We start from the raw sequence: 227872 nt of genomic DNA, 5'->3' as shown, positions 1-227872 counted from the left end.
CGTCGAACGGTCGCTACGCTCCCACGCCCGGATCAATCCCTCCACTCAGCCTTCCGACGTCGCCGGTGGATCAAGATCAAGAGCAGGCGAGCTGACACTCGGCCTATTGAGTGGTGAAAAGCGTGTGTGTCCGGCTTTTGATTTGTGTTGTTGCTGCCCCTCACCCCAGCCCTCTCCCGAGGGAGAGGGGGCCGATTTTGTGTGGTTTGCAAATCCTGAGTTCAACTCGGACTTTCACGTCGGCGTACCTCGCCTGAACAACTCGGTCAGTCCCCTCTCCCTCTGGGAGAGGGCTAGGGTGAGGGTGGCGATCTGGAGTGTGTTTAAAGCGGTATCTGAGTTCGCAGAACCTTCCCACAAGGTTTTCAGGTTGTCCGTCGGACGTGCGATCTCTAGTCTTTTCCCGTCGCTGCGAATCAGCGATCGGGAGTGAGATCCCCGGATAGCTTGCAACTGGCGCCAGCACCACGATAATTGGCGCCAGCTCAATCTGCTGCCTGCTTTATGGCGGCTGTGTGCGGGCAGACTTCGGTCTGGCCGGTTGCCTGCTCCGGTGGATCTCACCTCGCACATAGCTGCCACCTATTCGCCGCGTGAGATCCGGCGATCGATGGCTGTCCATCAGCATCAGCAGGAGAAGCATTGTGGATAAAATCGTTCCCGATCCACCATACGAACCCACCCCCCTCGAACAAACCATCCGCGCCGACGACCTCGCGAAAAACCGCGAAGCGATCAAGCGGGCTCTGGATTTTTACCTGTGCCCGCAACCTGACAAGGCGCACCCGCCCAGCACCATGTTCCTCATCCAGCCGGAAATCGATACCGAAACCCTGCTCGCCCATGCCTGTGAATCCCTCGCTTCAGCCAACACCCTGGCCAGTGATTTCGCTGATCAGTTGGGGCGACCGCAGCGCAATACGGCGCTGGCGATTCAGCAGATCATCATGCTCGCTGAGCTGGCGGTGAACCGTGCGCTGGATCGGGTGGATCCTCAGGCATGAAAAAACCACTGGGCCGTCAAGCCCAGTGGCTTTCCACAACGTGCAATCGCCCGGGCGTCACGTCACCTGTGTCAGCTTCACGTCTGTGACGAGCATGTCGATCAACGTGCGCAGGTAGGTGAAGGTCTGATCTTTTTTCTCCCAGCGATCAACGAAGAACAGACCCTTGTCATTGATCTGAATCGGCGTCTCAACGATCTCGCCGGACCTGGATTTATGCACCACGCTGGCGTTGCGGGTGTCTGCATTTTCTATAAGGAAGTTTCCGGGTTCGGTCAGTTTGCTGCGACTGACAGAAGGTGTCGCAGCAGGCTTTTTCGTTCCGGGGACGGCCACCTCCATCACAAAATCGCTGCTCAAAGCCCTGACGTTGGCCTCGTGCTTGCCGCTGACAAATTCCCACGACCCACGGTGAATATTCCGGGCCAGTTCAGGGGCTGTGTCGCGCACGTGCAGGCTGACGGCGGACAGTGTATCGGCCAGACCTGGCACACCGAGGTTGTAATTGGTATGCGCACTGCCGATGAAGGCCACCCATTTATGCGGCCCGTTGGCCAATTGATCAGCCTCGATCACTTGGGTTGCAAAATAGCTGAACATCTCGTTTCGCGAGACGTGTTCGTCATACACGCCCTTGAGGTGATAGGACGCCGTGCAATCTAGGGCTCTGATGCGAATGTTATATTTGGCCGCCGCCTGACAGACCGCCGTGTACGTATCGTTCCCTGTGTAATTCGGCATCTGCCCTTGATCCTGACGATGCAGATAAGCCTTGAGCCTGTCGGGCATGCGCTGGGTACGCAGAAAAGTGTCGAGATCGGCCTGGTGCAGGTCGGTGAGCAGGTGCTCGACGTACAACGTGTCATAACCGGCTTGCTTAAGGGCTTTCATGTGCTTTTTCAGCAGCGCTTTGCTCGCTACATCGACGTGGGCTTCGCCGATCAGCAGATTCAGACGGCCGTCGGTCAATTGCCGTAAAAAAGCTTCGAATGTGCAGTCGGAGGCGAGCACCGGCAGGATCGGCGCATCGGGTGGGACGTAGTCGGTAAAAGCGTCCCTGGCGGTTTTTTCCAGACGTTTGCGTTGGGCAAGGAAAGCCTCGTAGGCCGTTCTTTCACTGGCTACTGTCGGGGTGTAATGGGAATCCATGGAGTAGGGCTTATGCAACATTTCAGCAATATCGTCGCGCAGTGGCGAAGCAATATCGAACTCGCTGAAATGTTCAACGGCGCTAGCTGCGGCGGGCGGCTTGGAGACAGGTAGAGGTGCCTTGTAGGCACTCGGCATCTGTAGGAGGTAATCACCTTGCGCTGTCGCGTCTCCCGCGATGGCACCGGGCGCGTCCCTGCTTATGCGTGCGGGTTGGTACAAGTCGATGTCTTCAATACGCACGGCAACGGCCTCGTGGAGGTCGGCCAGGCCCGGGGTGTTGTCGAACGTGGTCATGCGCGACTGCTCGGTCAGGGCAATCCAGCGCTCTTCGCCGATCTCGGCCATATCGGTGGCAAGCGCCTTGTGCGAATAGAAGTTTCTGATGCGATTGTTTCGCGGGGTCAAAGGCGAGACCTCGGACATCACCATGATCCCTTCGAGTTGATAACTGGTCGAGCCGTCCAGCGCATGGATACTCATGCCTTTTTCCCGCGCCTTGCGCACCAGCGCCAGGTAAGAGAAAGGCGCGTCAGGCTCATGGCCCATGGCTTTATCGAGCGCCTTCAGATGTTTCTTGATGTGGTACCAGGATTCGCCCTTGTTGAACTTTTCCAGTTTGAGATGAAACACGTCTCCCGGCAGGTATTCGAGGAAAAGGTGCTTGTAGCCGTTCTCCAAGAGGACGTCGAGATTTTCGATCAGAGCCTGTTTGCTGGCGAGGGAGCCGGGCTGTGCACCGATGACCAGATTCTTTGCGGCGAATGCATCACTGGCGATCAACTGTGCGAATGAGGTATTGGCGGCAACCGCCGGCACTTCGGCGCGAGCGGGCAGCGGTGCGAGTTGGGCAAAATGGCGCGTGGCGTCCGTGGTGAGTTTTTCCACCTGTTGCAGATAGGCTTGGCGCATGTTGGCCATTTTGTCGACCACGTTGACCAGGATGACCTGTGGTGAGACGCCCATGTAGTGCTCGCCCAGCTGGAGCATTCGTCTTCGCGACTGCGGATCCAGCAATGTTTCGACGCGCTCCCGGTACTTGATCGCCACTCCATAGTCTTTATGCGGGCCGGGTGTCTCGGGCACGGCTTCGTATTTTGGTGCACCGCCGGACAGGCCGCTGCGCACCATCACTCCGTCGGAGTTGCGCACGGTCAGAATGCCGGTCGAAAGCAGTCCGGAGCCATTCGGATCCGGGCGGTAGAGCAAATAACGGCCGAGTGCGTCCGGGGTAGTGCTGGCGTAATACGACTGCCCTCTGAAAACGACGGCATGCATATCGTCCCGGACCGGTTCGGTCGCCATCTGATCGATCAATGGCAGAAGATCCTCTTGCTCGTCGCCAACGGTGGTGACAGCCCGACGCAACGGGCGCCGGACGGGCTTGAGTGAACGCAGCGCCGGACGCAGATCCGTCAGCACCGCGCCAGCACTGTTGAACAGATAACCGAGCAAGTGCCGGAACGCTTCGTTGTTATTTCCCTGACGATAGGCATGCAGGGCGAGCATCGCGTCCTTGAAGGCCAGCAACAGGCCGGTGCTCAGGCTCAACAGCGGGAACGGCGCGGTGGCGATGGCAGCGACCCATTCGACGCTCGTCCAGATCAGGCCGGCGATCATTTCGGTACGACTGGTGGTCGTGGCATGGACGTCGTCGATCCGCCGTTGCAACTTCATGTCGTAGAGCGCGGTACGCAGGTCGCTGACGGCGTCGGCCGGGCGCATCGAGTCATAACGGGCGGGGCTGGGGCTGGTTCTGTTGAGGTCTTTGGGCAGTTTCTTGCGGATGTTTTCCAGGTACGTGCGCACCCGGGTCTGGGCACTGACACCCACCCGCTGGGTCAGGTATTCGATCATGCCGGACTGCAGCAGCAGGTAATTGAACAGGCGCGCTTCGCGAAAACGCACGCCGTCCGGTGCGTCCGGCGTATACAGCAGGACCGGATCGCCGCCATGGCTGAACAACCAGGCATCGATCACCCATTCGCCGTCGATCATCAACCGGTGGATCGGGTATTTCGTCCGGGTCTGCCCCGACGTTTGATCCATGCTGCTGATGCTTTGCTGCAGCCATTGCAGGTCGCTGCTGGCGATATGTCCTTGCAGCTGGCATTCCAGCGCGGCGCTTTGCATCTGGCGCTGAGTGATGGCCAGCGTCGCGTTGCGTCGGAACGCGTAGCCTTCGCTTTTCGAATCCTGCAGCTCGTTTTTGACTTTGTCGGTATAGCGTTTGCCGATCCAGACCCCCGTGACCGAGCGGGCTACGTTCTGCGCGGTCAGGCTACTGATATCGACGCCTGGCGGACCTTTGAAGCGCGCCGAGCGTGAGAATTTCTGGTCGAGAAAACCGACGCCGTCGGCATAGCCGTCGCGATACAGCCGGGTATAGGTCAGCGGTTTCGGCGTCCATGAGGGCACGATCGACTTTGGCGAATAGGCCCAGACGGTGTCCGGATCGACGTCATTGGCAGGGCGTTTGAGCAAGCGGTTCAGGCTGATCTTCGCTTGCGCATGCACGAAATCGTCAAACGCCTGAAAACGTCCGCCCGACAGCGGATGCTGATTGAACGCGCGCAAAGCGCCCTCAGCGTCGTCGCTCAGGGTCGAGAGTTTTCGGCGATTGGCCGCAGTGGTCGAGCGATACCACACCGGGGTGCTGAAATCGTAGTCGTCGATGCGTGTGGCGAGCATGTGTTCAGCCATCGCTTTGAGGCAATCGAGATGGTTGCCCAGGTGGTCGAACGTGACTTTCTGGTGCTCTGCTGCTTCCGGCTTGAGGCTCAGCCCCGACAACACCTTGCGCAGGGTCGAACGAAAGCGCATCGGCGCGCGGCTGATCAGATAGCCGGCCATGCTTTCGGCGGCGTCATTCTGCTTGGCCCAACCCAAGAGATGGGTCTGCAATTGGCGCTCGCTGTCGAACGCCTCGAACTGGCGTTCACGGGGCGCCTGCGGTGTGCAGAGCAGCAGGCGGCGGATCGCACCGGATTCGTCGGTCTGACGCAGCACCCAAAGATCCTGCAGCTGGGCGCCGTGCAAAGACAGGGTGGCGGCGCGCAGCTGTGGATCGCTGCCGTTACGCAGGCGCTGGAGCATTTGCAGATCGCCGTCGAGCAGGTGCCCTTGCAGCGCTGCGGCATGGGCGAGCGCGACGATGCGCTGATCGAGCATCTGCTCGATCGCAGGTTTGATCGCGGATCTCGCCTGCATCTGCGTTTGCAAGCGTGCGAAGTCGACGCGCGGTTCCAGCTCCAGTGCCTGCTTGATCACCCAGGCGGGCGTTACGTCCGCGTACTCGTCGGATAACGGCAGGTCGTTGTAAGTCAGCCGGGTGTGGCTGAGAAACGCCGAGCCTGGTAACTCATCGCCGGTGTGCGGGCCGCGCAAGGTCAGCTCGAGCAAATTGCTCTTGTGCACATAAGCGCCGAATCCGGGGACCTGCCGATCCGTAATGATCTGCAGCTTGTCCGGTTCCAGGTCGTCGATTTGCAGATCATCACTCAGCCGTTCCAGCCATTGGTGGCGGGCCACGGCCATCAGGCTGACCGCCGGACCCATCAGGTCAAGCAGGTTTTGCCGGGCCTGATTGTAGTTGCCCAGGTGCAACGCCAGCTCGGCCCGCTTGGCGGCGTCGGCGCTGCGGTACCAGTCCGGGGCGCTGTTGCGCAAATGCCGCTCGAACAGGGTTTGTGCCTGAAGTGCCAGGCGCGGGGTGAGATCCGGCAGCGCAGCGCCGATGGCGCGCTCCAGCTCGGCGATCAGTACAGCGGCATCCTGCTGCGGATTGGCGGCGAAACTCAATGCATGTTCGATATCCTGGGTGCGCTTTTCGATCAAGGCATCGTAGATGTGTTCGAACAGCGGTTTGCTGTCGATGGGCGCCAGCTGCAATGGCCAGATTCCCGCTGTACCGACATCGTGGTAGCGGCTGGGCAGCAGCTGCATCAATTCGCCACGGCTAATGCTGTGCTGCATGGTCTTGAGCAGATGGGCGTCGAGATCAGCCAGGGAATTGAACAACTCCAGGCCCCTGGCCGGTGTGAACAACACGACGAAGCCAGCGTTCTGGTCGGTCAACAGATCGCTGACTTTCGGGGTGTCTTTTTGCGTCACAACAAAGGCCCCGGCCAGCTCGACAGTGGTTTGCTGATAAGTGAACTGCAACGCATACATGGCCGGACGCAACAGCGGGCCGAGTGCCAGTTTCTGTATCAGCTCGCCGGCCTGTGGGTGCAGCAGGCGATCGGTGACGGCCTGTTGCGCTTCGTACTCAAGCGCAGTGAAGCCGGCGTCGTATTTGAGGAAGGTTTTTGCCGCTTTGCCGTTGATCTCGTCACGCAGATCCATGTTGATCAGTTGCGTGTTGAGGCGCACCTTCAGCGTGGCGATCAGTTGCTTGCCTGCCTCGCTCTGCAGGTCGCTGGTTGCCAGCGCCTGATAGAGCGCGCGGCTGCGTTGCAGATAGCCGTCGCGATAGGTTTTCAGCTGCTCTTCGAGGCGTTTGAGATGAGCCTGCTCGGTACTCGGTTTGTGCTCGGGCAACAGCGGGGTTTCGGTGTTGAAGAGAAGACGACCGATCTGGTTGAGATCGTTTTTGAGCTCATCGGGTGTGGGTGCGTTGGGGGTGCTCATGGGCACGATTTCCATGCTGGGGATGAAGGGCCAGCATGGCGAGCAGGGCGTGGAGGAGGGTGGTATTCATGTATCGTGCGCGTGCCGTATTTTCGGCGCCCGCTCCAGCCCTCCCGCCACCCGCGCAGATCAAACCTGCGCGCGGATCTCCCCGCGACTCAGCAACGCCTCGATCGCGCCACTCAAACTCGCGGCCTTGTCCCCCACCAGCAAATGCCAGACGCCACCGTCCAACCGGCTGACACCCAGGCAGCCGAGCGCTTTGAGCTGCGCCTCGGACGGCGCCTTGGCATCGGCCAGTTGCAGGCGAATACGGGTCATGGCGATGCAATCGAGTTGCAGCACATTGTCGCGACCGCCCAGCGCATTCAGCCATTGCTGCGCCTCGTTGCGGGTAAGCGCGACAGTCGTCGGCTCATCGGCAACTACTACGGTTTCTGCCAAAGTTGTACGGCCCAGGGCAGGCATGGCCAAGCGAATCTCATCGGCAATGCTGTCAGCCAACGGCCCGACCACGACCTGCAAGCTGCCGCCCTTGCCCGGGCGCACCACCGCCATTGCGCCCAGCGCTTTCAGCTCGGCATCCGAGGCCTTGTTGCGGTCGACCATCTCCAGGCGCAGTCGGGTCGTGCACGCGCCGACGGTGAGCAGATTCTCGGCGCCGCCCAAGGCTTTGATATACGCACTGGCGCGTTCGGTTTCCGAGAGCACGGCTTTTTCGGCGCTGGCGACGTCTTCGCGCCCCGGCGTCTTCAGGTTGAAGCGGCGAATACAGAAGTCGAAAACCAGATAATAAATAACCGCGTAAGCCAGCCCGACCGGCACCACCAGCCAGCCATTGGTCGACTTGCCCCAGCCGAGAATCATGTCGATGAAACCACCGGAAAAGGTGAAGCCCAGATGAATGTTCAGGGCGTTGGTGATCGCCATCGACAGCCCGGTCAGCAGCGCGTGCAGAAGGAACAGCAACGGCGCGAGAAACATGAAGGCGAATTCGATCGGCTCGGTCACACCGGTCAGAAACGAGGTCAGCGCCATCGACAGGAAGATCCCGCCCATCACCTTGCGCCGCTCCGGCAACGCGTTGCGATACATCGCCAGGCACGCGGCGGGCAGGCCGAAGATCATCATCGGGAACATGCCGGTCATGAACTGCCCACCCTTCGGATCGCCGGCGAAATAACGCGACAGATCGCCGGTCACCAATGCCCCAGTGGTCGGGTCGGTGAAGTTGCCGAAGACGAACCACGCCATGTTGTTAAGGATGTGGTGCAGGCCAGTGACGATCAGCAGGCGGTTGAACACGCCGAAGACGAAGGCGCCGATGCTGCCGCTTTCCATCATCAGCGCGCCGAACGCGTTGATGCCCTGCTGGATCGGCGGCCAGATATAGCCGAACAGCACGCCCAGCGCCACCGCTGCAAAACCGGTGACAATCGGCACGAAACGCCGGCCACCGAAGAACGCCAGGTACTCCGGCAGCTTGATGTCCTTGAAACGGTTGTACAGCGCACCGGCCATCAGGCCGCTGACGATCCCGGCGAGCATGCCCATGTTGATGCTCGCATCGAGCACCTTGAGCGTGGAGATCATCACCAGATAACCGATCACCCCGGCCAGGCCGGCGGTGCCGTTGTTGTCTTTGGCGAAACCGACGGCGATGCCGATGGCAAAGATCATCGCCAGGTTGGCGAAGATCACTTGCCCGGCATCGTGAATGATCGCGATGTTCAACAGGTCCGTGTCGCCCAGGCGCAGCAGCAGGCCGGCAATCGGCAGGATCGCGATCGGCAGCATCAGCGCGCGGCCCAGGCGTTGCAGGCCTTCGATGAAGAGTTGGTACATGGCGTTTGTCCTTTTTGTTTTTGTTAGCGCAGAGGCCAATGTTGATGACAGGCGTGGCGAACGGCAGCGGCGCTGGCCAGCTTGAGCAGGTCGCGGCTCAGGCGTTGACATTCGGCTTCATGCAGCTGACGCACGCGGTCCTTGATTTCACCGATCTGCACCGGGCTCACCGACAGTTCAGTGACGCCCAGGCCGATCAGCACCGGCGTCGCCAACGGGTCGGAGGCGAGGGCGCCGCAGACACCAACCCAGCGCTTGTGTACCGCCGCACCCTCGCAGGTCATGGCGATCAGGCGCAGCAACGCCGGGTGCAGGGCATCGACCCGCGCCGCCAGCCCGGCGTGGTCGCGGTCCATGGCCAGGGTGTATTGCGACAGATCGTTGGTGCCGATCGAGAGGAAGTCGGCGTGTTCGGCCAGTTGCTCGGCTTGCAGCGCGGCGGCGGGGACTTCGATCATCACGCCGATCTCCGGGCGCTCGGTAATCCCCTGCTCAAGGCACAAGGCATCAACGCGCTGGCGGATGTGCAGCAGCTCGTCGACCTCGGTGACCATCGGCAACAGAATCCGGCAACGCGGCAACGGCGTGACCTGCAACAGCGCGCGCAGTTGCTGATCGAGAATTTCCGGGCGCGCCTGCGCCAGACGAATGCCGCGCAATCCGAGCACCGGGTTGGCCTCGGCGGGCAGCGGCAGGTAGTCGAGTTGCTTGTCGCCACCGACGTCTATGGTGCGGATGATCACCGACTTGTCGCCCATGGCATCAATCACCGCTTGATAGGCGCTGCGCTGTTCTTCGACGTCGGGTGCCGTCTGGCGATCGACGAAGAGAAACTCGGTGCGCAACAGGCCGACGCCATCGGCACCGTTGGCAAAAGCGTCTGCCGCTTCGTTGCTTGAGGCGACATTGGCGACCACTTCGATGTGCACGCCATTGCGCGTTTCAGCGGGCAAATGGGCTTTGGCCTGTTGGCTGTCGCGGCGCTGCCGGCGCTCGATTTGTGCCTCTTGCACTTCGCTCAGGCGCTCGGCGTTTGGCGTCAATTCGAGGCGCCCGCCGTCGGCGTCGAGCACCACGGCCTGATCCTGCGGCTGCTCAAGCAATTGCGCGCCCAAAGCGACGAGGCACGGCAGACCTTTGCCGCGTGCCAGTATCGCGACGTGCGAGGTCGCGCCACCTTCTGCCATGCACAACCCGGCGACACCTTGCGCACTGAGTTGCAGCAGATCCGACGGCGTCAGTTCGTGGGCGGCAACGATGGCTCCGGCCGGAACCTGGTATTGCCAGACCTCGCCGAGCAGAGCGCGCAGGACGCGCTGCTTGAGGTCGCGCAAATCGTTGGCACGTTCGGCCAGCAGCGGACTGCCGGTGCCTTGCAGCATGTCGCACTGGGTGTCGATCGACTGACTCCAGGCGTGCGTCGCTGCGGTGCCTTGCGCGATGAATTGCTGCGCGGCGTCGAGCAGGGCCGGGTCTTCGAGCAGCGCCATGTGTGCGGCGAAGATCGCTTCTTCGTCGGCGTTCCTGTGCTTTTTCGCCTGGGCGAGGGTGGCGGCGATTTCGCTGCGCACCGCGTTCAATGCCGTTTCAAGAATCGGCTGCTGTTGCACCGGATCGTGGTTGCCCGCATCCGCCGGCAAGGTGATCGCGTTCAAGCGAAACAGCGGCCCGGCGACCAGCCCCGGCGCCGCGCAGACACCGTGCAACACGCCAGCCTCGGCCGGGCGTTTCAGCGCGGCTGTGGTGGTCGGCGCTTGCGCGTGATGATCGTCCGGCAGCGCCGTGGCCAATGCGCTGAGCAGAGCTTGCAATGCGGCATCGGCGTCCGGTCCCTGACAACTGACCTGCACCTCATCCTGCTCACCAATCGCCAGCCCCATCAAACCGATCAGGCTGTTGCACGGCGCCGATTTACCGTTGAAGTGCAGCTGTGAATGGCTGCTGAAACCCTGGGCGGTCTGACGGATCAGCGCAGCGGGGCGCGCATGCAAGCCGCCGCGATGAGCGACCCGCACTTGGCCACGAACCTCAGGCCCGCCGCTTGTATCGGTATTCGCCGCCACCACATTGCGCGCGATGATGTGCAGCAGCGGCTCGCCGACTTTCACTGTTTTGAGGGTGATCGGCCGCACCTGAAAATCCGCGCTGTTGGTCAGGATCAACAGGCTGACCAGGCTTTTGCAGTGCTGGCCGACCTTGTCCAGGTCATAGCGCAGCAGCGGCTGACCGAGGCTGACGCGATCGCTTTCCTTGACCAGCATGGCGAAACCTTCACCGTTCAATTCAACGGTGTCGAGACCCAGATGCAGGAGGATTTCCGCGCCGTTGTCGGCGCGCACGGTCACCGCATGGCTGCTGCGCGCGACGTGGATGACCACGCCGGCGCAGGGCGAATACAGCGTGTCGTTGAGCGGGTCGATGGCGATGCCGTCGCCCATCGCGCCACTGGCGAACACCGCGTCCGGGACGTTGGCGAGCGTCAGCACCGGGCCGCTGAGCGGGGCGCTGAGGGTCAGCTCTTTATTGTTGTCGGGCATGGCTGGGTCTCATCAGTTGAATCTCGGTTCGATGTCCCCTGTAGGAGCTGCCGAAGGCTGCGATCTTTTGATCTTGTTTTTTCGCTACGTGAAAAAAACAAAAGATCGCAGCCTTCGGCAGCTCCTACAGGGAGTACATCCGTCAACGGCTATCAGTGCGTGCGGGTCACTTTGCTCAAATGGCGCGGCTGATCCGGGTCCATGCCCCGCGCCACGGCCAGGCCTGCGGCCATCACGTAGAAACTCTGGATCGCCAGAATCGGGTCGAGGGCCGGGTGTTCGGCGCGTGTCAAGGTCAGGTCGCGCTCGTTCACGTCATCTGGCGCGGCGAGCAAGACCCGGGCGCCGCGTTGACGCATCTCTGCCGCGAGGCTCAGCAGGCCGGCCTGCTCGGCGCCGCGCGGGGCGAAAACCAGCAGCGGATAGTGTTCGTCGATCAGTGCCATCGGGCCGTGACGGACTTCGGCACTGCTGAACGCTTCGGCCTGAATCGCCGAGGTTTCCTTGAACTTCAGCGCCGCTTCCTGAGCAATCGCGAAACCGGCGCCACGGCCGATCACCATCAGGCGCTCGCAATCGCGCAGGGCTTCGATGGCCACGCTCCAGTCCTGTTTAGCCGCTTCGCGCAGGCCTTCTGGCAGCGCATCGTGGGCTTGCAGCAATTCGCTGTCCTCTTTCCAGTGCGCGATCAAACGCGCGCTGGCGCTGAGGGTGGCGATAAAACTCTTGGTCGCGGCGACGCTGCTTTCCGTGCCGGCGAGCAGCGGCAGGCTGAATTCACAGGCCGCTTCCAGTGGCGAATCGGCAGCGTTAACCATCGACACGCTCAGCGCGCCACGCTTGCGCAACAGGCGCAGGCTGTTGACCAGATCCGGGCTCTGCCCCGACTGCGAAAACGCGAACGCGACCTGACCGCTGACTTTCAGCGGCGCCTGCTGCATGGTCACCACCGACATCGGCAACGAGGCCACCGGCACGCCCAGTTGCTGCATGGTCAGGTAGGCGAAGTAGCTCGCCGCGTGGTCGGAGCTGCCACGGGCGACGGTCATCGCCACTTGCGGCGGCTGGCGGCGCAGGCGCCCGGCGATCTCGATCATCGGCGCGTCGAGCTGTTGCAGTTGGGCTTGCACGGCCTCGAACGAGGACAGCGCCTCTTCAAGCATTTTTGAAGTCAATGTCTTCTCCTTCGACCATGACGGCGGTCAGTGTGAGTGAGCGATCGAGCCGCACGCAGTCGGCCCAGGCGCCGGGGGCAAGGCGCCCGCGTTCGGTGATGCCGAGATAGTCGGCGGGAAATTGCGACAGACGCTGCGAGGCTTCGGCGATCGGCAAACCGATCTTCACCAGATTGCGCAGGGCCTGATCCATGGTCAGGGTGCTGCCGGCCAGCGTGCCGTCGGGCAGACGCACGCCGCCCAGGCATTTGGTCACGGTGTGGCTGCCAAGCTTGTATTCACCGTCGGGCATGCCGGCGGCGGCGGTCGAATCGGTGACGCAATACAGGCACGGGATCGAACGCAGGGCCACGCGGATGGCGCCGGGGTGCACGTGCAGCAGATCGGGAATCAGCTCGGCGTATTTGGCGTGCGCCAGTGCCGCGCCGACGATTCCCGGCTCGCGGTGATGCAGCGGGCTCATGGCGTTGTAGAGGTGGGTGAAACTGCTGGCACCGGCAGCCAATGCGGCGACGCCTTCCTCGTAGCTGCCGAGGGTGTGGCCGATCTGCATGCGGATGCCACGGCGGCTCAGCTCGCGAATCAATGCATCGTGGCCGGCGATTTCCGGGGCGATGGTGATGACGCGGATCGGCGCCAGCGCCAGATATTCTTCGACTTCGGCCATCAACGCGGTGTGGGCGAAGTTCGGTTGAGCGCCGAGTTTTCCCGGATTGATGTACGGGCCTTCAAGGTGCACGCCAAGCACTCGCGCGGCGCCTTTCGGACGCTGTTCGCAGAATTCTCCTACCTCTTTCAAGACGCTGGAAATCTCCGCACTCGGCGCGGTCATGGTCGTGGCCAACAGCGAGGTGGTGCCAAAGCGCACGTGGGTTTTGCTGATGGTTTCGAAGGCGTCGGCGCCTTCCATGATGTCTTTGCCGCCGCCGCCATGCACATGCAGGTCGATGAAGCCCGGCAGCAGATAGGGCAGATCGTTAGCCGCCGGATCGCAGGGCACGCCTTCGATCGACACGATCTTGCCGTGTTCGTGAATCAGCCGGCCGCGAACCCAGCCGCTGGCGGTGAGGATGTTGTCTTCGGACATTTTCGTTCTCGCTTGGGGCCGCGCTCAGCGACGCGGCTCTTTATCTACGAAGCTCTTTATCTACGAAGCTCTGCAACAAAGTCGTAGTAGTCATTGCGGCAATAGGTGTCGGTGACTTCGATCGGTGTGTTGTCTTCCAGATAGCCGACCCGGGTCATCAGCAGCATGGCGGTGCCGGGGGCGATGCCGACCAGTGCGGCGAATTCGTCCGAGGCGTTGATTGCCTGGATGTGCTGAAGGGCGCGGACGATCGGTTTGCCGATGCCGTCGAGGTATTCGTACAGCGAATCGCCCACCGCTTGCGGCCTGGGCATGATCGACGCGGGCAGGGTGCTCATTTCGATCGCCATGACCGTGTCATCGGCTTTGCGCAGGCGCTTCATGCGCGCCACCTTGTCATTCGGCGACAGGCTGAGGCGGATCAGTTCTTCGTGGGTTGGGAGGGTGATCTCCCGCTCCAGCCATTTCGAACTCGGCACGAAACCTTTCAGGCGCAGCATTTCGCTGAAGCCGGAAAGACGCGACAGAGGTTGTTCCAGGCGTGGGGTGATGAAGGTGCCCGAGCCTTGCAGGCGGCGGATCAGGCCTTGCTCGAGCAAGACTTCCAGCGCCTTGCGTGCGGTGACCCGGGAGATGCCGAGCTGGTCGCTGAGATTGCGCTCGGACGGCATCGCCTGTTCGGCCTTCCACTGCCCGGCATGAATCGCCGCTTCCAGATTGCGCGCCAGTTGCAAGTACAGCGGCGTCGGCTGGGAATCGTCGGGACGTAGGGGCTGGAGGTCGTTCATGTAGGTCGTTTCCGTCGCGAGTATAGGATTGTTGTGGCTCGCTTGTGCAACGGAAGCTAATACCACTTGAATACCATGTCAACGCGATGAACCGGCGTATGACCCAATGGATTGGCGGTTTTCAGGGGGCAGTGTTTAAAGTGGTATTAGTGATGGCCTATAAAAAGCAAAAGATCGCAGCCTGCGACAGCTTCTACAGTTGAGAGTGGTATCACCCCTGTAGGCGCCGTCGCAGGCTGCGATCTTTTGATTTATTTTTTTTGCGGTGACCAGCGGTCGAGGTTACGGACGAATCTCGATCATCGTGCCGTCCGGTACCAGATTCCAAACTTCACGCATGTCGACGTTGCGCATGGCGATGCAGCCGTCGGTCCAGTCGAGGGTATGGAACAACTGCTCCGGGTTGTCTGCCGAGTCCGGGGTGCCGTGGATCATGATCATCCCGCCAGGCTCGACGCCTTCACGACGTGCGCGGGCGGCATCGCTGATGTTCGGGTAGGAGATGTGCATCGACAGGTTGAATTTCTCGCTGGTCTTGCGCCAGTCGATCCAATAGAAACCTTCGGGTGTGCGTTTGTCGCCCTCGATCAGTTTCGGGCCTTTCTTCGCGCCCTTGCCCAAGGAAATGCGATAGGTCTTCAGGGACTTGCCGTCGGCAATCAACTGCAGTTGGTGGGCCGATTTCAGTACCAGGACTTTTTCGATCAGTGGAGTGTTCGAGGGCGTCACGGTGGTCACGAATGACGCTTGCGAAACGCTGACGAACGACAGGCACAACAGGGCAAGCAACCAACGCATTGAAACGATTCCCCAAGAATGACGCAGACACATAGTGATAGATGCAGGTGTGGTTATCGGCAGGGTGCCGCGAAGCTCAAGTGATCGCCGGCTGCACCAGTGGCGGAATCGACTCCGAACGCACCGGGTAAATCTCGCTGCGCCGATCAGCAAAGAAGCATTCCAGAGTACGCCCGACCGTGCGGAAAGCCAGCTCGTCCCAGGGAATGTCGGCTTCTTCGAACAGCTGCACTTCAAGGCTTTCCGGCCCGGCCGCGTATTGCAGATCGGCCAGTTCGGCGCGGAAGAACACATGCACCTGGCTGATGTGCGGCACATCGATCAGCGTGTAGATGCTCAGGTTGCGTACCCGGGCGCAGGCTTCCTCGGCGGTTTCGCGGATGGCGGCCTGCTCGATGGTCTCGCCGTTTTCCATGAAACCGGCGGGCAGCGTCCAGTAACCGAGACGCGGCTCGATGGCGCGGCGGCAGAGCAGCACTTTCGTCCCCCAGGTCGGTACGCACCCGGCGACGATATTGGGATTCTGGTAGTGAATGGTCTGACAGCTGTCGCAGACAAATCGCAGCCGCGAGTCGCCTTCGGGAATGCGCTGGGTGACCGGGTTACCGCAGTGGCTGCAAAATTTCATGCTCGGGTTCCTGAATGCTGCGCCTATCTTGGCGTGCAGCGGGGCCGGTCGGCAAGTTGTCGTTTCGCGACACGACGGGTTTCGGGGGCTTGGGCGCTCGCTTTGATTGGTGCATGATGCGGAGCAAGGCACCGATCGAGAACACTCATGCTGGACGAGCTACTGCATAGGGTAAGCAACCACACACCGCGCACGCTGGAGACCGACGCACGTTTCCCCGAAGCCGCCGTGCTGGTGCCGATCACCCGCAGTGACGAACCGGAACTGGTCCTGACCCTGCGTGCCAGCGGGCTTTCGACCCACGGCGGCGAGGTCGCCTTCCCCGGAGGGCGCCGCGACCCGGAAGACCCGGACCTGATCTTCACCGCGCTGCGCGAAGCCGAAGAAGAAATCGGCCTGCCGCCGGGTCTGGTCGAAGTCATCGGCCCGCTGAGTCCGCTGATTTCCCTGCACGGCATCAAGGTAACGCCGTATGTCGGGGTGATTCCCGACTTTGTCGAATACCAGCCCAACGATGCCGAGATCGCCGCCGTCTTCAGCGTACCGCTGGAATTCTTCCGCAAGGACCCGCGCGAGCATACCCATCGCATCGACTATCAGGGCCGCAGCTGGTACGTGCCGAGCTATCGCTACGGCGAGTACAAGATCTGGGGCCTGACGGCGATCATGATCGTCGAGTTGATCAACCTGCTCTATGACGCCAAAATCAGCCTGCACCGACCGCCGAAAAGTTTTATCGATACCTGAGCCGTCGTTCGAACGGCCGTGAGCCCGAGGAAAACAAAATGAAATACCGCCTGGGCGACGCCCGTGTCGAAACCCATCCACAGAGCTGGGTCGCGCCCAATGCCGTACTGGTGGGCAAGGTCCGCCTGGAAGAGGGCGCCAACGTCTGGTTCAACGCCGTATTGCGCGGCGACAACGAACTGATCCTCATCGGCAAGAACAGCAACGTGCAGGATGGCACGGTGATGCACACCGACATGGGCTATCCACTGACCATCGGTACCGGCGTGACCATCGGCCACAACGCCATGCTCCACGGCTGCACGGTCGGCGATTACAGCCTGATCGGCATCAACGCGGTGATTCTCAATGGCGCGAAGATCGGCAAGAACTGCATCATCGGCGCCAATTCCCTGATCGGCGAAGGCAAGGAAATTCCCGACGGTTCGCTGGTGATGGGCTCGCCGGGCAAGGTAGTGCGTGAACTGACCGAGGCGCAGAAAAAGATGCTCGAAGCCAGCGCCGCGCACTATGTGCATAACTCGCAGCGTTACGCCCGCGATCTGGTCGAGCAGGAACAATGACGACTGTTGAACGACCCGTTGCCTCGCCGTGTGTGAATATCTGCGCGCTGGACGAAGATGACGTTTGTACCGGGTGCCAGCGCACGGTCGCGGAGATCACCCGCTGGGGCCGCATGAACAATGACGAGCGCCGCGTGGTGCTGGGGTTGTGTCATGAACGGGCGAAGGCGAGTGGATTGGTCTGGATGATTCCCGCGAAGTCAGGCGTCTGAACCACCGCTTTCGCGAGCAGGCTCGCTCCCACTTTGAAATGCATTCAAATGTGGGAGCGAGCCTGCTCGCGAAGACGTCGGTCCTGTCACCGCACCTATTGGCGCAATACCAGCGCTCAAGTAACCTGTGCGCCAAATCGACAGGCCGCCCCCATGATCTTTCTCATCGCCTACATCAGCAGCGTCGTGCTGATCAACTTCGCCTTTTCCACCGCACCGCACCTGGACATCATCTGGTCGGCCTGGGGCGGGCTGGTGTTCGTGCTGCGCGACATGGTGCAAACCCGCTTCGGTCACGGCGCGATCGTGGCGATGCTGGCGGCGCTGGTGCTTTCCTACATCACCTCCGACCCTTCCATCGCGCTGGCCAGCGCCACGGCGTTCGCGATCTCCGAGTGCATCGACTGGCTGGTGTTCAGCATCACCAAGCGGCCATTGCGCGACCGTCTATGGATCAGTTCGGCGCTGAGCATTCCGCTGGATACCTTCATCTTTTTCGGCATGATCGACGCCTTGACGCCGCTGGTGATCATCACCGCGCTGGCCTCGAAGTTCGCCGGCGTTACCGCCGTCTGGCTGATCATGGCCTGGCGTGATCGCAAACAGGCTGTCGCCAGCTGAAGCCAAACCCTCGGGTTCATGTAAAATGCCGCGCTTTCTCCCCATGGAAAGCGCACTTGCGTGGCTTTCCTCGATGATCCGCTTCCTTTGAGGACCTGAGATGACCCGTATCGGAACTCCATTGTCGCCAACCGCGACCCGCGTATTGCTGTGTGGCTGTGGTGAGTTGGGCAAGGAAGTGGTAATCGAACTGCAGCGCCTGGGCGTTGAAGTGGTTGCCGTCGACCGCTACGCCAACGCGCCGGCCATGCAAGTCGCCCATCGCAGCCACGTGATCAACATGCTCGACGGCGCCGCCCTGCGTGCAGTCATCGAAGCCGAGAAGCCGCACTTCATCGTGCCGGAAATCGAAGCCATCGCCACCGCCACGCTGGTCGAGCTGGAAGCCGAAGGCTTCACCGTGATTCCGACCGCGCGTGCGGCGCAACTGACCATGAACCGCGAAGGTATTCGTCGTCTGGCTGCCGAAGAGTTGGATCTGCCGACTTCGCCGTACCACTTTGCCGACACCTTCGAGGACTACAGCAAAGCCGTTCAGGACCTGGGTTTCCCCTGCGTGGTCAAGCCGGTAATGAGTTCGTCGGGCAAGGGTCAGAGCCTGCTGCGCAGCGCCGATGATGTGCAAAAAGCCTGGGATTACGCGCAAGAGGGCGGTCGCGCCGGCAAAGGTCGGGTGATCATCGAAGGTTTCATCGATTTCGATTACGAAATCACCCTGCTGACCGTGCGCCACATTGGCGGCACCACGTTCTGCGCACCGGTCGGTCACCGTCAGGAGAAGGGTGACTATCAGGAATCCTGGCAGCCGCAGGCCATGAGCCCGATTGCTCTGGCTGAATCCGAGCGTGTTGCCAAAGCTGTGACGGAAGCGCTGGGTGGCCGTGGTCTGTTCGGCGTCGAGCTGTTCATCAAGGGCGACCAGGTGTGGTTCAGCGAAGTCTCGCCACGGCCGCATGACACCGGGCTGGTGACGCTGATTTCTCAGGACCTGTCGCAGTTCGCCCTGCATGCCCGCGCCATTCTCGGCCTGCCGGTACCGCTGATCCGTCAGTTCGGCCCGTCGGCGTCGGCAGTGATTCTGGTTGAAGGCCAGTCGACCCAGACCGCATTCGCCAATCTGGGCGCTGCGTTGAGCGAGCCGGATACCGCGCTGCGTCTGTTCGGCAAGCCGGAAGTGAACGGTCAGCGCCGCATGGGCGTGGCGCTGGCGCGGGATGAGTCGATCGAGGCTGCTCGCGCCAAGGCGACCCGTGCGTCGCAGGCGGTTGTTGTCGAGCTGTAAACCGGGTCGCGGCATCCATTCGCGAGCAGGCTCGCTCCCACATTTGGAATGCATTTCCCTGTGGGAGCGAGCCTGCTCGCGAAGCTCTTGATCTTCTGTCAGGCAACCTGATTCAGATCGTTATTGCGCGTCTCCTTCAAACACAACACCGCGATCAGGCTCAACACCGCTGCCGCCGACACATACCCGCCGACATAGCTCAACCCGCCCATCGCCACCAGTTTCTGCGCAAAGAACGGCGCCGCCGAGGCCCCGACGATGCCGCCCAGGTTGTACGCCGCTGAAGCGCCGGTATAACGCACGTGGGTCGGAAACAGCTCAGGCAACAGCGCGCCCATCGGTGCGAATGTCACGCCCATCAAAAACAACTCGATGCACAGAAACAGCGCCACGCCCCAGGTCGAGCCCTGCGTCAGCAACGGTTCCATCAGGAATCCGGACAGAATCGCCAGCACACCACCGATGATCAGCACCGGTTTGCGCCCGTAACGATCGCTGGCCCAAGCGGATAATGGCGTCGCTGCGGCCATGAACAACACGGCAAAGCACAGCAGGCCCAAGAACGTTTCGCGGCTATAACCCAGCGTGGCCACGCCGTAGCTCAGGGAAAATACCGTCGAAATGTAGAACAGCGCATAGCACACCACCATCGCCGCCGCACCGAGCAAGGTCGGCGCCCAGTATTGGCTGAACAACTCGACCAGCGGCACTTTCACTCGCTCCTGACGGGCGATCGCATTGGCGAACACTGGCGTTTCATGCAATTTGAGGCGCACATACAGGCCGACCATCACCAGCGCCGCGCTGAGCAGAAACGGAATGCGCCAGCCCCAGCTGCGGAACTGTTCATCATCCAGCGTCATCGCCAGGGTCAGGAACAGGCCGTTGGCTGCAAGAAAACCAATCGATGGCCCGAGCTGCGGGAACATGCCGAACCACGCGCGTTTGCCCTTCGGCGCGTTCTCCGTAGCCAGTAGCGCCGCACCGCCCCATTCGCCGCCAAGGCCCAGGCCCTGACCGAAACGCAGCACGCACAGCAGAATCGGCGCCCAGGCACCAATGCTGTCGTAGCCCGGTAGCACGCCAATCAAGGTGGTGCACACGCCCATCAACAGCAGCGAGGCGACCAGCGTCGATTTACGGCCGATACGGTCGCCGAAGTGGCCAAACAGTGCCGAACCCAGTGGTCGGGCGAGGAAGGCAATGCCGAAAGTGAGAAACGCCGAAAGCATCTGCGCCGTGCCGGAGGTCTGCGGAAAGAACACCGGCCCGATCACCAGCGCCGCAGCAGTGGCGTAAACGTAGAAGTCGTAGAACTCGATAGCAGTGCCGATAAAGCTTGCCGTGGCCACGCGGGTGGCGGAATTGGTCGGCTGGGCAGGCGCGGTTTCGCTGTAAGCGGTATGGGTCGTCATGCGGTGATCCCTGACAGTCATGAGCTCCAGTGGAGCGAATTATTATGGTGGAACACCCAGGGATGTGGGGTAGGGCGCGAGCGCTGTTTCGAGTAGGAACAGTCGTCGGTTTGCAGCGGAAACAGTCAGGATCCGGGCAGTGCCGGGTAAGCACAGGGATCGACGGCGCTTGGGTAAGCGCCTCGATTATAGGAAGGGGGCTAACGATCAAACAAGCGCAAAAGATCGCAGGGTAGGAGCTGCCGAAGGCTGCGATCTTTTGATCTTCTATCGAGCAGGCACCAGAGCAGGCACCGATGAGGTCAGCCAGATCAGCACCTTGCTCACCCGGTTCTCTTCGGTCTCGAGGATTTCCAGTCGATAACGCCCGATCTTCAGGCACACCGCGCTTTCCGGAATGGTTTCCAGCGCTTCGGTGACCAGGCCGTTCAGGGTCTTCGGCCCGTCGCTCGGCAGGTGCCAGCCCAGGCACTTGTTCAGGTCGCGGATCGACGCGGCGCCATCGATCACCATTCGACCGTCGGCCTGGGGATGAATGTGCGGATTGTCGAGGCTGTGCTCGCTTTCGAATTCGCCGACGATTTCTTCGAGAATGTCTTCAAGGGTGACGATGCCCAGCACTTCACCGTACTCGTCCACGACCATGCCGAGACGGCGTTGCTGTTTGTGGAAGTTCAGCAGTTGCAATTGCAGCGGCGTGCTTTCCGGGACGAAGTAGGGCTCGTAGCTGGCGGCCAGCAGCGCCTCGCGGGTCAATCCGCCGTTGCTCAGCAAATGGCCGATCTGGCGAGTGTTGAGCACCGCTTCGACCTGATTGATGTCACTGTGAAACACCGGCAGACGCGTGCGCTTGTTCTCGCGCAGTTGCTCGATGATCCCTTCGATCGAATCGTCGAGGTTGATGCCATCGACATCGCTGCGCGGCACCAGAATGTCGTTGACCGTGATGTTGTCCAGCGCATGAATGCCCGACACCGGGTGGGCGCGGACCGGATGTTCGGGATCATCATCGTGATCGGCCGGCAGCTCGTCCTCGCTCTGTTGCACCACCTGAGCCTTGCGCGTGAACGGGGTCAGCAGCAAAGCGCTGACCCGGCTGAACAGCCACGCGAACGGGTAGACGATTTTCATCGGCACGGCCAGCAGGGCATTGCCGAACGCCAGCACGGCGTCGGGATAGCGCCGGGCCAAAGTGCGCGGGAAATAATCGGCGAACACCAGCAGGATGCCACCGGCGCCCAGGCAGGCCGCCCACGGGCCATTTTCTTCGCAGAGAAAAATCGCCAGCAGCGTCGCGAGGATCACCGCGAGGGCGCGGCACAGGGTGTTGCAGAGGATCAGGCTGTCGAGCGGGAAGCTCAGCTTCGCCAGCGGCTTGTCGCTGGCGCGCGAGGCGATCCGTTGCGCGAGCAGGTGCTGCTGCGCGATTTCGACAGCGGTAAACAGCCCTGACCATAAGATCAGCAGGACAAATACCGCGAGCATCGGCCCTATGGGCAAACCGTCCATTTATGCCGCCCGTCAGATGTGCAGTATGTATTCACGAACCAGTTTGCTGCCGAAGTACGCCAGCATCAGCAGGCAGAAACCAGCGAGGGTCCAGCGAATCGCCTTGTGGCCGCGCCAGCCCAGTCGGTTGCGACCCCACAGCAGCACGCTGAAGACGATCCATGCCAGACAGGCCAGCAGGGTCTTGTGCACCAGATGCTGGGCGAACAGATTCTCAACGAACAGCCAACCGGAAATCAGCGACAGCGACAGCAGCGTCCAGCCGGCCCAGAGAAAGCCGAACAGCAGGCTTTCCATGGTTTGCAGGGGCGGGAAGTTCTTGATCAGTCCGGACGGGTGCTTGTGCTTGAGCTGATGGTCCTGAACCAGCAGCAGCAACGCCTGGAACACGGCGATGGTGAACATGCCGTAGGCGAGGATCGACAATAGAATGTGCGCGAGAATGCCCGGCTCTTCGTCGATGATCTGCACTGTGCCGGTCGGCGCGAACTGCGCCAGCAATACCGTGATCGCACCGAGCGGGAACAGCAGCACCAGCAGGTTTTCCACCGGGATCCGCGAACAGGCCAGCAGGGTCAGGGCAATCACCGCAGCGGCAATCAGGCTGGACGCGCTGAAGAAGTCCAGGCCGAGGCCGATCGGGGTCAATAGATGAGTAAGCAGGCTGGCGCCGTGGGCGAGCACGGCAAATACGCCGAGGCTGACCAGCAGGCGCTTGTTCGCCTTGGCGCCGGTGGCCAGGCGGGTACTTTGATAGACGGTCGCAGCGGCATAGAGCAGGGCGGCGGCGAGGGTGGTCAGCAAACTGGGTGACAAGGGGAGCATAAATCCTGTTAGGCGAGCCCGAAAGGCGCTGAGTTTGGCATAGAACCGGCACGGCACGAAAGACTCCGCAAGCTGACAGCGAGGTGTCCGCCGGCCGCAGTCTTCGCTATAATCCGCGACCTGCCCACGCCGCAGGCTCGCCGAGCACATGTTGATTCCGGTCTGGGCCGCCATTATCCCGGTTCGTACAGGGCCTGAAAGGATCGCGCAATGTTTGAAAACTTAACCGACCGTCTCTCGCAGACGCTGCGCCATGTCACCGGCAAGGCCAAGCTGACCGAGGACAATATCAAAGACACCCTGCGTGAAGTGCGCATGGCGTTGCTCGAAGCTGACGTCGCACTGCCGGTGGTCAAGGACTTCGTCAATTCGGTCAAGGAGCGCGCTGTTGGCACCGAGGTGTCGCGCAGCCTGACGCCGGGCCAGGCGTTCGTGAAGATCGTCCAGGCCGAACTCGAAAGCCTGATGGGCGCGGCCAACGAAGACCTCAACCTGAGTGCCGTTCCGCCAGCCGTGATTCTGATGGCCGGTCTGCAGGGCGCGGGTAAAACCACCACTGCCGGTAAGCTGGCGCGCTTCCTTAAAGAGCGCAAGAAGAAGTCGGTCATGGTCGTGTCTGCGGACATTTACCGTCCGGCCGCGATCAAGCAACTGGAAACCCTGGCCAACGACATTGGCGTGACATTCTTCCCGTCCGACCTGAGCCAGAAGCCGGTCGACATCGCCAATGCGGCTATTAAAGAAGCCAAACTGAAATTCATCGACGTGGTCATCGTCGACACCGCCGGCCGTCTGCACATCGACGAAGAGATGATGGGCGAGATCAAGGCGCTGCACGCCGCGATCAACCCGGTTGAAACCCTGTTCGTGGTCGACGCCATGACCGGTCAGGACGCCGCCAACACGGCCAAGGCGTTCGGCGATGCGCTGCCGCTGACCGGCGTAATCCTGACCAAGGTCGACGGCGACGCCCGTGGTGGTGCCGCGCTGTCGGTGCGCGCCATCACCGGCAAGCCGATCAAGTTCATCGGTATGGGCGAGAAGAGCGAAGCGCTCGATCCGTTCCATCCTGAGCGTATCGCCTCGCGCATCCTCGGCATGGGCGACGTGCTCAGCCTGATCGAGCAGGCTGAAGCGACCCTCGACAAGGACAAGGCCGACAAACTGGCCAAGAAGCTGAAAAAGGGCAAGGGCTTCGACCTCGAAGACTTCCGCGATCAGCTGCAACAGATGAAGAACATGGGCGGCCTCGGCGGCCTCATGGACAAACTGCCGAGCATCGGCGGCGTCAACCTGTCGCAGATGGGCAATGCCCAGAACGCCGCAGAGAAGCAGTTCAAGCAGATGGAAGCCATCATCAATTCCATGACCCCGGCCGAGCGCCGCGACCCTGAGCTGATCAGCGGTTCGCGCAAGCGCCGGATCGCCATGGGTTCCGGCACGCAGGTGCAGGACATCGGTCGCTTGATCAAGCAGCACAAGCAGATGCAGAAGATGATGAAGAAATTCACCGCCAAGGGCGGTATGGCAAAAATGATGCGCGGCATGGGCGGTATGTTGCCCGGCGGCGGCATGCCGAAAATGTAAAGACTTCGCCGGTCGTCGCACCGGCGCAGACCCTGCAAGGACGCAGGATCAACAGCAAACCCGCACTCGGCGGGAGCTGACTGGCCGTTTTTATCGACGGCTCTCTATGCAAATCTGCACGGCATGCCATGGGCGCCGGAAAAAGTCATTTGCAAAAGTCCGGATATTCCTTAGAATATGCGGCCTTTCGGGCACCCATGCCCGCTGTGCATTTAGATTTGCAGCACCGACTACAGGAACGATGTTCACATGCTAACAATCCGTCTTGCCCTTGGCGGCTCCAAAAAGCGCCCGTTTTACCACCTGACCGTAACCGACTCGCGTAACCCGCGTGACGGCTCCCACAAGGAACAGGTTGGTTTCTTCAACCCTGTTGCCCGTGGTCAGGAAATCCGTCTGTCCGTGAACCAAGAGCGCGTTGCCTACTGGCTGAGCGTTGGTGCACAACCTTCTGAGCGCGTTGCTCAGTTGTTGAAGGAATCTGCCAAGGCTGCGGCCTGAGCAATATGAACGCGACGCCAGCCCCTGCCGATGATTTGATCGTTATTGGCAAAATTTATTCTGTTCATGGCGTTCGCGGCGAAGTGAAGGTTTATTCCTTTACTGATCCGACTGAAAACCTGTTGCAGTACAAAACCTGGACGCTCAAGCGCGAAGGCAATGTCAAACAGGTCGAGCTGGTCAGTGGACGCGGGAGCGACAAGTTCCTGGTCGCCAAGCTCAAGGGTCTCGATGATCGTGAAGAAGCTCGTCTTCTGGCCGGTTATGAGATCTGCGTGCCGCGCAACCTGTTCGCTGAATTGACCGAAGGCGAGTACTACTGGTACCAGCTGGAAGGTCTGAAGGTCATCGACACCCTCGGGCAACTGCTCGGGAAAATCGATCATCTTCTGGAAACCGGCGCCAATGATGTAATGGTCGTCAAGCCTTGCGCTGGCAGCCTGGATGATCGCGAACGCCTGTTGCCCTATACGGAGCAATGCGTGTTGGCCGTCGACCTGGAAGCGGGCGAGATGAAGGTGGATTGGGACGCGGACTTCTGAACGTGGCTAACTTGCGCGTAGAAGTGATCAGTTTGTTTCCCGAGATGTTTTCCGCCATTGGCGATTACGGCATCACCAGTCGTGCGGTCAAACAGGGGCTCTTGCAGCTGACCTGTTGGAATCCGCGAGAATACACGACGGATCGGCATCACACTGTGGACGATCGCCCGTTTGGCGGTGGTCCGGGCATGGTGATGAAGATCAAGCCCCTGGAAGATGCGCTGGCTCAGGCCAAGGCAGCAGCCGGGGAGGCGGCGAAGGTGATTTACCTGTCCCCCCAAGGCCGTCAACTGACTCAGTCGGCGGTACGCGAGCTGGCACAATCGGATGCATTGATCCTGATTGCCGGCCGCTACGAAGGCATTGACGAGCGCTTTATTGAGGCTCATGTCGATGAAGAGTGGTCGATTGGCGACTATGTACTGTCTGGCGGCGAGCTGCCGGCCATGGTCCTGATCGATGCGGTTACACGACTGCTGCCTGGAGCTTTAGGGCATGCGGATTCCGCTGAGGAAGATTCCTTTACGGATGGTCTGCTGGATTGCCCGCACTACACCCGACCGGAGGTGTATGCGGATCAGCGTGTTCCCGACGTGTTGCTGAGTGGCAATCACGCGCATATCCGGCGTTGGCGTTTACAGCAGTCCCTTGGTCGGACCTATGAACGACGCGCCGATCTTCTGGAAAGCCGCTCGCTTTCTGGAGAAGAGAAGAAGCTGCTCGAGGAATACATCCGCGAGCGGGACGATAGTTAACAACGTATCGATGGTAGATCGAACGATTTACCTTAGGAGCACAGCATGACCAACAAAATCATCCTTGCACTCGAAGCAGAGCAGATGAGCAAAGAAATCCCTACCTTCGCCCCAGGCGACACTATTGTCGTTCAGGTGAAAGTGAAGGAAGGCGATCGTTCCCGTCTGCAAGCGTTCGAAGGCGTTGTAATCGCCAAGCGTAACCGCGGCGTGAACAGTGCGTTCACCGTTCGTAAAATCTCCAACGGTGTTGGCGTAGAGCGTACTTTCCAGACCTACTCCCCGCAGATCGACAGCATGGCTGTTAAACGTCGCGGTGACGTACGTAAAGCCAAGCTGTACTACCTGCGCGACCTGTCGGGTAAAGCAGCACGCATCAAGGAAAAACTGGCTTAAGCCCAGCTTCCGATGCAGAAAAAAGCAGCCTACGGGCTGCTTTTTTGTTGCCCGGGATTTGTGCTGCAAAGATCTTCAGTCTGTCCGTGACCCAGTCGCGGCCTTCGCGAGCAGGCGCTGGAACCTTCTGGTTGAATCAACGCCAGCAACGTCCACCCAGCCCCCGGCTTCAACGCCGTTTCCGGTGTCACCACATGCACCCAGCCGCTGTCATCACGCATGAACAGCAACGTTGCGCGGTTGCCGTGCAGCGCCCGGTAATCATCCCAGCCAAACCCATCCGTCAAGGTTGTGCTGTACAGCTCGGCACCCTGGCCCATCAGGCCGGCCAGTTTCGAATAGGTCAGTGCCTCACTGCCCAACTGATTGCCCCGGTGTTCCAGGCTCGCCCGATGTTTATCGCTGCGGCGGATTTCATGGCCGCTGGCCAGACCGAACAGGCGCTGATGACCGAAGTCATGACGAAAGCGCATCGCCGCCAATGTGTTCAGCTCGCCCGACGGTGACAGCGCCAGCAAATGCCCCAACCCCACCAGGTCCAGATGCGCGTCAGCATGCTGCGACGCCGGGTTGCCGAAATAAGTCGGCAAGCCTTCCATGCGTGCCGCGCGGATATTCTCCCAGCTCGAATCGGTCAGCAGTACGCGACTGCCCAGTTGCTGCAGCGACTTGCCCAATGCGCGGGCCGGGCCATTGGCTCCAACGATCAGAAAACCGCTCGGCGCCGGTTCGGCGACCTTTAACAGCCGTGCCAGCGGTCGCGCCGTTGCGCTTTGCAAAACCACGGTGCCGATGATCACCGCAAAGGTCAGCGGCACCAGCAGCAGGGCGCCTTCATGTCCGGATTCATCCAGGCGAATCGCGAAAATCGCCGAGACAGCCGCTGCGACGATCCCGCGTGGCGCGATCCAGCACAGCAACGCCCGTTCACGCCAGCTGAGACTGGAACCGGCGGTGCTGAGCAAAACATTCAATGGGCGAGCGATCAACTGGATCACCAGCAGCAGAATCAACACCAGCGGTCCCAGACCGATCAACGCGTTCAGGTCCAGGCGCGCCGCGAGCAGGATGAACAGTCCGGAAATCAGCAACACGCTGAGGTTTTCCTTGAAGTGCAAGATGTGCCGCACGTCCACGCCTTTCATGTTGGCCAGCCACATGCCCATCAGCGTCACCGCCAGCAGGCCGGACTCATGCATCACTTGGTTGGCACCGATGAAGATCGCCAGCACCGCTGCCAGCGAGGCCAGGTTATGCAAGTATTCCGGCAGCCACTGACGCCGGATCACCGTCCCCAGCAGCCAGCCACCGACGACACCAAACACGGCGCCGCAGAGGATCACCCCGCCGAAGGTGAGAAGACTTTGCTTGAGGCCATGCCCTTCAGCGCTGGCGATGATAAAGCTGTACACCACGACGGCGAGCAGAGCGCCGATCGGATCGATGACGATGCCTTCCCAGCGCAGGATGTTGGCGATCGAGGCTTTTGGCCGCACCACCCGCAGCATCGGCACGATTACGGTCGGACCGGTTACCAGCGTCAGGCTGCCAAACAGAATCGCCAGCATCCAGTCGAAGCCCAGCAGAAAGTGCGTGGCCACCGCGATGACGATCCAGGTCGAAATCGCACCGAGGGTCACCAGTCGATGAACGACGCTGCCGATCTCTTTCCATTCCGACAGGTGCAGGGTCAGGCTGCCTTCGAACAGGATCAGCGCCACTGCCAGCGACACCAGTGGCATCAGTAGCGGGCCGAACATTTCCTGCGGGTCGAGCCAACCCAGCAGCGGGCCGGCCAGAATGCCGGTCAGCAGCAGAAACAGAATGGCCGGCAGTTTCAGGCGCCATGCCAGCCACTGACAACCCAGCGCCGCCGCGCCGATCCCGCCAAATGCCAAGAGAATTTGCTGCTCGTTCATTGATGCTCCCTGTTCCTTGATCTGGCTGGCTATGAAAGACTAGCGGCCATTCCCGTCGTTCACTGTCTATTTGCGCGCAGTGTTAAAAACTGCCTGCCCCGAGCACCCATGCCTGCCATCGACCATCCGCTGATTGATCAATTCCTCGACGCTTTATGGCTGGAGAAAGGCCTGTCCGACAACACCCGCGACGCCTATCGCAGCGACCTCGCGCTGTTCAACGGCTGGTTGCAGGAGAAAAATCTCGAGCTGATCAATGCCGGTCGCGAATTGATCCTCGATCACCTGGCGTGGCGGCTGGAGCAAAACTACAAGCCACGCTCCACCGCGAGATTTCTCTCCGGGGTGCGTGGCTTTTATCGCTATCTGCTGCGGGAAAAGCTGATCAGCGTCGACCCGACGTTGCGCGTCGACATGCCGCAACTGGGCCGGCCGTTGCCCAAATCGCTGTCGGAAGCCGATGTCGAAGCGCTGCTCAAGGCGCCGGATCTGAGTGACGCCATCGGCCAGCGTGACCGCGCGATGCTGGAAGTGCTGTATGCCTGTGGCCTGCGCGTGACCGAACTGATCAGCCTGACACTGGAGCAGGTCAACCTGCGCCAAGGCGTATTGCGGGTGATGGGCAAGGGCAGCAAGGAGCGTCTGGTGCCGATGGGCGAGGAGGCGATTGTCTGGGTCGAGCGCTATATGCGTGATGGTCGTGGCGAGTTGCTCGGTGGCCGTCCCAGCGATGTGCTGTTCCCCAGCCAGCGCGGCGAGCAGATGACCCGGCAGACGTTCTGGCATCGGATCAAGCATCAGGCCAAGGTCGCCGGGATCAGCAAGTCGCTGTCGCCGCATACCTTGCGCCACGCATTTGCCACGCACCTGCTCAACCATGGCGCGGACTTGCGCGTGGTGCAGATGCTGCTCGGGCACAGCGACCTCTCTACGACGCAGATCTATACCCATGTCGCCCGCGCCCGATTGCAGGATCTTCACGCCAAACACCACCCACGCGGCTGACACATCCCATAATGTTGAAATACTGACCTGTGGCGAGGGGATTTATCCCCGTTCGGCTGCGCAGCAGTCGCAAACCCGGCTGGCTCGATTTTGACTGAAAGATCGCGGTGGATGGTTTAGGGCTGCTTCGCAACCCGGCGGGGATGAATCCCCTCGCCACAATGATGTGCGTCAGCCACATGTGGTTGTGGGTCAGTTGTACAAGCATGAAGGTGTGTCAGTTGCACATGAGTGTGTGGCGACAGGCGCATTCGGCCCTCGCGGCCTTATGTGTTAGGCTTTGCCGGTTTGCACGATGGACGGTTATGACCCGGTGTTTCGCACGGGCGTTCTGATCGTTTCATTGGCCCGCCCTCAGGAGTACTCATGCGTCTGACCCAGATTTTCGCCGCCGCCGCTATTGCGCTGGTGAGCACCTTTGCCGTCGCCGACGACGCGGCCGACAAAGCCATTCGTCAAAGCCTGGAAAAACTCGAACTCGAGGTTCCGGTCGAAAGCATCAATGCCAGCCCGTTGCCTGGCATGTACGAAGTCAAACTCAAAGGCAGCCGCGTGCTGTACGCCAGTGCCGATGGCCAGTACATCGTGCAGGGCAACCTGTACCAGCTCGCGAATGGCAAACCGGTCAACCTGACCGAGAAGACCGAACGCCTGGGCATTTCCAAACTGATCAATGCCATCCCGGTGGCCGAAACCGTGGTCTACCCGGCCGTGGGCGAGACCAAATCGCACATCACCGTGTTCACCGACACCACCTGTCCGTACTGCCACAAACTGCATGCCGAAGTGCCCGAGCTGAACAAGCGCGGCATCGAAGTGCGCTACGTGGCGTTCCCGCGCCAGGGCCTGAATTCGCCGGGTGACGAGCAGCTGCAAGCAGTGTGGTGTTCGAAAGACAAGAAAGCCGCCATGGACAAAATGGTCGATGGCAAGGAAATCAAAGCCGCCAAGTGCGATAACCCGGTTTCCAAACAGTTCGCGCTCGGTCAGTCGATCGGCGTGAACGGTACACCGGCCATCGTTTTGGCCGACGGCCAGGTCATTCCGGGCTACCAGCCGGCGCCACAAGTCGCCAAACTGGCGCTGGGCGCGAAGTAATTCGCATCGTCACGGGTAACCGTTGACGATCGTGGTCCGGCAGCAGCAGCGCCGGGCCATCAACAGAGAGCCGCGAGCACGCGGTTGTTTTCCGGCCGACCCTGTGTCGGCCGTTTCATGGGGAGTTCACAGTGAATCCGGTCAAAGTAGGCATCTGTGGGTTAGGGACCGTCGGTGGCGGTACCTTCAACGTACTTCAGCGCAACGCCGAGGAAATTGCTCGTCGTGCCGGGCGTGGAATCGAAGTGGCGCAAATTGCCACGCGCACGCCAAAGCCTCAGTTCCAGACGACCGGTATTGCGATTACCAACGATGTCTTCGAAGTGGCCACGAACCCTGAGATCGACATCGTCATAGAGCTGATGGGCGGCTACACCGTTGCCCGCGAGCTGGTACTCAAGGCCATCGAGAATGGCAAGCATGTGGTCACCGCGAACAAGGCGCTGATAGCCGTTCACGGTAATGAAATTTTCGCCAAGGCACGCGAGAAAGGCGTGATCGTGGCATTCGAAGCGGCCGTGGCCGGTGGCATTCCGGTGATCAAGGCGATCCGCGAAGGCCTGTCCGCCAACCGCATCAACTGGGTTGCCGGGATCATCAACGGCACCGGCAACTTCATCCTCACCGAAATGCGCGAAAAAGGTCGTACGTTCGAAGACGTGCTCGCCGAAGCGCAAGCGCTGGGTTACGCCGAAGCCGATCCGACCTTCGACGTCGAAGGCATCGATGCCGCGCACAAGCTGACCATTCTGGCGTCTATCGCCTTCGGTATTCCGCTGCAATTCGACAAGGCGTACACCGAAGGCATCACCAAACTGACCACTGCCGACGTCAACTACGCCGAAGCGCTGGGCTATCGCATCAAGCACTTGGGTGTGGCGCGCAGCACTGACGCCGGCATCGAATTGCGCGTGCACCCGACGCTGATTCCGGCCGATCGCCTGATCGCCAACGTCAACGGCGTGATGAACGCAGTTATGGTCAACGGCGACGCCGCCGGTTCGACGCTGTTCTATGGCGCCGGCGCTGGCATGGAGCCGACCGCTTCGTCGGTGATCGCCGATCTGGTCGACGTGGTTCGCGCGATGACTTCCGACCCGGAAAACCGTGTGCCGCACCTGGCCTTCCAGCCGGACTCGCTGTCGGCGCATCCGATCCTGCCGATCGAAGCCTGCGAAAGCGCTTACTACCTGCGAATCCACGCCAAGGATCATCCGGGCGTACTGGCTCAGGTGGCGAGCATCCTGTCGGAGCGCGGCATCAATATCGAATCGATCATGCAGAAGGAAGTCGAAGAGCATGACGGCCTGGTGCCGATGATCCTGCTGACCCACCGCGTGGTCGAGCAACGCATCAATGATGCGATCACCGCGCTGGAAGCACTGGCTGGCGTCGACGGCCCGGTTGTACGGATCCGTGTCGAACATTTGAACTAAAAGCAGCGGCAAGCTTCGAGCTGCAAGCGGCAAGAGAGAAGCAGTCTGGCTTTTACTTGCGACTTGCAGCTTGCAGCTTGCAGCTCAAACCGAAGGTTTGAAAAAAATGCGATATATCAGTACTCGCGGCCAGGCCCCGGCCCTGAATTTCGAAGAGGTCCTGCTGGCCGGTCTGGCGACCGATGGCGGTCTGTACGTCCCGGAAAACCTGCCACGTTTTACTCAGGAAGAGATCGCTTCCTGGGCTGGCCTGCCTTATCACGAACTGGCCTTCCGGGTGATGCGCCCGTTTGTCACCGGCAGCATCCCGGATGCCGATTTCAAGAAGATCCTCGAAGAAACCTACGGCGTGTTCGCGCACAGCGCCGTGGCGCCATTGCGTCAGCTGAACGGTAATGAATGGGTGCTGGAGCTGTTCCATGGCCCGACCCTGGCGTTCAAGGACTTCGCCCTGCAACTGCTCGGTCGTCTGCTCGATTACGTGCTGGAAAAGCGCGGCGAGCGCGTGGTGATTGTCGGTGCCACCTCTGGTGATACCGGTTCTGCGGCCATCGAAGGCTGCAAGCACTGCGAAAACGTCGACATCTTCATCCTGCACCCGCACCAGCGTGTATCGGAAGTGCAGCGTCGGCAGATGACGACGATCTTCGGCGAGAACATCCACAACATCGCCATCGAAGGCAACTTCGATGACTGCCAGGAAATGGTCAAGAACAGCTTCGCCGACCAGAGCTTCCTCAAAGGCACGCGTCTGGTGGCGGTGAACTCGATCAACTGGGCGCGGATCATGGCCCAGATCGTTTACTACTTCCATGCGTCCCTGCAGTTGGGCGGTCCGGCGCGTTCGGTGTCGTTCTCGGTACCGACCGGCAACTTCGGCGACATCTTCGCCGGCTACCTGGCGCGCAACATGGGCCTGCCGATCAATCAGTTGATCGTGGCAACCAACCGCAACGACATCCTGCACCGCTTCATGAGCGGCAACCAGTACGTCAAGGAAACCCTGCACGCAACGCTGTCGCCGTCGATGGACATCATGGTGTCGTCGAACTTCGAGCGCCTGCTGTTCGACCTGCACGGGCGTAACGGTGCGGCGATTGCCGGCCTGATGGACTCGTTCAAAAAGGACGGCAGTTTCAGCGTCGAACAAGAACGCTGGACCGAAGCACGCAAGCTGTTCGATTCGCTGGCGGTGGACGATGCGCAGACCTGCGAAACCATCGCCGACGTCTACGAGCAAACCGGTGAAGTCCTCGACCCGCACACTGCCATCGGTGTGAAAGCTGCGCGCGAATGCCGTCGCAGTCTGGATATCCCGATGGTGATCCTGGGCACTGCCCATCCGGTCAAGTTTCCTGAGGCAGTGGAGAAAGCGGGTGTAGGAAAAGCGCTCGAACTACCTGCACATCTTTCTGATTTGTTTGAGCGAAACGAGCGTTGCACGGTTCTGCCAAACGACCTGAAAGCCGTGCAAGCCTTTGTCAGCCAGCATGGCAACCGCGGCAAGCCACTCTAAGCCAGTAAAAGCTGTCACATTTTGAAGCCCGTCTCCTGACGGGCTTTTTTGTTTCTGCTGCCACACTGCTCGGGTTTTCACCCACGAAGGACGGGTGAGTCGATCACGAAGGAAATGGCAATGCTGTTTTACAGAGGTTTGAAACCGGCACTGGGCTGGTTGTTTTTGTTGGCGGTGCTGGGATGGATGCACAGCGGCGTGGCAGCGCAGATGGCACTCGATCAGGCCAATGCGTCGGGCAATGTGCCGGCTGTCGAGCTGGATGCGCACGAGCGGCAATGGATCCGTGACAACCCCAGAGTAACGGTGGCATCGGTGCAATATCCGCTGTACCTGTTTCAGGACGAACACGGCCAGTGGAGCGGTCTGAACAACGATGTGCTCAAGCGGGTCAGCGCTATGACCGGACTGCAATTCGAGCACCAGGAATCGTTCTCGACCGACCATATGCTCGATCGCCTGCAAAGCGGGGTCGCGGACATCAGTACGACGTTGGCCATGAGCGATGAACGCAAGGCCTTTCTCGATTTCAGTCATGCTTTCGGAGGGGCTGGCTGGGTGTTTGTCGGACATGCCAATGCCCCGAGGGTGGAGTCTTTCGAGCAAATGGCGAAGCGCGTTCTGGTGCTGCCCGCCCGTCATGCCCTGGAGGATGCGATTCGGCGCGATTATCCGTCGATTGAAATACGCTCGGTGAAAACCTACGCCGAAGCGCGGGCGCTGGTCGAGAGCGGTGAAGCCTACGCAACCATCGAAAACGAAATCGGCGCGCAGCTCTATCCGTTGGGCATGCTCAAGGTCGGTGCTCTGGTAGAGGGCAAGTGGGAAGCCGATCATCTGGCTGTACGAAAAGGCATGCCGCAACTACTGAGTATTCTTAACAAGGCGCTGGAAGCTTTCCCTGCTGCGGAGTTGCGGGCGATTCGTCTCAAGTGGCTGGCAGGCGTTTCGCCGCCGCCCGTGCCCTCCGTGTGGAAGCGCCTGGTCGAGTGGGCATGCTGGGCGATGGGGGGAATCGGCGTTTTCGGAATGCTGTCGCTGGTGTGGAACCGGCGCCTGGCGGCCGTGATCAAGCTGCGCTGCGCGGCGGAAAAGGAGTTGGGCGATCAACTGGCCTTTCAGCACGCTCTGATCGATTCGATGCCGGATCCGGTGTTTGTCCGTGATCTGCACGGGCGTTTGATCATCTGCAATCGCAGTTACGAAGAGGCGCTGTCGGTGCGCCAGGACCAGATGCAGGGACGCTTGCTGATCGAAGTCGATGCGTTTCCGGAAACCACCGCGCGGATGCTCCACGACGAATTCATCGCCCAGTTGCAAACCCGCAAGTCGCGCTTCAGCAAACGCCAACTGCTGTTCAAGGGCGGGCCTCGCGAGGTTTATCAGTGGACCGTGCCGTTTTACAGCGGCGACGGCAAATTGCGCGGCTTGTTGGGCGGCTGGACCGACATCACCCAGCGTCGGACCGAGAGCGGGTGCCGCTGTCTGCAGTAAAGAAGGGAAATGTCCTGCAAGACGCGGCTACTTTTCTGATGGGAGGCTTAAGACGCCTGCCCTAGAGTGAACGACACCTGCGGTGAGAGTCCGCGATGATCGCTCCAGAGGTCGCCCATGCGCTCGCTTAAAGTCCTGATTCTTGAACCCAACCCGTTCCAGCTGATGGCATTGCATCAAATGCTCAATGCCATCGGCATCTACGACGTATTGACCGCGCCTTCGCTGGCGTCAGCCTTGTCTTCACTGGGGCATCGCGGTGCGGTCGATATCGCCATTTGCGATCCGCAGCTCAAAGGTGGCGATGGGTTGGCATTGATTCATCACCTGGCGGCGCACCATGAGGCGCGTGCCCTGATTCTGCTGGGCTCGGTCGCGCAGAGTTTGTTGAGTGATCTGGAGCCGGTGCTTCGTCAACAACGCCTGCGCCTGCTGGGGCGTCTGCAGACACCGGTTTCGGCGGTGTTGATGCGAGGTCTGCTGGACAGTTATCTGATCACTGCGCAGGCACTCATCGAGGCCTGATACCGGCGAATATTTTTCTGTCATCTTCGCCATGCATGCTCTGTCAGACACGGTCCTGCAAGGTCGGAACGTGACAGGCAGAACTTTCTTCTCGGGCCGGTGGTCATTTAATGTGAACACGCCCCAGGCACTGTGTTTTCGGACTATTGAGTGGAGATCGAGATGGAAAGTATCAGTCTATTGCTCGGTGAGGCTCTGAGCCCGTATCAGGTGACGCTGACCCCTCGCGGCAGCCATGGTGAATGTCTGGTGACGCTGAAGAACAGCAGCGGCGCCATTGTGGTGGAACGCGAATTCAATCAGGCCCAGTTGAGCGACAAGCGCTTGCTGACCGACGTGGTGGACGGCCTGCACCGTGACGTGATGATCGCCGAAGGGCGGCTGGAACCCTGCGTCATTGCGGCGTTGCGCAATGCAGCTCTGGACAAGCGTCCGGCCCTGTAAAGATGAAATATTTTTTGTGGGAACCTTCCTGCATCCCTGTCAGTCAGACCCCATAACAGCAGGATCAAGCATTGTGCTCCGGTGCTTGTCGCTTGCTGCTACGGGTCTCGAAGCAGACCCCGTTTAACCCCGAGTCGTCTCCCCACTTCTCGGGGTTTCTTTTGCCCGGCGTTTGCCCTGTGCACAGCTTTTTGCTCGAAAACCAAACCTCCAGCGTTGCTCAAATGGCCCCGTCTTCGCGCAGCCGAGCGATTTGCGCCGCGTCGTAGCCCAGATCGCCAAGCACCTGCGCATTGTGTTCGCCAAGCTGCGGTCCGACCCATTCGGACGAGCCCGGCGTTTCCGACAGCTTCGGCACGATGCCGGGCATCTTGAAATCCTTGCCGTCCGGCAGCTTGGCATGCAGGAACATCTCCCGCGCCAGGTATTGCGGATCGTTGAACATGTCCTCGGCGCTGAAGATCCGGCTGACCGGTACGTCGGCCTGATTGAGCAAGTCGAGAACGGTCTGCAGCGGTAAGGAATTGACCCAGCGATCAATCACGCCATACAACTCGTCCCGGCGACTGTCACGCCCGTCGTTACTGGCCAGCACCGGGTCGTTGGCAAGATCTGCGCGGCCAATCACGAGCATGAAGCGTTTGAAGATCGCATCACCATTGGCGCCGATCTGCACATGCTTGCCGTCGGCGCTGGTGTGGATCGAAGAGGGCGTGATGCCCGGCATGATGTTGCCGCTGCGCTCGCGGATGAAACCGAACACGTCGAACTCCGGCACCATGCTTTCCATCATCGCGAAGATGGCTTCGTACAGCGCAACGTCGACCACTTGGCCCAGTCCGCCATTGACCTCGCGATGACGCAGCGCCATCAACGCACCGATCACGCCCCACAGCGCGGCAATCGAATCACCGATGGAAATGCCGGTACGCACCGGTGGCCGATCTTCGAAACCGGTGATGTACCGCAGGCCACCCATGGATTCGCCGACCGCACCGAAACCTGGCTGGTCCTTCATCGGCCCGGTCTGACCGAAACCGGACAGGCGCACCAGCACCAGTTTCGGGTTCAGTGCGTGCAGGGTTTCCCAGCTCAGACCGAGTTTTTCCAGTACGCCGGGGCGGAAATTCTCGATGAGGATGTCAGCTTCGCCCAGCAGTTGTTTCAGGACCGCCAAGCCGTCGGGGTGTTTCAGATTGAGGGTCAGCGACTTCTTGTTGCGCGCCTGGACAAACCACCACAACGAGGTGCCTTCGTACAACTTGCGCCATTTGCGCAGGGGATCGCCGCCGTCAGGCGATTCGATCTTGATCACTTCGGCGCCGAATTCGCCGCAAATGCGCGAGGCAAACGGCCCGGCAATCAACGTACCCAATTCAATGACTTTCAGACCCGAGAGCGGTTTGCTGGTGAACGGCATGCGAAATCCTGTAGGACAAGGCTGAGCGGATACAGGGTTTTAACATAGCCGACTGTCAGACGCCGCAGCTTGATTGCCATCAATTCGATGATTGCCTGTGGCATCGGTTAGACTTGCCGACTTTCCTCGTATCAAGAAGCCCGTTCATGGCCCAGCCGTCCACTACCTACAAATTCGAACTGAACCTCACCGACCTCGACCGCAGCGTCTACGAAAGCGTCAAGCAGACTATCGCCCGTCATCCTTCGGAGACCGAAGAACGCATGACTGTGCGGCTGCTGGCCTACGCGCTCTGGTACAACGAGCAGCTGTCGTTCGGCCGTGGTCTGTCAGACGTGGATGAACCGGCCTTGTGGGAAAAGAGCCTGGACGACCGTGTCCTGCACTGGATCGAAGTCGGCCAGCCGGATGCCGATCGCCTGACCTGGTGCTCGCGCCGCACCGAACGCACCAGCCTGCTGGCCTACGGCAGCCTGCGTGTGTGGGAAACCAAGGTGATCCCGGCGATCAAGAACCTGAAAAACGTCAACATCGCCGCCGTCCCGCAAGAAGTGCTGGAGACCCTGGCCAAGGACATGCCGCGCGTCATCAAGTGGGACGTGATGATCAGCGAAGGCACGATCTTCGTCACCGACGATCGCGGTCAGCACGAAGTCCAGTTGCAATGGCTGCAAGGTGAGCGCGGCTGAGGTCGCGACACCGCTGATATTTCCCACGAATCAAAGAGAAGCCTCCGTCGCCCCATGCGTATCGAACCTCGTCAATTGCCTGCCACGCTGCCTTTCCTCGGTGATCTGCCGCCACTGCTGACCCGCCTGTACGCGGCGCGGGGCGTGCAGTCGGAGGCGGAGCTGGACAAGAGTCTGGCGCGCTTGATCCCGTTCCAGCAGCTCAAAGGCATCGATGCGGCGGTTGACCTGCTGGTGACGGCATTGGAGCAACGCCAGCGCATTCTGATCGTCGGCGACTTCGACGCGGACGGCGCCACCGCCAGCACTGTCGGTGTCCTCGGTCTGCGCCTGTTGGGCGCGGCGCATGTCGATTACCTGGTGCCGAACCGCTTCGAATACGGCTACGGCCTGACGCCGGAAATCGTCGAAGTCGCGCTGACCCGTGAACCGCAATTATTGATCACCGTCGACAATGGTATTTCCAGTGTCGAAGGCGTCGCGGCGGCCAAGCGCGCCGGACTGAAGGTGTTGATCACCGACCACCACTTGCCCGGCGATGAACTGCCGCAGGCTGATGCGCTGGTCAATCCGAATCAGCCGGGCTGCGAATTTCCGAGCAAAGCGCTGGCCGGCGTCGGGGTGATCTTTTACGTACTCATGGCGTTGCGCGCGCGTCTGCGCAGCCTCGGCTGGTACGAGAGCAAGCCACAACCGAACATCGGCGAACTGCTCGATCTGGTGGCGCTGGGCAGCGTCGCCGACGTGGTGCCGCTGGATGCCAACAACCGCATTCTTGTGCATCAAGGGCTGGAGCGGATTCGCGCCGGCCGGGCACGGCCGGGGATCAAGGCGATTCTCGAAGTCGCCAAGCGAGAGGCTGCGCGGATCACTTCCACCGACCTGGGTTTCATCGTCGGCCCGCGCCTGAACGCCGCCGGACGTCTGGACGACATGAGCCTGGGCATCGAATGCCTGCTCACGGCCGACGCCAATCTGGCGCGGGAAATGGCTGCGCAACTGGACGGCATGAACCAGGATCGCAAATCCATCGAGCAGGGCATGCAGCGTGAAGCGCTGGCGCAGCTCAAGGATCTGCCGGTCGAGTCGATGCCGTTTGGTCTGTGCCTGTTCGATCCGGAGTGGCATCAGGGCGTGATCGGCATCCTCGCCTCGCGCATGAAAGAGCGCTATTTCCGCCCGACCATTGCCTTCGCCGATGCCGGTGATGGTCTGCTCAAGGGCTCCGGTCGCTCGGTGCAGGGCTTCCATATTCGCGATGCGCTGAGTGTGGTCGCGGCGCAGCATCCGAACCTGATCGCCAAATATGGTGGCCACGCGATGGCCGCTGGTCTGACCTTGCCGCAGGAGAATTTTCCGCTGTTCGCCGAGGCTTTCGACGCTGAAGTGCGTAGGCAACTTCGCGAAGAAGACCTCACTGGGCGGATGCTTTCAGATGGCACGCTGGCCGTTGAAGAGTTTCATCTCGAACTGGCTCGCGCCTTGCGCCACGCCGGGCCGTGGGGGCAGCATTTTCCCGAGCCGCTGTTTCACGGTGTGTTTCAACTGGTCGAGCAGCGCGTGGTCGGCGAACGGCATTTGAAAGTGGTGCTGAAAAGCGAATGCGGTTCGGTGAAGCTCGATGGCATCGCGTTTGGCATTGATCGCGATGTGTGGCCGAACCCGACGATTCAATGGGTTGAACTGGCTTACAAGCTCGACGTTAACGAGTTTCGTGGCAACGAGACTGTGCAGCTGATGATTGCTCATATCGAACCGCGCTGAAGATCAAAAGATCGCGGCCTTCGGCAGCTCCTACAGGGGATCGCATTCCTCTGTTGGAGCTGCCGAAGGCTGCGATCTTTTCTGGAACCCCCCAAGATCCCCCGTTGTCGACTAGGCTCTAAGCACTGCTTGATTGGCCTTGTGACGTCTTGTCGAATTTTTGCCCGCGGGGGCGGGTGCTGCACCCTTTTTCTGTCACTCGTCGACTTTTCAAACAGAACCCTGGAGCCTGCCCACTGATTCGAGAGGTGCCCCATGAGTCTGCTGCTTGAACCCTTTACTCTTCGCCAACTGACCCTGCCCAACCGCATCGCCGTGTCGCCGATGTGCCAGTACTCCAGCGTCGACGGCCTGGCCAACGACTGGCACCTGGTGCACCTGGGTAGCCGCGCGGTGGGCGGTGCCGGTCTGGTTTTTACCGAAGCCACGGCGGTTACCGCCGACGGACGCATCACCGCCGAAGACCTTGGCCTGTGGAACGACGAACAGATCGAACCGCTGCAACGCATCACTCGCTTCATCACCGCCCAGGGCGCGGTCGCCGGTATTCAACTGGCCCACGCCGGGCGCAAGGCCAGCACCCACCGGCCGTGGATCGGCAAGCATGGCAGTGTCAAGCCCGAGGACGGCGGCTGGACCCCGGTCGGGCCATCGCCGATTGCTTTCGATCCGCAGCACACCCAGCCGAAACAGCTCGATGAAGGGCAGATCGCCGAGGTGATTCAGGCCTTTGTCGACGCGGCCAAACGCGCGCTGACGGCGGGGTTCAGCGTGGTCGAGGTGCATGCCGCGCATGGCTATCTGCTGCATCAGTTTCTCTCGCCGCTGAGCAATCAACGCCGCGATCAGTACGGTGGTTCGTTCGAGAATCGTATCCGTCTGGTGCTGCAAGTCACTGAAGCGGTGAGGGCGGTATGGCCGGAGGAGTTGCCGGTGTTTGTCCGCGTCTCGGCGACCGATTGGGTCGAAGATGGCTGGAATCCGGATGAGACCGTCGAGCTTGCGCGTCGCCTTCATACGCTGGGCGCCGATCTCATTGACGTGTCTTCAGGAGGGACTGCTGCAAACGCGGAAATCCCGGTTGGACCCGGATATCAGACGCGCTTCGCCGAGCGTGTACGCAAAGAGTCAGGCATCGCCACCGGTACTGTCGGAATGATCACCGAGCCGGCCCAGGCCGAGCACATTCTGCGTACCTGTCAGGCCGATATCATTTTCCTCGCGCGCGAACTGCTGCGCGATCCGTACTGGCCGCTGCATGCCGACGATGATCTGGGCGGGCGCAAAGCAGTGTGGCCGGCGCAGTATCAGCGCGCGACCCATCGCGACCAGCCGATTCATGAGTCGGATTTGCGCGATTGATTGAAGGCTGGAAAGCAAAAGCCCCGAGCCGGTGAGGGTCGGGGCTTTTCTATTCGGCACAATTTTGCGTTGTCAGGCGGGCCTCTTCGCGAGCAGGCTCGCTCCCACAATAGGAATGCGGACCCCTGTGGGAGCGAGCCTGCTCGCGAATGACGCCAGAACAGCCGCCTTAGAACCTCAAGGGTATTTACGCTTGTCCGGCGCCGGCGGGAAATACTGGTACAGCCAGGTCTCGCTCAACGTGCGGTCATTGGTGCGAATGAACAGGCGCAGTTCCACTGGCTCGACACTGTCATTGGTCGGATACCAATCGAACAGAATCCGGTAGCCCTTGATGTCATCCAGCACCAGCACGCTGAAGTCCTGCACCTTGCCGTTGGAACAGGTAATCACCGGCTCGATCCCGGTGCCCTGTGGCAGGCGCTCAAGGCCGCCACCGGTGAAGTCCACGGCAAAGCGCCGCGCCCACACTGGCGGGTAATGCTCACCCGGCGCCCAACCCTCGGTGAAGCCGCCCATGCCTGAACGCGTTGCGTGCACCCGTGCCAGTGGCGTGCCGACCGGTGGCAGCGCGCTCCAGTACAGCTTGTACCCGTAGTTCAGCGAATCACCGGCAGCCACGGGTTTCTTCGGCGTCCAGAAGGCGACGATGTTATCCAGCGTCTCGCCGGTCGTAGGAATTTCCAGCAGATCGATAGAGCCTTCGCCCCAGGCGGTTGTAGGTTCTACCCACAGGCTCGGGCGCTTGCTGTACCAGTCGACAGTGTCCTGATAGTTGGCGAATTCGTGGTCGGTCTGCACCAGGCCGAAACCTTTCGGGTCCTTGTCGGCAAATGCGTTGAATTGCAGCGTCGCCGGGTTATTCAACGGCCGGCAGATCCACTCGCCATTGCCGCGCCACATTGCCAGGCGATCGGAGTCGTGAATCTGCGGATGAATGGTGTCGCACATGCGCCGTTCGTGGGTGCCGCAGCTGAACATGCTCGTCATTGGCGCCACGCCGAGTTGTTCGATGGTGGTACGAGCATTGATGTGCGCGTCGATTTCCATGACCACGCGCTCGGCCTGGCAATCGATGTCAAAGCGATAGGCGCCGGTCGCGCTCGGCGAGTCGAGCAGGGCGTAGACCACAAAACGTGTGGCGTTCTTGTCGGGCGTCTCGAACCAGAACTTGGTGAAGTCGGGAAACTCTTCGCGTTTCTTCGCGTAAGTGTCGATGGCCAGGCCGCGCGCCGAGAGGCCATATTGGCCAGTGGCATCGACCGCACGGAAATAGCTGGCGCCGAGAAACGACACCACGTCATGCCGATCCAGCTCCGGCGCCTTGAACAGTTTGAAGCCGGCAAAACCCAGGTCGCCCTTGAGCTGCTGGGTGTCGACCGAAGTGTTCTCGTAATTGAACAGCGCCGGACGGAAATGCACCTCGCGCGCCATGCGCGTCTTCGGATCAACGCTGTACATGCGCACCGGCTGACGGAAACCCATGCCGACGTGGAAAAACTGCACGTCCAGCTGACCTTTGTTTTCCTTCCACAAGGAATGCTCGCCGTCGTAGCGGATCGCGTTAAAGTTCTGCGGAGTCATGGTCGCCAGGGTTGGCGGCAACACCTGTTTCGTATCCTGATAGGCACTGCCGGCGAGCTGCTTGGCCTGACGCTTCAACGCCTCGAAATCGAAGGCCTGGGCCTCGCCATCGGCGGCGCCGCCATTGGCTGCCCAAGCGCGGGCGGCCAACAGGCCCGACGCGGAAAGACCGGTATAGGCCGCAATGGCCATGGACGCTTTGAGCAAATTCCTGCGGTGCATAAATACAACCTGTCGTGTGCAATCCAGCGCCGTTCCTGGCACCTGTCGGATCGGAAATTACGGTTCGGTCATGCCTTCGGCCAAACGCAACGGACTATAAACAGATGCCCGCTAGCTTAATCGGTTCGATTGTCGGGCAAAAAGGCTTGTTTGCGTTGCGTCACCTGGCAATGAAACAAGACATGTCTGTAATTTTTCTGACAGGGCTCTCTGATTTAGAGGGCATATCTGCTTTTTTCGATTAATTACTCTAAAAACCGCTTTTCAACGCCGATTTAATTCCTATTCTATGGGCAAGACCGGATACAAGCCTTCGTGCCGGCGGGGCACACGACGCTGCTCGAAGAGGCAGGGCGATGTGAGGTTCAGCAGTTTCTTGACTCAATAGAGAAGGACATCGTCCATGGCAAAAATACAGAGCATCACCGAAATGTTGGGCATCTTCCCTTGCTTGGGCGGCGGGCGCAGAAGACGCCGCCTCAATTCCGAGGAATTGAAACTTGTGGAGCGTTATCGAGAGCTGTCAGAGAGCGACCGGATCGCCATGCGCTATCTGGTGGATGCGATGCGGAGTGTTTCGCGATTCTAAGGGGGAGGGGAGAAGGGGCAGGCCGAGAAGCCTGCCCCTTTTTCATTTGCGTAACGCTCGAAACATGCCCTTCTGAGTGGCGAGCAACATCTCGAAGCACACTCACGGGGCGGGTTGGGGCACTTTCGAACTAGGCTGAGGGCCTTAGATCCGGATAACCCTTGTTTGGAGACGGAACATGAACACCCGTGGATTGCTCGATCAACTGCTCAAGTCCGGGCAGGAAATGCTGCAGAACAAGACTGGTGGCGCTTCCAACAAGTCGGCTGCCAGCGGACTGGGCGGTTTGCTCGGTGGCTCGTCTGGCTCCAGCGGTCTCGGCGGCCTGCTCTCAGGCGCGGGCGGCGGCGCATTGGCCGCGGGCGCGATGGGCCTGCTGCTCGGCAATAAAAAGGTCCGCAAGGTCGGCGGCAAAGTCGCACTCTACGGCGGCCTCGCCGCGCTGGGCGTACTGGCTTACAAGGCGTACGGCAACTACAACGCCCAAAAAGGCAGCGCACCCCAACGCGAACCGCAAACCCTCGACCGCTTGCCACCCGCTCAAGTCGAGCAGCACAGCCAGGCAATCCTCAAAGCCCTGGTCGCCGCCGCCAAAGCCGACGGCCACATCGACGAGCGCGAGCGCGAACTGATCGAAGGCGAATTCACAAAGCTCGACAACGATCAGGAACTGCAACACTGGCTCCACGCCGAACTCAACAAACCCCTCGACCCCACCGACGTCGCCCGCGCGGCCAGCACGCCGGAAATGGCGGCGGAGATGTACATCGCCAGTGTGATGCTGGTGGATGAGGAGAATTTTATGGAGAAGAGCTATCTGGATGAACTGGCACGGCAGTTGAAATTGGAGCCGGGGTTGAAGGTGGAGTTGGAGAGGCAGGTGCGGTTGGCGGGGGCGGATAGCGTGTAATCGTAGTGGCGATCGCCGGGCATCAGCAGGCGGTTGCCCTTTTACGTTAGCTAGACTTCATGCGTTTCAGTCGTTCTCGTAACGGCGTTGAATCGATCTTTGTCCCGATGGCGGACATTGCTCTTGCGGCTGGCTCTGTACATACTTTTGGTACTATCCGCGTAATAGAGCTGGCAAATAGATCACTAGCAATCGGTGATTAGAGCACTGACTTCGTCGCCAGATCGGTGTTATTCAGCAGTCGACCGTTGAGGTCTGAGTCGGCGGGCCTGCCGACGAGCAAGTTTCCTTCTGCTAGAAGTATTTGAATGGGTATGTGTCTCCCGTGATTATTATTGAATCTTTTTCTGTATATACGTTGTTGATGTTGTTGATAACCAGCTGTAGGTTGGTTGGGTTTTGAAAAAGATGATAGAAGAGTTCGAAGTAAAGATAATCTTCGATCAAACTTGCTGCTAGGTTTGGATGGGTGTTCAGAAGTTCATTGAAAGTCGGGTAATCAACTGTCGCAAGCTCGGGGATGTCCGCATAGCCTTGCACGGTATCGTCAATCCTGCATTCCGAAATAAACGTATCTGCAATAATTTCAAACTTTCTTGGAAAGTCGCCGGGTTTGATTTGCAGTATGTAGGGCTGAGTCTTGATCGTAACCGCCTCTCCGAATCTCAAGCTTCTATAAGATACGGTATTTGGATTGACTGCGTTGCCCGAGCACTTAAATATCATGGTTTTGCTTTCGCTGTTATAAGTTTGGTTGTCGAGATTTTTTTACCCGAAAGAAACTCCCTTGTACTACAGGTCTGAGGCTTTTCCCAAATTAATTGTATAGGCATAGGCATAGGCATTAGGCAGCGACTGCGCACTGCTTTAGCGTAGTGGGTTGCTCTAACAAATTTTGTCATCGATTGGCAGCGCCGCTACACCCTATGGCTTAGCCAATGTCAGGTCCACTGCTTTCCCCATATACTCCTAATATGTGAAGCCTGCATCAGATTTGTTTAACTTTATGCAGCGTGTGATCTAAGATTTTGCCAAGGTCGCTCCACGTTTTGGCGGTGTCGGTGTATATCGGAGATTCCCAATCTCGATTTGCAATTAATGAAATTCTAAAGGCACCATTTTTGTCAAATTCAGGATACCATCCGATGTCTAATATTTGTTCGTTTGGGAATGCTGCCTGTAAGAGATCCTCTTTCAGGTTCTCTGAGATGAGTGCTATGTCGTAATCGATTAGGTTGGATAGTTCGTCGAAAATTACTTTTCCGCCGAGACGTATTATTTTTTTAAATTTCATGTTTTTTTTGCTTTTAATTGCGAGAGTAAGAAAAGGGGGGCTATATTCGGTTTGTATAAATAAGTCTGTCCTCTTTCACAGCGCTTTTACTCCTTGTCTCGGTCCTCTTGTGCTCGTTCTCATTTCTACTAAAGGCTGTAATGAAAAATGACGCATTTTCGTGGTTAAATACCATATTGTAAAAACTTTACTTTTAAGTCCTCAATAATCTTATCTAGTTCAGGGTTTCTGATATTGTCGTGATGGTTGTACCAATTGGTGATGCATGCGATCGCATCTCTGAATGGTAAAGTGACGTGATTATCCATGAACTCGAATGCAATACCTGTAGTTAAATAGGTGGGTATGTTTTCTCGGTCGGCATCGGTGCTGATGTATATACCAGACATCTCTATTCCGAATCCTTGTGAATGAAGAAGGCTATGGAGCGCTTTGAGTAGGAAGCTGGAGTGGTTGCTTGAAGAGGACTCTAAGAGATCTAACAAGCAATTGTGAATTATGTTTTCTTGAGAGCTGCTAATATTTATATTCATAGTTATTTCATTGTTGGGTGGAAGTGGGTGACTGTGGTCAAAGTTTCATCAAGATAGATTCTGAAGGTTATTCCGTCATAAGAAGCACTGTAAGCTCGGTTGCCACCGGATCGGGCTTAGTGGTAGTCCTTGGCGGCCGCTTCTCTGCCTGTGTTGAACATTTTATCTGTAGAAATTATAGATGGATCGTACATAGTTTTGGGCTGCCAACCTCTTTTATGCCGACTGCTTGGCCTGTACGATCCAACGAGTCTCGTCCGTAAGTTATTTCAGATAGCCCGGGAATTTTTGGGTGTTGAGTTTCTGAAAGTAACGGTTCTCGGCGCTTTCCATGCTCAGTTGCGGCTGACGTCGACTCCACGAAAGTTGCCATTGGCATCTTAGCTGTAGCGACATTGAGAAGAACCTTTGTCATGCACCAAAGAATGACGGTTTTCTACTTGCGCACTAAAATACTAGGTGCGCTTTTTATGCTCTATTCAGCGTTCATAATTTTTCTATAGCTTTCAAATGCCTCGATGCATCTTTCATCTTCGTTGACCAGTTTTTCATAAAAGCTGTCGTCATCAGCCCATTCGCAAAAAACGAGCTGTGTTTTGATTTTTTTGTTATATGTGTGTTGTGACTTAAGGACCCAGTGAGACGAGATTTTTCTTTCAGTGATTTCAAAAAAATCTAATGCGAAAGGTTTAGGGTATTCATCATATGACTCTGAGCATATATAAACCCAAGGGTAATTGTCCCAGAGCTCTATACCGTAAACTATATATTCTTTTCCAATTTCTATATCTAGTTCACTGTCGCCGACAGAGATATAGCGCTTCAGTCTTGCTGCAGTGTCTAGCGTAAACCTTTCGTCTATTCTATTTGTTATGCATTTGACTTTCATTTGATTTCAAAATACCCGGATGGTACGGATGGGGCGTTATCCTAAAGTTTTATGTCGTCGATACTATGTTTTGTGGCTGGTCAATGACCGATGGGGACAGATTTATTTCATTAGAAAATAAATCTGTCCCCATCGGTCGTCTCCATCTGTCCTGTCCCCATTTGTTCTATGGTTTCCGTGTATAAATTATGTCAGCTTGGGGTTTTGAAGCTCTAAACTGCTCCGTCATTGTGGTAGGCTTTGATATTAGTTATGAATATTGCGCTAGCACTGCAGGCAAAGTTGCATAGCGTGTTGATCGTTGTCTTTATCTCGTAATTGTTGTTGTGTTTTTTTATTTCTAGCTCTAGCGGTCCGTAGAAGCTGAAATTTATAATCTCCACCGTTGTTACACCGTTGATGATTAGGTCAAATGTGTATTCGTTATATCCGTTTTTCATCCATTTCTCTGGATAGCTGTTGCCTGTGAGATGGCTGAATAGCTTTAAGGTTATTGCGTTGTCGCTAAATATGGCATGAGAGATACTAAGGTTTGTTGGTGTATAACCATTTCCGAAGATGGCTAGCCATTGTTTCTTGTCTGAAATGAAATCTGTCCACATTTTAGTTACTCGAAAACATAATGGGTGGAGACGCTTTTTAGGTGGAAGGTCCTGTTGCGGTCTGCATTTCCGGTTTCGGGGTCATACTCTCTTACATTGAAATGCGGTTTATGCGAAGCATGGTCGCTTGGGAAATCTTCATGCCCATACGAGTGTTCCTGAATTACCACGCGCTCATTGTCAATATTTTTATAATGATATTCCCTTGTATAAACAATATTGCCATCTGCATCGAGAACATTTTGCTTTCCTACTCCATGTTCACCTATTTTTGTAAGGGCAACATGGTTGACTTCCATTGGTTCAGCTGACGTGGGTATTCTCGCATCACGTTTTGCGTCTTGAAATGCAGCTCTGCGCGAACCATAGAATTTGTCTTTTCTCGTAAATTTTGTTTGGCCTGGGCACCCGTTCAGCCCCAACGGATCCACCCACCCCGTAGGGTTAGGCACGTACTGGTAGCTGTTCAACCCACCCGCAAGCTTGATCGGGTCCGGCGTCAAGAACCGCCCAGTGCTCGGATTATAGTAGCGGTGGCGGTTGTAATGTAACCCTGTCTCGGCGTCGAAATACTGCCCTTAAAAACGCAGCGGATTATCGATTTCGCTGACATCAAGCGCTGCGAGGTTGTCGTAGGCGCGGGACTTCACCGACTACATTATTCGATGTTGTAGTCGATAAGTTCCTGCGGCGTGCTAGGTAGCCAAGCTCGTTGTGGAACGACGTAGCTTTAATTGGCTTTCGCCGTCGAGTATGAGGATTAGAAGTAAAAAAACATACCTGTATCGTATTTCATCGCCATTTCGTTGAGATGTATGATCTTCCTTAGTGTGTCGGAATTTGTAGTGGCAAATAATTTTTGAAATATCTTGAGAGCTGATTCTAACTCGGTTTGTCCTTGGATGCTTTCGTCTTCATATTCATCGATGAGTTTGCTCAGCGTCGAGTTTATTTCCTCAAGTACCCCCGTTTTTGAAAGGGCTAGAAATTCTTCTTCTGAGACTGATAGCTCTTCTAAGTCGCCGGGTATGCATTCATCCAAGTCCAAGCGATGCATTGCATCTCTAGATAAGGGTACTGAAATTGTTTTCATTTTTTATGGTTCCTTGTTGAAGTGCGTGACTTCGTTATATTCGCTTTGTGTTCTTCCGGCTTGCTTACCGTTTGGAAGCGTTTTATTGCTCGGAATAATTCCTTCAAGGTTTAAATACTTACGCTTTCCAGGCAAGGAAGGATCATAAATTCTGAAATAATTTCCGTTCATGTCTTCAACCACTTCTATCCCGTTTTGGGGGTTTTTATATATTCTTTTGCCCTTGTCCGTAGTGCTGACGATTGGATTGCTTCCAGCGAATTTTTCAACGGCACTGTTTAAGTTTGCTTTAGGCCAATTCGCGGAATATAGAGCCGCGCGGGCAGCTCCCCCTGTTTCGGGCGCTTTTTGGTCGCCTTCATCTACTTTTGGTTTTATAGCGGAATCATCAGCGCCGATGCTAGGCGTACAGTTTTCGCCTCCAGGACAAGTATTCAACCCTAAAGGATCCACCCACCCCGTAGGGTTAGGCACGTACTGGTAGCTGTTCAACCCACCCGCAAGCTTGATCGGATCCGGCGTCAAGAACCGGCCAGTCCCCGGATTGTAGTAGCGGTGGCGGTTGTAATGTAACCCTGTCTCGGCGTCGAAATACTGACCCTGAAAACGCAGCGGATTATCGATTTCGCTCACATCCAGCGCCGCGAGGTTGCCGTAGGCCTGGTACTTCGCTGACCACATGATCTCGCCGCTGTAGTCGGTGAGTTCCTGCGGTGTGCCGAGGTGGTCGAGTTGATAGTAGAACGGGGCCGCTTTTAGCGGGCCTTCGCCTTCGAGCATTGCCAACGGGCGGAAGGTGCCCGGTTCGTAGATGTAGCTGCGGTAACGGTTTTCGGCGCTTTCGGCGATCAGACGTTCGCCTTGCCAGAGGAATTCAGTGGTGTGGCCGTCGACGGTTTTCTCGATGCGGCGGCCGAAGGTGTCGTATTTGTAGCTTGCGGTGCTGCCACCCGGCAGGCTGACGCCGATCAGGCGGTGTTGGCAGTCGTAGCGGTATTCGGTGACGAGCTTTTGGCCGGTTCCGCGACGCTCGCGGATCAAGTTGCCGTAGGCGTCGTAATCGTAATGGCGGTCGCCTTGCATCAGCAAGCGGTTGCCTTTGACGTTTGCGAGGTTCGCAACGGGCAGGTCATTTTGTCCGAGGAGGTTGCCCGCCGGGTCGTGAGCGAAGCTCTCTGGCATGGCGCCGCGTACGCTGATCAATCGGTCGAGTGGATCGTAGTGATAGCTGCGGTTGCCTTTGCGGCTGTCGTCGATGCCGGCGAGGTTGCCATTGGCGTCGTATTGGTAGCGGCGCTGGAACAGGTGTATGTCCCGCTGGCTGACGCTGTGTGCTTGAAGTCGGCCCTGTTCGTCGTATTGGTACTGGCTGAGCAGCAAGCCTTGTTGGCGCTGTTGTTCGCGACCGGCGTTGAACTGATGGCTGGTCAGGCGTGAGCCGTTGAGGTCGATGCTGCTGAGTTGCCCGCCAGGCTGGTGACGATAATCGAGTTTGCTTCCATCGGGCAATCGGCAGTGCTTGAGCTGGCCGACGCTGTCGTATTCGTAGCGCAGAGTGCCCCAGCCCTGGTGTTCTTCGATGAGTCGGTCTTGCAGGTCGTATTTATAGGCGAGCGGCCAGTGGCCGTCGTCGACGTTAACGAGGCGACCAAGCGCGTCGTAGCTGTAATGAATCTCTTCGCCATCGGGCAGCGTCTTGACCAGCAAACGGCCAGCGGCATCCCGCTGATATTCGGTGGTCAGTTCGCTACCGTCATCGCCGAACTCGGTTTTCTTGAGCAGTTGGCCGTTCAGGTCGTACTCGTACGCGGTGCGTCGGCCGTCGAAGCCGGTTTCCTGCTGGATCAGGCCGTTGGCGTAGTATTCGAGGTGGTAGTGCTCGCCGCGCTCGTTTTCAATTTCAGTGAGCAGCAGGCGCGAGTTGTCGTAGCGATAGCGCAGTTGGCTGCCGTCGGGATTGATGCGGCGGCTGACGAGGTGCAGATTATCGGCGTATTCGTAGCGGGTGATGCGGCCGAGCTCGTCGCGCTCGGCGGTGACACGGCCATACGGATTGTAGGTAAAAGCACGGGTGGTGCCGCCGGGCAAAGTGACCTGATTCAGGCGGCCGACCGCGTCCCATTGATATTGTGTGATCGCGCCAGTTTCATCCTGACGAATGGTTTGCCGCCCAAGTGCATCGTAGCGGTATTTTCGTTTGCCACCGTCTGGCAGTTGCTCCTCTAACAATTCGCCGAGATTGTTCCAGGTTAGTTTATGGCGGCTGCCATCTGACTGCCGAATTTCCAGCAGGCGACCACGGCTGTCGTAGGAGTAATGTGTAGTGTTCCCATTAGGATCAATCTGTTGAGTGATATCCCCTTGTTTATTTCGGGTATATTTCCAGATCGAATCGCCTCGACGAACCTCAGACAGAAATCCAAAGGAGTAATCGTAGAGAGTGGGTGTATCCTCAGGAGGAATGAGCGCTTCCATTCGGCCCGCGTCATTGTATTGGTATTCGGTGACTGCACCCATCGGGTCTTTTTCGGCAATCAATCGCCCTTTGTCGTCATAAACGTTGATGTGTTCAGCACCATCTGGCTCGATCTTACTTATGAGCCTTGCATGATCATCATGAGTGTAGACTTCCTCACTCCCGTCAACATTAGTGACGGTAACGCTTCCGTCGTCATCCCAAGAATAGCGGGCATCCATTTGAGTAAAATTTGCCCAGTGATGAATGCATCGAGCGGATTTACCTTCCTTTTCCCATTCCCAAAAGAAGCTTGCCCCGCCCGCAAGTTGTCGCTCCTGAATCACGTTCAGATGGTCGTAGCTATATAGTTCACTTTCACCAGCGGCATTTTTTACTTCTATAAGGCGATTGCGTTCGTCGTATTTGTAGGTGACAAGTGTCTGAATGGTAATCCAAGCGTCTTCCAGATTGTCTGCAGGAGTGAATTGTTGAATATCCACAGACACGATATGTTGTCGATCATATCTTAATAGCAGGCCTCGTCCTGCTCCGTTATCTACCCGTTTGATTCTTCCGTGAATATCCCTGCCAATATGCAGCCGATTGTGATACCGGTCAGTTATTGCGATAAGGGTTGCGCCCATGTTGTCGTACTTAAAATGATAGAACAGTGGGCGCTCCCCGGCCTGGGTGAGAATTAGTTCAGAGGGATCATCACCTAAAAAAATGGCAGCTTTGGCTAGGCTGTTGGTAATAGCTGGTCGTTGACTGCTAGGGTGCGGAAAATGAGTAACACGGTTTTCATGATCCGTCCAAACTATCCCATCTTGATTAACCTGGAGTCTTTGCGCCAAAGCATGACTCCATCCGTAGCCAAGCCCACAATCCACCTCTACTGAACTGGTACGGTATAGGCGGGTCCATGCGAATGGAAGGGTTCCGTTTAACTGTCCGTCAGTAAGAGTTAGAAGCTCTTCTCCGGTAACCATTGATACAGGGCATCCGTTAACACAAGTGTCTTGGGTGCATGCAACAGCTTTGTCATCATGGTTCGTCGATTGTTTTGATTTGTCGTCAACGTGTTCGGTACTCGCTACCTTCGCGTGATCTTGTCGATCCCAACCAAGTCTCACCTTGCCTTTGGCAAACGTTCCAGCAGCAGCTCTCGTAGCAAGTTTTTTGTAACCCTCGATTGCTTCCATGAATTTTTTGAGGATGCTGAATATTGATCTTACGAACCCAGAAACAGCTTCGACGACTTTGCTGCCGTAATTGATAAGGCGGACGCCCAGGTATGCAATCCCCGAGCCCTCCGCTGCAAAAGTTAAGACTATCGCCAACAGTATATCGATCAGGACTGTTACTATAGCGCTGGACAGCTGCTCAGCTGTTTTTCCTGAAATCAAGCTCGGAGGAAGCTGTGCTAACCAGATTCCCGACGCCTTGAGAACTAGGAATAGTGCGGCTTGGTCGCTAGCTAACAACATCAGCTTTTCCATTGCAGCTGGTGTTTCTTTGGCCAGCTTTAGGAGATCTTGCGCGCTGTCTCCTAATTCTTCCGCGAATTTTTTTGGATCTTTCAGTATCTCGAATATACGTTTAATTCCGTCAAACGCTGACTTTATTGCCTCCCAGCTGCCTATGATCATTCCCTTTTGCTGGGCAATGTAAGAGGAAGTGAATGTCTCGTTTGGCCAGAGTGGTCTATATTTACTCCATTCGGAATTCAGCCACCGGTTCAGGTGCTCAGTTAAACTTTCATAAGAATTAAACAATTCGTTCAGCTGATTTTTCGTGACTGAGCTTTGTACGCGGACGTAGTACTTTTTTCCTGGTATACCCTTGTAAACGCCTTTGCCTTCAGCGTCGAGCGTGATTGAGGTTGACGGACCACCTTCCTTTGGAGTGACCTCAACCGTTATGTTGCCTACGGGAATGTCGTTTACGGAAACAAACTTACTTTCAATTAACAGTCTTCCGTCTTTAGGGCACTGTGCGACCGTGGATTCAAATCCATTATCCTTTACGCTGACGGTAGCATTTGCGCTGCCAAGCTTTATGGTTCTGCTCAATCCAAAGAAAGCTGGTTTATCGAAGAATTGGGGTCCTGCGTCTAGCCATTCGGCATATTTGCTTTCGGTCAGTTTGCGATAATCATTCAAACTGTCGGGGAAGGCAGAGAGTTGTGTGTCAACAAAGGCAACGCGATCCATCAGCCTTGCTCCAGAATCAGGTGGTTTATCAATGCTTCTTTAAGATTTTGCGGCGCATCCGGGCGGCGCACGAAGCGGGTGATTTTCAGCTTCAAATTGTTCTCGGGCCATGCGATGTAGAGGTCCGGGCGGTCTTCTTCCAGCCATTGCATCAGGTTGCTGACCAGCGTCGCCGGATTGTCCTTGCTCAACCCTTCCAACAACCCCTTCGGCACCTCCCACCACGGCCAGTCCTTGACCTTCGGCACCACCCGCGTGCCGACTTCCAGCGCCTGCCCATTGATCAGATACCGCTCAAACACCGGCAGCACTTCTCCAGCCTTCTCCCCAAGCCCCCGCAGAATCGGATAAATATGCCGGCCATCCCAAAACCGGAAAAACACCTCGGTGCCATCCGGCATTTTCACCTGCGTCAGGCTACGCAGGTGTTCGAACACTTCGTTCGGTTCTGAACGCGACACCGCCAGCCAGCCCCAGTCGAGGGCGTCGGTTTCGGCGATCCAGGGCAGGAAGGCGGAGTTGGCTTTGAGTTCGGTGAGGTAGGGCATCACCGGTTGCCAGGTGGAGTAGGGCGTACCGCCCCAGATCGGGATGAGCTGGGCGGTGGGTTCGGTGAGGTACAGGGTTTTCAGGGCGTCGGCATCGCTGGCCGCGCTGACGACCAGATACAAGCGCTCGCCGCTTTGCAGCGGCTGTTGCGCCAGCCAGTCTTTGGGGGTGATTCGTTCAGATGGCACAGGCACCTGCCTTGCATTTTTCGCATTCTTCACAGAACGGCGCGTTACGTTTGAGTGTATTGATTTGCGCCGGGGTCAGGACCTGGCCGGCCTTGTCGGCATCCGCTTGTTTCAACACGCCGGGCATCAACGGCGCGGCGCCCGTGCCAACGCCCGGGCTGCCGCCGGAGTTCATGTTGATCACCGGGCCGCTCATGGTCACGCCACCAGCATCAATCTTGATGAAGCTGCCGCCGCCGACCAGGGTCAGCTCCGCACCGGCTTCCATCACCACTTTCATGCCACTGCTAAGGTGGATTTCCTGGCCGGCGTCGATGAACTGACCGGTGCCGATCTTGATGTGCTGGTTCACGCCGACGGTAAGGTGGTCGTTGGCGCGGGTTTCGACTTTGCGGTCGGCGTAGACGGTGTGGTGTTCTTCGGCTTTGAGCTCGGTGTAGCTGTTCTTTTCGACGGTGTCGTGTCGTTCGTTGCCGACGCGGATTTTCTGGTCGTGCTCGATGTTTTCGTCCCAGTCGCGCTGGGCATGCAGGTAGATCTGTTCCTGGCCTTTTTTGTCTTCGATGCGCAGTTCGTTGTAGCCGCCACCGCCCATGGAACTCAGGGTCTTGAAGGTGCTGCGGGTCTTGTTTGCCGGCAGTGGATAGGGGACGGTGTTTTCCTTGTGGTACAGGCAGCCGCTGATCAGCGGTTGATCGGGGTCGCCTTCAAGGAACGTGACCAGCACTTCCATGCCAATGCGCGGGATGGCGATGCCGCCGTACTGGGCGCCTGCCCAGGCGCTGGAGACGCGCAGCCAGCAACTGGTCTTGTCGTCGGCCTGGCCTTCGCGGTCCCAGTGAAACTGGACTTTGACCCGGCCGTACTCGTCGCAGTGGATTTCTTCACCTTTCGGGCCGGTGACCACCGCGCTCTGGCTGCCGAGGATGCGCGGTTTTGGATGGCGTAGCGGCGGACGATTGGGCACGTCCCACGGAGTCGCCTGAAAGCGGTTGCGGTAGCCCTGATGGAAATCGTCTTTCAGCGCGGTGGTGTCGCTGGTCACCGATTCTTCGAGCACTTGCGGCTGTTTGCCTTCGTGCAGGACTTCGGTGAGCAGCCACAGGTCGTTCCATTTGGCTTTCGGGTGTTCGGTCAGGGCGAGGAAATGGCCGCTGACCAGCAGTGGCTGATCACTCTTGCCTTCGGCGAGCTGGAAGTCGCTGCGGTGGCGTTCGAGGGCGCGTTTGGCCAAATGTTTGCCGCGCTCGCGGTCGATGAAGCGCCCCGGGTAATCGTAGTCTTCAAGGTCGGGCAGGGCGTCGCCACGGTTTTCGCTTTCCAGGGTCAGACGCGGTTTTTCGAAGTCGTAGTCGCGGCGGGTGGTGCGGCTGGTGCGGGTTTCCAGGCGCAGGTCGAAACGCTTGATCACCGGGTTGCTGGCGACCATGCCGGAGTCTTGCTGATAGGGCACCGGCTTGAGCTTCGGGAACACCGTCTGGTCGTCGCCGAACACCAACTTGTGCGCGTTGGCGCTGTGCTGGAAGTGGAAGTGAATGCCTTCCTCTTCGCACAGGCGCTGGATGAAGTGCAGGTCCGACTCGTCGTATTGCACGCAGTAGATGCGTTCGGGATAGATCGAGCCGGTCTTGAATTCGTAGGCGTTGCCTTGGATGCCGTGCTCTTCCAGCACTTGGCCGATGATTTTCGGCACGCTGAGGTTCTGGAAGATGCGCTGGTTGATGCGGTGCGCGAGGTAAGCCAGTTGTGGGCGCAGCGTCACCGAATAACGGGTCAGGCGTTTGCCCGAGTCACCTTGCGCGGCGCGGTAGATCTGGCCATGGATGCCGCTGCCGTCGGGCGACAGCTGCAGGAAGGCCGGTTTGTGCAGCAGGGTTTCGAGGTCCAGCGACGGCTGCTCACTGACCAGCTCCACCTCAAAGACAAAAGGCTGGCTGATGGCTTCCCGGCCGGTGAGGGTAAACACCTGAAAGTCGGCGGAAAGCCCTTCGATGGTCAGGGCAAAGTGGGTTTCATTGGCCGGCGCGAACATCCCTTGTTCCTCGTGCTGTACAGCGGCGCTCGTCGACGGCCGCAAAAAAGCGGCTCAACGTACGCGAAATTCTGGAGGGGCGTAAACAACATCGACCAGCAGAGCTGGCCGATGCGTGTAACGGTCAGCCGTAATTAAACGACTGGAGCACGCCAGTCATCGGAACCCGAAGTACCGGATACTTCGTGGGTCCAGGTGATTTTGCGGTAGGTGAACTGCACTTCTTCCAGGTGGGTGAAGTGCGCGTTGCCTGGATCCTGGCAGTTGTGCATTTTGTTGTTGATGGCGACGATGATCGCGTCTTCCAGTTTGGTGGTGTAGTAGTGCTCTTGGGTGCCTTGAGCCGAAGTGCGGTACCACTGGATAACGATTTCGCTCATGCGCTCGCCGGAAGTCAGAGCTGCTTGCAGCAGTGGCGAAGCCTTGTCGTAGACCTTGGTGATCACAACTGGCTTGTGTACGCGCTGACCGGTTGGCTGACCGGATTGCGGGTCACGCGGGATGATCACGTCGTGGGTGAAAGCCTGAACCATGACCTGGTCTTCGTGGCCTTCCTGGTAGGTGTTGCCAACGGAGTCGGCGGTGAAAGCGCCGGCAGTGATCAGGCCTTGTTTTTCGCCGGTAACCGACATGTACGCTGGTGTTGCCATGGGGTGCTCTCCTTGCGGATAAAGTTAGGGTGCCCGGAGGCGAAATCGCCCGGTGGGTGGCTGAGAGTTATCAAGGAGCGTGCCAGGTTTTGCGCGGTGCCCGGATGGCGGGGGCGCCACGGTAGTCGGTGATCATTCGGGGCGATTTTCAGCGGGAAAGTCGGGAGGAAGTGCGCAAGAAGTTGCGCAGTACTGCGCAACTTCTTGCGCACTTGGCTGCAGGCCTTGACCCGCTTGGGCTACGGGGGATTTGGGCCCTGGAATATTACGACCTACTGCGCAACTTCTTGCGCAGTTGGGTATTTGCCGGGACTGCGGTGTTGCCTTCGCGAGCAGGCTCGCTCCCACAAGGACAGTACTGCCAGCGAAAGCGTCTTATAAATGAAACACCGCCCTCGGCTATACTCCCCGCATTTCGATCAGGCACGAGGATTCACTGTGAAGAACTGGACGTTGCGCCAACGCATTTTGGCGAGCTTTGCTGTGATTATCGCCATCATGCTGTTGATGGTGGTGCTGTCCTACTCGCGGTTGTTGAAAATCGAGGCCAGTGAAAACAGCGTGCGCGACGATGCCATCCCCGGCGTCTATTACAGCTCGATGATTCGTGGTGCATGGGTCGACAGTTATTTGCAGACGCAAGAGCTGCTCGGCCTCAAGGAAGGCCAGGGCGTTTCCAGCGAAGACGCAGCGGACTACAAGGCATTCGAGGCGCGTCTGCAAGAGCAGATGGCCAACTATCGCAAGACCATGGCCACCGATGAAGACCGCTCCGAATTCGCCCTGTTCGAGAAGTACCACGATACCTACATGCAGATTCAGGATGCCGTGCTGGACCTGCACAAGCGCAATCTGGAAGCCGATGCCATCAAGCTGTTCAACGAGAAACTGACCCCGGCGTGGTACACCGGGCGGATGAAACTCAACGACATCATTGGCGAGAACAAAGTCGTCGCTGATACCGCCATGGCCAATATCGACGACGCGGTGGCAACGGCCAAAGTCAGCATGGTCATTTCCCTGCTGGTCGCGGTGCTGGCCGCCGGCCTCTGTGGTCTGCTGTTGATGCGCGCGATCATGGCGCCGATGAACCGCATCGTGACCATCCTCGACATCATGCGCACCGGCGATCTGAGTTCGCGCCTGAACCTTGATCGCAAGGACGAGTTCGGCGCGGTCGAAACCGGCTTCAACGACATGATGACCGAGCTGACGTCGCTGGTATCCCAGGCCCAGCGCTCCTCGGTGCAGGTGACCACCTCGGTCACCGAGATCGCCGCCACTTCCAAGCAACAACAGGCCACCGCCACCGAAACCGCAGCGACCACCACCGAAATCGGCGCAACCTCCCGTGAGATCGCCGCGACTTCGCGGGATCTGGTGCGCACCATGACCGAAGTGTCCACCGCTGCCGATCAGGCCTCGGTGCTCGCCGGCTCCGGCCAGCAAGGCCTGGCGCGCATGGAAGACACCATGCACTCGGTCATGGGCGCGGCGGATCTGGTCAACGCCAAACTGGCGATACTCAACGAGAAGGCCGGCAACATCAATCAGGTGGTGGTGACCATCGTCAAAGTGGCTGACCAGACCAACCTGCTGTCGCTCAACGCAGCGATCGAAGCCGAGAAGGCCGGCGAGTACGGTCGCGGTTTTGCCGTGGTCGCCACCGAAGTCCGGCGTCTGGCCGATCAGACCGCCGTTGCCACCTACGACATCGAACAGATGGTTCGCGAGATCCAGTCGGCGGTGTCGGCCGGGGTGATGGGCATGGACAAGTTTTCCGAAGAAGTGCGCCGCGGCATGTCGGAAGTGCAGCAGGTCGGCGAGCAGCTGTCGCAGATCATCCATCAGGTGCAGGCGCTGGCACCGCGCGTGCTGATGGTCAACGAAGGCATGCAGGCCCAGGCCACTGGCGCCGAGCAGATCAACCATGCGCTGGTGCAGTTGGGCGATGCCAGCAGCCAGACCGTCGAGTCGCTGCGTCAGGCCAGTTTCGCTATCGACGAACTGAGCCAGGTGGCCGTCGGCCTGCGCAGCGGCGTTTCGCGATTCAAAGTCTGATGAGCGAAATCATCGCCAAGCGTGGCGCCGCGCCAGTGGCGAAGCAGGCGCTGTTTCTGCTGTTTCGCATCGGCAGCGAACGCTATGCCCTGCGCGCCACGGAAGTGGCCGAAGTGCTGCCGCGCCTGCCATTGAAACCGATTGCCCGGGCACCGCACTGGGTGGCCGGGGTGTTCGCCTATCGCGGGGCGGTGGTGCCGGTGATCGATCTCAGCGCGCTGACTTTCGGCCGACCCGCCGAGGCGCGCACCAGCACGCGGCTGGTGCTGGTCAATTATCAGCCGGATCAATCGCAAGCAGCGCAATGGCTCGGGCTGATTCTCGAGCAGGCCACCGACACGCTGCGCTGTCATCCGCAAGATTTCCAGCCCTACGGCCTCGACAACCGCGAGGCGCCGTACCTCGGCCCGGTGCGCGAAGATGCGCAGGGATTGCTGCAATGGGTGCGGGTCGATGACTTGCTCGATGATGCCGTGCGCGGTTTGCTGTTCCCCGATCCGCCGCGTGATCCGGCGCAGCTTGAGGCGCAGCCATGAGCAGTGAGCAGCGCTTTTTCGATTTCCTCAAGGAACGCATCGGCCTTGATGTTGCGTCGGTGGGCGCGGCGATCATCGAGCGTGCCGTACGCCAGCGCACGACCCTGTCCCAGGCTGCCCACGCCGACGAATACTGGCAGCTGTTGCAAGGCTCGCGGGACGAGCAGCAGGCGCTGATCGAAGCGGTGATCGTTCCGGAAACGTGGTTTTTCCGTTATCCGGAATCTTTCGCGACGCTGGGCAAACTGGCGCGAGGTCGGCTTAAAGAACTCAATAATATGCGCGCGCTGCGAATTCTGAGCCTGCCGTGCTCGACCGGCGAAGAACCCTACTCGATTGCCATGGCCTTGCTTGATGCCGGATTGCAGCCGCATCAATTCAAGGTCGACGGCATGGACATCAGCCCGTTGTCGGTGGACAAGGCGCGCCGCGCTGTTTACGGCAAGAACTCGTTTCGCGGGCAGGATCTGCAGTTTCGCGATCGGCATTTCATGCCTGAGCAGGACGGCCACCGGGTCAACGAATACGTTCGCGAACAAGTGCGCTGGCAGGTCGGCAATGTCCTCGATCCGACGCTGTTGGCGAGCGAGCCAGCCTTCGATTTCGTGTTCTGCCGCAACCTGCTGATCTATTTCGACCAGCCGACGCAAAAGCAGGTGTTCGAAGTGCTCAAGCGCCTGACCCACGTCGACGGCGTGCTGTTTATCGGCCCGGCGGAGGGCAGTCTGCTCGGGCGCTTGGGCATGCGCTCGATCGGCATCCCGCAGTCGTTCGCTTTCAGCCGCCATAGCGAGCCGCACCCCGAACCGCTGCCGATGCCCAAACCGGTCGCCGTGCCGGTCAGCCAACCACTGCGCAGCGCGCCGCCGCCAGCGCCAGTGCGCAATCGGCCGTTCGCTGCCGTGACGGCTTTGCCGGTGGCGAAAAAAACTGCCGACCCGGACGCCGCAACGCTGCTGGCGCAGATTGCTGCACTGGCCAACGAAGGCAAAAGCGCCGAGGCCCGTGCCGCGTGCGAACACTATCTGCGCAGCCATGAACCCGTGGCGCAGGTGTTCTATTGGCTGGGCCTGCTCAGCGATGTCGCCGGGCTGAGCCTCGAAGCCCAGGGGTATTACCGCAAGGCCTTGTACCTCGAACCGCAACACCCCGAAGCGCTGATGCACCTGGCCGTATTGCTGCAGGCTCAGGGCGATACGGCGGGTGCCCGACGATTGCAGGAGCGCGCCGCCCGCAGCGGGCGCACCGCCGACAGTGAGCGTAAACGATGAGCGCGTCCGACACCTTGAACGTTACCCACGAAGACGCCCGCGCCATCGACGATTGCTGGAACCGCATCGGCATTCATGGCGACAAGTCCTGCCCGTTGCTGGAAGAGCACATTCATTGCCGCAACTGCTCGGTGTATTCCGCCGCCGCCACACGCCTGCTCGACCGTTATTCGTTGCAGCAGAACCAGCGCGAAGCAGTGGTCAGCAAAGTCGAAACCGACGTCAAGACCCGCTCGCTGCTGATGTTCCGCCTCGGCGAGGAATGGCTCGGACTGGCCACGCGCACGCTTGTCGAAGTTGCGCCGTTGCAGGCGATACATTCGCTGCCGCACCAGCGCTCGCGGGCCTTGCTCGGTGTGGCCAATGTCCGTGGCGCACTGGTCGCGTGCCTGTCGCTGGTGGAGCTGCTCGACCTCGGCGCCAGCGTTGCGCCGGTCAGCGGCGGGCGAATCATGCCGCGCATGCTGATCATCGCCGCGCACGGCGGGCCGGTGGTGGTGCCGGTGGATGAAGTGGACGGCATTCATGCCATCGACGAGCGCATCCTCGACGCCGCGTCGCAGTCCGGTGCGCAGAACAGTGCCAAGTACACCCGTGGCGTTCTGCAATATCGCGGTCGCAGCCTGCGCTGGCTGGATGAAGAACAGCTGTTGTCCGCCGTGACCCGGAGCCTGACATGACCCCCGAGCAAATGCGCGACGCCTCTCTGCTCGAGCTGTTCAGTCTCGAAGCCGAAGCCCAGACCCAAGTGCTCAGCGCCGGGCTGCTGGCGCTGGAGCGCAATCCGACCCAGGCCGATCAGCTGGAGTCGTGCATGCGCGCGGCGCACTCGCTCAAAGGTGCGGCGCGCATTGTTGGCATCGACAGCGGCGTCAGCGTCGCCCACGTCATGGAGGATTGCCTGGTCAGTGCGCAGGAAGGCCGTTTGTTGCTGCGTCCCGAACACATCGACGCGTTGTTGCAGGGCACCGACCTGCTGATGCGCATCGCCACGCCGGCCAATGCGCCGCAACCCACGGACATTGAAGCCTACGTCGCGTTGATGGGGCGTCTGCTCGATCCTTCGGCGCCAGCCGCTGTGGTTGCCACGCCGTCAATGGCCGAGTTGCAGATCGAGCCTGCGCCAACGGCGACAGCGCCGATCATGGACGAGCCCGCCGAGCCGACTCCGCGCAAAAACAAACGCACCACCGAAGGCGGCGAGCGCGTTTTGCGCGTCACTGCCGAACGCCTGAACAGCCTGCTCGATCTATCGAGCAAATCGCTGGTGGAAACCCAGCGTCTCAAGCCGCATCTGGCGACCATGCAGCGCCTCAAGCGCATGCAGAACAACGGCCTGCGCGCGCTGGAAAATCTCAATGTGCACCTGAAGGAGCATGCACTGAGCCTGGAAGCGCTCGAGTCGCTGGAAGATGCGCGACGTTTGCTCGCCGAGTCGCAGCAATTGCTCAGCGAGAAGAACGCCGAACTCGACGAATTCGCCTGGCAGGCCAGCCAGCGTGCACAAGTGCTCTATGACACCGCGCTGGCCTGTCGTATGCGCCCGTTCGCCGACGTGCTCAGCGGGCAGGCGCGCATGGTTCGCGATCTCGGACGCAGTCTTGGCAAACAAGTGCGCCTGGAGATCGAAGGCGAGAAAACCCAGGTCGATCGCGATGTGCTGGAAAAGCTCGAAGCGCCGCTGACTCACTTGCTGCGCAACGCTGTCGATCACGGCATCGAATCCCCGGACCAACGCCTGCTCAAGGGCAAGCCGGAAGAAGGCCTGATTCGCCTGCGCGCCTCCCACCAAGCCGGTTTGCTGGTGTTGGAACTCAGCGATGACGGCGGTGGCGTCGATCTGGAGAAAGTCCGCCGCAGCATCGTCGAACGGCAGTTATCCCCAGCCGAAACCGCAGCGCAATTGAGCGAAGAAGAACTGCTGACCTTCCTGTTTCTGCCGGGATTCAGCCTGCGCGACAAGGTTACCGAAGTGTCCGGGCGTGGCGTCGGCCTGGACGCTGTTCAGCATATGGTCCGCCAATTGCGTGGGGCCGTGGTGCTGGAGCAGACGGCGGGCGAGGGCAGCCGTTTCCATCTGGAGGTGCCGTTGACGCTTTCGGTGGTACGCAGCCTCGTGGTGGAAGTCGGCGAAGAGGCTTACGCATTCCCCTTGGCGCACATCGAACGCATGTGCGATCTGGCCCCCGAAGACATCGTGCAGGTCGAAGGACGCCAGCATTTCTGGCACGAAGGCCAGCATGTCGGGCTGGTTGCGGCCAGCCAGTTGCTCAATCGCCCGGCCAGTCAGAACGATGGCGCTACCCTGAAAGTCGTGGTGATCCGCGAGCGCGAGGCGATTTATGGGGTGGCTGTCGAGCGCTTCGTGGGTGAGCGCACGCTGGTGGTGTTGCCGCTGGACGAGCGTCTGGGCAAGGTTCAGGATATTTCCGCCGGGGCCTTGCTCGATGATGGTTCGGTGGTGCTGATCGTCGATGTCGAAGACATGCTGCGTTCGGTAGACAAGCTGCTCAACACCGGGCGTCTGGAGCGCATTGCCCGACACGGCAATCAAGCTGCCGAAGTGGCGCGCAAGCGGGTGCTGGTGGTCGACGATTCGCTGACCGTGCGCGAGCTGCAACGCAAACTGCTGCTCAATCGCGGCTATGACGTCGCGGTGGCGGTGGACGGCATGGATGGCTGGAATGCGCTGCGTTCGGAGAACTTCGATCTGCTGATCACCGACATCGACATGCCACGCATGGACGGCATCGAGCTGGTCACGCTGCTGCGCCGCGACAACCGTTTGCAATCGTTGCCGGTGATGGTCGTGTCGTACAAGGATCGCGAAGAAGACCGCCGCCGTGGACTGGACGCCGGCGCCGACTATTATCTGGCCAAAGCCAGTTTTCATGACGACGCCCTGCTCGATGCAGTGGTCGAGCTCATCGGGGGAGCGCGGGCATGAGGATCGCAATCGTCAACGACATGCCCCTGGCGGTGGAGGCCCTGCGCCGAGCGCTGGCGTTCGAGCCGGCGCATCAGGTGATCTGGGTCGCCAGCAACGGCGCCGAGGCGGTGCAACGCTGCGCCGAGTGCACGCCAGACCTGATTCTGATGGACCTGATCATGCCGATCATGGACGGTGTCGAAGCCACGCGGCGGATCATGGCCGAGACCCCATGCGCGATCGTCATCGTCACCGTCGACCGCCAGCAGAACGTGCACCGCGTGTTCGAGGCCATGGGCCACGGCGCGCTGGACGTGGTCGACACGCCGGCGATCGGCGCCGGCAATGCCCAGGAAGCGGCGGCGCCGTTGTTGCGCAAGATCCTCAACATCGGCTGGCTGATCGGCGACAAGGCGCCGCGTTCGCGCCCGGCTCCGAGTTCGCCGCGCAGTTCGCCTTCACGTCAGCGGCTGGTGGCGATCGGTTCGTCTGCCGGTGGGCCGGCGGCGCTGGAAGTGTTGCTCAAAGGCCTGCCGAAGGATTTTTCCGCCGCGATCGTGCTGGTGCAGCATGTCGATCAGGTGTTCGCCGCCGGCATGGCCGAATGGCTGGCCAGCGCCAGCGGCCTCGATGTGCGTCTGGCCCGTGAAGGCGAGCCGCCGCAAAGTGGCGCGGTGCTGCTGGCCGGGACCAATCACCATATTCGCCTGTTGAAAAACGGCACGCTGGCCTACACCGCCGAACCGGTCAACGAGATCTATCGCCCCTCGATCGACGTGTTTTTCGAGAGCGTTGCCAGTTACTGGAACGGTGACGCGGTCGGGGTTTTATTGACCGGAATGGGGCGCGATGGCGCGCAAGGGCTTAAGCTCATGCGCCAGCAGGGTTATTTGACCATCGCCCAGGATCAGCACAGCAGTGCGGTGTACGGCATGCCCAAGGCTGCCGCGGCAATCGATGCCGCGGTGGAAATCCGCCCGCTGGAAAAGATAGCGCCACGATTGCTGGAGATTTTCCCCAAATGAACAGGTTGATCCGCAATCCAGGCCCCCGCAGTACTCAGGTGACCGCTCATGAATGATTTACAGATCGACGACATTAAAACCGACGAAAACGCCGCCATGGTGTTGTTGGTGGATGATCAGGCGATGATCGGCGAAGCGGTGCGCCGTGGGCTGTCGAATCAGGAAAACATCGACTTCCACTTCTGCTCCGACCCGCAGCAGGCCATCGCCCAGGCGGTGCGGATCAAACCGACGGTGATTCTCCAGGACCTGGTGATGCCCGGCCTCGATGGCCTGAGCCTGGTGCGCGAATACCGCAATCATCCGGCGACCAAGGACATCCCGATCATCGTTCTCTCGACCAAGGAAGACCCGCTGATCAAAAGCGCGGCGTTCTCCGCTGGCGCCAACGACTATCTGGTGAAACTGCCGGACACCATCGAACTGGTCGCGCGCATTCGCTACCACTCGCGGTCCTACATGACATTGCTGCAACGCGACGCCGCGTACCGAGCGTTGCGGGTCAGCCAGCAGCAATTGCTCGACACCAATCTGGTGCTGCAACGGCTGATGAACTCCGATGGCCTGACCGGGCTGTCCAACCGACGGCACTTCGACGAGTACCTGGAACTGGAGTGGCGCCGTTCGCTGCGTGATCAGACGCAGCTGTCATTGCTGATGATCGACGTCGATTACTTCAAGTCGTACAACGACAGTTTTGGCCACGTTGAAGGCGACGAAGCCTTGCGCAAGGTCGCCACGGCGATCCGCGAGGCCAGTGCGCGACCGTCGGACCTGCCGGCGCGTTACGGCGGCGAGGAGTTTGTGCTGGTGCTGCCGAACACTTCGCCGGGCGGCGCGCGGCTGTTGGCCGAGAAACTGCGCCAGACCGTGGCGGCGCTGAAAATTCCGCATAACACGCCGGCCGAGGGCTCCAGTCTGACCATCAGCATTGGTCTGGCGACCATGGTGCCGCAGGCGGGCAGTGATTGCCGGCTGCTGATTTCGGCGGCGGATCGCGGCTTGTATCTGGCCAAGAACAATGGGCGCAATCAGGTCGGGATCGAGTAACGGCCGTTGCCCTCACCCCAGCCCTCTCCCGGAGGGAGAGGGGGCCGACCGAGGTGTCTCGGGCCAGACATCGACCTGAGAGATCGCAGCGATTATGGATCTTCAGGCTTGGCGATCACGGATTCGGTGAAGCCATTCTATTCTGCGTATGTTTCAAATATCCCCCGATCGGTCCCCTCTCCCTCCGGGAGAGGGTTAGGGTGAGGGCAGCAATCTCGGCCCATTCACCGCCAGACGGGCTGCCGCGACAGCCTGTTTACGTTATACTCGCCGGCTTTCAAAAGTTCGCCAACGAGTGCTGCCCGTCATGGAAATCAACCCGATCCTGAACACCATCAAGGACCTGTCCGAGCGCTCCGAAACTATTCGGGGGTATCTTTGACTACGATCAAAAGCATGAGCGTCTGACCGAGGTCAATCGCGAGCTTGAAGATCCGAGTGTCTGGAACAAACCTGAATACGCCCAGGAGCTGGGCCGCGAGCGTGCCGCGCTGGCGCAGATCGTCGACACGCTCGACGAACTGAACGGCGGTCTGGCCGATTGCCGCGACCTGCTGGACATGGCCGTCGAAGAGAACGACGAAGGCGCAGTGGGCGATGTCGTCGCCGAGCTGGCCCGTCTCGAGGAAAATCTGGCCAAGCTGGAATTCCGCCGCATGTTCAGCCATGAAATGGACCCGAACAACGCCTACCTGGACATCCAGGCCGGTTCCGGCGGTACCGAAGCGCAGGACTGGGCCAACATCCTGTTGCGCATGTACCTGCGCTGGGCTGACAAACGCGGTTTCGACGCGACCATCATGGAACTGTCCGCCGGTGAAGTCGCCGGGATCAAGGGCGCGACCGTGCACATCAAGGGCGAATACGCCTTTGGCTGGCTGCGTACCGAGATCGGCGTGCACCGTCTGGTGCGCAAGAGCCCGTTCGACTCCGGCAACCGTCGCCACACCTCGTTCTCCGCTGTTTTCGTCTCGCCAGAGATCGATGACAAGGTGGAAATCGAAATCAACCCGGCAGACCTGCGGATCGACACCTATCGTTCCTCCGGTGCCGGTGGTCAGCACGTAAACACCACCGACTCGGCCGTACGTATCACCCACGTACCGACCAACACCGTGGTCAGCTGCCAGAACGAGCGTTCCCAGCACGCCAACAAGGACACCGCGATGAAAATGCTGCGGGCCAAGTTGTACGAGCAGGAAATGCAGAAGCGCAATGCGGCCTCGCAGGCGCTGGAAGACACCAAGTCGGACATCGGCTGGGGTCACCAGATCCGCTCTTACGTGCTCGATGCCTCGCGGATCAAGGATCTGCGTACCAACATCGAACGCAGCGATTGCGACAAGGTGCTCGATGGCGACATCGATGAGTACCTGGAAGCGAGCCTGAAATCCGGCCTGTAACACCCTCTGTGGGAGCGGGCTCGCCCGCGATCCCCAGCCGAAGGCTGGGGGCAACGAACCTGATGGAATACTTAAAGACATGAGCGACCTACAACTCGACCCGCAAGCCCTGCAACAGGAAGAAAACTCCCTGATCGCCCTGCGCAAGGAAAAGCTTGCTGCCGAGCGCGCCAAGGGCAATGCCTTCCCGAACGACTTCCGCCGCGACAACTACTGCGATGCCTTGCAGAAACAGTACGCGGACAAGACCAAGGAAGAGCTGGCAGAGGCTGCAATCCCGGTCAAGGTTGCCGGTCGCATCATGCTCAACCGTGGCTCGTTCATGGTGATCCAGGACATGACCGGACGCATTCAGGTCTACGTCAACCGCAAGACGCTGTCCGAAGAAACCCTGGCTGCGGTGAAAACCTGGGACATGGGCGACATCATTGCTGCCGAAGGCACCCTGGCGCGTTCCGGCAAAGGCGACCTGTACGTTGAAATGACCAACGTGCGCCTGCTGACCAAGTCGCTGCGCCCGCTGCCGGACAAGCACCACGGCCTGACCGACACCGAACAGCGCTACCGCCAGCGCTACGTCGACCTGATCGTCAACGAAGACGTGCGCCAGACCTTCCGCGTGCGTTCGCAAGTGATCGCGCACATCCGCAGCTTCCTGATGAAGCGCGACTTCCTCGAAGTCGAAACGCCGATGCTGCAGACCATTCCCGGCGGCGCCGCAGCCAAGCCGTTCGAAACTCACCACAACGCGCTGGACATGGAAATGTTCCTGCGTATCGCGCCTGAGCTGTATCTGAAGCGTCTGGTGGTTGGTGGTTTCGAGAAAGTCTTCGAGATCAACCGCAACTTCCGTAACGAAGGCGTTTCGACTCGTCACAACCCTGAATTCACCATGTTGGAGTTCTATCAGGCGTACGCCGATTACGAAGACAACATGGATCTCACCGAGGAACTGTTCCGCGAGCTGGCGCAGCTGGTGCTGGGCAGCACCGACGTGCCGTACGGCGACAAGGTGTTCCACTTCGGCGAGCCGTTCGTGCGTCTGTCGGTGTTCGACTCGATTCTCAAGTACAACCCTGAGCTGACCGCCGATGATCTGAACGACATCGACAAGGCTCGCGCTATCGCCAAGAAGGCCGGCGCCAAGGTGTTGGGCTTCGAAGGTCTGGGCAAACTGCAGGTGATGATTTTCGAAGAACTGGTCGAGCACAAGCTGGAGCAGCCGCACTTCATCACTCAGTACCCGTTCGAAGTGTCGCCGCTGGCCCGTCGCAACGACGAAAACCCGAACGTCACCGACCGCTTCGAGCTGTTCATCGGTGGTCGTGAAATCGCCAATGCCTACTCCGAGCTGAACGACGCCGAAGACCAGGCCGAGCGCTTCATGGCGCAGGTGGCCGACAAGGACGCCGGTGACGACGAAGCCATGCACTACGACGCCGACTTTGTCCGTGCGCTGGAGTACGGCATGCCGCCAACCGCCGGTGAAGGTATCGGCATCGATCGCCTGGTGATGTTGCTGACCAACTCGCCGTCGATCCGCGATGTGATCCTTTTCCCGCACATGCGACCGCAAGCGTAAACGTTTCAGTTGAAAAGCCGCCTAAAACAGGCGGCTTTTTATTGCCTGTCTGGTACAAATGTATCAATTGGTTAATTTGCAAATAGCAGAGGAAGTGCTGTCGTGATGGGTGCAATAGCTCAAGAAGGTGCAGCGGGTATCGCCACTGCGGTCGCTGAAAGTGTTCAGTACCAGGGCCGCAAGGCCAGCCGACAGGGCAGTGAGCAGCGTCGCCAGGACATTCTCGACGCCGCGATGCGCATTGTCGTGCGCGACGGCGTGCGTGCCGTGCGCCATCGTGCTGTCGCGGCGGAGGCCGGCGTGCCGCTGTCGGCGACCACGTATTACTTCAAGGACATCGATGACCTGCTCACCGATACCTTCGCCCAATACGTTGAACGCAGCGCGGCGTACATGGCCAAGTTGTGGATCAATAATGAAGGGCTGCTGCGCGAAATGGTGGTCAGCGCCGACGGCAGCCCGGAGTCGCGCTCGCAATTGGCCGATGACATCGCGCGGTTGATGGCCGATTACGTGCACCGGCAACTGATCAACCGCCGCGAGCATCTGATGGCCGAACAGGCGTTCCGCCAGGAAGCGCTGCTCAACCCGCGTCTGGCCATTCTGGTGCGCTCGCACCAGCAGATTCTGTTGCAGGGCACCTGCCAGTTGTTCCAGGTACTGGGCTCGCGTGAACCGCAGCAGGATGCCAAGGTGTTGACGGCGATTATCGGCCGGATGGAATATCAGGGCCTGCTCAATGACGCCGAGCCATTGGCCGAAGAGAACATGCTCGGGATTCTGACGCGGTATATGCACCTTGTATTGGCGTCGGTGTAACACAATGTCGTCCGTCTGACGCCGATCCCCCTGTAGGAGCTGCCGAAGGCTGCGATCTTTTGATCTGCTTTTAGAAGACCAAGGTCAAAAGATCGCAGCCTTCGGCAGCTCCTACAGGGAGCCCGCGCCCAGTCATTCAAAGCGTCACGTTTTCTACAGGAGTTTCGGGTGGACGATTACCAGCAGACGATACGCATGTTGTCCGATCGCATTGTGCTGGCGCAGACGCCGATCCGCGTGCTCGATGCGGTCAAGTGGGACGACAACGTGCGCAAGGGTTTTCTCAAGGCCAAAGGCAAGGAAATGCCGGCGGTGGATCGCGACTACTACCTCAACCGCCCGCTGTCGTTCGATTCGAGCCAGGTCAAACTGGAATTTCAGAACATCGAGCGCGACATCACCCGCCAGCTCGGCCAGTTCAACCCGGTCGGGCAGATCATGCGGCGCATGTGCAAGGAATACCGCATGGTGGTGCGCATGCTCGAGGCGCGCGGCACCGAGGACTTCGGGCTGATCTCGCAAGAGTTGTACGGCGCGGCGTCCGATGCCTTCCACGCCGGTGACCCGACCCTCGCCGACCTCGGCCTGATGATGTCCGACTACCTGAATAACATCGACGGGCGCGGCGATCTGAAGGACGAGCCGAAGATCCTTACCGCCAAAGACGCGGTGCACCTGCTGCAAACCCGACTGAACAAGGTATTCGGTGAGGCCGAAGAAACCATTCGCGTGTTCGAGTCCGACGGCATCGTCGCCGACGCCGCGGCGGGCGCCGACTACATCAAGATCCGCACGGATGCGCTGTTCAACGACCGCGACGTGCGCGCACTGGAAGTCCACGAAGGTCTGGTGCACGTCGGCACTACGCTCAATGGCTTGAACCAGCCGATCTGCACGTTCCTGTCCAAAGGCCCGCCCTCGTCAACGGTGACCCAGGAAGGGCTGGCGATCCTGATGGAAATCATCACCTTCGCTTCTTACCCGAGTCGCCTGCGCAAACTGACCAACCGCACCCGTGCGATTCATATGGTCGAGGAGGGCGCCGACTTTTTGCAGATCTACGAATTCTTCCGCGAGCAAGGTTTCGAGATGGCCGAAAGCTACGGCAACGCCAGCCGGGTTTTCCGTGGCTCGACGCCGACCGGTCTGCCATTCACCAAAGACTTGTCCTATCTCAAGGGCTTCATCATGGTTTACAACTACATTCAGTTGGCCGTGCGCAAGGGCAAGCTCGAGCAGATTCCGCTGTTGTTCTGTGGCAAGACCACACTGGAAGACATGCGAACCTTGCGGCAACTGGTGGATGAAGGGCTGGTGGTGCCGCCGAAATATCTACCGGATCAGTTCCGTGACTTGAATGCGTTGTCGGCGTGGATGTGTTTCTCCAACTTCCTCAACCATTTGAGCCTGGACCGGATTGAGGCGGATTACTCCAATATCCTCTAGACCCAGCACCGAACCCCTTGTGGGAGCGAGCCTGCTCGCGAATGCGATTTCACCTTCAACATTGATGTCGGCTGATACACCGCTTTCGCGAGCAGGCTCGCTCCCACAGGTTTGATTTGTGTTCAGTTCTCTTCTTTGCGAGGTTTCACCGGATGAGAATCCTCGGCATCCTTTGCCTGCTCTTGACCCTCGGCGGTTGCAGTTCGCTGCTGTTCTACCCTGAACCGGGCCAGATCTTCACCCCGGACAAAGCCAAACTCGAATACCGCACTGTCACTCTGAACACCGCTGATGGCTTGAAGCTCAACGCCTGGTGGCTGCCAGCCAAACCTGGTGTTGAGGTCAAAGGCACGGTCCTGCATCTGCACGGAAACGGCGGCAATCTGCCGATGCATCTGGGCGGCAGCTGGTGGTTGCCGAAGAATGGCTATCAGGTACTGCTGGTCGACTATCGCGGTTACGGTTTGTCCGAGGGCAAGCCGAGCCTGCCGGCGATCTATCAGGACATCGACGCCGCGTTCGCCTGGCTCGACAAAGCGCCCGAGGTCAAAGGCAAACCGCTGGTGCTGCTCGGGCAGAGCCTCGGCGGCGCGATGTCGGTGCATTGGCTGGCGCAGCACCCGGAACGGCAAAAACAACTCAAGGCCCTGGTGCTGGATGGTGTGCCGGCCAGTTATCGCAGTGTCGGCCAATTCGCCCTCAGCACTTCGTGGCTGACCTGGCCGTTGCAGGTGCCGCTGTCGTGGCTGGTGCCGGATGGCGACAGCGCGATCAACTCGATGGCGCAGCTGACCGGCGTGCCCAAGCTGATCTTCCACAGCATCGACGATCCGCTGGTGCCGATGGCCAACGGCATTCGCCTGTATCAAGCGGCGCCGCCGCCGCGGGTGTTGCAGCTGACCCGTGGCGGTCATGTGCAAACCTTCGGCGACCCGGTGTGGCGTCAGGTCATGCTGCGCTACCTTGATGATCCCGAACACTTCGACGGCCTGCGCCGCCTCGGCGAAATCCCCAACTATCCGCCGCCCCCGAATTCCGAAGATGAGACCCCGCAATGACTGAAGAACGTAATGCCATCCCGCTGATCATCACCGGTATCTGCAGCATCCTCGGCACCGTCGGGGCGCTGTGGTACTACGGCTACCTGCACTTTGCCAAGCCGGAGGATGCATTGCTGCTCAGCGAATTCACCATGCTCAAGACGGTGCCGGGCGAGGACTACAAAGTCTCGCTGACCCCCGCGCCGCAAGTGGCGCAGTGCATTGATGGTGTGCTGGTGTTGTTTGATACCGAGCAGAAAGGGTTGACCGGTGTGTTGATCAATGGCCAGAAAAAGGCTGTGCGGTGTATGGGCGAAGAGACCCCGCAGAAGCTGGAGGAGTGATTCTGCAGGTTCAGCCCTCACCCTAACCCTCTCCCAGAGGGAGAGGGGACTGACCGAGGTGTTTGTTTAAGCTAAGTCGACCTGATCCATTGCGCCGAACACAAGTTTTGAAAGCGACACAAATCGGCTCCCTCTCCCTTGGGAGAGGGCTGGGGTGAGGGGCTACGATGTCTGCTCCCACAAAAAAGCCCCGCCTGATCAACTCAGGCGGGGCTTTTGCGTTACCGGGTGGAGCTTAGTTCGAGCTCACCGAAGAACGCGGTGCTACTGGCTGGTTGTCGTTGGAAATGGTCACTTCCACACGACGGTTCATCGCACGGCCCGAAACGCTGCCGTTATCCGCTACCGGGTATTCCTTGCCATAACCCTGAGCGACGATGCGCGAAGGGTCGACGCCCATCTTGATCAGGGCCATCTGCACGGAAGTCGCGCGACGCTCGGACAGCGACTGGTTGTAGCTCGCGGTGCCCGTGCTGTCGGTGTAACCCTCGACGATCACTTTGCGATCCGGGTTTTCCTGGAGGAATTGCGCCAGTTTGTTGATGTTCACCAGGCCGCTGGATTTCAGATCAGCCTTGTTGGTGGCGAACAGCACGTCACCGAAAGTCACCAGCGTACCGCGATCGGTCTGCTTGGCGTTGAGGCTGTCCTGCAGCTGTTTGATCTGCTGGTCACGGGCATCCAGACGAGCCTGGGCGCGTTGCGCGGCGGCGTTTTTCAGGTTGTTTTCAGCGGTGCGCAGAGCGATGGTCTGCTTGGCCACTTCCACGCGCTGGTTGGTCAGGTAAGCCAGTTGGTCAACCTTGGCTGCATCTTCTTTGTCCAGATAAGCCTTGTCGGCCTTGTCCAGGTAATCGCTGGCGTCTTTGGTTTCCAGTGCCGCGACTTTGCTCGCCTGTGGGTTGGCCTGCAGGCCGGCGTAGTTGGTGCGCGCCTGTTCCAGGTTCGGGTTAGGCGGTGTGGAGCAGGCTGCCAGTGCAACGCTTGCGGCCAGAAGAGCGGGAATCATCAGTTGCTTACGCATAATTTTTCGTCCTTTCTATCGGTAAGAGTTTCAGCTTTGCGGTCGGGATGCGCGCTTACTGCACAGTGCGCTGGCTTTCCTGACGCAGTTCCTGAACACCTTTCTGGGAATCCTTCACAGCCTGTTCGGCCTTGGCGGCCTGAGCCTTGCGTTCAGCGACGCGAGCGTCCCATTCAGCCTGTTCGGACAGGCGACGGGCTTCGTCATACTTCTTGTCGTGCATGGCGATTTCAGCTTGTTTCAGCTTGTCCTGAGCCTGCTTCATTTCCACCGCAGCGAATTCGGTACCGCCAGCGCTGACGGCGCTGTTGACGGCCGATTGGGTCACGGCGTACTGCTCGGTCGGTGGGTTACCGGCGCAACCGGCCAGTACGAAGCTGGTGCCGATGGCCAGAGCGGCCAGTTTCAGACCGCGCAGGTGGGAAAACGAGGTTTGGGTTTTCATGGTCTTCAACTCCATTAGGCATCTCCTGAAAATACAACTGAATCCATCCTGGCAGAGGAGGCGAAAGCATCGCTTGTAGACGCGAATTGAAACGCTCGTTCCAGGCGTGGTTACCTGTTCCGACCGGCGGCATTTTTGAAAAGTTCAGAAAAGATGGCCTATCGCCAAAAATTTAATTGACCGTTTGGACAAGGCTCTGGGGCGGGAACTTTGGGGCTTTGGAGCGGTACGCGCGGGTGTATTTTGTCTGTTGATAAACCAATTTGCGAACTGGAATACAGCCTATGTGGGAGCGAGCCTGCTCGCGAATGAGATGTGTCAGTCAGCGCAAATGCTGAATGAAAATCCGCATTCGCGAGCAGGCTCGCTCCCACGGTTTTGATGTGTGTCGAGTCAGTGCTTCTGCTTGTTCTCAGCCGAGGACAGATCATGCAAATGCCGTCGCGACAACGCCAGAAAACGCGGCGTCGGACCGACATCCTCATACAACGGATCACCTTCCTCATCCGTCGCCACCACTGTTGAACCCTTCACATACGGCAGGCTCGCTTCGAACTCCTCAAGCGCGGCGCCGATCAGCTCACCGAGCAGTTCCTCGGGGTGACGCTTGGGGTACATTTCGGCAATCGCCGCCAGCCTTGCGGCGGCTTCGACGTCCAGATGAATCGTGTAGCCGGTGTCGGTCAGGCGACCTTTGGCGTTTTCTTCCCAATGCTGGGCGAGTTCACGAATTTTCATGATGACCTCATTTAGCGCCTGCTGATGGCAGGCCTGGGTGAGTGTCCGGCAGCGCCGGCGGCGGGCCGTCGTACGGCTTACTGTTGAGACTAGCTTTCGCCGGCAAGGTTTAAAGTCAATTCGTCGCCTGCTTGTAAGAAGCGGCGCAGAGCGGCACTCTCTGGCAAAGCATTCGTTTCTGCGCTGTCCCCGATTACCGCTGGAGAACTGCTGATGACCGATATTGATGCACGCTTGCGCGAGGATGTTCACCTGCTCGGAGAGCTGTTGGGCAACACCATTCGAGACCAGTACGGCGAGGCGTTCCTCGACAAGATCGAGCAGATTCGCAAAGGCGCCAAGGCCGACCGGCGCGGCTCGATGGACGCTGAACTGAGCGCCAGCCTCAATCAATTGAGTGAAGACGAATTGCTCCCGGTCGCGCGGGCCTTCAATCAGTTTCTCAACCTGGCGAACATTGCCGAGCAGTACCAGCTGATCCATCGCCGCGAGGAGTCGCAACCGGCGCCGTTCGAGTCGCGGGTGTTGCCGGAACTGCTCGCGCGCCTGCGCAGCGAAGGGCACAGCGCCGAATCTCTGGCCCGGCAACTGGCGCGGCTGGAAATCGAACTGGTGCTGACCGCGCACCCGACCGAAGTGGCGCGACGCACGTTGATCCAGAAGTACGACGCGATCGCCGCGCAACTGGCCGCTCAGGATCATCGCGACCTGACCAGCGCCGAGCGCGAGCAGATCCACAGCAAACTGCAACGGCTGATCGCCGAAGCCTGGCACACCGAAGAAATCCGCCGCACCCGCCCGACGCCGGTCGATGAAGCCAAGTGGGGCTTCGCGGTGATCGAGCATTCGTTGTGGCAGGCAATCCCCAACCATATGCGCAAGGCCGATCAGGCGCTGTTCGCCGCCACGGGCCTGCGCTTGCCGCTGGAAGCCGCGCCGATCCGCTTCGCTTCGTGGATGGGAGGCGACCGTGACGGCAACCCCAATGTCACCGCCGCCGTCACTCGCGAAGTCTTGCTGCTGGCGCGCTGGATGGCCGCTGACTTGTACCTGCGCGATGTCGATCATCTCGCTGCCGAACTGTCGATGCAGCAGGCCAGCGATGCGCTGAAGGCCAAGGCCGGCGACAGTGCCGAACCCTATCGCGCGGTGCTCAAGCAACTGCGCGAACGCCTGCGCGCCACACGCAACTGGGCGCATGCCGCGTTGACTGCGCCGACCCCGGCAACCGCCGATGTGCTGCACGATAATCGCGACCTGCTCGAGCCTTTGCAGTTGTGTTTCAACTCGCTGCACGAGTGCGGCATGGGCGTCATCGCCGACGGGCCGTTGCTCGATTGCCTGCGTCGGGCGGTGACGTTCGGCCTGTTCCTGGTGCGCCTCGATGTGCGTCAGGATTCGACCCGGCACAGCTCGGCAATGACCGAAATCACCGATTACCTCGGCCTTGGCCGTTATGAAGATTGGGATGAAGAACAGCGCATCAACTTCCTCACCGAGGAGCTGAGCAACCGTCGCCCTTTGCTGCCCGCGCATTTCAAACCGTCGGCGGACACCGCCGAAGTGCTCAACACCTGCAAGGAAATCGCTGCCGCGCCCGCTGCGTCGCTGGGCTCCTACGTGATCTCCATGGCTGGCGCGGCTTCCGATGTGCTCGCGGTGCAACTTCTGCTCAAGGAATCCGGCGTACTGCGGCCGATGCGCGTGGTGCCGCTGTTCGAGACCCTCGCCGACCTCGACAACGCCGGGCCGGTGATGGAACGTCTGCTGCTGTTGCCGGGCTATCGCGCGCGTTTGCACGGCCCGCAGGAAGTGATGATCGGCTATTCCGACTCGGCCAAGGATGCCGGCACCACCGCTGCGGCGTGGGCGCAATATCGCGCGCAGGAGCGTCTGGTGGAAATCTGCCGCGAACAGCAAGTCGAACTGCTGCTGTTCCACGGTCGCGGCGGCACCGTGGGGCGTGGTGGCGGTCCGGCGCACGCGGCGATTCTGTCGCAGCCGCCGGGCTCAGTGGCGGGTCGTTTCCGTACTACCGAACAGGGCGAAATGATTCGTTTCAAATTCGGCCTGCCGGACATCGCCGAGCAAAACCTCAATCTGTATCTGGCCGCCGTGCTCGAAGCGACCTTGCTGCCACCGCCGCCGCCGACTCCGGAATGGCGCCATCTGATGGACGAATTGGCGGCGGACGGTGTCAGCGCTTACCGCCAGGTGGTGCGGGAAAATCCGCAATTCGTTGAGTACTTCCGTCAGTCGACGCCGGAGCAGGAGCTGGGACGTTTGCCTCTGGGCAGTCGCCCGGCCAAACGTCGCGCCGGCGGTATCGAAAGCCTGCGGGCGATCCCGTGGATTTTCGGTTGGACCCAAACCCGATTGATGTTGCCGGCCTGGCTGGGCTGGGAGACGGCGCTGAGCAAGGCGCTGGAGCGCGGCGAAGGTGAGTTGCTGGGGCAGATGCGCGAACAATGGCCGTTCTTCCGCACCCGTATCGATATGCTGGAAATGGTTCTGGCCAAGGCTGATGCGGATATTGCGCAGTCCTACGACGAGCGTCTGGTTGAAGCTGATCTGCTGCCGTTGGGCGCGCAGTTACGCGACCTATTGTCGCAGGCATGCACCGTCGTGCTCGGTCTGACCGGGCAGTCGCAGCTGCTGGCGCACAGCCCGGACACCCTCGAATTCATCCGCTTGCGCAACACCTACCTCGACCCGCTGCATCTATTGCAGGCGGAACTGTTGGCGCGTTCGCGGCAGCAGGATGTCGAGCAGGGCAGCCCGGTGGAACAGGCGCTGCTGGTGTCTGTGGCGGGGATTGCCGCCGGATTGCGCAATACCGGCTAAGGTTGCTGAGCACCTCTGGCGGCATTTGCGACAAGGGTCGGATGCCGCTTCTCCTGCCGTAGGAAAGTGCCGCGAGGCGACAGTTATTGATGGGGTTGCGACTTGGGTTACCGCGTCGCAAGGTCACGGCGGGCGTCGGTTTCTCCGACTTTTGGCGTCTTGTGTGGGCGCAGCCTGCTGTGTATCTTGATCAGCCTTTGGCCGTTTGTGCGGCCACGACCCGTATTTTCAGGATCCGCCGGTTACGAGCGAATCCTTTGTTTTGTAAAGCTTTTATATAAAAAATTGAGGAGCACATCGATGCGCGTCATTCTGCTGGGAGCTCCCGGGGCCGGTAAAGGTACTCAGGCAAAGTTCATCACCGAGAAATTCGGCATTCCGCAAATCTCCACCGGCGACATGCTGCGTGCTGCGGTCAAGGCTGGCACTCCACTGGGCGTGCAAGCCAAGAGCATCATGGATGCCGGCGGCCTGGTGTCGGATGACCTGATCATCGCGCTGGTCAAGGACCGCATCGCTCAACCTGATTGCGCCAACGGTTTCCTGTTCGACGGCTTCCCGCGCACCATTCCGCAGGCTGAAGCGCTGGTCACTGCCGGTGTCGAGCTGGATGCCGTGGTCGAGATCGCTGTAGAAGACGAAGAAATCGTGCAGCGTATTGCCGGTCGCCGTGTCCACGAAGCCAGTGGCCGCGTTTACCACATCATCTACAATCCGCCGAAACTGGCTGGCAAGGACGACATCACCGGCGAAGAGCTGGTGCAGCGCAAGGACGATACTGAAGAAACCGTGCGTCATCGCCTGTCGGTCTACCACTCGCAGACCAAACCGCTGGTGGAGTTCTACCAGAACCTTTCCGCCAAGAACGGCGGCAAGCCAAAGTACAGCCACATCGAAGGCGTTGGTTCGGTTGATGCAATCACCACCAAGGTGCTGGCCGCGCTGAGCTGAAAAGTCTGATCGGCTGCATCATCCACGGCCCGCTTGCGGGCCGTTGTTGTTTATACTGACGCACTTTTTCCCACCCCTGTTTTGGAAACATCGATGAGCACCTTGCTGGCCCTGGACACCGCGACTGAAGCTTGCTCCGTTGCCTTGCTGCATGACGGCAAGGTCACGAGCCATTACGAGGTGATCCCGCGCCTGCATGCGCAGAAGCTGCTGCCGATGATTCAGCAATTGCTCGCCGATGCCGGCACCACGCTGCAAGCGGTCGACGCGATTGCTTTCGGCCGTGGCCCGGGCGCGTTTACCGGTGTGCGCATTGCCATTGGTGTGGTGCAGGGTTTGGCCTTTGCTCTGGATCGTCCGGTGTTGCCGGTATCCAACCTTGCCGTGCTGGCCCAGCGTGCCTTTCGTGAACATGGCGCAAGCCAGGTCGCGGCTGCGATCGATGCGCGGATGGATGAAATGTATTGGGGCTGCTACCGCGAGACGGCGGGGGAGATGCGTCTGGTTGGTGCCGAAGCCGTGTTGCCGCCGGAAGTCGCCGCGTTGCCCGCTGATGCCAGTGGCGATTGGTTCGGTGCCGGTACCGGTTGGGGTTACGGCGAGCGCATCGCGGTCAATCTGAGCGGCTCCGACGCCGGCATGCTGCCCCACGCCGAAGACCTGCTGACCCTGGCGCGTTTCGCCTGGGAGCGCGGTGAGGCGATCCCGGCAGATGACGCGCAGCCGGTTTACTTGCGCGATAAAGTTGCCACCCCCAAAGCCCGCTGATACGACACTTTCTCCTGTGGGAGCGAGCCTGCTCGCGAAGGCTTCTGGTCAGTCAATGCATGTGTTGAATGTGCTGAACCCTTCGCGAGCAGGCTCGTTCCCACAGGTTCGCGGTCACATACAAATATCGCCAATCGTCAGTTTCTGCCCCCTCGCTTAAAACCTTTTGCGCTTTATGTGTTCTAGTTATCACTCGGCGGTTTGCTAAGTCGGTCAAGTGCCGCTAAATTGCCATCATTGATACCGAGCATGACATTATGCGTATAGACGGCGTTTCCACTCAGTCCTACCCCATCAAGCGCAAGCCGCGTAAAGGCAATGCGGCGCTGGATGAGTCCGTCGAGATCATCGACGGCGAGCTGGAATTCCCGAGCGAAGAGCAGTTGGCCGCCCGTGCTGCCCAAGCTACCGCGCAACGCCTGAGCAACCTGCCTGCCCGTCAGCAAGACATGATCTACCACCGCGCGATGAAGAAAAGCGTAGCCATGGCCCTGGCCAGCTACCTGAGCACCGCCGGTTTTGTCGATTGGGACGCAGACGTGCTGGGCCTCGATCTGTATATCTGATGGATCTGCCTTACTACCTCGGTTGCCCGTCCTGGAGCGAAAATGCCTGGCGCGAGTATCTGTATCCGGTAGACGCAAAAACCTCCGACTTTCTCGCTCTCTACTGCCAGGTGTTCAACGCCGTCGAAGGCAACACCACCTTCTACGCCAGCCCGTCGCCAGCCACTGTGCAACGCTGGGCCGAGATCATGCCGGCGCACTTTCGCTTCACTGCCAAATTCCCCGGCGACATCAGCCACAGCGGCGACTTGCGCGAGCAACTGACCGCTGCCGAAACCTTCCTGCAATTACTCAAGCCGTTAGGCGAACGTGTTTCGCCGCTGTGGCTGCAACTGTCGAAAAGCTTCACGCCGCAGCGTCTGCCGGAGCTCGCGGCGTTTATCGATGCACTGGATTGCCCGCTTGCGGTCGAGGTGCGCAATGAACAGTTCTTCGCCAAGGGCGAGAGCGAGCGTCTGCTCAATCGTCTGTTGCTGGATCGCGGTGTCGAGCGCATCTGTCTCGACCCGCGCGCGCTGTTCAGCTGCTTGTCGACCGAGTCCTCGGTGATCCACGCGCAGTCGAAAAAGCCGCGAGTGCCCACCCGTCCGGCGGCGTTCACGCAGTTTCCGCAGGTGCGCTTCATCGGCCATCCCGAGCTTGAGGCCAACGATGCGTTTCTCGTGCCGTGGGTGGCGAAGATTGCTGAATGGATCGAAGAGGGGCGCACGCCCTACGTCTTTCTGCATACCGCCGATAACCTGTTGGCAGCGAAACTGGCGCAGCGTTTTCACTCCCAACTGATGCAACGTTTGCCTGGCTTGCCCGCGCTGCCTGAGCTATACAGAGAACCCGCCGCCGAGCAGCTTGGCTTGCTCTGAGGCGGGTTTTTTCTGCCCGGGAGGCCGTCGATGAACGTCCAAGTCAGTCAACAGCAACGCCTCAAAGCCCAAGCCTTCAAAGCGCTGCATGATCGCCAGGCGATCTTCGTCATCCCTAATCCGTGGGATGCCGGCTCGGCGAAGATGCTCGCCAGTCTCGGTTATCAGGCCTTGGCCACCACCAGCGCTGGTTACGCGTTTTCCCAAGGCAAGCCTGATGGCGCGTTGAATCTCGACGAGACCCTGGCCAATGTCCGGGCGATTGTCGCAGCGACGGATCTGCCGGTGGCGGTGGATCTGGAAAACGGCTTTGCCGATGATCCGGTCGAGTCTGCGCAGAGTCTGTTGCGCGCCGCCGAAGCGGGCGCGGTGGGCGGGTCGATCGAGGACGCTTCGGGACGTCCGGACGCGCCGATCTATTGCTTCGAACACGCCGTTGCACGGATTGAAGCCGCTGTCGCGGCGGTGCGCACCCTGCCGTTTCCTTTCGTCCTCACCGCTCGCGCGGAAAATTACCTGCACGGCAACCCCGATCTTGACGACACCATTCGCCGCTTGCAGGCATTCGCCGAAGCGGGTGCCGACGTGCTCTATGCGCCGGGTTTGCGCAGCGCCGAAGAAGTGCGCGCAGTGGTGCAAGCGGTGGCGCCGAAACCGGTCAATGTGTTGATGTCTGGCGGTTTGAAACTGACCGTGCAACAGCTCGAGGAACTGGGCGTCCGGCGGATCAGCACCGGGTCGGCACTGGCGCTGGCGGCGTTCGGCGAGTTCTTCCGCGCGGCTGAGGAAATCCAGCAATCCGGCACCTTTGGCTTCACGTCACAGTCGATGCCGTATGCCAAGGCCAATCAATTCTTCAAGGACTGAGCATGGGACGTTGGCTGTTCTGGGGGGTGTTGCTCGCGATCGCTGGTGGCGCGGTGAGTGTCTGGCGTGGCTGGCTGGACGTGCCGCCGCAGTGGAATGCGTGGGCGCCATTGGACATAAAAGCCGCGCCCAACTGGCTCACCGGTTACAAACTCATGCGCCTGCGCAGTGATCCCGAGCTTTGCGCACAGGCATTGAGCAGCTCGGATCTGCGCGTCAGCCCCCAGGCCGACAGCCCCGGCGCCAAGTGTCCGCTGGTCGGTGCTCTGCGGGTGCAGGGAGGTGGAGTGGCGCTGAGCAGCAGTTTCATTGCCAGTTGCCCGCTGGCGGTGGCCTACGCGATGTTCGAACACCACACCCTGCAACCGGCCGCGCAATCGGCTTATGGCCAGAAGATCGCGCGTGTCGATCACCTCGGCAGCTTTGCCTGTCGCAATGTCTACAACCGTGAGAGCGGTGCCCTCAGTCGACATGCCAGTGCCGACGCGCTGGACATTGCCGGTTTCCGTCTGGCTGGCGGACGCACGATCAGCGTGCTCAGGGATTGGCCCAAGCAAAACCAGGACGCAGAGTTTCTCCGCCAGCTGCGTGACGGCGCCTGTGAGTCATTCAGTGTGGTGTTGAGTCCGGACTACAACGCCGCCCATCGCAATCACTTTCATGTCGATGTCGGGCGCTGGAGCGTGTGTCGCTGAGGATCAGGCGGCGAGGCGCAGGTTCTGCAGAACGATCGGGCGAGCCCAGCCATTATCGAAGTCCAGAGCTTTCTGCTGCTCGACGATTTCTTCCGGCGGGAACGGCGGGTAAGGCTTCTGCAGCAAGTCCAGATCGAACTCGGCAATCGGCAGGTACAGCGGACGTTTCTGCGGCGCAGGGCCTGGCTCCGGCACTGGCTGGCCATTGTTGATCACAATCGGGCGTACCCAGCTGCTGTCGAAATCCTGTTGCTCTTGCTGGGCTTTGAGCTCTTCCGGCGGGAACGGTGGGAACGGCTTGTCCAGCAGCTCCATTTCGAACTCGGCGATCGGCAGGAACAGCGGCTCCGGCGGGCGAACCTGGGTTTCGACCACGTCGCACTCACGCTGGCTGACGATGTGCGCGTGCAGCTCGCTGCCAACGGTCGGTTCTTCCGGGCTGTTCAGGTCAACCGGTGGAAACGTGCCACAGGCAGGCACCACTTCACTCGTCTGTTCGGCCAGGGCCTGGGCAAAGAAATCCTGCCACAGGTGACTGACGCCGCTCAGTGCTTGAGTGTTATGACGGCTGAAGTCGCCATGGGGCGAAACGTAGCCAATCGATGTGGGAAGAATGCCTGACATTTTTTTCGGTTGACGCTCAGCTCTGGCAAAATGCGCGTTGAATGGTTTATCGGCGGTTTTTGTCGATCCTTAACTTTTTTGAGCGTTTTTTCATGATCGAGTCACCCGCGGCCTGCCGCATCCATGTCCAGGCCCTCGCCCCGACGTTTCAAGCGCAAGCCGCACACTGGGCCGAACGTCTCGGCCTGCCGCTCGGCGAGGCCGAGGGTGAGGGTGAGTTCGCCTTGCAGGTCGGCGAGCAGGGTTTGCAGTTGCAGCAGCTTGGCCCGGATGCGCCTGGACCGGTGCGGGTCGACTTCGTCGAAGGCGGCGCGGCGCATCGTCGTTTGTATGGCGGCGGCAGCGGCCAGATGATTGCCAAGGCTGTCGGCATCGCCCAAGGCGTGCGCCCGCGCGTGCTGGATGCCACGGCGGGCTTGGGCAAGGATGCATTTGTGCTGGCCAGTCTCGGTTGTGAAATGAGCCTGATCGAGCGTCAGCCGCTGATCGGCGCACTGCTTGAGGACGGCTTGGCGCGGGCGGCGGAAGATTTCGACGTGGCGCCGATCGTGGCGCGGATGAAATTGCTTAAGGGCAACTCCATCGAAGTGATGCGCAGTTGGGAAGGGGAGGCGCCGCAGGTGATCTATCTCGACCCGATGTTCCCGCATCGCGAGAAAACCGCGCTGGTGAAAAAGGAAATGCGCCTGTTCCGCCCGCTGGTCGGTGATGATCCGGATGCACCGGCCCTGCTTGAAGCGGCGCTGGCCTTGGCCACGCATCGGGTGGTAGTCAAACGCCCGCGCAAGGCGCCGTGCATTGAAGGGACGAAACCGAGCCATGCGCTGGATGGCAAATCGAGCCGGTATGACATTTATCCGAAGAAAGCGCTGAAGCCCTGAGACCGCGTCGCCCCATTCGCGAGCAGGCTCGCTCCCACAGTAGGAAATGCATTCCAGTGTGGGAGCGAGCCTGCTCGCGAAGCGGTCTGCACAAGCACCGCAAAACTGTCAGGGTTTGTAAGCCCGCATAAACAACCCCACCACCTCCCGCACATGCCGCTCCGCTGCTTCTCCAGTCAGCGGCTCGCCGCAGCCATACAACAAACGAAAATTCCCCGCCCCTTTGATCAGGCAGAAGAAGTGCTCGGCGGCGTTGCGTGGCTGGTCGATGCTCAGCGCGCCGGTTGCATGGATTTTCGCCAGCAGACCTTCCATGCCGTTGACCACGCGCTCTGGGCCGGCCTCGAAGAAGATCAGCGACAGCTTCGGATCCTGACTGCCCAGCGCCATGATCAGGCGGTGCAGGTTCACTGATTCATCGCTGTTGATCAGTTGGTGAAAGCCCCGGGCAATGTTCAGCAATACATTTTCCACCGCGATGCCGTCCGGCAATTCGAAGAACAGCGGCGGCAATTGTTCCTCGCATTTCGCGACGACGGCAGCGGAGAACAGCGTCTCCTTGTCGTTGAAATGGCTGTAGACCGTCAGCTTCGACACGCCCGCCTCGCTGGCCACCGCGTCCATGCTGGTGTTGGCGTAGCCATGGCAGAGAAACAGGGTTTTCGCCGCATCCAGGATCGCCTGGCGCTTGGCCAGATCCTTGGGGCGGCCCGGGCCGTTTGGAGCTGAAAGATTGTTCGACATTCTTCGCTTTTAATACTGGACTGGTGAGTTTGCTATTAATACCATACCCGCCAGTATAAATATTCCAAGCCTCATTCGCGAAAGGTCCGTCACCATGTTCCGCCATGCGTTGTCCTTTGCCGTGCCAGTCAGTCTGGCGTTCCTGTTATCGGCGTGCGGTCAGGAAGAGGTGACCAAGGTCACCGTACGCCCGGCCATGGTGGTACAGCCCGAGCCTTCGGCGCAGGCGATGGAAAGCTATCCGGGCGAGGTTCGCGCCCGGTATGAGCCTGATCTGGCGTTCCGCATTGGCGGTAAAGTCAGCCGACGACTGGTCGACGAAGGCCAGCGCGTCAAAGCCGATCAGCCCTTGGCCGAACTTGATCCGCAGGATGTGCGCCTGCAACTGGAAGCCACCCGCGCGCAGGTCGCCGCCGCCGAGGCCAATCTGAACCTGGTCCGCGCCGAACGAGATCGCTATAAAACCCTGATGGATCGGCAGATGGTCAGCCGCTCGGCCTACGACAACGCCGAAAATCTATATCGCTCCGGCGAAGCCCGCCTTAAACAAATCAAAGCTGAATTCAACGTTTCGACCAACCAGGCCAGTTACGCGGTGCTGCGTGCGCCACAGGACGGTGTGGTGGCCAAGCGTTCGGTGGAAGTCGGTCAGGTGGTCGCTGCCGGGCAAACCGTGTTCACCCTCGCCACCGATGGTGAGCGCGAAGTGTTGATCAGCCTGCCGGAGCAAAGCTTCGGCCGCTTCAAGGTTGGTCAGCCGGTTACCGTGGAATTGTGGGCACAGCAAAGTCAACGCTTCGCTGGGCAGATCCGCGAGTTGTCGCCGTCCGCCGACCCGCGCTCACGCACTTTTGCCGCGCGTATCTCGTTCACCAGCGGCAAAGTGCCGGCTGAACTGGGGCAGAGCGCCCGGGTGTTTGTGCAATCGGCTGACAGTGTCTCGCTGTCGATACCGCTTTCCGCGCTGACCGCTGAAAACGGCGCGACCTACGTCTGGGTGGTCAACGGCAACAACACGTTGAAGAAAACCCCGGTGCGGGTCGGTCCGTTCGGCGAGAAAAGCGTGGCGGTGCTCGAAGGCTTGAATGCCAGCGACTGGGTAGTGGCTGCCGGCGTTCATGTGCTGCTCGACGGCCAGCAGGTGCGGCCGGTGGATCGCTCCAACCGTGTGGTCAATCTGGCGAACAAGGAGTAAGCCCCAATGCGCTTCAACCTCTCCGAATGGGCGTTGCGTAATCGCCAGATCGTGCTGTTCCTGATGCTTTTGCTCGCCGTTGTCGGCGCGTTGTCCTACACCAAACTCGGCCAGAGCGAAGACCCTCCGTTCACTTTCAAGGCGATGGTCATCCAGACCCGCTGGCCCGGTGCGACCGCGCAGGAAGTCTCGCGCCAGGTTACTGAACGGATCGAAAAGAAACTGATGGAAACCGGCGAGTACGAACGCATCATGTCGTTCTCCCGCCCCGGTGAATCCCAGGTGACCTTCATCGCCCGCGACTCGATGCACTCCAAGCAAATCCCCGATCTCTGGTATCAGTTGCGCAAGAAGGTCGGCGATATCCGCCAGACCTTGCCGCCGGGAATTCAAGGGCCGTTCTTCAACGATGAGTTCGGCACCACCTTCGGCAATATCTACGCATTGACCGGTGACGGTTTCGACTACGCCGTGCTCAAGGATTACGCCGACCGCATCCAGATTCAGCTGCAACGGGTCAAGGACGTCGGCAAGGTCGAACTGCTTGGGTTGCAGGACGAGAAAATCTGGGTCGAGCTGTCCAACGTCAAACTCGCCACCCTCGGCTTGCCGCTGGCGGCGGTGCAGCAGGCACTGGAGGAACAGAATGCGGTGTCCACTGCGGGGTTCTTCGAAACCGGCAGCGAGCGCTTGCAGCTACGCGTCTCGGGGAATTTTCAGACAGTCGATGAGATAAAGAACTTTCCGATCCGCGTCGCCGATCGTACGTTCCGTATCTCCGATATCGCCGATGTGCGTCGCGGTTTCAGCGACCCACCGGCGCCGCGCATGCGTTTCATGGGCGACGATGCGATCGGTCTGGCCGTGGCTATGAAGGATGGCGGCGACATTCTGGTGCTGGGCAAGGCGCTGGAGGGCGAGTTCTCGCGGATCCAGAAAAACCTCCCGGCCGGCATGCAGTTGCGCAAGGTGTCCGATCAGCCGGCAGCGGTAAAAACCGGCGTCGGCGAGTTCGTCCAGGTGTTGGTCGAAGCGCTGGCGATCGTCTTGCTGGTGAGCTTCTTCTCCCTCGGCGTGCGCACTGGCATGGTCGTAGCGCTGACCATTCCGCTGGTGCTGGCGATGACCTTCGCCTGCATGTATTACCTCGGCATCGGCCTGCACAAGATTTCCCTCGGTGCGCTGGTGCTGGCGCTGGGTCTGCTGGTGGACGATGCGATCATTGCCGTGGAAATGATGGCGATCAAAATGGAGCAGGGTTTTGACCGCATTCGCGCGGCGAGTTATGCCTGGACCAGCACTGCATTCCCGATGCTTACCGGCACGTTGATCACCGCCGCCGGTTTCCTGCCGATTGCCACTGCGCAGTCCGGAACCGGCGAATATACCCGCTCGATTTTCCAGGTGGTGACCATTGCCTTGCTCGCCTCATGGGTGGCGGCGGTCATGTTCGTGCCGTATCTGGGGGAAAAACTCCTGCCGGATCTGGCGAAAATTCATGCGGCGAAACACGGCACAGGCGATGGTCAGCCGGACCCCTATGCGACGCCGTTTTATCAGCGCGTCCGGCGTCTGGTGGAGTGGTGCGTGGCGCATCGCAAGACGGTGATCGTGCTGACCGTGGGCCTGTTCATTGCCTCGGTGATGCTGTTCCGATTCGTCCCGCAGCAGTTCTTCCCGGCTTCGAACCGGCTGGAGTTGATGGTCGATCTGAAACTGGCCGAAGGCGTTTCTCTGGCCAATACCACCAGCGAAGTCAAACGCCTCGAAGCGCTGCTCAAGGAGCACGCCGGCATCGACAATTACGTGGCCTACGTCGGCACCGGCTCGCCGCGTTTCTACCTGCCGCTGGATCAGCAACTGCCGGCGGCGAGTTTTGCCCAGTTCGTGGTGCTGGCAAAAACCATCGAAGAGCGTGAAGCGCTGCGCAGCTGGTTGATCGAAACCCTCAACGAACAGTTCCCGGCCCTGCGTTCGCGGGTCACCCGTTTGGAAAACGGCCCGCCGGTTGGCTATCCGGTGCAGTTCCGCGTTACCGGTGAACACATCGAAGAAGTCCGTGCGTTGGCGCGCAAAGTGGCGGCAAAGGTTCGCGAGAATCCGCATGTGGTCAACGTGCATCTGGACTGGGAGGAGCCGAGCAAAGTTGTCTACCTGAACATCGACCAGGATCGCGCCCGCGCCCTCGGTGTGAGCACCGCCAATCTGGCGAAATTCCTGCAGAGTTCGCTGGTCGGCTCGACCGTCAGCCAGTACCGCGAAGACAACGAATTGATCGAGATTCTACTGCGCGGCACCGTGCACGAACGCACTGAATTGTCATTGTTGCCGAGCCTGGCGGTGCCGACGGATAACGGTCGCAGTGTGGCGTTGTCGCAGATTGCCACGCTGGAATACGGCTTCGAGGAAGGCATCATCTGGCACCGCAATCGGCTGCCGAACGTGACGGTGCGCGCCGACATTTACGGCAAGGAGCAACCGGCGACGCTGGTCAAGCAGATCATGCCGACGCTGGACCCGATTCGCGCCGAATTACCCGATGGTTATCTGCTGGATGTCGGCGGCACGGTGGAGGATTCCGAGCGCGGGCAGAAGTCGGTGAATGCCGGGGTGCCGATGTTCATTGTCGTGGTGCTGACCTTGCTGATGGTGCAGTTGCGCAGTTTCTCGCGCACGGCGATGGTGTTTCTGACGGCGCCGTTGGGCTTGATCGGGGTGACCCTGTTTCTGATGGTGTTCCGGCAGCCGTTCGGGTTTGTGGCGATGCTCGGGACCATCGCATTGTCCGGGATGATCATGCGCAATTCGGTGATTCTGGTCGATCAGATCGAGCAGGATATTGCTTCGGGGCTTAAGCCTTGGCAGGCGATTATCGAGGCGACGGTGCGGCGCTTCAGGCCGATTGTGTTGACGGCGCTGGCGGCGGTGCTGGCGATGATTCCGCTGTCGCGCAGTGTGTTTTTCGGGCCGATGGCGGTGGCGATCATGGGCGGGCTGATTGTGGCTACGGCGCTGACGCTGTTGTTTTTGCCGGCGTTGTATGCGGCCTGGTTTCGGGTGCGTAAGGAGGCTTGAGGTTTTTGTGTCGTGGCGGCCTTCGGGCCGACCATGACTTTGGGGTATTGGGTGTATATCCGTTGCTGTGGGTGTTGCGGCTGGCGGTTTCGCCCTTACGGCGAGGCACTTTTTCCAGACGCCGAAAAAGTACCCAAAAAGGCTTGCTCCTGCGTTCGGCCCTCGCAGGCTCGGGTTCCTTCGCTGCGGGATCGATTCGGGCGCAGCGGCTACGGTTTGCTTCGCTGCACCTCCTTCCGCTGTGTCTGGCTGCGCCAGACGGTCGCTGCGCTCCCACGCCCGGATCAATCCCTCCACTCAGCCTTCCGACGTCGCCGGTGGATCAAGATCAAGATCAAGAGCACTCGAGCTTGCGCTCATTGTTGAGTGGGGCGGCTTCGCCGCAGGTAGCTGCGCTGCTTGCTTTTCTGTGGGAGCGAGCCTGCTCGCGAAGGCGGTCTGACAGCCAATTCATTTCGAATCGCCAATTCACGCTGCCTTCCTACAGCTTTTTCAGAGTCCTCCGATCTTGAGGCGCTGGCCGTCCAATGCTGTACTCCGGGTTCTGCTTTTCCGAGTCCTTGAGTCTGTCTGATGAAGAAACCACCGACATTAGCCGGCAGAACGGATCCTGTTTTCGACCTGTTGGCCCGCTCTCCCCACAAGCAACGACTTGCGGATTATCTGGCGCTGCTCAAGCCGCTCGATGATCAGGGGCGCTATCTGCCATTCGAGGCGTTGCGCTATCGCTGGGCGGCTGGGTTGGACGCGAATCTTTGTTGGGCGTTGGTGAAGAAGGCGCGGGCGGCCCAGTACATTCATTTGTTGCCGTTGGGCGAGCCGGTGCAGTGGGGCAAATACGTGCCAACGCCGTTGGCGCAGAAAACCTTGGCTGTGGTGGATCGTTACGCCAGTACGGCCGCGCTGGATTACATGACCAGTCAGATCGGCGAGCGGGCGCATTTCTCCTGTCTGCTCAATGACCTGATCGAAGACGAAGCCATCGCCAGTAGCCAGTTGGAGGGCGCGGCGACTACCACGCGCGTAGCCAGGGACATGCTCAAGCATCAGCGCCAGCCGCGGACGCCAGATGAGCGCATGGTCATGGGGAATTATCGAATGATGAATTTCGCTTGGGAAAAGCGTTATGAACCTCTGAGCATTGAGCTGATTGCAGAGATCCATCGAGTGGGTGTGGAGGGGATCGATGACGGGCAGTATTCCCCCGGATTGTTCCGGACCAATGATGAGGTGGTTGTTCAGGATGGTTCAGGCAACACCGTGCACCGACCACCTCCTGCTGCAGGATTGGTTGCGCGGTTGGCGAGGCTGTCCGCCTGGATCAACCGGCCCGCTGCCTCGATTCTGGACAAAAATTATCTGCATCCACTGACCAAGGCCGTGACGCTGCATTTCGCCATGGGTTATGAACATCCATTTCGCGACGGTAACGGACGGGTCGCGAGAGCCTTGTTTTACATGGTTCATGTTCAAACATGAGTTCGCGGCGTTTCGCTACATTGCGATCAGTCTGCTGCTGCGCAATGCACCGGTGAAATACGGACGCTCCTACCTGCACACCGAGGCAGATGAGCTGGATCTGACTTATTTCATCGAGTTTCAATGCGCGGTTGTTTTGCGAGCCGTGGTCGGTTTTACATCTGTGTACCGCAAGAGTCTGGCAGACACTCAGGACTTTCAGCGCTGGCTGACGAGCTCTGGCGTAATTGCTCAACTGACGGAACGGCAGCGCGCGGTTTATCAGGTGGCTAAAAGCGGGGAGGCGAAGGAGTTTACGGCGAGCAATGTCGCGGAAAATTTTTCCTGCTCGGGTAGCGAGGCGGCGTCGATTCTGGAAGAGCTGGACCAATTGCAGCTTTTTGAGAGAAGGAAGATGGGGCGGGAGTGGGTGTTTTTTTTACGTAGTTCTTTACGTGGAGGCAAGCATGGGAGCGAATTGAATCGCCCCCATGTTGTAACGACTTAAAGCGTACCAAACACTTTCTTCGCCAGACTCGTCGCCGCAGCGGCCGGGTTCTGGCGGATGGTTTCTTCCTGTTTGCCGATCATCTCGAACAGGCCATTCAGCGCTTGCTCGGTGACGTAGTTCTCGACATTGGCGCTCTTCGCGTCCACCACGCCAAACGCAGCGGCCTGGCCCGCGAAGGCGTTGTACTTCTGCGCGACGCCGACCTTGTCGGTGGCTTGCTTGACGATGGGCAGGAATTTCGCGCGGATCTGTTCGCGGCTGGATTTGTTCAGGTATTGGGTCGCTGAATCGTTGCCGCCGCTGAGGATGCCTTTGGCGTCGGCCACGCTCATTTTCTTCACCGCGTCGACGAGGATTGGCTGGGCCTGGGTCACGGCGGATTCGGCGGCTTTGTTCATCGCGGTTTCCAGTTCTTCGACCTGGGCGCCCATGCCGAAGGCTTTCATCTTGCTCGCGGCTTTGCCGAGTTTGCCCGGCAGTTCGATTTTCACTTCGGGGTTGTTGCTGAAGCCGCCCGGGGTGCCGAGTTGTTTCACGGCGATCTGGGCGCCTTGGGTCAGGGCGTCCTTGAGGCCGCCGGTGGCGTCTTGCTGGGACAGGTCGCTGAGCGACAGGGCCAGGGCGTTGGCGGAGATCAGCAAGCCGGCGCAGGCGGCGGCGAAGCGAAGGGTAGGGCGGCGCATGGCGGCTTCCTTGTGGCGAAAAATGGATTAACGAACGGCGTCGACGCGGATTTTCAGCGGCTGCGGGTCGTTGCCGTCGAGTTGCACGGCGTGGTTTTCGGTGGTGATGAACATCAGCTCGCCGTTGACTTCAATGCGCGCGCTGATCGAATAACGATGGCCGGATTTGACCTGCGCCGGATCGTAGCTCAAATGGAATGGCAGCGGCACCTGGCCTTTGATCGGGCCTTTCTGTTCGGCGAGGACGATGGCCGGTGCATCGGCCAGCGACACGTCTTGCAGGCTGACGCTCAGAGTCGCGCTCGGGGGCAGGGCGATGCGTTGCAGGTAGAAGACTTCGCCGTCGAGGCTGGCCTTGCCGGCGGGTGTGGTTGATTGGCAGGCGCTCAGCAGGGTGGCGGCGGCGAGGGTCAAAAGTTTTTTCATGGGTGAATCTCCTTTCAATGTGGGAGCGAGCCTGCTCGCGAAAGCGCTGGATCAGTCAAACTAAATGGCGACTGACATTCCGTCTTCGCGAACAGGCTCACTCCCACAGGGGTAAGGCTTCAAGCCTCAGGCTGTGGCGTGATCTGATCCGCCGCATCTTCACTGCGGTGCAGCGCGACCTGGCGGATCGACAGGCGAATCTCCGCCGGCAACACGCGTTTGGCCGCGCCTTCGGCCAGCTCGCCGAGCAGTTCGTGGTAGCTGAGCTTGCCGGCCTCGTCGCGGCGCAGGACGTCGAGGTCGAGCAGGGTCTGGATGAAGTGGCGGAACAGGCTCTTGTCGAAGAACTCCGGCGCATTCAGGCCATGGAGGATCGACAGACGCTGGGCCATCACTGTGCAGAGGTCTTCCAGCTCTTCGGCGCTGATGCTGTTCTGGCCGCTGTTGAGCAGCAAAGATACGGTCATGTAGAACCGCTGCAGGGTCTGCGCGATGCTTTTCGACAGCAGCGTCAGCAGCACGAAATGCCGCGAACTCGGTGCCGGGCGCAGGTAAACGTCTTTCTCGAAACGCAGCAGGCCCTGCTCGACGAACGCTTCCAGCCACTGATCGATCACCGCGTCGAGTTCGTCCAGGCTCCAGCGGATGAACAATTCCGATTGCAGGTACGGATACAGCGCGCGGGTGTAGCGCAGGATCTGCTCGCGGCTCATGCGCGAGGTGCTCTGGAAGAAACTCGCGAGCAACGAGGGCAGGGCGAAGATGTGCAGGACGTTGTTGCGGTAGTAAGTCATCAGGACCGCGTTCTGCTCGTCCAGATACAGAATCTTGCCCAGCGCATCGTTCTGCTCGGCGAGCAGATCCATGTCTTTCACATGCTCGATCAGCGCACGGCCGTCGCCTTCCGGCAAGGTGGTGTGCGGCGAATAAGGGACTTTGCGCAGCAGCGCGAGATACAAGTCAAGCACCCGCGCCATGGCTCGATCATCCAGGGCCAGACGCGTGGTCGACAGCAGGGCCAGCGCTACCAGATTCACTGGATTGATCGCCGCCGCTTCGTTGAGGTGCCGGGCGACTTTCTCGCCGAGGCGGTTGGTGGTTTCGTTGAGCCACGCCGGTTTGAATTGCGGGCCGAGCTCCTGCTGGCGCCAGTCCGGTTGCTCAGCGTCGAGAAATTCGGCCAGTTTGATCGGCTCGCCGAAGTTGACCGCGACCTGACCGAAGCGCTGCTTGAGCGCGCCGATCACTTTGAAAATATCGAAGATCGACTCTTTCTTTTTGCTCGCGCCGCGCAGCTCACCGAGGTAGGTGCGGCCTTCGAGCACGCGCTCGTATCCGATGTACACCGGCACGAATACGATCGGCATCCGCGACGAACGCAGGAAACTGCGCAGAGTGATCGCGAGCATGCCGGTTTTCGGTTGCAGCATGCGCCCGGTGCGCGAGCGCCCGCCCTCGACGAAATACTCCACCGGGAAACCTTTGGTGAACAGCGTGTGCAGGTATTCGTTGAACACCGAGGTGTACAGCGGATTGCCCTTGAAGGTGCGGCGCATGAAGAACGCACCGCCGCGACGCAGCAGGCTACCGATCACCGGCATGTTCAGGTTGATCCCGGCGGCGATGTGCGGCGGGGTCAGACCATTGCGGAACAGCAGATAGGAAAGCAGCAGGTAGTCGATGTGGCTGCGGTGGCACGGCACGTAGATCACTTCGTGACCCTGCGCAACGTTCTGCACGCCCTCGATGTGGTTGACCTTGATGCCGTCGTAGATCTTGTTCCAGAACCAGCTCAGCACCACTTCGAGAAAACGGATCGCGGTGTAGGTGTAGTCCGAAGCGATCTCGTTGCCATAGCGCAGGGCCTGGGCCTTGGCCTTTTCCGGCGAGATTTTTTCGCGCTCGGCTTCGTCGAGGATCGCCTGTTTGACCAGCGGCTGATTGAGCAGGCCTTTGACCAGATTGCGCCGGTGGGAAATGTCCGGGCCGATCACCGCGGCTTTCAAGTTGCGGAAGTGCACGCGCAGGATGCGCTGGGCCATGCGCACGGTGCGCTCATGACCCTTGTTGTGATCGATCAGTTCGCGCAGGTGGATCGGCGCGGAAAACTGCACGCGGGTTTTACGCCCGAGGACGATAATGCTCAGCAGCCGGCGCAGGCGTCCGGTGACTGCCCAGCTGTCGGCGAACAACAGTTTCCACGGACTGTTTTCGCTGTCCGGGGACTGGCCCCAGAACACGCTGACCGGAATGATCTGCGCGTCTTCGGCAGCATTCTGTGTCAGCGCGCTGACCAGGCGGGTGAGAGTCGGCGGCGCACCGCGTTTGTCCTGGCGGCCGAGCCAGTCCGGGTCCGGTGTCAGATAAAAAAACGCCGCAGGTTCGATCAGCGTACCGACCGACACCGCCAGCACCGGGCGTGGCAGACCGGCCTTGGTGCACTCGGTGTCAACCACCGCCAGATCGGTCAGCGAAGGGTTTTGCAGGACGTAGAACACCGGACGACTGCGGTCGAGGTTAAGAGTGAACGACGACTGATTGATGGTCTCGGAGCGAACCCAGAGATACAACAGGCGGCGCAGGGTGCCAAACACAAGACGGCGGAACGGGGAACGGGTCATACGGCTTCTGCGTGAGTGGATAAAACCGAGCAGGCGCTCGGGGCGGACAGTTTGCCGTATTAGGCGAAAATCGGCAAAAAAGCGCCGAAGTAATCTCCTGTTGAGAGTTTCCGCACCTGTCATATACTCGGCGCTCTGTTGCCGGTGCCCTGTCATGGACGTCGGACGCAGGCTGACGTTCCTCTAAGGCTTTCCTGCGAAAAGCCCGTTCAATAATAAAAAAGGAGTATGAACAGATGGCAACACGCGAAACCGGCAACGTGAAGTGGTTCAACGACGCCAAAGGCTACGGCTTTATCCAGCGCGACGACGGCGTGGACGTGTTCGTGCACTACCGCGCGATACGCGGCGAAGGGCACCGCTCGCTGACCGAAGGTCAACAGGTCGAGTATGCGGTGATCACCGGCGAGAAGGGGTTGCAGGCTGAGGATGTTGTAGGCCTGTAACACAAACCTCCAGAACGCCAAAACCACTGTGGGAGCGAGCCTGCTCGCGAATGCGGTGTATCAGTCACCATTCATATCGACTGACACTGCGCATTCGCGAGCAGGCTCGCTCCCACATGGGCTCTACGTTGACCTGATTACACGGTCTTCCAGGTGATCTCTTCTTCTCCGTCTTCGCTGATGCGAATCCAGCGATCGGCGGTTTCTTCACCTTCTTCTTCGACCCACGTCCCCGGTGCACAACGCACTTCGACGTTCAGTGCGGCAAAGGCTGCGCGGGCGCAGGCGATGTCGTCGTCCCAGGGGGTCTGGTCGCTTTCCAGGAACAGGCTGTTCCACTTGCCCACGGCTTTCGGCAGCCAGGTCACCGGCACGTTGCCGGCCTTGCACTTGTACGTCTGGCCTTTCTGCACCCAGTCGCTGCACGGGCCAAGCGCTTGGCCGAGCCAGGCGGCGATGGCCTTGTGGTCGACGTCGGCGTCTTTCAGGTAAATCTCGATGTCCGGTTGGCGCATGGATGTCCTCACTGCGGGTCTGAAAAATCCATTCGCGGATTTAGCCGGCCCCGGGCCTGTGCCCGAGACCAAAAGTTATTGAAGAACGAAATAATCGTAGCGCATCGACACGGTGGTCTCGATCGGCTCGGCCTGTTCGATCACTGCCGCACGACGCTCGGCACTGGCACGCCAGCCGTGAGGCGTCATCGCCAACAGGTTGGCGCGGTCCTCGGGCTTGTCCAGGGTCAGCTTGAATTCCAGGGTTTCGCTGTGTGCCAAAACCATGCCTTCCGGCACCAGGGCCAGGTGCTTGTCGTCGGTGTACTCGCGCACTTCGTCGTACAGGCGTTCGCGCAATTCCATCAGATGGCCGCGGGTCGGGCCGACTTTCATCAGCCCACCGCCGACGCTGAGCAGACGCTTGGCTTCCTCCCAATCCAACGGACTGAAGACGCTGGCGAGAAACTGGCAACTGCCTGAAGCCAATGGCACGCGGGCCATGCTCGCGATCAACCAGGTAATCGCCGGATTGCGCTTGCAGGCGCGTTTGACCGCTTCGCGGGAGATGTCCAGCGCGTAGCCATCAGCGTTCGGCAAAGCTTCGGCGATTTGCGCGGTGTAGTAACCCTCGCCGCAACCGATATCGACCCAGCGCGCCGGCGCATAACTCGCCGCGAGTTCAGCCAGACGTTTGGCCACTGGCGCGTAATGCCCGGCGTTGAGGAAATCACGCCGCGCCTCGACCATGGCCTGATTGTCGCCCGGGTCGCGGCTGTTCTTGTGCTGCACCGGCAACAGGTTCAGATAACCCTGACGCGCACGGTCAAACCGATGCCCGGCGGGGCAGACCACGCCGTTCTCTACCGCGTTGAGCGGTTCACTGCAGATCGGGCACGCGAGCATCAGGCGAGCAACTTGATCAGGGTCTGGTAATAAATTTCCGTCAGCACGTCGAGATCGGCTGCCAGCACGCGCTCGTTGACCTGGTGGATGGTCGCGTTGACCGGGCCCAGTTCAACCACTTGCGTGCCCATGGTCGCGATGAAGCGGCCATCGGAGGTGCCGCCGCTGGTCGACGCCTTGGTCTCGCGACCGGTGATGTCCTTGATGCTCGACGATACCGCATCGAGCAGCGCGCCCGGTTCGGTGAGGAACGGCAGGCCGGACAGCGCCCAGTCGATGTGCCAGTCCAGACCATGCTTGTCGAGAATATCGGCCACACGCTTCTGCAGGCCTTCTACGGTCGATTCGGTGGAGAAACGGAAGTTGAACACCGCCACCAGATCACCCGGGATCACGTTGGTCGCGCCGGTGCCGGAATTGACGTTGGAAATCTGGAAACTGGTCGGCGGGAAGAAGTCGTTACCGTGGTCCCAGTGCTCGGCGGCCAGCTCTGCCAGCGCCGGAGCGGCGAGGTGGATCGGGTTCTTCGCCAGATGCGGGTAGGCCACGTGGCCCTGCACGCCTTTGACCGTCAGCTTGGCGCCGAGGGAACCGCGACGGCCGTTTTTCACCACATCGCCGACCAGCGTAGTGCTCGACGGCTCGCCAACGATGCACCAGTCCAGACGCTCGTTGCGCGCGACCAGACGTTCGACCACAGCCTTGGTGCCGTGATGCGCCGGGCCTTCTTCATCGCTGGTGATCAGGAAAGCGACCTTGCCTTTATGGTTCGGATAGTCGGCTACGAAACGTTCAGCGGCGACGGTCATCGATGCCAGGCTGCCTTTCATGTCTGCCGCGCCACGGCCGCAGAGCATGCCATGTTCGTCGATCACGGCATTGAACGGATCGATCTGCCATGCGGTAACCGGACCGGTCGGCACCACGTCGGTGTGACCGGCGAAGCACAGCACCGGGCCGTCGTTGTTGCCGTGAGTGGCCCAGAAGTTATCCACATCTTCGATGCGCATCGGCTCCAGGGTGAAACCGGCATCACCCAGGCGCTGCATCATCTGCTTCTGGCAGTCGGCATCGACCGGGGTCACGGAAGGACGGCGGATCAGGTCGATGGCCAGTTGAAGGGTCGGCGATAGGTCGGCGTGGGCCGTCATGGAAAACTCCGGGATCATGGGGTGTGAGCTTGGGCTTCTAATGTGGGAGCGAGCCTGCTCGCGAAAGCGGTCTACCAGGCACCTTAAAGGTTGAATGTTACAACGCCTTCGCGAGCAGGCTCGCTCCCACAAGGGACAGGGGTGGTCAGTCAGACCGGTTATCACGCCAAGCCCCGCAAAATGGCGGTTATCTTAAAGCAAAACGGCGACCATTGGCCGCCGTTTAGTGCTGCGTTGCGGATTTAGACGACCGGTGCCGGCTCAGCCTTGGCCACAGGTTTGGGCAGCGACGACAGGAACGCCATGATCAGCGCCGCCAGGTACGGCAGCGACTGCACCAGCAGCATGGTCACCCAGAAGCGCATGTCATTGCTCGGAATGCCCTGCACCAGGAAAATCCCCAGCGCCGCACCCCACAGCAACAGCATGATGAACAGCTCCTCGCGAGCCTCGCTGATCGCCACCCAGAAACCGTGGTTGTCAGCGTTTTTCGGCGTGCGGAAGAACGGAATGCTGCTGGTGAAGAAACCGTACAGCACCGCTTTGGCGATGGTGTGCGACAACGCCAACCCGGCCAGCGCCGCGCAGAACGCATCTTTCAGATTCACGCCGACGGCGCGACGGTAGAGGAAGATGATCTTGCCGACCTTGAACACGAACAGCGCCAGCGGCGGGATCGCGAAAATCAGCAACGGTGGATCGACCCGTTGCGGCACGATGATCATCGCCGCCGACCACAACAGCGCGCCAACGGTGAAGAAGATGTTCATGCCATCGGCAACCCACGGCAGCCAACCGGCGAGGAAGTGATAACGCTGACCACGGGTCAGTTCGGTGTCCTTGCCGCGCAGCAGGCTGCGGGTGTGGCGCTTGATGATCTGGATCGCGCCATAGGCCCAGCGGAAACGCTGTTTCTTGAAGTCGATGAAGGTATCCGGCATCAGGCCCTTGCCGTAGCTGTCGTGGTAATACGCCGCCGACAGGCCTTTCTCGAACACGCGCAAACCGAGTTCGGCGTCTTCACAGATGCACCAGTCAGCCCAGCCCAATTCTTCCAGCACCGAGCGGCGGGTCATGGTCATGGTGCCGTGCTGAATGATCGCGTCACGGTCGTTGCGGGTGACCATGCCGATATGGAAGAAGCCTTTGTATTCGGCGTAGCAGAGCTTTTTGAAGGTGCTTTCGTTCTGGTCGCGATAATCCTGCGGCGACTGCACCACGGCGATTTTCGGGTCGGCGAAGTGCGGCACCATGTGCTTGAGCCAGTTCGGGTGCACGCAGTAATCGGAGTCGATCACGGCAATGACTTCGGCGTCCTTGGCGGTGTGCGGGATCAGATAATTCAGCGCGCCGCCCTTGAAACCGGCCAGCGGCGAAACGTGGAAGAACTTGAAGCGCGGGCCGAGGGTTGCGCAGTAATCGCGCACCGGTTCCCACACCGCCGGATCCTTGGTGTTGTTGTCGATGATCAGGACTTCGAAATCCGGATAATCGAGCGCGGCCAGGGCATCGAGGGTCTGTTTGACCATCTCTGGCGGCTCGTTGTAGCAGGGCACGTGGATCGACACTTTCGGCCGGTAGTCGGAATCGCCCAGCACCGGCAGGAATTCCCGACGGCGTTTGTGAATCCACACCGCTTCGGCCAGTTCATGGGCCTCGGTGAGCAGGACGATGAATACCCCGAGCGCACCGAGCGCCAGGAGGAATCCGACCGTGAGGCTGAACCACGTGCTGTATTGCTGGCTGTAGTCGTAACCGATGTACACCAGCACCGAGCCGCAGAGGAACGCGATAAACGTCAGGAACGTACGACCGCGCTGGCGCAGGGCCGAGCCGTCGATCATCAGCAGGGTCAGCGACAGCAGCGCCAGCACCACTGAGCCGATCGCCAATACGCGCCATTGTGGAATCGCCACCACCGGGCCTTCGAAATTGAATTTCTGCTGGCGCGCGGCGTTGAACACGCCCCAGTAGGCGCCGACCGAACCTTCATCGCTGGCCTTCCACGGCTGATCGAACGCTTCGATCACGAAGTAGTTGAAGCCCTGGCGATTGAGCTTGTTGACCAGCGTGCGCAGATAAATTGCCTGATCTGCCGGCGAGGCATCGGCGCCACCGCGCATGCGACCGTTGCTCGGCCAGCCGACCTCGGACAGCAGCAGCGGTTTTTTCGGAAAGAGTTTTTTCAGATCGCGGGCGCGGTCGAAGACGAACTGGCCGGCCTTGTCCACCGGAATGAATTCCCAGTAGGGCAAGACGTGGGCGGCGATCAAATCGACATGTTTGGCCAGTTGCGGGTATTTCTCCCAGATGTGCCATTGCTCGGAAGTGGTCACCGGTACTTTGACCGCAGCGCGCACCCGATCCAGCAGAACGATCAAGGCCTCAGGGGTGATTTCTTCACGAAACAGCGCCTCGTTGCCGACCACCACGCGCACGACGCTGCGCGAGGTGTTGGCCAGTTCGATGGCTTTGGTGATTTCCCGTTCGTTGCGTTCCTGGTCCGGGCTGATCCAGATGCCGAGGGTGACACGCAGGCCGAATTCCTCCGCCAGTTTCGGGATGTCTCCCAGCGAACCGTCGACCGAATAGATACGGATGTTGTCGGTCAGCTTGCTCATGATTTCCAGGTCACGGCGCATTTCATCGTCAGACGGATACTGATCCTTCTGTGGGAATTGCCCCTGCTGGAATGGCGAATACGAGAAGCCGGAGATTTGCTGCGGCCAGTTCGGCGCCGTGACCGGGCGATTGACCAGCGCCCAGAAACCGGTGAACAAGGCAGCGATGGCCAGCACCACCACCAGGTTGAGTCCAAATTTACGCGATGACATAGCTGTTTCGGGTTCCAAAGGCTGTGGAACGAAGGATCGGTCGGATAGACGCCCGAGGGGCGCGCATCCTACACCGGCGGTTAACCAGTCGTACAACTGACGGGAAAATGCCTGACATTGGGCAGCCGTCTCTGACTTAAGTTCTTACACTTGTCGCTTGCAGCTTAAAACTTGTCGCTGCGTAGCCCTATAATGCGCGCCGGTTTTTGGGGTAATGGTCATGAGTACAGAAGATCCGCGGTTTGCAGGCATCGCCCGGTTGTATGGCATCGAGGGCCTGGAACGCTTGCGCGCCGCCCATGTGGCGATCGTCGGCGTTGGTGGCGTCGGTTCCTGGGCGGCGGAAGCCATGGCCCGTTGCGGGGTGGGCGAGATCTCGCTGTTCGACCTTGATGACGTCTGCGTCAGTAATGCCAACCGTCAGTTGCACGCCTTGGACAGCACTGTCGGCAAACCCAAGGTCGAGGTGATGGCCGAGCGCCTGCGCGGGATCAACCCCGATTGCACGGTGCACGCCGTGGCCGATTTCGTCACCCGCGACACCATGGCCGAATACATCACGCCGAACATCGACTGCGTGATCGACTGCATCGATGCGGTGAACGCCAAAGCGGCGCTGATCGCCTGGTGCAAACGCCGCAAGATCCAGATCATCACCACCGGCGGCGCGGGCGGGCAGATCGACCCGACGCTGATTCAGGTTTGCGACTTGAACCGCACCTTCAACGATCCGCTGGCCTCGAAAGTCCGTTCGACGTTGCGCCGGGACTACGGCTTCTCCCGCACCGTGACCCGTCACTACAGCGTGCCGTGCGTATTTTCCACCGAACAGCTGCGCTACCCGAAACCGGATGGCAGCATTTGTCTGCAGAAAAGTTTTGTCGGCGACGGCGTGAAGCTCGACTGCGCTGGCGGGTTTGGCGCGGTGATGATGGTCACGGCGACATTTGGCATGGTCGCGGCGACCAAGGCTGTGGACAAGATTGTGGCTGGTGTTCGGCGCCCGGCGGACCGGGTCAAGCCTCAAGCCTGAAGGTATTAATGAGGGCCTCTTCGCGAGCAGGCTCGCTCCCACAGGAAATGCATTTCCACTGTGGGAGCGAGCCTGCTCGCGAAGGCGATTAGCGCGCCAACTCATTCATCCGCTGGAGCACCGCATTCAGGCCATTGCTGCGCGAAGGCGACAACTGCCGCGACAGTCCCAGCTGATTGAACCACTCCGGCAAATCCACCTGCTGCAACTCCGCCGCCGACAAGCCATTGACCCGCAACAGCAGCAACGCCACCAACCCGCGAATCATCCGCGCATCGCTGCTTGCCTTGAACTGCCAGTGCCCGTCGCGCAAATCCCCGACCAGCCACACCTGGCTCTCACAACCCTGCACCCGATTGGCCTCGCACTTTTGCGCGTCATCCAGCGCCGGCAAGCGATCGCCAAACTGCATCAGCAGCCGCGCGCGCTGTTCCCAGCCCGCCGCATTCTGAAACGTCTGCAGCGCTTCGGCCGCTTCCACCGGCAGGCTCATCGCAACAACTCCAGCGCCTGATCCAGCGCCTCGAAAAAGCGCTCCAGATCTTCCGAGTCGTTATACAGCGCCAGCGACACGCGAATCGCGCCAGCCAGTTCGAAGCTTTTCATCAGCGGCATGGCGCAGTGATGCCCGGCGCGTACGGCGATGCCTTGTTCGGTGAGCAGATGCGCCAGATCAGCGTTGTGCACGCCTTCGACGACAAAACTGGCCAGTGCCAGTTGCGGCTTGCCCAGCAGGCGAATGCCGTTGCGGGCAGCGAGGCCGCGCAACAGATAGTCGTGCAGCGCCGCTTCATGGGCAGATACGGCGTCCTGATCCAAACCGGCCAAGTAGTCGAGGGTCGCTCCGAGGCCGATGACACTGGCGATTGGCGGTGTGCCAGCCTCGAACCCCAACGGCGCCGGGCGGAAGCGCGAATCCTGATAGTTGGCGTCCAGCACCATCTCGCCGCCGAACTGCCATGGCTGCAATTGCTCCAGCGCAGCGTTGCGTCCGAGCAGCACGCCCAGTCCCTCAGGGCCGTAGAGTTTGTGGCTGGAAAACACATAGAAGTCGCAACCCAGCGCCTGCACATCATGCCGGCCGTGCACCACGCCTTGCGCGCCATCGACTACCGTCAGCGCGTTCTGCGCCTTGGCCATGCCGAGCAAAGCGGTCAGCGGTTGCCAGGCACCAAGGACGTTGGACAGCTGACTGACTGCCAGCAAACGCGTGCGCGGGCCGATCAGATGCACGGCAGCGGCGAGGTCGATCAGGCCGTCGGCATCCAGCGGCAGGATCACCAGTTTCAGGTTGCCGCGTTGCGCCAGTTGCTGCCACGGCAAAAGGTTGGCGTGATGCTCCAGAGCGCTGATGACAATCTCATCGCCCGGCTCGAACAAATGTTCAAGACCGTAAGCCAGCAGATTCAAGGCACTGGTGGCGCCGTGCGTGAAAATTATCTGCCCGCTGTCACCGGCATTCAGCCACTGGCCAACCTTGCGCCGGCTGTCTTCGAACGCTTGTGTCGCGTGGGCACCCGGCAGGTGTTGCGCACGATGCACATTGGCCGCGCCGTTGGCGTAGTAATGCGTCAGTGCGTCGAGCAGGGCCTGGGGTTTTTGCGTGGTGGCGGCGTTGTCCAGATAGGTCTGGTCTTGCCGTTGCAGCGCGGCGATAGCCGGGAAATCAGCGCGCCACGGGGAGGGGATCATCATGGGTTCAGCCCTGTGAAATTGGGCGGGGTGTACACCAAACCTTGTGGGAGCGAGCCTGCTCGCGACAGCGTCCTTGAGGACGCCAGAAGCTTCGCGAGCAGGCTCGCTCCCACAGGAGGTCGATGTGCTGCTTAGTTGTGAGCGTGCAGCGCTTCGTTCAGTTCGATCGCCGATTTGTGGGTCTTGCATTCCACAGCACCGGTTTCCGAATTACGACGGAACAGCAGATCAGTCTGACCAGCCAGCTCGCGCGCCTTCACAACCTTGACCAGATTGTTGTTTTCGTCGAGCAGCGCAACCTTGGTGCCAGCGGTCACGTACAGGCCCGACTCCACAGTGTTGCGGTCGCCCAACGGAATACCGATACCGGCGTTGGCGCCGATCAGGCAGCCTTCACCGACCTTGATCACGATGTTGCCGCCGCCCGACAGGGTACCCATGGTCGAGCAACCGCCGCCCAGGTCCGAACCCTTGCCGACGAATACGCCAGCGGAAACGCGGCCTTCGATCATGCCCGGGCCTTCGGTGCCGGCGTTGAAGTTGATGAAACCTTCGTGCATGACGGTGGTGCCTTCGCCGACGTAGGCGCCCAGACGCAGACGTGCGGCATCAGCGATACGCACGCCGGCCGGTACCACGTAGTCGGTCATCTTCGGGAACTTGTCCACGGAGAACACTTCCAGCAGTTCGCCGCGCAGACGCGCTTCGAGTTGCATTTCCGCCAGTTCGCTCAGGTCGATCGCGCCCTGGCTGGTCCACGCCACGTTCGGCAGCAGCGGGAAGATACCGGCCAGGCTCACGCCGTGCGGCTTGACCAGACGGTGCGAGAGCAGATGCAGCTTGAGGTAGGCCTCAGGCGTGGAGGTCAGTTGCGCGTCTTCGGCCAGCAGCGTGGCAACCAACGGCTTGTGGCTTTCAGCCAGGCGAGTCAGCAGCTTGCCTTGCACAGCGTCGATGCCTTTCACGGCTTCAGCCAGTTGCGCGGCCTGGGCGGTGGTGAAGGTGATGGCCTGGTTGCCTTCGGTGTAACCGAGGATCGGCGCGACCGCTGCGACCAGTTCGGCCGAAGGATTGAGCAGTGGTTGTGCGTAGAACACTTCCAGCCATGCGCCTTGACGGTTCTGGGTGCCGACACCAAAGGCGATGCTGAACAGGGAATTGGACATGTGAATACCTCTACAAAGAGTGACGGGCTGCTTACTTCAGAGCGGCCGCGTAGATATCTGGCTTGAAGCCAATCAGGGTTCGGTCACCGAGATCGAGCACCGGGCGCTTGATCATCGAGGGTTGTGCGAGCATCAGTTCGATGGCTTTCGCTTGGTCGAGATCGGCTTTGCGTTCGTCGTCGAGTTTGCGAAAGGTCGTGCCGGCGCGGTTCAGCACGGTTTGCCAGCCGTGCTCGTCGCACCATTGGGTCAGGTGCTCACGGTCAATGCCGGCAGTCTTGTAATCGTGAAAGTCATAACTGACAGCGTGTTCATCGAGCCAGGTGCGCGCCTTTTTCATGGTGTCGCACGCCTTGATGCCGAAAAGGTGCAACGTTTTACTTGAAACGGCCAAGGAATCGCCCCCTTTACAGGTGCTGGAAAAAAATGGTGACGGATTATGCCATGACCGGACGGTTTCGTCGGCCACGGTTGTCGTAACGCTGTAAAACCTGTGGGAGCGAGCCTGCTCGCGAAGAGGCCACATCAATCAATATCTCTGTGTGCTGAACGACCGCTTTCGCGAGCAGGCTCGCTCCCACAAGGGTGTCGCTTGCGGTCGTGCGACATAGGTGCAACGGTCAGCCACAGCCTAAGGCGCTAATATGGCAGTTCAACGCTGTCGATCGCCTGAGATTTTCGTTTTATGCAAACTGCTTACACCGTCCTGATCCTGCTGATGCTGGTCAGCGTCTCGCGACTGGTCGGGCGGGTTATCCCGCTGCCGTTGCCGCTGGTGCAAATTGCTGCCGGTGCCTTGCTCGCCTGGCCGACGCTTGGCCTGCACGTCGCCCTCGATCCCGAATTGTTCCTGTTTCTGTTCCTGCCGCCGCTGCTGTTTTCCGATGGCTGGCGCATGCCCAAACGCGCCTTCTGGCAATTGCGCGGACCGATCCTGACCCTGGCCGTCGGCCTTGTTCTGTTCACCGTGGTCGGTGCCGGCTATTTCATTCATTGGCTGTTGCCGACGATTCCGCTGCCGGTGGCCTTCGCCCTTGCAGCGGTTTTGTCACCGACGGACGCCGTAGCGGTTTCAGCGATTTCGCAGAACCGTCTCCCTACGCCGCTGATGCACATCCTCCAGGGCGAGGCGCTGATGAATGACGCCTCAGGCCTGGTGACCTTCAAATTCGCCCTCGCTGCAGCGGTCACGGGGGTGTTCTCGTTGACCAATGCCAGTCTGACCTTCGTCGCGGTGGCGCTCGGTGGCCTGGCTGTGGGTGTAGCGTTGAGCTGGCTGGTCGGGGGCCTGCGCGCGTGGATGATCGCCCGGGGCTGGGACGATCCGGCCACTCACGTGGTGTTCATGTTGCTGCTGCCGTTCGCCGCTTACGTACTGGCTGAACGTCTGGGCGCTTCGGGCATTCTCTCGGCGGTGGCAGCGGGGATGATGCAAAGCTGGCTCGACCTGCTGCCGCGCCAGACCAGCACGCGGCTGCTCAACCGCAGCGTTTGGGCGCTGCTCGAATTTGCGTTCAATGGCTTGATCTTCCTGCTGCTTGGCCTGCAATTGCCAGACATCATCAAGGCCGTGGTCAGCCATGAGCCGACGCTGTGGCCGACGTTGTTCTATCGCTGCCTCGATGTATTGGCGATTTTCGTGGCGCTGGTGCTGCTGCGGTTCATCTGGGTGCAAAGCATCTGGCGCTTGTCGGTGTTGCTGCGCCGACTGCGCGGCAAGGGCGAGCTGACCCAAGTGCCGACGGCGCGTTCATGCTGGTTGCTGACGGTGGGCGGTGTGCGCGGGGCGGTGACGCTGGCAGGCGTGATGTCGGTGCCGATGCTGATCGGCGCCGAGGCTTTTCCTGAGCGTGACTTGCTGATCTTCATTGCTGCCGGGGTGATTCTGCTGTCGCTGGTCTCGGCCTGTATCGCGCTGCCCTTGCTGCTGCGCGGCATCGACAAAAGTCCCGACGACAAGCGTCGTCAGGAAGTGCGCGACGCCTGGCGCAAGACGGCCGAAGCGGCGATTCACTCGCTGGAAAGCGAAGAAGTCGTCCCACAGGATGCCGCTCAAGCAGCGCTGGCAGCGGAGCTCAAGGCGCGGATCATGTCCGAATATCGCCATCAACTTGATGTGTTCAATGATTCTGCCGAGGCTCAGGCGCTGGCATTCCAGATGGATCTGCTTGAGCGTCGCCTGCGTTTGAAAGCGCTGCGCGCGCAGCGTCTTGAGCTTTACAGTCTGAGTCGTCAGCACCAGATCGGTGATGACGTGTTGCGAGAAGTGCTCGGGGAACTGGATTTGAGCGAGGCCAATCTGGGCCAGGTCAAATAGTCGGTTGAGCGCTTGCAGCAGGGGACTGCCGCAAGCGCTGCGTGATCACTTCTGGCGGGTGATGAAGTCACGAATCCGTTCGGCGGCTTCGACGCATTCTGCCAGTGGCGCAACCAGCGCCATGCGCACACGGCCGGCGCCAGGATTGACGCCATCGACATCGCGAGACAGATACGAGCCCGGCACCACGGTCACGTGTTCCTGCTCGAACAGATCGCGGCAGAACGCCGCATCATCGCCCTGCACATTCGGCCACAGATAGAAGCTGCCATCCGGGCGCTGTACGTCCATGACCGGGCTGAGAATGTTCAGCACCGCATCGAACTTCTCGCGATACAGCGCACGGTTGGCGCGCACATGCACTTCGTCATTCCACGCGGCAACGCTGGCCAGTTGAGTCTGCACCGGCATCGCGCAGCCGTGGTAAGTGCGATAGAGCAGGAAGCCTTTGAGGATGTCGGCATCGCCGGCAACGAAGCCTGAACGCAGGCCCGGCAGGTTGGAGCGCTTGGACAGGCTGTGAAAGACCACGCAGCGCTTGAAGTCATTGCGGCCCAGTTCGACGCAGGCGCTGAGCAGGCCCGGCGGCGGGGTTTGCTCGTCGAAGTACAGTTCGCTGTAGCACTCGTCGGCGGCAATCACGAAGTCGTACTGATCGGCGAGGGCGATCAACTTCTTCAAGGTCTCGACCGGAATCAGCGCGCCGGTCGGGTTGCCCGGCGAGCACAGGAACAGGATCTGGCAGCGCTGCCAGATGTCTGGCGAAACGGCGTCGAAGTCCGGGTTGAAGCCATTTTCATCCAGGCACGGCAGGTAATGCGGCTTGGCCCCGGCGAGAAACGCCGCGCCTTCGTAGATCTGATAGAACGGGTTCGGGCTGACCACCAGCGCATCGTCGCCACGATTGACCACGGTCTGGGTGAAGGCGAACAGCGCTTCACGGGTGCCGTTGACCGGCAGCACATTTCGCGCCGGATCGATCCAGCCGTTCGGCACGCCAAAACGACGCTCGCACCAGCCGGCGATGGCTTCGCGCAGGGCCGGAATGCCGAGGGTAGTCGGGTACACCGCCATCTGATCCAGATTGTTCGCCAGCGCTTCGGCGACAAAACTCGGCGAACGGTGTTTCGGCTCGCCGATCGACAGGGCGATCGGGCGTTTGTCCGGGTTCGGCGTAACGCTGCCGAGCAGGGCGCGGAGCTTTTCGAACGGGTACGGCTGGAGCTGGTTCAGAGCGTTGTTCATTGGGGCCTCTTTTAAATGCTCAAGAGCTTTCTGTGGCGAGGGGCTTTATCCCCGTTGGGCTGCGCAGCGGCCCCAAAACCATCACTGCGGTTCAACTGAATGTCCGCATACACAGGTTTTACGACTGCTTCGCAGCCGAACGGGGATAAATCCCCTCGCCACAGGGGATTGTATGTACCGGAGGAAAGCATGGGCTGCATTCACAGGGATAAACGGGTGATTCAGATACTGATCCGCGAAAGTTTGATATCCGGTTCCTGATTGACGCTCAGCTGTTCGACGATCGCATCCTGCAAACGGCTGCACAGCAGCGGATCGGACAGCGGCTGGTTATGCGCGTCGGTGATGAAGAACACGTCTTCCACGCGCTCGCCCAGGGTCGCAATCTTGGCGTTCTGCAGCGACAGGTCGAACTCGAGGAAAATCCCCCCGACCCGCGCCAGCAGGCCCGGCCGGTCAGGCGCCGTCAGTTCCAGCACGGTCACCGGACGCTGGGCGTCGTTGTGAATGGTCACTTGCGGCGCAAAGGCGAAGTGTTTGAGCTGACGCGGCACCCGGCGCTGGATGATTGTCGGGTAGTCGTCCGGGTTGCGCAGGGCTTCGGTGAGGCCTTCACGGATCTGCTTGATCCGCGCCGGGTTGTCGCCGATCGATTCGCCTTCGTTGTCGAGCACGATGTAGGTGTCGAGGGTGAACTGGCTGCTCGAGGTGATGACCCGGGCATCGTGAATGTTCAGGTTGAGCTGGTCCATCGCCGCCACGGTCACGGCGAAGAAGTCGTGCTGGTCCGGTGCATAAATGAAGATCTGCGTGCCGCCCTCGAACTCGCGCTGGGTGGTTTCCTTGATCAGCACCAGAGGCCCGCCATCCACAGGTTGCTGCAGGATCGCATCGCTGTGCCAGGCTACATCGCCGGCGGTGTGGCGCAGGAAATAGTCATCGCCCAATTGCGCCCACAGCTGCTCGACGTCGTCCGGGTCGGTGCCGCCGCGCACCAGAATGTCCAGCGCGGCGCTCTGCGTCTGGCGGATCTGCTCTTCGCGATCCACCGGATTTTCCAGACCCCGGCGCAGGGCTCGTTTGGTCTCGGTGTAGAGCTGGCGCAACAGGCTGGCGCGCCATGAATTCCACAGCGTCGGATTGGTCGCGTTGATGTCGGCCACGGTCAGCACATAGAGATAGTCGAGGCGCGTTTCGTCGCCGACCGCCTGGGCGAAATCGTGGATCACCTGCGGGTCGGACAGATCCTTGCGCTGCGCAGTGGTGGACATCACCAGGTGGTTCTGCACCAGCCAGACGATCAGGCGGCTGTCCCACACCGGCAACTGATGGCGCTGGCAGAACGCCTCGGCATCGACCGCGCCAATCTCCGAGTGATCGCCATGCCGGCCCTTGCCGATGTCGTGATACAGACCGGCCATGTAGATCAGCTCAGGTTTGGGCAGCTTGGCCATGAGCTTGGCGGCCAGCGGAAATTTCTCCGAGACCTGGGTGTACTGCAGTTTGCGCAGGTGTTTGATCAGATTCAGCGTGTGCGCATCGACCGTATAAATGTGGAACAGGTCGTGCTGCATCTGCCCGACGATAAAACCGAACTCCGGCAGATAGCGCCCGAGAATGCCGTAACGGTTCATCCGCCGCAGATTGCGGTGGATGCCGATCTTGCACTTGAACAGTTCGATGAACAGGCTGGTGTTGCGGATATCGTTACGGAAGTTGTCATCGATCAGATGACGATGTTCGCGCAGCAGACGAATGGTGTCGGCGCGCACGCCTTTGATTTCCGGCTGCTGGGCCATCAGCACGAAAATTTCCAGCATGGCGAACGGCGTGCGGCGGAACACATTGTCATTGCGCGCCTCGATGTAACCGTCATGCAACTGGAAGCGCGAGTTGATCGGTTGCGGCGGCGCTTCGTCTTCCGGGGCGAGGATGACTTCCTCGAAGTGCTGGATGATCAGATCGCTCAGTTGGGCGATGCTCATCACGGTGCGGAAGTACTGCTGCATGAAGTTTTCGACCGCCTGTTTGGCGTCGTCTCCTTCAAAGCCAAGCAGGCCGGCAATGGTGCGTTGATGATCGAACAGCAAGCGGTCTTCGGAGCGGCCGGCGAGCATGTGCAGGGCATAGCGCACTTTCCACAGAAATTCCTGGGACGAGGCGAGCAGGGCGTTTTCGCTTTCGACCAGAAAGCCTTCTCCAGCAAGGGCGCGCAGGTTCAGGGTGCCGTACTGACGGCGGGCCACCCAGAGGATCGTCTGAATGTCACGCAGACCGCCGGGCGAGCCTTTGACGTTCGGTTCGAGGTTGTATTCGGTGTCGTTGTATTTGTGATGACGAGCCTTCTGCTCGGCTCGCTTGGCCAGGAAGAACTCCTTGGCCGGCCACATGTGCGCGGTGCTGGTGACGTCGAGCATGCGCTGGCGCAGACGCTCGGGGCCGCAGATGGTGCGGCTTTCCATCAGGTTGGTGACCACGGTCAGGTCGGCGCGGGCCTCTTCGGCACACTCATCGACCGAGCGCACGCTCTGGCCGACTTCCAGACCGATGTCCCACAACAGCGTCAGAAAACGCTCGATGGAATCGCGGAAAACTTCGTGGTCGGCACTGTCGAGCAGGATCAGCAGATCAATGTCGGAATACGGGTGCAACTCGCCGCGACCGTAGCCGCCCACTGCCACCAGAGCGATGTCGGCGTCTTCGCTCCAGTTGAACTGCTCCCAGGCCTTTTGCAGGATGTTGTCGACAAACCAGGCGCGGTCCTCGATCAGGCGGCGGATATCGCGGCCCTTGCGAAAACGCGTGTCGAGAACCTCGCGGGCCTGGCGGATCGCCTTCTTGAACGCCGCGATGGGACTCGCTTTGAGGGCCAGTTCAGCCTGGAACTGGCCGCGGTCGAAGAGTTCGGGATCCACCTGCGGCATCGATTGGCTTTCCTTCTATAGGCTGGGAGCGTTCAGGGTGTCAGGCCGAGATGCGCGCGATGGTGTCATCGCTGCGCAAAGTGAAAATCTCGTAGCCGGTGTCGGTGACCAGCAGGGTGTGTTCCCACTGTGCCGAGAGCTTGCGGTCCTTGGTGATCGCAGTCCAGCCGTCGCCGAGCACCTTGGTGTCGGCCTTGCCCTGGTTGATCATCGGCTCGATGGTGAAGGTCATGCCGGCCTTCAGTTCCATGCCGGTGCCGGCGCGACCGTAGTGCAGGATCTGCGGTTCTTCGTGGAAGACCTTGCCGATGCCGTGGCCGCAGAACTCGCGCACCACTGAGAAACCGTTCTTTTCCGCGTGCTTCTGGATCACTTCACCGATGTCGCCGAGGCGGCAGCCGGGTTTGACGATCTCGATGGCCTTGTACATGCATTCCTGGGTGACCTGCGACAGGCGCTCGGCCCAGACCGGTACCTCGCCGACGTGGAACATGCGGCTGGTATCGCCGTGGTAGCCGTCTTTGATCACCGTGACGTCGATGTTCAGGGTGTCGCCGTTTTTCAGCGGTTTGTCGTTCGGGATGCCGTGGCAGACCACATGGTTGATCGAAGTGCAGATCGACTTCGGGTAGCCCTTGTAGTTGAGCGGGGCAGGGATGGCCTGCTGCACATTGACGATGTAGTCGTGGCAAATCTGGTTGAGCTGATCAGTGGTCACGCCCGGTTTGACATGTTCGGCAATCATTTCCAGCACATCGGCGGCCAGTTTGCCGGCGACACGCATGCCAGCGATGTCCTCGGGGGTTTTGAGGTTGACGGTCATACAGGCTCTCTCTGCGCTCGGCGGCGCTTACGGATACGAATTGGGTGGCAGGTGTATTTTTGCGACCCTGAAAAACGCGATTCTAACAGACGAGAGGCGCAAATCCGCGCCTGCATGTCTGGCTTGTGTCTATACAATGGTGCCCATCGAGCCGATTCCAAGGGGGCTGCGCCCATGTCACTGGTGCGAATACAGATTCCGGGTTCCGTTTCTGCGCACCCTGTGGTATAAAATGCGCCGCTTTCCGGGGATGCCCCGAAAAGCTTAAATCCACACACGTGTCGACACGATGACCTGGGTGCCTTGGGCTTTATGCCTCTGGTTGGTCATTGGGATACGTGGAGGCCAAACCCGACTTATCAAGGAACTATCATGTCCCAAGTCAACATGCGCGATATGCTGAAGGCCGGTGTGCACTTCGGTCACCAAACCCGTTACTGGAATCCGAAAATGGGCAAGTACATTTTCGGCGCGCGTAACAAGATTCACATCATCAACCTTGAAAAAACCCTGCCAATGTTCAACGAAGCTCTGACTTTCGTAGAGCGTCTGGCCCAGGGCAAAAACAAGATTCTGTTCGTCGGCACCAAGCGTTCCGCTGGCAAGATCGTTGCTGAAGAAGCAGCACGTTGCGGTTCGCCGTACGTCGATCACCGCTGGTTGGGCGGCATGCTGACCAACTTCAAGACCATTCGTGCTTCCATCAAGCGTCTGCGTGACCTTGAAGTTCAAGCCGAAGACGGTACTTTCGCCAAGCTGACCAAGAAAGAAGCGCTGATGCGCTCCCGTGATCTTGAGAAGCTGGATCGTTCGCTGGGCGGCATCAAGGACATGGGCGGTCTGCCAGACGCACTGTTCGTGATCGACGTTGACCACGAGCGCATCGCGATCACCGAAGCCAACAAGCTGGGCATCCCGGTCATCGGCGTTGTCGATACCAACAGCAGCCCGGAAGGCGTTGACTACATCATCCCAGGCAACGATGACGCCATCCGCGCTATCCAGCTGTACATGGGTTCGATGGCTGACGCAGTTATCCGCGGTCGCAACAACGTTGCTGGCGGTACTGTTGAATTCGCAGCTGAAGAAACTCAGGCTGCAGCTGAGTAATCGACGCCCCTGGCGTTGACTCAGTAAGCAAAAAGGGGGCTTGGCCCCCTTTTTGCCACCTCGAAAACCATTTGTCGGCGCCCACGTCTGTATTTGTCATGTGCGGCAGCCAACATGGGTGGTTCGGGAAGAATTGAACGCCCGTTCGATCGGGTGGAATGGTTGAAAACCTATCCAAGAGGAATTTGAAAATGGCAGCAATTACTGCAGCGTTGGTCAAAGAACTGCGCGAGCGTACCGGCGAAGGCATGATGGATTGCAAGAAAGCCCTGGAAAAGGCTGACGGCGACATCGAAAAAGCCATTGATGACATGCGTGCTTCGGGCGCCATCAAGGCTGCGAAAAAAGCTGGCAACGTTGCCGCTGAAGGCGCAATCGCCATCAAATCGAATGACAAGGCAGCCGTGCTGCTGGAAGTCAACTCGCAGACCGACTTCCTGGCCCTGCAAGACGATTTCAAGAACTTCGTTGCTGCCAGCGTAGAAAAAGCTTTCGACGAAAAACTGACCGACGCAGCTCCGCTGATCGCCGCTCAGGAAGCGGCTCGTGAAGCGCTGGTTGCCAAAGTCGGCGAGAACGTCAACATCCGTCGTCTGGTACGCGTAGAAGGTGACGTTGTCGGCACCTACCTGCACGGTAACAAGATCGGTGTTGCTGTTGTCCTGAAAGGCGGTGACGTCGAGCTGGCCAAAGACATCGCTATGCACGTTGCTGCAAGCAACCCTGAGTTCCTGCTGCCTTCGCAAGTCTCCGACGAAGCGATCGAGCGTGAGAAAGCTGTGTTCCTGCAGCTGAACGAAGAAAAGATCAAAGGCAAGCCAGAAAACATTGTTGAGAACATGGTCAAAGGCCGTATCAGCAAGTTCCTGGCAGAAGCGAGCCTGGTCGAGCAGGCGTTCGTCAAGAACCCTGAAGTCAAGGTTGGCGAGCTGGCCAAGAAAGCCGGCGCTGAAATCGTTTCCTTCACTTACTTCAAAGTAGGCGAAGGCATCGAGAAGCCGGTCGACAACTTCGCTGAAGAAGTTGCTGCCCAGCTGGCTGCCGCCAAGCAATAAGACAGTTTTCAACTGTCGCCCGAAAGAGGCTGCCCGCTAACGCGCGCAGCCTCTTTTCAGATGGGGTACCAATTTTTTATTTGGTTTCCACCCGGAACTGACTTACAAAGCCATGTTCCGATGGCGCTGCAGCAGCGCCAAGCTAGAGTGAACGCCAGCTGTAAACAGCTCGCAAAGAATTTTAAATACGCCGCAGGAGAGATTCGCAATGGCTCAGCAGGGCAGTGGTTATCAGGCTCGCTATAAACGCATTCTACTCAAGCTTAGCGGCGAGGCCCTGATGGGCTCGGAAGAGTTCGGGATCGATCCTAAGGTACTGGATCGCATGGCGCTGGAAGTCGGCCAGCTGGTCGGCATCGGCGTGCAGGTCGGTCTGGTCATCGGCGGTGGCAACCTGTTCCGTGGCGAAGCCCTGAGCAAGGCCGGGATGGATCGGGTCACGGGCGACCACATGGGCATGCTGGCCACTGTGATGAACGCCCTGGCCATGCGCGATGCGCTGGAACGTGCCAATATCTCGGCCATCGTCATGTCCGCCATCTCCATGGTCGGTGTGACCGATCATTACGATCGCCGCAAAGCCATGCGCCACCTGAACTCCAAAGACGTCGTGATCTTCGCGGCCGGTACCGGCAATCCGTTCTTCACCACGGATTCGGCAGCCTGCCTGCGTGCAATCGAAATCGACGCCGACGTTGTGCTCAAGGCCACCAAGGTTGATGGCGTGTACACCGCAGACCCGTTCAAAGACCCGCATGCCGAGAAGTTCGATCATCTGACTTATGATGAAGTACTGGATCGCAAGCTGGGCGTAATGGATCTGACTGCCATCTGCCTGTGCCGCGATCACAAGATGCCGCTGCGCGTATTCAACATGAACAAGCCCGGCGCCCTGCTGAACATCGTGCACGGCGGCGCTGAAGGGACTTTGATCGAGGAAGGCCAACAATGATCAACGAAATCAAGAAAGACGCCCAAGCGCGTATGCAGAAATCCCTGGAATCTCTGAACCACGCGTTCGGCCAGATTCGTACCGGCAAGGCTCACCCGAGCATCCTCGGCAGCGTCATGGTGCCTTACTACGGCACTGACACTCCGCTGAGCGGCGTTGCCAACGTCACCGTGAAAGATTCGCGCACCCTGCAGGTCGTGGCCTTCGAGCGCAACATGCTCGCTGCCGTCGACAAGGCGATCCAGAGCGCTGGGCTGAACCTCAACCCGACCAACCTGGGCGAGTTGCTGCTGATCCCGATGCCGGCCCTCACCGAGGAAACGCGCAAAGGTTTCACCAAGCAGGCGCGCAGCGCAGCGGAAGACGCGCGCGTTGCTGTGCGCAACATCCGTCGTGATGCCTTGGGCGAGCTGAAGAAACTGGTCAAGGACAAGGAAATCAGCGAAGACGAAGAACGTCGTGCCATCGCTGATATCGACAAGCTGACCAAAGAATCCGAGGCCCAGATCACCAAGGCCACGGACGAGAAAGAAAAAGACCTGATGGCCGTATAAGGGTCGAGCTTTAAATGGACAAGACCAAGCAGACTGCGCCGTCCGCGGTGCCGCGCCATGTCGCGATCATCATGGATGGCAATAATCGCTGGGCGAAAAAACGCTTTATGCCGGGTGTCGCCGGGCATAAAGCGGGCGTGGATGCTGTGCGGGCGGTGATCGAGGTGTGCGCTGAGGCCAAGGTCGAAGTCCTGACCCTGTTCGCCTTCTCCAGTGAAAACTGGCAGCGCCCGGCCGATGAAGTCAGTGCCTTGATGGATCTGTTCTTCAAGGCGCTGCGTCGTGAGGCCAAGCGTCTCAACGACAACAACATCAGCCTGCGCATCATTGGCGATCGTTCGCGCTTCCACCCTGAGCTTCAGGCGGCGATGCGCGAGGCCGAGGCCATGACGGTCGGTGCCAACCGCTTTGTCCTGCAGATCGCCGCCAACTATGGCGGTCAGTGGGATATCGCTCAGGCCGCGCAGCGTCTGGCGCGTGAAGTCCAGGCCGGGCACTTGCGCCCGGAGGACATTACCCCGGATCTGCTGCAGACTTGTCTGGCCACCGGCGATCTGCCGTTGCCTGACCTGTGCATCCGCACCGGTGGCGAGCATCGCATCAGCAACTTCCTGCTGTGGCAGCTGGCCTACGCCGAGCTGTACTTCTCCGACCTGTTCTGGCCGGACTTCAAACACGACGCCATGCGCACCGCGCTGGCCGATTTCGCTTCACGCCAGCGTCGCTTCGGTAAAACGAGCGAACAGGTCGAAGCTGGAGCCCGGGTTTAATGCTTAAACAACGAATCATCACTGCACTGATCCTGCTGCCGATCGCCTTGTGCGGGTTTTTCCTGCTCAAAGGTGCCGGCTTCGCGCTGTTCATCGGTCTGGTAGTCAGTCTCGGTGCGTGGGAATGGGCGCGTCTGGCCGGCTTCACCGCACAATCGTTCCGCGTCGGCTTTGCCGCCGTGGTCGCCTTGATGCTGTTTGTCATGTACGTGCTGCCCGGGCTTGCGCCTTGGGTGCTCGGTGCATCGGTAATCTGGTGGGCGATTGCGACTTATCTGGTGCTGACGTATCCACGCTCCAGCGCGCACTGGTCCACAGCGGCGACCAAACTGCTGATTGGTCTGCTGATCCTGCTGCCTGCGTGGCAGGGTCTGGTGCAGATCAAGCAGTACCCGCTGGGTAACTGGTTGATCATGGCGGTGATGGTGTTGGTCTGGGGTGCGGACATCGGTGCTTACTTTTCCGGGCGCAAGTTCGGCAAGCGCAAGCTCGCGCCGCAGGTCAGCCCGGGCAAGAGCTGGGAAGGCGTGTACGGTGGTCTGGCGCTGAGTCTGGTGATCACTGCGATCGTCGGGCTGGTGCGCGACTGGACTGTGGCCGAGCTGCTCAAAGGCCTGATGGGCGCGGCAGTGATCGTCTTCATTTCCGTTGTCGGCGATCTCACCGAGAGCATGTTCAAGCGCCAATCCGGCATCAAGGACAGCAGTAATCTGCTGCCCGGGCATGGTGGCGTGCTGGATCGCATCGACAGCCTGACCGCAGCCATTCCGGTGTTCGCCGTATTGCTCTGGATGGCCGCACCGTGAGTCGTCCCCAGCAGATTACGGTGTTGGGTGCGACCGGTTCGATCGGTCTGAGCACCCTGGATGTGATTGCGCGTCATCCTGAGCGTTATCAGGTTTTTGCATTGAGTGGTTTCACACGCCTCAGTGAGTTGTTCGCCTTGTGCGTGCGCCATGTGCCGCAGTTTGCCGTGGTGCCTGAAGTGGCCGCGGCGCGCGGTTTGCAGGATGACTTGCGTGCAGCCGGTTTGCCGACTCGCGTCCTGGTAGGCGAGGAGGGTCTGTGCCAGGTTGCCTCCGCGCCCGAAGTCGATGCAGTAATGGCGGCCATCGTCGGTGCGGCCGGGCTGCGTCCGACACTGGCGGCGGTCGAGGCGGGCAAGAAGATTCTGCTGGCCAATAAAGAAGCGCTGGTGATGTCCGGCGCTCTGTTCATGCAGGCCGTGCGCAAAAGCGGTTCGGTACTGCTGCCGATCGACAGCGAACACAATGCGATTTTTCAATGCATGCCAGCGGATTTCGCCCGCGGCTTGAGCTCGGTGGGTGTGCGGCGGATTTTGCTGACAGCCTCTGGCGGGCCTTTCCGGCAGACACCGATGTCCGAGCTGGCGAATGTTTCGCCTGAGCAGGCGTGTGCACATCCGAACTGGTCCATGGGGCGCAAGATCTCCGTGGATTCAGCGAGCATGATGAACAAGGGCCTGGAACTGATCGAAGCCTGCTGGTTGTTCGACGCCAAGCCGGCTCAGGTCGAAGTAGTGATCCATCCGCAGAGCGTGATCCATTCTCTGGTGGATTACGTCGATGGCTCGGTGCTGGCGCAATTGGGCAACCCCGACATGCGCACCCCGATCGCCAATGCCCTGGCCTGGCCGGAGCGTATCGATTCCGGCGTAGCGCCACTTGATCTGTTCGCCATTGCACGACTGGATTTCGAAGCGCCCGATGAAAGCCGTTTCCCCTGCCTGCGTTTGGCCCGTCAGGCGGCCGAAGCTGGCGACAGCGCGCCGGCGATGCTTAACGCGGCCAATGAAGTGGCGGTTGCAGCGTTTCTCGACGGACGGGTTTGCTACCTGGAAATCGCGAGTATCATCGAGGAAGTCTTGAATCTGGAGCCGGTGGTGGCGCTGAACGATCTGGATGCCGTATTTACGGCGGACGCGAAAGCGCGATTGCTGGCCGAGCAATGGTTGAGTCGGCACGGCCGATAGTTTTTGCAACACAACGGCGACACGCGACACTGAACAGGATTGCGGAGAAAGTAGATGAGCGCGCTCTATATGATTGCCGGCACCCTGATCGCCCTGGGTGTGCTGGTCACCTTCCACGAATTCGGCCACTTCTGGGTCGCGCGTCGCTGTGGCGTCAAGGTTCTGCGTTTCTCCGTGGGCTTTGGCATGCCGCTGCTGCGCTGGCATGACAAGCAGGGCACCGAGTTCGTGGTCGCTGCGATTCCGCTGGGCGGCTACGTCAAGATGCTCGATGAGCGCGAAGGCGAAGTGCCGGTTGATCAACTTGATCAGTCGTTCAATCGCAAATCGGTACGTCAGCGTATCGCCATTGTTGCTGCCGGCCCGATTGCCAACTTCCTGCTGGCGCTGGTGTTTTTCTGGGTGCTGGCGATGCTCGGCAGCGAGCAGGTGCGGCCGGTCATCGGCGCGGTCGAGTCTGGCAGCATTGCCGCCAAGGCGGGTCTGAACGCGGGTCAGGAGATCGTCTCGATCGATGGCGAGCCAACGTCCGGTTGGGCTGCGGTCAATTTGCAACTGGTGCGTCGTCTCGGTGAAAGCGGTGCGATTCAATTGCTGGTGCGCGAGCAGGGTTCGACGGCAGAATCACCGCGCACGCTGGCACTGGATAACTGGCTAAAAGGTGCCGACGAGCCGGATCCGATCCGCTCGCTGGGCATTCGTCCTTGGCGTCCGGCCTTGCCGCCGGTGCTTGCCGAGCTGGACCCGAAAGGTCCGGCCCAGGCCGCCGGGCTGAAAACCGGCGATCGCTTGCTGGCGCTTGATGGCCAGCCGCTCGATGACTGGCAGCAAGTGGTCGATACCGTTCGTACGCGTCCTGATACCAAAATCATGCTGCGCATCGAGCGCGACAATGCTCAAATCGACGTCCCTGTGACCCTGGCGGCGCGCGGTGAAAGCAAATCGCCAAGCGGTTATCTGGGCGCTGGCGTCAAAGCCATCGACTGGCCACCGGAAATGATCCGCGAAGTCAGCTATGGCCCGCTGGCCGCGATTGGCGAGGGTGCCCGTCGCACTTGGACCATGAGCATTCTGACGCTGGATTCACTGAAGAAAATGCTGTTCGGCGAGCTCTCGGTAAAAAACTTGAGTGGACCGATAACCATTGCTAAAGTGGCGGGCGCTTCTGCCCAGTCGGGCGTCGCTGATTTCCTGAATTTCCTTGCTTATCTGAGTATTAGCCTGGGCGTTCTGAATTTGCTGCCCATTCCTGTACTGGATGGGGGGCATTTGTTGTTTTATCTGATCGAGTGGGTGCGTGGTCGCCCCTTGTCGGATCGGGTGCAAGGTTGGGGGATACAGATCGGTATCAGTTTGGTGGTCGGGGTGATGTTGCTTGCTCTGGTCAACGATCTGGGTCGACTGTAACGCTTCGCTGAATTGCGAATCTGCCGCATTTTGCGGCAGTTTGTTTATTGCCAGTTGGAATAAGAAAGGACTTCATGAAACGTCTGCTGCTAACTGCGGTTCTCACCGTATTGATGATCGCCGAAGTTCACGCCGAGTCCTTCACTATCTCTGATATTCGCGTCAATGGCCTCCAGCGGGTCTCCGCGGGTAGCGTCTTTGGTGCCTTGCCGTTGAACGTCGGCGAGCAGGCGGATGATCGTCGCCTGGTGGAATCCACTCGTGCGTTGTTCAAAACCGGTTTCTTTCAAGATATCCAGCTGGGCCGCGAAGGCAACGTTCTGGTCATCACCGTGGTCGAGCGTCCATCGGTCGCCAGTATCGAGATCGAAGGCAACAAGGCGATCTCTACTGAGGACCTGATGAAGGGCCTCAAGCAATCCGGTCTGGCCGAAGGCGAAATCTTCCAGCGCGCCACCCTCGAGGGTGTGCGTAACGAGCTGCAACGTCAGTACGTCGCCCAGGGTCGCTACTCGGCAACCGTTGACACCGAAGTGGTTTCGCAGCCGCGTAACCGCGTGGGTCTGAAGGTGAAGATCAACGAAGGTACCGTTGCCGCCATTCAGCACATCAACGTGGTAGGCAATACGGTTTTCCCTGAGGAAGACCTGACCGACCTGTTCGAACTGAAAACCACCAACTGGCTGTCGTTCTTCAAGAACGATGACAAATATGCCCGTGAAAAACTTTCCGGTGACCTGGAGCGTCTGCGTTCCTACTATCTGGACCGCGGCTATATCAACATGGACATCGCTTCGACCCAGGTATCGATTACCCCGGACAAGAAGCACGTCTACATTACTGTCAACGTCACCGAAGGCGAGAAGTACACCGTTCGTGACGTCAAGCTCAGCGGTGACCTGAAAGTCCCTGAAGACCAGATCAAGTCGCTGTTGCTCGTGCAGAAGGGCCAGGTGTTCTCGCGCAAGCTGATGACCACCACCTCCGAGCTGATCACCCGTCGTCTGGGTAACGAAGGCTACACATTCGCCAACGTCAACGGCGTGCCTCAGCCGCACGATGATGACCACACTGTGGACATCCTCTTCGCTGTCGATCCGGGTAAGCGTGCCTACGTAAACCGCATCAATTTCCGTGGCAACACCAAGTCCGAGGACGAAGTGCTGCGTCGTGAAATGCGTCAGATGGAAGGTGGCTGGGCTTCGACCTACCTGATCGACCAGTCCAAGACCCGTCTGGAGCGCCTGGGCTTCTTCAAGGAAGTCAACGTTGAAACTCCGGCCGTGCCAGGTGTCGACGACCAGGTCGATGTGAACTACGCCGTTGAAGAGCAGGCTTCCGGTTCGATCACCGCCAGCGTCGGTTTCGCCCAGAGCGCCGGTCTGATCCTTGGTGGTTCGATTACCCAGAACAACTTCCTCGGTACCGGTAACCGCGTCAGCATCGGCCTGACCCGCAGCGAATACCAGAGCCGCTACAACTTCGGCTACGTTGACCCATACTGGACCGCCGACGGCGTGAGCCTGGGTTACAACGCGTTCTATCGCACCACCGACTACGATGAACTCGATGCCGATATTTCCAGCTATGCGGTAGACAGCCTCGGTGCGGGCGTGAACGTCGGCTACCCGATCAGTGAGACTTCGCGTCTGACGTTCGGTCTGTCTGCCCAGCAGGACAAGATCAACACCGGTCGCTATACCGTTGACGAGATTTTCGATTTCGTCGAGAAGGAAGGCGACAACTACCTGAACTTCAAGGCCTCGGCCGGTTGGTCCGAGTCGACCCTGAACAAAGGCGTGTTGCCGACCCGTGGTCGTTCCCAGAGCCTGACCCTGGAAACCACCATTCCTGGCAGCGACCTGTCGTTCTTCAAACTTGACTACCGTGGTCAGCTGTTCCAGCCGATCACCGAAAACTACACACTGCGCCTGCACTCCGAACTCGGTTATGGCGATGGTTACGGTTCGACCGATGGTCTGCCGTTCTATGAAAACTACTATGCCGGTGGTTTCAACTCGGTTCGTGGCTTCAAGGACAGCACCCTCGGCCCGCGTAGTACGCCGAGCCGTGGTAACAACCCTGGCACTATCGCTGACCCGGACCAGGATCCGCTGCCGTTCGGTGGTAACGTCCTTATCCAGGGCGGTGTAGAAGTTCTGTTCCCGCTGCCATTCGTCAAGGATCAGCGTTCCCTGCGTACTTCGGTCTTCTGGGATGTCGGTAACGTGTTTGACTCGCAGTGCAAGGACACTACGAACGCCAATGGTTCGTCGTCCAACACCAAGTGCAACGACATCAGCCTGAGCAACATGGCCAGTTCCGTAGGTGTCGGCGTGACCTGGGTCACCGCACTGGGTCCGTTGAGCTTCGCCCTGGCGATGCCGATCAAGAAACCGGATGACGCTGAAACTCAAGTGTTCCAATTCTCCCTCGGCCAGACGTTCTAAGCGTCTGACCCAAGATAACGACAATGGATTTTGTAGGAGTGCATCGTGCGTAAGTTGACTCAATTGGTTCTCCTGGCCTCCGTACTGGTGGCAGGCCCGGCGTTCGCCGACATGAAAATTGCCGTGCTGAACTATCAGATGGCTCTGCTGGAATCCGACGCGGCGAAGAAGTACGCGGTGGATGCAGAGAAGAAGTTCGGTCCGCAACTGACCAAGCTGAAAACCCTGGAAAGCAGCGCCAAAGGCATTCAGGACCGTCTGATGGCCGGTGGCGACAAAATGCAGCAGGGCGAGCGTGAGCGTCTGGAGCTGGAATTCAAGCAAAAGGCTCGTGACTTCCAGTTCCAGTCCAAGGAACTGAATGAAGCCAAAGCCGTTGCCGACCGTGAAATGCTCAAGCAACTGAAGCCGAAACTGGACAGTGCCGTGGAAGAAGTCATCAAGAAAGGTGGTTTTGACCTGGTGTTCGAGCGTGGCGCAGTCATCGATGTCAAACCTCAGTACGACATCACGCGCCAGGTTATCGAGCGCATGAATCAGCTGAAGTAACCCATGACCGTGACTATCAGGCTCGGCCAGTTGGCCGAGCACCTCGGCGCCACCCTGCGTGGCGACCCCGAGACGCAAATTACTGGGCTAGCCACTTTGCAAGAGGCTGGCCCAGCTCAGTTGAGCTTTCTGGCAAATCCCCAATACCGCAAATACCTGGCCGGTTCTCAGGCAGCTGCACTGCTGCTCAAGGAAGCCGACGCCGAAGGTTTCGCCGGTAATGCCTTGGTGGTGCCGGATCCTTACCTGGCCTACGCACGCATCTCGCATCTGTTCGATCCAAAGCCAAAAGCGGCTGGCGGGATTCATCCGACAGCGGTGATCGCGGCGGACGCAGTGGTTGATCCAAGTGCCAGCATCGGTCCGTTCGTGGTGATCGAAGCCGGTGCACGCATCGCTGCACAGGTCACGCTGGGCGCGCATTGCGTAGTCGGCGCGCGCAGCGAAATCGGTGAAGGCGGCTGGCTGGCTCCGCGCGTCACGCTCTATCACGATGTGCGCATCGGCAAGCGTGTGGTTATTCAGTCCGGCGCAGTGATCGGCGGTGAGGGCTTCGGCTTCGCCAACGAAAAAGGTGTCTGGCAGAAAATCGCCCAGATCGGTGGCGTGACCATCGGCGACGATGTCGAGATTGGCGTGAACACCGCCATCGACCGCGGCGCTCTGGCCGATACGGTGATTGGCAACGGTGTGAAGCTCGACAACCAGATTCAGATCGCGCACAACGTCCAGGTCGGTGATCACACCGCCATGGCTGCGTGTGTTGGCATTTCCGGCAGCACCAAGATCGGCAAGCACTGCATGCTCGCTGGCGGTGTAGGTCTGGTCGGCCACATTGATATTTGCGACAACGTTTTCCTGACCGGGATGACCATGGTGACTCACTCGATTACCGAGCCGGGCGCCTATTCTTCCGGCACAGCCATGCAACCGGCGGCCGAATGGCGCAAAAGCGCGGCCCGAATCCGTCAGCTCGATGACATCGCGCGACGGTTGAAACAGCTGGAAAAGCGCGTTGGGGAAGTGACCCCTGACGGTAATGCTTCATCTGATGGCTGATACCATTTCCATATCAAGTGTGCACAGCCTCTGGACTGCCTCCTTGATTTGCTAGAGGAGTGCGCGTCAGTCGCGCTCCCAATCTTTACATAGGCTTTCCCCTGAAATGATGGACATCAACGAGATTCGCGAATACCTGCCTCACCGTTACCCGTTCCTGCTGGTGGACCGGGTGGTGGAACTGGACACTGAAGGCAAGCGAATTCGCGCCTACAAGAATGTCAGCATCAATGAACCGTTCTTCAACGGTCACTTCCCTGCGCATCCAATCATGCCGGGCGTGCTGATCATCGAAGCGATGGCTCAGGCTGCCGGGATCCTCGGTTTCAAGATGCTCGACGTCAAACCGGCCGACGGCACCCTGTATTACTTCGTCGGTTCCGACAAGCTGCGCTTCCGCCAGCCAGTCAAGCCGGGCGATCAGTTGATCCTTGAAGCGACTTTCATCAGCTGCAAGCGCAAGATCTGGAAGTTCGAATGCCAGGCTTCGGTGGACGGCAAGCCGGTCTGCTCGGCAGAAATCATCTGCGCGGAACAGAAAGTATGAGTTTGATTGACCCTCGCGCAATCATCGATCCGTCCGCCGTTCTGGCTGACGGCGTCGAGGTCGGCCCGTGGTCGATCATCGGCGCAGGTGTGGAAATCGGCGAGGGTACCGTGATCGGGCCGCATGTGATCCTCAAGGGGCCGACCCGCATTGGTAAACACAATCGCATCTACCAGTTTTCTTCGGTAGGCGAAGACACCCCGGATCTGAAGTACAAAGGCGAGGAAACCCGTCTGGTGATCGGTGACCACAACGTCATCCGCGAAGGCGTGACCATTCACCGTGGCACCGTGCAGGACCGTTCGGAAACCACACTGGGTGATCACAACCTGATCATGGCCTATGCCCACATCGGCCATGACAGCGTCATCGGCAATCACTGCATTCTGGTCAACAACACTGCGTTGGCCGGGCATGTACACGTTGACGACTGGGCGATCCTCTCCGGTTTTACCCTGGTGCATCAGTACTGCCACATCGGCGCCCACAGCTTTTCCGGCATGGGCACAGCGATCGGCAAGGACGTTCCGGCGTTCGTCACCGTATTCGGCAACCCCGCCGAAGCGCGCAGCATGAACTTCGAAGGCATGCGCCGTCGCGGTTTCAGCGAAGACGCGATTCATGCGCTGCGCCGCGCCTACAAGACTGTCTACCGCCAAGGCCTGACGGTCGAGCAGGCGCTGGCAGAGCTGGCCGAGCCGTCTGCGCAGTTCCCTGAAGTCGCCGTGTTCCGCGATTCGATCCAGGCGTCGACTCGCGGCATCACCCGCTGATCATGGCCAGTCTGCGTATTGCGCTGGTGGCGGGTGAGGCTTCCGGTGACATTCTCGGCGCCGGCCTCATGCGCGCGCTCAAGACTCAGCACCCGACAGTCGAGTTCATCGGCGTCGGCGGTCCGCTGATGCAGGCTGAAGGCCTGACCTCGTACTTTCCCATGGAGCGCTTGTCGGTCATGGGGCTGGTGGAGGTCCTCGGTCGGCTGCGTGAGTTACTCAAACGCCGCAAAGAGCTGATTGCCACACTGATCGCCGCGAAGCCGGACGTGTTCATCGGCATCGATGCGCCGGATTTCAACCTCAATATCGAACTCAAGCTGCGTCAGGCCGGGATCAAGACCGTGCATTACGTCAGCCCGTCGGTATGGGCGTGGCGGCAGAAGCGGGTGCTGAAGATCCGCGAAGGCTGCGATCTGATGCTGACCCTGTTGCCGTTCGAGGCGAAATTCTACGAAGAGAAAGGCGTGCCGGTGCGTTTCGTCGGTCACTCCTTGGCCGATACCATTCCGCTGCAAGCCGACCGCGCCGCTGCGCGCACCGAACTGGGCTTGGCCGACGGCCCGCTGGTAGCGCTGATGCCGGGCAGCCGTGGCGGGGAAGTCAGTCGCCTCGGTGCGCTGTTCCTCGACACCGCCGAACGTCTGCGCGGCATGCGTCCGGGCGTGCGCTTTGTCATGCCTTGTGCAAACCCGGAACGCCGGGTGCAACTCGAGGCCTTGCTTGCTGGCCGGGATTTGCCGGTAACCTTGCTCGACGGTAAATCTCATCTGGCGCTCGCCGCGTGCAACGCAGTGTTGATCGCCTCCGGCACTGCTACCCTTGAAGCGCTGCTGTACAAGCGGCCGATGGTGGTGGCGTATCGGTTGGCGCCGCTGACGTTCTGGATTCTGAAGCGCATGGTCAAGAGCCCGTACGTGTCGCTGCCCAACTTGCTCGCCCAGCGCTTGCTGGTGCCGGAGTTGTTGCAGGATGATGCGACTGTCGAAGCCTTGGCGCAGGCACTGTCGCCCTTGATCGATGGTGGTGATGAACAGACCCGCGGTTTCGACGAGATCCACCGCACGCTGCGGCGCGATGCTTCCAATCAGGCGGCGCAAGCCGTCCTTGACCTGATCGGCAAACCACAATGAGCAAGACAAGCATGCAAATGGGCCTGGATTTCACTCTGGTAGCCGAAGTCGAAGAACTGGTCGCCGGTGTTGATGAAGTCGGTCGTGGTCCGTTGTGCGGTGCGGTGGTGACAGCTGCGGTAATTCTCGATCCGAACCGGCCGATCCTCGGCCTCGATGACTCGAAAAAACTCACCGAAGCCAAGCGCGAAAAGCTCTATGACGAGATCTGCGAAAAGGCCCTGAGCTGGTGCATCGCCCGCGCCGAAGTCGAAGAAATCGACGATCTGAATATCCTCCACGCGACCATGCTGGCCATGCAGCGCGCGGTTGCCGGTCTGCACATTCAGCCGAAACTGGCGATGATCGACGGTAACCGCTGCCCGCATTTGCCGATGCGCGCCGAGGCGGTGATTCAGGGCGACGGCAAGGTGCCGGCGATCGCGGCGGCGTCGATTCTGGCCAAGGTCAGTCGTGATCGCGAAATGGCTGCGTTCGAATTGATCTACCCGGGCTACGGCATCGGCGGCCATAAAGGCTACCCGACGCCCGTTCATCTGGAAGCACTGGCGCGGCTCGGCCCGACGCCGATTCACCGCCGCTCGTTCGCCCCGGTACGCCTGGCTTATGAGGCGCGGGAAAGCCTGACGCAGGTTTAGGCCCAAGGCTGATGTTTTATTCGAGGCCCGGTACAATCCGGGCCTCGTTGTCTCTATGTAACTGGACAGGATCACTATGCCGGCTTCATTCGTTCATCTACGCCTGCACACTGAATACTCCCTGGTCGACGGGCTGGTGCGGATCAAGCCGCTGGTCAAGGCGCTGACCGCCATGAACATGCCGGCGGTCGCGGTCACCGACCAGAACAACATGTGTTCCCTGGTCAAGTTCTATAAAAACGCCATGGGCGCCGGCATCAAGCCGATCTGCGGCGCCGACCTGTGGCTGGCGAACAAGGACCCGGATGCACCGCTGAGCCGCCTCAGCCTGCTGGTGATGAACGCTCAGGGTTATCGCAATCTCACCGAATTGATCTCGCGTGGCTTCATCGAAGGCCAGCGCAACGGCATGGTCATCGTCGAGCGCGAATGGGTGGCCGAGGCCAACGAAGGTTTGATCATGCTGTCCGCCGCCAAAGAAGGCGAGATCGGCATGGCCATGATCGGCGGCAATCCGGCGGAAGCCGAAGCGCTGGCGCGCGAGTGGATGGCGGTGTTCCCGGATCGCTTCTATCTGGAAATCCAGCGCACCAACCGCCCCAACGATGAAGAACAGCTGCACGGCGCCGTGGCACTGGCCGACAAGCTTGGCGCACCGCTGGTGGCGACCAACGATGTGCGTTTCATCAAGCAGGAAGACTTCGCCGCCCACGAAACTCGTGTGTGCATCGGTGAGGGCCGCGCCCTCGATGACCCGCGTCGTTCGAAGAATTACAGCGATCAGCAATACCTGAAAAGCGCCGAGGAAATGCTCGAGCTGTTCAGCGATATTCCCGACGCCATCGAAAACACCGTCGAGATCGCCAAGCGCTGCAACATCGAAGTGAAGCTGGGCACACACTTCCTGCCCAACTTCCCGATTCCCGATGGCATGACCATCGACGAATATTTCCGCAAGGTCTCCTTCGAAGGTCTCGAAGAACGCTTGGCTGTGCTGCTGCCCAAAGACACCACCGAAGACTACGAAGCCAAGCGTCAGGTCTACGTCGACCGCTTGAATTTCGAGCTGGATATCATCATCCAGATGGGCTTCCCCGGTTACTTCCTGATCGTGATGGACTTTATCCAGTGGGCCAAGAACAACGGCGTGCCGGTAGGTCCGGGCCGTGGGTCGGGTGCCGGTTCGCTGGTGGCTTACGTACAGAAGATCACCGACCTCGACCCGCTGGAATATGACCTGCTGTTCGAACGTTTCCTCAACCCGGAACGGGTCTCCATGCCCGACTTCGACGTCGACTTCTGCATGGACGGTCGTGACCGGGTGATCGATTACGTGGCCGAGAAATACGGCCGCAACGCGGTGAGCCAGATCATCACCTTCGGTTCCATGGCCGCCAAGGCTGTGGTCCGTGACGTGGCGCGGGTGCAGGGCAAGTCCTATGGCCTGGCGGATCGTCTGTCGAAGATGATTCCGTTCGAAGTCGGCATGACCCTGGAAAAAGCCTACGAACAGGAAGAAATCCTGCGCGACTTCATCAAGGTCGATGAAGAAGCGGCGGAAATCTGGGAGATGGCGCGCAAGCTTGAGGGCGTGGTGCGTAACGTCGGCAAGCACGCCGGTGGTGTGGTGATCGCGCCGACCAAACTCACCGACTTCTCGCCGATCTATTGCGACGAGGCCGGTGACGGTCTGGTGACCCAGTTCGACAAGGACGACGTTGAGGCCGCCGGTCTGGTGAAGTTCGACTTCCTCGGCCTGCGTACCCTGACGATCATCGACTGGGCGCTGAAAACCATCAACCGTGACCGCGCCAAGGTCAACGAGCCGCCGCTCGATATCGCCTTTATCCCGCTCGACGACAAGCCGACCTACCAGTTGCTGCAAAAAGCCGAAACCACGGCGGTGTTCCAGCTTGAATCCCGGGGCATGAAAGAGCTGATCAAAAAGCTCAAGCCCGACTGCCTGGAAGACTTGATCGCACTCGTTGCACTGTTCCGTCCCGGTCCGCTGCAATCGGGCATGGTGGACGACTTCATCAACCGTAAGCACGGTCGCGCCGAACTGGCCTATCCGCACTCGGACTACCAGTACGACGGCCTCAAGCCGGTACTGGCGCCGACTTACGGCATCATCCTGTATCAGGAACAGGTGATGCAGATTGCCCAGGTCATGGCCGGTTACACCCTCGGCGGTGCGGACATGCTGCGTCGGGCGATGGGTAAGAAAAAGCCCGAAGAAATGGCCAAGCAGCGCGGCGGCTTCATCGAGGGTTGCGCGACCAACGGCATCGACGCGGATCTTGCCGGTAACATTTTCGACCTGGTGGAGAAATTCGCCGGTTACGGCTTCAACAAGTCCCACTCCGCCGCTTACGGCCTGGTGTCGTACCAGACCGCTTGGCTGAAAGCTCACTACCCGGCGCCGTTCATGGCCGCGGTACTTTCGGCGGATATGCACAACACCGACAAGGTCGTGACCTTGATCGAGGAAGTGCGGACGATGAAGCTGCGCCTCGACGCGCCGGACGTGAACACTTCGGAGTTCAAGTTCACGGTGAACGACGACGGCCGCATCGTTTACGGCCTCGGCGCGATCAAAGGCGTCGGTGAAGGTCCGGTGGAAGCGATCACCGAAGCGCGTCAGGCCGGTCCGTTCAAGGATCTGTTCGATTTCTGCGCGCGGGTCGACCTCAAGCGCATCAACAAACGAACTCTTGATGGCTTGATTCGCAGCGGCGCGCTGGATCGCCTCGGCCCGTATTTCCACGACGAACAAAAGGCCTATCAAGCCAACATCGACCGTAACCGCGCGGTACTGCTGGCGGCGATGGAAGAAGCGATCAAGGCGGCCGAGCAGACCGCGCGGACTCACGACTCTGGCCACGCCGACCTGTTTGGTGGCTTGTTCGTCGAAGAAGACGCCGACGTTTACGCGTCTCATCGCAAAGCCAAGGAACTGACCCTCAAGGAACGCCTCAAGGGTGAAAAAGACACCCTGGGCCTGTACCTGACCGGTCACCCGATCGACGAATACGAAGGCGAAATCCGCCGCTTCGCCCGTCAGCGCATCATCGACCTGAAACCGGCGCGCGACACGCAAACGGTGGCGGGGATGATCATTGCCCTGCGGGTGATGAAGAACAAGAAGGGCGACAAGATGGGCTTCATCACCCTCGACGACCGCTCCGGACGGATCGAGGCGTCGCTGTTTGCCGATGCGTTCCATTCGGCGCAGTCGCTGCTGCAGACCGACGCGATGGTGGTGGTCGAAGGCGAGGTCAGCAACGACGACTTCTCCGGCGGCCTGCGCCTGCGGGTCAAGCGCGTGATGAGCATGGAAGATGCGCGGACCAATCTGGCCGAGAGCCTGCGCCTGAAGCTGCACACCCAGGATCTCAAAGGCGATCAGCTACGCTGGTTGGGCGAACTGCTCAAGCGTCATCGCGGCGCGTGCCCGGTGACCATGGAGTACACCAGCCCGGATGCGAAGACCTTGCTGCAGTTCGGCGAGACCTGGCGGATCGACCCGGCGGATACCTTGATTCAAGCCCTGCGTGACCAGTTCGGGCGAGACAACGTCTTCCTCCAATACCGTTGACCGGCAAGTGCCATCATTGCGCTTGCCCACAACCTGAATTTTTAATCTCGACCTCAGCGCGCCTCTCCCTTAAGGTAGGGCGCGAATAGACAACCGGCCGGCCCAAGCTCACTTGGGACACGACCCAAGACGGACGCCTATGAACCCGAATTTTCTAGATTTCGAACAGCCGATCGCCGACCTGCAAGCCAAGATCGAAGAGTTGCGCTTGGTCGGTAATGACAATTCGCTGAATATCGGCGATGAGATCTCCCGCCTGCAGGACAAGAGCAAGACGCTGACCGAAGACATCTTCGGCAAGCTGACCAGCTGGCAGATCGCACGTCTGGCGCGTCACCCGAAACGCCCGTACACCCTCGATTACATCGAGCACATCTTCACCGAGTTCGACGAACTGCACGGCGACCGTCACTTCTCCGACGACGCTGCCATCGTTGGCGGTATCGCCCGTCTGGAAGACCAGCCAGTGATGATCATCGGCCACCAGAAGGGCCGTGAAGTGCGTGAGAAAGTTCGCCGCAACTTCGGTATGCCGCGTCCGGAAGGCTACCGCAAGGCCTGCCGTCTGATGGAGATGGCCGAGCGCTTCAAGATGCCTATCCTGACCTTCATCGACACCCCGGGTGCCTACCCTGGCATCGACGCTGAAGAGCGCAACCAGAGCGAAGCGATTGCCTGGAACCTGCGGGTGATGGCGCGTCTGAAGACTCCGATCATCGCCACTGTAATTGGTGAAGGTGGTTCCGGCGGCGCACTGGCCATCGGCGTCTGCGATCAATTGAACATGCTGCAATATTCGACCTACGCGGTGATCTCGCCGGAAGGTTGCGCATCGATCCTGTGGAAGACCGCCGAGAAAGCACCGGATGCCGCTGAAGCAATGGGCATCACCGCTGAGCGTTTGAAAGGCCTGGGTATCGTCGACAAAGTGATCAGCGAGCCACTGGGCGGCGCCCACCGTGATCCGGCTGCTGCCGCCGCTTCGATCCGCTCCGAACTGAGCTCGCAACTGGCGATGCTCAAGCAGTTCGATAACGAAGCGCTGCTCAAGCGCCGTTACGATCGCCTGATGAGCTACGGTCTCTAATCAGACGCGTGCTATCACTGTGGGAGCGAGCCTGCTCGCGAAACCGGTATGACAGTCGACGAAATTGTTGAATGTCAAATCACTTTCGCGAGCAGGCTCGCTCCCACAGAGGACCAGGCAAAGGTGCAGATATGGGCCAGTCCCCGATTGATTTGCCATCCCGTCTTCTGCTGAACCTTGAGCCTTGGCGCCACGCCGCTCACTGGCGCATCGCCTTCTCCGGTGGCCTCGATTCCACCGTCCTCCTGCATCTGCTCGCCACTCTGGCGAACACCGAATCCCTCCCTGCGCTCAGCGCCATTCATATCCACCACGGCCTTCAGGCTGCGGCCGATGCATGGCCGCAACATTGCCAGGCCGTCTGTAATGCGCTGGGCGTGCCGTTGCAAGTGAAGCGGGTGACTGTAAAGGGCGGGGCGAGCCTGGAGCGGGCGGCGCGGGATGCGCGTTATGCCGCGTTCAGTTCGCTGACGCAGACCAATGACGTGTTGCTGACTGGCCAGCACCGCGATGACCAAGCGGAAACGCTGCTGTTTCGGCTGTTGCGCGGTACCGGTGTACGCGGGCTCGGGGCGATGCCGCAGCAGCGTCCAGTGGGGCAGGGCACGCTGGTTCGACCGTTGCTGGATGTCAGCCGTGCTGAGCTGGAAGGTTATGCACAGGCGCATCAGTTGCGCTGGATCGAAGACCCGTCGAACCAGGACCGGCAGTTTTCGCGCAACTATCTGCGCCATCAAGTCATGCCGGTCCTCACCGAACGCTGGCCGCAAGCGCAGGCCAGCATGGCGCGCACGGCTGCGCATCTGCGTGAGGCGCAGGGCTTGCTCGATGAGCTGGCGCAGATTGATCTCGCACAAGCCGAAACGCCCCATGAATTCGCTTGGCTGGGTGTGCCATCTCTGGAGCTGACATCATTGAGGGCATTGTCTGACGCGCGCCAGCGAAATGCCCTCAGCCACTGGCTCGAACCATTGACCCGGCTGCCAGATGCTGACCATTGGTCGGGTTGGACAACACTGTGCAATGCCGGCGCCGACGCTTCTCCGATCTGGCGTTTGGCCGACGGAGAGCTGCACCGCAGCGGCGGTCGCGTCTGGTGGCTGAGCGGCAATTGGTTGGGCGCGCCAGTGATCGGCGCCGACTGGCAGACCCCGACTTCAGCGCTACGCTTGCCGGATAACGGACGCGTCGTGCTCCACGGGCATGCTCCAGCCGGGCCTTTGCGTATTGCCTATCGGCAAGGCGGTGAGGTCATGCAACTGGCCGAGCGCGGCAGCCGTGATCTCAAGCGTCTGCTCAACGAGCGCGCGGTCCCGGCCTTCGTGCGTGGCAGATTGCCGCTGCTGTTTCGTGGCGAAGAATTGCTCGCCGTGGCGAACCTGCCGGGTCTTGCTGGTCAGATGGACGAAGGCTGGACATTGCACTGGCAGCCAACAGACGAAGATCAAGGTTTGAGCTGAAAGGAGCATTCCGGTAGACTACGCTCCCTTCTTGATACAACTTCTGTGGATTCGCCTGAATTGCAGGAGTTGCCGATTACCAAGCAGTCTTTGCTGGGCGATTCCAAAAAATGTGTAGCGAGCAACGTACCGGTGTTTCATCTGCCGGTCTGTCACAACGCGGCGGTTTTTTCGAAAGGTGCACTGTGATTAATGCAGGTGATCGGGGGCTTCGGCCTTCCTTCGCTTTCCCCGGCGGCTCGTTCCGCTTTAACGCAGACTTCTAGGGTTTTTCATGACGCGCTACATATTCGTCACGGGCGGTGTTGTTTCTTCATTGGGGAAAGGCATTGCCTCGGCTTCATTGGCGGCTATCCTGGAGGCGCGGGGGCTTAAGGTCACCATGCTGAAGCTGGATCCGTACATCAACGTCGATCCAGGCACCATGAGTCCGTTCCAGCACGGTGAAGTATTCGTCACCCACGACGGCGCCGAGACCGATCTGGATCTGGGGCACTACGAGCGGTTCATCCGCACGACCATGACCCAGAACAACAACTTCACCACCGGCCGTGTCTACGAGCACGTGCTGCGCAAAGAGCGCCGTGGCGACTACCTGGGTGCAACCATCCAGGTGATCCCGCACATCACCGACGAAATCAAGCGCCGCATCATCAAAGGTGCCGGTGACGCTGACGTGGCGATGGTTGAAATCGGTGGCACCGTCGGTGACATCGAGTCGCAACCATTCCTCGAAGCCATCCGCCAGTTGCGTTTTGAAGTCGGCGCCAAGCGCGCGATGCTGATGCACCTGACGCTGGTGCCGTACATCGCCACCGCTGGCGAAACCAAGACCAAACCGACCCAGCACTCCGTCAAGGAACTGCGCTCGATCGGTCTGCAGCCAGACGTGCTGGTGTGCCGCTCCGATCACCCGATCGATGTGTCCTCGCGTCGCAAGATCGCGCAATTCACCAACGTTGAAGAGCGTGCGGTAATCGCGCTGGAAGACGCCGATACCATCTACAAGATCCCGGGCATCCTGCACTCGCAGGGCCTGGACGATTTCGTCGTCGAGCGTTTCGGTCTGCAATGCGGCAGCGCCGATCTGTCCGAGTGGGACGCAGTGGTCGATGCCAAGCTGAACCCGGAACACGAAGTGACCATCGCCATGGTCGGCAAGTACATGGAGCTGCTCGACGCGTACAAGTCGCTGATCGAAGCGATGAGTCATGCTGGCATCAGCAACCGCACCAAGGTCAACCTGCGCTACATCGATTCCGAAGACATCGAGAACCAGGGCACTGCGCTGCTCGAAGGTGTTGATGCGATTCTGGTGCCGGGCGGCTTCGGTCTGCGTGGCGTTGAAGGCAAGATCACCGCTGTTCAGTACGCTCGCGAAAACAAGGTTCCGTACCTCGGCATCTGCCTCGGCATGCAAGTGGCGGTCATCGAATTCGCCCGTAACGTACTGGGCTGGAAAGACGCCAACTCCACCGAGTTCGATCGTGCCAGCGGCCATCCGGTGGTCGGTCTTATTACCGAGTGGGAAGACGCCACCGGCGCTGTCGAAGTACGTACCGAAGCGTCCGATCTGGGCGGCACCATGCGTCTCGGCGCACAGGATTGCCTGCTTGAGCCGGGCTCCAAAGTCCATGATTGCTACGGCAAGGACGTGATTGTCGAGCGTCACCGTCACCGTTACGAAGTGAACAACAACCTGCTGCCGCAGATCATCGAAGCCGGTCTGAAGATTTCCGGTCGCTCCGCCGATGCTGCGCTGGTCGAAGTGGTTGAAGCGCCGGATCATCCATGGTTCGTCGCCTGCCAGTTCCACCCTGAGTTCACCTCGACCCCACGCGACGGCCATCCGCTGTTCAGCGGTTTTGTCAAAGCCGCGTTGGCTCAACACCAGAAGAAGGCGTAACCCGATGGCACAGAAGATCATCCGCGTCGGCGACATCGAGATTGCCAACGACAAACCCATGGTGCTGTTCGGCGGCATGAACGTGCTGGAAAGCCGTGACATGGCCATGCAGGTTTGCGAAGAGTACGTGAAGGTCACCGAAAAACTCGGTATCCCTTACGTGTTCAAGGCCAGCTTCGACAAGGCCAACCGTTCTTCTGTGACTTCGTATCGCGGTCCTGGCCTGGAAGAGGGCATGCGCATCTTCCAGGACATCAAGCAAGCCTTCGGCGTGCCGATCATCACCGATGTCCACGAGCCGCATCAGGCCGCGGTCGTCGCTGAAGTCTGCGACATCATTCAGCTGCCGGCCTTCCTGTCGCGCCAGACCGATCTCGTTGTCGCGATGGCCAAGACCAATGCCGTGATCAACATCAAGAAAGCCCAGTTCCTCGCGCCTCAGGAAATGAAACACATCCTGAACAAGTGCGTGGAAGCCGGTAACGATCAGTTGATCCTCTGCGAGCGTGGTTCGAGCTTCGGCTACAACAACCTCGTGGTCGACATGCTCGGCTTCGGCATCATGAAACAGTTCGAATACCCGGTGTTCTTCGACGTGACCCACTCGTTGCAAATGCCTGGCGGTCGTTCCGACTCCGCCGGCGGTCGCCGCGCGCAGGTCACCGATCTGGCCAAGGCCGGCATGAGCCAGTCGCTGGCGGGTCTGTTCCTCGAAGCGCATCCGGATCCGGACAACGCCAAATGCGACGGCCCTTGCGCCTTGCGTCTGGACAAACTGGAGCCATTCCTGGCCCAGCTCAAGGCTCTGGACGAACTGGTGAAGAGTTTTCCGACGGTAGAAACCGCGTAACGCTCGATTCTCCGGTAAAGTACCGCACGATTTGTCGCTCATGCCCTCGGGCGTGAGCGTTGTCGTCTGCAAGTCTGCCCGCTGTACTTCGCTTGCCGACGATAAAGATTTCCTCTAGCTGCGTCGTTTTCGTCAACTTTGGAGTGTTTACAACAATGGCAAAAATCGTCGACATCAAAGGTCGTGAAGTTCTCGACTCCCGTGGCAATCCCACCGTGGAAGCGGACGTGCTTCTCGACAACGGCATCATCGGCAGCGCCTGCGCGCCGTCCGGTGCATCCACTGGCTCGCGTGAAGCGCTCGAGCTGCGTGATGGCGACAAGAGCCGTTACCTGGGCAAGGGCGTGCTCAAGGCGGTAGCCAACATCAACGGTCCGATCCGCGATCTGCTGCTGGGCACCGACCCGAGCGACCAGAAAGCCCTCGACCAAGCGATGATCAAGCTCGACGGTACCGAAAACAAGGCGACCCTGGGCGCCAACGCCATCCTCGCCGTGTCCCTGGCTGCGGCCAAGGCGGCTGCGCAGGATCAGGATCTGCCGCTGTACGCACACATCGCCAACCTCAACGGCACCCCGGGTGTGTACTCGATGCCGGTCCCGATGATGAACATCATCAACGGTGGCGAGCACGCCGATAACAACGTCGACATCCAGGAATTCATGGTGCAGCCGGTCGGCGCCAAGTCGTTCTCGGAAGGTCTGCGCATGGGCACCGAGATTTTCCATCACTTGAAAGCTGTGCTGAAGGCCCGTGGCCTGAGCACCGCCGTTGGTGACGAAGGCGGTTTCGCACCGAACCTGGCTTCCAACGAAGACGCGCTGAAAGTGATCTCCGAAGCCGTGGCCAACGCCGGTTACAAGCTGGGCACCGACGTGACCCTGGCGCTGGACTGCGCCGCGAGCGAGTTCTACGAAGACGGCAAGTACAACCTGTCCGGCGAAGGCCAGGTGTTCACTGCTGAAGGTTTCGCCGACTACCTCAAAGGTCTGACCGAGCGTTACCCGATCATCTCCATCGAAGACGGTCTGGACGAGTCCGACTGGGCCGGCTGGAAAATCCTCACCGACAAGATCGGCGAGAAGACCCAACTGGTGGGCGACGACCTGTTCGTGACCAATACCAAGATCCTGAAAGAAGGCATCGATAAAAAGATCGCCAACTCGATCCTGATCAAGTTCAACCAGATCGGCACCCTGACCGAAACCCTGGAAGCCATCCAGATGGCCAAGGCTGCCGGCTACACCGCAGTGATCTCGCACCGCTCCGGCGAAACCGAAGATTCGACCATTGCCGACCTGGCTGTGGGCACCTCGGCTGGCCAGATCAAGACCGGTTCGCTGTGCCGCTCCGACCGCGTTTCCAAGTACAACCAACTGCTGCGTATCGAAGAGCAGTTGAACGGCAAGGCCCAGTACAACGGCCGTGCCGAGTTCCGCGGTTAAGCGCAACCTGATCAAAGGACACCGGATTGTGTCGGAAAAGTCGTGACAGCGATGGATTTGCCACTAATCTGATGCCTTAAGCACAAGCCTGGATCTTTCCAGGCTTCGTGCTATCAGATGCTGCAACATTATGCGTGGCTGTCTTTTTTCACTGGATACCTGATATTCGATGCGCAGTCCTTACTGGTTGTTTCTTGTTTTGCTCTTGCTGCTGGCCGGTCTGCAGTACCGCCTGTGGGTGGGCAATGGCAGTCTGGCGCAGGTCGCCGAGCTGAAACAGCAGATCGCCGAACAACATGCCGAGAACGAAGGCCTGTTGGAGCGCAACCGGGTGATGGACGCGGAAGTCAGCGAATTGAAAAAAGGCATGGAGACCGTTGAAGAGCGGGCTCGTCACGAACTGGGCATGGTCAAGGACGGCGAAACCCTTTACCAGTTGGCCCAATGATCGATTCCCTGCCGGCCTTCTGGGCCGTGATTCCTGCCGCGGGCGTCGGTGCCCGAATGGCCGCGGACCGTCCCAAGCAATATCTGCAACTGGGCGGGCGCACAATTCTCGAACACAGCCTCGGCTGTTTCCTCGATCACCCGAGCCTTAAGGGCCTGGTGGTCAGTCTTGCTGTTGACGATCCCTATTGGCCGAATCTGGCTTGCGTCAGCGATCCACGCATTCAGCGGGTCGGCGGCGGGGCGGAGCGTTCTGCTTCGGTGCTCAATGCCTTGCTGCATCTGCATGCGCAAGGTGCCGACGATGACGATTGGGTGCTGGTGCACGATGCGGCCCGGCCAAATCTGAGTCGCGATGATCTCGACAAGTTGCTTGCCGAACTCGCGGATGACCCGGTCGGTGGTCTGTTGGCGGTGCCCGCTCGCGACACGCTCAAACGCATTGATAAAAACGGTCGTGTGGTTGAAACGGTGGACCGCAGTGTGATCTGGCAGGCGTATACGCCGCAGATGTTTCGCCTCGGCGCGTTGCATCGAGCGTTGGCCGATAGCCTGGTTGCGGATGCCGTGATCACCGATGAAGCTTCTGCGATGGAATGGGCCGGTCTGGCACCGCGTCTGATCGAAGGGCGGGCGGATAACCTCAAGGTGACCCGGCCGGAAGATCTGGAGTGGTTGCGCCAGCGTTGGGCGAATCGCCGCTGAGATTTGGGGTCGCTGTGGCATTGCCTTCGCGAGCAGGCTCGCTCCCACAGAGGGAATGCATTCAGCTGTCGAACTCGGTCAATTGTGGGAGCGAGCCTGCTCGCGAAAACGGTCGCACAGGCAACCAATAACTCAAAGTTTGTACTCCGGCCTTTCAGCCAGTCCCACCTTCAAATAATCCACCAACTTGCGCACCTTCGGCGACAGATGCCGCTGCTGCGGATACAACGCCCACACCGCCGTATTCGGCGGCTGATGCGCCTCCAGCAAGGAAATCAGCGCGCCACTGTGCAGATGCTCGAGCACGTAATAGTCCGGCAACTGACACAACCCGACGCCCTGAAGCGCCGCATCCAGCACCGCTTGCCCACTATTGCAACGCCAGTTGCCTTGCACCCGCTGGGAAAATTCCCTGCCGTTCTGTTCCAGTTGCCATATATCCGAACTGCCGATCAGGCAATTGTGTCGACTCAACTCCGACAAACTGTGTGGGCGTCCGTACCGTTCCAGGTAGGACGGCGATGCGCACAGGTACATTCTCCGTGGTGCCAGACGTGTCGCGACCAAGCGCGAATCCTGTAACCGACCCAGACGGATCGCCAGGTCCAGCCCTTCATGCACCAGATCCAGTTGGCGATTGCTCAGCTCTATATCGATGCGCAACTGCGGGTACAGCCCCATGAAGCGAGTCACCAGCGGCACGATAAAACGTTCGCCGTAGGCCACCGCGCAGGTCATGCGCAGCATGCCTTTCGGTTCGCTGGTCAGATCACCTACCGCGCGCAAGGCTTCTTCGCGACCGTCCTGCAGGCGCTGGCAATGCTGCAGAAAAGTCTGCCCGGCTTCGGTCAACGTAACTCGCCGGGTGCTGCGGTAGAGCAGTCGCGTCTGCAGACGCTCTTCGAGCCGTACGATTTGTCGACTGATGTGTGAGGAAGAAACCCCAAGACGCTCGGCAGCGGCGGTGAATTGATTGCATTCGGCGACGGCAACGAACTCATCGATGCCTTCCCAGCGGTTTTCCGACACTTTGATTATCCCTATATGGCAATAATGTTTTGCTTTGGTCCGGATTATTCCTCAGGACGCGCTGAACTACACTGTCTGTCTGCTTTTATATTTACTGGATTCATTGGAGAGTCAGCATGATCAAGTCGCGCGCCGCCGTTGCCTTTGAGGCCAAGAAGCCGCTGGAAATCGTAGAAGTCGATGTCGCCATGCCCAAGGCCGGTGAAGTATTGCTGCGCGTCGTCGCTTCCGGGGTTTGCCACACCGATGCCTACACCTTGTCCGGCGCAGACCCGGAAGGCATCTTCCCGTCGATCCTCGGCCATGAAGGTGGCGCCATCGTTGAAGCGATCGGCGAAGGCGTGACTTCGGTCGCCGTCGGCGATCACGTCATTCCGCTGTACACCCCGGAATGCGGCCAGTGCAAATTCTGCAAGTCGGGCAAGACCAACCTCTGCCAGGCGATTCGCGCCACCCAAGGCAAGGGCCTGATGCCGGATGGCACTTCGCGCTTTTCCTACAAGGGCGAAACGATTTTCCACTACATGGGCACTTCGACGTTTTCGGAGTACACCGTACTGCCGGAAATTTCCGTAGCGAAGATCTCCAAAGACGCGCCGCTGGAAAAGGTCTGCCTGCTCGGTTGCGGCGTCACCACCGGTATCGGCGCCGTGCTCAACACCGCCAAGGTCAAGCCGGGTGACACCGTGGCCATCTTCGGTCTCGGCGGTATCGGCTTGTCGGCCGTGATCGGCGCGGTGAAAGCCAAGGCTGCGCGGATCATCGCCATCGACATCAATCCAGCCAAGTTCGAAATCGCCAAACAACTCGGTGCCACCGATTGCGTGAATCCGAAAGACTTTGATCGTCCGATCCAGGAAGTAATCGTCGACATGACCGATGGCGGCGTCGACTTCTCCTTCGAGTGCATCGGCAATGTGCAACTGATGCGCGCTGCGCTTGAGTGCTGCCACAAAGGCTGGGGCGAGTCGGTCATCATCGGTGTCGCCGGTGCCGGCCAGGAAATCGCTACCCGTCCGTTCCAGTTAGTCACCGGTCGCGTCTGGCGCGGTTCGGCGTTCGGCGGCGTGCGTGGCCGTACTGAATTGCCAAGCTACGTCGACATGGCCCAGAGCGGCGAAATCCCGCTGGATACCTTCATCACCCACACCATGGGCCTGGAAGATATCAACAAGGCGTTCGACCTGATGCACGAAGGCAAGAGCATCCGCACAGTCATTCATTTCTAAGGAGCAGCGGCAAGCTACAAGCCACAAGCTGCAAGCAGGCGCAATTGCCTCTTGCAGCTTGAAGCTCGCATCTTGCGGCTGAAGTGCTATGAATCTGGAAAACATTTCCTGTCAGAAGAGTTTTGGTGGCTGGCACAAGCGTTATCGCCATCGCTCCGAAGTGCTTGATTGCGACATGGTCTTTGCCGTGTACCTGCCGCCACAAGCGGAGCAGGGCGGCAAGCTGCCGGTGTTGTACTGGTTGTCAGGCCTGACCTGCACCGATGAGAACTTCATGCAGAAGGCCGGTGCGATGCGCATGGCTGCCGAGCTCGGGTTGATCATCGTCGCCCCGGATACCAGTCCGCGTGGCGCGGATGTCCCGGATGATGCCGACAAAGCTTGGGATTTCGGTCTCGGCGCCGGGTTTTATCTGAACGCCACGCAGGAACCGTGGGCGCGGCACTATCAGATGCATGACTATGTCGTGCAGGAACTGCCTGCTCTGGTCGAAGCGCATTTCCCCGCTTCCGACAAACGCAGTATCAGCGGTCACTCCATGGGCGGCCACGGCGCATTGGTCTGCGCGCTGCGCAATCCCGGGCGTTTTCAGTCAGTGTCGGCGTTCTCGCCGATTACCCATCCAATCGATTGCCCGTGGGGTCAGAAGGCCTTTTCCAACTATTTGGGCGAAGACCGTTCGAAGTGGAAGGAGTGGGACGCCTGTGTGCTGATCGCGGAGGCGACGGAGAAGTTGCCGTTGCTGGTCGATCAAGGTGATCGTGACGATTTCCTCGCCACGCAATTGAAACCCGAGGCCCTGCAACACGCCGCAAAACAAGCGGGGCATCCGCTGGAGCTGCGCCTGCAACCGGGCTACGACCACAGCTATTTCTTCATCTCAAGCTTCATTGACGACCACTTGCAGCATCACGCACGCGCTCTGCGCGGTTAATGCAGGTAGAATCACGCCCTGACAAAAATCGGGGCGTTTTTTTATGCGTATTGGCCACGGCTACGATGTGCACCGTTTCGCTGAAGGCGATTTCATTACTCTGGGCGGCGTGCAGATTGCACACAGCTTCGGGCTGCTCGCTCATTCCGACGGTGACGTCCTGCTGCACGCCTTGAGCGATGCCTTGCTCGGCGCGGCGGCGCTGGGTGATATCGGCAAACACTTCCCGGACACCGATCCGCAATTCAAGGGCGCCGACAGCCGTGTGCTGTTGCGTCATGTGGTCAGTCTGATCCACGCCAAGGGCTGGAAAGTCGGCAACGTCGACAACACCATCGTTGCCCAGGCGCCAAAAATGGCGCCGCATATCGAATCGATGCGCGCGCTGATCGCGGCGGATCTTCAAGTTGAGTTGGATCAAGTGAACGTCAAAGCTACCACCACCGAAAAGCTTGGCTTTGTCGGTCGCGAAGAAGGCATCGCCGTGCACTCCGTTGCCTTGTTGCTGCGCGCATGAATGAACTGCAATTACTCGGCTCACGGGCCTATGGCGAACCCCTCGGCACAGCGGTACTGAAAGCCATCGCCGAAGATTTCCAGGTCGATGAAGTGCTGGATATTCCGTTCAGCGGTGACGGCGAACACCTGTGGATCTGGGTGGAAAAGCGCGGCCTCAATACCGAAGAAGCGGCGCGGCGTATTGCCAAGGCAGCCGGCGTGCCGTTGCGTACCGTCAGCTATGCCGGGCTGAAGGACCGTCAGGCCCTGACCCGACAGTGGTTCAGCGTGCAGTTGCCGGGCAAGGCCGATCCGGATCTGTCGGCCGCGGAAAACGACACGCTGAAGATCCTCAAGACCACGCGCCACAAGCGCAAGCTGCAACGCGGTGCGCATTCGGCCAACGGTTTCACCCTGCGCCTGACGCAATTCAATGGCGACAAAGATGCGATTGAACAGCGGCTGCAACTGATCGCCAAACAAGGCATCCCCAATTATTTCGGCGCCCAGCGCTTCGGCCATGACGGCGGCAACGTTGTCGATGCCCGGGCGTGGGCGGCGCGCAAGGCTTTGCCGGAACAGCGCAATGTGCGTTCGCGGTTGCTGTCGACGGCGCGTAGCTTTCTGTTCAACCAGGTGCTCGCGGCGCGCGTCGCCGATGGCACCTGGAACACCGCGCTGGTTGGCGATCTGCTGGCCTTCACCGACAGCCGCAGTTTTTTCCCGGCCGGTGAAGCCGAATGCAGCGACCCGCGTCTGGCGATTCTCGACCTGCACCCGACCGGTCCGCAGTGGGGCGAAGGTGACTCGCCCACCGCTGGCGCAGTCCATGAACTGGAGCAGGCGATCGCCGCCCGCGAAGCGGATCTGCGTGACTGGTTGATCCACGCCGGCATGAGCCATGAACGTCGCATCCTGCGGCTGCCCATTGGCGGGTTGACGTGGCATTATCCCCAACCTGACATTCTGCAACTGGAATTCGTCCTCCCGGCCGGATGCTTTGCCACCGTATTGGTGCGCGAGCTCGTTGATCTGGTGCCGGTGGGGCAGACGGACAGCCCATGCGTATTCTGATTTCTAACGACGATGGGGTAACCGCGCCCGGTCTCGCCGCGCTTTATGCTGCGCTGGCGGATTACACCGAATGCGTGGTTATCGCCCCGGAGCAGGACAAAAGCGGCGCCAGCAGTTCGCTGACGCTCGACCGTCCGCTGCACCCGCAATACCTGGCCAACGGCTTTATCAGCCTCAACGGCACACCGACCGATTGCATTCACCTGGGCCTTAACGGCTTGCTTGAGCGCGAAGCGGACATGGTGGTATCCGGCATTAATCTGGGCGCCAATCTTGGTGACGACGTGCTGTATTCCGGAACCGTGGCGGCAGCGCTGGAAGGACGATTTCTCGAGCGCCCATCGTTTGCCTTCTCCCTGGTCTCGCGTCAGGTGGACAATCTGCCGACTGCGGCCTACTTTGCGCGCAAACTGGTCGAGGCCCACGCCGGGCTGGATCTGCCGCCGCGCACGGTGCTCAACGTGAACATTCCCAATCTGCCCATCGATCACATCCGTGGCATTCAGTTGACCCGCCTCGGTCATCGCGCCCGCGCGGCGGCGCCGATGAAAGTGGTCGATCCGCGCGGCAAGGCCGGTTACTGGATTGCCGCTGCCGGCGACGCTGAAGACGGCGGCCCGGGCACCGATTTTCATGCCGTGATGCAAGGTTATGTGTCCATCACACCGTTGCAGCTCGATCGCACCTTCAATGATGCCTTCAGAAGTCTGGATGGCTGGCTGGGAGGGCTGAGCTGATGCGCGAACACGACGACCGCCTGCGCAGCGGCATAGGCATGACCTCCCAACGTACGCGCGAACGCCTGATCCAGCGTCTATATGAAGAAGGCGTGTCGAACGCCAAAGTCCTGGAAGTGATCCGCCGCACGCCGCGTCATCTGTTTGTCGACGAGGCGCTGGCGCATCGCGCTTATGAAGACACCGCGCTGCCGATCGGCAACAACCAGACCATTTCCCAGCCTTATATGGTGGCGCGCATGAGCGAGCTGCTGCTGGAGGCCGGCCCGCTGGATAAGGTGTTGGAGATCGGCACCGGTTCCGGCTACCAGACGGCGGTGTTGTCGCAACTGGTCGAACGGGTGTTTTCGGTCGAACGCATCAAGGTGCTGCAGGACCGCGCCAAGGAGCGTCTGGTCGAGTTGAACCTGCGCAACGTGGTGTTTCGCTGGGGCGATGGTTGGGAGGGCTGGCCGGCGCTGGCCCCATACAACGGCATCATCGTCACCGCCGTTGCCACCGATGTACCGCAAGCTTTGCTCGATCAACTGGCCCCCGGTGGGCGCATGGTGATTCCGGTCGGCTCCGGTGAAGTGCAACAACTGATGCTGATCGTGCGCGAAGAACATGGCTTTTCCCGACACGTTCTGGGCGCTGTGCGTTTCGTGCCGTTGCTCAACGGGCCGCTGGCCTGAGCATTTGCGAGCAGGCGCTGAATTCCTTTCAACGGCGCCGGTCTTACACCGGCAGCCAGAGTTTAAACGCAGCGTACTTGCCCCTGGCAAACGTGTGCGTCCGGTGATTTCGCTTCATTAAAGGTAAAGCCGGTTCGGCCCGTTATACTTGCGACACCTCATGCCGCAATGCGGCATTCAGAATTTTTCAGCCACCACAAAGGGAGCGGCGGGTGAGTCTCACAGTCATTGCGCAGCGTATGGGTAACACGAGCTTTCAGCGCCTGGTGACTGGCCTTGTCTTGAGCACCTTGCTGGTCGGTTGCTCCAGCACCAAATCGAGCAACGTACGGGTTGTCGATCGCAATAATTCGGTCGCGCAACGTCCGACCGTTACTACCGGGCAATATGTAGTCCGTCCCGGCGATACTTTGTTTTCGATCGCCTTTCGTTACGGCTGGGACTACAAAACCCTCGCCGCCCGGAACAATATTCCTACGCCGTATACGATCCATCCGGGTCAGACAATTCGCTTCGACGGGCGCAGCGGTTCAACGCCGACAGCGGTGGTGAGCAACTCCAGTTCCTCACCTTCTTCGTCGAGTAAAACCACAGTAATCCGGCGCCAGGCGAATGGCACCACAACCACTACAACCACCGGTTCCAAAGGGGTTGTACCGTCCGTCGCGAGCAAACCTGCACCCGCTCCACTGCCTCCGGCAGGCCCGGCCCCGACCGGCTGGGGATGGCCATCTAATGGCGTTCTGATTGGAAAATTCTCTTCAAACGGTAGTTTGAATAAAGGAATTGATATCGCCGGAGATTTGGGACAGCCTGTTTTAGCTGCGTCTGATGGGACGGTCGTATACGCCGGGAGTGGCTTAAGGGGCTACGGCGAATTGGTCATCATCAAACACAGCGAAACCTACGTCAGTGCTTACGGACATAACCGCAGGCTGTTGGTTCGGGAGGGGCAGCAGGTCAAGGTCGGACAGACAATTGCCGAAATGGGGTCAACGGGTACAGACCGGGTGAAACTGCATTTTGAGATTCGCCGCCAAGGTAAACCTGTGGATCCGCTGCAGTTCCTGCCAAGACGTTGATTTGAAGGCCAGCCTGTTCCGTCGCGTAGAGGGGACAGGCTCCAGCGTTGCCAAGGATAAAGGCGTCGCTTGAGCTTGGGGTCGAACTCACCAAAGGACTATAACAATGGCTCTCAGTAAAGAAGTGCCGGAGTTTGACATCGACGATGAGGTTCTCCTTATGGAGACCGGCATCGATTCGGATTCGATGTTGAATGATGAAGGGGCTGCTCCACCTTCCGTTCGTTCCAAATCCAGACACTCCGCCACACTCAAACAACATAAATACATCGACTACACTCGGGCACTTGATGCCACGCAGCTGTATCTCAACGAAATCGGCTTTTCCCCTCTGCTCTCCCCGGAAGAAGAAGTTCATTTTGCGCGCTTGTCGCAAAGTGGCGATCCTGCCGGGCGCAAGCGCATGATCGAAAGTAACCTGCGGCTGGTCGTCAAGATCGCCCGGCGTTACGTCAATCGGGGGCTGTCGCTGCTGGATCTGATCGAAGAGGGCAACCTCGGCCTGATCCGCGCGGTGGAAAAGTTCGATCCGGAGCGCGGCTTCCGCTTCTCGACCTACGCAACCTGGTGGATCCGTCAGACCATCGAGCGCGCGATCATGAATCAGACCCGGACCATCCGGCTGCCGATTCACGTGGTCAAGGAGCTCAACGTGTACCTGCGGGCCGCACGGGAGCTGACGCAAAAACTCGACCACGAACCTTCACCCGAAGAAATCGCCAACCTGCTGGAAAAACCGGTGGGGGAGGTCAAGCGCATGCTGGGCCTCAACGAAAGGGTTTCTTCGGTCGACGTCTCGCTGGGTCCGGATTCGGATAAAACCCTGCTGGACACACTCACTGACGATCGTCCGACCGATCCGTGCGAACTGCTGCAGGACGATGACCTGTCGCAGAGCATCGATCAATGGCTGTCGGAGCTGACCGACAAGCAGCGCGAGGTGGTGATTCGCCGCTTCGGCCTGCGTGGTCACGAAAGCAGCACGCTGGAAGATGTCGGCCTGGAGATCGGCCTGACCCGCGAGCGGGTACGGCAGATTCAGGTGGAAGGGCTCAAGCGCCTTCGCGAGATCCTTGAAAAGAACGGCCTGTCGAGCGAGTCGCTGTTTCAATAAGCGCCTGATCGTCCGCCCGCAAAAAGCCCCGGCTGATTCAATCAGTCGGGGCTTTTTTGTTTTTCGCGTGCAGCAAATCGGGCTTTCGGCAGCCACCAGACAAGCGGTCGTCAATTTCTGAATTTGTAGTCTCGCGCTGTAAGCCTTTGCTTACTGTGTCGTAAGTGTTCGTTATTTTTACACTTCGGTGGAAGGCGATCGCGCTCACTTACAGTGAGCAACCTTTTGATTTTGTTAATTATTTCGTAAATGTTATGTCCTTGTGACAGAGCGCGCGTACGCCGAGGGCCAATTGCTCGTCTCCAGAAACTCTCTAATATCTCAACTGTGTCGACGGACAGACACGCCCTTCACGGAAGAGGGGAACGGACATCGCAGGAGGCGATTCATCAGGACGATGAAAAGGAATACAGGGAATAGGGAAAAAATGTGGGCGGGTCATACCGCCCCTTTTTTCGTCTGCAGAAAAGCAGAATCTGCAAAAGCAAAAAGGCCCGCAAGGGGCCTTTCAGTCGAGCGCGGGGTAGATCAGCGTTCGAGGTGTTTGATCTTGTTCGGCTGGCCATCCCACTCTTCGGCATCCGGCAGCGATTCTTTTTTCTCGGTGATGTTCGGCCAGATATCCGCCAGCTCGGCATTGAGCTCGATGAAGTTTTCCATGCCGCTTGGGATCTCGTCTTCCGAGAAGATCGCCACAGCCGGGCATTCTGGTTCACACAGCGCGCAGTCGATGCACTCGTCCGGGTGAATCACCAGGAAGTTCGGGCCTTCGTAAAAGCAGTCCACCGGACAGACTTCTACGCAGTCGGTGTACTTGCACTTGATGCAGTTGTCGGTGACGACGAAGGTCATTTCTAATTTTCTCCTCAGGCGGCGGCAGCGTTGCCCCTTCACGGTTGGGGTCGCCAGGTTCGGGAGCGATACCTGCTGACCAGGCTATGAGCCAGCAGCATCCCGAACCGCGCGAGATTCTAACAGCTTGAAGCGAATTGCGTTATATCCGCTTCTTCAGTGCTTATATCCGGTTCTTCAGTGCATAGAGCATTTCCAGCGCTCGACGTGGCGTCATGTCGTCCAGATCCACTTTCGCCAATTCGTCGAGCACCGGATGTGGCAGTGAGGCGAACATGTCGCTTTGCTGCGGTGTCGACGGCTTGCCCTTGGCCGCCGGTTTCGGCGCCTCGTGGGGCAGGGCAGTGTCTTCCAGGCGACTCAGATGCTCGCGCGCTCGCAGAATCACCTCGCTCGGCACGCCGGCCAGTTGTGCCACCGCCAAGCCATAGCTCTGGCTGGCAGGCCCGGGCAGAACGTGGTGCAGGAACACGATCCGTTCGTTGTGCTCGGTCGCGTTGAGGTGGACGTTGGCCACCAACGGCTCGGCTTCCGGCAACACGGTCAGTTCGAAGTAGTGCGTAGCGAACAGCGTATAGGCACGCAGATGGGCCAAGCGCTCGGCCGCCGCCCATGCCAGCGACAGACCGTCAAAGGTGCTGGTACCGCGCCCGACTTCGTCCATCAGCACCAGACTGCGCTCGGTGGCGTTATGCAGGATGTTGGCGGTTTCGCTCATCTCGACCATGAAGGTCGAGCGACCGCCGGCCAGATCATCGCTTGAGCCGATACGGGTGAAGATGCGGTCGACCAGCGACAACTCGCAACTGGCGGCCGGCACGAAACTGCCAATATGCGCTAGCAACACGATCAACGCGGTTTGCCGCATGTAAGTGGATTTACCGCCCATGTTCGGACCGGTGATGACCAGCATGCGCGTATTGTCGTCCAGGCTCAGATCGTTGGCCACGAACGGCGTGGTCAGCACTTGCTCGACCACAGGGTGACGACCCTGGGTGATGCGCATGCACGGCTCGCTGACGAAACGCGGGCAGTTGAGGTCAAGATTCAGCGCACGCTCGGCAAGGTTGCTCAGCACATCCAGCTCGGCCAATGCGCCGGCGGTGTCCTGCAGCGGTGGCAGCTGGCTGATCAAGTCTTCGAGCAGCGCTTCGTAAAGCATTTTTTCCCGGGCCAGCGCGCGACTCTTGGCCGACAGTGCCTTGTCTTCGAATTCTTTCAGCTCGGGCGTGATGAAGCGCTCGGCGCCTTTGAGCGTCTGCCGGCGGATATAGTCGGCCGGCGCCGATTCAGCCTGCTTGCTCGGCAATTCGATGAAGTAGCCGTGGATACGGTTGTAGCCGACTTTGAGGTTGGCCAGACCAGTACGGGCTTTCTCCCGGGCTTCGAGATCGATGAGGAACTGGCCGGCGTTTTCGCTCAGTGATTGCAGTTCGTCGAGTTCGCTGTCGTAACCGGTTTTCAGCACGCCGCCGTCACGGATCACCGCTGGCGGATTGTCGATGATGGCTTTTTCCAGCAATGCGGCCAGTTCCGGATAGGTGCTGGTGGTGGCCGCCAGATGCTGCAGGTGCGGCGCTTCCAGATCGGTCATCGCCACTTGCAGTTCGGGCAGTGCACCGAGAGCGTCACGCAGACGCGCAAGGTCACGTGGTCGTGCATTGCGCAGACCGATACGCGCCAGAATCCGCTCGATGTCGCCGATTTCCTTGAGCTGCGGTTGCAGCTTTTCGAAGCGATAGCCGTCGAGCAGGCAGCGGATCGAAGTCTGGCGTGCCAGCAGCACGGTGAGGTCGCGCAACGGCCGGTTCAGCCAGCGGGTCAGTAAACGGCTGCCCATGGCGGTCTGGCAGCGATCGACCACCGATTGCAGCGTGTTGTCGCGGCCACCGGCCAGATTGGTGTCGAGTTCCAGATTGCGCCGGCTGGCGCCGTCGAGCACCACGGTGTCATCGAGACGTTCGTGACGCAGGCTACGCAAATGGGGCAGGGCAGTGCGCTGGGTTTCCTTGGCGTAGGCCAACAGGCAACCGGCAGCGCCAATGGCCAGGGTCAGGTTCTCGCAGCCGAAGCCTTTCAGGTCTTGGGTGGAAAACTGCTGGCAGAGACTTTTCAGCGCCGAATCGCGCTCGAAATCCCACGGCGCGCGACGGCGTACGCCACGGCGTTTTTCCGCCGGCAGGTCTTTCGGCCAGTCATCCGGAATCAGCAATTCCACCGGGTTGACCCGCTCCAGTTCGGCGAGCAGGTTTTCCCAGCCTTTGATCTCGAGCACGGTGAAGTTGCCGCTGGTGATGTCCAGCACCGCCAGACCGAATAGTCGCTCGTCGCCCAACACCGCTGCGATCAGGTTATCGCGGCGTTCATCCAGCAGCGCCTCGTCACTGACCGTCCCCGGCGTGATGATCCGTACGACCTGGCGCTCCACCGGGCCTTTGCTGGTGGCCGGGTCGCCGACTTGCTCGCAAATCACTACCGATTCGCCGAGCTTGACCAGTTTCGCCAGGTAACCTTCCGCCGCATGGTAGGGAATCCCACACATCGGAATCGCCTGGCCCGCCGACTGCCCGCGCGCGGTCAGGGTGATGTCCAGCAATTTGGCGGCTTTCTTCGCATCTTCGTAGAAGATTTCGTAGAAATCGCCCATGCGATAGAACATCAGCTGGTCCGGGTGCTGATTCTTCAGGCGCCAGTATTGCTGCATCATCGGAGTGTGGGAGGACAGGTCGGAGACGGCTTTATTCATCGGATTGTCGGGCAACTCGTTAAAAGATGTAGGGCAAAGCGCGGGCAGTGGCCGGGCTTTTCCGCGATGGGCGCAAGGTTACCATGGCCAGTCTGCCCGACGCAGGCGCTGCGGTCGGGTGAGCATTTATTGGCAGGGAAAAGTTGATCTATGCACGATTTATGCAAATCAGCATTTGTCTTCACGAAAAACTTCAAGCACTATGCGCGTTATGCAAAAACGCAACGTTTCCTCCGTCTTAAGAGCACTGCTCGACCAGCACGGGATCTCCCCCACGGAGCTCCACCGTCGCACCGGCGTGCCTCAATCAACGCTCTCGCGGATTCTCAGCGGGAAGATTGTCGATCCTTCGGATAAACACATCTCGAAGATCGCTGAATATTTCAACGTCAGCACCGATCAGTTGCGCGGGCGCGCGGATGTCGCACCAACGGCGGCCGGCACGCGCGCTGACGTGCATGCGGAACTCAAGGACATAAGCCTGTGGGACGACGACACCCCCGTCGATGACGACGAGGTGTCGGTGCCCTTTCTACGTGAGGTTGAATTGGCTGCTGGATCAGGAAGATTCGTCATCGAAGAGAGCGAGCGCTCCAGCCTGCGCTTCGGCAAACGCAGCCTGCGCCACAACGGTGTGCAGTTCGACCAGGCCAAATGCGTGACGGTGCGCGGCAACAGCATGTTGCCGGTTCTGCGTGATGGCGCCACCGTCGGCGTCAACGCCGGCAAGTGCGGCATCGGCGACATCATTGATGGCGATCTGTATGCGATCAATCACAACGGCCAATTGCGCGTGAAGCAACTCTATCGCCTGCCCACCGGCATCCGTCTGCGCAGCTTCAATCGAGACGAGCATCCGGATGAGGACTACAGCTTCCAGGAAATCCAGGAAGAGCAGATCGTTATCCTTGGTCACGTCTTCTGGTGGGGCATGTACGCCCGCTAGCCCCTTTCGATTCAACTGAAACCTGCCCCCCGGCAGGTTTTTTTTCGCCTGCAGAAATCTCCCCACCCCTTGGCCCGCTTGGGTTTCATGCATATGCGCAAATTTAATGCATAAATAAATGCATTTACGCATTGACTGTATATGCATCCATGCATATTCTTGCCACCAAGCCGCTCGACAAAGCGGCTGGCAAGACAAGCTCTTTAGTTCCACAAGAACAGGCAGCGATGAACCGGCCTCAACGGTTCAGAGGGTTGGCAACTGACCCAGGTGTGCAGCGTAAAGCACCAGAAGCAGTTATCCGGCGGGCAGGGACCGCGGTCGGAAAAACAATCTGAATGGACTCGTACCGCGCCAGTAGCGCCGAAAAGTCAGCTTCCTTCTCGAACACAGGATTGGAAGGAAGGCGAAGGAGCGCATTACTGAAAAGCCCGGTGTACAAGCGCCGGGCTTTTTGGAATGCCTGCCTCAAGAGAAACCGTTTGAATCCAACCCATCACTCATCAATCACCCACGGAGGCGTGACATGACAAACGAGCAACAAGCGTTGGCGGACATGCCGATCTGGCTGGTCATCCTCCTCGCTGTCGTCGGCGGGGTGTCCGGCGAAATGTGGCGCGCCGACAAGGAGGGCGCCCGCGGCTGGTCACTTGTGCGGCGTCTGGCTCTGCGTTCCGGCGCCTGCATGATCTGCGGGGTGTCGGCAATCATGCTGCTGTACGCCGCCGGCATGTCGATCTGGGCCGCTGGCGCTTTTGGCTGCCTGACGGCGATGGCCGGCGCTGATGTCGCCATAGGCCTTTACGAACGCTGGGCGGCCAAGCGTATCGGCGTCTGCGAAGTACCGCCGCGCGACCAGCCTTAACCCTGAATATTTTTCCGTGCCGCCATGTTGGCGGCAGGGCTGCGCGTGGACGATTGAAAAGGAGGTCATGTATGCCCACACCGATCCAGCAGCCGTCGCAACTGTTCATAGCCATCGCGACGACACTGCGCAACACCGCCGGTCTCAACCTCAATGTCGGCAGTCGCGCTGACTTCACAGCAGCGGGTGAACAAGCCTGGGCACTGATCGACTTTGACCGGAACGCGTCCGGCGTGCGCGGCGCTGATGGGCGTATCGCTCATGTAATGACGTTGTCACTGCAAGTCATCCCGGCGCTTTCAGCGACCGCTTTTGCAGCGTGCGATCTGATCGCCGTGCTGAAAAACCTGATCACCGACAACCGCTGGGGATTGCCCGGCGATCAATGCGATCTGCCGATGAATATCGATGGCTTGCCATCGTTGCTTATCAGTGCTGATCAACAATACAAAGCCTGGACCCTGACGTTCAACCAGACACTCTACCTCGGCCCGACCTTGCTCGACGATCCACTGGGCATGCCGAAATTCGCTCGCACCTGGGAAGTCAGCAACATCGACGATCCAGACCAGTACACCGCGCTGGAGGGCTGACGGATGTTCGATGCATTACTGCGTATGCAGCTCGGTCCGATCATTGAGCGTCTGGCGGAAATGGAAGCGGAAATCGAAGACCTGCATCGCCGTGCCGAGAGTTTCTGTCGTATTGGCATCTGCCAGTCAGTTGATGCGGCGAGTAACACTTGCCAGGTCAGCCATGGTGGATTGCTCACCCCTGCGATCAAGTTCTTCAACCCCAGCGCTGGTGCGCAAAGTGAATCGCGCATCCCGACGGTGGGCGAGCAGTGCCTGCTGTTCAACTATGGCAGCGGTGAAAGCGGTGCGCAGAGTGTCGCGTTGTTCGGCTTGAACAGTGACCGTTTCCCCCCGGCCTCGACTGTGCCGACGCTGACCCGTCGGGTGCATCAGGACGGCAGCGAAAGCGGTTACGACGACGCCAGCCACGCCTTGCACTGGCTCAACGGACCAACGCAATTCCACGGGTCTCGCGAGTCGCTCGAACTGAGCATCGGCCCTGCACGTCTGGCCATGACGCCAGAACTGATCACCCTGCAACTGGGCGCCGTCGGCCTGAGTATCGACGCCTCGGGCGTGCACTTCAGCGGCCCCTTGGTCGATCACCAGGGCCGCGTCATCAGCCCCTGATTCAAGAGCCTCCCATGATCGGAATCGATAGAGACAGCGGGGCCACGGTCGACGACTGGCTGCAATTCGTGCAGCGCGCGACCCGGGCCCTGACCACACCGCTGGGCACTCGGCAGAAACGACCTTTGTACGGTTCGCTGATTCCCACTCTCCTCGGGCAGAACCTCGGTGACGACATTCTGCTTCTGGCACAGAGCCACGCCGCGCAAGCGTTCTACAACCCGCATAACGGTATCGATGATTTTCAGCCGCAAGTGATTGTTGCCAGTCGCCACGGCGACGGCCTGCTGCTGCGTTTTGCCGGCACCTGGAAAAACCGCCAACAAACCTTCGAGGTGGTGACATGAGCATGCTGATCCCCGGCCAGAATCAACTGGCCGAACCCGCGCTGATCACGGTTGAAGCGTTCGAAGATTTACTCAACGAGTTCAAAGCCTTCGTCGTCGAATACGTGGGTGCTCGCTCGCCGACCAGCGCCGCGAAACTCAAGGTGAGCCTGGAAAACGAAAGCGAATTGCTCACCCTCGCGCTAGAAGCGTTCTGCGTGCGTCTGCAAACCCATGAGCGCAAATACAACGCACGCATCAAACAGATGCTGGCGTGGTGGGCGACCGGCAGCAATCTCGATGCGCGGCTGGCCGACATGGGGCTTGAGCGGCAACTGCTCGATCCCGGCGACCCGGCGGCATTTCCGCCAGTGCCGGCGATTTATGAAAGTGATGACGACGCTCGGTTGCGTTATTACCTGGCACCTCATGCACCGGCGGCGGGTTCGCGGATGCAGTATCGCCGCGAGGTGTTCACCCTCGGCGAGCGGCCCACGGTGCAGGTTGAGTCCACTGATTCCGGCGTAGTGAATGTCACTTACACCTTCAACCCGGACGGCCTCGCCGCGCAGGTCAAGGATGGCAACGGGCGCCGCACTGCGCCGGGCGAAGTGCAAGTCACCGTGCTTTCTCGAGACGGCGATGGCACGCCTTCCGAAGCATTGCTCGAGGGCGTCCGTCAGCACTTTGCTCGTCCAGACGTGCGCCCGGAAACCGACCTCGTCACCGTCAAGGCTGCCGAGATCCAGCGCTACAAAATCCGCGTCGTCGCCAAGATCAATTCCGGCCCCGACTCGGGCCTGACCAAGGTCGCGGCGCAAGCACAATTGCAAGCGTATGCCGACAGTTGCCATCGCCTCGAAGGCCGGGTCGATCCGAGCTGGATCGACTACACGTTGCACAGCGCCGGCGCCGTGCAACTGCAGATTCTCGAACCGCTGGCGCCGATTGTGACGACCGCGTTTCAGGCGCCGTATTGCACCGCGGTTGAAGTCGAGGTGCTGACGCTATGAGTGAAAAAACTCAGCGGCCAACCTTGCTTCCGGCCAACAGCTCGGCCCTCGAACGCGGACTGGATCTGGGCTTCGACGCCTTGCTCGACCGCATCGCGCCGCCGTTCCCGGAACTGATGAACCCCAGCGAAACGCCGGTGGCCTTCCTGCCGTATCTGGCTGCCGATCGCGGCGTCGCCGAATGGAGCACCGATGCGCCGGTGGCGGAGAAGCGCGTAACCGTCGAACTGGCCTGGCCCACCGCGCGCCAGGCCGGCACACGCAAGGCGCTGGAAAACGCCGCCAAGGGTTTGCAACTGCGCCCGGAAATCCGCGCCTGGTACGAACAGACACCGCCCGGCGCGCCGTACAGCTTTTCCGTGCGTGCCTTCAGCGACCAAACCTACAGCGAAGAAATCGACGCCCGTCTCGACCGCCGTCTGGCCGATGCGAAAAGCGAGAGGGACGTTCTCTCCGTGTCGGTGGGTTTGAGCGCATTCGGCAATCACGTCATTGGTGCTGCGACGTTTTGCGGCGAACTGACCACGGTTTATCCGGTGTTCATCGAAGGGCTTGAAACCTCTGGCGAGGCGTTCATGGCTGCCGGCATGTACACCGTCGAAACATCCACTATTTATCCTCAGGGGGCCTGAATGGCTGACTATTACACCCTGCTCACCAACGCAGGGATTGCCTACGAAACGGCGTGCAAGGCTGCGGGTGTGCCGATCAAGTTGACGCAGATTTCCGTCGGCGACGGCGGCGGCGCGGTCTATAACCCGGCTGCCACCGCGACCGCGCTGAAACGCGAAGTCTGGCGCGGACCGCTCAACGCACTGTTCCAGGATGAGAAAAACCCGAGCTGGCTGCTCGCCGAAGTCACTATCCCGCCGGACGTCGGCGGCTGGTATGTGCGTGAAGCCGGGCTGTGGACCGACACCGGCATTCTCTACGCTATCGTCAAATACCCGGAGTCGTTCAAACCGGTGCTGGCGACGTCGGGCTCGGGTAAAGAGTTTTACATTCGCTCGATTTTCGAGACCAGTAATGCGTCGCTGGTGACCTTGTTGATTGATGACACGGTGGTTAAAGCGACGCGTGCCTGGGTCATGAGTTATCTCGCCGAAGAACTCGGCAAACTTGATGGCAAGCAGTCGGTGCGTGTTGCGGCGACTGGCAATGTCGTACTTAACAGCGCACAGCAGATTGATGGTGTTGCCGTAATTGCCGGCGATCGTGTGCTGCTGCCGAGCCAGACGCTGGCCAAGGACAACGGCCTGTGGATTGTTGCCAATGGCGACTGGGTGCGGGCCACCGATGCCAACACCAGCGCCAAGGTCACCCCGGGTCTGACGGTCATGGTGGAGGAGGGCACGGCGAACGGTGATTCGTTGTGGCATCTGACCACCAACGCACCGATTATCCTCGGCACGACTGCGCTGACGTTCAAGATGCTCGCGGGGCGCACCGGGATTGCTGCCGGGACTTATAAGAGTCTGACGGTTGATGAATATGGCCGGGCGACTGCCGGTGCCAATCCGGAAACGCTGGCAGGGTTTGGCATCAAGGACTCGTACACCAAGGCTGAAGTTGAGGCGTTGATCGCCAAGGCTTCCGCGTTGCCAGTTGGATCGATTGTGGCGTTTCCGGTTGATGCGCCACCGCCGGGTTTTCTGGAGCTGGATAACAGCGTCAAGAGCAGTGCGACGTATCCGGACCTGAGCGCTTATCTGGGCGGCAAGTTCAACAAGGGGGACGAGGGGGTTGGGAACTTCCGTTTGCCAGAGGCGCGCGGGGAGTTTTTGCGGGGTTGGGATCATGGGCGGGGCGTCGATGGAGGTCGGGCGCTCGGCAGCTATCAGGCTGATACGTTACAGAACATTACCGGGACTTTTGACGGCTATCTTGATATCAACACGGCAAGTGGCGCGTTCGGGTTGGCGAATTTGAGCGGAGCCCTGAGTCCGCTTAACCAAAAAGCTGCTTACCACGGTGTGTTGTTTGATGCTTCAAAAGTAGCGCGTACCTCTGCGGAGACACGCCCGCGCAATCTCGCGATCATCTGGTGCATAAAAGCTTGGAACGCCCCTGTCAACCAGGGGACCATTGATATCGCTGCGCTCTCTGCTTTGGCGCAACAAGCCTCCGAAACCAATCAAGGGACAGCGAAAGTTGCCACTCAAGCGCAGACGAATACCGGCGCCGATGACAGCGCTATCGTTACACCAAAAAAAATGACCTGGGGCTTTCAATTTCAGAAAAGTGGGGTCGGTTACTGTGTATTCCCGTTTTGGCTGGGAGGATTCACTATCCAGTGGGGAATTTACTCAGTTGTCTCAAGCACGGCGGATCAAGCAATTCCTTTTCCACTCACATTTCCTAATTCCGCGCTATCAGCCATCGCAATTAGTGACTATACCCCGGGCTCCGGGTCAGTCGGATTCGTTGCGTTAGGCGCGTTAAACAAGAACGGCTTTACAGTTCGGTCTTCTTCGGGCACTTCAACTCGATGGCTCGCAGTTGGTTGCTGAGGAAAAAATATGACTAACAAATACATGACGTTTGATGAGTCAGGCCACATTAAAGATCGCCTGATTCGAGGTGTTTGCGATATACCCGAGGGAGCGGTTCGCATTAGCGAAGAACTTTGGCTGCAGTCCGCGATAGACATGACAGGACAATGGTGTCTAGTCGATGGAGCGCTTACCAAAATACCATTTGAAGACAAAGTAGATTTTGCAAAGTTAATCGCTGTTGAACGGTTCCACCGGGAAACATCTGGTGTGGAATTTCAAGGCTCTACAGCGGATACCACGCGAGACGGTCAGGCATTGGTCGCAAGTGCTGCGGTAGCTGCAATTCTAGACCCGTCTTACAAGTGTGCATGGAAGTTTTCTGAAGGTTTCGCCGAGTTGGAGGCTGCCCAGATAATTGCAATGGCGACTTTGATTCGGACCCATGTTCAAGATTGTTTTGATCGTGAACGAGTATTGTTGGCAGCCGTTGAGTCTGGTGAATGTACTGAGGAGATGATCCATCAAGGCTGGCCAAACTCAGCCCGGTTAAACAACCTTCCTGAGCTATAACCGCCCCGACCTCAAGCGCTTTTTCTTATCCCTTCAAAACACCCCCCCCCCAAAAAAAGCCCCTCCCTCCCGAGGGGCTTTCCCGTTTATGGAGAAACGAAAAATGGCAACCCGCCAAACCTACACCGTGCTCGTCCCATTCCCCACCGGCGGTGGGCATTGGTCGAGCGTTGGTCAAGAACTCGATCTGCTCGATGTCGAGGCCAGTGCCTTGCACTTTGCCGGTCGACTTGAGCCGAAAACCTCTATCACCCAGGCCAAAAAGGCCGCTGCCAAGAAGGCTGACTGAACATGGCTGAGGTTCTGAACTTCGAGCACAACGGCATTACCGTCAATGCCACTGAATCCCCCGAGGCCATGGGTGGCCTGGGTGACAACGTCATCGGTCTGGTCGGCACTGCGCCGAAAGCCGATCCGCTGATTCCGCGTAACGCGCCGTTCCGCATCAACAGCTTCACCACCCACGCGTTGCTCGATCCGACCGGTTCGGAAGAGGGCACGCTGTATCACGCGGTCTACCAGATCCTCAAAGTGGTCAAGGTGCCGGTGTACGTAGTCATCGTCGAAGCAGGCGCGACGCCGGCCGACACGGTCAACAATGTGATCGGCGGTGTCGAGCCGGCCACTGGCCGCAAGCTCGGTCTGGCGGCGCTGGGCAGTGTCCCGGAAGACCTGACCATCATCGGCGCGCCGGGCTTCACCGGCACTAAAGCGGTGGCCGGCGAGTTCGCCGCGTTCGGCAAGCGCATCAAGGCCCGTGTAGTGCTGGACGGCAAGGATGTCTCGGTGTCCGATCAGGTGCTGTACAGCCAGGAACTCGGCGGCGCCGAACTCGGTTTCGACCGTTGCCTGGTGGTGCACAACATGCCCGCCGTGTATTCGAAAGCGGCGAAGAAAAACGTCTTCCTGTCGCCTTCCAGTCTGGCGATTGCCGCGCTGGCCAAGGTCAAGCAATGGGAGAGCCCGGGCAACCAGGTGACCTTCGCCGAAGACGTTTCGCGGGTCGTCGAATACAACATTCTCGACACGTCCACCGAAGGCGATCTGCTCAATCGTTACGGCGTCAGCTACTACGCCCGCACCGTGCTCGGCGGCTTCTCGCTGCTGGGTAACCGCTCGATCACCGGCAAGTTCATCAGCTACGTCGGCCTCGAAGATGCGATCAGCCGCAAGCTGGTCAAGGCCGGCCAGAAAGCCATGGCCAAGAACCTCACCAAATCCTTCATGGATCAGGAGGTCAAGCGCGTCAACGACTGGCTGCAGACCCTGGTCGCCGACGAAACCATTCCTGGCGGCAGCGTGTATCTGCACCCGGAACTCAACAGCGTCGAGAAGTACAAGAACGGCACCTGGTACGTGGTCATCGACTACGGCCGCTACGCGCCGAACGAACACATGGTTTATCAACTCAACGCCCGCGATGAAATCATCGAGCAGTTCCTGGAGGACGTTCTCTAATGTTTACCAACCGCGTAAGACAGGCCATCGCGGCCACCCTGCAAGGCCTGCCGTTGTCGGCGACCGTTGAGGAATTCACCCCGCCGAAAATCGAATTCGACATGGAAGAGATGCGCGGCGGGCGCTTTATCGTCGAAGAAATGGCCAAGGGCGGCAAAGCGCTCGGCGCCAAGCTGACCCTGCAAGGCCTCGGCGCCGAGGTTCTGCTGGCGCTGGGCGTGAAGCTGGGCGACGACATCCTGCTCAACGTGCGTGAAGCCGGTCAGGATCAGGACGGCAATACCTGGTTCACCTACCACACCGTCGGCGGCCAGCTGAAGTCCCTTGAGGAAACCGCGGTGAAAATGGGCGAGAAACCCAAGACCAACCTGGAACTGTCCTGCCGCACCTACAACCGCCTGGAAAACGGCGTGCCGGTGATCGACATCGACGTGCGCACGCAGAAATTCGTGCTCAACGGCGTCGACATCCTCGGTGATGCACGGCGTGCGGTGTTGATGCCGTAAACCCCGGTTTACCGGCAAATCACAAAACCCTGTGGGAGCGAGCCTGCTCGCGAAAGCGGTCGTTCAGTTACATCAATTTCGAATGTGCCAAAGCCTTCGCGAGCAGGCTCGCTCCCACAGTGGATCTAAACGAATCACCAAGGAATTCATACATGCCGTGGATGCCACCCCAACACGAACTGCTGTCGCCGATCACCGGTGACGATGGCTCGCAGATCGCAACGATCCAGCTCAAACCGCTGTTCTACGCCGCACAAAAAGATGCGCTGGAACGCGCCGGCGATGACGAAGACGATCAGTTCTTCGAGCTGGCGCTGCTCGCCACCGGCCTGTCGGTGAAAGAGCTCGATCAACTCAAACGTCCGGACTACGTGAGCATCGCCCAGTACGTCCATGAGATGTCGACCCGGCCGAGTGCGTACTTTCTTGACCAGATCGATGACGCGGAGAAATCCGACGATCCCGACCAGGTGCAATTGCTGCAACCGCTCGCCGTCACCGGCCGCACCGTCGACTCGCTGAGCCTGGAAATGCCCGTGCTGCGCGCCACCAAAGTGATGAAGAAACTGAAGACGGCCAAGGAACGCGCCGAATTCATCACCGCCCACTGCACCGGCCTGATGATCCCCGATCTGGCCCACCTGACCGTCCCCGACTGGACGCAATTGCAGGTGCGCATCGACGATTTTTTAAACCAGCCGGCGGCCTACTTTCGGAACGCGACATCGAAGTAATCCTCGATATCGTCCCGCTCATTTACCCGGTAAGTGAAGCGGAGATTCTGGAATGGGACGCCGAAAAGGCGTTGCGCCGCTACGACATAGCGATCACTCGCCTTGGCGTGAAACAGGAGTAGAGCGGCATGGCAGAAAGCAAATTTGCGCCAATGAATGCCGATGAGCGGGGGGGCGCAGCAACCGGTGATATCCGCTTGAACATGGCTGCGGCAAACCCCGGCCCCGGACCGATCATCGGCGATCAATATCCCCAGCTGAGTCAGGCGCTCGTCACCGCAAGTATCAGGATCGATGCGTTGACGACAGCGATCGATTCATTGCGATTGGCATTGTCCAACTTGCGGATGCTCTCGTTGAGTTCCACCGCGAACGGTGAAGCCACCAGCGCGTCGGCAGCGCCGGATGAGGCCGCCGAGCGGACCAAGGCACCAGAAAGTGTGAGGCCGGCGATTGACTTTTATTCGGCGGCGGCCGATCTGGGTAGCGCGGCACAATTGACGCCAGTGCAGGCCAACGAAATCGCACTGTCGAGCTTGATCATGGCCAGTAGGCCGATGGTGGCGGCGGGAGGCACCAGCGGTATCGAACTGATCAAGGTTGCAACGCTGGCCGCCGACTCAGGAATTGGCAATGAGCTGACCAACGCGTCGGACAAGTCTTTTGAGCTGCTCAACTTCGCCAGCGACGCTGCGGTCGTAGCGTCGGCACTCAAAATCCCAGCGATGGAAGTCGCCGAGATGATGACGGTGTGGCGCACCTCGATGAAGCTCACTCGCGATCAGGCGTTTGACCTCGCGGATGCGACACACCTGCTCGGCAAAATGCCGGGTGGCGTCAAGTCCGCCGACATCGGCGCCGTACTCAAGCAATCAGGCGAGGCGGCGCTCACAGCAGGCTTGCAGCCCCAGCAGGCCGCAGCGCTGTCGGCAGCCTTGCTCCGCAGCGGAACGGGCAAAGACGATGCCGGGCAGGCGTTGAAAAGCCTTTCAGCTGCCTTGGGCAAAGGTGACAGCGTCTCCGCCGCAGAACGTGGCGCCTGGAAGCAGTTGGGACTTGATCCTGCTGCCGTGACCGCTGCAATGCATAGCCCCGACAAGCAGAATGCCCAGGGTGCGCTGCTCTCGGTGCTTGCCGCGCTGCACGCAAAACCTGTCGAACAACGCGCCACGCTGGCGCGAAGCCTGTTTGCTGACAGCGCCAATGCGGTGCAGTTGTTGGCGCAGAATCCGGGCGATGTCAACGAGGCCTTTTCGCAAGTAAAGGACAAAAGTCAGTACGCGACTTCGGTGATCGGTGAGCGGAGTTCGGTGCGCCAGTCTGCACTGGCACGCTCCAATTCCCCGCAAGGACAGTGGAATGCTCAGACTGCTCGAAACGAGCGCTTGGCTATCGCCAGCGCCCAGGCGGTGGCGCCCTCTCCTGAAGTGCTGAGCGTTGCCGGTGCCGGCATCGACAGGATGAGTGAATTCGCTGAGGACCATCCGACGATCACGGCGGGGGTCATTGTTTTGGGTTCAGCCCTGAAAAAGCTATTCGATCTTGTGTTGGACGCCGGTGTCGATGAGGCGAAAGACCGGTTGCGCAAACGGATACCTGGTAGCGCCCTGGCGAATCCCCCCGATCTTTCGTCAACAGCAGATTCTGCATCGAGGCTCGCAGCGGACAAGCCGGTGACAGGGATTGCCAGTCTGGCTCCTGCGGCCGGTGCGGAAATGGCAATTGGCGAACGAGCATCATTGGTCGATACGCCGCACCTCGGGCCATCGACGGTTTCTCTGGAGGCTATTTCGCAGGCGATTCCGGCATCGAGCAGAAACGCGCAAACTGCTTTGAGTGAAAGACTTGCTATCACCGCGCCTGACACGCTTTCTGCGCCCGCCCAAGTGAGCAAGGATCTGGCGAGCGCCCATGCGTCTGACCAGCACGTGACCTACGCACCTTCGGTCCAGGTCTACTGCAGCGACCCCGGCAGCTCGGACAAGATCGGTATGTTGGTCGCGCAGCATCTGCAAAACCAGTTCATGCAAATGACCCCGCTGCTCACCAACAACCCCCTTGCCACCCGCCGCGACGCGGCCCTGACCGATGGAGTCGCCTGATGAAACAGCAAATGGCATTGGGCAGTTTCATCTTCGGCCTGTCGCGCAACTTTGCGTACCACCAGTTGCTGCGCAAGTCTGACGGCGGCTGGACCGAGATACAGATCCTCACCAGCAAACCCAAGTCCAGCCAGACCGGACAGAAACCGGAAACCCTGACCATTACCGGCAAGTCGATGTACGCCGTAGCCATGGATCGGCTCGATGAATTGCGAGCTTTGCAGGCGCTGCGTATCCCGCTGCCGTTGATCGACGGGATTGGTCGAAACTGGGGCCTGTGGCGGATCAGCAGCGTTCAGGAAACCCAGACCCAGATCATCGATGACGGTACGGCGATGGTAGTCGATTGGGTCATCGAACTAGCGGAGTTCAACAATGCGTAAAGCACGAAGCGTGGCCGGTGATTCGGTGAATCTGCTGCTCTACCGCGAAACCGGGCGCAGTGATGACGCTGCCGAAGAAGCGCTGTGGAAGCTCAACCCGACCCTGGCCGAACACGGGCCGATTCTGCCCGCCGGCGTCTGGATCGTGCTACCGGAACTGGATGTGAAACCCGCCGTGGTCAAAGCAGCGACGGCGTGGGATTAAGGAGGTTGAATGGCACTGGGATTTACGCCGGCAGTGAATATCTACGGGGCCAACGCGGCCTTGCTCAATCAACGCCTGATCAGTTGGGAGCACATCGATGCCGCCGGTTTCGAGTCCGATCAGCTGACGTTGACTATCGATCTGGAGGGGCTTGAGGGGTTGCCGAATCTGGGCGGCAAGATTGGCATGCAAGTCGGCTATCGAGAAACCGCGATGGTCGATAAAGGCCTTTTCAAAGTGACGCGTCTGACGCCAACACTGTTTCCGTTTCGCCTCACCCTGGTGGCCACTGCGGCGCCATTCAGCAAGGATGATGAAACCGGCTTCAAGCAGCGCCGCACCGCCAGTCATGGGCCAACGACGCTGGGTGGATTATTTCGCAAGCTGGTGGAGCTGCACGGCTTTTCGCCACGGGTCGCGCCGGAGATTTCGTTGATCCGCATCGAGCACATTGACCAGTCCAACGAAACTGATATGGGTTTCGTCACGCGGCTGGCGAAAAAATACAACGTCGTCGCCAAGCCGTATGGCGATGTCTATGTGCTGGCGCGGCCCGGGCAGACCAAGTCGTTGTCGGGGCAGATTCTGCCGGACGTGACGCTGTCGGTTACCCACAACAATCGCCCCGGCGATCACGCCTTCATCAGCGCCACGCTGGAAGAATCTGCCCGCGAGCAGGCCAAGGGCTGCAAGACCTGTTTCTGGGATGCGGCGGCCGGGGTGCTGCGCTGGGTTGAAACCGGTGTTGCGCCGTTCAAGACGCTGCGCCAGAAGCAGCCCAGCGAAGCTGATGCCATCGCAGTAGGCGAGGGCGAAGTGCGCAAGATGCTGCGGCAGAAGTACAAGGTGCAAATCACCTGCCCGGGGGATCCACGGCTCGCGGCCGAAGGGCTGGTATTGCTCGATGAGAGCTGGCCGGACTTCATGCGCGGACGCTGGTCGATCGACAAGGTCACCGCCAGCGGCAGTCGCGAGAACAGCTATCGCTGCCTGATTGATGCGTCGTGCCTGGATCCCAAGGCGGAACAGTAATCCTGAACCGAGTGCATATTCCTGTGGGAGCGAGCCTGCTCGCGAAAGGGACGTCAGCTTCAGCATCGATGTGACTGATCGACCGCTTTCGCGAGCAGGCTCGCTCCCACAGGGACTGCGGCGTTCACTGTAATTTCTCTTACTTCGGAACACCCCCATGAAGATCACCCCGATCCTCACGCAACTGCGTGGGCAATGCCCTGGGCTTGCCAATCACATTTCGGTGGGTGTCGATCTGGCGTTGCTGCAAGGCAACCCCGATCTACCGACACCCTCGGCGCACGTTCTGCTGCTGGCCGATCTGGCCAGTCCTGGCACCACCCAAAACCTCACCACCCAACCGATCCGCGACCGCTTCGAAATCGTTCTGGTGCTTGACGCTACCGACGCTACAAAAGCGCTGGATGGATTGCACGACCTACGCGCCGAACTGTGGCGTGCGCTGGTGGGGTTCAAACCCGATTCCGACTACAGCGCCATCGTCTACGACGGCGGCGAGATGGTCTCGATCAACAGCAGCCGCGCCTTCTATCGGCTGCGTTTTTATGCCGAGTTCCAGCTCGGCCGCAATCTGCCAAGTCAGCCTGCGGAGAGTTGGCACGAGCGCGAACTGGACGCTTTGTCGTCTTTTACCGGGATGACGGTGCGGGTCGATGCGATCGATCCGGCCGACCCCAATCTGCAACGCCCGGGTCCGGATGGCCGGGTGGAAATGACTTTCTCTGGAGACGTAACCCCATGAGCAACCGCATCACCGTAGTGCCGGCCGCTGGCCGTGTCGTCCCTGACCCGGAGGCCGGCGACTTGCTGCCGGCCGCAGGCCGTGAAGTGCTGGACAGCGCCTGGTGGCGCCGGCGTCTGGCCGACGGCGATATCACACTCAAAACCGCAAAAGCGGCTAAACCACAGGGAGCCAAATAATGGCGATCGGATTCAGCAACATCCCGGCGGACATTCGTGTGCCGCTGTTCTATGCCGAAATGGACAACTCGGCCGCCAACAGCGCGACCTCGGCCATGCGCCGTTTGATCGTCGCCCAGGTCAACGACAATATTGCCCCGACTGAAGTCGGCAAACTGGTGCTGGTTTCCAGCGTGGCGCTGGCGAAAAGCATCGGCGGCCAGGGCTCGATGCTCGCTTCGATGTACGAGACCTTCCGCAAGGCTGACCCGATAGGCGAGATCTGGTGCCTGCCGCTGCACAACACCGAAGGCGCCATCGCCAAGGGTGTGTTGACCCTGACCGGTACCGCGACCCAGGCAGGCATGCTCAATCTATATGTCGGCGGCGTGCGCGTGCAGGCCACCGTGGTCAACGGCGCCACCGCCGCTCAAGCGGCCACTGCACTGGCGCAGAAAATCAACGCCACTGCCGACCTGCCGGTCAGCGCGGCGGCTGCCGAAGGCGTGGTCACCCTGACCGCCAAATGGACCGGCGACAGCGGCAACGACATCAGCCTGCAATTCAATCGCCTGGGCAAGAGCAACGGCGAAGAAACTCCGGCCGGTCTGACCAGCGCAATCACCGCCATGACCGGCGGCGCCGGTGTGCCGGATCAGATCGCCGCTGTCGCGGCACTGGGCGATGAGCCGTTCGAATTCATCGCGCTGCCGTGGTCCGATCTGGCCACCCTCAACACCTGGCAAGCGGTGATGGATGACAGCACCGGGCGCTGGTCGTGGGCCAAGCAATTGTTCGGTCACGTCTACAGCGCCAAACGCGGCACGGTCGGTACGCTGGTCGCTGCCGGCCAGGCGCGCAACGATCAGCACATGACCATCCAGGCGCTGGAGCCGGGCGTACCACAACCGTTCTGGGTACAAGCGGCGGCACTGGCTGCGCGCACGGCGGTGTTCATCTCCGCCGATGCCAGCCGTCCGACGCAAAGCGGCAGCCTGCCGGGTGTTGACCCGGCGCCGGCCAGCGAGCGCTTCACCCTGACCGAGCGTCAGTCGCTGCTCAACTACGGCATCGCTACTGCGTACTACGAAGGCGGTTACGTGCGCATCCAGCGCTCGATCACCACCTACCAGAAGAACGCCTACGGCCAGGCCGACAACTCCTATCTGGACAGCGAAACCATGCACCAGTCGGCGTTCATCGTGCGTCGTCTGCAAAGCGTGATCACCAGCAAATACGGCCGCCACAAACTGGCCTCCGACGGCACGCGTTTCGGTGCCGGCCAGCCTATCGTCACCCCGGCGACCATTCGCGGCGAGCTGATCGCGCAGTACGCCAAACTTGAACTGGAAGGCCACGTGGAAAACGCCGAGCTGTTCGCCGAGCACCTGATCGTCGAACGCGACGTGCAGGACCCGAGCCGCGTGAACGTGCTGTTCCCGCCGGATTACATCAACGGCCTGCGCGTGTTCGCACTGCTCAACCAGTTCCGTCTGCAGTACGACGACGCGGCCTGATCCGCGCAGTCGGCGCTAAGCATTCAGCCCACCTCGCGTGGGCTTTTTATTTGAAGGGAGAAACACCATGGGTCAACTGATTGCAGGCACCTGCTACGTCAAGGTCGACGGCGCACAACTGACCATCAATGGCGGCTGCGAAGCCCCGCTGATGGCCGTCAAACGTGAAACCGTCGTGCCCGGTTTCTACAAGGAAACCGACATCGCACCGTCGTTCAAACTGACCGCGCTGCACACCGCCGACTTCCCGCTGAAGAAGCTGATCGAAGGCACCGATATCACCGTCACCTGCGAATTCAGCAACGGCAAAGTCTACGTGCTGGCCGGCGCCTATCTGGTCGAGGAGCCAGTCTCCAAGGGCGACGACGCCACCATCGAACTGAAATTCGAAGGCATCAAGGGGACCTGGCAATGAGCGGCGCCGTGAAGCTTCAGGTAGCGATCGAAGCCCACGGCGAGCCTCTGACCGAACTCACCCTGCGCCGCCCGACGGTGCAGGAAGTGCGAGCGATCAAGGCGCTGCCGTACAAGATCGACAAGAGCGAAGAAGTCAGCCTCGACATGGACGTGGCGGCCAAATACATCGCCGTGTGCGCCGGCATTCCGCCGTCGTCGGTCAACCAGTTGGATCTGGCTGACCTCAATGCGCTGAGCTGGGCTGTTGCGAGTTTTTTCATGAGTGCGGCGTCGGCGCCATCACCGACCTGATCGCCGTCGCCTATGACCAGGCCTGGTTCTGGAAGGTTGACCCCGAACAGATGATGGCCAGGCCACTGGATGTGCTTCGCGAATCGCTGGAGCACGCGCAACGGATCAATGCGATGCAGCAGGTGCAGTGATGGCAGACGAAGAGAAGAAAACCCCGAAACCGGTGCTGATCACCGGCATCGATGAACTCTCGCCCAAACTGGGCGCCCTGCGCATGAAGGTTGAGAGTTTTAAAAATAATCTCGAGCAGACCGGCCTCGGCAAACTGGACATCAGTGGTCTGTTCAACGGCGGCAGCGTGATCACGCCGTTTGTAGACGGCATCAAATCGGCCGCAGCGTTCCAGGGCAAATTGAGCGAAGTCAGCGACACGGCGAAAACCGTCGATCTGCCCGCCGCGCCGACAGCAGCGACGCAGAACATGAACGTGTTCAGTGCGTCGATGCAGAAGGTTTCGGCGGCGGTGGACGCCGCGCTGGTGCCGGCGGTGGGGGCCTTGGTGGTCGGGCTGGAACCGATGCTGACGCAGGTCGGCAGTCTGCTCGCCGACAATCCGAAACTGGTTGAAGGCCTGGCGGCGGGGGCAATTGCCTTCTCCGCTATGCAAACCGCGGTCACCGGTATGACGCAGGTGATGGACGTCATGAGCATGGTGCTCAAGACCAACCCGATCATGCTGATCGCCATGGGCATTGCCGTGGCGGCCGGTTTGATCGTGGCCAACTGGACGCCGATCAGCGCGTTCTTCACAGGGATGTGGGAGGGCGTGAAAAACATCGGGGCGAGTGCGATGGCGACGTTGCGCTCGGTACTCGACTGGCGACCTTTGGCGGCACTGGCGGCGTTGTGGGAACCGGTCACGGGATATTTCTCGGCTATCTGGGACAAGGTCACGGTCGTGACGGCGCCAGTGATCGACTTCTTCAAGTCGGTTTTCTCGTGGTCGCCTGCGGGGATGATCATTGAAAACTGGGGGCCGCTGACCGGCCTGTTCTCGGCGATCTGGGAATTGCTCAAGGCCTTGAGTGTGCCGGTGATGGCATTTCTTAGAAACCTGTTCGATTTCTCGCCGATGCAGATGCTTACCGATGCGTGGGGTGGTGTTGTCGCGTTCTTCGAACCGATGTTCAGCGGCCTGCGAGAAGTCGCGCTACCGGCTAAAGAACTCCTCGTGTCGCTGTTCGACTTCTCGCCAATGCAGATGATCACCAGCGCCTGGGGAGGCATTGTTGCGTATTTCCAGCCGATATTGACGACGCTGCAATCGGCTGTGCAAAGCACCCGGGATACTTTGCGGGCACTGTTCGATTTTTTCCCGATGCAAATGCTCACCAGCGCCTGGGGTGGGATTGTCGGGTTCTTCGAACCGATCTGGATGGCGCTGCAAACGTCTGTGCAGCGGGTCAGAGGCTTTTTCACCAGCCTGTTCGAGTGGTCGCCGCTGGAGCAGATTACTCAGTATTGGCAGCCGATCGGTGAGGTCTTTTTGGCGATCTGGGGCGTCGTGTTGGCGCTTTCCGCGCCGGTCGTGGATTTTCTGCACAGCCTGTTCGAATGGAAACCGCTGGATCAGATCATCGAGAGTTGGGGGCCGATCACCGAGTGGTTCGGCGAGTTGTGGCAAAAGCTGCAAACCGTCATTGCGCCGATCAAGGAGTTTTTCGACGGTGGCTTCGCCGGACTGATCGCCAAGGTCACCGGCAAGGTTGAAACGCTGACCCAAGCGCAACGCGAGACCAATGCCGAAGGCAAGGGTGAGCTCGCACCGGCGTTCTTCGGCGCGAGCGCAGCGACTGCCGGCAACGGCACGCTGCAAAGCGGTTCGTTGCCACACACCTCCAGCGCGCTGATCCAGCAAAGCGCCGCCAACAACCGTACGCAACTTGAAGGCGGCCTGACCGTGCGCTTCGAAAATGCACCGGCAGGCCTGCGTACCGAACAACCGCAAACCAATCAACCGGGCCTGGCCGTGTCTTCACGCATCGGCTATCGCTCGCTGTCGATGGGAGGTTCCCAATGAACTGGCGTGACCGTTTATTGCCGGCATCCTTTCGCGGTGTCGGTTTCTGGATCGACCAGGCGAAAACCCCGGTCGGTCGCAAAGGGCAGTTGCATGAATACCCGCAACGCGACCTGCCGTTTTTCGAGGACCTCGGCCAGCAGGCCAAGACTCACGATCTGACCGCGTTCATCATCGGCCCCGATTGCCTTGAGCAGCGCGACAAGCTGCTCAAGGCGCTGGAGCAGGGCCGTGGCGAACTGGTGCATCCGTGGCTTGGACGCCTGCAGGTCAAGGTCGGCGAATGCGACATGACTCACACCCGCCAGGACGGTGGGCTGGTGACGTTCGCCTTGAAGTTCTATCCCGACCAACCCCTGCCGTTTCCGACCGCCACGGTCAGCACGCAGAAAGTGCTGCTGGCCAAGGCCGACGGGCTGCTGGGTTCGGCGGTGGCGCGTTTCGAACAGGCGATGACTTTGATCAAGGCTGCGCGGATCGGCATCACCAACCTGCGCAACAGCCTTACCGGCGTCTATGACGTGATCAAGGAGCAATTGAAACCTTTGATCGAGCAGTACCGCCAGATCACTGAACTGGTCAAAGCCGTGAAAGAGCTGCCCAAGGAAGTGGCGGCGGAATTCAACGGTTTGCTCGGCGATATCCAGGAACTGAAAGCGTTCGCCAAGGAAGGCTACCGTGGCGTGATCGCCGACGTGTCGCAGCAACTCGAAGCGATTCGCAAGGCTGATGCGCCGAAGATCACCACCGGCAAGGACACCAATGCCGCAGCGCAGGCGATGGCCGATCTGGTGCAGGACACGCTGATCGTCAAAGTGGCGCAGTGGGTCGCATCGATGCCAGTGGCCACCCGAGCGCTGCAACTGCCGTCGACGCCCACCGTTGCTCAGCAGGCCCATCAGCAAGTCACCCGCCCGGAAGTCCCGGCCACGGATGATTTGCAGGCGCTGCAAAAGGATTTGGTGGAGGCGCTGCAAGGGGCGAAAAACAAGGCCGATCCTGATCACTATCAAGCCATCAGTGACGTGCAGGATGCCTTGGTTGCGCACCTCAAGGCCGTGGCATCCTCGGGCGTGCGACTGGTCAGCAAATCCTTTCAGGAAAGCCTTCCAGCACTGGTCATAGCGTACAAACAGTTTGGCGACGCCACGCGAGTCACCGAAGTCGTGCAGCGCAACGGCGTGACCAATCCGTTGTACCTCCCGCAAAGCGATGTGAAAGTCTCCAGGGAGTGAACCATGGACGAGTTGGATAACCACGTCACGCTGACGGTTAACGGCATGGAATACGGCGGCTGGAAAAGCGTCGAAATCACCGCCGATCTCGAGCGTCAGTTCCGCACCTTCAAGCTCGACATTACCTGGCAATGGCCGGGGCAGGCGGTGAGCAAACCGATTAAACCCGGTGACCCCTGTGAAGTGAAAATCGGCAAGGACCTGGTGCTCACCGGTTACGTGTTCAAGGCGCCGATCCGCTATGACGGGCGGCAGATCAGCCTGACCATCGAAGGCAGTTCGAAGACCCAGGATCTGGTCGATTGCGCCGCTCGTAACCTGCCCAGCCAATGGCAGCAACAACCCTTGCTGACTATCGTCCGCGATCTGGCGAGCGAATATGGACTGTGGGTCGTCAATGAAATCAGCGACACCACACGCCTGACCAAACACACCATCGTGCCGGGTGAAACGGCATTCCAGTCGATCGACCGATTGCTGTCGCTGCTGCGGGTGTTTTCCACCGACAACGAGCTGGGCCAGTTGGTGTTGGCCAAACCCGGCAGCGGCGGCCGCGCCAGCGATGCGCTGGAGCTGGGCAAGAATATCTTGTCGGCCAGTGCGCCAATGGATTTCAGCCAGGTGTTCTCCGAGTATCGGGTGATCGGCCAGCAGAAAGGCTCGGATGCGAAAAGCGGCGCGGCGGTCAGCGAAGTCGAGTCGACGGCGGCCGACCTGAGTTTCAAACGGCGGCGCACCACGGTGATCAACGAAGGCACGCAACTGACCTTTGAGTTGGCGCAGCAGCGTGCCCAATGGGAAAGCGCGACTCGCATGGGCCGTGCGCAGACCACCACCTATCAGGTGCAGGGCTGGCGGCAGAGCAATGGCGATTTGTGGCGCCATAACACGCTAGTGAAGGTCAAGGATCCGGTGCTCGATTTCGATGGTGACATGCTGATTTCCAAGGTCACTTATTCGTTGTCGGCGCAAGGTTCGGTGACCACGCTGCAAGTGGCGCCGCCGCATACCTTTGATCCTGATCCGACGCCCCCGAAAAAAACCTGAGCCTGACCCCGAACCCTGTGGGAGCGAGCCTGCTCGCGAAAGCGTCGCCAGCCTCAACATCACAGCGCCTGACCCGCCGCGTTCGCGAGCAGGCTCGCTCCCACACTGATCCCATTCGGGCGACTCTTTTCAAGGACACCCCATGAGCCTACTGACACGCCTGCTGGCGCGCGGCACTGTCGTGCTCGCCAATTCGGCAACCAAGCTGCAATCGCTGCAAATGCGCCTCACCGCCGGTGAAGTCAACGACGACCTCGAACACTTCGAACCCTACGGTTTCACCAGCCATCCGCTGGCTGGCGCTGAAGGGGTCGTCACCTTCATCGGCGGCGACCGTTCCCACGCCATCGCCCTGGTCATCGCCGACCGTCGCTATCGCCTGCAAGCGCTCGCTGCCGGTGAAGTGGCGATCTACACCGACGAGGGCGACAAAATTCATTTCAAGCGCGGGCGGATCATCGACATCGAAACCGCCACGCTGAACATCCGCGCCAGCAGCGCGGTGAACTTCGAAACGCCGGTGATAAACCAGACCGGCAAGATCGTTTCCACCGGTGATCAACTGGCTGGCGGCATCAGCCAGATCAAACACGTGCATGTTGGCGTGCAGGCCGGCAACGGTCAGACCGGCGCGCCGGCAGGAGGCCAGTGATGTTCATCAGCCAGAACCTCCACGCCGCGCTGACCCGCGCCGTGCTCATCAGTCTGTTCACCTGGCGTCGCGCCGCTGATGACGACGCCCTCGATGACGAAGAACGCTTCGGCTGGTGGGGCGACAGTTTTCCCACGGTTGCCGACGATCGCATCGGCTCGCGGCTGTGGCTGCTGCGCCGGGTCAAGCTGACCCGGCAGACGCAAATGGACGCCGAATTTTATGCCCGCGAAGCCCTGCAATGGCTGCTCGACGACGGCCACTGCAGCGCCATCGACATCATCAGCGAACGCCTCGACGCCCAGCGCCTCAACCTGCGCACGATCCTCACGCTGGCCGACGGCGAACGTCTGGACATCAACCCCGATAACAGTTGGCAGGTGATCTATGCCGTTTGAAACCCCTTCGCTGCCGGTGCTGATCAAGCGCACCCAAAGCGACCTGGCCGGCGATTCGCTGCGCCAGTCCGATGCGCAAGTGCTCGCCCGCACCCTCGGCGGCGCCGCTTATGGCTTGTACGGTTATCTCGACTGGATTGCCGAGCAGATCCTGCCCGACAAAGCCGATGAGTCAACCCTGGAACGCATCGCCGCGCTGCGCCTGAATCAGCCGCGCAAAGCCGCGCAGGTGGCTACCGGCAGCGTCAGTTTTACCGCCACTCCCGGCGCCGTGCTCGACGTCGACACTCTGCTGCAAGCGAACGATGGCCGCACCTACAAAGTCACCACGGCGCGCACCACGGTCAATGGCAGCAACAGCACCACGATTGCGGCGCTGGAGGCCGGCAGTCTGGGCAACGCTGATGCGGGTTTGACGCTGACCCAGGTGCAGCCGATTGCCGGGATTGTCGGCAACAGCTTCGTGGTGCTGGCGCCGGGCCTCAGCGGCGGTGTGGCGCGGGAAAGCCTCGAATCGCTGCGCTCGCGGGTCATCCGTTCCTACCGCGTGATTCCCCACGGTGGCGCGGCCAGCGACTACGAAACCTGGGCGCTGGAAGTGCCGGGTGTGACGCGGGCGTGGTGCCGGGGCGGCCTGCTCGGGCCGGGCACGGTGACGGTGTTCATCATGCGTGATGAAGACCCGCAACCGGTGCCGAACGATGAGCAGTTGGCGGAGGTTCAGGAGTACATCGAACCGCTGCGTCCGGTGACCGCGGAAGTGCACGTGCAGCGACCGGTTCAGGTGCCGGTGGTGTATCGCTTCAAGAGCGTCAATCCGGACACTACCGCCGTGCGCGCCGCCGTTGAAGCGCAGTTGCGCGATCTGCACAACCGCGAGGCTGACCTCGGCGTGCCGTTGCTGATCAGCCATATCCGCGAAGCCATCAGCAGCGCCGGCGGCGAATACGATCACACGCTCACTGCTCCGGCCGCTGACGTGCCGGCCGGGCAGAGCGAACTGCTCACCTTCGGAGGCTGCGTATGGGGGGCATAAGAACCGCCGCGCAATACCAGGCGCAGTTGCGCGCCTTGCTGCCCAGTGGCCCGGCATGGGATCCGGAGCGGGTGCCCGAGCTTGAGGAAGTGTTGCAAGGCGTCGCCGTCGAACTGGCCCGTCTGGATGCGCGCGCCGCCGACCTGCTCAACGAAATGGACCCGGCCGGCGTCAGCGAACTGGTGCCGGACTGGGAGCGGGTGATGAACCTGCCCGACCCGTGCCTGGGCGCCACGCCACTGTTCGACGACCGCCGCCTCGCCGTACGCCGCCGCTTGCTCGCGGTCGGCAGCCAGGCTGTCGGCTACTACCTCGACATCGCCAAAAGCCAGGGTTACCCCAACGCCAGCATCACCGAACACGAAGCCCCACGCATGGGCCGCGCCCGGTTTGGTTCGGCGCATTGGGGCACCTGGGAAGCGCAGTTCATGTGGACGCTCAACACCGGCGGCCGCCTGCTGCTCGGCCGCCGTTACGGCGCGAGCTACTGGGGCGAGCGCTTCGGCGTCAACCCGGGCTCGGCGCTGGAATGCCTGATCCACCGCAGCGCGCCGGCGCATACCAAGGTGCACATCAATTATGACTAGGGAGGGATGAGGGATGGATTATCCGAAGAGTGTGCCCAGTGCCGGCTTGGTGAATGGGAAGTTTGTTGATGAGAACCCTATGACGGGGACGCCGGGATCGTTGATTCCGGCGGATTGGGGTAACGGAGTTACCCAGGAAATTCTTAACGTGATCAAGGCGGCGGACCTGACGCCGGACGAGAAGAAATACGATCAGTTGTTGCAGGCGATTCAGAGCGTTTCGGCCAAGGGCTGGAATTTGGATTCGGCGTTGCCGATTGGCGCCTTGCCAACCGCCACCGTCGCTACGGCGGACGGGCGATTGCCAATCACACCGACCGCGTTTGCTACCAGTGGCGGGCGGTTATCTATTCTGCCCGGCGTACTGATCAGCCTGGGCCAAGAAGTGCTGGCAGGTCAGTTGGGTCGTCCGCGCACGTTTACGACACAAGCCTGGAGCAGTGCCGATCTTTTGCCCAACTCTGGTTACTTTCTGCGTGCGCAAGTGGTTGCGGGCCTGCTGACCTTCTACATGCAGCGCGGCACGATTTATGACGCTACACCGGAGGGTTTGAAGGGCACGATCAATGGAACGGCGGGAGGCGGTTTCCAGTCGACGACGCTGGATCTTTGTCTGGCATGGGTGGTGACGGCTGGTCCCGGCTCGGTACCAATTGTCCGGCCGATTTATAACCGCAGTCGCTTGTCGTGGACGCAAACAATCAGCGGTAATGGCGTGGTGTACCTGCCACTTGACCCGCATGCTCGTGCCGCTCGTCTGGTGGTGGGCAACGCGACGCCGCATCCGACACAAGTCACAGCTGTGAATTTCGCTACACCCGGATGGCTGGGCGCCAACTACTGTTTTCTCAACCCGAAGGTTGCCACGTCGAGCAACTGGGACGGCTGGGCCAATGCGGGTGAGACGGTGCGGGTTATTACCAACAACGAGGTGAATGACACAACCGTTTCGACATTGACCGCCAGCTTCGACCACAGCATTTTGCGTTCCCTGTGGCAGACCTATCAAGCCGAACACGCCTTCGGTGCTGATAACGGAACAAGTGACGAATTGCTGTTGAGCATGGGTATCAAAAATATCCTTCCAAGCGACTACTCCAACGGTATTGCGATCAACTTTACAGCAGCGGTGAATATCAATCTTTCCTGGGAGTTGATCCGATGATCATCATTCAAGAAATGCATCAGTTCGAGGACGGTTTGCGTGCTGCACAGCCTTCTCCTGCCCATGAGTGGGTCGCTGAAGCATGGCAGCTCAATACGGGCAGGGTCGCCGAACTGGAACTGCTGGAAGCCGAACGCCTCTGCGGCATGATCGACGCCGCTGCTGATAACGTCCGCTCGGTGCTGGCCGGCGACCCGCTCAAAGCCATGGAATACGCCCAGGCCGCCGCCGACGCGCATGCTTATCAGGACGCCGGTTACCCAAAAAAAGAAGTGCCGCTGTCGGTCGCCGCGTGGGTTGTCAAAGGCCGCAGCGCCAAACAGGCCGCCGAGCAGATTCTGAGTAAGGCGGAGCAGTTGACTGACCATTTGCTCACTCTGCGCACTTTGCGCCTGAAGGCCAAGGCGCAGATTCGCGCACAGGCGGGCAAGGGCAAGGTCGATTTGGCGCGTGGCGCCGCAGACGATGCGTTGATCGGGATTCGTGCCCTGATCAACGGTATATCCAGCTAGGCAACAAGGTCCACTTCTACGTCACCGACGCCACGCGATATGGGCTTGTTTAGTTTGTACATCATTTGGCCTGTGGCGCCCCGCGCGTCCGCAAGGATCGAAGTCATCGTTAAGGAAAAAGACAATGGATTATCCAATCAGTGTGCCAAGCGCAGGCTTGGTCAATGGCATGTTTGTTGATGAGGACGCGCTCGCGGGCACACCCGGCTCGTTGATTCCCGCGAGATGGGGCAACGGCGTGACGCAGGAAATTCTCGGCGTTGTGCGGGCTGCTGGAATGACACCGACCGAGACTTCAAATACACAAATGCTCGACGCGCTACGTAGCTCGCAGCTCTTCAAAACCCCGGCGCAATTCGATTTCAGCCGTTCAGTGGCTACGGCCGAGTTCGTGCAGCGTGCACTGGGCAATCACGCAGGGTCTCGTGACATCGCAGCCACGGCGCAACTTTCTCTTGCGGATGTGGGATGGGCGATCGGCCTGGGCGGAAACTCGGCCTATACCGTGTCTTTGCCAGACATCAAGTCAGTTCCCAATGGCGCAACGTTCACGCTGCATTGCCGTAGCAACGCCCCGGTCACTATTGCCTGTACAGGCATTGCGAAAATAAGCCCGCAAGGAGCTGAACTGACCTCGATTGTCATGAACAGTGGTGAGAGCGCCACCGTCGTCAGGGAAAACGGAGTCTGGGCAGTCCACGGCACCGCGAGTCTCAAATATGCCGCACTGTTTTCAGGGTTGACGGCTAACCCCGGGTATCAGAAGCACGCCAGTGGAAACATAGATCAATGGGGGACCGGCATTACGGATGCCAACGGTGAAATGTGGGTCAATTTCCCGGTTTCCTTCCCGAATGGTTTTTTCTCATGTGTCGCCAACCATGCCGGTGGCGAAGCGGCCATCGTGATTGTTGTCGGAGGCACCGCCACCAAGCAAGGCGTTCGCTTGAAAGTGCGCAACGCGGTCAACCAGCCTGGCGCTGGCTGGACCGTGTTTTATTTTGCCAAGGGTTATTGAATGAATACTACCAACGTGCTTTTCAGCGCCGGTACGCGAGGCGTGTATGTACCGGGTATCAATTCGTCGGACATTCCTGACGATGTCATCGAAATTCCCCAAGCCTATTGGATCTCGCTGCTGCAGCAACTGTCGGTCACCGCGAAAGTTATTGGCGTGCATGCTGAAAGCGGTTATCCGGTCCTGGTCGATCCACCGCCTCCTTCGGCAGAGGCGGCCGCAGGCTTCGAGCGCACCTGGCGCAACGCCCAGCTTGCCGCCACTGACGGCCTGGTCGCACGCGACCGTGATGAACTGGAGGACGGCGGCGGCACAACATTGACCACTGAACAATATGCCGAACTGCAAACTTATCGACGGGCGTTGCGCGAGTGGCCGCAAGGCTCATTCTTCCCGTCCAGCGCGCATAGGCCGGTGGCACCGAGCTGGCTGCCTGCTGCGCTTTAAATCATTAGGGACGTGATATGGATTATCCGAAAAGCATTCCGGGCTCAGGTCTGGAAAACGGCAGGTTTGTCGACGAAGACCCGATTGCAGGGACGCCGGGGTCACTGATCCCGGCGAGTTGGGGGAACAGTGTTACCGAGGAAATACTCAATGCAATCACGGCTGCTGGCCTGACACCTGATGAAAATCAGACCCATCAATTGGCTCAAGCCATTCGAGAGTTGTCCAGACCTGATCCGCTGCAAGCGTTTCCGGTGCAGGTCTATCGCAAGAATCTGTTGATCAATGGCGATTTCAGAATCTGGCAGCGTGGTGCGAGCAATCAGGCGCCAAATGTCGGCGGGTACGTGGCTGATCGTTTCCGTTGTGACTGGAACGGAAACGCCGGAGTGAGCATCACGCGGCAAAATTTTGCGCTCGGGCAAGGCGAGGTCTCTGATGAACCGGCCTGTTTCCTGCGCTGGCAGCAAACGTCCGCAGGGGCGGGAACTACCGTTCACAAAATCTCCCAGAATATAGAGTCGGTCAGAACGCTCGCCGGAAAAACGGCAACGCTGACGTTTTGGGCTCGATCCGATGCCGTGCGGCCTTTGCAAATAACGATTGCGCAGCAATTCGGAGTAGGTGGATCGGCAGCCGTTGGGAAACTGATTGATACGTTTCAACTGAACACAGTGTGGACGCGCTACACCGCAACGTTTCAGGTGCCCGCCATTGCGGGGAAAATGCAAGGCAGCGGCGACTGTCTGACATTGGCGTTCGATCTGCCTCTCAACGTTCTGCAAACGGTCGATCTGACACAGATCCAATTGGAGGAGGGGCCTGTGTCCACTCCCTTTGAGCTTCGTCCCTTAGCGCAGGAGCTGGCGTTATGTCAGCGCTATTACGAAAAGTCATTTGCTTCCGGGTTGCCGGTCAAAGCCAATAATGGCACCAATACGTGTATCTCGACGTTTACTCAGGTCCCGGCAGGAAATATCGGCCAATACGGGATGACGATCGGCTTTCTGGTTCAGAAAAGGGTTCAACCGACTGTCACTGCCTATAGCCCGGCAGACAGCAGTAATCAGGTCTGGAATCAAACGATCAGCAAAGCTTGCACCGGCACGCTACTTCAAGGCGTAACGGATCGTAGTATTTCTTTTGCCACTGTCACGCCAGTCGGCAGCGCACCGGGGCAGACTTTACAACTGGAATGGACAGCGGACGCTGAAATCTAGGAGCGACACTCATGGCTTATCAACTAAGCGCTTGCGGCGTGTTGCGCCTGGCTGACTGTGCATTTATTCCACAGGACTCCAACAATCGCGACTGGCTAGAGTTCCAGCAGTGGCAGCTCTCGGGCGGGCAGGTGCTACCGGCGGATGGGGTACTCGCTGAAACTGGTGCAACCGGCACCCTGAAAACTCTGGCAAATAAATGGCTGGCAAGCATCAGCCGCCAGCCGTGATTCAATCGGGGCAACATCCAGGGAGGATCAAGCATCATGCAATTAACTGAAAAACACCTTATCGACATCATGCCCAACGCCCGCTCCCAAGCGGGCGTTTTTGTTTCGCCACTCAACACCGCGATGGCCAGGCAGCGCATCGATACGCCAAAACGTATCGCGGCTTTTCTGGCACAGGTCGGTCACGAGTCGGGCCAATTGCGTTACGTGCGCGAACTGGGCAACAACCAGTACCTGAGCAAATACGACACCGGCACGCTGGCGCTGCGTCTGGGCAATACTCCGGAAGCCGACGGCGACGGGCAAAAGTATCGCGGGCGTGGACTGATTCAGATCACCGGCCGGGCAAATTATCGTCAGTGCAGTCTCGGCTTGTTTGGCGATGAGCGTCTTTTGTCGTTGCCCGAATTGCTCGAGCAACCGCAATGGGCGGCCGAATCGGCGGCGTGGTTCTGGGGGCAGAAGGGCTTGAATGAACTGGCCGACGCGGACCAGTTCAACACCATCACCCGCCGGATCAACGGCGGGTTGAACGGCTTGCAGGATCGCCTCGAGATTTGGGCGCGGGCGAGGGCGGTGCTATGTCCGGCTCCTGGCGCGTGATGGGTCTGTTGCTGCTGGTGACCGGGGCGTTTGCAGCGGCATGGCAGTTTCAGGACTGGCGCTACGGGCGGCAATTGGCCGAGCAGGCGCGGTTAAACGCCGAAACCCTCAATCAACTGACGCAGACCGCCGCCACCGCGCAACAGGCCGAGCAGGATAGACGCCTGGCACTGGAGCAGCGGCTCGCGGCCAGTGAGCAAACCCATTATCGAGCGCTGAGCGATGCCCAACGTGATCAGGATCGCTTGCGCGATCGCCTTGCTACTGCCGATGTGCGGCTGTCAGTCCTTCTCGACGCCGGCGACGTTGCCCACGGCTGTGCGATGCCAGCCGCCGCCGGCACCGGCGGCGTGGATCCTGCAACCGTACGCGCCCGACTTGACCCGGCGCATGCTCAACGAATTATCGCCATCACCGACACCGGCGACCGTGGATTGATTGCGTTGCAGGCCTGTCAGGCCTATGTCAGAGCGCTGGCGCCCGAACATCTTGAATGATTCTGTGTATTGAAAGCGCGTCCGGCTCGTGTACGGTGGAGGCATTCCACACGATCCGGAGCTCGCCGTGAAAGAGACCACCCAACTGGCCGCAGAACTGGGCCGACGTCTGCAAGTGCTCAATGCTCATGTCACTACCGCCGAGTCCTGTACCGGTGGCGGTATCGCCGAAGCGATTACGCGGATTCCGGGCAGTTCGGCCTGGTTTGAAGCGGGGTACGTGACGTATTCCAATCGGCAGAAAACCCGGCAGCTGGATGTGCCGGCTGATTTGTTCGAAACGGTAGGGGCGGTCAGTCGCGAGGTGGTCGAGGCCATGGTGCGTGGTGCGCAGCATCACAGCCTGGCGCATTTTGCCGTGGCGGTCAGCGGTGTCGCCGGCCCCGACGGTGGCACGCCGAACAAACCGGTGGGCACAGTGTGGCTGGCATGGGGTGTGGGCGACGAGGTTTACAGTGAGGTTCAGCACTTCCCCGGCGGCCGTGATGAAGTCCGCCGACAAACGGTGAAGGCCGCGCTAGAGGGGCTTGTGCGACTAGCGGCACGAGAAATCGAAAATCAGGGGTAGGCGATCTTCGAACGCTGTGGAATAATACTGGCTACTTATACAGGTGTTGGCCGTCAGGCCTTATTGATTACGTGAGGACTTTAATGGACGACAACAAGAAGAAAGCCTTGGCTGCGGCCCTGGGTCAGATCGAACGTCAATTCGGCAAGGGTGCCGTAATGCGTATGGGCGATCAGGACCGTCAGGCGATCCCGGCCATCTCTACTGGCTCTCTGGGTCTGGACATTGCACTCGGCATCGGCGGTCTGCCAAAAGGCCGTATTGTTGAAATCTACGGTCCTGAATCCTCCGGTAAAACCACACTGACCTTGTCCGTGATCGCCCAGGCGCAAAAAGCCGGCGCGACCTGCGCATTCGTCGACGCCGAGCACGCCCTCGATCCAGAGTACGCCGGCAAGCTGGGCGTCAACGTTGACGACCTGCTGGTTTCCCAGCCGGACACCGGCGAACAGGCCCTCGAAATCACCGACATGCTGGTGCGCTCCAACGCCGTTGACGTGATCATCGTCGACTCCGTGGCCGCACTGGTACCGAAGGCTGAAATCGAAGGTGAAATGGGCGACATGCACGTCGGCCTGCAAGCACGTCTGATGTCTCAGGCGCTGCGTAAAATCACCGGTAACATCAAGAACGCCAACTGCCTGGTCATTTTCATCAACCAGATCCGTATGAAAATCGGCGTGATGTTCGGCAGCCCGGAAACCACCACCGGTGGTAACGCGTTGAAGTTCTACGCTTCGGTTCGTCTCGACATCCGCCGTACCGGTGCGGTGAAGGAAGGCGACGAAGTGGTCGGCAGCGAAACCCGCGTCAAGGTTGTGAAGAACAAGGTGGCTTCGCCGTTCCGTCAGGCCGAGTTCCAGATTCTTTACGGCAAAGGCATCTACCTCAACGGCGAGATGATCGACCTGGGTGTGCTGCACGGTTTCGTCGAGAAGTCCGGCGCCTGGTACGCCTACGAAGGCACCAAGATCGGTCAGGGCAAGGCCAACTCGGCCAAATTCCTGGCGGATAACCCGGAAATCGCCGCGAAGCTCGAGAAGCAGCTGCGTGACAAGCTGCTGTCGCCAGCGGTGATCGCGGATTCCAAGGCCTCGGCGGTCAAAGAGACCGAAGACGACCTGGCCGACGCTGATCTCTGATACCAGCGATGACCACGGCCGTACTGGATACTCTCGTCGCGGTGCGGCGAACCGCCATGGACCTGCTCGCACGTCGCGAGCATGGTCGAGTCGAGTTGACGCGTAAACTGCGTCAGCGCGGCGCCGAGGCGGAGCTGATCGAAACAGCCCTCGACCGTTTAACGGAAGAGGGCCTGCTTTCCGAAGCCCGTTACCTTGAAAGTTTTGTCTCCTACCGCGCCCGTTCCGGCTATGGCCCTCTGCGAATTCGCGAGGAGCTCAGCCAGCGGGGTTTGCAACGTACCGATATCGAAATCGCCCTGCGCGAAAGTGGTATCAATTGGCAGGCGCAGCTTCAGGATACGTGGCAACGCAAGTTCTCCGGACATTTACCGATTGATGCGAAAGAACGGGCCAGGCAAGGCCGGTTTCTGGCGTATCGGGGGTTCTCGATGGAGATGATCAACCGCTTGTTCAGCGGTCGAGGGATGGACGATTAGACCGATTCAACAAAAAAGGCCCGCTATTTTTTAAAAAAATAGCGGGCCTTTTTTTTGCCTTCAAATCACGTTGAAAGGCTCGAGTGAGCGTTGTGCAGTGGGCGGTTTTGAATCGGCCCAGTTTTCCGGCAGATTGATAAAGTCCACCAACTCCCTCAGACGACCATGGGTACGGCCATTGAAGGCAAAGGCCAGCCGTGCCAGATGGCTGAACTGCGCATCGTCGTGTTCTTCGCCGCTGTAGGCATGTTGGTGGAACTGGTCGCTCAGGCACAGATCAGCAAATTCCTCCTGCATCTGCGCCAGCGCCTGATCGCTGAGCTTGTGGTTCATGCGAATCACAAATTGCCGCTTGAGCCAGCGGCTGGAGTGGAAGTTGCTGTAGAACTGATTGATCTCTTCCACCGCTTCTTCAACGCTGTAGACCAGTCGCATCAGCTTCATATCGGTCGGCAGGATGTAGCGGTTTTCTTCCAGCTGATTGCGGATGAAGTCCAGCGCGCCTTGCCAGAACGTCCCGCCCGGAACATCCAGCAACACCACCGGCACCAATGGGCTTTTGCCGGTCTGAATCAGCGTCAGCACTTCCAGCGCTTCATCAAGGGTGCCAAACCCGCCCGGGCACAGCACCAGCGCGTCAGCCTCTTTGACGAAGAACAGTTTTCGGGTGAAGAAAAAGTGGAAGGGCAACAGATTGTCGGTGCCGTCGACGGTGGGATTGGCATGTTGCTCGAAGGGCAGGGTGATATTGAAACCCAGGCTGTGGTCACGTCCGGCTCCTTCGTGGGCGGCGGCCATGATGCCGCCGCCGGCGCCGGTGATGACCATCATCTCTGCGCGTGTCAGTGCTGCGCCGAGTTCGCGGGCCATTGCATACAGCGGATGCTCCACTGGCGTACGTGCCGAGCCGAACACGGTAACTTTGCGCCGGCCCTTGAATTGCTCGAGTACACGAAATGCTTGCTCCAGTTCACGCAGGGCTTGCAGGGTGATCTTGGCGTTCCAGCGGTTGTGGTCTTCCTGAGCCATGCGCAGCACGGTCAGGATCATGTCACGGTAGATGGGGATGTTCGGGCTGTTGGTGGAAATATGACTGAGTTGGGCTTCGACCTGGCTGATGAGGTCGCCGCTTTCCTGAAAATGACGGCTCAAGAGGTCGTTCGGTTGATAAGGCATTCAACGTCTCCTTCTGTACAGGGCGGGTAGCCCGGACAACCAGCGTCCGGGTCGCACTGCAAAAACACGCAGGGCCGGCAGTTCCATTTCTGCCGTTAACGAATGATCGGGAATACTCTCAATCTAGACCCTCGCACGCATTCGCGCTGACTTGAACAGTGCGCTGTAACGTTTTGTCTGGCAACCGCTTACTGATTTGCGCCAAAGCCCCGCCGCTCGTCTGAACGTATCGCAAAGGGCCATCACTCTGATTTACTCAAATACAGACGTCGCAAGACAACCTTGCGTTTGCGCAAGGCAAAGCAATTCAAGGATTCGTGGGTGGCAAGGAGGCGGGATGCATGGTCAGAGTGGTTCTGGAGATCGATACGCAGTTGTATCGAATGTTGCAGGAGTCGGCCGAGACGCATCAATTGAGTCTCGAAGAAGAGTGCTGCCGACGATTGGCCGGCGGCGAGCGTCGCTCGCGCTATCTGCAGGCGCTAGTGGCGGAATTGCGCGCCGAGGATGAGCAGCGGCGCGCCAAGGCTTCGCGCTGATTACTTCTTCTTCGCTGGCGCGGCTTTCGGGCAATCGGATTCCTGGTAACTGGCCGAGCCGATCGCTTTGTTGGTTTTCACTTCGGTGAAGTCGTAACGCATGATCGCGCCCTTGGCCATCAGCTTGCGGTACGACGGGTTGTTGCACACCGACGCGCCCAACTGGAAATACACAGCCTTGGGATCGGCGCGCATCTTGTCGGCGTGGCTCTTTTGCACGCTCAGATGGTTGATCAGCTGCGTGCCTTCGACGGTGTAGCCTTGATCAAGAATGTCTTCATTGATCGCCCGTGGCGTGCCGACGCTGCTTTGGGCGGCGACGTTGCGCAGCTCTCGGTTCAGATTCTGCTCACTCAGGGACGCAGCCTGAGCGGTAAAGGACGACGCCAGCAGAATGGCAGCGGTGGGAACGATAAGGCGCAGCATGAAACTCTCCTGATTCGGTGACTGGTGGTTCGACCCGTCACGGGGCGGTGCGTTCAGTGGCGGCGAATTATAGGGGAGCCGGTCTGGACGGTACAGGCTTGTGGCCGACGCTCTGGTAAACTGCCGGCCTTTATTGCCCTGCCGAGTGTCGTTCGTGTCGAGTTTCCCTGTCTGCCGGTGTTGCCTGCGATGAACCATGCCCCCAACGCCGTGGCCCGCCTGCGCGATCAGCGCGAAGACGAAGGCATCAAGCCGATTCAGGCGCGCGGCTTTCGCTCCGAGCGTTGCCGCGATTGCCGAGTGATCATCAGTCATTGCCTGTGCGCGTGGCGGCCAAGCGTCGACACCCGCTCCGGCGTGTGCCTGATCATGACCGGCAAGGAAGTGTTCAAGCCAAGCAACACCGGTTGGCTGATTGCCGATGTGGTGCGCGACAACCATGCGTTCATCTGGTCACGCACCGAGCCCGACCCGCAGATGCTTGCACTGCTCAACGATCCGCAATGGCAGCCGTACCTGGTGTTTCCGGGTGAGTATGTCGAACCGTCGCGGGTGACCAACACGGTGACAGTCGATAGCAGCAAGCGCCCGCTGTTCATTTTGCTCGATGCGACCTGGACCGAGGCGCGCAAGATCTTTCGCAAGAGTCCGTATTTCGACCGCTTGCCAATCCTCAGCCTGCTGCCCGACAAACTCTCGCGCTATCGCTTGCGCCGTTCGACCCGCAGCGAGCACCTGTGCACCGCTGAAGTTGCGGCGTTGTGCCTGGAGCTGGCCGGTGACAGCGATGCCGCTTCGGCGCTGGACGCCTATTTCGATGTGTTCAGCCAGCATTACCTCGGTGCCAAGCAGCAACTGGACATGAATGAATCAACGCCCGCCCATGCCGAGCTGCTGCCCTATATACGAAAGCCGCAGCCGGAGTTGGCCCGATAGTGGCCCATACTGTCGACAGCGCTGGCCATCTTGCTTGACCACCCCGGCTGCGCTGGGCATGCTTGGCGCCGATTAGGGTGCGGCCAAGGTTTGAGACGCCGTGTTTGCTGTTGATTGGCGTCGAACGTGCCCCTGTGGATATCGCTTCCAAGCGTTGTCTCGAGTTGCTTTGGCCAGACCGGAATCTACCGCGTCTGCCATCAAAAACAGGATCATTTGAAAAATGGCCACATACGACATCCTGATTGCCGATGATCACCCCCTGTTTCGCAGCGCCCTGCACCAAGCGGTCACGCTGGGCCTTGGCCCGGACGTGCGACTGGTGGAGGTGGCGAGCATTGCCGAACTGGAAGCTCGCCTGACTGAAAAGGCTGACTGGGATCTGGTTCTGCTGGACCTGAACATGCCCGGCGCCTATGGTTTTTCCGGGCTGGTGCTGCTGCGCGGGCAGTATCCGCAGATTCCGGTGGTGATGGTCTCTGCTCAGGAAGAAGCTTCGGTGATGGTCAAATCCCGCGAGTTCGGCGCCAGTGGCTTCATTCCCAAATCCAGCGATCTGAGCGTGATTCAGGAAGCGGTGCGCAAGGTGCTCGATGGCGACGTGTTCTGGCCGCCGCAAGCGTTTGAAGCAGTCAGCGTGTCGGATGAGGCGAAAGCTGCCAGTGATGGCCTCGCCAGCCTGACGCCGCAACAGTTCCGGGTGCTGACCATGGTCTGCGAAGGTCTGCTGAACAAGCAGATCGCTTATGAGCTGAGCGTGTCGGAAGCGACCATCAAGGCCCACGTCACGGCGATCTTTCGCAAATTGAACGTGCGCACTCGCACACAAGCGGCTTTACTGCTGCAACAACTTGAGTCAATTCCGAGCCAGTGATGGCTGGCGGTTTCACGCTTTTTTGACTTTCGTTGATCTAGCTTCCCCACACCTTTTTGGCTGGTTTCTTTCTTATGTCACCTTTCAAGGGCCAGACCGGCCTGAAACGCATCCTCAACGCGTCCGGCTATTCGCTCGATGGCCTGCGCGCTGCCTTCACCGGCGAAGCGGCGTTCCGCCAATTGGTGCTGCTCAACGTGGTGCTGATTCCGCTGACATTTTTCCTCAATGTCAGCCGTGTCGAGCAGGCAGTGTTGATTGCCGTGTGTTTGCTGGCGCTGATTGTCGAGTTGCTGAATTCGGCGGTGGAAGCGGCCATTGACCGCATCTCGCTGGAATTGCACCCGCTGTCGAAAAACGCCAAGGACATGGGCAGTGCCGCGCAATTTGTCGCACTGAGCATGATCGCTTTGGTGTGGGCAGTGATTCTGCTTTAAGCAATCGTCGGCAAAACGATCTCGTCGCTGCGCTGCACCCCGGCGGTGAATGCTCGGCACAGCTCGAGAAACTCGCGCATCGCTGAAGTCTGGTACTTCTGTTTGTGCCAGATGAAATAGAACTGCCGCGCCAGGTCCAGATCCGGCGTCTCCACCGGCACCAGACTGCCGCGCCGGAAGGCATCGCGCAGCGCCAGCCGCGAAATGCAGCCAATCCCCAAGCCAGATTCCACTGCACGTTTGATCGCTTCGGTGTGTTCCAGCTCGAGACGAATATTCAGCGCGCTGCGATGGTGACGCATGGCCTGGTCGAAGGTCAGCCGCGTGCCGGAACCCTGTTCCCGCAGAATCCATGCCTCATGGGTCAGCTCTTCCATTGTCGCACTGCCGCGTTTGGCCAACGGATGCTGCGGCGCGCAAAACACCACCAGCTCATCCTCGACCCAACTCTGCACTTCGATGTCCGGGTGGCTGCAATCGCCTTCGATTAGACCCAGATCAATTTCGTAGTGGGCGACCTGCTGCACGATATTGGCAGTGTTCTGCACGTGCAGCTTGACCTGACTTTCCGGGTGGCGCTGCATGAAGCTGCCGATCAGCAGGGTGGCCAGATAGTTGCCAATGGTCAGCGTCGCCCCCACTGATAACGAGCCGAAACCGGATTTGCCATTAAGCAGGTCTTCGATTTCCTTGGCCTGGTCGAGCAGGGCCACCGCTTGCGGCAACAGTTGTTTGCCGAGGGCGTTGAGGCTCAGGCGTTTGCCGGCGCGGTCGAACAGCTGGCAGCTGGACTGGCGCTCGAGCTCGGTGATCGAAGTGCTGGCCGCCGATTGCGAGAGGTTGAGCAGACCCGCAGCACGGGATACGCTTTCCTGCTGGGCGACGGCGACGAAGACTTGCAGTTGACGGAGAGTAAATCGCATATCGATATAACCGATAACCCTTATCTTAATAATCCAGTTAACAGATATTGTCGTCGCTATTAGAATGCGATGCAATTGCGCACGTTAAGCCTCATTGAGCCGCGCAGACCAATCTCCAGGAGTCAAACGTACATGAGCAACATGAACCACGAGCGTGTCCTCAGTGTTCATCACTGGAACGACACTCTGTTCAGCTTCAAGTGCACCCGCGATCCGGGTCTGCGCTTCGAGAACGGTCAGTTCGTGATGATCGGCCTGCAACAGCCCAACGGCCGCCCGCTCATGCGCGCTTACTCGATCGCCAGCCCGAACTGGGAAGAGCATCTCGAGTTCTTCAGCATCAAGGTGCAGGACGGTCCGCTGACCTCCCAGCTGCAGCACTTGAAGGAAGGCGACGAGATCATCATCTCGAAGAAGCCTACCGGCACGCTGGTTCTTGATGACCTGAACCCGGGCAAGCACCTGTACCTGCTGAGCACCGGCACCGGTCTGGCGCCTTTCATGAGCGTGATTCAGGACCCGGAAACCTACGAGCGCTTTGAGAAAGTGATCCTGGTTCACGGTGTGCGTTACGTCAACGAAGTCGCCTACCGCGAATTTATCACCGAGCATTTGCCACAGAACGAATTCTTCGGCGAGGCGCTGCGTGACAAGCTGATCTACTACCCGACCGTGACCCGCGAGCCGTTCGAGAATCAAGGCCGCCTGACTGACCTGATGCGCAGCGGCAAGCTGTTCAGCGACATCGGCCTGCCACCGATCAACCCGCAGGACGACCGCGCGATGATCTGCGGCAGCCCGAGCATGCTCGACGAGACCAGCGAAGTGCTCGACAGCTTCGGCCTGAAGATCTCGGCGCGGATGCGCGAGCCGGGTGATTACCTGATCGAGCGTGCATTCGTCGAGAAGTAAGCGCCACAAAAAGCCCCCATTGCCTTGGCAGGCAATGGGGGCTTTTTTATGCCCGAAGCATTTCCTTCATGCCTGCCACGATCCAAGGAGCTGCCGAAGGCTGCGATCTTTTGATCTTGCTTTTTAAAATCAAGATCAAAAGATCGCAGCCTTCGGCAGCTCCTACACTGGGCGCGGTTTCAGGCTGTGGCCGGGATGACTTCCAGCACGCGGATCTGTTCGGGCGTCGGGTAATGCCAGCGCACGTCCAGATCCCAGAACTGCGCACCATATTCACGTTCCGCTGCCGGTGTCTGATACGCCGGGCGCGGATCCTGAGCCAGGCACTGTTCAATCAGCTCAACCAATGGCTCTTCAAGCCGCTGAGCGTGGGTGTGCGCTTGTTTCAAGGCTGACTCCGCCCACTGGACGTCGATCAACTGCGGCGCCGCGCTGGCGATGTCATTGGTTGCCCCGGGGATGATGTCGGCGTACGGCACGTACGGTTTGATATCCAGCACCGGCGTGCCGTCGAGCAGATCGATCCCGGAGATAAACAGCCGATTACCTTCGACCCTGTCCAGCTTCACCACCGACTGGCCAATGCCGTTCGGCCGGTGCGTGGCGCGGGTGGCGAACACGCCCATCGACTTGTTGCCGCCCAGGCGTGGCGGGCGCACTTTCAGTCGCGGTTTGTCTTCCAGGGCCTGATGGAACAGAAACAACAGCCACACATGGCTGACCTGCTCCAGCCCCTGCACGGCGTCACCCTGGTCGAACGGCGCGACCAGTTCCAGCACGCCACGGGCGGCCGGGGCCAGTTGTGGCTGGCGGGGGATGGCGAACTTCTCCTTGAAGCAGGAGCGCACGAAGCCGATGGGGGAGACGCTGTAAGTCATGGTCTGGGATCGAAGCGGGTAGGGCGGGCATGATAACCCGGCTCGCTTCAAGTCTGGTGGTGACAGGGCGGACGCCATCGCTGGCAAGCCAGCTCCCACAGGTTTTTGAGTGAACCTGGATTGTTCAAACACCCAAGAACCCTGTGGGAGCTGGCTTGCCAGCGATAGTCACACCGCCGATGTCAGAGGCTGAACCCACCATCAAGAGGAATGATGTTCCCGGTCATATAAGCCCCCGCCGTACTCGCCAGGCTGATCGCCAGCGCCGCCATCTCTTCCTCACGCCCCCAGCGCTTCATCGGAATCAGCGCAGTATCCTCAGCCAATGCCTGTTCATCATTACCAATATGGTGGGTCATCTTGCTCGGAAAGCGACCCGGCGCAATCACGTTGACGTTGATGTGCTGGCTCACCAGTTCCCGCGCCAGAATGCGCGATAACTGATGCAGTGCCGCTTTGCTCGGCCCATAGGCATACGCCTGCTCGCCAAACGAAGAAATCCCCGCCACAGAACCGATATTGATGATCCGCGCCGGATTCGCCGCCGAGCCAGCCCTGCGCAGCAACGGCAGAAACTGCTGGATGCAACTGAACACCGACGTCACGTTGAGCTGCATGACCTTTTCCCAGCCCTTGACCGGATAACTCTCCAGCGGCGCGCCCCACGTGGTGCCGGCGTTGTTCACCAGAATGTCCAGATGAGTGATCTGCTCACCCAGGCGCGTGGCCAGTTCCCGCACGCCTTCTTCGGTCGCCAGATTCGCCGCCACGCCGTGGCAACTGCCCAGCGCGCCAAGTTCTTCGGCGGTTTGCTGGCAGGCTTCGACGTCGCGCGAGCACACGTAGACATGGGCGCCGGCCTCGACGAACGCCTTGGCGATCATCTTGCCGATACCACGAGTACCGCCAGTCACCAGAGCGGTGCGGCCTTGCAGGGAGAAGTAGGGATGCATGGCGAGTCCTGAAGATTAGGGATCGATACACCCTAGTCGTCAGCCGCGAAAAGCGGAGCCACTATTTTTGCAGGGAATGAGGGGCCATGCGGCCAGCTTCGAGTTGCAAGCCACAAGCGGCAAGTTAAAGCAGGGGCTAACTTGCAGCTTGCAGCTTGCAGCTGCTTTACGCTCTCACGCGCAGCGTGAGCCCTTTGAGGAAGTTACGCAGCAACTGGTCGCCACAAGGACGGTAGTTGGTGTGGCCGACCTTGCGGAACAGCGCGCTCAGTTCGGGTTTGGATACCGGAAACTCGGCGGCTTTGAGGATCGCGTGCATGTCGTCTTCTTTCAGTTCGAAGGCCACGCGCAGTTTTTTCAGGATGATGTTGTTGGTCACCGGCACTTCGATCGGCTGTGGCGGACGGCTTTCGTCCTTGCCGCGCTTGAAGATCACCAGGCCGTCGAGGAAGTGCGCGATGACTTCGTCCGGGCAGCGTACGAAGCCTTCTTCGTCTTCTTCTTTCTTGTCGAGCCAGGTGATGACATCGGCGAGCGTGACGTCCATGCCGCCCAGTTTGATGATCTCGACAACCTTCTTGTCGCTGATGTCGAGCATGTAGCGCACGCTGCGCAGTACGTCGTTATGAACCATGTCGGTATTCCTGATGCGTTGTGGGCAGCGCTCGTAAGCACTGCCGAAATGTGTGGCGGCAGTGGAAGTTCTAGAACTTCTCTTTGCCGGACAGGTAGCGCCACTGACCGAGCGGGACCTTGCCGATCGAGACGCCGCCGATGCGGATGCGGCGGATGCCGATGACCTTCAGGCCGACCGCTTCGCAGAACTGCGCGATGATCCCCGGCTGCGGATTTTTCATGGCGAAGCGCAGACGGTTTTCGTTCTGCCAACTGGCCTTGACCGGCGGCAGCTCCTTGCCCTTGTGCGTCAGGCCATGTTGCAGGCGGTTGAGGCCGTGGGCAGCCATCTCACCTTCGACTTCGACGATGTATTCCTGCTCGATCTTCGCCGCGTCGGCGGTGAGTTTGCGCAGGATTTTCCAGTCCTGGGTGAACACCAGCAGGCCGCTGGCCTTGGGCTGCAGGTCGGCGCTGGCGGTCAGGCGCAGGAAATGCCCGCGCAACGGACGCTTGCCGTAGCGATGCTCTTCGCTGAGGGTTTCGGCGCTGAGCGATTGCATGGCGCTGTCGACATCCATGCCGGCGGGCGCGTTAAGCAGGATGGTCACCGGCTCCGGCGCGGTGGCCTTGGCGTCCTTGTCGAGCTCGACCTTTTGCTCGCCGACCTTGAATTGCGGCTCATCGATGACTTCGCCGTCCACGGTGACCCAGCCGCCCTCGATGAACAGCTCGGCCTCCCGGCGGGAGCAACCGACCAGTTCGATGAGGCGTTTGGAGAGGCGGATCGGGTCAGTCATGACGGGGCCGTAACAAAAAAGGGGTGGGCATTGTACCTGTGTGGAAGCGGTTAAGCCCGGTTCCATTTGCAGGCGCTGTATTCAATGTGGGAGCGAGCCTGCTCGCGAAGGCGTTCTGCCAGTCAATGTTTGCAGTGACTGGTACACCGCATTCGCGAGCAGGCTCGCTCCCACATGGGTTTCATAGTGTGTCAGCCGTTGCCTGAGCGCTGTTGGGACTGCCGCAAGCGCATATGCAGCAGCGGATACGGCTGGCCCATGCCATCGACGTCGGAGCGGCCGATCACCTCGAAGCCCTGTTTCTCGTAAAAACCCAAGGCTTGCGGATTTTGTTCGTTGACGTCGAGTTCATCGGCGTTGAGCCGTTCGATCGCATAGCGCAGCAACTGCTTGCCCAGTCCCTGACCACGATGGTCGGGATCGATGAACAGCATTTCAATCTTGCCCGCCGCGACACCGGCAAACCCGGTGATGCGCTGCTGGCGGTCCTTGGTGCAGATCAGCATTACCGCGTCGAGATAGCGGGTGAGCACCAGATTGCGCAGCAGCTCGATATAGCTGTCCGGCAGGAACCGATGAGTTGCACGGACCGAGGCCTCCCAGACCCGGGTCAGTTCTTCGTAATCGCTGATTTTCGGTGTGTGGATGACCGAATGCTGACGCATGTGCGTGTGCCTCTTGTGCGGTTCAAGGGAGTCCGTCCCCCGCTAAACGATAGCCGCAAAAAAGCCCCGTATCTCGGAAAAGAGCGGGGCTTTTTGGATTTGTTGCGGTGTCTGGCTGGCTATTTCTGTCGCCAGCAAGATCTCTCCCCCTCACCCCAACCCTCTCCCCCAGAGGGGGCGAGGGGGAAGGGAGCTGATCTTCGTGCTGTTCAAAGCCTGAGTTCGACTCGATATTTCAAGTCGCCGTCATTCTGAAGAGCACCTCGATCAGTCCCTTCTCCCCCAGAGGGGGCGAGGGGGAAGGGAGCTGAACTTCGTGCTTTTCAAACCTGAGTTCGACCGGATAGCTCAGGTCGATGTACCTAGAAAGAACAACACGGTCAGCCCCCTCTCCCTCTGGGAGAGGGCTGGGGTGAGGGGCTTTTGATCTTCAGATCAGATCTGCTCAGCCCACAGATCATATTCGTCAGCGTCAGTCACCTTGCACCAGACCTTGTCACCCGGCTTCAAATTGCTGCCGTTATCAATAAACACGTTGCCATCGATTTCCGGGGCGTCGAAGAAGCAACGGCCGACCGCGCCTTGCTCGTCCACCTCATCCACCAGCACTTCAATCTCACGACCAATGCGCATTTGCAGACGTGCCGAGCTGATCGCCTGCTGGTGCGCCATGAAGCGTTCCCAACGGTCTTGCTTGACGTCGTCCGGGACCACTTCCAGATCCAGATCGTTGGCCGGTGCGCCATCCACCGGCGAGTACTGGAAGCAGCCGACGCGGTCGAGCTGGGCTTCGGTCAGCCAGTTGAGCAGGTACTGGAAGTCTTCTTCGGTTTCGCCCGGGAAGCCGACGATGAAGGTCGAACGGATGATCAGGTCCGGGCAGATTTCGCGCCAGTTCTTGATGCGCGCCAGGGTCTTGTCTTCGAACGCCGGACGTTTCATCGACTTCAGTACTTTCGGGCTGGCGTGCTGGAACGGGATATCCAGGTACGGCAGGATCTTGCCGGCGGCCATCAGCGGGATCAGCTCGTCGACGTGCGGGTACGGGTAAACGTAGTGCAGGCGGACCCAGACGCCCAGCGTGCTCAGTGCTTCGCAAAGCTCGGTCATGCGGGTTTTCACCGGCGCGCCGTTCCAGAAGCCGGTGCGGTATTTCACGTCGACGCCGTAGGCGCTGGTGTCTTGCGAGATCACCAGCAGCTCTTTGACGCCGGATTTGACCAGGCGCTGAGCCTCGTCGAGCACATCACCGACCGGACGGCTGACCAGTTTGCCGCGCATCGACGGGATGATGCAGAACGAGCAGCTGTGGTTGCAGCCTTCGGAAATCTTCAGGTACGCGTAGTGGCGCGGGGTCAGTTTGATGCCTTGCGGCGGCACCAGGTCGATCAGCGGGTTGTGATCCTGACGCGGCGGCACCACTTCGTGCACGGCGTTGACCACTTGCTCGTACTGCTGCGGGCCGGTCACGGCCAGCACGCTCGGGTGTACGTCGCGGATGTTGCCTTCTTCCACGCCCATGCAGCCGGTAACGATGACCTTGCCGTTTTCCTTGATCGCTTCGCCGATCACTTCCAGCGACTCGGCCTTGGCCGAATCGATGAAACCGCAGGTGTTGACCACCACGACGTCGGCGTCCTGATAGGTGGACACCACGTCATAGCCTTCCATGCGCAGCTGGGTCAGGATGCGCTCGGAGTCGACCAGTGCTTTCGGGCAACCCAGAGATACAAAGCCAACCTTTGGATTGGCCGGCGCAGGAGTGGTGGACATGTCTAACCTCGGTGTTTTGTGACGTCGCTTGCTTGGTGCGCAAGCCGACGGATGGGCGCTTAGGGCGCGCCTCTGATCAAAAAGTGCGCAATTCTAGCGGCGGGCAACGCACTTGACCAGCTTTATACGGGGAAATACGACGAGTGCTGCGCTATGCTTCGCGCCGTTGAGCTTTACCGATTTCGTGCAGTCAATCATTGGTCTGTAACAACAGGTAAAACAGCGCATGCTGCAACTCAAAGCATAGTGCTTCCATCAAAGAAGCCGGTATCGAGATCAGGAGTGTTGGATGGGTCAGGCAAGTAGTCATGCGGCGGGCGCCGAGGGTTCGGCAAGCAGACCGCTGAGCATGCTGGTCGCGGCGGTCGGGGTGGTTTATGGCGACATCGGCACGAGCCCGTTGTACACCCTCAAGGAAGTGTTTTCCGGCGGTTACGGCGTGCCGGTCAATCACGACGGTGTGCTGGGCATTCTGTCGTTGATCTTCTGGTCGCTGATCTGGGTTGTCTCGATCAAGTACATGATGTTCGTCCTGCGCGCCGACAACCAGGGCGAGGGCGGCATCATGGCCCTGACCGCACTGGCTCGGCGGGCAGCGGCGGGGCGCAAGCGCCTGCGCACGCTGTTGGTGGTGTGCGGGCTGATCGGCGCAGCGCTGTTCTATGGCGACAGCATGATCACCCCGGCCATTTCGGTGCTGTCGGCGATCGAAGGCCTTGGCCTGGCGTTTGACGGCATTGATCACTGGGTGGTGCCGCTGTCGCTGGTGGTGCTGGTCGCGCTGTTTCTGATCCAGCGCCACGGTACCGCGCGGATCGGTATTCTGTTCGGGCCGATCATGGTTACCTGGTTCCTCGTCCTCGGCGCGCTCGGTGTGTACGGCATCAGCCACACGCCGGAAGTGCTGCATGCGCTTAACCCGATGTGGGCGGTGAATTTTTTCGTCGTGCACCCAGGCATGGGCGTAGCGATCCTCGGCGCGGTAGTGCTGGCGCTGACCGGCGCGGAAGCGCTGTACGCCGACATGGGCCACTTCGGTCGCAAGCCGATCGCCCGCGCCTGGTTTCTGCTGGTGCTGCCGGCGCTGGTGCTCAACTACTTCGGCCAGGGCGCATTGCTGCTGGAAAACCCGGAAGCCGCGCGCAACCCGTTCTATCTGCTGGCGCCGAGCTGGGCGCTGATTCCGCTGGTCGGCCTGTCGACCCTGGCCACGGTGATCGCTTCGCAAGCGGTGATTTCCGGCGCGTTCTCCCTGACCCGTCAGGCGATCCAGCTCGGTTACATCCCGCGCATGTACATCCAGCACACCTCCAGCGACGAACAAGGCCAGATCTACATCGGCGCGGTGAACTGGGCGCTGATGGTCGGTGTGGTCTTGCTGGTGCTGGGCTTCGAATCCTCCGGTGCACTGGCCTCGGCCTACGGCGTCGCAGTGACCGGCACCATGCTGATGACTACCATTCTGGTGTCCGCCGTGATGTTGCTGCTGTGGAAATGGCCACCGATCCTTGCGGTGCCGGTGTTGATCGGCTTCCTGTTGGTGGATGGTCTGTATTTCGCTGCCAACGTACCGAAGATCGTCCAGGGCGGCGCTTTCCCGGTGATCGCCGGTATCGCCCTGTTCGTGCTGATGACCACCTGGAAGCGCGGCAAACAGCTGCTGGTCGAACGCCTCGACGAAGGCGCGCTGCCGCTGCCGATCTTCATCAGCAGCATCCGCGTGCAACCGCCGCATCGGGTGCAAGGCACCGCGGTGTTCCTCACCGCACGCTCCGACGCCGTACCGCACGCGTTGTTGCACAACCTGCTGCATAACCAGGTGTTGCATGAGCAAGTGGTGTTGCTGACCGTGGTCTACGAAGACATCCCGCGCGTACCGCCATCACGGCGTTTCGAGGTTGAAGCGCACGGTGAAGGCTTCTTCCGGGTGATCCTGCACTTCGGCTTCACCGACGAGCCCGACGTGCCGCAGGCGTTGAAGCTGTGTCATCTGGATGATCTTGATTTCAGCCCGATGCGCACGACCTACTTCCTCAGCCGTGAAACGGTGATTGCCTCGAAACTTGAGGGGATGGCGCGTTGGCGTGAGGCGTTGTTTGCGTTCATGTTGAAGAATGCCAATGGCAATTTGCGGTTCTTTAATCTGCCGTTGAACCGGGTGATTGAGTTGGGGACGCAGGTGGAGATGTAAGCCTGACCTCAACTGAAAAGCCCCCGTCAGCCTAGTGGCTGGCGGGGGCTTTTTTGTGCCTGTGCCCAATCCCTCAAACCACCGCTGATTCCCTGTGGGAGCGAGCCTGCTCGCGAAGGCGTAGTGTCAGTCGAAGCATGTGGTGGCTGAACCACCGCATTCGCGAGCAGGCTCGCTCCCACAGGGTATTGGGTTGAATCAAGAGGTGCGTTCAGACAGATCAGCTTCAGATTCAGTCTTCGTCCGCGCAGGTCGTGGGATCAGCGCTTGGATCACGTCATCAACCAAGGCTTTGCCCATCACGGTCAGGTAATGCGCAGCCCAGGCATGGCGGTCGGTGTCTTTGATGAAGGCAGCGTCCTCGGCGAAGGATTTGGCGAGGGATAGCAGGTCGGAGGATTGGGACAAGGCATCGATGATCGGGACGCCGGAGCGGACGTTGAAGAACGCTTGATCCGAGTTGTAGAGGAAAGGGGTGAAGCCGATTGTTGTAAGGTCTGAAGGCGTTGACGGAATTTCTTTGCTCATTGTTTTGCTCCCTAAAACGAGGAGCTGCCGCATTCGTTACCACACGAATGGGTGGCAGCTGTACGCAGGGTGGTAAACCGGGAGAGCAAAGAAACCGGCAGACCCGAAGGTCTCCCACGTACAGCTGCCATGACAGTAAATTACAGGCGTAAAAGAACGCCTGATGTCGTGATGGAGGCACTGTTGCACTTTGCTTAACCGGGTTACCACACCCGATCGCTGAATGGGTCAGCGACGTCCGGAGAGTATCCCGTCAAAAAACAGCGCAATAGAGCGGCAAAGCGCCCCAACAAGAGTTTCGGAGTTTGCCTACAAGGTCTGTGGGCGTCATCTGATATTGCGAGACCGGAAGTAAACGAAACTAAACGTTGCTGGCGATTTTGTGGGTATTTGTTCGGTACATGAATGAGTGTGGAGTTGACGATTCGATAATGCCAATTAAGCAGGTGTCCACGTTTTATGGAATGTGGACATTTGGTGATTTTAGTTTCCTGAAGAGTCAAGAAATTTACGAGCCTTGCCACAAAACCGCTGAATCCAGCGCAATTCCCCTGTGGGAGCGAGCCTGCTCGCGAAGGCGTAGTGTCAGTCGCCGAATCTGTAAACTGACCCACCGCTTTCGCGAGCAGGCTCGCTCCCACAGGGATTTTGGTGGCTGTTGGGATGTAAAAAGCCCCCGCAACCGTGAAGTTGCGGGGGCTTTTTGTGGATGCGCTTCAGATCACTCTTCGGCGACCGAGTCCTTGCTCTGGCGCTTCTGAATCAAGTCCACCAAACGCTTGGCCAGCGCTGGATAGTTCTCATCGAAGTGATGCCCGCCGGGCAGTTTCACCGCTTCGCCGACAGCAGTCTTGTCGGTGCAGCCACTTTCATCCGTCTCTTCTTCGCCATAGATGCACACAACCTTGGCCGCTGGCAGCTTGGCCATTTCCGGGCCGGTCGCGGCTTCTTTGCCGGCGTTGCCCAGCCAGCCTTCGACTTCGATTTCGAAGCTGCCGGTGCGGGCGAAGGCGAGCAGGATGATCGCGTCGACGCGTTGCTGTTCGTTCTCTGGCAGGCGGTTGTAGATCGCCGGCAGGACGTCAGCGCCGAACGAATAGCCGGTGAGGATGAAGCGCTTGGTGCCCCATTTCTGCCGGTAGTGCTGCATCAGTTCGGTGAGGTCGAGTGCGCTTTGCTCCGGGCTCTTGTGCTGCCAGTAGTAGCGCAGGGTGTCGATGCCGACCACCGGGTAGCCGATCTTGGCCATTTCGCCCGCCACGTCGCGGTCGAGGTCGCGCCAGCCGCCGTCGCCGGAGAGGAACAGGGTGACGGTGTCGTTGGCCTGACCGGCCGGCACTTCAACTACCGGGATCGCCAGGCCGCCGTTGGCCTTGTCGCCGCCGACGAGGATTTTGCGCAGTTCGTTGTTCAGCACTTGCGGCAGGTTGATGTCGTAGTCACTGATGCTGGTTTCGGCGTTCGGCTGATCGCGCACAAAGCCTGCGCTGGCGTCGTCCGGGTTGTCGTTCCACGCCACCAGCCAGTGGCCGTGGGCGGCGGATTTTGGCAACAGGTGGGTGCAGCCGGGTTTTTCCAGGGCCAGATCGACGGAGACGGCCTGGGCCTTGTCGTCTTTCTGTTCCGCCAGCCAGCGCCACGCCAGCACAGCGCCCGGGCCGATGCCGCTGACCAGGGTGGCCGGGCCATTCAGTTCGCGCAGGCCCGATTGCAGGGCGCGGCTTTGCAGCAGGCAGTCCTTGGGCAGAATCACCTGAACGATCTGTGCCGAAGCGCTGCGGCTGAGGGTGGTCAGTTGTTTCTCGGAGAGCTTCTGTTCGTCGGTGACGGCCACCAGCACCTGAGCCTTCGGCTTGTTGCCGGGGATCACGCGGGTCATGGCCGTACCATCGGCGGGTTTCAGTTGTTCGACGGTCGGTTCCGGTGCCGGGCGTTTGAGGTACCAGTAACCGCTGCCGGCAATCACGGCCAATACCAGCAGGGCGGCCAGGATGTACTTCAGGGAGCGTTGAATCATCAGCGTTTCACCAATCCAGTCAAGCCGCCCGCGATCAGGGCAGCAGTATCGGCCAGCGCCACGAGCGGATCGAGTCCGGCGGGCACGGCCATATAACGGGGTTCCCAGTCGGGCTGGAACTTGTCTTTGAAGCGGCGCAAGCCTTGGAAGTTGTACAGCTGCTCACCACGGCGGAAGACCATCGAGCCCAGGCGCTGGGTCAGCGGTGCGCCGCGCCGGGGTTGCAGCCCCGACAACGGCACCATGCCCAGGCTGAAGCGCGCGTATCCGTGACTCTTATAGTGTTGAATCAGGCCGACCATCATGAATTCCATGGTCAGCTTCGGCGCTTCCGGGTGTGCGCGCATCAGGTCGAGACTGGCCAGATCGTGGCTGTAGGTCTCGAGCAGATTGGCGAACGCTACCGGGCGGCCTTCGAAGCGAATCACCGCAATGCGGAAATGCTTCAGGTAATCGTCGCTGAAACGGCCGAGGGAGAAGCCTTTCTCGCGCACGTTCTTGCCGGTCAGCCAGGCATCGGAAATCACTTTCAGCTCGTCCATCGGCGCCTGCCCCGGCTCATGAATTTCCAGCGACAGTCCATCGCGGGTGCCACGGTTCCAGGTGTAGCGCAGGTCCTTCATCTCCTTGCCCTTGGCTTCCAGGTCGAAGCGTTGCAGATCGACCCGGGCTTCTTCGCCGAGCTTGATCGCCGTCAGGCCGATGTCCATGTAGTACGGCAGGTTCTCCGCGCGAACTTGATAGAACACGGGGCGGGTGTGATGAATGTCGCAGAGGTCGCGGAACTGCCAGATCATTTCCGCGCGTTGCTGGCTCGGCCCGATCGGGTCGTACAGCGCCACCAGACTGCGGCCACGGCGGGCGTACATCAGGAACGCCTCATCGTTGGGGTGAAACAGCAGCGCCTTGTCACCGGTCAGCGCGAGGCCGCCGTCGGGTTGCGACGAGGCCATGAGAATCTTAGCCGCGCGTTCCAGTTCGTCCGGCGTCGGCAAGTGAATCACCGGGCGCGCCGTGCGCAGCAGCCAGGTCAGCGAGATGATCACCAGCAACACCGCCGCACCGAGCAGCGAGCGCAGACCGCGCGGCGCGTCAGCGTCGAGGGTGAACTGCCACCACAGCTGATGGCTGTAGGGTACGTCCTGATAGGCGAACAGCAGCAACCAGGCCGAAGCGCCCAGCACGCAGAGACTGGCGACCAGATACAGCGGCGAAAACGGCAGTTCGGTCAAACGGCTCGGGCGATAGAAGGAGCGGCGGAACACGCCGAGCAGCGCGGCCGTAAAAGTCATCAGCGCGGCTTCTTCCCAGTCGAAACCTTTGAGCAGTGAGAGCAGGGCGCCGACCAGCAGCAGGATGGTGGTCAGCATCCACGCCGCCGACAGGCGCCGGCGCAGACCTTGTGCGAGCAACAGACAGAGGACGCCGATCAGGCTGGCGCCGAAGTGCGAGGCGTCGACCAGACGATGCGGGATCAGAAAACCGATGTGCTCCAGGCGGGTATCGATTTCCGGGGTCGCGCCGGAAAACAGCAGCACCACGCCAGACAGGAACACCAGCACCGCCAGAACCGGCGCGGCCAGACCGGACGCCGCGCGCATGGTCTGGGATTGAAACAGGCGCTGGCCTTCGTTGATCAGCAGCAATACGCAAGCGACCAGCAGCGGCAGCACCACGTAGATCAGGCGATACAGCAGCAGTGCAGCGGCCAGCGGCGCGGCGCCAAGCTTGTCGGCAAACGCGGCGAGCAGAATCGCTTCGAACACACCGACGCCGCCAGGTACATGACTGAGTACACCGGCGGCCAGCGCCAGCAGATACACAAGCAGGAACGGCGCAAACGGCGGCGCTTCCGGCAGCAACAAGTAGAGAACGGTGGCGGCAGCCGCGACATCGAGGGCGGTGATCACCAGTTGCAGAAAGGTCAGACGCCGACCCGGCAGGCGCAGGGTGCGCCGCCCGGCACGGACCAGCAGATTGTCGGGGTAGGGTTGTTCCGGCAGGCGACGACGATAGATGCCGATCGCCAGCACCGTACCAAGGATCAATACGGCAGCGGCGACCGAGCCCAGCAAGATTTCGGACAGCCCCAGCGCTTGCGAGGCGGCGGGCAGGTTGCTCAGGGTGGCCAGCGCTGCCAGTGGCGGCAAGGCGCAGCCCAGCGAGAGGCTGGCAAATAGCGTCATGTGCGCAACTTCCGACGCACCGACGCCCAGTCGCGCATATAAACGATAACGAACCGAGCCGCCGGACAGCAGCGACAGACCAATGGCATTGCCAATCGCAAATGCGGTGAAGCCGCCGAGGGCGAGCGTGCGCGGCGGCAGTTTCACGCCAGCGTAGCGGCTGGCCGACCATTCATAGCCGAGCAGAATGATGAACCCGACCACGGTCGCACCGATGGCGCCGAGCAGGGCGGGTTTCGGCACGTCGAGAATCGAGTCATGCAACGCGTCGAGATCGAGCTCGGCGAGCAGATGGCGGCAGGCAATCAGGGCAATGGCAAACAGCAGCAACGTGACGGCCAGACCGATCGGCTGACGGTATTTGCTTAATCGATCCAGCCAGCGCAAACGCTCGGGTTTGATCGGTTGTTCTGCTGTAACGGTGTCTTGTGGATCAGACGAGTTGGCGCGCATCAATCACCTCTTGGATTGTGCGCGACAGGATGGAGGTATCCAGCCAAGTTACCAATCCCTGTAGAAAAAAATAATCACAAAATACTACGCCTCTCGTCGGGCATCGGCGAGGGCAGTTCCTGGATTGCAGAAACCCTGTCTGCGACTCAAGCATAGTCGCAAGTCAGTGGTTCTGATGATCCCCAGCGGTTCACTGCACAGTGACAGATCATTGTTGCGAAAGGACTTTTTCAACAGATACAAAAAAGGCCACTCTTTCGAGTAGCCTTTTTTGATGTTTGGTTGCGGGAGCCGGATTTGAACCGACGACCTTCGGGTTATGAGCCCGACGAGCTACCAGACTGCTCCATCCCGCGTCTGTGTGGCGGCATTCTACAGGCGAACGACGAGGTGTCAACCGCTAATCCTGGAATGGGCCAAATAACTGCGAAATCGCGGCGAACGGTCGCAGGTAATGCGTAAGTTTCGGAAATGCAACAAATTGCCGTTTCGCTAGCGATTGAGCAGGGCGCTCGTTTGCAAAACAGACGCGCACAAAAAAGGCCACTCTTTCGAGTAGCCTTTTTTGATGTTTGGTTGCGGGAGCCGGATTTGAACCGACGACCTTCGGGTTATGAGCCCGACGAGCTACCAGACTGCTCCATCCCGCGTCTGTGTGGCGGCATTCTACAGAGGTTCGCGAGTGTGTCAACCGTAGATCCGGATAAATCTGTTGAGGTTCAAGCGCTTAGCGTATTTTCGCGGCGGGCGGCCGGCGCGCAGGGCAAGTGGCGCAAGGCTTTCAGCTCTATTGCGCGCTGATCTGTGATTGAAAAAATAAATTCATCGGAAATCTCCTACGGTCGGAAAAGAACATTCAACCACTGGTGCTATATACAGGTACCAATGAGATACTGCCGCTCCGGCTTGCCACGTTGTCTTTTTCCGACATGACCCAGCGAAAAATCATCCACGTCGACTGTGACTGTTTCTATGCCGCCATCGAGATGCGCGATGACCCGCGTCTGGCCGGCAAGCCACTGGCGGTGGGTGGTTCAGCGGATCGACGCGGGGTGATCGCCACCTGCAATTATGAAGCGCGCGCCTATGGTGTGCGCTCGGCCATGGCTTCCGGTCACGCGTTGAAATTGTGCCCGGACCTGACCATCGTCAAGCCGCGCATGGACGCTTATCGGGAAGCGTCGAAGGAAATTCATACGATCTTTGCCGACTACACCGACCTGATCGAGCCGCTGTCGCTGGACGAGGCCTATCTGGATGTGTCCGACAGCGCGCATTTCGGTGGCAGCGCTACGCGCATCGCCCAGGACATTCGCCGCCGGGTCTCCAACCAATTGCACATCACCGTTTCCGCAGGCGTTGCGCCAAACAAATTTCTGGCGAAGATCGCCAGCGACTGGAAAAAACCCAACGGTTTGTTCGTGATCACCCCGGATCAGGTCGAGGAGTTCGTCAGTGGTCTGCCGGTGAGCAAGCTGCACGGCGTCGGCAAGGTCACCGCCGACAAGCTCGGCAAGCTCGGCATCGTTGACTGCCAGCATCTGCGCGAGTGGGGCAGGCTGGCACTGGTGCGCGAATTCGGCAGTTTCGGCGAGCGCTTGTGGAATCTGGCCCGTGGGATCGATGACCGTCTGGTGCACAACGACAGCCGCCGTCAGTCGATCAGCGTGGAAAACACCTACGACGTTGATCTGCCGGACTTGCGCAGCTGCCTGGACAAATTGCCCGAGCTGCTCGATACCCTGAAAACCCGCATGGCGCGGATCGACAGCAGTTATCGACCGGGCAAGCCGTTCGTCAAAGTCAAATTTCATGATTTCACCCAGACCACGCTGGAGCAGGCTGGGGCAGGGCGGGACTTGGGCAGTTATCAGTTGATGCTGACGCAGGCGTTCAATCGCGGTGGCAAGCCGGTGCGGCTGTTGGGGGTGGGAGTGAGGCTGGAGGATTTGCGCGGCGGGTTTGAGCAGATGGAGTTGTTTGAGCGGTAGATTTGCGGCGTATTCAGATAATCATCGCGGGCAAGCCCGCTCCCACATTGAACGATGGTGAAACACATATTGTGTGAACACCCATAAACCCTGTGGGAGCGGGCTTGCCCGCGATGCCTTTAGCTTTTAATTCGGTCCCGGATCTGCAACCAGGCGCCCGGCATCCTTGGCCAAAGACTTGAGAAACTCAGCCTGCAACTCAGGATCATTGCGCGTCAGTTCGATCAGGCTCTGTTCCAGCTCACTGGCTTCTTCTTCCAGACCCAGCTCCGACAGGCGTTTAACCCGGTGTACCCACTGGCTCACCTCGTCATCTTCCAGATCGTCATAAATCAGCCCGTGCGCCTCAATCAACTTGCCGCGCAGGTGGCCGCTGAGCATCAGGGTCGAGTCGGAATGCACATCGTCCTTGGCGTCTTCGACACTGATCTGCAAGCGGCCGACATGGTTGAGGTCATGTTCGGCGAAAGGGCTATCGAGCAGATTCAAGCGCAGCACACCGTTGCGATCAGTGGTCATGTCGAATGTCTGCTTGCCGGCCTTGACCTGCACCGGTCGTTCGCTCCACGGCAGGCTCGAATACTCCGTGCGCTTGTCGCGCTGGACTTCATCGATGCCCGCGAGGTTTTGCTGCGCGCGACCATTGGACTGCACGTTCATAAACGGGTTGAGCCCGGCGAAACCGTAGCTCAGCCAATCCCGGGTGACGCTATCCGGCAGGTTACCGAGGGCAAACACGTTGACCACGTTGGCACCGACACCACCGACCACGGCCACCGCGCCCAGCGGAATCTCGTAGACTTCGCGCCAGGGTTGGTAAGGCGTGTAGCGGTCGTAACGACGGGTGACCTCGAACTCGGTGACTTCGAAAGTCTTCTGCTCGTTGATCTTCACGCGTCGCTGCGGCAGCTCGAGCACCTTGGGCTCGCCGACATCGATCTGCAGGCTGTGATCGAGCAACTTTCGCTCGACCCGCTCTTCGTGCTCGCTGCGTTGCGACATGTGATTGGCGCAGCCGCTGACCAGCAGGGCGCCGCACAGGGCGGCGCCACCGAGGCCTAAGGTGTTTCGCTTGAACATGACGTCTCTATCTGGTTTCAGCGGCGGATACGGGCCTGAAGGAAGGACACAACATCGGCCACCGGCAGTGCTTGCGCCTCTGCTTCGGAACGACTCTTGTATTCCAGGTTGCCTTCGGCGAGGCCGCGGTCGCTGACCACGATCCGGTGTGGAATGCCGATCAGCTCCATGTCCGCGAACTTGATGCCCGGGCTGGTTTTCTTGTCGCGATCGTCCAGCAGCACTTCGAAGCCGGCCGCCGTCAGTTCGGCATAGAGCTTGTCGGTGGCTTCGCGCACCTGTTCGGTTTCATAGCGCAGCGGTACCAGCGCGATCTGGAATGGCGCCAGGGTGTCGCTCCAGATAATGCCGTTGGCGTCGTTGTTCTGCTCGATGGCAGCGGCGACCACGCGGGAAACGCCAATGCCGTAGCAGCCCATTTCCAGGGTCACTGGCTTGCCGTTTTCACCCAGCACTTCGCACTTCATCGCCTTGCTGTACTTGTTGCCCAGCTGGAAGATGTGGCCGACTTCGATGCCGCGCTTGATTTCCAGCGTGCCTTTGCCGTCCGGGCTTGGGTCGCCGGCGACGACGTTGCGCAGGTCGGCAACGGTCGGAACCGGCAGATCACGCTCCCAGTTCACGCCGAAGTAGTGCTTGTCATCGATGTTCGCGCCAATGCCGAAGTCGCTCATCATCGCGACCGAGCGGTCGATGATGATCGGCAGCGGCAGGTTCAGCGGGCCGAGCGAGCCGGCGCCGGCGCCAATCGCGTCACGCAGTTCGGCATCGGAGGCCATCACCAGCGGGCTGGCCACGCCAGGCTGGTTGGCAGCCTTGATCTCGTTCAGTTCGTGGTCGCCACGAATCACCAGCGCGATCAGCTTGCCTTCTTCTTCGGCGTGCACGATCAGGGTCTTGATGGTCTTTTCAATCGGCAGATTGAATTTTTCCACCAGGGCGGCGATGGTTTTCGTGTCCGGCGTGTCGACCAGACGCAGTTCTTCGGTTGGCGCAGGGCGCGAGGTTTCCCGTGGCACCGCTTCGGCTTTTTCGATGTTCGCCGCGTAGTCGGAGCCGTTGCTGAAGACGATATCGTCTTCGCCGGACTCGGCCAGCACGTGGAATTCGTGGGAACCGGCACCACCGATCGAACCGTTGTCGGCTTCTACCGGGCGGAATTTCAGGCCCAGACGCGTGAAGATGTTGCAGTAGGCTTCATGCATGCGGTCGTAGGTGACCTGCAGCGACGCCTGATCAGCGTGGAAGGAGTAGGCGTCCTTCATAATGAATTCGCGGCCGCGCATCAAACCGAAGCGTGGGCGGATTTCGTCACGGAATTTGGTCTGGATCTGATACAGGTTGATTGGCAGCTGTTTGTAGCTGCTCAACTCGTTGCGCATCAGATCGGTGATCACTTCTTCGTGGGTCGGGCCCGCGCAGAAATCACGACCATGGCGGTCTTTGATGCGCAGCAGCTCAGGGCCGTATTCTTCCCAGCGCCCCGATTCCTGCCACAGCTCGGCCGGTTGGGTGCTCGGCATCAACACTTCCAGAGAACCGGCAGCGTTCATCTCTTCGCGAACGATGGCTTCTACCTTGCGCATGACTCGCAGGCCCATCGGCAGCCAGGTGTACAGGCCCGAGGCAAGCTTGCGGATCATGCCGGCGCGCAGCATCAGCTGGTGGCTGATCACGACCGCGTCGGAAGGCGTTTCTTTCTGTGTGGCGAGCAAAAATTGACTGGTGCGCATGGTTGGCCGTTGTCGGTTGCTATGACTGGAAATGACGGAGCAGTGTACCGGCGAGTTTTGCTGACGTACAGAAGTGTGGCCGGCGGAAGGCGCCAGCGGCGGGATTACTCCCGCCATTGGCGAAGCGTCCTACGATTCTTCGGTGACGGGCGTCGGTGCAGGCTCGGGCGTCGGTGTTTGTCCTTCGCGGCGGCGCTCCTGGAACCAGTGCAGCGCGATCAGTAGCAGCGTCGGTACGCCGAGCAGGGCGGTAATGAGGAAGAAGCTGTGATAACCGAACTTCTCGACCAGCACGCCGGAATAGCCGCCCATCAGGCGCGGCAGCAGCAACATGATCGAGCTGAGCAGGGCATATTGCGTAGCGGAAAACTTCAGGTTGGTCAGGCTCGACAGGTAGGCAACGAACGCCGATGTCGCCAGGCCCGAGCTGAAGTTGTCGAGGGAAATGGTCACCACCAGCATCTGCAGGTTCGGGCCCATGTCCGCGAGCATGACGAACAGCAGGTTGGTCGCTGCCGAAGACACACCACCGATAAACAGAATCGGCAGAATGCCGAAACGCACAATCAACAGGCCACCCATGCCGGCGCCGACGAGGGTCATGATCAGGCCGAAAATCTTGCTGACACTGGCGATCTGATCCTTGGTGAAACCCTGGTCGATGTAGAACACGTTGGCCATCACGCCCATTACCGTGTCGGACATCCGGTAAGTGGCGATCAGGCCCAGCAGCAACAGCGCCTGCCAGCGATAACGCAGGATGAAGTCATTGATCGGCGTCAGTACCGGCGCCAGTCCGCGCCGGCCCATGGCCGACAGACACAAACCGGTGAGCAATATGTAGAGGATGGCGCGCAGAAAGGCGCGGTCTTCAAGCAGCAGGTCCAGCGGGCTCATGTCACCGAACAGCACGCCGGCGAAATCGGTGTTGTACAGCTGGGTGAACATCGCCGGTACGGAAACCAGCAGCACGATCAGCACGAACACCGACATCAATTGATGCATGAACGTGTAGCGCCCGGCCTGCAACTGCGTGCGCAGCGGTACGGGTGGTTCACGCATGAACAGCGTGGTCAGCAGCGCAGGCACCATCAATGCGCCGAACAGCACATAGGTGCCGGTCCAAGCTGCGTGCTTATAGTTGAAGCCGGTGGAGCCGAAACCTTCGGCGAAGAACAGCGCACCGGCGGTGGCGAGCAGGGCGGCAACGCGGTAACCGGACATGTAGCTGGCGGCGAGGGCGGCCTGGCGGCTGTCATCGGCGATTTCCAGGCGATAGGCGTCGACCGCGATATCTTGCGTGGCGGAGGCGAAGGCAACCACGACAGCAATGGCGATCAGCCAGGACAAATGCTTCTGCGGATCACAGAAACCCATGCCGATCAGCCCGAGAATCACCAGTGCCTGGGAGAGCACCAGCCAGGAACGGCGGCGGCCGAGCTTGCCCAGCAAGGGCAGGCGCCATTGGTCGAGCAGCGGCGACCAGACCCATTTGAACGCGTACGCCAGGCCGATCAGGCTGGCATAGCCGATGGTTTCACGGGCCACGCCTGCTTCACGCAGCCATACGGAGAGCGTCGAGAACACCAGCATGTACGGCAGGCCGGCGGCAAAACCGAGCAACAACAGCACGAGCGTCGAAGGACTGGCATAGGCGGCGAGCGCGGCGCGCCAGGTTTTACGGGGCATGGGCTGAAGTCTGCCTCAAAATTGCGAAAACAAAGCGCGCACTCTAACCGCTGTGCTCTACCGGACGCCAGCCATGGCGCCGAATATCCACACGATTGTTCTGGACGGTGATGCCTTCCATGCGCAATCGCGCACGTTGTTCGTCACCGGAAGGGCTGCCGACCGGCAAACTGATGCGCCCGCCGGCGCCGAGCACGCGGTGCCAGGGCAGCCTGGTGTCGCCGGGCAACTGGCTCAAAGTCCGCCCGACCCAGCGCGCGGCGCGGCCCAGCCCCGCAAGTTCGGCCAACTGGCCATAACTGACGACTTTGCCTTCGGGCACTTGCGCGAGCGTCGAGTAGAGTGCCGTGCGTCGGATTTGCGCATCGTTTTCGACGCTGTCGAGCGGGTCTTTCACGTACGCGGCTCCTGAGCATTGGCGTGATGATGGCGACAAGGGTAATCGCTCGTGGCGCGGTTGAGAAATGAACTCAATTGAAATAGTCCGGTCAGTCCTTGTCATGGGCAAAATCCTACGGATAATGCCGACCCTTTTCGCCAACTCTGAGCCCCCGATCTGCTTATGTTCCCCAGAACCCTGTTGTGCCTTGCTGTTTTCAGCGCGTCCACGCCCCTGCTTGCCGACACCGTCTGGTTGAAAAACGGCGACAAGCTGAGTGGCACTATCACGGTATTCGATGGCGGCAAGCTGCTGATCCAGACCAAATACGCCGGCGCAGTGGCGATTGACTGGAAAGAGGTCAAGACCCTCGACAGCGATCAGCATCTGTTGGTGAAGCAGGACGCCTATGCCGGCGAAGTGTCGAAGTCGCTCACCGCGGCCGACGATGGCAAGGTCACCCTGGCCAACGGCGAGGCGCCGAAGACGGTCGAGCTGGCGAGCATTCAGCAGATTCTCAAGCCCAAGCCGATCGTCACCGACCTGGTATGGAAGGGTAACGTCGATCTGGCGCTGGACTATCAGCGCGCCGAAAAGGACACCGACGATTACGACGTCGCCTTCAAGACTTCGGCTCGCCATGGTCGCTGGCGCCATACCGGCGAGGGCGAGTACAACCGCGAAGTCCAGGATGCGGAAACCACCACCAACAACTGGCGCGCCGAATACTCCCTCGACCGCTTCCTTACCGATCAGTGGTTCTGGCAAGGGCGCATCAACTACAAGCGTGATCACATCGAAGAGCTGGCGCGTCAGCGTGTGGTCGGTACCGGTCCGGGTTACCAGTTCTGGGACGATGAACTGGGTGCGTTCTCGCTGGGCTCGTTGCTCAACCGCACCGACTATGAATACCGCGATGGCAGCAAGGACAACTTCTACTCCGTCGCGATGAAGTGGGACTACAACCGCTACCTGATCGGCAAGAAGGTCGAGTTCTTCACCAATGGCGAAGTCGGCAAGCCGCTGTCGGGTGTTGCCGATTACGCACTGGATGCCGAGCTGGGCCTGCGCTACAAGGTCACCGACTGGGCCTCGCTCAACCTCAAGGCCGAGCGCGACATCATCAGTGGCACCAACGATGCGGATCTGAACAAGACCCGTTATACCGCAGGGTTTGGCGTCGCCTGGTAAGGGCAGAAACAAAAAAATCGCGGCCTCAAGGGTCGCGATTTTTTTTGCCAGCGCAAAACAGGCGCCCACAAAAAAGCCCCGCTTTTAAGGGCGGGGCTCTTTTCTAAAGAAGCTACAAGTTAGATAACTTGTACTTCTTCAGCTTGCATGCCTTTCTGACCGCGGGTAGCGATGAAAGAAACCTGTTGGCCTTCTTTCAGGCTTTTGAAGCCGTCGGATTGGATAGCTTTGAAGTGAACGAACAGGTCGTCACCGGATTGTGGAGTGATGAAGCCGAAGCCTTTTTCATCGTTGAACCACTTAACGGTACCGGTTTGGCGATTAGACATGGTGTAACTCCTTGAACAAAGATAACTGCGACTCAGGAAGAACCCTGGCCGAGACTGAGTGCAAAGAGCAGGAAAAATTCTTGTAGATGGTTGGATCGAAATTCAACATATCGTGTAGAGATTCTCAGTGACACAAGCAACACAGTGACGCCACCTTAACCCTTTTTCCGGAACGTGCCAATGTTTCTTGCAAAGGATTCTGTGTTTTAGGGATCGGCGGTGCGACGGTTCGTCGCCACATCGCGTAAATACGGGGTGTTCGCCGAGAATTGCGTTGCGCACTTTGAACGAGACGACGCGCCCGGTAAGATGCCGGACAGAATTTTTCCACCTCGCTATTCAGGACAAACCCGCCATGAGCATCAAATCGGACAAGTGGATTCGCCGCATGGCGCAGGAACACGGCATGATCGAACCGTTTGTCGAGCGCCAGATGCGCGGCAGCGACGACAGCCGGGTGATTTCCTACGGCGTGTCGAGCTACGGCTACGACGTGCGTTGCACCAACCACTTCAAGGTGTTCACCAACATCAACTCGGCCATTGTTGACCCGAAGAACTTCGACGCCGGCAGCTTCGTCGACATCCACAGCGACGTCTGCATCATTCCGCCGAACTCCTTCGCCCTGGCCAGCACCGTCGAATACTTCCGCATTCCGCGCAACGTGCTGACCATCTGCCTGGGTAAAAGCACCTACGCGCGCTGCGGCATCATCGTCAACGTCACTCCGCTCGAGCCTGAGTGGGAAGGTCATGTGACCCTGGAATTCTCCAATACCACCAACCTGCCGGCGAAAATCTACGCCAACGAAGGTGTGGCGCAGATGCTCTTCCTCGAATCCGATGAAGAATGTGAAGTTTCCTACAAGGATCGTGGCGGCAAGTACCAGGGCCAGCGTGGCGTGACCTTGCCGCGTACCTGATCGACCATCCGACGGATGTCGGGAATTCTTTGGCGGGCAGACACTCTATGGGGTGTACTGCCCGTTTTTGTTACACACAGATTCGGGCCTTCACTGAGGAGTGCCCTATGAAGATCGACCCGCGAATCAGCGCTGAACTGGCAAGGCTTGAGCCCAATCAGATAGGCGTTCTGGCCTGGTCGTTACTGGCGAATCCGTCTTTGAGCCTGTCCGGCGGCGTGCCCGGCCAGCCCGATCCCGATACTCCCAACGAACAACCGACCGAACCAGGCGAACCGACGCTGCCGGACGAGCCGCCTCCGGCGCCTGTGGCCTGATCCACTGTCATGAATATGGCCCGTCAGTCTGATCGATTTGCGATCTAGCTGACGGGCCATATTTCGTTGTCGCCGATCACGAAGACTCTGCAGCTGTCGTCGCGCTCGACCTGATAGCCGCCGGTGAACGCACCGAATGCCGGCATCAGGCTGATGCGCTCACCGAGTCTGAAACAGGCCAGGCGCAGGCTCTGCCGACCTTTGCCGTGCAATCGATAAACCGGATGCACGTGGCCCGCGAGCACGTGCCGTTCCGGATGCGGATCGGGCTCATGCTGCAGGGCGAATGGCCCTAGTAACAGCGGCTCTGGTACCACGCGAATATTCAGCGAGGCTGGTGGGTCGCCTGCGCGTTTGTCGTGGTTGCCGCGAATCAGCGTCATCGGCAGGTCAGCGTGGCGCGTGCGCCACTCTGCCAGCGCATTCAGTGTGGTCGGGAGATGGGAACCAGGCCCATGCAGAAAATCCCCGAGGAAGATCAACTGGCGACACGGCAACCGCGTCAGCAACGCGTCGATTACCTCGATGTTGCTCGCCGTCGTGCCATGCGGCACCGGCTGGCCGAGGCTGCGATAGGCCGCCGCCTTACCGAAATGCACATCGGCGATCAGCAATGCTTCCTGCGCTGGCCAGTACAGCGCTTTCTCCGGCAGCAGCCACAACTCCTCACCGGCCAAACGCACCGGGTACGCACTCACGACGATTTCCCGTTATCAGCGGTTTTTTCCAGGTCACCAACCATTCTTCTGATCCTGTCAGCCAGTTTTTCCGAACTCATGCTCTCGCGCATCCGCTCCACCAGCAGCGGAAAGCCCAACGGTGTAGGACGTTTAACCTGATGCACGTCCATTTTCATCTGATTGATGCGCTCCAGTGTCTGTTCCAGACGGCGAATATCCAGCTCTTCGCGTAGGACTTCTTCCCCAGCCTGGGCTAGCAGCAGGTTGTCGGCGTCATATTGTTTGAACACCTGGAAGAACAAGCCACTCGACGCCTGCACCTGGCGGGTGCTTTTTGGTGCGCCCGGATACCCGGCGAACACCAGCCCGGCGATCCGCGCGATTTCGCGGAAGCGGCGCAACGCCAGTTCACCGGCATTGAGGCTGGCGAGCACGTCCAGCAACAGGTCATCGGCATTGAACAGGTGCGCGTCCAGATGCGTGGCCCAATCCACCGGCGTGGCGCTGAGCAGTTCCAGGCCGTAATCATTCACGGCAATCGAGAAGGTCACCGGCTGGCGCTGACTGACGCGCCACGCCAACAGGCTCGCCAGTCCCAGATGCACTTGTCGCCCGGCGAACGGATAGAGAAAAAGATGCCAGCCTTCGCGGGATTTCAGCACTTCGGCCAGCAGATTTTCCGTGGTGGGCAAGCCGGACCAGCGTATCTGCGTCTCCAGCAGCGGCCGCAACGCGTGCATTTCCGGGCCGTTGAATTGACCTTGAGCAGCGGCGCTGAAGCGCGTGACCACCGCTTCGGCCAGTTCGTTGGATAACGGCATGCGTCCGCCATTCCAGCGCGGCACGGCAGCCTTTTTCGCGGTGCTGCGTTTGACGTAGGCGGTCATGTTTTCCACCCGCACCAGTTCCAGCAGGCGCCCGGCGAAGAGGAAACCATCGCCGGGTTTCAGCCGGGCGATAAAGCCTTCCTCGACGCTGCCCAGCTGTTTGCCGCCGCCGCCCTTGCTCCAGAATTTCAGGTTGATGCTCGCGTCGCTGACGATGGTGCCGATGCTCATGCGATGGCGCCGCGCCAGACGCGCATCCGGCACACGCCAGACGCCGTGTTCGTCCGGCTCGACCCGGCGGTAATCCGGATACGCTGTAAGAGACATCCCGCCATGGCGTACGAACGCCAGCGCCCAGGCCCAGTCTGCCGCTGTCAGGTCACGATAGGCCCAGGCACCACGGACTTCTTCGTACAAGTCTTCAGGAATAAAGCCACCGCCAAGGGCCATGCTGACCAAATGCTGGACCAGCACATCCAGCGGCTTGTGCGGTGACAGGCGCGGCTCGATGCGCCGTTGCTCGACGGCATCGCGTGCGGCGACCGCTTCGATCAGTTCCAGGCTGTGGGTCGGCACCAGCGTCACCCGCGAGGTGCGCCCCGGTGCGTGGCCGGAGCGCCCGGCACGTTGCATCAACCGCGCAACGCCTTTCGCCGAGCCGATCTGCAGCACGCGCTCGACCGGGAGGAAATCCACACCCAAGTCCAGGCTCGAGGTGCACACCACCGCTTTCAACTGGCCATTCTTCAACGCCTGCTCGACCCAATCGCGGGTATCGCGTGACAGTGAGCTGTGGTGCAGCGCGATCAACCCGGCCCAGTCCGGCCGCGCTTCCAGCAGCGCCTGATACCAGATCTCCGATTGCGCGCGGGTGTTGGTGAACACCAGGCTGCTGGCACAGGCGTCAAGTTCGGCCACCACCTGCGGCAGCATCTTCAGACCGATGTGGCCGGCCCAGGGAAAACGCTCGATGGCCGGTGGGAGCAGGGTGTCGACTTGCAGGGTTTTTTCGCTTTTGCCCTGAACACTGACGCCGCCGCCCTGTGGGATCAGCACTTGCTCGGCGTGGGATTGATTACCGAGGGTGGCGGACACGCCCCAAACGATCAGTTCCGGCTGCCAATGACGCAGGCGGGCGAGAGCCAGTTGCAGTTGCACGCCGCGTTTGTTGCCGAGCAACTCGTGCCATTCATCCACGACGATCATGCGCAGGCTCGACAACGCGGTGCGCGCATCGGCGCGGGCTAGTAGCAGAGTGAGGCTTTCCGGGGTGGTGATCAGCGTCGTTGGCAAACGCCGGCCCTGACGCGCGCGTTCGCTGCTGCTGGTATCGCCGGTGCGCAGGCCGATGCTCCACGGAATCTGCAATTCATCGACCGGGCTTTGTAAAGCGCGGGCGGTATCGGCGGCGAGGGCGCGCATCGGCGTGATCCACAGCACCGTCAGCGGTTCGGCCGGCGCTTTGCGTTTGCGCGGTGTAGCCACGGGCGGTTGCAGGCGGGCGAAGCGGTTGAGCGCAGCAAACCATACCGCATAAGTTTTGCCGGCGCCGGTGCTGGCGTGGAGCAACCCGGATTCGCCGTTTTTCACCGCCGCCCACACCTGTTTCTGAAAGGCGAACGGCTTCCAGTCGCGGGCGCTGAACCAGGTTTTTGCAAAGTCGGGGGATTTCGCCATGCCGGCTGCGTGCGCTCTGGAGGTGTTGTTTCAGAGACAGCGAAGCGGGGGGACAAGTTTAACTTTGTCGGTCGGTGGATTCCCCCGTGGGAGCGAGCCTGCTCGCGAATGCGATGTCACCTTCAACATTGATGTTGACTGATAAACCGCTTTCGCGAGCAGGCTCGCTCCCACAAAGGGTTGAGTGCCAACCTTATTTAAGATTGCCGCTCAGGAATTGCTTCAGGCGTTCGCTTTTCGGGTTGCCCAGCACTTCTTCGGGCGCACCTTCTTCTTCCACCAGACCCTGATGCAGAAACAGCACCTGATTCGACACCTTGCGCGCAAAACTCATTTCGTGGGTGACCATGATCATCGTCCGGCCTTCCTCGGCCAGGCCCTGAATCACTTTCAGCACTTCGCCGACCAGTTCCGGGTCGAGTGCCGAGGTCGGTTCGTCGAACAGCATCACTTCCGGTTCCATCGCCAGTGCCCGGGCGATCGCCACGCGTTGTTGCTGGCCGCCGGACAGAAACGCCGGGTATTGATCGGCGACCCGCGCCGGCAAGCCGACTTTGTCCAGATAACGTCGGGCGCGATCCTCGGCTTCCTGTTTGCTGCAACCCAGCACCCGGCGCGGGGCCATGGTGATGTTTTCCAGCACGGTCATGTGGCTCCACAGGTTGAAATGCTGGAACACCATCGCCAGCCGCGTGCGCAGGCGTTGCAGTTCATCGGCGTCGGCAACGTGCATGCCGTGGCGGTCGGTGACCATGCGGATCGCCTGGCCATCAAGGCTCATGGCGCCGTCATTGGGTTGTTCAAGGAAATTGATGCAGCGCAAAAAGGTGCTTTTGCCCGAGCCGCTGGCGCCGATCAGGCTGATCACGTCGCCGGTTTTGGCCTTGAGCGAAACGCCTTTGAGCACCTGATGATCGCCATAGCTTTTGTGCAGGCCTTCAACGGTCAGTTTGTACATGGACGAGCATCCTCAAGGCGAAAGTAGGTAGCCGCTGCGATAGGCCTGGGCGCCCGCGACGTGGGCGATGACCATGCCGGCAGTGGCCATGCGCCGCAGCGAGCGCGCATACAGCAGGCCGGCGGCGGTGCAATGAATGGGGGTGACCTTGTCGTGGACCGGGTCGATGATTTCTGCGATCTGCTGGCCGGCTTCCAGGTATTGGCCGGGCGTGGCGCAGTACACCAGCAGGCCGCCGACTGGTGTGGTCACTGGTTCGACCCCGGCCAGCGGCGTGGCAGGGTACGGCAGTGGCGGTTGCGGCTTGGTCTCGCCGACGATGGCATCGAACTGGATCAGATAGTCGATCAGCGCCTGACAATCGCGGCTGGCCAGCGGGTGATTGACGTCGCCCTGGCCGCGCAATTCGACGGTCACCGAGAAGCTGCCCAGCGGAATCTCGAACTGCTCACCGAAGCGCTCGCGCAGTTGCCACCAGAGCAGGGTGAAGCACTCGTCGAACGATTGCCCGCCGGAATCGGTAGCGAGCAGACTGGCCTGGGCTTCGATATAGCGCGCCAGCGGCTCGACCTGCGGCCAGGCTTCGGGCGTGGTGTACAGGTGCACCACCGATTCGAAGTCGCAGTGCAAGTCCAGCACCATGTCGGCATCGCAGGCCAGGCGTTGCAGGGTCAGACGCTGGGATTGCAGTTGTGTGGTCGGCTTCTGACGGTCGAGGGCGTTGCGCAGGCTGGCACGGATCAGTTCGAGGTTGTGCTGCGCATCGTCGTTCAACTGGCCTTCGATGGCGTTGCCGATTTCTTCGCTGAGGTCGACGAACCAGCGGTTGAAGTTCTGCCCGCTCTCGAGGTCGTAACGGCCCAGCGGCACGTCCATCAGCACTTGTTCGAGGCCGACCGGGTTGGCCACCGGCACGAGGACGATTTCGCTGCGCAGGCGGCCGGCAGCTTCCAGTTCGGCCAGACGCTGTTTCAGGTGCCAGGCGACCAGCATGCCCGGCAGTTCGTCAGCGTGCAGCGACGCCTGGATGTAAACCTTGCCCTTGGCCTGCGGTGGGCCGAAGTGGAAACTGTGAATCTGCCGTGCGGTCCCCGGCAGCGGGGCCAGCAAGTCATGAATCTGGTGGCGCATTGTTATCTCTTTATTTTCAAACCGGTGCTAGTGAGTCGGCCCGAGGAAGGCCAGCCAGCGGCGTTCGGCGAGGCGGAACAGGCCGACCAGCGCAAAAGTAATGGTCAGGTAGATCAGCGCGGCGATGCCGAATGACTGGAAGGTCAGGAAGGTCGCCGAGTTGGCATCCCGCGCGACTTTCAGAATATCGGGAATGGTCGCGGTGAACGCCACGGTGGTCGAGTGCAGCATCAGGATCACTTCGTTGCTGTAGTAAGGCAACGAACGGCGCAGTGCCGACGGCATGATCACGTAGGCATACAGCTTCCAGCCGGTCAGGCCATAAGCCTTGGCCGCTTCGACTTCGCCATGGTTCATGCTGCGAATCGCCCCGGCGAAAATTTCCGTGGTGTACGCGCAGGTGTTTAGGGCGAAGGCGAGGATCGTGCAGTTCATCGCGTCGCGAAAGAAACTGTCGAGGATCGGCTGCTCGCGCACGGCGGCGAGGCTGTAGATGCCGGTGTAGCAGATCAGCAACTGGATATACAGCGGCGTGCCCCGGAACAGGTAGGTGTAGAACTGCACCGGCCAACGGACGTAGAAGTGCGGCGAGACGCGGGCAATCGACAGCGGAATCGAGACGACGAAGCCGATGCAGATCGAGGCGGTCAGCAGCCACATCGTCATCGCCAGCCCGGTGATGTTCTGGCCGTCGGTATAAAGGAAGGCGCGCCAATATTCCTGGAGAAGTTCGATCATCGTACGGCCTCCCGGGCACCGGCGGCGTAGCGGCGTTCGAGCCAGCGCAGGATGAAGTTCGAAGCACTGGTGATCAGCAGATAAATCAAGGCGGCGAGGACCAGAAAGTAGAACAGTTGATAGGTGCTTTTACCGGCGTCCTGGGCAGCCTTGACCAGATCGGCGAGGCCAATGATCGACACCAGCGCGGTGGCCTTGAGCATGACCATCCAGTTGTTGCCGATGCCCGGCAAAGCGAAGCGCATCATTTGCGGAAACACCACGAAGCGAAAACGCTGGCCACGTTTGAGGCCATACGCGGTGGCGGCTTCGATCTGACCACGCGGCACCGCGAGGATGGCGCCACGGAAGGTCTCGGTGAAATACGCGCCATAAATGAAGCCCAGCGTCAGCACGCCGGCGCTGAACGGGTCGATTTCAATATATTCCCATTCCATATAGTCGGTCAGCGACGTCAGCCAGGTTTGCAGGCTGTAGAAGATCAACAGCATCAGCACGAGATCCGGCACGCCGCGAATCAGCGTGGTGTAGAGCTGCGCGGGCAGGCGCACCAGTTTGACTTTCGACAGTTTGGCACTGGCGCCGAGCAGGCCGAGCAACACGGCCACCAGCAGCGACATCGCCGATAATTTGATGGTCATCCAGGTGCCTTGCAGCAGCAACGGGCCGAAGCCCTGCAGACTGAACGAGGCCAGCCCCAGATTTTGCAGGAGGGTTTCAAACATAAATCAGCAACCTGAGCGGATGGAAAAGGCGCCCATCGAGGATGGGCGCCGGGGCATTATTTGCCGCTGTACAGATTCAGGTCACCAAAGTGTTTCTTTTGAATCTCGGCGTATTTGCCGTCGTCGTGTAACGCTTTGATACCTTTATCCAAAAGTGCTTTCAGCTCAGTGTTACCTTTCTTGATACCGACAGCGGTTTTGGCTGGCAGCAATTCGCTGTCGACCGGCTGGCTGATTTCATAATCAGCGCCTTTTGGCGACTTCAGAAAGCCCAGTTCGGCTTGCAGCATGTCCTGGATACCGGCGTCGAGACGACCGGAGGTCAGGTCGGAATACACCTGATCCTGGTTCTGATAGGCCTGGGTTTTCACGCCAGCCTTGTCCAGCACGGCTTTGGCGTAGGCTTCCTGAATGGTGCCTTGCTCGTAACCGACGGTTTTGCCCTTGAGTGAAGTGACGTCGGCGGTGATGCCGGAGCCTTTCTTGAACACGTAAGCGGTCGGGCCGGAAAACAGTTCGCTGGAGAAGTCGATGACCTTCTCGCGAGCCGGGGTCACGGTCATCGACGAGATCACACCGTCGAACTTGTTGGCCTTGAGGCCCGGAATCATGCCGTCGAAATCGCTTTCGACCCATTTGCACTTGACCTTCAGTTCGGCGCAGATCGCGTTGCCCAGATCGATATCGAACCCGACCAGGCTGCCATCGGCCGCTTTCGACTCGAACGGTGCGTACGAAGGGTCAACGCCAAAGCGCAGCTCTTTGTATTCCTTGGCCAGCGCGGAGCCGGCGGCCATGCACAACGCCAGTGCAGAAAGGGTCAGCAATGCTTTTTTCATTATTCAATCCCTAAGAACCAATATGAGCGCTTGTGGCGCAGAATTATTGTTACTGCAACGCTTACGACCTATAGAAAGTAGCAATTTCCGAACCAGAGTGCCGAACAGGTGTTTTAAAAGGTTGAGCGGAGAGAGGCAAGGGTAGTTGAATGCACGTAAACGGGCATTGCTGTTTGCATGCACTGTTTCGGTTCAAACGCGTAGCTCAGAGCAGGGAAAACTGTGGCAAGGGATTTGTCCCCGATGACTGATCGTTCCCACGCTCCTGCGTGGGAATGCATCAACGGACGCTCCGCGTTCGGCTCTGGGGGGGACGCAGAGCGTCCCGGGCTGCATTCCCACGCAGAGCGTGGGAACGATCAGTGAAAAGGGGTTAGGCCAACAGATCCTGAAGGGTAGCGAGGCTGTCCGCTTCTTCGACGGTCTTGTCCTTGCGCCAGCGCAGCATGCGCGGGAAACGCACGGCGATGCCGCTCTTGTGCCGGCGCGACAGGGCGATGCCTTCGAAGCCGAGTTCGAACACCAGGCTCGGCTTGACGCTGCTGACCGGGCCGAATTTCTCCACGGTAGTCTTGCGCACGATGCTGTCGACCTGGCGCATCTCTTCATCGGTCAGCCCCGAATAAGCCTTGGCGAACGGTACCAGCGAGCGTTGACTGGATTCCGGCGGGCCGTCCCACACCGCGAAGGTGTAATCGCTGTACAGACTGGCGCGACGACCGTGTCCGCGCTGGGCATAAATCAGTACCGCGTCGACGCTGAACGGGTCGACCTTCCACTTCCACCACACGCCCATGTCCTTGGTCCGGCCGACGCCATAAAGCGATTCGCGCGCCTTGAGCATCATGCCTTCGACGCCGAGTTTGCGTGACGCTTCGCGCTGGCGGCCGAGGTCGAGCCAGTCTTCGCCGGTCAATACGGGGGAGGGCAGCAGTACCGGGCTGTTGCAGCGCGCGATGACTTCCTCGAGTTGCGCCCGCCGCTTGACCTGCGGCTGGTTGCGCCAGTCTTCGCCCTGCCATTCCAGCAGGTCGTAGGCCAGCACCACCACCGGCACTTCTTCGAGAATCTTCTTGTCGAGCGTCTTGCGACCGATGCGTTGTTGCAGCAGGGCGAACGGTTGCACGGCCGGCGGCTCATCGGATTGCGGATCGAAGGCATCTTCGGTGGTCGGATGGGTGCTCTTCCACACGACGATTTCGCCGTCGATCACCGTGCCGTCCGGCAAGCCGTGGACCAGCACATCGAACTCGGGGAAGCGCTCGGTCACCAGTTCCTCGCCGCGCGACCACACCCACAGCTTGCCGTCGCGCTTGACCACTTGCGCGCGAATACCATCCCACTTCCATTCCACCTGCCAGTCGCTGGCCGGGCCGAGCAGGGCTTCAAATTCCTCGACCGGTTGCGACAAGGCATGGGCGAGAAAAAACGGGTAGGGCTGACCGCCGCGCTGGGCGTGTTCGTCGGCGGATTCCGGGGCGATCAGTTTCAGATAGCTGGCGGCGTTGGGCCGGTTCGACAGATCGGTGTACCCGACCAGGCGCTGGGCCACGCGTTTGCTGTCGAGCCCGGCCATTGAGGCGAGGGCGCGGGTGACCAGCAACTTCGACACGCCAACGCGGAAGCTGCCGGTGATCAACTTGATGCACAGCATCAGGCTCGGCCGGTCCAGTTGCGCCCACAACATCGGCAGTTGGCGCGCCAGATATTCCGGGGTTTCACCGCGAAGTGGCAGCAGCTTGTCTTCGATCCATTCGGCTAGACCGGCCTCGGAGCTGTGGGAATTTTCCGGCAGCACCAGAGAAATGGTCTCGGCCAGATCGCCGACGGCTTGGTAGCTTTCTTCGAACAGCCATGGCTCCAGCCCCGAAACTTCCACCGCCAGCTCACGGAGGATGCGCACCGGTACCAGTTGTCGCGGCCGCCCGCCGGAAAGGAAATACACCGCCCATGCGGCATCTGCTGGCGCGGCCTGTGCGAAGTACACCTGCATCGCCGCCAGCTTGGCGTTGCTCGACGTGGTGGCGTCGAGTTCGGCATATAACTCGGCGAACGCTTTCATGGGGACGTCTCGGCAACGGTGGGTTCGGTGGCGATGTTGTCGTCTTCGTCATCGCCGTATTCAGTGGTGAAGCCTTGTGCATCCAGGCCCTGCTCGCGCAGATGACGTACGAGCACGCCGATCGAGCCGTGAGTGACCATCACCCGCTCCGCGCCGGTCTGGTTGATCGCCCAGAGCAGGCCGGGCCAGTCGGCGTGGTCGGAGAGGACGAAACCGCGATCGACACCGCGCCGCCGCCGGGTTCCGCGCAAGCGCATCCAGCCGCTGGCGAAGGCATCGCTGAAGTCGCCAAAACGGCGCATCCACGTGCTGCCGCCCGCCGATGGCGGAGCAATGACCAGCGCCTGGCGCATGATCGGATCGCTTTTTTTCACGTCGCCTGCGTAAATCGTCGGCGGCAGGTACACACCGGCGTCGCGGTAGACGCGGTTCAGCGGTTCGACTGCGCCGTGGCTGAGGATCGGCCCGAGGGTTTCGTCGATGCCGTGGAGGATGCGTTGGGCCTTGCCGAAGGAGTAGCAGAACAGCACGCTGGCCTTGCCGGCGGCGATATTGGCCGCCCACCACTGATTGATCTCGGCGAAGATCTGCGCCTGCGGCTGCCAACGATAGATCGGCAGGCCGAAGGTCGATTCGGTGATGAAGGTGTGGCAGCGCACCGGTTCGAATGGGGCGCACGTGCCATCCGGCTCGACCTTGTAATCCCCCGACGCGACCCAGACTTCGCCGCCGTATTCCAGGCGCACCTGCGCCGAACCGAGGACATGCCCGGCGGGGTGAAAGCTCAGGGTCACGCCGTGGTGGGTCAGGCGCTGGCCGTAGTCGAGTGTTTGCAACTGGATGTCCTGACCCAGGCGCGCGCGCAGAATCCCGGCGCTGGCGCTGCTCGACAGGTAGTGCTGATTACCGGTGCGCGCGTGATCGCCATGGGCATGGGTGATCACCGAACGCTCGACCGGCCGCCACGGATCGATATAGAAATCTCCGGCGGGGCAGTAGAGACCTTCAGGTCGGGCAATAACAAGATCCATGTCGTGACCGGAATGGGGGGCTTGTTAGCTATGAGGCGGGCGTGAGGCTGGAAGTTCGATCGGCTTTGAAGCGCTACCCTCACCCCAGCCCTCTCCCAGAGGGAGAGGGGGCCGACCGAAGTGTCTGGTTAGGTACATCGACCTGGGGGACCGAGTTGAATATGGATCCGGCACAGCCTTGAGCCTGATCCAACGTTGGATTCACCTCGCTTTGTAGAGGGGCCGACCGAGGTGTCTGGTGAGGTACATCGACCTGGGGGACCGAGTTGAATATGGATCCGGCACAGCCTTGAACCTGATCCAATGTTGGATTCACCTCGCTTTGTAGAGGGGGCCGACCGAGGTGTCTGGTGAGGTACATCGACCTGGGGGGCCGAGTTGAATATGGATCCGGCACAGCCTTGAGCCTGATCCAATGTTGGATTCACCTCGCTTTGTAGAGGGGCCGACCGAGGTGTCTGGTGAGGTACATCGACCTGGGGGGCCGAGTTGAATATGGATCGGGCACAGCCTTGAGCCTGATCCAATGTTGGATTCACCATCTCTCTTTCAGGTCGGCGCAAGACCCAAGCATCCCCCAATCAGTCCCCTCTCCCTCCGGGAGAGGGCTAGGGTGAGGGGCTGTTGATCTTTGCTCTATTTCCCGGGGGTGAGGGTCAAGCGGGTCTTGCCATACACCCGATCAAAGTTCTGCGGCTGCATCGGCAGGCCGATGTACTGACCTTTCAGCCACGCATCGATCCCGTTCAGGTAGTTCGGACTCAGCGGGTTGCCCGACTGCCCCGTACCGTTCTGCGCCATCAGTGGCTCGCTCTGGCCGAAGTCGACGATAAAACGCATCGACGGCGCGCGCGTGGTGACGAAGTCCTGGCCCCAGGCAAACGCCGAGCTGTTCAGCGTGGTGTGATCGCCTCCAGCCGCCAGCGGCCCGCGTACAGTCTGACCGTTGCTGTTTTTCCAAGCATAGCTGTGCAGTTTGCCCCACTGCCAGGCGCGATGATCGCCGCCCAACTGGCTGTCACCGGCAGTAATCGCCGCAGCGAGGCTGCGGGCGAGAATCACGGATTTGTCTTCCTTCTGCGGCGTGCGCAGGTCATCCCAGAACGGACTGTCCTCACGCCCCAAGAGATGATCGGCCTGCGCCGCGTAGGACAGATCGCCATTGGCGACAAAGGCCTTCCACGCCGGGCTCGACTCAGGACCCAGTTCATCGAGGAAGATCTGCTTCATGCTTTCCTGCAGAAACAGTTCATAAATCGCCGCATCCGCCGAGGTCGGGCTGAGCTTGCCGTCGAACGCCATCAAGCGCGTGAAGGCTTCGCGGGCCTTGCTGCGTTCGGCTTCCGGCAGGGCGTCGATCGCCTGTTTCAGCGGTTGCTTCATGCCCGGCGCTTCGAAGACTTTTTTCAGCTTGGCGGCGAAGGTGGTGGTCTGGTCGTACTGCATGGCGAGCACGCTGCGGCTGTCGTGCTTGCCGCTGCCAGCCATTTCCGCCAGGCGTTCGCCACGCTCCGGTGCCGCCCAGGATTTCGACAGCTGCATGCCGTAGCCGTCGGGGATAACGCGCTGGTTGGCGGTGCCGAGCCAGCCTTGTGCCGGGTCCTGATCGTAGGGGTGCAGCATCGGGTCGGCATAACCGTCCCAGTCGTAGCGACCGTCCCAGCCCGGCGAGGGCAGCAGGCCTTCGCCTTCGCGACGGTTGGGGAAGCGCCCGGTGACTTGCCAGCCGATATTGCTTGCGTCGGCGAATACCAGATTGAGGGTGATGGCGCGAATTTCGCGGCTGGCGTCCGAGGCGCGCTCGACGTTCTGCGCGCGGGTCAGGTCGAAGAAGGCATCCAGAGTTTTGTCGTCAGTGAAGCTTGGCGTCTGCAAGGCGAGGCCGAAACCGCTGCCTTGCGCCGCTGCCTGGGCACTGTTGAGCAGCGCGCCGTGGCGGGTTTCGTACACGGCTTCGCGAATCGGCCGCTGGCCTTTGACGAAATAGGTTTCGTTGCGCACGCCCAACGGCTGCCATTTGCCGTTGACTTCATAAGTGAGGCTGCTGCCCTGACGGCGGATTTTCTCGAGGAACAGGTCCTGATTGTCGCCGAGCACGCTGGTCATGCTCCACGCCACTTTGCCGTTGAAGCCGCCGAGCACCATCGGCAGACCGGCAACCGTGACGCCGGCGGCCTGATATTTCGGCGCGCGGATCTGCACGAAACTCCACAGAGACGGTGCGGCTAGCGGCCCGTGCGCATCGCTGGCCAGCAGGCTCTTGCCGCTGCGGCTGCGTTGCGGGGCGATCGCCCAATTGTTCGCAGTCGGTGTGGCGAGCAGGTTCAGCGACGACAGTTGCTGGCTGGCGTTGCTCAATTCCGTCAGCCCCGGAATCTGCCCGTTGAGCTTGAGGCCTTGCAGTTTGTCGGCTTCAGCCACTGGCAGGTTTTCATCAGGCGCCGACGGGCTCAGCCAGGCGAGTTTGTCCGTGGTCACGGTTTGCGCGAGCACCAGTGACTGGATTTCCTCCGGCAGGTTGGCCGACTGGCTGAAATTCAGCAGGGCGAAAATCAGCGCCGAATCTTCCGGTTTCCAGTATTCGGGCTTGTAACCGCTGGCGGCGAGGTCGCCCGGCAACTTGTCGGCGTAGCGGAACAGGTAGGCGTTGACGCCCCGTGCATAGACTTCGAAGAAGCGCTTGAGCCGTGGCGACGAGGCCTTGTACAGCTCGCCGGCGCTCTTCTTCAGATTGACCGCGCGCATGTAGCGGTCGGCATCGAGCATCGACGCGCCGGACATTTCCGCCAACCGGCCCTGAGCCAACAGGCGCAGGGTGACCATCTGGTTGATGCGGTCGCTGGCGTGGACGTAACCGAGACTGAACAGCGCGTCATGGAAGCTGTTGCTTTCGATCAGCGGCATGCCCATCGCATTGCGCCGCACCGAAACGTTCTGCGCCAGGCCCTTGAGCGGTTGCACGCCGGAGGTCGGCGGCAGGCTGTCCTGGGCGTTCCAGGTCTGGCAACCGGACAGGCCGAGAACACCGGCCACTGCTGCGGCAACGCCGAACCGGGGAAGAAAATGTGTAAGGGCTGGCGAGGCCATGGCGAAGCTCCTGCGGGGGTATAAGGCTGGGGGCGCAATAAAGCCGCTACGTTAGTGACGGCGCGAGGGCCGCGCAAGCGGGGCGAGTGGTTATTTATGCAGTTGTCGGCTGATCGGTCAGAGGCGTGACAGTTGCTTGTGGGAAAGCGCTGATGTTGAACTGCGGAATGAGTCCCCAGACCTGTCAGGAGAAAGATCGCTATGGAGCTTCAAAGCAACGCTGCGCTGATCATCATCGACCAGCAGAAAGGCATTCTGCATCCGCGTCTGGGGCGGCGGAATAATCCTCAGGCCGAAGAGCGAATGCTTGAGTTATTGGCGCTGTGGCGCCTGCGCGGGCGCCCGGTGATTCACGTGCAGCATTTGTCGCGCTCACCTGATTCGGTGTTCTGGCCGGAGCAGGACGGAGTGGAGTTTCAGCCGCGCTTTATGCCGCAGGACGCTGAATGGCTGATCCAGAAACAGGTGCCCGATGCGTTTTGTGCCAGTGGGCTGGAGGCGCAGTTGCGTGAGGCCGGGATCGGGCAACTGATCATCGTTGGTGTGGCGACCAATAACTCTGTTGAGTCGACGGCGCGCACTGCGGGCAACCTGGGTTTCGACACATGGGTGGCAGAGGATGCGTGCTTTACCTTCGACAAAGCCGATTATTTCGGCAAACCGCGTACCGCTGAAGAGGTGCACGGGATGTCGCTGGGCAATCTGCATGGGGAGTACGCGACGGTGGTCAGTGCTGCCCTGATTCTGACAGTCAACTGATAGACCTGTGGGAGCTGGCTTGCCAGCGATTGCGGTGAATCAGGCGACATCAATGCAGGGATGTGCCGCCCTATCGCTGGCAAGCCAGCTCCCACAGGGCTGCGCAGGTTCACAAAAATGTGTTGAGTGCAGATCAACTGTGGGAGCGAGCCTGCTCGCGAAGGCGGCAGGTCAGGCGAAGAAGATCTTCGCCCGTGACATCAAGCGCCGTGGCACTTCTTGAATTTCTTGCCGTTGCCGCATGGGCAAGGGTCGTTGCGGCCGACGTCTTTCAGGGCGTTGCGCACCGGTTCCTGGTGGGCGTGGCCGCAGTTCGGGCCGTGGACATGGCCATGGTCGTGATCATGATGGTGGTCATGATCGTGGTTGCAGTCAGGGCCATGGACATGGGGTTGCTGGGTCATCGAGGTCACTCCGGAGTTAGATCGGCGGGGATTATCACGCCATTGCGCTCAAGGTGCACGTAGTGGGCGATGAATAAACCGGTTTCCATTTCCCCCTGCAATCGATAGGGAATCTGCTGGTTCGGATTTTTCAGCAGTTTCACCACCTGTTTGACCTTCGGCCACAGGTTGGTGCGGATCGGCACTTTGAAGTAAGCGCTGCGCTTTGGCCCCACGGTAAACCAGTGCTCATGCTCGCCCTCGGTGAGCAGCATGTCCGCCAGGTGAATCCGGTATTCGAGGCCGCGCACGGTCAGATCGCTGTCGTTGGGATTGTCGACGCGAAAGTGCAGGATGAATTTTTGCTCGAGCAGTTTGGCCCGCACCACCTCGACTTTCACCAGATGCACGGCAGGCTCGACGCTGTCATCGCTGAACCACGAGGCACAGCCGCCGAGGTTTACGATCAGCATCAACAGCAGGAAATGTAATGTGCGCCGACGACCGAGCATGAAATTGACTCCCTTTGTGCCCAGTCTAGACCTTAAAAGATTTCAGCCTTCGGCTAATCCCGTGGAGCTGCCGAAGGCTGCGATCTTTTGATCTTGGCTTTCAAGCGCCGAAATAACCCGAACAACACTTCTTGAACTTCTGCCCGCTGCCGCAAGGGCAGCCGTCATTGCGCCCCAGCTTCATCTGCACCGTGGGATCGATGAAGTACCAGCGCCCGGCGTTTTGTACAAAGGATGAGCGCTCGCGATGGCTGTGCTCGCCCTGGCTGTCATGCCAGCGTGCGGTGAAGGTCACAAAAGCGTGTTCCGGCTGGCCGCCGAACACTTCCGAGCTTTCCACCTCAAGACCAAGCCAGGTGCTTTGCGCACTCCAGTCGCTGATCGATTGTCGGTTCAGCCCCGCCTGCTGCGCGGGCAGGGTGGTCGCCACCAGATAGTCGATCAGCCCCAGCACATAAGCGCTGTAGCGCGAACGCATCAAGGCTTCGGCACACGGCGCCGGGTGGCCGTCATGATAAGGGCCGCAGCAGGCATCCAGCAGATTGCCGCTGCCGCAAGGGCAAATGGCTGTACTCATTGCATTACCACCAGTATTTCCCGAAGTTTTCCGGATTGGCCCAGAAGCGTGAATTGAGCCAGTCGGGGACTTGTTTGTAGTCAAGCAGATCGTAGGTGAACAGGGTCAGCACCTGCGCGTCGCGCTGAAAACGCTCGCTGGCCTGCAGTGCCAGCGAATAGAAATCGGTTTCCTGCCAGCCACTGGCGGCCAGATCCGCCAGCACCGCGATGCGACTGGCGTTGAGATTGCGGATGCCGCCCAACAGATTCAGGCCATCGCGTTTGGGCAAATGTTCCAGGCAATCGACTACCAGCGCCAGATCGAAGCGTTGCGCAGCCAATTCGGCGGGCAACGCGCCGGGCGCGGCATGAGCGACCACGGTGTCTGGATGCGCGTCCTTGAAAGCGCTCAAGGCGGGAAACTCGCTGGCGCCGATCAGCAGCAGTCGGGCCGGGGCGTAGCGATCCAGCAAAGCGGCCAACGCCTGTTGTGGCGTGCGCGAAGAAATGGCGACGTTCATCGAAGCTCCTCAGTCAGACCGCCAAGACTAGCCTGCCAGACCGCGTCGGCAAAGCGCCCGGTGGCGGCGGTTTTCGCCCAAAGAGGCAAACCCCTGTGAACACGGTCGCAAACAGCGGTGGCCTATTGCTGGCGGAGATTAAAACTCCGGTCTTTACTCCCTGAATCGGTTTTAAGCCGATCCCTCAGGAGAAAACTAGATGAGCATAGTTCGGACAGCATTACCCTTGGTTCTGCTAACCAGTGTGTTGACTGGTTGCGCAGGTTTGCAGAAAACCGACTGGCCGACCTGTGCGGCGGTCGGCGGTGTGGTCGGTGCCGGTCTCGGCGCGACGGAAAGCGCATCGTGGGCTGGCTACGGTGCACTGATCGTCGGCGGTACGGCAGCGGCTTACTGCTGGGTGCATGGCGATGGCGATGAAGACGGCGATGGCGTGCCGGACAGTCGCGACAAGTGCCCGGGCACACCAAAAGGCGTGCAGGTCGATGCTGACGGTTGCCCGCCACCGACGCCTGCGCCAGTGGTCGAAGAAGCGGTTGTGGTCAAGGAAGAAACCATCGTCATTCGTGATGTGCATTTCGAGTTCGACAAAGCCACGCTG

At 59.8% G+C, this 227872-nt stretch carries 205 protein-coding genes, 2 tRNA genes and 3 pseudogenes (1 of these 210 only partly in view); 133 read left to right on the top strand and 77 right to left on the bottom strand.

Features of this window, described 5'->3' with window-relative positions:
- Positions 1 to 644: 644 nt before the first annotated feature.
- On the top strand, positions 645 to 1004 hold the full coding sequence (locus AC0Z5Z_RS09610) for a DUF6124 family protein (protein WP_256810734.1): 360 nt from the start codon (positions 645 to 647) through the stop codon (positions 1002 to 1004).
- Between the two features lie 57 nt (positions 1005 to 1061).
- On the opposite strand, the gene AC0Z5Z_RS09605 is transcribed toward AC0Z5Z_RS09610, so the two are convergent.
- From AC0Z5Z_RS09605 to AC0Z5Z_RS09570, 8 genes are all read right to left on the bottom strand, one after another.
- Positions 1062 to 6785, bottom strand: coding sequence for a membrane-targeted effector domain-containing toxin (locus tag AC0Z5Z_RS09605; protein WP_485610992.1), 5724 nt, complete (start codon positions 6783 to 6785; stop codon positions 1062 to 1064).
- A 129-nt stretch (positions 6786 to 6914) separates the two neighbouring features.
- Entirely contained in the window at positions 6915 to 8630 is a 1716-nt protein-coding gene (gene nagE, locus AC0Z5Z_RS09600) for an N-acetylglucosamine-specific PTS transporter subunit IIBC (RefSeq protein ID WP_485610991.1), read from the bottom strand.
- Positions 8631 to 8653: 23 nt separating this feature from the next.
- On the bottom strand, positions 8654 to 11167 hold the full coding sequence (gene ptsP, locus AC0Z5Z_RS09595; protein ID WP_485610990.1) for a phosphoenolpyruvate--protein phosphotransferase: 2514 nt from the start codon (positions 11165 to 11167) through the stop codon (positions 8654 to 8656).
- Positions 11168 to 11319: 152 nt separating this feature from the next.
- On the bottom strand, positions 11320 to 12342 hold the full coding sequence (locus AC0Z5Z_RS09590; protein WP_095180442.1) for an SIS domain-containing protein: 1023 nt from the start codon (positions 12340 to 12342) through the stop codon (positions 11320 to 11322).
- Complete coding sequence (gene nagA / locus AC0Z5Z_RS09585; protein WP_460160412.1) at positions 12323 to 13429, bottom strand: N-acetylglucosamine-6-phosphate deacetylase; 1107 nt, start codon at positions 13427 to 13429, stop codon at positions 12323 to 12325. The genes AC0Z5Z_RS09590 and nagA overlap by 20 nt, the downstream gene beginning before the upstream one ends.
- 56 nt (positions 13430 to 13485) lie before the next feature.
- Positions 13486 to 14217: a GntR family transcriptional regulator gene (locus tag AC0Z5Z_RS09580; protein WP_056783114.1), complete on the bottom strand. Its 732-nt coding sequence runs from the start codon at positions 14215 to 14217 to the stop codon at positions 13486 to 13488.
- A 282-nt stretch (positions 14218 to 14499) separates the two neighbouring features.
- On the bottom strand, positions 14500 to 15015 hold the full coding sequence (locus tag AC0Z5Z_RS09575) for a L,D-transpeptidase family protein (RefSeq protein WP_485610989.1): 516 nt from the start codon (positions 15013 to 15015) through the stop codon (positions 14500 to 14502).
- Positions 15016 to 15091: 76 nt separating this feature from the next.
- Entirely contained in the window at positions 15092 to 15643 is a 552-nt protein-coding gene (locus AC0Z5Z_RS09570; protein WP_150636236.1) for an NUDIX hydrolase, read from the bottom strand.
- A gap of 147 nt (positions 15644 to 15790) precedes the next feature.
- On the opposite strand from AC0Z5Z_RS09570, the gene AC0Z5Z_RS09565 reads away from it, so the two are divergent.
- From AC0Z5Z_RS09565 to purT, 5 genes are all read left to right on the top strand, one after another.
- Positions 15791 to 16390 (top strand): CoA pyrophosphatase, encoded by a 600-nt coding sequence (locus AC0Z5Z_RS09565; RefSeq protein WP_122610740.1) that lies wholly within the window; start codon positions 15791 to 15793, stop codon positions 16388 to 16390.
- Between the two features lie 38 nt (positions 16391 to 16428).
- Complete coding sequence (locus AC0Z5Z_RS09560) at positions 16429 to 16953, top strand: gamma carbonic anhydrase family protein (RefSeq protein ID WP_016771546.1); 525 nt, start codon at positions 16429 to 16431, stop codon at positions 16951 to 16953.
- A complete protein-coding gene (locus AC0Z5Z_RS09555; protein ID WP_039759143.1) occupies positions 16950 to 17165 on the top strand; it encodes a DUF1289 domain-containing protein in 216 nt (71 codons plus the stop codon). The genes AC0Z5Z_RS09560 and AC0Z5Z_RS09555 overlap by 4 nt, the downstream gene beginning before the upstream one ends.
- A gap of 153 nt (positions 17166 to 17318) precedes the next feature.
- Complete coding sequence (locus AC0Z5Z_RS09550; RefSeq protein ID WP_485610988.1) at positions 17319 to 17786, top strand: preQ0 transporter; 468 nt, start codon at positions 17319 to 17321, stop codon at positions 17784 to 17786.
- Between the two features lie 100 nt (positions 17787 to 17886).
- A complete protein-coding gene (gene purT, locus AC0Z5Z_RS09545) occupies positions 17887 to 19068 on the top strand; it encodes a formate-dependent phosphoribosylglycinamide formyltransferase (protein WP_150742857.1) in 1182 nt (393 codons plus the stop codon).
- A gap of 98 nt (positions 19069 to 19166) precedes the next feature.
- Here purT and AC0Z5Z_RS09540 read toward each other — a convergent pair whose 3' ends face one another.
- From AC0Z5Z_RS09540 to AC0Z5Z_RS09530, 3 genes are all read right to left on the bottom strand, one after another.
- On the bottom strand, positions 19167 to 20483 hold the full coding sequence (locus AC0Z5Z_RS09540; protein WP_041478199.1) for an MFS transporter: 1317 nt from the start codon (positions 20481 to 20483) through the stop codon (positions 19167 to 19169).
- A gap of 267 nt (positions 20484 to 20750) precedes the next feature.
- Entirely contained in the window at positions 20751 to 21992 is a 1242-nt protein-coding gene (locus AC0Z5Z_RS09535) for a CNNM domain-containing protein (RefSeq protein ID WP_236168094.1), read from the bottom strand.
- A 12-nt stretch (positions 21993 to 22004) separates the two neighbouring features.
- Positions 22005 to 22817, bottom strand: a complete 813-nt coding sequence (locus AC0Z5Z_RS09530; RefSeq protein ID WP_016771539.1) for a cytochrome C assembly family protein — start codon at positions 22815 to 22817, stop codon at positions 22005 to 22007.
- Positions 22818 to 23027: 210 nt separating this feature from the next.
- Between AC0Z5Z_RS09530 and ffh the strand changes: the two genes are divergently transcribed.
- The 5 genes from ffh to rplS all read left to right on the top strand — a co-directional run bounded on the left by ffh (position 23028) and on the right by rplS (position 26598).
- Positions 23028 to 24404, top strand: coding sequence for a signal recognition particle protein (gene ffh / locus AC0Z5Z_RS09525; protein ID WP_007967791.1), 1377 nt, complete (start codon positions 23028 to 23030; stop codon positions 24402 to 24404).
- Between the two features lie 249 nt (positions 24405 to 24653).
- Positions 24654 to 24905 carry a 30S ribosomal protein S16 gene (gene rpsP / locus AC0Z5Z_RS09520; protein WP_003185073.1) on the top strand — a complete coding sequence of 84 codons (252 nt, stop codon included), beginning with the start codon at positions 24654 to 24656 and terminating at the stop codon, positions 24903 to 24905.
- 5 nt (positions 24906 to 24910) lie between these two features.
- Positions 24911 to 25447, top strand: a complete 537-nt coding sequence (rimM, locus tag AC0Z5Z_RS09515) for a ribosome maturation factor RimM (RefSeq protein ID WP_016771538.1) — start codon at positions 24911 to 24913, stop codon at positions 25445 to 25447.
- A gap of 2 nt (positions 25448 to 25449) precedes the next feature.
- A complete protein-coding gene (trmD, locus tag AC0Z5Z_RS09510) occupies positions 25450 to 26202 on the top strand; it encodes a tRNA (guanosine(37)-N1)-methyltransferase TrmD (RefSeq protein ID WP_485610987.1) in 753 nt (250 codons plus the stop codon).
- A 45-nt stretch (positions 26203 to 26247) separates the two neighbouring features.
- Positions 26248 to 26598, top strand: a complete 351-nt coding sequence (gene rplS, locus AC0Z5Z_RS09505) for a 50S ribosomal protein L19 (protein ID WP_041478196.1) — start codon at positions 26248 to 26250, stop codon at positions 26596 to 26598.
- Between the two features lie 29 nt (positions 26599 to 26627).
- Here the strand turns inward: rplS and AC0Z5Z_RS09500 are convergent, their stop codons facing one another.
- On the bottom strand, positions 26628 to 28517 hold the full coding sequence (locus AC0Z5Z_RS09500; RefSeq protein ID WP_485610986.1) for a cation:proton antiporter: 1890 nt from the start codon (positions 28515 to 28517) through the stop codon (positions 26628 to 26630).
- Positions 28518 to 28625: 108 nt separating this feature from the next.
- Between AC0Z5Z_RS09500 and xerD the strand changes: the two genes are divergently transcribed.
- The 7 genes from xerD to AC0Z5Z_RS09465 all read left to right on the top strand — a co-directional run bounded on the left by xerD (position 28626) and on the right by AC0Z5Z_RS09465 (position 36035).
- Complete coding sequence (gene xerD, locus AC0Z5Z_RS09495; RefSeq protein ID WP_016771535.1) at positions 28626 to 29522, top strand: site-specific tyrosine recombinase XerD; 897 nt, start codon at positions 28626 to 28628, stop codon at positions 29520 to 29522.
- A 366-nt stretch (positions 29523 to 29888) separates the two neighbouring features.
- Entirely contained in the window at positions 29889 to 30620 is a 732-nt protein-coding gene (gene dsbC / locus AC0Z5Z_RS09490) for a bifunctional protein-disulfide isomerase/oxidoreductase DsbC (RefSeq protein ID WP_041478193.1), read from the top strand.
- 131 nt (positions 30621 to 30751) lie between these two features.
- The gene (locus tag AC0Z5Z_RS09485; protein WP_024011722.1) at positions 30752 to 32056 is read left to right on the top strand and encodes a homoserine dehydrogenase; all 1305 of its coding nucleotides are present in this window, start codon (positions 30752 to 30754) and stop codon (positions 32054 to 32056) included.
- Between the two features lie 106 nt (positions 32057 to 32162).
- Entirely contained in the window at positions 32163 to 33572 is a 1410-nt protein-coding gene (thrC, locus tag AC0Z5Z_RS09480; RefSeq protein WP_024011723.1) for a threonine synthase, read from the top strand.
- Between the two features lie 120 nt (positions 33573 to 33692).
- Positions 33693 to 35066, top strand: a complete 1374-nt coding sequence (locus tag AC0Z5Z_RS09475) for a transporter substrate-binding domain-containing protein (protein WP_485610985.1) — start codon at positions 33693 to 33695, stop codon at positions 35064 to 35066.
- Between the two features lie 117 nt (positions 35067 to 35183).
- Positions 35184 to 35591 carry a response regulator gene (locus tag AC0Z5Z_RS09470; RefSeq protein ID WP_041478191.1) on the top strand — a complete coding sequence of 136 codons (408 nt, stop codon included), beginning with the start codon at positions 35184 to 35186 and terminating at the stop codon, positions 35589 to 35591.
- A 162-nt stretch (positions 35592 to 35753) separates the two neighbouring features.
- Positions 35754 to 36035, top strand: a complete 282-nt coding sequence (locus AC0Z5Z_RS09465) for a DUF3509 domain-containing protein (RefSeq protein WP_016771530.1) — start codon at positions 35754 to 35756, stop codon at positions 36033 to 36035.
- Positions 36036 to 36255: 220 nt separating this feature from the next.
- Here AC0Z5Z_RS09465 and AC0Z5Z_RS09460 read toward each other — a convergent pair whose 3' ends face one another.
- Entirely contained in the window at positions 36256 to 37455 is a 1200-nt protein-coding gene (locus AC0Z5Z_RS09460; protein ID WP_056783129.1) for a CaiB/BaiF CoA transferase family protein, read from the bottom strand.
- 146 nt (positions 37456 to 37601) lie between these two features.
- Here AC0Z5Z_RS09460 and AC0Z5Z_RS09455 point away from each other — a divergent pair, with 146 nt between their 5' ends.
- From AC0Z5Z_RS09455 to AC0Z5Z_RS09445, 3 genes are all read left to right on the top strand, one after another.
- Positions 37602 to 38144 carry a YaeQ family protein gene (locus AC0Z5Z_RS09455; RefSeq protein WP_007908961.1) on the top strand — a complete coding sequence of 181 codons (543 nt, stop codon included), beginning with the start codon at positions 37602 to 37604 and terminating at the stop codon, positions 38142 to 38144.
- A 54-nt stretch (positions 38145 to 38198) separates the two neighbouring features.
- Positions 38199 to 39908, top strand: coding sequence for a single-stranded-DNA-specific exonuclease RecJ (gene recJ / locus AC0Z5Z_RS09450; protein WP_016771527.1), 1710 nt, complete (start codon positions 38199 to 38201; stop codon positions 39906 to 39908).
- 255 nt (positions 39909 to 40163) lie between these two features.
- Entirely contained in the window at positions 40164 to 41270 is a 1107-nt protein-coding gene (locus AC0Z5Z_RS09445) for an NADH:flavin oxidoreductase/NADH oxidase (protein ID WP_039759093.1), read from the top strand.
- 177 nt (positions 41271 to 41447) lie between these two features.
- Here AC0Z5Z_RS09445 and AC0Z5Z_RS09440 read toward each other — a convergent pair whose 3' ends face one another.
- Positions 41448 to 43076 carry a glucan biosynthesis protein D gene (locus AC0Z5Z_RS09440; RefSeq protein ID WP_095180451.1) on the bottom strand — a complete coding sequence of 543 codons (1629 nt, stop codon included), beginning with the start codon at positions 43074 to 43076 and terminating at the stop codon, positions 41448 to 41450.
- Positions 43077 to 43479: 403 nt separating this feature from the next.
- Between AC0Z5Z_RS09440 and AC0Z5Z_RS09435 the strand changes: the two genes are divergently transcribed.
- Together AC0Z5Z_RS09435 and AC0Z5Z_RS09430 are read left to right on the top strand one after the other, a co-directional pair.
- Positions 43480 to 43665 (top strand): hypothetical protein, encoded by a 186-nt coding sequence (locus tag AC0Z5Z_RS09435; protein WP_041478186.1) that lies wholly within the window; start codon positions 43480 to 43482, stop codon positions 43663 to 43665.
- A gap of 178 nt (positions 43666 to 43843) precedes the next feature.
- Positions 43844 to 44575 (top strand): tellurite resistance TerB family protein, encoded by a 732-nt coding sequence (locus AC0Z5Z_RS09430; RefSeq protein WP_485610984.1) that lies wholly within the window; start codon positions 43844 to 43846, stop codon positions 44573 to 44575.
- Positions 44576 to 45563: 988 nt separating this feature from the next.
- Here AC0Z5Z_RS09430 and AC0Z5Z_RS09425 read toward each other — a convergent pair.
- From AC0Z5Z_RS09425 to AC0Z5Z_RS09390, 8 genes and pseudogenes are all read right to left on the bottom strand, one after another.
- Positions 45564 to 45869 carry a hypothetical protein gene (locus AC0Z5Z_RS09425; RefSeq protein ID WP_305382280.1) on the bottom strand — a complete coding sequence of 102 codons (306 nt, stop codon included), beginning with the start codon at positions 45867 to 45869 and terminating at the stop codon, positions 45564 to 45566.
- Between the two features lie 1008 nt (positions 45870 to 46877).
- Complete coding sequence (locus AC0Z5Z_RS09420) at positions 46878 to 47291, bottom strand: hypothetical protein (protein WP_305382281.1); 414 nt, start codon at positions 47289 to 47291, stop codon at positions 46878 to 46880.
- Positions 47292 to 47898: 607 nt separating this feature from the next.
- Positions 47899 to 48631, bottom strand: a pseudogene (locus AC0Z5Z_RS09415) (RHS repeat-associated core domain-containing protein); the annotation flags it as partial.
- 22 nt (positions 48632 to 48653) lie between these two features.
- Entirely contained in the window at positions 48654 to 48986 is a 333-nt protein-coding gene (locus tag AC0Z5Z_RS09410; protein WP_039759068.1) for a hypothetical protein, read from the bottom strand.
- Positions 48987 to 48989: 3 nt separating this feature from the next.
- Positions 48990 to 53657 carry an RHS repeat-associated core domain-containing protein gene (locus AC0Z5Z_RS09405; RefSeq protein ID WP_485610983.1) on the bottom strand — a complete coding sequence of 1556 codons (4668 nt, stop codon included), beginning with the start codon at positions 53655 to 53657 and terminating at the stop codon, positions 48990 to 48992.
- Positions 53657 to 54394 (bottom strand): DUF4123 domain-containing protein, encoded by a 738-nt coding sequence (locus AC0Z5Z_RS09400; protein WP_485610982.1) that lies wholly within the window; start codon positions 54392 to 54394, stop codon positions 53657 to 53659. The genes AC0Z5Z_RS09405 and AC0Z5Z_RS09400 overlap by 1 nt, the downstream gene beginning before the upstream one ends.
- Positions 54384 to 56426, bottom strand: a complete 2043-nt coding sequence (locus tag AC0Z5Z_RS09395) for a type VI secretion system Vgr family protein (RefSeq protein ID WP_056783140.1) — start codon at positions 56424 to 56426, stop codon at positions 54384 to 54386. Before AC0Z5Z_RS09395 ends, AC0Z5Z_RS09400 begins: the two co-directional genes overlap by 11 nt.
- Positions 56427 to 56560: 134 nt before the next feature.
- Positions 56561 to 57076 (bottom strand): Hcp family type VI secretion system effector, encoded by a 516-nt coding sequence (locus AC0Z5Z_RS09390; RefSeq protein ID WP_007949952.1) that lies wholly within the window; start codon positions 57074 to 57076, stop codon positions 56561 to 56563.
- Between the two features lie 438 nt (positions 57077 to 57514).
- On the opposite strand from AC0Z5Z_RS09390, the gene AC0Z5Z_RS09385 reads away from it, so the two are divergent.
- From AC0Z5Z_RS09385 to AC0Z5Z_RS09325, 13 genes are all read left to right on the top strand, one after another.
- Entirely contained in the window at positions 57515 to 59137 is a 1623-nt protein-coding gene (locus AC0Z5Z_RS09385) for a methyl-accepting chemotaxis protein (protein ID WP_056783144.1), read from the top strand.
- Positions 59137 to 59673 (top strand): chemotaxis protein CheW, encoded by a 537-nt coding sequence (locus AC0Z5Z_RS09380; protein ID WP_252885427.1) that lies wholly within the window; start codon positions 59137 to 59139, stop codon positions 59671 to 59673. The genes AC0Z5Z_RS09385 and AC0Z5Z_RS09380 overlap by 1 nt, the downstream gene beginning before the upstream one ends.
- Entirely contained in the window at positions 59670 to 60944 is a 1275-nt protein-coding gene (locus AC0Z5Z_RS09375) for a CheR family methyltransferase (protein ID WP_485610981.1), read from the top strand. The genes AC0Z5Z_RS09380 and AC0Z5Z_RS09375 overlap by 4 nt, the downstream gene beginning before the upstream one ends.
- On the top strand, positions 60941 to 61624 hold the full coding sequence (locus AC0Z5Z_RS09370) for a chemotaxis protein CheW (RefSeq protein ID WP_252877506.1): 684 nt from the start codon (positions 60941 to 60943) through the stop codon (positions 61622 to 61624). Before AC0Z5Z_RS09375 ends, AC0Z5Z_RS09370 begins: the two co-directional genes overlap by 4 nt.
- Complete coding sequence (locus AC0Z5Z_RS09365; protein WP_485610980.1) at positions 61621 to 63891, top strand: response regulator; 2271 nt, start codon at positions 61621 to 61623, stop codon at positions 63889 to 63891. The genes AC0Z5Z_RS09370 and AC0Z5Z_RS09365 overlap by 4 nt, the downstream gene beginning before the upstream one ends.
- Positions 63888 to 64898: a chemotaxis response regulator protein-glutamate methylesterase gene (gene cheB, locus AC0Z5Z_RS09360; protein WP_095180462.1), complete on the top strand. Its 1011-nt coding sequence runs from the start codon at positions 63888 to 63890 to the stop codon at positions 64896 to 64898. The genes AC0Z5Z_RS09365 and cheB overlap by 4 nt, the downstream gene beginning before the upstream one ends.
- Before the next feature lie 48 nt (positions 64899 to 64946).
- Complete coding sequence (locus AC0Z5Z_RS09355) at positions 64947 to 65948, top strand: response regulator (RefSeq protein WP_041478162.1); 1002 nt, start codon at positions 64947 to 64949, stop codon at positions 65946 to 65948.
- Between the two features lie 307 nt (positions 65949 to 66255).
- A protein-coding gene (gene prfB / locus AC0Z5Z_RS09350) for a peptide chain release factor 2 (RefSeq protein WP_099758102.1) occupies positions 66256 to 67351 on the top strand; the annotation gives its coding sequence in 2 pieces (ribosomal slippage) (positions 66256 to 66327 and positions 66329 to 67351; 1095 coding nt in all).
- A 79-nt stretch (positions 67352 to 67430) separates the two neighbouring features.
- Positions 67431 to 68933 carry a lysine--tRNA ligase gene (gene lysS, locus AC0Z5Z_RS09345; RefSeq protein ID WP_024011743.1) on the top strand — a complete coding sequence of 501 codons (1503 nt, stop codon included), beginning with the start codon at positions 67431 to 67433 and terminating at the stop codon, positions 68931 to 68933.
- A gap of 105 nt (positions 68934 to 69038) precedes the next feature.
- Positions 69039 to 69752 (top strand): TetR/AcrR family transcriptional regulator, encoded by a 714-nt coding sequence (locus AC0Z5Z_RS09340; RefSeq protein WP_252885431.1) that lies wholly within the window; start codon positions 69039 to 69041, stop codon positions 69750 to 69752.
- A gap of 195 nt (positions 69753 to 69947) precedes the next feature.
- The gene (locus AC0Z5Z_RS09335) at positions 69948 to 71198 is read left to right on the top strand and encodes a flavohemoglobin expression-modulating QEGLA motif protein (protein ID WP_166554750.1); all 1251 of its coding nucleotides are present in this window, start codon (positions 69948 to 69950) and stop codon (positions 71196 to 71198) included.
- A gap of 152 nt (positions 71199 to 71350) precedes the next feature.
- The gene (locus AC0Z5Z_RS09330) at positions 71351 to 72256 is read left to right on the top strand and encodes an alpha/beta hydrolase (RefSeq protein WP_252868859.1); all 906 of its coding nucleotides are present in this window, start codon (positions 71351 to 71353) and stop codon (positions 72254 to 72256) included.
- Entirely contained in the window at positions 72253 to 72582 is a 330-nt protein-coding gene (locus AC0Z5Z_RS09325) for a PA3694 family proteiin (protein ID WP_150636283.1), read from the top strand. Before AC0Z5Z_RS09330 ends, AC0Z5Z_RS09325 begins: the two co-directional genes overlap by 4 nt.
- Positions 72583 to 72817: 235 nt before the next feature.
- On the opposite strand, the gene lptF is transcribed toward AC0Z5Z_RS09325, so the two are convergent.
- The 3 genes from lptF to AC0Z5Z_RS09310 all read right to left on the bottom strand — a co-directional run bounded on the left by lptF (position 72818) and on the right by AC0Z5Z_RS09310 (position 74789).
- On the bottom strand, positions 72818 to 73606 hold the full coding sequence (lptF, locus tag AC0Z5Z_RS09320; RefSeq protein ID WP_024011746.1) for a lipotoxin F family OmpA-related lipoprotein LptF: 789 nt from the start codon (positions 73604 to 73606) through the stop codon (positions 72818 to 72820).
- A 55-nt stretch (positions 73607 to 73661) separates the two neighbouring features.
- Complete coding sequence (locus AC0Z5Z_RS09315) at positions 73662 to 74066, bottom strand: DUF4398 domain-containing protein (protein WP_024011747.1); 405 nt, start codon at positions 74064 to 74066, stop codon at positions 73662 to 73664.
- Between the two features lie 378 nt (positions 74067 to 74444).
- Entirely contained in the window at positions 74445 to 74789 is a 345-nt protein-coding gene (locus AC0Z5Z_RS09310) for a hypothetical protein (RefSeq protein ID WP_016771500.1), read from the bottom strand.
- Between the two features lie 213 nt (positions 74790 to 75002).
- Between AC0Z5Z_RS09310 and ppc the strand changes: the two genes are divergently transcribed.
- From ppc to AC0Z5Z_RS09275, 7 genes are all read left to right on the top strand, one after another.
- Positions 75003 to 77633 carry a phosphoenolpyruvate carboxylase gene (gene ppc / locus AC0Z5Z_RS09305; protein WP_485610979.1) on the top strand — a complete coding sequence of 877 codons (2631 nt, stop codon included), beginning with the start codon at positions 75003 to 75005 and terminating at the stop codon, positions 77631 to 77633.
- A 300-nt stretch (positions 77634 to 77933) separates the two neighbouring features.
- Positions 77934 to 78584 carry an adenylate kinase gene (gene adk, locus AC0Z5Z_RS09300; protein WP_076566076.1) on the top strand — a complete coding sequence of 217 codons (651 nt, stop codon included), beginning with the start codon at positions 77934 to 77936 and terminating at the stop codon, positions 78582 to 78584.
- 93 nt (positions 78585 to 78677) lie between these two features.
- The gene (tsaB, locus tag AC0Z5Z_RS09295) at positions 78678 to 79352 is read left to right on the top strand and encodes a tRNA (adenosine(37)-N6)-threonylcarbamoyltransferase complex dimerization subunit type 1 TsaB (RefSeq protein ID WP_485610978.1); all 675 of its coding nucleotides are present in this window, start codon (positions 78678 to 78680) and stop codon (positions 79350 to 79352) included.
- A 257-nt stretch (positions 79353 to 79609) separates the two neighbouring features.
- Complete coding sequence (locus AC0Z5Z_RS09290) at positions 79610 to 79918, top strand: hypothetical protein (protein WP_016771497.1); 309 nt, start codon at positions 79610 to 79612, stop codon at positions 79916 to 79918.
- Positions 79918 to 80778 (top strand): DUF72 domain-containing protein, encoded by an 861-nt coding sequence (locus tag AC0Z5Z_RS09285; RefSeq protein WP_236168075.1) that lies wholly within the window; start codon positions 79918 to 79920, stop codon positions 80776 to 80778. The genes AC0Z5Z_RS09290 and AC0Z5Z_RS09285 overlap by 1 nt, the downstream gene beginning before the upstream one ends.
- Before the next feature lie 30 nt (positions 80779 to 80808).
- A complete protein-coding gene (locus AC0Z5Z_RS09280) occupies positions 80809 to 81645 on the top strand; it encodes an isocitrate lyase/PEP mutase family protein (RefSeq protein ID WP_252877511.1) in 837 nt (278 codons plus the stop codon).
- A 2-nt stretch (positions 81646 to 81647) separates the two neighbouring features.
- A complete protein-coding gene (locus AC0Z5Z_RS09275) occupies positions 81648 to 82340 on the top strand; it encodes an extensin-like domain-containing protein (RefSeq protein ID WP_252877512.1) in 693 nt (230 codons plus the stop codon).
- Between the two features lie 3 nt (positions 82341 to 82343).
- Here AC0Z5Z_RS09275 and AC0Z5Z_RS09270 read toward each other — a convergent pair whose 3' ends face one another.
- Entirely contained in the window at positions 82344 to 82964 is a 621-nt protein-coding gene (locus AC0Z5Z_RS09270) for a hypothetical protein (protein WP_056783179.1), read from the bottom strand.
- A 92-nt stretch (positions 82965 to 83056) separates the two neighbouring features.
- On the opposite strand from AC0Z5Z_RS09270, the gene AC0Z5Z_RS09265 reads away from it, so the two are divergent.
- Positions 83057 to 83845, top strand: coding sequence for a class I SAM-dependent methyltransferase (locus AC0Z5Z_RS09265; protein WP_406228373.1), 789 nt, complete (start codon positions 83057 to 83059; stop codon positions 83843 to 83845).
- A 108-nt stretch (positions 83846 to 83953) separates the two neighbouring features.
- On the opposite strand, the gene AC0Z5Z_RS09260 is transcribed toward AC0Z5Z_RS09265, so the two are convergent.
- On the bottom strand, positions 83954 to 84589 hold the full coding sequence (locus AC0Z5Z_RS09260) for a TetR/AcrR family transcriptional regulator (protein ID WP_024011757.1): 636 nt from the start codon (positions 84587 to 84589) through the stop codon (positions 83954 to 83956).
- 94 nt (positions 84590 to 84683) lie between these two features.
- Here AC0Z5Z_RS09260 and AC0Z5Z_RS09255 point away from each other — a divergent pair, with 94 nt between their 5' ends.
- From AC0Z5Z_RS09255 to AC0Z5Z_RS09245, 3 genes and pseudogenes are all read left to right on the top strand, one after another.
- A complete protein-coding gene (locus AC0Z5Z_RS09255; protein WP_252877513.1) occupies positions 84684 to 85784 on the top strand; it encodes an efflux RND transporter periplasmic adaptor subunit in 1101 nt (366 codons plus the stop codon).
- 6 nt (positions 85785 to 85790) lie between these two features.
- Positions 85791 to 88859, top strand: a complete 3069-nt coding sequence (locus tag AC0Z5Z_RS09250) for an efflux RND transporter permease subunit (RefSeq protein WP_041478146.1) — start codon at positions 85791 to 85793, stop codon at positions 88857 to 88859.
- Between the two features lie 573 nt (positions 88860 to 89432).
- Positions 89433 to 90825 (top strand): annotated as a pseudogene (locus tag AC0Z5Z_RS09245) (Fic family protein).
- On the opposite strand, the gene AC0Z5Z_RS09240 reads toward AC0Z5Z_RS09245, so the two are convergent.
- From AC0Z5Z_RS09240 to plsB, 3 genes are all read right to left on the bottom strand, one after another.
- On the bottom strand, positions 90822 to 91511 hold the full coding sequence (locus AC0Z5Z_RS09240; protein WP_423664392.1) for a DUF4197 domain-containing protein: 690 nt from the start codon (positions 91509 to 91511) through the stop codon (positions 90822 to 90824). The pseudogene AC0Z5Z_RS09245 and the gene AC0Z5Z_RS09240 sit on opposite strands and share 4 nt — an antisense overlap.
- Before the next feature lie 27 nt (positions 91512 to 91538).
- Positions 91539 to 91937 carry a YbaY family lipoprotein gene (locus AC0Z5Z_RS09235; RefSeq protein ID WP_041478142.1) on the bottom strand — a complete coding sequence of 133 codons (399 nt, stop codon included), beginning with the start codon at positions 91935 to 91937 and terminating at the stop codon, positions 91539 to 91541.
- A 119-nt stretch (positions 91938 to 92056) separates the two neighbouring features.
- Complete coding sequence (gene plsB, locus AC0Z5Z_RS09230; RefSeq protein ID WP_252877516.1) at positions 92057 to 94558, bottom strand: glycerol-3-phosphate 1-O-acyltransferase PlsB; 2502 nt, start codon at positions 94556 to 94558, stop codon at positions 92057 to 92059.
- Between the two features lie 236 nt (positions 94559 to 94794).
- Here plsB and AC0Z5Z_RS09225 point away from each other — a divergent pair, with 236 nt between their 5' ends.
- The gene (locus AC0Z5Z_RS09225) at positions 94795 to 95004 is read left to right on the top strand and encodes a cold-shock protein (RefSeq protein ID WP_016771489.1); all 210 of its coding nucleotides are present in this window, start codon (positions 94795 to 94797) and stop codon (positions 95002 to 95004) included.
- A gap of 137 nt (positions 95005 to 95141) precedes the next feature.
- On the opposite strand, the gene AC0Z5Z_RS09220 is transcribed toward AC0Z5Z_RS09225, so the two are convergent.
- From AC0Z5Z_RS09220 to AC0Z5Z_RS09205, 4 genes are all read right to left on the bottom strand, one after another.
- On the bottom strand, positions 95142 to 95519 hold the full coding sequence (locus AC0Z5Z_RS09220) for a hypothetical protein (RefSeq protein ID WP_056783189.1): 378 nt from the start codon (positions 95517 to 95519) through the stop codon (positions 95142 to 95144).
- Positions 95520 to 95594: 75 nt separating this feature from the next.
- Positions 95595 to 96404: a putative RNA methyltransferase gene (locus AC0Z5Z_RS09215; RefSeq protein WP_485610977.1), complete on the bottom strand. Its 810-nt coding sequence runs from the start codon at positions 96402 to 96404 to the stop codon at positions 95595 to 95597.
- Positions 96404 to 97555, bottom strand: a complete 1152-nt coding sequence (dapE, locus tag AC0Z5Z_RS09210; RefSeq protein WP_041478138.1) for a succinyl-diaminopimelate desuccinylase — start codon at positions 97553 to 97555, stop codon at positions 96404 to 96406. The genes AC0Z5Z_RS09215 and dapE overlap by 1 nt, the downstream gene beginning before the upstream one ends.
- Before the next feature lie 242 nt (positions 97556 to 97797).
- A complete protein-coding gene (locus AC0Z5Z_RS09205) occupies positions 97798 to 100389 on the bottom strand; it encodes a glycosyltransferase (protein WP_056783195.1) in 2592 nt (863 codons plus the stop codon).
- A gap of 214 nt (positions 100390 to 100603) precedes the next feature.
- Here AC0Z5Z_RS09205 and tcdA point away from each other — a divergent pair, with 214 nt between their 5' ends.
- The gene (tcdA, locus tag AC0Z5Z_RS09200) at positions 100604 to 101422 is read left to right on the top strand and encodes a tRNA cyclic N6-threonylcarbamoyladenosine(37) synthase TcdA (protein WP_039762445.1); all 819 of its coding nucleotides are present in this window, start codon (positions 100604 to 100606) and stop codon (positions 101420 to 101422) included.
- A gap of 88 nt (positions 101423 to 101510) precedes the next feature.
- Here tcdA and AC0Z5Z_RS09195 read toward each other — a convergent pair whose 3' ends face one another.
- From AC0Z5Z_RS09195 to AC0Z5Z_RS09180, 4 genes are all read right to left on the bottom strand, one after another.
- Entirely contained in the window at positions 101511 to 101915 is a 405-nt protein-coding gene (locus AC0Z5Z_RS09195) for a SufE family protein (RefSeq protein WP_485610976.1), read from the bottom strand.
- Positions 101912 to 103117: an aminotransferase class V-fold PLP-dependent enzyme gene (locus AC0Z5Z_RS09190; RefSeq protein ID WP_485610975.1), complete on the bottom strand. Its 1206-nt coding sequence runs from the start codon at positions 103115 to 103117 to the stop codon at positions 101912 to 101914. The genes AC0Z5Z_RS09195 and AC0Z5Z_RS09190 overlap by 4 nt, the downstream gene beginning before the upstream one ends.
- Before the next feature lie 131 nt (positions 103118 to 103248).
- Positions 103249 to 104283, bottom strand: coding sequence for a 2,3,4,5-tetrahydropyridine-2,6-dicarboxylate N-succinyltransferase (gene dapD, locus AC0Z5Z_RS09185; RefSeq protein ID WP_041478134.1), 1035 nt, complete (start codon positions 104281 to 104283; stop codon positions 103249 to 103251).
- 31 nt (positions 104284 to 104314) lie between these two features.
- Positions 104315 to 104677: an ArsC family reductase gene (locus AC0Z5Z_RS09180; RefSeq protein WP_038860603.1), complete on the bottom strand. Its 363-nt coding sequence runs from the start codon at positions 104675 to 104677 to the stop codon at positions 104315 to 104317.
- A gap of 291 nt (positions 104678 to 104968) precedes the next feature.
- Here AC0Z5Z_RS09180 and AC0Z5Z_RS09175 point away from each other — a divergent pair, with 291 nt between their 5' ends.
- Positions 104969 to 106600, top strand: coding sequence for a Na+/H+ antiporter (locus tag AC0Z5Z_RS09175; protein WP_485610974.1), 1632 nt, complete (start codon positions 104969 to 104971; stop codon positions 106598 to 106600).
- A gap of 45 nt (positions 106601 to 106645) precedes the next feature.
- Here the strand turns inward: AC0Z5Z_RS09175 and dapC are convergent, their stop codons facing one another.
- The 3 genes from dapC to map form a co-directional block, all read right to left on the bottom strand.
- A complete protein-coding gene (gene dapC / locus AC0Z5Z_RS09170) occupies positions 106646 to 107845 on the bottom strand; it encodes a succinyldiaminopimelate transaminase (RefSeq protein ID WP_252883252.1) in 1200 nt (399 codons plus the stop codon).
- Between the two features lie 221 nt (positions 107846 to 108066).
- Positions 108067 to 110769 (bottom strand): [protein-PII] uridylyltransferase, encoded by a 2703-nt coding sequence (locus AC0Z5Z_RS09165; protein WP_041478131.1) that lies wholly within the window; start codon positions 110767 to 110769, stop codon positions 108067 to 108069.
- Positions 110770 to 110809: 40 nt separating this feature from the next.
- The gene (gene map / locus AC0Z5Z_RS09160) at positions 110810 to 111592 is read right to left on the bottom strand and encodes a type I methionyl aminopeptidase (RefSeq protein WP_056783207.1); all 783 of its coding nucleotides are present in this window, start codon (positions 111590 to 111592) and stop codon (positions 110810 to 110812) included.
- Positions 111593 to 111964: 372 nt separating this feature from the next.
- Here map and rpsB point away from each other — a divergent pair, with 372 nt between their 5' ends.
- The 23 genes from rpsB to ispD all read left to right on the top strand — a co-directional run bounded on the left by rpsB (position 111965) and on the right by ispD (position 138080).
- Positions 111965 to 112702 (top strand): 30S ribosomal protein S2, encoded by a 738-nt coding sequence (gene rpsB, locus AC0Z5Z_RS09155; protein ID WP_003222119.1) that lies wholly within the window; start codon positions 111965 to 111967, stop codon positions 112700 to 112702.
- Between the two features lie 191 nt (positions 112703 to 112893).
- Positions 112894 to 113757 (top strand): translation elongation factor Ts, encoded by an 864-nt coding sequence (gene tsf / locus AC0Z5Z_RS09150; protein ID WP_041478130.1) that lies wholly within the window; start codon positions 112894 to 112896, stop codon positions 113755 to 113757.
- A gap of 208 nt (positions 113758 to 113965) precedes the next feature.
- On the top strand, positions 113966 to 114709 hold the full coding sequence (pyrH, locus tag AC0Z5Z_RS09145) for a UMP kinase (protein WP_003222124.1): 744 nt from the start codon (positions 113966 to 113968) through the stop codon (positions 114707 to 114709).
- Entirely contained in the window at positions 114706 to 115263 is a 558-nt protein-coding gene (frr, locus tag AC0Z5Z_RS09140) for a ribosome recycling factor (protein WP_007954771.1), read from the top strand. Before pyrH ends, frr begins: the two co-directional genes overlap by 4 nt.
- 14 nt (positions 115264 to 115277) lie before the next feature.
- Positions 115278 to 116033, top strand: coding sequence for a polyprenyl diphosphate synthase (uppS, locus tag AC0Z5Z_RS09135; RefSeq protein WP_016771475.1), 756 nt, complete (start codon positions 115278 to 115280; stop codon positions 116031 to 116033).
- A complete protein-coding gene (locus tag AC0Z5Z_RS09130) occupies positions 116033 to 116839 on the top strand; it encodes a phosphatidate cytidylyltransferase (protein WP_485610973.1) in 807 nt (268 codons plus the stop codon). The genes uppS and AC0Z5Z_RS09130 overlap by 1 nt, the downstream gene beginning before the upstream one ends.
- Positions 116836 to 118026 (top strand): 1-deoxy-D-xylulose-5-phosphate reductoisomerase, encoded by a 1191-nt coding sequence (ispC, locus tag AC0Z5Z_RS09125; protein ID WP_485610972.1) that lies wholly within the window; start codon positions 116836 to 116838, stop codon positions 118024 to 118026. Before AC0Z5Z_RS09130 ends, ispC begins: the two co-directional genes overlap by 4 nt.
- Positions 118027 to 118080: 54 nt before the next feature.
- Positions 118081 to 119433, top strand: coding sequence for a sigma E protease regulator RseP (gene rseP, locus AC0Z5Z_RS09120; RefSeq protein ID WP_095180489.1), 1353 nt, complete (start codon positions 118081 to 118083; stop codon positions 119431 to 119433).
- A 74-nt stretch (positions 119434 to 119507) separates the two neighbouring features.
- Positions 119508 to 121883, top strand: a complete 2376-nt coding sequence (bamA, locus tag AC0Z5Z_RS09115) for an outer membrane protein assembly factor BamA (RefSeq protein WP_041478127.1) — start codon at positions 119508 to 119510, stop codon at positions 121881 to 121883.
- A 45-nt stretch (positions 121884 to 121928) separates the two neighbouring features.
- Positions 121929 to 122432, top strand: a complete 504-nt coding sequence (locus AC0Z5Z_RS09110; protein WP_003222140.1) for an OmpH/Skp family outer membrane protein — start codon at positions 121929 to 121931, stop codon at positions 122430 to 122432.
- Positions 122433 to 122435: 3 nt separating this feature from the next.
- Positions 122436 to 123491: a UDP-3-O-(3-hydroxymyristoyl)glucosamine N-acyltransferase gene (gene lpxD / locus AC0Z5Z_RS09105; RefSeq protein ID WP_056783213.1), complete on the top strand. Its 1056-nt coding sequence runs from the start codon at positions 122436 to 122438 to the stop codon at positions 123489 to 123491.
- A gap of 106 nt (positions 123492 to 123597) precedes the next feature.
- Entirely contained in the window at positions 123598 to 124038 is a 441-nt protein-coding gene (gene fabZ / locus AC0Z5Z_RS09100) for a 3-hydroxyacyl-ACP dehydratase FabZ (RefSeq protein WP_016771469.1), read from the top strand.
- On the top strand, positions 124035 to 124811 hold the full coding sequence (gene lpxA, locus AC0Z5Z_RS09095; protein ID WP_016771468.1) for an acyl-ACP--UDP-N-acetylglucosamine O-acyltransferase: 777 nt from the start codon (positions 124035 to 124037) through the stop codon (positions 124809 to 124811). The genes fabZ and lpxA overlap by 4 nt, the downstream gene beginning before the upstream one ends.
- A 2-nt stretch (positions 124812 to 124813) precedes the next feature.
- Positions 124814 to 125944, top strand: a complete 1131-nt coding sequence (gene lpxB / locus AC0Z5Z_RS09090) for a lipid-A-disaccharide synthase (RefSeq protein ID WP_485610971.1) — start codon at positions 124814 to 124816, stop codon at positions 125942 to 125944.
- A gap of 11 nt (positions 125945 to 125955) precedes the next feature.
- The gene (gene rnhB, locus AC0Z5Z_RS09085; RefSeq protein ID WP_016771466.1) at positions 125956 to 126582 is read left to right on the top strand and encodes a ribonuclease HII; all 627 of its coding nucleotides are present in this window, start codon (positions 125956 to 125958) and stop codon (positions 126580 to 126582) included.
- A gap of 76 nt (positions 126583 to 126658) precedes the next feature.
- Positions 126659 to 130180 carry a DNA polymerase III subunit alpha gene (gene dnaE, locus AC0Z5Z_RS09080; protein WP_122747625.1) on the top strand — a complete coding sequence of 1174 codons (3522 nt, stop codon included), beginning with the start codon at positions 126659 to 126661 and terminating at the stop codon, positions 130178 to 130180.
- A gap of 139 nt (positions 130181 to 130319) precedes the next feature.
- A complete protein-coding gene (locus AC0Z5Z_RS09075; RefSeq protein WP_485610970.1) occupies positions 130320 to 131267 on the top strand; it encodes an acetyl-CoA carboxylase carboxyltransferase subunit alpha in 948 nt (315 codons plus the stop codon).
- Positions 131268 to 131398: 131 nt separating this feature from the next.
- Entirely contained in the window at positions 131399 to 132727 is a 1329-nt protein-coding gene (gene tilS / locus AC0Z5Z_RS09070) for a tRNA lysidine(34) synthetase TilS (RefSeq protein WP_485610969.1), read from the top strand.
- A 274-nt stretch (positions 132728 to 133001) separates the two neighbouring features.
- Positions 133002 to 134633 (top strand): CTP synthase, encoded by a 1632-nt coding sequence (pyrG, locus tag AC0Z5Z_RS09065; protein ID WP_016771462.1) that lies wholly within the window; start codon positions 133002 to 133004, stop codon positions 134631 to 134633.
- A gap of 4 nt (positions 134634 to 134637) precedes the next feature.
- Positions 134638 to 135483 (top strand): 3-deoxy-8-phosphooctulonate synthase, encoded by an 846-nt coding sequence (gene kdsA / locus AC0Z5Z_RS09060; protein ID WP_041478122.1) that lies wholly within the window; start codon positions 134638 to 134640, stop codon positions 135481 to 135483.
- A gap of 155 nt (positions 135484 to 135638) precedes the next feature.
- Positions 135639 to 136928 (top strand): phosphopyruvate hydratase, encoded by a 1290-nt coding sequence (gene eno, locus AC0Z5Z_RS09055; RefSeq protein ID WP_056783223.1) that lies wholly within the window; start codon positions 135639 to 135641, stop codon positions 136926 to 136928.
- Between the two features lie 169 nt (positions 136929 to 137097).
- On the top strand, positions 137098 to 137376 hold the full coding sequence (gene ftsB / locus AC0Z5Z_RS09050; RefSeq protein ID WP_016771460.1) for a cell division protein FtsB: 279 nt from the start codon (positions 137098 to 137100) through the stop codon (positions 137374 to 137376).
- Positions 137373 to 138080 carry a 2-C-methyl-D-erythritol 4-phosphate cytidylyltransferase gene (gene ispD, locus AC0Z5Z_RS09045; protein WP_150636327.1) on the top strand — a complete coding sequence of 236 codons (708 nt, stop codon included), beginning with the start codon at positions 137373 to 137375 and terminating at the stop codon, positions 138078 to 138080. The genes ftsB and ispD overlap by 4 nt, the downstream gene beginning before the upstream one ends.
- Before the next feature lie 132 nt (positions 138081 to 138212).
- Here the strand turns inward: ispD and AC0Z5Z_RS09040 are convergent, their stop codons facing one another.
- Positions 138213 to 139109 (bottom strand): LysR family transcriptional regulator, encoded by an 897-nt coding sequence (locus tag AC0Z5Z_RS09040; protein WP_056783227.1) that lies wholly within the window; start codon positions 139107 to 139109, stop codon positions 138213 to 138215.
- A 116-nt stretch (positions 139110 to 139225) separates the two neighbouring features.
- On the opposite strand from AC0Z5Z_RS09040, the gene AC0Z5Z_RS09035 reads away from it, so the two are divergent.
- From AC0Z5Z_RS09035 to rpoS, 8 genes are all read left to right on the top strand, one after another.
- Positions 139226 to 140338, top strand: a complete 1113-nt coding sequence (locus AC0Z5Z_RS09035; protein WP_007908835.1) for an S-(hydroxymethyl)glutathione dehydrogenase/class III alcohol dehydrogenase — start codon at positions 139226 to 139228, stop codon at positions 140336 to 140338.
- An 88-nt stretch (positions 140339 to 140426) separates the two neighbouring features.
- Entirely contained in the window at positions 140427 to 141272 is an 846-nt protein-coding gene (gene fghA, locus AC0Z5Z_RS09030) for an S-formylglutathione hydrolase (protein WP_305382311.1), read from the top strand.
- A 43-nt stretch (positions 141273 to 141315) separates the two neighbouring features.
- Entirely contained in the window at positions 141316 to 141789 is a 474-nt protein-coding gene (ispF, locus tag AC0Z5Z_RS09025; RefSeq protein WP_016771456.1) for a 2-C-methyl-D-erythritol 2,4-cyclodiphosphate synthase, read from the top strand.
- The gene (truD, locus tag AC0Z5Z_RS09020; RefSeq protein WP_305382313.1) at positions 141786 to 142844 is read left to right on the top strand and encodes a tRNA pseudouridine(13) synthase TruD; all 1059 of its coding nucleotides are present in this window, start codon (positions 141786 to 141788) and stop codon (positions 142842 to 142844) included. Before ispF ends, truD begins: the two co-directional genes overlap by 4 nt.
- Positions 142832 to 143581, top strand: a complete 750-nt coding sequence (gene surE / locus AC0Z5Z_RS09015; RefSeq protein ID WP_024011837.1) for a 5'/3'-nucleotidase SurE — start codon at positions 142832 to 142834, stop codon at positions 143579 to 143581. Before truD ends, surE begins: the two co-directional genes overlap by 13 nt.
- 38 nt (positions 143582 to 143619) lie before the next feature.
- Positions 143620 to 144255, top strand: a complete 636-nt coding sequence (locus tag AC0Z5Z_RS09010; protein WP_160768345.1) for a protein-L-isoaspartate(D-aspartate) O-methyltransferase — start codon at positions 143620 to 143622, stop codon at positions 144253 to 144255.
- A 212-nt stretch (positions 144256 to 144467) separates the two neighbouring features.
- Positions 144468 to 145337 carry a peptidoglycan DD-metalloendopeptidase family protein gene (locus AC0Z5Z_RS09005; RefSeq protein ID WP_016771452.1) on the top strand — a complete coding sequence of 290 codons (870 nt, stop codon included), beginning with the start codon at positions 144468 to 144470 and terminating at the stop codon, positions 145335 to 145337.
- A 106-nt stretch (positions 145338 to 145443) separates the two neighbouring features.
- Entirely contained in the window at positions 145444 to 146451 is a 1008-nt protein-coding gene (gene rpoS / locus AC0Z5Z_RS09000; RefSeq protein ID WP_016771451.1) for an RNA polymerase sigma factor RpoS, read from the top strand.
- 528 nt (positions 146452 to 146979) lie between these two features.
- Here the strand turns inward: rpoS and fdxA are convergent.
- Both fdxA and mutS read right to left on the bottom strand, forming a co-directional pair.
- Positions 146980 to 147303, bottom strand: coding sequence for a ferredoxin FdxA (gene fdxA / locus AC0Z5Z_RS08995; RefSeq protein ID WP_056783233.1), 324 nt, complete (start codon positions 147301 to 147303; stop codon positions 146980 to 146982).
- 163 nt (positions 147304 to 147466) lie between these two features.
- Entirely contained in the window at positions 147467 to 150049 is a 2583-nt protein-coding gene (gene mutS / locus AC0Z5Z_RS08990) for a DNA mismatch repair protein MutS (RefSeq protein ID WP_056783236.1), read from the bottom strand.
- A 202-nt stretch (positions 150050 to 150251) separates the two neighbouring features.
- On the opposite strand from mutS, the gene AC0Z5Z_RS08985 reads away from it, so the two are divergent.
- From AC0Z5Z_RS08985 to recX, 40 genes and pseudogenes are all read left to right on the top strand, one after another.
- A complete protein-coding gene (locus AC0Z5Z_RS08985) occupies positions 150252 to 150995 on the top strand; it encodes a LexA family transcriptional regulator (RefSeq protein ID WP_056783238.1) in 744 nt (247 codons plus the stop codon).
- Positions 150996 to 151521: 526 nt separating this feature from the next.
- Entirely contained in the window at positions 151522 to 151860 is a 339-nt protein-coding gene (locus AC0Z5Z_RS08980) for a phage holin family protein (protein ID WP_024011844.1), read from the top strand.
- Positions 151861 to 151931: 71 nt separating this feature from the next.
- The gene (locus AC0Z5Z_RS08975; protein ID WP_460160428.1) at positions 151932 to 152453 is read left to right on the top strand and encodes a hypothetical protein; all 522 of its coding nucleotides are present in this window, start codon (positions 151932 to 151934) and stop codon (positions 152451 to 152453) included.
- A 3-nt stretch (positions 152454 to 152456) separates the two neighbouring features.
- The gene (locus tag AC0Z5Z_RS08970; RefSeq protein ID WP_217852612.1) at positions 152457 to 153065 is read left to right on the top strand and encodes a phage baseplate assembly protein V; all 609 of its coding nucleotides are present in this window, start codon (positions 152457 to 152459) and stop codon (positions 153063 to 153065) included.
- A 14-nt stretch (positions 153066 to 153079) separates the two neighbouring features.
- Positions 153080 to 153412: a hypothetical protein gene (locus tag AC0Z5Z_RS08965; protein WP_056783245.1), complete on the top strand. Its 333-nt coding sequence runs from the start codon at positions 153080 to 153082 to the stop codon at positions 153410 to 153412.
- The gene (locus AC0Z5Z_RS08960; RefSeq protein ID WP_485610968.1) at positions 153409 to 154404 is read left to right on the top strand and encodes a baseplate J/gp47 family protein; all 996 of its coding nucleotides are present in this window, start codon (positions 153409 to 153411) and stop codon (positions 154402 to 154404) included. The genes AC0Z5Z_RS08965 and AC0Z5Z_RS08960 overlap by 4 nt, the downstream gene beginning before the upstream one ends.
- Positions 154401 to 155036 carry a phage tail protein I gene (locus AC0Z5Z_RS08955; protein WP_256810382.1) on the top strand — a complete coding sequence of 212 codons (636 nt, stop codon included), beginning with the start codon at positions 154401 to 154403 and terminating at the stop codon, positions 155034 to 155036. The genes AC0Z5Z_RS08960 and AC0Z5Z_RS08955 overlap by 4 nt, the downstream gene beginning before the upstream one ends.
- A complete protein-coding gene (locus AC0Z5Z_RS08950; RefSeq protein WP_485610967.1) occupies positions 155037 to 156914 on the top strand; it encodes a phage tail-collar fiber domain-containing protein in 1878 nt (625 codons plus the stop codon).
- Positions 156915 to 156923: 9 nt separating this feature from the next.
- Complete coding sequence (locus AC0Z5Z_RS08945) at positions 156924 to 157469, top strand: DUF4376 domain-containing protein (protein WP_305382320.1); 546 nt, start codon at positions 156924 to 156926, stop codon at positions 157467 to 157469.
- 103 nt (positions 157470 to 157572) lie between these two features.
- Positions 157573 to 157758, top strand: coding sequence for a hypothetical protein (locus AC0Z5Z_RS08940; protein WP_252877579.1), 186 nt, complete (start codon positions 157573 to 157575; stop codon positions 157756 to 157758).
- 2 nt (positions 157759 to 157760) lie between these two features.
- Complete coding sequence (locus AC0Z5Z_RS08935) at positions 157761 to 158927, top strand: phage tail sheath protein (protein WP_095180501.1); 1167 nt, start codon at positions 157761 to 157763, stop codon at positions 158925 to 158927.
- Complete coding sequence (locus AC0Z5Z_RS08930; RefSeq protein WP_039762530.1) at positions 158927 to 159433, top strand: phage major tail tube protein; 507 nt, start codon at positions 158927 to 158929, stop codon at positions 159431 to 159433. The genes AC0Z5Z_RS08935 and AC0Z5Z_RS08930 overlap by 1 nt, the downstream gene beginning before the upstream one ends.
- 152 nt (positions 159434 to 159585) lie before the next feature.
- Positions 159586 to 160167, top strand: coding sequence for a phage tail assembly protein (locus AC0Z5Z_RS08925; RefSeq protein WP_095180502.1), 582 nt, complete (start codon positions 159586 to 159588; stop codon positions 160165 to 160167).
- Between the two features lie 128 nt (positions 160168 to 160295).
- Positions 160296 to 162269 (top strand): phage tail tape measure protein, encoded by a 1974-nt coding sequence (locus AC0Z5Z_RS08920; RefSeq protein WP_485610966.1) that lies wholly within the window; start codon positions 160296 to 160298, stop codon positions 162267 to 162269.
- Positions 162269 to 162652 carry a phage tail protein gene (locus AC0Z5Z_RS08915; protein ID WP_041478101.1) on the top strand — a complete coding sequence of 128 codons (384 nt, stop codon included), beginning with the start codon at positions 162269 to 162271 and terminating at the stop codon, positions 162650 to 162652. The genes AC0Z5Z_RS08920 and AC0Z5Z_RS08915 overlap by 1 nt, the downstream gene beginning before the upstream one ends.
- On the top strand, positions 162645 to 162857 hold the full coding sequence (locus AC0Z5Z_RS08910; protein ID WP_095180504.1) for a tail protein X: 213 nt from the start codon (positions 162645 to 162647) through the stop codon (positions 162855 to 162857). The genes AC0Z5Z_RS08915 and AC0Z5Z_RS08910 overlap by 8 nt, the downstream gene beginning before the upstream one ends.
- A 9-nt stretch (positions 162858 to 162866) precedes the next feature.
- Positions 162867 to 163889, top strand: a complete 1023-nt coding sequence (locus AC0Z5Z_RS08905) for a phage tail protein (RefSeq protein ID WP_095180505.1) — start codon at positions 162867 to 162869, stop codon at positions 163887 to 163889.
- A gap of 157 nt (positions 163890 to 164046) precedes the next feature.
- Positions 164047 to 164631 carry a phage tail terminator protein gene (locus AC0Z5Z_RS08900; protein WP_150636346.1) on the top strand — a complete coding sequence of 195 codons (585 nt, stop codon included), beginning with the start codon at positions 164047 to 164049 and terminating at the stop codon, positions 164629 to 164631.
- Complete coding sequence (locus AC0Z5Z_RS08895; RefSeq protein ID WP_024011856.1) at positions 164628 to 164810, top strand: DUF2635 domain-containing protein; 183 nt, start codon at positions 164628 to 164630, stop codon at positions 164808 to 164810. The genes AC0Z5Z_RS08900 and AC0Z5Z_RS08895 overlap by 4 nt, the downstream gene beginning before the upstream one ends.
- Entirely contained in the window at positions 164810 to 166306 is a 1497-nt protein-coding gene (locus AC0Z5Z_RS08890) for a phage tail sheath subtilisin-like domain-containing protein (RefSeq protein ID WP_071174557.1), read from the top strand. The genes AC0Z5Z_RS08895 and AC0Z5Z_RS08890 overlap by 1 nt, the downstream gene beginning before the upstream one ends.
- Positions 166307 to 166373: 67 nt before the next feature.
- A complete protein-coding gene (locus tag AC0Z5Z_RS08885; protein ID WP_460094159.1) occupies positions 166374 to 166721 on the top strand; it encodes a phage tail tube protein in 348 nt (115 codons plus the stop codon).
- Positions 166718 to 167014: a phage tail assembly protein gene (locus AC0Z5Z_RS08880; RefSeq protein ID WP_150743329.1), complete on the top strand. Its 297-nt coding sequence runs from the start codon at positions 166718 to 166720 to the stop codon at positions 167012 to 167014. Before AC0Z5Z_RS08885 ends, AC0Z5Z_RS08880 begins: the two co-directional genes overlap by 4 nt.
- 130 nt (positions 167015 to 167144) lie before the next feature.
- Positions 167145 to 169044, top strand: a pseudogene (locus AC0Z5Z_RS08875) (phage tail protein).
- Positions 169031 to 170269, top strand: a complete 1239-nt coding sequence (locus tag AC0Z5Z_RS08870; RefSeq protein ID WP_095180509.1) for a DNA circularization protein — start codon at positions 169031 to 169033, stop codon at positions 170267 to 170269. The pseudogene AC0Z5Z_RS08875 and the gene AC0Z5Z_RS08870 overlap by 14 nt, the downstream one beginning before the upstream one ends.
- A 3-nt stretch (positions 170270 to 170272) precedes the next feature.
- A complete protein-coding gene (locus AC0Z5Z_RS08865; RefSeq protein WP_056783274.1) occupies positions 170273 to 171316 on the top strand; it encodes a phage baseplate assembly protein in 1044 nt (347 codons plus the stop codon).
- A 142-nt stretch (positions 171317 to 171458) separates the two neighbouring features.
- Positions 171459 to 171968, top strand: a complete 510-nt coding sequence (locus tag AC0Z5Z_RS08860; protein ID WP_460060061.1) for a phage baseplate assembly protein V — start codon at positions 171459 to 171461, stop codon at positions 171966 to 171968.
- Positions 171968 to 172366 carry a phage GP46 family protein gene (locus AC0Z5Z_RS08855; protein WP_041478092.1) on the top strand — a complete coding sequence of 133 codons (399 nt, stop codon included), beginning with the start codon at positions 171968 to 171970 and terminating at the stop codon, positions 172364 to 172366. Before AC0Z5Z_RS08860 ends, AC0Z5Z_RS08855 begins: the two co-directional genes overlap by 1 nt.
- Positions 172356 to 173402: a baseplate J/gp47 family protein gene (locus AC0Z5Z_RS08850; RefSeq protein ID WP_056783281.1), complete on the top strand. Its 1047-nt coding sequence runs from the start codon at positions 172356 to 172358 to the stop codon at positions 173400 to 173402. The genes AC0Z5Z_RS08855 and AC0Z5Z_RS08850 overlap by 11 nt, the downstream gene beginning before the upstream one ends.
- Positions 173390 to 173989 (top strand): YmfQ family protein, encoded by a 600-nt coding sequence (locus AC0Z5Z_RS08845; protein ID WP_041478090.1) that lies wholly within the window; start codon positions 173390 to 173392, stop codon positions 173987 to 173989. The genes AC0Z5Z_RS08850 and AC0Z5Z_RS08845 overlap by 13 nt, the downstream gene beginning before the upstream one ends.
- A 13-nt stretch (positions 173990 to 174002) precedes the next feature.
- On the top strand, positions 174003 to 175154 hold the full coding sequence (locus tag AC0Z5Z_RS08840; RefSeq protein WP_315436155.1) for a phage tail protein: 1152 nt from the start codon (positions 174003 to 174005) through the stop codon (positions 175152 to 175154).
- The gene (locus AC0Z5Z_RS08835) at positions 175151 to 175666 is read left to right on the top strand and encodes a phage tail protein (RefSeq protein WP_485610965.1); all 516 of its coding nucleotides are present in this window, start codon (positions 175151 to 175153) and stop codon (positions 175664 to 175666) included. The genes AC0Z5Z_RS08840 and AC0Z5Z_RS08835 overlap by 4 nt, the downstream gene beginning before the upstream one ends.
- Positions 175667 to 175790: 124 nt before the next feature.
- Positions 175791 to 176684, top strand: a complete 894-nt coding sequence (locus AC0Z5Z_RS08830; RefSeq protein ID WP_095180514.1) for a gp53-like domain-containing protein — start codon at positions 175791 to 175793, stop codon at positions 176682 to 176684.
- Complete coding sequence (locus tag AC0Z5Z_RS08825; protein ID WP_095180515.1) at positions 176685 to 177131, top strand: phage tail assembly chaperone; 447 nt, start codon at positions 176685 to 176687, stop codon at positions 177129 to 177131. It abuts the gene before it with no gap.
- A gap of 17 nt (positions 177132 to 177148) precedes the next feature.
- On the top strand, positions 177149 to 178351 hold the full coding sequence (locus tag AC0Z5Z_RS08820; protein ID WP_485610964.1) for a carbohydrate-binding protein CenC: 1203 nt from the start codon (positions 177149 to 177151) through the stop codon (positions 178349 to 178351).
- 11 nt (positions 178352 to 178362) lie between these two features.
- Positions 178363 to 178581, top strand: a complete 219-nt coding sequence (locus tag AC0Z5Z_RS08815; protein ID WP_095180517.1) for a hypothetical protein — start codon at positions 178363 to 178365, stop codon at positions 178579 to 178581.
- 36 nt (positions 178582 to 178617) lie between these two features.
- Positions 178618 to 179184 carry a glycoside hydrolase family 19 protein gene (locus AC0Z5Z_RS08810; RefSeq protein ID WP_310214538.1) on the top strand — a complete coding sequence of 189 codons (567 nt, stop codon included), beginning with the start codon at positions 178618 to 178620 and terminating at the stop codon, positions 179182 to 179184.
- On the top strand, positions 179163 to 179681 hold the full coding sequence (locus AC0Z5Z_RS08805) for a lysis system spanin subunit (protein WP_485610963.1): 519 nt from the start codon (positions 179163 to 179165) through the stop codon (positions 179679 to 179681). The genes AC0Z5Z_RS08810 and AC0Z5Z_RS08805 overlap by 22 nt, the downstream gene beginning before the upstream one ends.
- A 67-nt stretch (positions 179682 to 179748) precedes the next feature.
- Positions 179749 to 180249 carry a CinA family protein gene (locus AC0Z5Z_RS08800; protein ID WP_252887403.1) on the top strand — a complete coding sequence of 167 codons (501 nt, stop codon included), beginning with the start codon at positions 179749 to 179751 and terminating at the stop codon, positions 180247 to 180249.
- Positions 180250 to 180332: 83 nt separating this feature from the next.
- Positions 180333 to 181391, top strand: a complete 1059-nt coding sequence (gene recA / locus AC0Z5Z_RS08795) for a recombinase RecA (RefSeq protein ID WP_024011876.1) — start codon at positions 180333 to 180335, stop codon at positions 181389 to 181391.
- Between the two features lie 8 nt (positions 181392 to 181399).
- Complete coding sequence (recX, locus tag AC0Z5Z_RS08790) at positions 181400 to 181870, top strand: recombination regulator RecX (RefSeq protein WP_041478085.1); 471 nt, start codon at positions 181400 to 181402, stop codon at positions 181868 to 181870.
- Between the two features lie 60 nt (positions 181871 to 181930).
- On the opposite strand, the gene AC0Z5Z_RS08785 is transcribed toward recX, so the two are convergent.
- Complete coding sequence (locus tag AC0Z5Z_RS08785; RefSeq protein WP_485610962.1) at positions 181931 to 183046, bottom strand: LOG family protein; 1116 nt, start codon at positions 183044 to 183046, stop codon at positions 181931 to 181933.
- A 341-nt stretch (positions 183047 to 183387) separates the two neighbouring features.
- On the opposite strand from AC0Z5Z_RS08785, the gene AC0Z5Z_RS08780 reads away from it, so the two are divergent.
- Positions 183388 to 183585 (top strand): hypothetical protein, encoded by a 198-nt coding sequence (locus AC0Z5Z_RS08780; RefSeq protein WP_016770569.1) that lies wholly within the window; start codon positions 183388 to 183390, stop codon positions 183583 to 183585.
- Here the strand turns inward: AC0Z5Z_RS08780 and AC0Z5Z_RS08775 are convergent, their stop codons facing one another.
- The gene (locus tag AC0Z5Z_RS08775; protein ID WP_007908738.1) at positions 183586 to 184011 is read right to left on the bottom strand and encodes a PA3611 family quorum-sensing-regulated virulence factor; all 426 of its coding nucleotides are present in this window, start codon (positions 184009 to 184011) and stop codon (positions 183586 to 183588) included.
- 189 nt (positions 184012 to 184200) lie between these two features.
- Between AC0Z5Z_RS08775 and AC0Z5Z_RS08770 the strand changes: the two genes are divergently transcribed.
- From AC0Z5Z_RS08770 to AC0Z5Z_RS08760, 3 genes are all read left to right on the top strand, one after another.
- A complete protein-coding gene (locus AC0Z5Z_RS08770; protein WP_024011879.1) occupies positions 184201 to 184947 on the top strand; it encodes a tRNA-uridine aminocarboxypropyltransferase in 747 nt (248 codons plus the stop codon).
- 223 nt (positions 184948 to 185170) lie between these two features.
- A complete protein-coding gene (gene erdR, locus AC0Z5Z_RS08765) occupies positions 185171 to 185821 on the top strand; it encodes a response regulator transcription factor ErdR (RefSeq protein ID WP_016771412.1) in 651 nt (216 codons plus the stop codon).
- A 74-nt stretch (positions 185822 to 185895) separates the two neighbouring features.
- Entirely contained in the window at positions 185896 to 186258 is a 363-nt protein-coding gene (locus AC0Z5Z_RS08760) for a diacylglycerol kinase (RefSeq protein WP_042607041.1), read from the top strand.
- Here AC0Z5Z_RS08760 and AC0Z5Z_RS08755 read toward each other — a convergent pair.
- The gene (locus tag AC0Z5Z_RS08755) at positions 186255 to 187181 is read right to left on the bottom strand and encodes a LysR family transcriptional regulator (protein ID WP_024011881.1); all 927 of its coding nucleotides are present in this window, start codon (positions 187179 to 187181) and stop codon (positions 186255 to 186257) included. The two genes, AC0Z5Z_RS08760 and AC0Z5Z_RS08755, sit on opposite strands and share 4 nt — an antisense overlap.
- Positions 187182 to 187313: 132 nt before the next feature.
- Between AC0Z5Z_RS08755 and fpr the strand changes: the two genes are divergently transcribed.
- Complete coding sequence (gene fpr, locus AC0Z5Z_RS08750; protein ID WP_007908723.1) at positions 187314 to 188093, top strand: ferredoxin-NADP reductase; 780 nt, start codon at positions 187314 to 187316, stop codon at positions 188091 to 188093.
- Between the two features lie 179 nt (positions 188094 to 188272).
- On the opposite strand, the gene tsaA is transcribed toward fpr, so the two are convergent.
- From tsaA to rimO, 6 genes are all read right to left on the bottom strand, one after another.
- Positions 188273 to 188971, bottom strand: a complete 699-nt coding sequence (tsaA, locus tag AC0Z5Z_RS08745) for a tRNA (N6-threonylcarbamoyladenosine(37)-N6)-methyltransferase TrmO (protein ID WP_460060073.1) — start codon at positions 188969 to 188971, stop codon at positions 188273 to 188275.
- A gap of 182 nt (positions 188972 to 189153) precedes the next feature.
- Positions 189154 to 189924, bottom strand: coding sequence for an SDR family oxidoreductase (locus AC0Z5Z_RS08740; protein ID WP_460060075.1), 771 nt, complete (start codon positions 189922 to 189924; stop codon positions 189154 to 189156).
- A 166-nt stretch (positions 189925 to 190090) separates the two neighbouring features.
- A complete protein-coding gene (locus AC0Z5Z_RS08735; protein ID WP_016771408.1) occupies positions 190091 to 190558 on the bottom strand; it encodes a YehS family protein in 468 nt (155 codons plus the stop codon).
- A 70-nt stretch (positions 190559 to 190628) separates the two neighbouring features.
- Complete coding sequence (locus tag AC0Z5Z_RS08730) at positions 190629 to 191339, bottom strand: rRNA pseudouridine synthase (protein WP_039762586.1); 711 nt, start codon at positions 191337 to 191339, stop codon at positions 190629 to 190631.
- Between the two features lie 191 nt (positions 191340 to 191530).
- The gene (locus AC0Z5Z_RS08725; protein WP_485610961.1) at positions 191531 to 192004 is read right to left on the bottom strand and encodes a GNAT family N-acetyltransferase; all 474 of its coding nucleotides are present in this window, start codon (positions 192002 to 192004) and stop codon (positions 191531 to 191533) included.
- 435 nt (positions 192005 to 192439) lie between these two features.
- On the bottom strand, positions 192440 to 193777 hold the full coding sequence (rimO, locus tag AC0Z5Z_RS08720) for a 30S ribosomal protein S12 methylthiotransferase RimO (RefSeq protein ID WP_024011887.1): 1338 nt from the start codon (positions 193775 to 193777) through the stop codon (positions 192440 to 192442).
- 349 nt (positions 193778 to 194126) lie between these two features.
- Between rimO and AC0Z5Z_RS08715 the strand changes: the two genes are divergently transcribed.
- The gene (locus tag AC0Z5Z_RS08715) at positions 194127 to 195968 is read left to right on the top strand and encodes a potassium transporter Kup (RefSeq protein WP_370695135.1); all 1842 of its coding nucleotides are present in this window, start codon (positions 194127 to 194129) and stop codon (positions 195966 to 195968) included.
- Between the two features lie 198 nt (positions 195969 to 196166).
- Here the strand turns inward: AC0Z5Z_RS08715 and AC0Z5Z_RS08710 are convergent, their stop codons facing one another.
- From AC0Z5Z_RS08710 to AC0Z5Z_RS08690, 5 genes are all read right to left on the bottom strand, one after another.
- Complete coding sequence (locus AC0Z5Z_RS08710) at positions 196167 to 196496, bottom strand: DUF3077 domain-containing protein (protein WP_056783324.1); 330 nt, start codon at positions 196494 to 196496, stop codon at positions 196167 to 196169.
- A 721-nt stretch (positions 196497 to 197217) separates the two neighbouring features.
- Positions 197218 to 198513, bottom strand: a complete 1296-nt coding sequence (locus AC0Z5Z_RS08705; RefSeq protein ID WP_485610960.1) for a virulence factor family protein — start codon at positions 198511 to 198513, stop codon at positions 197218 to 197220.
- Complete coding sequence (mprF, locus tag AC0Z5Z_RS08700; RefSeq protein ID WP_323620803.1) at positions 198513 to 201152, bottom strand: bifunctional lysylphosphatidylglycerol flippase/synthetase MprF; 2640 nt, start codon at positions 201150 to 201152, stop codon at positions 198513 to 198515. Before mprF ends, AC0Z5Z_RS08705 begins: the two co-directional genes overlap by 1 nt.
- 279 nt (positions 201153 to 201431) lie before the next feature.
- Positions 201432 to 201508 (bottom strand) — tRNA-Met (locus AC0Z5Z_RS08695).
- Between the two features lie 217 nt (positions 201509 to 201725).
- Positions 201726 to 201802 (bottom strand) — tRNA-Met (locus AC0Z5Z_RS08690).
- 279 nt (positions 201803 to 202081) lie between these two features.
- On the opposite strand from AC0Z5Z_RS08690, the gene dinB reads away from it, so the two are divergent.
- Positions 202082 to 203143: a DNA polymerase IV gene (gene dinB, locus AC0Z5Z_RS08685; RefSeq protein ID WP_252877596.1), complete on the top strand. Its 1062-nt coding sequence runs from the start codon at positions 202082 to 202084 to the stop codon at positions 203141 to 203143.
- 126 nt (positions 203144 to 203269) lie between these two features.
- Here dinB and AC0Z5Z_RS08680 read toward each other — a convergent pair whose 3' ends face one another.
- The 4 genes from AC0Z5Z_RS08680 to AC0Z5Z_RS08665 all read right to left on the bottom strand — a co-directional run bounded on the left by AC0Z5Z_RS08680 (position 203270) and on the right by AC0Z5Z_RS08665 (position 208042).
- Positions 203270 to 204223 carry a hypothetical protein gene (locus AC0Z5Z_RS08680; protein ID WP_056783330.1) on the bottom strand — a complete coding sequence of 318 codons (954 nt, stop codon included), beginning with the start codon at positions 204221 to 204223 and terminating at the stop codon, positions 203270 to 203272.
- Between the two features lie 17 nt (positions 204224 to 204240).
- Positions 204241 to 205956, bottom strand: coding sequence for a proline--tRNA ligase (locus tag AC0Z5Z_RS08675; protein ID WP_041478071.1), 1716 nt, complete (start codon positions 205954 to 205956; stop codon positions 204241 to 204243).
- A 129-nt stretch (positions 205957 to 206085) separates the two neighbouring features.
- Positions 206086 to 207645, bottom strand: a complete 1560-nt coding sequence (locus tag AC0Z5Z_RS08670; protein WP_076566230.1) for an AmpG family muropeptide MFS transporter — start codon at positions 207643 to 207645, stop codon at positions 206086 to 206088.
- Positions 207646 to 207688: 43 nt separating this feature from the next.
- Positions 207689 to 208042: an MGMT family protein gene (locus tag AC0Z5Z_RS08665; protein ID WP_071174585.1), complete on the bottom strand. Its 354-nt coding sequence runs from the start codon at positions 208040 to 208042 to the stop codon at positions 207689 to 207691.
- Positions 208043 to 208207: 165 nt separating this feature from the next.
- On the opposite strand from AC0Z5Z_RS08665, the gene AC0Z5Z_RS08660 reads away from it, so the two are divergent.
- Entirely contained in the window at positions 208208 to 209215 is a 1008-nt protein-coding gene (locus AC0Z5Z_RS08660; RefSeq protein ID WP_024011896.1) for a DUF481 domain-containing protein, read from the top strand.
- Between the two features lie 119 nt (positions 209216 to 209334).
- Here the strand turns inward: AC0Z5Z_RS08660 and AC0Z5Z_RS08655 are convergent, their stop codons facing one another.
- Complete coding sequence (locus AC0Z5Z_RS08655) at positions 209335 to 209544, bottom strand: cold-shock protein (protein ID WP_002554837.1); 210 nt, start codon at positions 209542 to 209544, stop codon at positions 209335 to 209337.
- A gap of 355 nt (positions 209545 to 209899) precedes the next feature.
- Here AC0Z5Z_RS08655 and dcd point away from each other — a divergent pair, with 355 nt between their 5' ends.
- Together dcd and AC0Z5Z_RS08645 are read left to right on the top strand one after the other, a co-directional pair.
- Positions 209900 to 210466 (top strand): dCTP deaminase, encoded by a 567-nt coding sequence (gene dcd / locus AC0Z5Z_RS08650; RefSeq protein ID WP_007940589.1) that lies wholly within the window; start codon positions 209900 to 209902, stop codon positions 210464 to 210466.
- Between the two features lie 107 nt (positions 210467 to 210573).
- Positions 210574 to 210783: a hypothetical protein gene (locus AC0Z5Z_RS08645; RefSeq protein ID WP_016771389.1), complete on the top strand. Its 210-nt coding sequence runs from the start codon at positions 210574 to 210576 to the stop codon at positions 210781 to 210783.
- Between the two features lie 44 nt (positions 210784 to 210827).
- Here AC0Z5Z_RS08645 and pdeM read toward each other — a convergent pair whose 3' ends face one another.
- The 10 genes from pdeM to AC0Z5Z_RS08595 all read right to left on the bottom strand — a co-directional run bounded on the left by pdeM (position 210828) and on the right by AC0Z5Z_RS08595 (position 224538).
- On the bottom strand, positions 210828 to 211481 hold the full coding sequence (pdeM, locus tag AC0Z5Z_RS08640) for a ligase-associated DNA damage response endonuclease PdeM (RefSeq protein WP_370695115.1): 654 nt from the start codon (positions 211479 to 211481) through the stop codon (positions 210828 to 210830).
- Complete coding sequence (locus AC0Z5Z_RS08635) at positions 211478 to 213967, bottom strand: ligase-associated DNA damage response DEXH box helicase (RefSeq protein ID WP_485610959.1); 2490 nt, start codon at positions 213965 to 213967, stop codon at positions 211478 to 211480. Before AC0Z5Z_RS08635 ends, pdeM begins: the two co-directional genes overlap by 4 nt.
- 193 nt (positions 213968 to 214160) lie before the next feature.
- A complete protein-coding gene (locus tag AC0Z5Z_RS08630; protein WP_056783337.1) occupies positions 214161 to 214925 on the bottom strand; it encodes an ABC transporter ATP-binding protein in 765 nt (254 codons plus the stop codon).
- A gap of 12 nt (positions 214926 to 214937) precedes the next feature.
- Complete coding sequence (locus tag AC0Z5Z_RS08625; RefSeq protein ID WP_457264172.1) at positions 214938 to 216056, bottom strand: succinylglutamate desuccinylase/aspartoacylase family protein; 1119 nt, start codon at positions 216054 to 216056, stop codon at positions 214938 to 214940.
- 27 nt (positions 216057 to 216083) lie between these two features.
- Positions 216084 to 216794 carry an ABC transporter permease gene (locus tag AC0Z5Z_RS08620; RefSeq protein ID WP_130912856.1) on the bottom strand — a complete coding sequence of 237 codons (711 nt, stop codon included), beginning with the start codon at positions 216792 to 216794 and terminating at the stop codon, positions 216084 to 216086.
- The gene (locus tag AC0Z5Z_RS08615; protein ID WP_256810476.1) at positions 216791 to 217519 is read right to left on the bottom strand and encodes an ABC transporter permease; all 729 of its coding nucleotides are present in this window, start codon (positions 217517 to 217519) and stop codon (positions 216791 to 216793) included. Before AC0Z5Z_RS08615 ends, AC0Z5Z_RS08620 begins: the two co-directional genes overlap by 4 nt.
- A gap of 56 nt (positions 217520 to 217575) precedes the next feature.
- Positions 217576 to 218358 carry a transporter substrate-binding domain-containing protein gene (locus AC0Z5Z_RS08610; RefSeq protein ID WP_041478063.1) on the bottom strand — a complete coding sequence of 261 codons (783 nt, stop codon included), beginning with the start codon at positions 218356 to 218358 and terminating at the stop codon, positions 217576 to 217578.
- Positions 218359 to 218731: 373 nt separating this feature from the next.
- Positions 218732 to 220420: an ATP-dependent DNA ligase gene (locus AC0Z5Z_RS08605; protein WP_485610958.1), complete on the bottom strand. Its 1689-nt coding sequence runs from the start codon at positions 220418 to 220420 to the stop codon at positions 218732 to 218734.
- Complete coding sequence (locus tag AC0Z5Z_RS08600) at positions 220417 to 221451, bottom strand: ligase-associated DNA damage response exonuclease (protein ID WP_041478061.1); 1035 nt, start codon at positions 221449 to 221451, stop codon at positions 220417 to 220419. The genes AC0Z5Z_RS08605 and AC0Z5Z_RS08600 overlap by 4 nt, the downstream gene beginning before the upstream one ends.
- Positions 221452 to 222087: 636 nt before the next feature.
- Entirely contained in the window at positions 222088 to 224538 is a 2451-nt protein-coding gene (locus tag AC0Z5Z_RS08595) for a penicillin acylase family protein (RefSeq protein ID WP_485610957.1), read from the bottom strand.
- Positions 224539 to 224739: 201 nt separating this feature from the next.
- Between AC0Z5Z_RS08595 and AC0Z5Z_RS08590 the strand changes: the two genes are divergently transcribed.
- The gene (locus AC0Z5Z_RS08590) at positions 224740 to 225297 is read left to right on the top strand and encodes a cysteine hydrolase family protein (protein ID WP_252868902.1); all 558 of its coding nucleotides are present in this window, start codon (positions 224740 to 224742) and stop codon (positions 225295 to 225297) included.
- A 200-nt stretch (positions 225298 to 225497) separates the two neighbouring features.
- Here the strand turns inward: AC0Z5Z_RS08590 and AC0Z5Z_RS08585 are convergent, their stop codons facing one another.
- The 4 genes from AC0Z5Z_RS08585 to AC0Z5Z_RS08570 form a co-directional block, all read right to left on the bottom strand.
- Positions 225498 to 225701: an SEC-C metal-binding domain-containing protein gene (locus AC0Z5Z_RS08585; protein WP_003198420.1), complete on the bottom strand. Its 204-nt coding sequence runs from the start codon at positions 225699 to 225701 to the stop codon at positions 225498 to 225500.
- A gap of 5 nt (positions 225702 to 225706) precedes the next feature.
- Positions 225707 to 226192 carry an LEA/WHy family protein gene (locus tag AC0Z5Z_RS08580; RefSeq protein WP_024011906.1) on the bottom strand — a complete coding sequence of 162 codons (486 nt, stop codon included), beginning with the start codon at positions 226190 to 226192 and terminating at the stop codon, positions 225707 to 225709.
- A 100-nt stretch (positions 226193 to 226292) separates the two neighbouring features.
- Positions 226293 to 226769 carry a YchJ family protein gene (locus AC0Z5Z_RS08575; protein ID WP_324175037.1) on the bottom strand — a complete coding sequence of 159 codons (477 nt, stop codon included), beginning with the start codon at positions 226767 to 226769 and terminating at the stop codon, positions 226293 to 226295.
- Between the two features lie 4 nt (positions 226770 to 226773).
- Positions 226774 to 227271 carry a DUF6231 family protein gene (locus tag AC0Z5Z_RS08570; protein WP_056783350.1) on the bottom strand — a complete coding sequence of 166 codons (498 nt, stop codon included), beginning with the start codon at positions 227269 to 227271 and terminating at the stop codon, positions 226774 to 226776.
- A 199-nt stretch (positions 227272 to 227470) separates the two neighbouring features.
- Between AC0Z5Z_RS08570 and AC0Z5Z_RS08565 the strand changes: the two genes are divergently transcribed.
- Positions 227471 to 227872: the 5' portion of a PA1041 family peptidoglycan-binding anchor lipoprotein gene (locus AC0Z5Z_RS08565; RefSeq protein WP_016770616.1), read on the top strand. The gene runs 294 nt beyond the window's last position; the window shows 402 of its 696 coding nt (coding positions 1-402); it begins with the start codon at positions 227471 to 227473; its stop codon lies beyond the right edge, outside the window.

It is taken from the genome of Pseudomonas sp. 1L-E-NC-VB-C3 (genome assembly GCF_057291535.1).
Note: the sequence above shows the minus strand (reverse complement) of the source record. Positions and strands in the feature narration are given on the sequence as shown.

What these genes read in the sequence shown, in the direction of transcription:
- AC0Z5Z_RS08815 (WP_095180517.1), top strand. Translation starts at nt 178,363, where the DNA reads ATGGCTTATCAACTAAGCGCTTGCGGCGTGTTGCGCCTGGCTGACTGT.
- AC0Z5Z_RS09335 (WP_166554750.1), top strand. Translation starts at nt 69,948, where the DNA reads ATGTTGTCCGATCGCATTGTGCTGGCGCAGACGCCGATCCGCGTGCTC.
- tsaB (WP_485610978.1), top strand. Translation starts at nt 78,678, where the DNA reads ATGAGCACCTTGCTGGCCCTGGACACCGCGACTGAAGCTTGCTCCGTT.
- AC0Z5Z_RS08955 (WP_256810382.1), top strand. Translation starts at nt 154,401, where the DNA reads ATGAGTGAAAAAACTCAGCGGCCAACCTTGCTTCCGGCCAACAGCTCG.
- AC0Z5Z_RS08835 (WP_485610965.1), top strand. Translation starts at nt 175,151, where the DNA reads ATGATCATCATTCAAGAAATGCATCAGTTCGAGGACGGTTTGCGTGCT.
- AC0Z5Z_RS08845 (WP_041478090.1), top strand. Translation starts at nt 173,390, where the DNA reads ATGGGGGGCATAAGAACCGCCGCGCAATACCAGGCGCAGTTGCGCGCC.
- AC0Z5Z_RS09010 (WP_160768345.1), top strand. Translation starts at nt 143,620, where the DNA reads ATGACCTCCCAACGTACGCGCGAACGCCTGATCCAGCGTCTATATGAA.
- rnhB (WP_016771466.1), top strand. Translation starts at nt 125,956, where the DNA reads ATGCAAATGGGCCTGGATTTCACTCTGGTAGCCGAAGTCGAAGAACTG.
- AC0Z5Z_RS09165 (WP_041478131.1), bottom strand. Translation starts at nt 110,769, where the DNA reads ATGCCGCAGGTGGATCCCGAACTCTTCGACCGCGGCCAGTTCCAGGCT.
- lpxD (WP_056783213.1), top strand. Translation starts at nt 122,436, where the DNA reads ATGACCGTGACTATCAGGCTCGGCCAGTTGGCCGAGCACCTCGGCGCC.
- AC0Z5Z_RS09565 (WP_122610740.1), top strand. Translation starts at nt 15,791, where the DNA reads ATGCTGGACGAGCTACTGCATAGGGTAAGCAACCACACACCGCGCACG.
- AC0Z5Z_RS08910 (WP_095180504.1), top strand. Translation starts at nt 162,645, where the DNA reads ATGCGTAAAGCACGAAGCGTGGCCGGTGATTCGGTGAATCTGCTGCTC.
- AC0Z5Z_RS08900 (WP_150636346.1), top strand. Translation starts at nt 164,047, where the DNA reads ATGAAGATCACCCCGATCCTCACGCAACTGCGTGGGCAATGCCCTGGG.
- bamA (WP_041478127.1), top strand. Translation starts at nt 119,508, where the DNA reads ATGAAACGTCTGCTGCTAACTGCGGTTCTCACCGTATTGATGATCGCC.
- tsf (WP_041478130.1), top strand. Translation starts at nt 112,894, where the DNA reads ATGGCAGCAATTACTGCAGCGTTGGTCAAAGAACTGCGCGAGCGTACC.
- AC0Z5Z_RS09445 (WP_039759093.1), top strand. Translation starts at nt 40,164, where the DNA reads ATGAGTCTGCTGCTTGAACCCTTTACTCTTCGCCAACTGACCCTGCCC.
- AC0Z5Z_RS09395 (WP_056783140.1), bottom strand. Translation starts at nt 56,426, where the DNA reads ATGTTCGCGCCGGCCAATGAAACCCACTTTGCCCTGACCATCGAAGGG.
- rpoS (WP_016771451.1), top strand. Translation starts at nt 145,444, where the DNA reads ATGGCTCTCAGTAAAGAAGTGCCGGAGTTTGACATCGACGATGAGGTT.
- tcdA (WP_039762445.1), top strand. Translation starts at nt 100,604, where the DNA reads ATGGTCATGAGTACAGAAGATCCGCGGTTTGCAGGCATCGCCCGGTTG.
- ppc (WP_485610979.1), top strand. Translation starts at nt 75,003, where the DNA reads ATGACCGATATTGATGCACGCTTGCGCGAGGATGTTCACCTGCTCGGA.
- xerD (WP_016771535.1), top strand. Translation starts at nt 28,626, where the DNA reads ATGCCTGCCATCGACCATCCGCTGATTGATCAATTCCTCGACGCTTTA.
- AC0Z5Z_RS08885 (WP_460094159.1), top strand. Translation starts at nt 166,374, where the DNA reads ATGGGTCAACTGATTGCAGGCACCTGCTACGTCAAGGTCGACGGCGCA.
- AC0Z5Z_RS09290 (WP_016771497.1), top strand. Translation starts at nt 79,610, where the DNA reads ATGCGTATAGACGGCGTTTCCACTCAGTCCTACCCCATCAAGCGCAAG.
- rpsP (WP_003185073.1), top strand. Translation starts at nt 24,654, where the DNA reads ATGCTAACAATCCGTCTTGCCCTTGGCGGCTCCAAAAAGCGCCCGTTT.
- AC0Z5Z_RS09420 (WP_305382281.1), bottom strand. Translation starts at nt 47,291, where the DNA reads ATGAAAGTCAAATGCATAACAAATAGAATAGACGAAAGGTTTACGCTA.
- AC0Z5Z_RS08840 (WP_315436155.1), top strand. Translation starts at nt 174,003, where the DNA reads ATGGATTATCCGAAGAGTGTGCCCAGTGCCGGCTTGGTGAATGGGAAG.
- AC0Z5Z_RS08645 (WP_016771389.1), top strand. Translation starts at nt 210,574, where the DNA reads ATGAAGATCGACCCGCGAATCAGCGCTGAACTGGCAAGGCTTGAGCCC.
- AC0Z5Z_RS09250 (WP_041478146.1), top strand. Translation starts at nt 85,791, where the DNA reads ATGCGCTTCAACCTCTCCGAATGGGCGTTGCGTAATCGCCAGATCGTG.
- AC0Z5Z_RS08625 (WP_457264172.1), bottom strand. Translation starts at nt 216,056, where the DNA reads ATGCGCCACCAGATTCATGACTTGCTGGCCCCGCTGCCGGGGACCGCA.
- rplS (WP_041478196.1), top strand. Translation starts at nt 26,248, where the DNA reads ATGACCAACAAAATCATCCTTGCACTCGAAGCAGAGCAGATGAGCAAA.
- AC0Z5Z_RS08930 (WP_039762530.1), top strand. Translation starts at nt 158,927, where the DNA reads ATGTTTACCAACCGCGTAAGACAGGCCATCGCGGCCACCCTGCAAGGC.
- AC0Z5Z_RS09255 (WP_252877513.1), top strand. Translation starts at nt 84,684, where the DNA reads ATGTTCCGCCATGCGTTGTCCTTTGCCGTGCCAGTCAGTCTGGCGTTC.
- AC0Z5Z_RS08580 (WP_024011906.1), bottom strand. Translation starts at nt 226,192, where the DNA reads ATGCTCGGTCGTCGGCGCACATTACATTTCCTGCTGTTGATGCTGATC.
- AC0Z5Z_RS08595 (WP_485610957.1), bottom strand. Translation starts at nt 224,538, where the DNA reads ATGGCCTCGCCAGCCCTTACACATTTTCTTCCCCGGTTCGGCGTTGCC.
- AC0Z5Z_RS08785 (WP_485610962.1), bottom strand. Translation starts at nt 183,046, where the DNA reads ATGCCTTATCAACCGAACGACCTCTTGAGCCGTCATTTTCAGGAAAGC.
- AC0Z5Z_RS09575 (WP_485610989.1), bottom strand. Translation starts at nt 15,015, where the DNA reads ATGCGTTGGTTGCTTGCCCTGTTGTGCCTGTCGTTCGTCAGCGTTTCG.
- AC0Z5Z_RS08865 (WP_056783274.1), top strand. Translation starts at nt 170,273, where the DNA reads ATGGACGAGTTGGATAACCACGTCACGCTGACGGTTAACGGCATGGAA.
- tilS (WP_485610969.1), top strand. Translation starts at nt 131,399, where the DNA reads ATGGGCCAGTCCCCGATTGATTTGCCATCCCGTCTTCTGCTGAACCTT.
- AC0Z5Z_RS09235 (WP_041478142.1), bottom strand. Translation starts at nt 91,937, where the DNA reads ATGAAAAAACTTTTGACCCTCGCCGCCGCCACCCTGCTGAGCGCCTGC.
- AC0Z5Z_RS09130 (WP_485610973.1), top strand. Translation starts at nt 116,033, where the DNA reads ATGCTTAAACAACGAATCATCACTGCACTGATCCTGCTGCCGATCGCC.
- AC0Z5Z_RS09370 (WP_252877506.1), top strand. Translation starts at nt 60,941, where the DNA reads ATGAGCGCGTCCGACACCTTGAACGTTACCCACGAAGACGCCCGCGCC.
- AC0Z5Z_RS09365 (WP_485610980.1), top strand. Translation starts at nt 61,621, where the DNA reads ATGACCCCCGAGCAAATGCGCGACGCCTCTCTGCTCGAGCTGTTCAGT.
- AC0Z5Z_RS08620 (WP_130912856.1), bottom strand. Translation starts at nt 216,794, where the DNA reads ATGATCGAACTTCTCCAGGAATATTGGCGCGCCTTCCTTTATACCGAC.
- AC0Z5Z_RS09460 (WP_056783129.1), bottom strand. Translation starts at nt 37,455, where the DNA reads ATGCCGTTCACCAGCAAACCGCTCTCGGGTCTGAAAGTCATTGAATTG.
- AC0Z5Z_RS09325 (WP_150636283.1), top strand. Translation starts at nt 72,253, where the DNA reads ATGACTGAAGAACGTAATGCCATCCCGCTGATCATCACCGGTATCTGC.
- dinB (WP_252877596.1), top strand. Translation starts at nt 202,082, where the DNA reads ATGACCCAGCGAAAAATCATCCACGTCGACTGTGACTGTTTCTATGCC.
- AC0Z5Z_RS09265 (WP_406228373.1), top strand. Translation starts at nt 83,057, where the DNA reads ATGATCGAGTCACCCGCGGCCTGCCGCATCCATGTCCAGGCCCTCGCC.
- AC0Z5Z_RS08810 (WP_310214538.1), top strand. Translation starts at nt 178,618, where the DNA reads ATGCAATTAACTGAAAAACACCTTATCGACATCATGCCCAACGCCCGC.
- dapE (WP_041478138.1), bottom strand. Translation starts at nt 97,555, where the DNA reads ATGACGGCCCACGCCGACCTATCGCCGACCCTTCAACTGGCCATCGAC.
- AC0Z5Z_RS08730 (WP_039762586.1), bottom strand. Translation starts at nt 191,339, where the DNA reads ATGACTGACCCGATCCGCCTCTCCAAACGCCTCATCGAACTGGTCGGT.
- AC0Z5Z_RS08610 (WP_041478063.1), bottom strand. Translation starts at nt 218,358, where the DNA reads ATGAAAAAAGCATTGCTGACCCTTTCTGCACTGGCGTTGTGCATGGCC.
- ptsP (WP_485610990.1), bottom strand. Translation starts at nt 11,167, where the DNA reads ATGCCCGACAACAATAAAGAGCTGACCCTCAGCGCCCCGCTCAGCGGC.
- fdxA (WP_056783233.1), bottom strand. Translation starts at nt 147,303, where the DNA reads ATGACCTTCGTCGTCACCGACAACTGCATCAAGTGCAAGTACACCGAC.
- AC0Z5Z_RS09190 (WP_485610975.1), bottom strand. Translation starts at nt 103,117, where the DNA reads ATGATGATCCCCTCCCCGTGGCGCGCTGATTTCCCGGCTATCGCCGCG.
- AC0Z5Z_RS09500 (WP_485610986.1), bottom strand. Translation starts at nt 28,517, where the DNA reads ATGAACGAGCAGCAAATTCTCTTGGCATTTGGCGGGATCGGCGCGGCG.
- AC0Z5Z_RS09315 (WP_024011747.1), bottom strand. Translation starts at nt 74,066, where the DNA reads ATGGAGTTGAAGACCATGAAAACCCAAACCTCGTTTTCCCACCTGCGC.
- AC0Z5Z_RS09340 (WP_252885431.1), top strand. Translation starts at nt 69,039, where the DNA reads ATGGGTGCAATAGCTCAAGAAGGTGCAGCGGGTATCGCCACTGCGGTC.
- AC0Z5Z_RS08805 (WP_485610963.1), top strand. Translation starts at nt 179,163, where the DNA reads ATGTCCGGCTCCTGGCGCGTGATGGGTCTGTTGCTGCTGGTGACCGGG.
- plsB (WP_252877516.1), bottom strand. Translation starts at nt 94,558, where the DNA reads ATGACCCGTTCCCCGTTCCGCCGTCTTGTGTTTGGCACCCTGCGCCGC.
- AC0Z5Z_RS09285 (WP_236168075.1), top strand. Translation starts at nt 79,918, where the DNA reads ATGGATCTGCCTTACTACCTCGGTTGCCCGTCCTGGAGCGAAAATGCC.
- AC0Z5Z_RS08670 (WP_076566230.1), bottom strand. Translation starts at nt 207,645, where the DNA reads ATGCCCCGTAAAACCTGGCGCGCCGCGCTCGCCGCCTATGCCAGTCCT.
- AC0Z5Z_RS08985 (WP_056783238.1), top strand. Translation starts at nt 150,252, where the DNA reads ATGCGCGTTATGCAAAAACGCAACGTTTCCTCCGTCTTAAGAGCACTG.
- AC0Z5Z_RS08660 (WP_024011896.1), top strand. Translation starts at nt 208,208, where the DNA reads ATGTTCCCCAGAACCCTGTTGTGCCTTGCTGTTTTCAGCGCGTCCACG.
- AC0Z5Z_RS08605 (WP_485610958.1), bottom strand. Translation starts at nt 220,420, where the DNA reads ATGAAAGCGTTCGCCGAGTTATATGCCGAACTCGACGCCACCACGTCG.
- AC0Z5Z_RS08630 (WP_056783337.1), bottom strand. Translation starts at nt 214,925, where the DNA reads ATGTACAAACTGACCGTTGAAGGCCTGCACAAAAGCTATGGCGATCAT.
- lptF (WP_024011746.1), bottom strand. Translation starts at nt 73,606, where the DNA reads ATGCGTAAGCAACTGATGATTCCCGCTCTTCTGGCCGCAAGCGTTGCA.
- AC0Z5Z_RS09465 (WP_016771530.1), top strand. Translation starts at nt 35,754, where the DNA reads ATGGAAAGTATCAGTCTATTGCTCGGTGAGGCTCTGAGCCCGTATCAG.
- AC0Z5Z_RS08775 (WP_007908738.1), bottom strand. Translation starts at nt 184,011, where the DNA reads ATGCTGCGCCTTATCGTTCCCACCGCTGCCATTCTGCTGGCGTCGTCC.
- pyrH (WP_003222124.1), top strand. Translation starts at nt 113,966, where the DNA reads ATGGCTCAGCAGGGCAGTGGTTATCAGGCTCGCTATAAACGCATTCTA.
- AC0Z5Z_RS08655 (WP_002554837.1), bottom strand. Translation starts at nt 209,544, where the DNA reads ATGTCTAATCGCCAAACCGGTACCGTTAAGTGGTTCAACGATGAAAAA.
- AC0Z5Z_RS09280 (WP_252877511.1), top strand. Translation starts at nt 80,809, where the DNA reads ATGAACGTCCAAGTCAGTCAACAGCAACGCCTCAAAGCCCAAGCCTTC.
- AC0Z5Z_RS09330 (WP_252868859.1), top strand. Translation starts at nt 71,351, where the DNA reads ATGAGAATCCTCGGCATCCTTTGCCTGCTCTTGACCCTCGGCGGTTGC.
- AC0Z5Z_RS09035 (WP_007908835.1), top strand. Translation starts at nt 139,226, where the DNA reads ATGATCAAGTCGCGCGCCGCCGTTGCCTTTGAGGCCAAGAAGCCGCTG.
- AC0Z5Z_RS09605 (WP_485610992.1), bottom strand. Translation starts at nt 6,785, where the DNA reads ATGAGCACCCCCAACGCACCCACACCCGATGAGCTCAAAAACGATCTC.
- AC0Z5Z_RS08925 (WP_095180502.1), top strand. Translation starts at nt 159,586, where the DNA reads ATGCCGTGGATGCCACCCCAACACGAACTGCTGTCGCCGATCACCGGT.
- AC0Z5Z_RS08830 (WP_095180514.1), top strand. Translation starts at nt 175,791, where the DNA reads ATGGATTATCCAATCAGTGTGCCAAGCGCAGGCTTGGTCAATGGCATG.
- AC0Z5Z_RS08940 (WP_252877579.1), top strand. Translation starts at nt 157,573, where the DNA reads ATGGCAACCCGCCAAACCTACACCGTGCTCGTCCCATTCCCCACCGGC.
- dapD (WP_041478134.1), bottom strand. Translation starts at nt 104,283, where the DNA reads ATGTCCAATTCCCTGTTCAGCATCGCCTTTGGTGTCGGCACCCAGAAC.
- AC0Z5Z_RS08905 (WP_095180505.1), top strand. Translation starts at nt 162,867, where the DNA reads ATGGCACTGGGATTTACGCCGGCAGTGAATATCTACGGGGCCAACGCG.
- AC0Z5Z_RS08725 (WP_485610961.1), bottom strand. Translation starts at nt 192,004, where the DNA reads ATGCGTCAGCATTCGGTCATCCACACACCGAAAATCAGCGATTACGAA.
- nagA (WP_460160412.1), bottom strand. Translation starts at nt 13,429, where the DNA reads ATGTCCGAAGACAACATCCTCACCGCCAGCGGCTGGGTTCGCGGCCGG.
- kdsA (WP_041478122.1), top strand. Translation starts at nt 134,638, where the DNA reads ATGGCACAGAAGATCATCCGCGTCGGCGACATCGAGATTGCCAACGAC.
- AC0Z5Z_RS08950 (WP_485610967.1), top strand. Translation starts at nt 155,037, where the DNA reads ATGGCTGACTATTACACCCTGCTCACCAACGCAGGGATTGCCTACGAA.
- fabZ (WP_016771469.1), top strand. Translation starts at nt 123,598, where the DNA reads ATGATGGACATCAACGAGATTCGCGAATACCTGCCTCACCGTTACCCG.
- AC0Z5Z_RS09275 (WP_252877512.1), top strand. Translation starts at nt 81,648, where the DNA reads ATGGGACGTTGGCTGTTCTGGGGGGTGTTGCTCGCGATCGCTGGTGGC.
- AC0Z5Z_RS08975 (WP_460160428.1), top strand. Translation starts at nt 151,932, where the DNA reads ATGCCCACACCGATCCAGCAGCCGTCGCAACTGTTCATAGCCATCGCG.
- AC0Z5Z_RS08770 (WP_024011879.1), top strand. Translation starts at nt 184,201, where the DNA reads ATGAACCATGCCCCCAACGCCGTGGCCCGCCTGCGCGATCAGCGCGAA.
- AC0Z5Z_RS09550 (WP_485610988.1), top strand. Translation starts at nt 17,319, where the DNA reads ATGATCTTTCTCATCGCCTACATCAGCAGCGTCGTGCTGATCAACTTC.
- eno (WP_056783223.1), top strand. Translation starts at nt 135,639, where the DNA reads ATGGCAAAAATCGTCGACATCAAAGGTCGTGAAGTTCTCGACTCCCGT.
- AC0Z5Z_RS08585 (WP_003198420.1), bottom strand. Translation starts at nt 225,701, where the DNA reads ATGACCCAGCAACCCCATGTCCATGGCCCTGACTGCAACCACGATCAT.
- truD (WP_305382313.1), top strand. Translation starts at nt 141,786, where the DNA reads ATGAATGAACTGCAATTACTCGGCTCACGGGCCTATGGCGAACCCCTC.
- dapC (WP_252883252.1), bottom strand. Translation starts at nt 107,845, where the DNA reads ATGAACAACGCTCTGAACCAGCTCCAGCCGTACCCGTTCGAAAAGCTC.
- AC0Z5Z_RS08980 (WP_024011844.1), top strand. Translation starts at nt 151,522, where the DNA reads ATGACAAACGAGCAACAAGCGTTGGCGGACATGCCGATCTGGCTGGTC.
- AC0Z5Z_RS09440 (WP_095180451.1), bottom strand. Translation starts at nt 43,076, where the DNA reads ATGCACCGCAGGAATTTGCTCAAAGCGTCCATGGCCATTGCGGCCTAT.
- AC0Z5Z_RS09430 (WP_485610984.1), top strand. Translation starts at nt 43,844, where the DNA reads ATGAACACCCGTGGATTGCTCGATCAACTGCTCAAGTCCGGGCAGGAA.
- pyrG (WP_016771462.1), top strand. Translation starts at nt 133,002, where the DNA reads ATGACGCGCTACATATTCGTCACGGGCGGTGTTGTTTCTTCATTGGGG.
- recJ (WP_016771527.1), top strand. Translation starts at nt 38,199, where the DNA reads ATGCGTATCGAACCTCGTCAATTGCCTGCCACGCTGCCTTTCCTCGGT.
- AC0Z5Z_RS09220 (WP_056783189.1), bottom strand. Translation starts at nt 95,519, where the DNA reads ATGCGCCAACCGGACATCGAGATTTACCTGAAAGACGCCGACGTCGAC.
- ftsB (WP_016771460.1), top strand. Translation starts at nt 137,098, where the DNA reads ATGCGCAGTCCTTACTGGTTGTTTCTTGTTTTGCTCTTGCTGCTGGCC.
- tsaA (WP_460060073.1), bottom strand. Translation starts at nt 188,971, where the DNA reads ATGACTTACAGCGTCTCCCCCATCGGCTTCGTGCGCTCCTGCTTCAAG.
- AC0Z5Z_RS09410 (WP_039759068.1), bottom strand. Translation starts at nt 48,986, where the DNA reads ATGAAAACAATTTCAGTACCCTTATCTAGAGATGCAATGCATCGCTTG.
- rseP (WP_095180489.1), top strand. Translation starts at nt 118,081, where the DNA reads ATGAGCGCGCTCTATATGATTGCCGGCACCCTGATCGCCCTGGGTGTG.
- AC0Z5Z_RS08705 (WP_485610960.1), bottom strand. Translation starts at nt 198,513, where the DNA reads ATGATTCAACGCTCCCTGAAGTACATCCTGGCCGCCCTGCTGGTATTG.
- AC0Z5Z_RS08590 (WP_252868902.1), top strand. Translation starts at nt 224,740, where the DNA reads ATGGAGCTTCAAAGCAACGCTGCGCTGATCATCATCGACCAGCAGAAA.
- fghA (WP_305382311.1), top strand. Translation starts at nt 140,427, where the DNA reads ATGAATCTGGAAAACATTTCCTGTCAGAAGAGTTTTGGTGGCTGGCAC.
- cheB (WP_095180462.1), top strand. Translation starts at nt 63,888, where the DNA reads ATGAGGATCGCAATCGTCAACGACATGCCCCTGGCGGTGGAGGCCCTG.
- AC0Z5Z_RS08915 (WP_041478101.1), top strand. Translation starts at nt 162,269, where the DNA reads ATGAAACAGCAAATGGCATTGGGCAGTTTCATCTTCGGCCTGTCGCGC.
- AC0Z5Z_RS08945 (WP_305382320.1), top strand. Translation starts at nt 156,924, where the DNA reads ATGACTAACAAATACATGACGTTTGATGAGTCAGGCCACATTAAAGAT.
- AC0Z5Z_RS08570 (WP_056783350.1), bottom strand. Translation starts at nt 227,271, where the DNA reads ATGAACGTCGCCATTTCTTCGCGCACGCCACAACAGGCGTTGGCCGCT.
- AC0Z5Z_RS08935 (WP_095180501.1), top strand. Translation starts at nt 157,761, where the DNA reads ATGGCTGAGGTTCTGAACTTCGAGCACAACGGCATTACCGTCAATGCC.
- AC0Z5Z_RS09355 (WP_041478162.1), top strand. Translation starts at nt 64,947, where the DNA reads ATGAATGATTTACAGATCGACGACATTAAAACCGACGAAAACGCCGCC.
- fpr (WP_007908723.1), top strand. Translation starts at nt 187,314, where the DNA reads ATGAGCAACATGAACCACGAGCGTGTCCTCAGTGTTCATCACTGGAAC.
- AC0Z5Z_RS09205 (WP_056783195.1), bottom strand. Translation starts at nt 100,389, where the DNA reads ATGTCATCGCGTAAATTTGGACTCAACCTGGTGGTGGTGCTGGCCATC.
- AC0Z5Z_RS08615 (WP_256810476.1), bottom strand. Translation starts at nt 217,519, where the DNA reads ATGTTTGAAACCCTCCTGCAAAATCTGGGGCTGGCCTCGTTCAGTCTG.
- AC0Z5Z_RS08825 (WP_095180515.1), top strand. Translation starts at nt 176,685, where the DNA reads ATGAATACTACCAACGTGCTTTTCAGCGCCGGTACGCGAGGCGTGTAT.
- AC0Z5Z_RS08860 (WP_460060061.1), top strand. Translation starts at nt 171,459, where the DNA reads ATGAGCCTACTGACACGCCTGCTGGCGCGCGGCACTGTCGTGCTCGCC.
- recA (WP_024011876.1), top strand. Translation starts at nt 180,333, where the DNA reads ATGGACGACAACAAGAAGAAAGCCTTGGCTGCGGCCCTGGGTCAGATC.
- thrC (WP_024011723.1), top strand. Translation starts at nt 32,163, where the DNA reads ATGCGATATATCAGTACTCGCGGCCAGGCCCCGGCCCTGAATTTCGAA.
- AC0Z5Z_RS08920 (WP_485610966.1), top strand. Translation starts at nt 160,296, where the DNA reads ATGGCAGAAAGCAAATTTGCGCCAATGAATGCCGATGAGCGGGGGGGC.
- surE (WP_024011837.1), top strand. Translation starts at nt 142,832, where the DNA reads ATGCGTATTCTGATTTCTAACGACGATGGGGTAACCGCGCCCGGTCTC.
- AC0Z5Z_RS09270 (WP_056783179.1), bottom strand. Translation starts at nt 82,964, where the DNA reads ATGTCAGGCATTCTTCCCACATCGATTGGCTACGTTTCGCCCCATGGC.
- ispF (WP_016771456.1), top strand. Translation starts at nt 141,316, where the DNA reads ATGCGTATTGGCCACGGCTACGATGTGCACCGTTTCGCTGAAGGCGAT.
- mprF (WP_323620803.1), bottom strand. Translation starts at nt 201,152, where the DNA reads ATGCGCGCCAACTCGTCTGATCCACAAGACACCGTTACAGCAGAACAA.
- dcd (WP_007940589.1), top strand. Translation starts at nt 209,900, where the DNA reads ATGAGCATCAAATCGGACAAGTGGATTCGCCGCATGGCGCAGGAACAC.
- lpxB (WP_485610971.1), top strand. Translation starts at nt 124,814, where the DNA reads ATGGCCAGTCTGCGTATTGCGCTGGTGGCGGGTGAGGCTTCCGGTGAC.
- AC0Z5Z_RS09380 (WP_252885427.1), top strand. Translation starts at nt 59,137, where the DNA reads ATGAGCGAAATCATCGCCAAGCGTGGCGCCGCGCCAGTGGCGAAGCAG.
- AC0Z5Z_RS08740 (WP_460060075.1), bottom strand. Translation starts at nt 189,924, where the DNA reads ATGCATCCCTACTTCTCCCTGCAAGGCCGCACCGCTCTGGTGACTGGC.
- lysS (WP_024011743.1), top strand. Translation starts at nt 67,431, where the DNA reads ATGAGCGACCTACAACTCGACCCGCAAGCCCTGCAACAGGAAGAAAAC.
- dsbC (WP_041478193.1), top strand. Translation starts at nt 29,889, where the DNA reads ATGCGTCTGACCCAGATTTTCGCCGCCGCCGCTATTGCGCTGGTGAGC.
- ffh (WP_007967791.1), top strand. Translation starts at nt 23,028, where the DNA reads ATGTTTGAAAACTTAACCGACCGTCTCTCGCAGACGCTGCGCCATGTC.
- AC0Z5Z_RS08870 (WP_095180509.1), top strand. Translation starts at nt 169,031, where the DNA reads ATGAACTGGCGTGACCGTTTATTGCCGGCATCCTTTCGCGGTGTCGGT.
- rpsB (WP_003222119.1), top strand. Translation starts at nt 111,965, where the DNA reads ATGTCCCAAGTCAACATGCGCGATATGCTGAAGGCCGGTGTGCACTTC.
- AC0Z5Z_RS09475 (WP_485610985.1), top strand. Translation starts at nt 33,693, where the DNA reads ATGCTGTTTTACAGAGGTTTGAAACCGGCACTGGGCTGGTTGTTTTTG.
- AC0Z5Z_RS08780 (WP_016770569.1), top strand. Translation starts at nt 183,388, where the DNA reads ATGGTCAGAGTGGTTCTGGAGATCGATACGCAGTTGTATCGAATGTTG.
- AC0Z5Z_RS09310 (WP_016771500.1), bottom strand. Translation starts at nt 74,789, where the DNA reads ATGAAAATTCGTGAACTCGCCCAGCATTGGGAAGAAAACGCCAAAGGT.
- AC0Z5Z_RS09390 (WP_007949952.1), bottom strand. Translation starts at nt 57,076, where the DNA reads ATGGCAACACCAGCGTACATGTCGGTTACCGGCGAAAAACAAGGCCTG.
- AC0Z5Z_RS09570 (WP_150636236.1), bottom strand. Translation starts at nt 15,643, where the DNA reads ATGAAATTTTGCAGCCACTGCGGTAACCCGGTCACCCAGCGCATTCCC.
- AC0Z5Z_RS08880 (WP_150743329.1), top strand. Translation starts at nt 166,718, where the DNA reads ATGAGCGGCGCCGTGAAGCTTCAGGTAGCGATCGAAGCCCACGGCGAG.
- purT (WP_150742857.1), top strand. Translation starts at nt 17,887, where the DNA reads ATGACCCGTATCGGAACTCCATTGTCGCCAACCGCGACCCGCGTATTG.
- AC0Z5Z_RS09530 (WP_016771539.1), bottom strand. Translation starts at nt 22,817, where the DNA reads ATGCTCCCCTTGTCACCCAGTTTGCTGACCACCCTCGCCGCCGCCCTG.
- AC0Z5Z_RS09240 (WP_423664392.1), bottom strand. Translation starts at nt 91,511, where the DNA reads ATGCGCCGCCCTACCCTTCGCTTCGCCGCCGCCTGCGCCGGCTTGCTG.
- AC0Z5Z_RS09455 (WP_007908961.1), top strand. Translation starts at nt 37,602, where the DNA reads ATGGCCCAGCCGTCCACTACCTACAAATTCGAACTGAACCTCACCGAC.
- ispD (WP_150636327.1), top strand. Translation starts at nt 137,373, where the DNA reads ATGATCGATTCCCTGCCGGCCTTCTGGGCCGTGATTCCTGCCGCGGGC.
- AC0Z5Z_RS09425 (WP_305382280.1), bottom strand. Translation starts at nt 45,869, where the DNA reads ATGAAATTTAAAAAAATAATACGTCTCGGCGGAAAAGTAATTTTCGAC.
- AC0Z5Z_RS08710 (WP_056783324.1), bottom strand. Translation starts at nt 196,496, where the DNA reads ATGAGCAAAGAAATTCCGTCAACGCCTTCAGACCTTACAACAATCGGC.
- AC0Z5Z_RS08735 (WP_016771408.1), bottom strand. Translation starts at nt 190,558, where the DNA reads ATGGTTCATAACGACGTACTGCGCAGCGTGCGCTACATGCTCGACATC.
- dnaE (WP_122747625.1), top strand. Translation starts at nt 126,659, where the DNA reads ATGCCGGCTTCATTCGTTCATCTACGCCTGCACACTGAATACTCCCTG.
- AC0Z5Z_RS08965 (WP_056783245.1), top strand. Translation starts at nt 153,080, where the DNA reads ATGATCGGAATCGATAGAGACAGCGGGGCCACGGTCGACGACTGGCTG.
- mutS (WP_056783236.1), bottom strand. Translation starts at nt 150,049, where the DNA reads ATGAATAAAGCCGTCTCCGACCTGTCCTCCCACACTCCGATGATGCAG.
- AC0Z5Z_RS08715 (WP_370695135.1), top strand. Translation starts at nt 194,127, where the DNA reads ATGCTGGTCGCGGCGGTCGGGGTGGTTTATGGCGACATCGGCACGAGC.
- AC0Z5Z_RS09175 (WP_485610974.1), top strand. Translation starts at nt 104,969, where the DNA reads ATGCAAACTGCTTACACCGTCCTGATCCTGCTGATGCTGGTCAGCGTC.
- AC0Z5Z_RS08820 (WP_485610964.1), top strand. Translation starts at nt 177,149, where the DNA reads ATGGATTATCCGAAAAGCATTCCGGGCTCAGGTCTGGAAAACGGCAGG.
- AC0Z5Z_RS08680 (WP_056783330.1), bottom strand. Translation starts at nt 204,223, where the DNA reads ATGTTCAAGCGAAACACCTTAGGCCTCGGTGGCGCCGCCCTGTGCGGC.
- AC0Z5Z_RS09470 (WP_041478191.1), top strand. Translation starts at nt 35,184, where the DNA reads ATGCGCTCGCTTAAAGTCCTGATTCTTGAACCCAACCCGTTCCAGCTG.
- AC0Z5Z_RS08850 (WP_056783281.1), top strand. Translation starts at nt 172,356, where the DNA reads ATGCCGTTTGAAACCCCTTCGCTGCCGGTGCTGATCAAGCGCACCCAA.
- frr (WP_007954771.1), top strand. Translation starts at nt 114,706, where the DNA reads ATGATCAACGAAATCAAGAAAGACGCCCAAGCGCGTATGCAGAAATCC.
- AC0Z5Z_RS09435 (WP_041478186.1), top strand. Translation starts at nt 43,480, where the DNA reads ATGGCAAAAATACAGAGCATCACCGAAATGTTGGGCATCTTCCCTTGC.
- AC0Z5Z_RS08970 (WP_217852612.1), top strand. Translation starts at nt 152,457, where the DNA reads ATGTTCGATGCATTACTGCGTATGCAGCTCGGTCCGATCATTGAGCGT.
- recX (WP_041478085.1), top strand. Translation starts at nt 181,400, where the DNA reads ATGACCACGGCCGTACTGGATACTCTCGTCGCGGTGCGGCGAACCGCC.
- AC0Z5Z_RS09075 (WP_485610970.1), top strand. Translation starts at nt 130,320, where the DNA reads ATGAACCCGAATTTTCTAGATTTCGAACAGCCGATCGCCGACCTGCAA.
- AC0Z5Z_RS08755 (WP_024011881.1), bottom strand. Translation starts at nt 187,181, where the DNA reads ATGCGATTTACTCTCCGTCAACTGCAAGTCTTCGTCGCCGTCGCCCAG.
- AC0Z5Z_RS09535 (WP_236168094.1), bottom strand. Translation starts at nt 21,992, where the DNA reads ATGGACGGTTTGCCCATAGGGCCGATGCTCGCGGTATTTGTCCTGCTG.
- AC0Z5Z_RS08635 (WP_485610959.1), bottom strand. Translation starts at nt 213,967, where the DNA reads ATGGCGAAATCCCCCGACTTTGCAAAAACCTGGTTCAGCGCCCGCGAC.
- AC0Z5Z_RS08890 (WP_071174557.1), top strand. Translation starts at nt 164,810, where the DNA reads ATGGCGATCGGATTCAGCAACATCCCGGCGGACATTCGTGTGCCGCTG.
- AC0Z5Z_RS08675 (WP_041478071.1), bottom strand. Translation starts at nt 205,956, where the DNA reads ATGCGCACCAGTCAATTTTTGCTCGCCACACAGAAAGAAACGCCTTCC.
- AC0Z5Z_RS08575 (WP_324175037.1), bottom strand. Translation starts at nt 226,769, where the DNA reads ATGAGTACAGCCATTTGCCCTTGCGGCAGCGGCAATCTGCTGGATGCC.
- AC0Z5Z_RS08855 (WP_041478092.1), top strand. Translation starts at nt 171,968, where the DNA reads ATGTTCATCAGCCAGAACCTCCACGCCGCGCTGACCCGCGCCGTGCTC.
- AC0Z5Z_RS09225 (WP_016771489.1), top strand. Translation starts at nt 94,795, where the DNA reads ATGGCAACACGCGAAACCGGCAACGTGAAGTGGTTCAACGACGCCAAA.
- AC0Z5Z_RS09375 (WP_485610981.1), top strand. Translation starts at nt 59,670, where the DNA reads ATGAGCAGTGAGCAGCGCTTTTTCGATTTCCTCAAGGAACGCATCGGC.
- AC0Z5Z_RS08600 (WP_041478061.1), bottom strand. Translation starts at nt 221,451, where the DNA reads ATGGATCTTGTTATTGCCCGACCTGAAGGTCTCTACTGCCCCGCCGGA.
- AC0Z5Z_RS09215 (WP_485610977.1), bottom strand. Translation starts at nt 96,404, where the DNA reads ATGCTCGCGTGCCCGATCTGCAGTGAACCGCTCAACGCGGTAGAGAAC.
- nagE (WP_485610991.1), bottom strand. Translation starts at nt 8,630, where the DNA reads ATGTACCAACTCTTCATCGAAGGCCTGCAACGCCTGGGCCGCGCGCTG.
- map (WP_056783207.1), bottom strand. Translation starts at nt 111,592, where the DNA reads ATGACCGTCAACCTCAAAACCCCCGAGGACATCGCTGGCATGCGTGTC.
- rimM (WP_016771538.1), top strand. Translation starts at nt 24,911, where the DNA reads ATGAACGCGACGCCAGCCCCTGCCGATGATTTGATCGTTATTGGCAAA.
- AC0Z5Z_RS09195 (WP_485610976.1), bottom strand. Translation starts at nt 101,915, where the DNA reads ATGAGCCTGCCGGTGGAAGCGGCCGAAGCGCTGCAGACGTTTCAGAAT.
- AC0Z5Z_RS08960 (WP_485610968.1), top strand. Translation starts at nt 153,409, where the DNA reads ATGAGCATGCTGATCCCCGGCCAGAATCAACTGGCCGAACCCGCGCTG.
- adk (WP_076566076.1), top strand. Translation starts at nt 77,934, where the DNA reads ATGCGCGTCATTCTGCTGGGAGCTCCCGGGGCCGGTAAAGGTACTCAG.
- AC0Z5Z_RS09580 (WP_056783114.1), bottom strand. Translation starts at nt 14,217, where the DNA reads ATGAACGACCTCCAGCCCCTACGTCCCGACGATTCCCAGCCGACGCCG.
- erdR (WP_016771412.1), top strand. Translation starts at nt 185,171, where the DNA reads ATGGCCACATACGACATCCTGATTGCCGATGATCACCCCCTGTTTCGC.
- lpxA (WP_016771468.1), top strand. Translation starts at nt 124,035, where the DNA reads ATGAGTTTGATTGACCCTCGCGCAATCATCGATCCGTCCGCCGTTCTG.
- AC0Z5Z_RS09560 (WP_016771546.1), top strand. Translation starts at nt 16,429, where the DNA reads ATGAAATACCGCCTGGGCGACGCCCGTGTCGAAACCCATCCACAGAGC.
- uppS (WP_016771475.1), top strand. Translation starts at nt 115,278, where the DNA reads ATGGACAAGACCAAGCAGACTGCGCCGTCCGCGGTGCCGCGCCATGTC.
- AC0Z5Z_RS09555 (WP_039759143.1), top strand. Translation starts at nt 16,950, where the DNA reads ATGACGACTGTTGAACGACCCGTTGCCTCGCCGTGTGTGAATATCTGC.
- rimO (WP_024011887.1), bottom strand. Translation starts at nt 193,777, where the DNA reads ATGTCCACCACTCCTGCGCCGGCCAATCCAAAGGTTGGCTTTGTATCT.
- AC0Z5Z_RS09405 (WP_485610983.1), bottom strand. Translation starts at nt 53,657, where the DNA reads ATGGATCGCGTTGCCTTTGTTGACACACAACTCTCTGCCTTCCCCGAC.
- AC0Z5Z_RS08895 (WP_024011856.1), top strand. Translation starts at nt 164,628, where the DNA reads ATGAGCAACCGCATCACCGTAGTGCCGGCCGCTGGCCGTGTCGTCCCT.
- AC0Z5Z_RS09260 (WP_024011757.1), bottom strand. Translation starts at nt 84,589, where the DNA reads ATGTCGAACAATCTTTCAGCTCCAAACGGCCCGGGCCGCCCCAAGGAT.
- AC0Z5Z_RS09540 (WP_041478199.1), bottom strand. Translation starts at nt 20,483, where the DNA reads ATGACGACCCATACCGCTTACAGCGAAACCGCGCCTGCCCAGCCGACC.
- AC0Z5Z_RS08760 (WP_042607041.1), top strand. Translation starts at nt 185,896, where the DNA reads ATGTCACCTTTCAAGGGCCAGACCGGCCTGAAACGCATCCTCAACGCG.